Consider the following 227131-nt stretch of genomic DNA (forward strand, 5'->3'; position numbering starts at 1 on the left):
CTGGTGATCACGGCTGTCTTCATCTACACCCTGGTGGGCGGCCTGGAGGCGACGATCTTTACCGACGCCATCCAGTTTGCGGTGATTGTGCCGCTGCTGCTGCTGAGCTTTGGCATTGCGGTGTTTGCCCTGGGCGGCTGGGGCAGTGCGATCGCGCCCGTATCCCAATCTGCGCCTGAACTGCTGACCCTGGCCAATGGTCCCGGCATTCAGTTTGGGGCCACGCTGGTAATCGCGGTGATTGCCGCTGAGATGTTTAACCAGACCAACTGGCAGCGGATCTACGCCTGCAAGAGCGATCGGGTGGTGCGGCAGTCCTTTCTGGGTTCCTTCCTGCTGATTTTGCCGATGCTGTTTATTGCCGGGCTGCTGGGCATTTTGGCGATGAACTTTGGCTTTAACGACGATCGCGCCTTTTTCTCGCTGATTCAGGCGCTGGCGCTGCCGGGCTGGGTCAGCATTGCGGTGCTGGTGCTAGTTCTGGCCCTGGTGATGAGTAGCCTGGACTCGCTGCTCAACGGCATCGCCAGCGTATTTACCCCCGATCTGCTGCGCTTTTTTCCCGATCAATCTACCCATGGCATTTTGCGGCTGAGCCGGGTGCTGACGGTCGCCGTGGGCATTCCCGCGATCGCGATCGCCTCGCGGGGCTACAACGTGCTGTACCTGTTTTTGCTGGCCGATCTGGTCTGCGCCGGGGCGCTGTTTCCGGTGCTGTTTGGCCTGTATTCCAGACGGCTGACGGGGACGATGGCGTTTTGGAGCGCGATCGCATCCATTGCCGCTGGTGCCCTGTTCTTCCCCCGGCCCGACTTTAGCCCCTGGAATGGCTTGCCCTTCGCGGGCGATCTGCTGGTCAGCTTTGCCGCCCCGATCGTAGTGTCGATAGTGCTCTGCCTGGGCTGGATTCAGCTGATGGCCAGCCAGGGCAAGACGGAGGCGTTTGACTTTGGCATTCTCAGCCGTGACATCCGCGCCTACGGCGAGGGGGAAGGGTTAGCGATAGCAAGTGCGGTGGAAGAAGCCCCTAACTAACGCAGTCAACAGGCCAACCACTGCCTCTCTTTTTAAGGGGGGTTGGGGGATCTCCAGGAGCATTCTTGCGGCAATCAACGCCCCATCGCCAAGACTCAATCCCCCACTTTCTTTCGGTAGACAGGCTCGCTAAGGCCCCCTTGAAAAGGGGGCAGGTTCTACCCCATCAACATTTCCTGGAAATCCAAAATCGTACATCTAAAATTACCTGAGGTAAGCCATGAGAACCGAATGGATCGCTAAGCGCCAGGGCCATGCCAACGTGTCGCAGATGCACTACGCGCGCCAGGGCATGATCACCGAAGAAATGGCCCACGTCGCCCAGCGGGAGAACCTGCCCGCCGACCTGATCCGCGACGAGGTGGCGCGGGGCCGTATGATTATCCCCGCCAACATCAACCACCCCAACCTGGAGCCGATGGCGATCGGCATTGCCTCGAAGTGCAAAGTCAACGCCAACATCGGCGCGTCGCCTAACTCGTCCGATATCAACGAAGAAGTGGCCAAGCTGCATCTGGCGGTGAAGTACGGGGCCGACACCCTGATGGATCTCTCTACCGGGGGCGGTGACCTCGACGCCATTCGCACCGCCATCATCCAGGCGTCACCGATTCCAATCGGCACGGTGCCCGTCTACCAGGCGCTGGAGAGCGTCCACGGCAACATCGAAAACCTCACCGCCGATGACTTTCTGCACATCATCGAAAAGCACGCCCAGCAGGGGGTCGATTACCAGACCATCCACGCCGGGATTTTGATTGAGCACTTGCCCCTGGTGCGCGATCGCATCACCGGCATTGTCTCGCGCGGCGGCGGCATTCTGGCCCGCTGGATGCTGCACCACCACAAGCAAAACCCCCTCTACACCCACTTCAACGACATCATCGAAATCTTTAAGCGCTACGACGTGTCGTTTAGCCTGGGGGATTCCCTCCGCCCCGGCTGTTTGCACGATGCCACCGACGCCGCCCAAATGGCGGAACTCAAGACCCTGGGCCAGCTCACCCGCCAGGCCTGGGAGCACGACGTGCAGGTGATGGTTGAAGGCCCCGGCCACGTGCCGATGGATCAGATCGACTACAACGTCAAAAAGCAAATGGAAGAGTGCGCAGAAGCCCCCTTCTACGTGCTTGGTCCTCTAGTGACGGACATCGCCGCTGGCTACGACCACATCAGCTCCGCGATCGGGGCGGCCCTGGCGGGCTGGAGCGGAGCGGCGATGCTCTGCTACGTGACGCCGAAGGAGCACCTGGGTTTACCGAATGCCGAAGACGTTCGCCAGGGCCTGATCGCCTACAAGATTGCGGCCCACGCGGCGGACATTGCCCGGCTCAGGCCTGGGGCGCGCGATCGCGACGATGCCATGTCCCACGCCCGCTACAACTTCGACTGGAACAAACAGTTCGAGCTATCGCTGGATCCTGAGCGGGCTAAGGAATACCACGACGAAACCCTGCCCGCCGACATCTATAAGACCGCTGAGTTTTGCTCGATGTGCGGCCCTAAGTTCTGCCCCATGCAGACCAAGGTAGATGCCGACGCCCTGACTGAGCTGGAAAAATTCTTGGCGAGCGAAGATGCTAAAAAAGCGATCGAGCAGCCTGTTTAACCCAGGTCTTTTAGGAAACACAAACTACTCATCCCGACTGTTCACGGGTGACTGAGCATAGCCCCACTCCAGGCCGCTGGGGTGGGGTATCTAACTGATAAAGCTACAATAATGACCACGCGATTCGGTGGTTCCTAATGCAGACAACCACGCTCTACGACCAAGACTTCCACGCCTGGGCTCAGCGCCAGGTTGAGCTACTGCGCTCGGGTCAACTGGCCAAACTCGATATTGAAAACCTGGCTGAGGAAATTGAATCATTGGGTAGGCAAGAACGCCAGGAGCTTCGCAATCGCTTGGGGATCCTGCTCGGGCATTTGCTCAAGTGGTACTACCAACCCGAAGCCCGCACTAAAAGCTGGGCGGCCACGATTCAAGAGCAGCGCCGCAGAATTCAGCGTCACCTCCAGGAAAACCCCAGCTTGAAGCCCTATCTTGCTGAGGCGATCGCCATCGGCTACGAAGATGGCCTGGATTTGGTCAACATAGAAACGCCCCTCAACCCCCAGCAGCTGCCGCAAACTTGCCCTTTTTCTGAAGCAGAAATCTTTGAGCAGCCTATCGACTGGCCGCCGTCATCTGCCTCGCCTTCCTGACCACAGGATTGTTAATAGGGTGGGTCATCGCGATTGGCTCTGGCTTTACACCGTAGCCCAACCGCCCGACACACCGCTCACCCAAATCGAGCCTGCGGCCATGGGTAAGCGGTAGGTTACAGCGAAGCGACAGGTAAACTGCTGGTGGCATGATAGAAGGGTCGCCTAACCCACCCTTGTATGTAAGGTTTGGCCCAAAATAGACCTAGGAGTGACTCTGGACGCACCCTAAAGCCCTTTGGAGCTTGCTATGTAGAACAAGAGCCTCCCCCTTTCATTGACCTAGATTGCCGCCAGCAGACTGGACAGTATATTAGGGAGTCCTGAGATTCCCAAGCTGGATAACAAGGATAGCGCTGAGAGCGATCTGCCCCCTTGCCGTCATCAGGAGTATCGAACCATGACTCAAAACCTGATTCCCGTTGGCATTGATGTGAGCAAAGCCACCTTACATGTGGCGATTCTATTTCCAGAGCGTGCCAAACCCCAGTATCAGACCTTTGATAACACCGAAGTGGGTTATGCCGCCTTGCAGGCGTGGTTAATCGAGGCCGGGGTGAAGACGGCCCATGTATGCCTAGAGGCGACCAGTATATATGGCCATGGTGTAGCGACAGCGCTCCACCAGCAGGGCTACCGGGTCAGCATTGTCAACCCGGTGCGGATTCACGGCTACGCCAAAAGCCAACTCAAGCGCACCAAAGCTGATCGCCCTGATGCTACGCTGATTGCCCAGTTCTGCCGTGACCTCAAGCCCAGTGCCTGGCAACCGTCATCAGCGGACATCCAAACGCTACAAGAGTACACCCGCCGTCTCGATGCCCTCACCCACATGCTGACCCAGGAGAAGAACCGCTTGGCCATCAGTTCCGACGCGCTAAAGTCTGATATTCAAGCCCACATCACCTTCCTCGAAGCCCAGGTCAAGGCGTTAAAAAAGCAGCTGCGCAGTCATATCCAGAGCCATGAGCACTTGCAGGCCCAGGCGGACTTGCTGGTCTCCATCGTGGGCATCGGCCCCGATACCGCCGCCCGGCTGCTGGCTGAAATCGGCGATATTCATGCCTTTACCTCCGCTCGTCAGCTCGCTGCCTATGCGGGGTTAACGCCCCAAGAACATACCTCTGGCACATCAGTGCAGGGCAAAACCCGACTCTGCAAGATTGGCAATGCCCGCATGCGAAAAGCGCTGTATTTCCCGGCCATCGCCTTCCTGCGCCATGCCCGAGAACTTCACCCTTGGTGTGAGCGCCTAACGGCGGCGGGCAAAACCAAAATGGCGATTATCGGCGCTGCTATGCACAAGCTCATTCGTATCGTCTACGGCGTGTTGTCCTCAGGTCAACTCTACGATCCTGAAAAGCTGAAACCCCAAAAATCGGCCTTGGCTGTCCCTTGACGATCTCGGGCCAACACAGTATCTACGTGCGCTCTATGGAAATTCATGGGCCAAAGCAGGGCCTATGATGCTTAGAGAAGAGTCATCACGGCACCGCTATGACGCAATCGGGGATTCTCAAGAACTACATCGACGGCCAGTGGGTACCGTCCGCCGCAGAGGAAATGCTTGCGGTAGATAACCCGGCCACTGGAGAAGTACTGGGTCAGGTGCCCGTTTCCCCAAAAGATGAGGTCGATCGCGCTGCCCGTGCCGCCGCCGCCGCCTTCGAAGAGTGGCGTCGCGTGCCGCCACCCCAGCGGGTGCAGCCCCTGTTTAAGCTCAAGGATCTGCTGGAAACCCACCTGGACGAGCTGGCCCAGATTGTCACCCAGGAGTGCGGCAAAACCCTGGCCGAGTCAAAGGGCGAGCTGCGGCGGGCGATCGAGAATGTGGAAGTCGCCTGCGGCATTCCGATGATGATGCAGGGCACGGTGCTGGAAGACGTTGCCAGCGGCATCGACGAGTTTATGATTCGGCAACCGCTGGGGGTGGCGGCGGCGATCGCACCCTTCAACTTCCCCGCCATGATTCCCTTTTGGTTTATGCCCTACGCCCTGGCCTGCGGCAACACCTACATCGTCAAACCCTCCGAAAAAGTGCCCCTGACCATGCAGCGCATCTTCGAGCTGCTGGATGCGGCGGGCTTCCCTGCTGGCGTAGTGAACCTGGTGAATGGCGCTAAAGAAACCGTGGATGCGATTCTGGAGCACCCCACCATTCGGGCGATCAGCTTTGTCGGGTCTTCCCCGGTGGCGCGCTACATCTACGCCCAGGCGGCGGCCCACGGCAAGCGGGTGCAGTGCCAGGGCGGTGCCAAAAACCCTGTGATTGTGCTGCCCGATGCCGATCGCGACATGACCACCCGTATTGTCGCCGATAGCGCCTTTGGCTGTGCCGGTCAGCGCTGTCTGGCCGCATCCCTGGCGGTGACTGTGGGGGAAGCGGGGGAGTGGTTTACCGACGCGATCGCCCACACCGCCGCCACCCGCACCGTCGGCAATGGCTTAGACGCCAATGTGCAGATGGGGCCGGTGATCACCGCCCAGAGTCAGCAGCGCATTGAGAACCTGATTCAAACCGGGGCGGATGAGGGAGCAACGGTGCTCGTGGATGGTCGCCATGCCCAAATCCCTGACCTGACAGCAGGCAACTTCGTCAAACCCACGGTGCTGCAAAACGTTCCTCCCAACGGCGAAATTGCCCACACCGAAATTTTTGGCCCGGTGCTGGGGCTGATGCCGGTGGAGACGATCGAAGATGCGATCGCCCTCGTAAACCAAAGTCCCTGGGGCAACATGGCCTGCCTGTTCACCAACAGCGGGGCCGCCGCCCGCCAGTTTCGCTACGAGGCCACCGCTGGCAACATCGGCATCAACATCGGCGTGGCCGCACCGATGGCCTTCTTCCCCTTCAGCGGCTGGAAGGACAGCTTCTTCGGCGACCTCCACGGGCAGGGAGCCCACGCGGTGGAATTTTTCACCCAAACTAAGGTGGTGGTCGAGCGCTGGCCCAAAGAGTGGAGCCGCCAGTTTTGAGAGCAACCACCCCACCGCGCTACGGTGTCGGGCAATGGATGGAGGATGCCCATGGTTTCGACGCTAGCGGTGCAACCGCGCTGGATCAGGTCGATGATGTGGCCTTTGCTCATGCCCACACTCGCTGGATAGGATAGGCGTCAAAAGCCGTGTCGACACTTACAACAGCTAACGAATGTGTAATTGCTTGAGCAATCAGCATGCGATCGAACGGATCGCGATGATGCAGTGGCAATGTTAGATATTGTTCGGCGTCCTTAAAAGAAATTTGAAGTATCTCAATCTCTAATTCTGTGAGCAGTTCTTCTAATGCGCTGAAAGGATTTTCTAACGCTAATTTCCCTAACCCTAGCTTGATAGCAATTTCCCAAATGCTGGCAATACTGAAGAAGATGCTGTTGGCATTTGAGTCAATGACTTCTCTGGCTTTTACACTGAGTTTTGAGCTACCTTCAATGTGCCAAAGTAAGGCATGAGCGTCGATTAGGGCTCTCATCAGGGTAAGCGCAAGAAAACTATCGATACATTGTGCTAGGTTGCGAGCCCTGCAGCAAGGACAGTGAGCATGTAGTCAGGACTCATTGAGGCTCGCTTTGCCTTCTGCTTAAGACTTCGTTTTTTTGAGGTTTCTTGGTTCAGCACACTGATGGCCAAGCGCCTCAGGAGCGCCATATTCTCGCCACCGTGGCCCCGCCTGATGCGAGACTTATCCTCGCCCCAGGTGACATCGAGCACCCAATGGAGTTGATTTTCGATACCCCAATGGGTGCGAATCGCCCGGCCAGCCATGGCGGCATCACAGGGCAATGACGTGAGATAAACCATCGTCTCTCGGGTGATCTTGTTCCAGAGATGTCGGACTCGCTTCACGAAGACGATGGTTTTGAGGCCCACCCATTGCTCGATTTGGTGTAGGTCTCCCATGGCGGCGATGGGTACAGCCCACACCTGCCGATGCTCCCGCCGATGATGGCCCGACTCCACCCGAGCGTCATAACTGTGCTCTAGAGCGGTAAAGTTACCGGCTTCAGCCTGCTCAAACCAGGCCGTGACCTCGGCCCACAGGGTGGGGTGATTGGCCTTGAGACAGAGGACATAGTCGGCCCCGTGCCCAACGATCTCACGAGCAATTTCCTTCTGGGTGCCCATGGCATCGAGGGTGATGATGCAGCCGCTGATATCGAGAAGTTTCAGCAACGCAGGAATGGCGGTGATCTCGTTGCTCTTGGAGGCAACTTTGACTTGCCCTAACAACAGCCGATGCTCGCTGGCCCAGGCGCTGACGACGTGGAGCGCAGACTGCTTGGCGTTGCGGTCATAGGAGCCTTTAATCGTCTTGCCATCGATGGGAATCACTTGGGCTCCACTGCTCTCAACGATCTGCTTCACCCAGCCCAGAAAGCAACGCTCTAGGGCTTCAGGGGCCATCCGCTCGAACAAACGACGATAGGTGTCGGCATGGGGCACGCCGTTCGGTATCGAGAACAGGGTACTCAGCCACGCCTCGTGACTCTCGGCATAGGTTTCGATGTCCTCCCACCCCGTCGCGCCGCCGATGACGGCCAGAATCGCGATCATCACAATGCTCAAGAACGGGTGCTCTACCCCTTGACTGCCACGCGGGTCTTCTAGTTCAGCAAAGTGTGATTCCCACTGCTGCTGAATGGAGTTAGCATCGGTAGCCGCGCTCAAGGGTGGCTTGGTCTGACCGGCTTTAGCCGTCTCTTCATTGGGAGCAAAGCCTTGGCTCATGGGGACTCGCTAAGGGTCGCAGTGATAGCATGCCCCTAGCATGTCACAGACCTATTTTTCTTGCGCTTACCCTGGGGCTCTCATAATTACATGTAGTCCTTCATGTCTTCTAGCGGGGCATCAAAATCATCAGCCATCCAGACTTTACCTTTCCAGACGCCAAATCCGCCTCGCTTTTTATTCTGCGATTCTGACGCATCAGTCTTGTCTAAGTATCGCTCCGACAAAAATTCGATGTAGTGAAGGACTTCTGTCTGCAACGATTCCGGCAGGGCCTCTAGTTTTTCCAAAAGCGTAGGTTGAATCATGACTTTCTCTCCTTCGCAGCGGTAGGTCGGGTTAGCGTTAGCGTAACCCAACAAAACCGTTACTGGTGCTGGGTTTTCTCCTCGAGAGACGCTAGCCCCAAAGGAGCGGCTCCGCGAACGCGAACGCTTCGCTCAACACCAACCTACAGTCGATATCACCCGAGCGGGTACTGTCACCTATCTTGCGGCCTACCTATAGTTGAAATCACCGGGCTACCGAACGGTTTGGCGACAGAAGCCCCAGTGTTTAGCCCATGCATCTACTGAAATTTCTGTAAAAGCAGTCATTTAGCCCTGCCAGCTTCAGGCCGTTAGGGCTTCAATCTCCCTTTCAGCTTTTCACCAGTTCTGATTACCAGGAGTATGTCCATGTCTGATCGTCGACAGGAATCTTATGCTATCCGCCTTGAGGCGGCTGAACTTGCCAGAAGCCGCAACCACCCCGTACACAAGGCCAACGGCGAAGAGCAGCGGTACGCGGGCGACCAGTACTTTATGTCCTTTACCAAAGGGCTGCCCCACAACCCCGAGACCGGGCTGCTGCAAGATCCCCAAGACTTTGTCGAGTTTCGTCGGGCCGTGGATGATGGCTTTATCGATCCGTTTACAGATCGCGTCCGCCACGGAGCTAAGTACGAAGTAGCCCTCGATGGCGGTACCTACGTCGTGCAGCCTGACCCCTGCCCCACCGACAACTTCCGCCAGTGGGAAGCGCCCACCGCCGGAGTTGTGTTTGAGCTAGAAGGCCCCGACTCCCATGCGGTGACCATGCCTCCGGCCCCGGCTCTGCTCGATGCCAGCGGCAACCCCAACCCCGAACTGGCTCTGGAAATTGCCGAAATCTACGAACTGGCGGTGCTGCGCGATCAGCCCTTAAACGATCTGGAAGCGGGCAGCGCTAACGGTACCGTGCAGGCCTCCATCGATCGCCTCAATGCCCTCAGCTATATCGGCAACCAAACCGGTCGCCCCCGCATGGTCAACGGCGCTGGCGTGCTAGATGCTCAAATCGTCTTTCGCGGCTCGTCCCCCGGTGTTGAATTTGGCCCTTACCTGTCGCAGTTCATGCTGATGGGCAATACCGACGTCAACGGCGGCGGCATGGTGGCCGAAGGTTTGATTAACTATGGGGCGCTGCAGGCTAACCAGCGGGTGCCCATCGCGGCCCCCGGCGTTAACTACATGACCACCCTGGCCGACTACGTTAAAGTGCAGCGGGGCATCAGACCAGCGGGCGAAACCTACGTTGACGAGGCTGGGAATCCGGTAACGGGCATGAATCGCCCCGCCCGGCGGTTTATTTCGACCCCCCGCGACCTAGCCACCTACGTGCACTACGATGCGCTGTACGAAGCCTATCTGAATGCCTGCCTGATCCTGCTGGGCATGGGCACTCCTTCTGATCCGGCCTTTGACCACCTCTCTGGAGTGGGCGCGGCTGCCGCCAAGGCTTCCACCCGCCGCCATGCTGGTGGCTTCGCCCTCTACGGCGGGCCTCACATTTTGACTCTGGTCACCGAGGTCGCCACCCGCGCCCTCAAGGCCGTGCGCTACCAGAAGTTCAACAACCACATTCGGCTGCGCCCTGAAGCTCTGGCCTCCCGCCTGGAACTGATGCGCCGGGTAAATGACGGTTCGGTATCCGGTAATCTGGTGCCGCCCGCCCTGAAGGCCGATGTCAATGCCTTCCGCCAGGTGCTGGAAACCAACGGCACCCTGGGGGCCATCTTCTCCGGGCCGGGGCAGGGCACCAACTTCCTGCCCATGGCCTTTCCGGAAGGCTCTCCCATGCACCCGGCCTATGGCGCTGGCCACGCTACCGTAGCCGGGGCCTGTGTCACTATTCTCAAGGCGTACTTTGACACCAGTGCCGTACTGGTTCAAAACGCCAGCGGGAAGGTGGGCTTTAAACGGGCGGCCAGCGGCGATACCCCGATCGCGTTCCGGGCTCCGGCGCTGGGGGCTGCCCAGGACAAGCTGGATGCTTTCACCCCGGCTGAGGCCCTCACCCTGGAAGGGGAGTTGAACAAACTGGCGGCGAACATCTCCATTGGTCGCAACATGGCTGGAGTCCACTACTTCAGCGACTACTACGACAGCCTGCGCATGGGCGAGCAGGTGGCAATCGACATTCTGGAAGAGCAGGCCCTGGGCTATATCACCGACCCGTTTGTGCTCTCGCTGACCACCTTCGATGGCGACGTTGTGAGGATTGGCCGCCGATGACTCGCTTAACCCACTGTCCTCCACGGGTACAACCGCCCCTGCGGGGGCGGGCGGCGGCCTTCGCCGACCCCGAACGATTGCAGTCGATGCCCCAGCCGGTGTTTCGCCGCCATCCTCCCGGGGGCGGGGCCATCCGAGAGCGGGTGGTGTATCGGACTCCCGATCACCCTGTCCATCCCGGCTTGATTGAGCTTTACCAGCTGTGGCCCTACCTGTTCAAGCTGCTCGACCGTCCCTGGAAATGGCTTGCAGCCCTGGCCGCCATCATCATTCTCTCGGTGCTGATTGGCAGCCTGCTGTAGCCGCAGGTTGACGGGAAACAACGGTGTAATGTCGCGATCGCCAGTCCTGCGGGGCTGGCGTTTTGTTTGACGATTGCCCTGGGGCGCTGAAGCACCAGCACAAATTCAATTTGACCTGATTTCAATCAACGCGAAGCAATCACAGGCCAGCGCGAAGCAATCACAAGCCAGCGCGAAGCAATCACAGGCCAGCACAAGACAAGCTCAGAACTCAATCCCTTAAATGCTTTGCCACCAACACAGCCTGCACCCATGCAGCATCGGCGGTGCTGAGGGGCGGCACCGGGTCTTGGCGGTAGTCGATCGCCAAATCGTAGCTGGCGCGATCGTAGACACCATTCACTAAATCTTGAAGATCGACCCAAATTGCCGGGTCGCCCGGCTGAAGCGGGACTGGCAACGATGGCATCGGGTCGCTCAGATTAAACCCATAGAGTTCAGCTAAGGGTCGCTGCTCTGCCCGGCTGACCACAATACGGTAGAGACTGGTAGCCGCAGCACTGCGCAGCGGTAGCGGGCCAAAGGCGCGAATCAAGTCAATCTCAATCAGATGGGTTTGGCTGCCCAATACTTTCAAGCGCTTGGCTTCGTAGAGTTGTCGCCCCTGGCCAGCGCGCTTGTTGCTTGGGGAAAGCAGCTCCAGGGTAGTCACAACGGCTTCAGTGCCGACTTCGCGAATCTCTAAAGAGCGTTCGGTGACCTCCTCCGGCATGGGCAGCTCAACCATCACCGGCTCGACTAAGATCTGCCCCTGGCGCTGAGGCGCTAAATCTGCCGCTGGGGTGGCCCGAAAAACAGCAGCGTCCGGACGACCAATTTGCAAATCCAATGCCGCATCTTGGTACACCCGCTTTTCGATCGCAACCCGATACTTAGGCCGTAATTGTGGCCCCAACTGGTCAGCAATAGCCACCAGCAGCCGGTTATGGAACTCTGACCACAGCCCTGGCTGCTCAAGGTACGGGTCCATGCCGGGGAAGGGGGATGGCATTAGGGCGATCGCAGTTGAGTTAGCTTAAATTTTAGGCGATCGCGCTGGGCAGAAGAGAAGTCGGTCGCTGCATAGCGCCCTCGAAACCGTCACCATGTCATAGGTGGTGACATAACGATTCCTGCGGGTCTATGGAAATCTTGATTTCGGCGATGCTGCCCATTGCTCTGGTGGCAGCGGTGGGCTTTGGGGTGGGGCGCAACCTGGAGCTCGATATGCAAACCCTGGCGCGGGTGAATATCTACGCCCTGCTGCCCGCGCTGGTGTTGAGCAGTCTGGCCAAAACCACCCTGGGCTTGGGCAGCGCTGTGGCGATTGTCATCACGTTCTTGCTCAATACAGCGCTGCTTTACCTGCTGGCGGTGGGACTGGGCCGCCGTCTGAAGTTTTCGGTCGATGAGCAAAAGAGCCTGATTGCCACCACCCTGTTCTCCAATGTTGGCAACATGGGGCTGCCCTTTGTTTTGTTTGCCCTGGGGGATGCCGGGCTGGAGCGAGCGGTGGTGTATCTGGTCGGCTCCAGCGTCATGATTGCCACGGTCTTTCCCATCGTGCTGAAGGGGGCGGGGGTGCGGGCGGGAATAAACTTCACCCTGCGGCTGCCGGTGTTTTGGGCGGCGATCGCAGGCATTGGTCTCCAGGCCGCCCAGGGCACATTTCCTGTCCCTATCGAGCGCGGCGTCACAATTTTGGGGCAGGGGGCCATTCCCCTGGCGCTGCTGACCCTGGGGATACAGCTGTCTCGCACCCAGCTTGTATTTGGCCGCTATGAGCTGCTGGGCGCAGGAATTCGGCTGTTGATATCGCCGATTTTGGCCTATAGCGTGGGCACCGGGCTGGGGTTGCAGGGGCTCGATCGCCAGGTGGTCGTACTGCAAGCGGCCATGCCGGTAGCGGTGAATTCGCTGATTTGGGTGACGGAGCTGGGGGGCGATCGCACCCGCGTCGCGCGAACCATTGTGCTTTCGACGTTTCTCAGTCTGTTTACGCTGCCGGTGGTGCTGTGGCTCAGCAGCCAGTGAGATCGATTTTGGATTGGCGATTTTGGATTTTGGATGGTTGTGGCGATGACGGGTAGTGATGTAGCCAAGACCCTGGATAGCGAGCTGTTGCCGCCCAGCGCTGAGCTGCGGCAGGCGGTGGCGGTGTTGTATGGTCGCGACCCCAGCTTCCAGCGCGTGGAGGCCGAAGCTGGCCCCCTCACCGTGCGCAGTTGGGCGGCGGGGTTTCCTTCGCTGGTGCGCATCATCATGGGGCAGCAGCTCTCATCTCGGGCGGCCCAGGCGATTTTTCAGCGCTTACAGGCAGAGCTGGAGCTGACGCCGGGGGCGATCGCTGCCGCCCCAGACACCACCCTCAAGCAGGTGGGGCTGAGCCGCGCCAAGATTGCCACCTGCCAGCGGCTATCCGCAGCGATTTTGTTAGGTCAACTCAATCTGGAAACTCTTGTAGCCCTGCCCGATGCCGCCGCCGTCGAACATCTCACCCAAATCAAAGGCATCGGGGTGTGGACGGCGGAGGTCTACCTGCTGTTTTGTCTAAAGCGGCTGAGCAGTTTTCCGGCCTCAGATTTAGCCGTTCAAGTCGGCTATCAGCGGCTCAAAGCCCTGGCCCACCGCCCCACCCGCAAAGAATTGATGGCTGCGACAGACTTGCTGCATCCCTATCGTGGCGCGGCGGCCCACCTGCTCTGGCACTACTACCGCCATCTGGCTAGCCCAAAAGCGGCTGACAGCTCGGGCAAATGCCGTACACCGTAAACTGGCAGTTGAGCAGCGAAAACCCGCGCGCGGCGCTCTCGCTGCTGCCCACCTGGGCCATGGTGGCGTCTTCGAACTCCTTCACGGCGCCGCAGTGAACGCACACCAGATGGTGATGCTGGTCCATAAAGGGGGTGTTGAGCTCGTAGTATTTGCGGCCTTCGGCTAGCTCTAGTTCTTGCAGCAGGCTCAGCCGCACCATCACGTGCAGCGCCCGATAGATAGTGGAGAAGCTAATTTTTTCGCCCTGATCGAGCAGCTGTTGATGAATCTCCTCGGCGCTGAGGTGGTGCCCCAGGGCCGCAGCCTGAAACAAATCCAAAATCTTTTGCCGCTGGCTGGTGAACCGAAACCCTTCTTTGTTGAGAACGGTTTTGAGCTGGTCGGCCTCCTGGCTTAAATCTGGCAGAGCTGGATCATGTTCCATTGTCGTTTCGCTACGGTCAAAACAGTCGATTGGGCTATCCATACAAATCAAGCATTCGCGCTTGGGCTGGTGCCCTGATGGGCAAGATTTTCCAGGCGATCGCACCGGGCCTTCTCAAACTAGCCACTGCGGCTGGAACTGCCTTTTTCCTGAGCATTTCGGCCTATCGAAAACCATTTTCGATACTAGCATTCGGGATTATTGAAAATCATTTTCGCTATTCATATTCTCGAGCAAAATTTTCTTTTCTCTATGGTTTTAGGCAGCCAAAATTATTAGCTAGATTCAAAAAAATACGGTAGGCTCAAGGGGCAGCTTAAGGCTGTTTTCATGGCCAATAAAGGGGAATGCTTATGCCTGTTACTGAGACTCTGCTGCAAACCTACGGCGAGGTTGCAGACAACCCAATTTTGCTGGAAACGTCGATTACAGAGCCTGTTGTCGAGGGTTTGGCAACGGTCTATGCCAGCTTTGTGGCCCTGTCTTTGCAATACCAAAAGCACCACTTTGTGGTGGAGGGTTCGGAGTACTACATGCTCCACGACTACTTTGAGGAGAGCTACGATGCGGCCCGAGGTCACGCCCACGACGTGGGTGAGCGTCTGCACGGGCTGGGGGGTATTCCTCCGCTGAGCTTTGGCAAGCTGGGCCAGCTGTGCTGCTTCGATATGGAGGGCGACGACACCTACCGCTGCCGCATCATGATCGACCACGACCTGAAGGCCGAGCAGGGGCTGATCGAGCTGATTCGACGGCTGGCGTCCCAGGCCGAGAGTTTGGGCGATCGCGCCACCCGCTACCTCTACGAGCAAATTCTGCTGAAAACCGAGGAGCGAGCCTACCATCTGGAGCACTTCCTCACTCCAGATAGCCTGAAACTGGGCTGGTAGCCGTTCTCCGCCCCCCTTAAAAAGGGGGGCAGGGGGAATCTAGCCAGTTTTGGCGTCTCTTCAGGTTGCCTCTTGCTCACGCTCACCACTTACGAATCGAAATAGACCGTCCAGATAATCCAGCTTGATAGCGCCAAAAAGGCGACAATCAGCAACCAGTGATCCCATCGCTGGGGGTCAAACGCCTGGCCATTCATGATTGTGGCTTCACCTGAGCCAGCGCTTCGGCAGGGGTGGGGCGATGTAGCATACGGCCGTTGGGTAGCCGCAGATTTGGCCCGTGCTTGCAGGCTTTCATGCAGCCCGTGGCTTTAATGGAGACGTGGCTCAAGTCGGGATTGCTGTCTACGGCATCCTGCAGGGCGCCGTGGAGCTGTCGGCCGCCCTGTTTGTAGCATTTGCCCTTGGTACACACTTCAATGCAGAGGCGCTTTTGCTTGGGCCTGTCTGCTTCCACAACGGGCGAGAGATCCCCCCACTGCTGCCGCAGCAATGATGCCTCACACTCGGGCAGGGGCAGCACGTTGATGGCCCGCCAGCGGTCGTCCTCTGGATAGGCCCAGACCTGAACAAACTCGCCCGGCGCCAGCTCGCGCACCAGCATGGGGCGCAGGTATTTGGGCAGCTTAATCGTGTATTCCGCTGCGCCTACTTGCAGCAGCATTCCTTTAATTTTGCCTTTATCAGAGCGGTAGGCTCCGACATATTGACCTTTGAGCACCTGCCCGGTGGGCGCAGTTCTGGCCTCGGCCAGGGCGGGTTCATGGAGGGTTTTCATTGCAGGTTCCTTTGCTGCCAGCAGCGTTCCAGGTGGTCGGCGAGAGATTGTTTGGTTTTGCTGGTGGCCTGCACCACGCTCCAGACCTGGAGGGCATCGGCGGGGGTGTGGATGACGACGGTGAGGGGGCGATCGCAGCGGCATTCACAAGTCAGGCCCAGCTCTTGCAGGCGACGGTAAACGGTCCAGCGGTTGATGCGATCTAGCTCCAGGCTAGTTCGGGCCTGGGCGGCAGGGTCAAAATCTGGCCCCGATCCTAAAAATTCTGGCTCTAAGACGTGCATATTATCTCGACTGACTCTCCATAGTGGTGGCCCCAAAAGGCCTGGGCTTATTGAAACTGACTCTGAACTAGGCGATCGCAGCGCTCGATAGGGCCAGCCGCTTAAAGGCTATGCCCCTTTACCAGAAGGCATTGCAGCATATTTCAAAAAACTCTTTGCTCAGCTCCACGCAGCCATGAGCCGCTATTGCTATTGACTCTCGTTACTACTAAGATACCCAACCCTGGGGATTAATGCAACAGATTTTCAATAAGGATGGCCTGTTGCCACCGTCCCGGCGGTGGGTACCCAGGACACACCTTAAATCAGCCGGGCCGGTACAATTTCAGGTAACGAGCAGTTCTCTGCGATCGCATCACCATGCCAGCCCCAAAAAACGTTGCCGACCTCCGCGCCAATCTAGTGCAGTCTTACCAAAAGCTCGGGGAGCAAGAGCGGGAGCTGGTGCAGCTGTATTCCATTATTTACGCCCCGGTGGGCAAGGTAAAGCTGCTCGATTGCCTTAACCTCTACTTAGCTGATGCCAAAAAGCCCAAGATTGCGGGGCCGCATCTGCTCAATCCGCTGATCACCCGCCTCAACGGCAAGCGGCTGCTGGTCACCCACAGCACCTACGGCCCCCAGTGCCACCCGCTGCTGGTCGAAATCGCCACCCGCGACGCCATTCACCAGGGCCGCTTTGAGCCGATGGTCAAAGCCGTGCAGACCAAGCTCCCCATTCGCACCCAGGGCTGGAACAAAGCCCTGCGCTATTTTCAAACCGAAGACGAGTTCCTGCGCGAGGTGCGCATCGGCCTCTACCGCTGCGACTGGAACTACATTGAGCAGCAGTTTGAGGCCTACTACAGCAACCCCTACGCCTCTAGCCGCATGTCGATGCCGCAGGTGTTTGAGCTGGTCTGCAACAATCCCTTTGAGCGGGACTGGGTGCTCGGCCTCAAGCAAGACCCCAAACTGTTCGAGGCCGCCCTGGGCAATCTCTGCCTCAGCGCGCTGATGGCGCTGACCCCAGCCGAGGGGGCCATCGCTCTGCTCCAGGAAGAATGCACCCAGCCCGGCTCCACCGTTTCCGATCGCCTCAAGGGCATCTGGATTGAGCAGCTGATCGCCCAAGGTCGGCTGCAAGAAGCGGATGCCGCGCTCCAGGACTACGCCGACGAAAACCCCATCGACCTGCTGCTGCACCAGAGCTGGCTCAGCTGCCTGGGGGGCGACTACGACCAGACGATTCAATCTGGAGCCGTGGCCCTCAAGCTGCTGAAAAAAAGCACCGGCAAGCGCAAAATCTATTTCGACACCGTGCCCGGTCTGTTTCTAGTCCTGGCGCTGATCCGGGCGGGCACCCCGGCCTGCCTCAAAGAAGCCGAGGGCTACGCCCACACCATTGCCGAGCAGGGCTACCGCCACTGGATGAGCGTCATCTATAGCTGTTTAGAGAAAGTTGCCCAGGTGCTCCAGGGCAACACGGCGGCGAAACGCTATCTCACCAATACCCCCGTCAGCAGCCTCGACAACGCCAACAGCTTCGAGGCCCTGATCGACATGCTGTGTCTATACTGGGTCGATTTGGAGGATGCCCAGGAACGGCTGCCCGATATTGCCAGAGAGTTCTACCAGGCCGCCACCGCCGCCGGGTACGACTGGTTTGCCCTCGAAGCGGCTGAGCTGCTGGCTCGGCTTACCCCCGAGAGCAGCTACGCCCAGTCCGCTGCCCAGCTGCGCCAAAAAACCGGCCTTTGCCCCCTAATTGACATCATTACGCCAAAGCAGCCCTGGGAGCTATCGCTAACGGCGCTGATGGGCCTCAACCCTGCCACCCCGTCACCGCAGGCCAAGACAGCGATCGCCAGCGAGTATCGGCTGGCCTGGTTTTTGACGTTCTACTCGACTGAGACCTGGATGCTCCAGCCCAAGGAGCAGAAAATTAGCGTCAAGGGGGGCTGGAGCAAAGGCCGCGCGATCGCCCTCAAGCGCCTCAAGCAGGAGGTCGCTAGCTTCAGCTACCTCACTCCCCAAGACCGCGACGTTTGCTCATACCTGACCCACGACCCCTACAGCTACGGCTACGACAACTACTATTTCGCCGACCAGGCGCTGCTGGCCCTAGTCGGCCATCCCCTGGTGTTCTGGGAAGATTCGCCCACCACTCGGGTCGATGTGGTGAAAGGGGAACCGGCCCTGATGGTGCGCCAAACCAGGGCGGGCCAGCTGGCGATTTCGCTGACCCCAGAGGTGGAGCCTAAAAAGGCGATCGCCCTGGTCAAAGAAACCCCCACCCGGCTCAAGGTGGTCGAGTTTACCGCCAGCCACCACCGCATTGCCGAGGTGCTGGGGCCAAAGAATTCCCTGCAAGTGCCCGAAAGCGCCAAGGAGCAGGTGCTCGCCGCCATCAACGCCGTGGCGGGCCTAGTGACGGTGCACTCCGACATCGGCGGCGGCGTGGCCGATGCTGAAGAAGTCGCAGCCCAGCCCCAGCCCCACCTGCACCTGCTGCCCGCGGGCGAAGGGCTCAAGGTCTCCCTGCTGACCCGGCCCTTTGGCGACGGCGGCCCTTACTACCGACCGGGAACCGGCGGCGAAATGGTGATCGCCGAAATCGACGGCAAGCGTCTGCAAACCCACCGCAACTTAAAAGAAGAGAAAAAACTGGCCCGCGCTGTCGAAACCGCCTGCCCCACCCTGCAACGCCTGGAGGATGAAGCGGGCGAGTGGCTGATCGACGACCCCGAAGCCTGCCTGGAGCTGCTGCTGGAAATTCAAGACCTGGGCGACCAGGCGGTGGTGGAGTGGCCCGAAGGCGAAAAAATGCGGATCGCCAACCGGGTCAGCCTCAGCAACTTCAAGATTCAAATTCAGCGCCAGCGCGACTGGTTTGCCGCCAGCGGCGAGCTGCAAATTAGCGACGACGAGGTGCTGGGCATGAAGCAGCTCATGGAGCTACTCGACGCCTCCCCCGGTCGGTTTGTAAAGCTGGCCGACGGCCAGTTTCTCGCCCTTACCCAGGAGTTTCGCAAACGCCTCGACGACCTGCGGGCCTACTCCGAAACCAGCGGCGACGGCGTGCGATTCCATCCCCTGGCCGGGCTGGCCATGGAAGACTGGATGGATGACGTCGGCCAGCTCAAAACCGACAAGCACTGGAAAGAGCACCTCAAGCGCATCAAAGAAGCCAAGGATCTCAAGCCCGAGCTGCCCTCTACCCTCCGGGCCGAACTGCGCGACTACCAGATTGAGGGCTTTAACTGGCTGGCGCGGCTGGCCCACTGGGGCGTGGGGGCCTGCCTGGCCGACGACATGGGCCTGGGCAAAACCCTGCAAGCTCTGGCCATAATTCTCACCCGCGCCCCCGAGGGGCCGACCCTGATTGTGGCCCCCACCTCGGTGGGCATGAACTGGCTCAGCGAGGCCGAGAAGTTTGCTCCCACGCTGAACCCGATTCAGTTTGGCACAGGCGATCGCCAAAAAATCCTCGACAATCTCCAGCCCTTTGACCTGGTGGTGTGCAGTTACGGCCTCTTGCAGCAGGATGACGTCGGCCAAATGCTGGCCAAAGTAGAGTGGCAAACCATCGTGCTCGACGAGGCCCAGGCGATTAAAAACTCCGCCACCAAGCGATCGAAGGCGGCGATGAAGCTCCAGGGCGGATTCAAAATTCTCACCACCGGCACGCCGATTGAGAACCATTTAGGCGAGCTGTGGAACCTGTTTCGGTTCATCAACCCCGGCCTGCTGGGGTCCCAGGATCAGTTCAGCCAGCGGTTTGCCAATGCGATCGAGCGCAACCAGGACAAGGCGGCCCGCAACCGCCTCAAGAAGCTGATTCAGCCCTTCATTCTGCGGCGCACCAAAACCCAGGTGCTAGACGAACTGCCCGCCCGCACCGAAATCACTCTGCAAGTCGAACTCAGCGCCCAGGAAATGGCGTTTTATGAGGCGCTGCGCAGGGAGGCGATCGAAAAACTTGCCGACCCCAATGTGGAAGCGGGCACCAAACACCTGCAAGTGCTGGCTGAGATCATGAAGCTGCGGCGGGCCTGCTGCAACACCCGCCTAGTCAAAGGCACGACCGCCCTGCCCAGCGCCAAGCTGGAAGCCTTTGGCGGCATCATTGAGGAGCTGGTCGAGAATAACCACAAGGCACTGGTGTTCAGCCAGTTTGTCGATCACCTGAGCATTTTGCGCGAGTTTCTCGACGGTCAGAATCTTAGCTACCAGTACCTCGACGGCAGCACCCCAACCAAGGAGCGCAAAAAGCGGATCGATGCCTTCCAGGCGGGGGAAGGCGATGTGTTTTTGATCAGCCTCAAGGCCGGAGGTACCGGACTGAATCTGACGGCGGCGGATTACGTGATTCACATGGACCCCTGGTGGAACCCGGCGGTGGAAGATCAGGCCAGCGATCGCGCCCACCGCATCGGCCAGCTGCGCCCCGTCACCATCTATCGCCTGGTGGCCAAAAATACGATCGAAGAAAAGATTGTGGACCTGCACAAGCAAAAGCGCGATTTGGCCGACAGCCTGCTGGAGGGCACCGACATGAGCGGTAAGGTCTCCACCGAACAGCTGCTGCAGCTGATTAGCGAAGGGTAAGGCATAGATCTAGTTGACCGACAAAACCCTTAAAACCCTTATGCTGCCGCAGGTTGGGTTAGCTTTAGCGTAACCCAACAGAACCGTTACTGGTGTTGAGTTACGCTAAAGATCAACACCACCTACATCAGCACTTTGGTCAGTCAATCAGGGCATAGATTGCTATGATCATCCCGTCGGCTATTCCCCATTAACTCAAACTACTGAGCTGCTTAAATAGCATTGCTGCCCTAAGCTATGCCAGCTTTTGACCTCTACCATGATGCCGTCAAGCAGGCGCTGATGAAAGACGGATGGATCATTATCCACGACCCCCTTCACCTACGATGGGGTCGAAAAGATATGTACGTCGATTTGGGTGCAAAGCGCTTAATTATGGCAACTCGGGCCGAGGAAAAGATTGCCGTTGAGGTTAAAAGCTTCATTAGCGCCTCAGAAATGGAGGCTTTTCGGGATGCAATCGGGCAGTATGCTATCTATCGATCTGTAATGCGTCGTACTTACCCAGACTACGTACTTTACTTGGCCGTCAACGATTTTGTCTTTAGATCGCTATTTGAAGAACCAATTGGTCAACTAATGATCCAAGACGAAGACTTAAAACTGATCGTATTTGATGCTGAGGATGAGGTTATTATCCAATGGAAGAACTAGCCCAATATCGCCAAATCATCAAAGATATTCTCCTTCCTTATACCCAGATTCCCTACTCCCATGGAGACATGGTTTGCAAGCCTATCTTTGATGAAATCCATGATAGCTACTTACTGATGACCATTGGGTGGGATGACAAAACTCGCGTCCATGGCTGTCTGGTTCACCTGGACATCATCGACGGCAAAATCTGGGTGCAACGAGATGAGACCGAAGATGGCGTCACCTACGAACTCGTCGACGCTGGAATCCCCAAAAATCGCATTGTATTAGGATTTCACCCCGCCACTGTTCGGCCTCATACAGGCTACGCTGTAGCTTGATAGGCCAGCTGCGCCCGGTCACCATCTATCGCCTGGTGGCCAAAAATACGATCGAAAAAAAGATTGTGGACCTGCACAAGCAAAAGCGCGACCTGGCCGACAGCCTACTCGAAGGCACCGACATGAGCGGTAAGGTCTCCACCGAACAGCTGCTGCAACTGATCATTGAGACATAAAATTCTTTTGAAATGCGGTCAACCACTCTATATTGGGCGATCGCCTTCTCTCTAAACATTGTTTCCTCGACAGCCTTCAAGTAAAATTAACCGTTTTCTTCGCTCGAATTCACCGCGATGCTGTCCCGTTTTTTCGTCAATGTGGATGCCGCAAATCTCAAATAATTTAGATCTTCCTCCGCAGGTGACACGAACCTACAATGACCACTTTTGCAGCCATGGAAAAACTTTCAAAAACCGTCTGGCTTCCCAATTTTTCAGCAAAAGTCTGTTTCAGAGCCTGGAGCAAAAAGAACACAGAGAACAATCTTTTTAGTCTTGAACCAAAGCGATCGCATTCAAGTTCCCTAGCTAAAGCCAGCCATAGCGTATCGTTTTTTGTAGTTGTATTAGAAGTAGCAGAAATTTATACATTCAAGCTTTTCGAGCTTCGTTATATTTCGCAAAGTTCTCAATCATTGATCTGGATCATTTTCTTAAGAGACTGGTCAGTACCCTGGCTCCCGTCGGAGAATACCTAGGCACGATCTATACTGCTATTCCCAGCCTAAATCTCTTCTGGTTTGAGTTCCACCGTTGTGCCTGATAAATCAATGACCCTATCCCAACCGCCCCAAGCTCAAGGTCTTTACCATCCCCAGTACGAGCACGATGCCTGCGGCGTCGGCTTCATCGTTCATATGAAAGGTTCGCAGTCTCACACCATCGTGCAGCAGGGGTTGACGATTTTGGTCAATCTGGCTCACCGGGGCGCGGTCGGGGCCGAGGCCAACACTGGCGACGGGGCGGGCATTCTCCTGCAAATGCCCCATAAATTTATGGCCAAGGTGGCGGCGGCAGTGGGCATTACCTTGCCCGCACCGGGGTACTACGGGGTTGGGTTCTTCTTTGCGTCGCCAGAGGCAGGCGATCGCGAGAAAGGTCGGCGCATTTTTGAGCGGGTTGCCGCCGAAGAAGGTCAAAAGGTACTCGGCTGGCGCGATGTGCCCACCGACAACAGCTCCCTGGGCGAAACCGCTAAAGCCAGCGAACCCTTTATGCAGCAGGTGTTCATCCAGCGCTCTGGCGATCTGGCCGATGACCAGGCCTTTGAGCGCAAGCTCTACATCATTCGCAAGCGGGCGCACTCCGCCATTAACTCTACCGGGGTCGACCCCTACCTGTACGCCACTAGCCTCTCCTGCCGCACGCTGGTCTACAAGGGCATGCTGACGCCGGAGCAGGTGGGGCTGTACTTCCCCGACCTGGGCGACAGCGATATGGAGAGCGCCCTGGCCCTGGTGCACTCGCGCTTTAGCACCAACACGTTCCCCAGCTGGGAGCGGGCGCACCCCTACCGCTACGTGGCCCACAACGGCGAAATCAACACCCTGCGCGGCAACATCAACTGGATGTATGCCCGCCAGTCGATGTTTGAGTCGGCGCTGTTTGGCGACGATCTCCAGCGAGCCCAGCCGATCATCAATAAAGAGGGCAGCGACTCGGGCATTTTCGACAACACCCTGGAGCTGATGACCCTGGCGGGCCGCTCCCTGCCCCACGCCGTGATGATGATGATTCCGGAACCGTGGGCGGCCCACGAGTCGATGAGCCCTGAGAAAAAGGCCTTCTACGAATACCACGCCTGCCTGATGGAGCCGTGGGACGGCCCCGCCTCGATCGCCTTTACCGACGGCACCATGATGGGCGCGGTGCTCGATCGCAACGGTCTGCGCCCCTCCCGCTACACCGTCACCAAAGACGACCTGGTGATCATGGCCTCCGAGGCGGGTGTCCTCCCCATCGCGCCCGAGAATGTCGCCTACAAAGGCCGTCTGGAGCCGGGCCGCATGTTCCTGGTAAATATGGACGAGGGCCGAATTGTTGCGGACGAAGAGATCAAGCACCAGATCGCCACCGAAAATCCCTACCGCGAGTGGCTGGATCGGCACCTGGTGAAGTTGGCTGATCTGGCCGATGGGGAGATGGGGAGATGGGGAGATGGGGAGAATGGCATCCCCTCACTCCCTAATCTCCAGACCGCCTTCGGCTATACCTTCGAAGAGCTGCGGCTGCTGCTGAAACCGATGGCCGAGAATGGCGTTGAGGCGATCGGTGCGATGGGTACCGACACACCTCTGCCGGTGCTCTCCAACAAGCCTCGGCTGCTGTACGACTACTTCCACCAGCTGTTTGCCCAGGTGACTAACCCGCCGATTGACTCCATTCGCGAGGCGATCATTACCTCGGCCGATACCACCATCGGCAGCGAACGCAATTTGCTCAAGCCCGAACCCGAGAGCTGTCGGCTGATCAACCTGAAGACGCCGATTATCACCAATGCGGAGCTGGCGAAGCTGAAGCAGGCGGGTGCTCGCGGCTTTCCTTCGGTGACGCTGCCGATGGTCTTTACGGCGGCTGAGGGTGAGGCCGGGCTGAAGGCGGCGCTGGAGGGGATTTTCAAGGCGGCGGACGAGGCTATTGCAGGCGGCACCAGCCTGCTCATTCTGAGCGATCGCGCCATCGACGCCGACCACGCTCCCATTCCCGCGCTGCTGGCCGTTGCGGGCCTGCACCACCACCTGATTCGCAACGGCAGTCGCACCCGCGTCGGCCTGGTGCTGGAGTCGGGCGAACCCCGCGAAGTCCACCACTTCGCTACCCTAATTGGCTACGGCTGCGGTGCCATCAACCCCTACCTGGTGTTCGACACCATCGAAGGCATGATGGCCGACCAGCTCCTGCCCCCCATGGACTTCGACAAAGCCTGCCAGAACTTCGTCAAGGCCGTCACCAAGGGCGTGATCAAAATCGCCTCTAAGATCGGCATTTCCACCATTCAGAGCTATCGCGGCGCGCAGATCTTTGAAGCCCTGGGCCTGAACCAGTCGGTGATTGACCAGTACTTCACCTGGACCGCTTCCCGCATCCAGGGCGTCGGGCTCGACGTACTGGCCGAAGAAGCCCTCCAGCGCCACCGCCACGCCTTCCCCGATCGCCCCAGCTCCCACGTCACCCTCGATGTGGGCGGCGACTACCAGTGGCGCAAAGAAGGGGAAGCCCACCTGCTCAGCCCCCAGGTGATCCACACCCTGCAAAAGGCCGTGCGCACGGGCGATTACGAGGCCTACAAGCAGTACGCGGCCCTGGTCAACGAGCAGGAGAAACAACTCTTCCGCCTGCGCGATCTGCTCCAGTTCAAGCCACGCCAGCCGATCCCTCTCGATGAAGTCGAGCCGGTGGAGGCCATTACCCGCCGCTTTAAGACCGGAGCGATGAGCTACGGGTCGATCTCTAAGGAGGCTCACGAGGCGCTGGCGATCGCCATGAATCGCCTCGGCGGCAAGTCCAACACGGGCGAGGGCGGCGAAGACCCCGAACGCTACACCTGGACCAACGAAAAGGGCGACTCCAAAAACAGCGCCATCAAGCAGGTGGCCTCGGGCCGCTTCGGCGTCACCAGCCTCTACCTCTCCCAGGCCCAGGAGCTGCAAATCAAAATGGCCCAGGGCGCAAAACCCGGCGAAGGCGGCCAGCTGCCGGGCCGCAAAGTCTATCCCTGGATCGCCAAGGTGCGCCACTCCACCCCCGGCGTGGGTCTGATTTCGCCGCCGCCCCACCACGACATCTACTCCATTGAAGACTTAGCGGAACTGATCCACGACCTCAAGAACGCCAACCGCGACGCCCGCGTCAACGTCAAGCTGGTGTCGGAGGTCGGCGTCGGCACCATCGCCGCCGGGGTGGCCAAAGCCCACGCCGATGTCATCCTCATCGCCGGGTTCGACGGTGGCACCGGGGCCTCTCCCCAGACCTCCATCAAGCACGCCGGTCTGCCCTGGGAGCTGGGCTTGGCAGAAACCCACCAAACCCTGGTAATGAACAACCTGCGCAGCCGGGTGGTGGTCGAAACCGACGGCCAAATGAAAACCGGGCGCGATGTGGTGGTGGCCGCCCTGCTGGGGGCCGAGGAGTTTGGCTTCGCCACCGCGCCGCTGGTCTCCATGGGCTGCATCATGATGCGGGTCTGCCACCTGAACACCTGCCCGGTGGGGGTCGCCACCCAAGACCCCGAGCTGCGCAAGCACTTCATGGGCGACCCCGACCACGTGGTCAACTTCATGCGGTTCATCGCCCAGGATATGCGGGAGCTGATGGCCGAGCTTGGCTTCCGCACCCTGGATGAAATGGTGGGTCGCACCGATGTGCTAGAGCCGAAACAGGCCATTGAGCACTGGAAAGCCAAAGGCCTCGATCTCTCCCCCATTCTCCACCAGCCCGAGGTTGGCCCCGAAGTCGGCCGCTACTGCCAGATGGCCCAGGACCACGGCCTGGAGAAATCTCTGGACATGACCAAGCTGCTCGATCTCTGTGCCCCCGCCATTGAGCGCGGCGAAAAGGTCACCGCCACTCTACCCATCCACAACATCAACCGGGTTGTCGGCACCATTCTCGGCAACGAAATCACCAAGCGCCACTGGGAAGGGTTGCCCGAAGACACGGTTCGCCTGCACTTCCAGGGCAGCGCTGGCCAGAGCTTTGGCGCCTTTGTGCCCAAGGGCGTCACCCTGGAGCTGGAAGGTGAGGCCAACGACTACCTGGGCAAAGGCCTCAGCGGCGGCAAGCTGATCCTCTACCCGCCCAAACAGTCCACCTTTGTCCCCGCAGAGAACATCATCACCGGAAACGTGGCCTTCTACGGGGCCACCAGCGGCGAAGCCTACATTCGCGGGCTGGCGGGTGAGCGCTTCTGCGTGCGCAACTCCGGCGTAACTGCCGTGGTGGAAGGGGTCGGCGACCACGCCTGCGAATACATGACCGGCGGCAAGGCGATTATTCTGGGGCTTACCGGGCGCAACTTTGCGGCGGGCATGAGCGGCGGCGTCGCCTACGTGCTCGACGAGGCGGGCGATTTCGCCACCCGCTGCAACACCGAAATGGTGGACCTAGAGAAGCTCGAAGATCCCGAAGAAATTCGCGACCTGCAAGAGCTGATTCAGCGCCACATCAACTACACCGAGAGCAAGCGCGGGATCACGCTGCTAGAAGACTGGGATAACGCCGTGGCCAAGTTTGTGAAGGTGATGCCCCGCGACTACAAGCGGGTGCTGCAACACATTCAAAAAGCTCTGGCCGATGGGCTGACCGGCGACGATGCCCTCACCGCCGCCTTTGAAGAAAATGCCCGCGATGTCGCGCGCATCGGAGGAAGTTAACCGTAGGGTGCATTCGCGGCTCACAACCCCAGGCTAATCACCCCCGATTTCGCCTTTGAGCCGCAATGCACCACGCGAGAAACCCGCATTCTGGTGCATTGCTTCGCGAATGCACCCTACAGATCCCCTTCTTAAACGGAATGCGCCGCAAGGCTTTTGAGAATAATTGCCGTCACGTTGGAGGCTACAGACACGATCGCCGCCGCGATAATTACCCAAATAGCGCCTTGAATCATGCGATCGGAAGCAGTTGGCTTCACCCGAATAGAATTCTGAGGATGTTTAAGGGTTTGACTGAGCTGCTTTACCTCTTGCCGAAGTTCCTTAACCTCCTGGCTGAGCTGAAGCAGAGCATCACGAATGTCGTTATTGCTAGGACTCTCTGGTATCTGCATAGCCTGCCCTCAACCTAGATATAACCTGATTTTAGCTGCATCTTTCCTTCTCTCGTAATTTATAGCTTCACGATCAAGGTGACATGTATAAAGCAAAGGCATTACTAGGAGAAAAGGCCGGCGAGGTTGTTTATGCCAAAGATCCTGACCTAACCCATGATTTGTGCAGGCTTTGGAAGATATATTGCCATGAATGCACACAGTTTTTGTATTTCAATGAGTCCAAGGATTCTGAAAAACGAGACAACTGGTTTAGTCATTACGATTACCCCAACAAAAACTGCTCTGAACGCAATTCATCTGACAAAGGTAAGACTCAGCAAGGTTTTTCGTCGGAGTCACACGAGCAAGACTTAGAAACAGCAGAATCCTTCATTGAAAAAGTGTTTTATGGAATCGACCCAGAATTCTTCCAAAGACAAAAACTAGAAGAGGTTGAAGACGACTCTAATCTAGTCATCTCAAGTATGGAATGGTTCCAAGAGAACTTGCAGCACAAATGCAACGACTGGATCAATCATTACTGTAAAACAACAGGATTTCTTGACTGGGAAAACCCCAGGGGAGAAGTTGGTTATTTGATGGACTGGCTTTATATTTTAGCTAGAAGAGATGACATCCTTAAGATTTTAATTGGTTATTTCATCTCCATCCATTTGACTGTCGAGTTTGAAATAGATATCACCCAATCAAAGTTTGGAATTTTTAACTCAAACGAAAAAGAAGAGGGTTTGATTTGGCTTATAGCTTTAGAGCGAATAATAGAACACTTGTCAAGTGTAGCTAGAGATGGGGTGGCTAACGCTACAGTTGGCACTGTAACCTTGAAAACTTTTGTAGGATTCAAAATTCCTCCTAGTGAAAAGAAAACTCCATTTAGAGGGAAGTTAAAGTACACCTTGGCTAACAAACAAATGTCAATCATTGTCAAGAAGGTTGAATCCAGAAATTCGGTAGAGTATGTGTGTTTTCACAATGAGCATCCTAATTGCTTTTGTTATATAAGATATTATGAAGAGGATAGTATTTCAGATCCTAAACCAACTGGGTTTTCAAAAGATGATTCTTTGCATCTATACATAGATGGTGATGGTGACCTTGCTGTGAAGGGTTTGCTTGAAAAGGAATATGTCAAATCCATGTCTAAAGAGATTCCAAAGCTATTGTTCAACAGCTCTGATTATTCAATGCTTGTTTTACATCAGAAAGGTTACATCTCTCGAGAGATTGCTGAGAAAGCAGCACAACTAGCTCTGAGATTTGAATATGGAGATTTAGATCCACCAGAGGCCTTGAAAAAATTTAGACAACTTTCTGGTTTTAAGACTTGAGCAAGTCATGGGCTACGTGGAACGGAGTGAAACCCAACGCCAAATCTCCGCGATGTCGGGTTCCGCTGGCACTTCACCCAACCTACAGTAAGCCATTTTTTTACACGTAACAAAAACAACCACCTTCAGGACAACCACCATGGGAAAACCGACTGGCTTTATGGAATACCTGCGGGAAGTAGCGCAAGAAGTCGCCCCCGCCGATCGCATTCGCAACTGGGACGAGTTTCACCTGCACATGCCGGAGGAAAACCTCCGCACCCAGGGAGCCCGCTGTATGGACTGCGGCACCCCCTTCTGCCACACCGGCATTACCATCAGCGGCATGGCCAGCGGCTGCCCGATCAACAACCTGATTCCCGAGTGGAACGACCTGGTTTACCGGGGTCTGTGGGAAGAAGCGCTGGAGCGCCTGCACAAGACCAACAACTTCCCCGAGTTTACCGGGCGCGTTTGCCCCGCCCCCTGCGAGGGCTCCTGCGTACTGGGCATCACCAGCCCCCCGGTGACGATTAAGAATATCGAGTATTCCATCGCCGAAAAGGGCTGGGAGTCGGGCTGGATTACCCCGACTCCGCCCGCCAAGCGCACCGGCAAGAAGGTTGCCGTGATCGGCTCTGGCCCCGCCGGACTCGCCGCCGCCGCTCAGCTCAACTCGGCGGGCCACTGGGTCACCGTGTACGAGCGGGCCGATCGCCCCGGTGGGCTGCTGATGTACGGCATCCCCAACATGAAGCTAGAAAAGCAACGGGTCGTACAGCGACGGCTGGATGTGCTGGAGGCGGAAGGCGTCACCTTCGTTTGCAATACCGAAGTGGGTAAAGACATCTCCGCCGAAAACCTGCTGAAGGAGTTTGACTCGGTGGTACTCTGCACCGGCTCCACCCGCCCCCGCGACCTGCCCATTGAGGGCCGCGACCTCAAGGGCATTCACTTTGCCATGGAATTTTTGACCGCCAACACGCGATCGCTGCTGGATGGCTACCCCGGCAATGACTACATCTCGGCGGCGGGCAAGGATGTGGTGATCATCGGCGGCGGCGACACGGGGACAGACTGCGTGGGCACCTCGATTCGCCACGGCTGCAATAGCGTTACCCAGGTGGAGATCATGCCCCAGCCGCCGGAGACTCGCTCTGCCGCCAACCCCTGGCCCGAGTGGCCCAAGGTCTACAAGATGGACTACGGCCAGGAAGAAGCCGCCGCCATGTTTGGCGACGACCCCCGCGCCTACCTGACCACCGCCACCAAGTTTGAGGGCGATGAGCAGGGCAACGTCAAGGCCGTTCACACGGTGCAGATTCAGTGGGGCAAAGACGAAAACGGGCGGTTTGTGCCACAGAACGTGCCCGGCACCGAGAAGGTGCTGCCGGCCCAGCTGGTGCTGCTGGCGATGGGCTTTTTAGGCCCCGAGCAGCCGCTGATCGATGCCCTGGGGCTAGAGAAAGATGGCCGCAGCAATGTGAAGGCTGAGCACGAGCAGTTCACCACCTCGATTCCGGGGGTGTTTGCCGCTGGGGACTGTCGTCGGGGGCAAAGCCTGGTGGTGTGGGCGATCAATGAGGGTAGAGGGGCGGCAAGGGAGTGCGATCGCTACCTGATGGGCACCACCGAACTACCCTAACTCGCTTACTCAGAAACCGGGTTTCTTGGCCCAAAGGCTAGAATTGACCTTTGACATTGGTCAACAGAAACCCGGTTTCTTACTGCTTATGAACAATATATCCAAAACCGACTGAGCCAGAATGGGCGCCATGATGGATGATGACATCGACACGTCAGACATTCCGCATCAATAAACGGCAGTTCTACAATTAAAAGGCAATGGAGGTATCAACATCGCACAATGGAGTTCCGATTCGTCTCTCAGATGAGCGATGGAGCCACATTGTCCGGCGACATCCAGAAATGGACGGCTCTCGAAGCCTGGTTATTGAGACAATCGCTAAACCCGACTTCATTCAAGCAGGTGATTCTGGCGAACTACTTGCTGTTCGGCTGTATGAAGCAACCCAGTTAGGACGCAAGTATGTTGTAGTCGCTTACCGAGAAATCAATGCTATCGATGGTTTTATTTTGACGGCTTACTTGACTCGTCGCCCATCGCAACAAAGAGAAGTTTTATGGACACGCTGAAAATTCTACAAGCATCTGATCAGGCTAACTGGGACTATGACGACGAAGCAGATGTCTTATATTTATCGGTCGGTGAACCTCGTCCAGCCGCTGGCGTTGATATTGGCGATGGCGTGGTACTTCGCTATGACGAAGCGACCCAGGAAGTTATTGGGCTAACGGTGATTGGGCTACGGGCCAAGCTTGCGAAGGCTGCTTAGCACTGCATCTCTTGCAGCAAAGGGATTAAAGACAATGAGCACCCTTCGTCATGAAATGGTAATTATCTGGCCAGAGGAAGCTGATTGCTTTCTGGTGCATCTGCCCGACTTTCCCGAACAGACCTATCGTACCTACGGCAACAGCTACGAAGAAGCTGCTCGAAATGGTCAAGAGGTTTTAGCTTTTGGCAGAGGAAGACGGGTTGCCCCTGCCCGAACCTAAACCTGCTGCTGCTTAAGAGTTGAGGGTGGACAGTGCCCTTAAGCCCTTAGGTTTGCTACCAATATGAAGATCATTCTAATCAACTATCAAGATTAAGCTATGCAGGTAGGGCGTTCCGGTTCGTTGCTGGGCATATTGTAGATAGTAATAGGGTGTCCCCACGTGTACCCAGTATCGCATCCCGTCTCTACCTCAAAAATTGCATGAGTCAGAAAAAGCCGTCAAATCGTCGCAAGCCAGCGACCATTAATCAAATTCGAGCACAAATCCGCAACCTGGCAAAGCTGCACAGTTATGATGAGCAAATTTTGTTAGACTTTGCTGAATTTGTGCATGGTGGAAAGTTCAAGGAAATTGAACCAAGTCTGAACGAATTGAAGGAGGCAGTTTGCCAGGCTTTCAACTGTTCTGATTATAAAACTCTCAAGAAAAACAAGGCGTTTAAGCTAGCTACTGCTGGGCGCAGCTTCAACTTTAGCTATAAAGATTCATGGTTGACGCTCTATCGCGAATGGGTGCGAGTTCCTGAGAACGAGCGTAATGAAATTGGGCCAAACACTATCAATGGGATTGACGTACTCAAAAATTTCCGCCCCTGGCAGGTGTTTCAACTCGATCCAAAAACTGCTACCGCTGATGATATCAATGCGGCCTTTCGCCAGCTAGCGAAAAAACATCACCCAGATACTGGCGGAGATCGCAAGGTTTTTGAAGAACTTCAAAAGATGCGAGACTCTTTACTTTTACTACGCTAAGTATTTGAGGTGAATAGTTGAAATGCCAGCAGCACAACGAAAGCATATTCTCTTATCAGATCAAGAAACAGCAAGCATATTAAAGATTACTATCAAGAAACTCTACAGAATCTGCGATTTCTTCGACAGCAATGTTGATGATGAATGGGATCTAGTTGAGGGAGAGCATTTCGAATGGGTACGTAAAGATGTCAAAAAACGACAATTTTACGAGGCGGGAGCTGTAGCACTTGCAAAGCATCTTCAGGAAGTTGAAACGCAAGGCTTTTTTGCTAGCTTAGTGGACGAAGTACTAGAAGCTTTTACCCATCGACGCAAAAGGATACGTCGCCACTTAGTAAGAAGACAGGTTTCTATTGAATTTTCCAGTCTAGATGATGCAAGCTTGACGCCTGACTTAGTCTTTCTGGAAAGGCCAAAAATTATCCGCATTTTGCGCACAAACGGCAAGGGAGTAAATGCATCAATTAAGCGAATACAGAATAATAACAGTTTGGAAGGACAGGAGCAGCTACAACCCGGAAAGCATTTCAATCTTATAGAAAACAATCAATACTGGAGCCAAATTGGAATTGTTAGTTTAGCTCAAGATATGTCTCAAAATCATGGGAGAAGATCACGAGCATCTCGAAAAGCGTGGACAGATACTGTATTTGAAGAAATCGAAGATGCGATCAAAGAGCAAAGAAAGTATTTAGAATCATCCGAAAGTCGAATAAAAAAGGCAATGGAAAAAGCCAAAAAAATTGCTGACAACACTTGCCAAGTTTCTTTACAAAGGCGCACTGCTGCACAACCTTTTGATCTCCATGTTCATCATCTGTTTGATCGTAGCTCAAGACCTGACTTAGCCGATGTCTTGGACAACCTGCTCGTCATGCATTCTGAGATACATCAGGGCTTCCACAGATGGCATGGTAGTGAAAGCTGTGAGCCAAAAGATCTTATTGAATATTTATTTCACGCAGAAGGAAGTAAGTTTGAGACAAAGCGAAGTACCAGGAATCTTGATGCTTTAGTCATCAAGCTAGAAAGGATTCAGTCATTTTTTGAAAATCACTATCACATGCCTTAGTGAGTTCTAGATATTCTGAATAGAACGGAGTAGCAACCGACACTATCAAGGGATCGAGCGATCGCGAAGGGCGCACCCACGAATCCTTAGGGTTACGGCTAAACCAGGTTATGGTCTTACGTTTTGAACCTGCACCACCTGATAATAAAGCCGAAATGCTTACGGTTTAATCATTGGCTTCACGGTAGCTGTAGGTTGGTTCCGCCAGCTCAACCCAATCTACGAGCTATTCTTAAATAGATTGCCTCCATCCGGGTACCCACCATGACTCAATCTTTGCGAGCTATCTACCGCAACGGTGCCTTTATTCCCCAAACGGCCTTCGATCTCCCCGAAGGTACAGAAGTTGAGTTGCTGGTGCAGACGTCCCAAATAGCTTCACCCCCCATTGCTGACGAAGCAGCAAAGCGACAGTTTCTGAGAGCATTAGTAGAGCGAATGCAGCAAAACCCTATTCCTCTCAGCGCTCCCCACCTCACCAGAGACTCTCTGCATGAACGCCGTTGATACGAACATCCTGATTTATGTCAACGATCCCCGTGACCCTGTCAAGCAACGTGTAGCAACTTCTCTTGTGGCTGAGCTGGTGGACGGCGTTTTGCTGTGGCAAGTCGCAGCAGAGTAAGCAGCCAGCCGCAAATTGGGACCTCTGGGCTACGACAAAACCCAAGCCTATCAATATGTTCGCGATCTACAACAGGTTTAGTACACATCGTTGCCTGCTTGGACCGTGCTTGATCGAGCAGAGAACTTGCACAAGCGCTTCAGCCTGTCTCATTGGGATGCAATGATTGTCGCAGCGTGTTTAGACATTAATGTCCAAAACCTTTATTCAGAAGACTTTGGATACTCAAAGATCGACACCTTAACGATTGTGAATCCTTTTGAAGGGTAAAGCTCAAGCCCAAGTCTCCTAAACCAAAGTGAACTGGCCCTGCAACAGCAGGGCCAGTTGGGCATTGCTAAGTTGCGTGATCTTTGCATCTGATTTTGGGTCGCAAGCAAACATCCTGTAGGATGTTCACACCAAGATTCAGCAACGCCGCACTGTGTCTACATTTACTCCTAAGTTGTGCTAAAGTCGCTACTGCTAATTAGACTTGCGTTGACATCACTTAGCGTTGCCAACAACTTGCTTGAATCGGTCAGTTGAATCAGCGTTGAGCTGCCGTTTTGAACAATAGATAGCTGCCCAAAACTGATGCCGTTAGAGAGAGCTAGGCGGTCAACACCGTCCTCAAAGTCGAGGATAAAATCATTGCCGATCGCCAGAACAAACGTATCTCGACCGCTGCCGCCGGTCAAACGATCAGAGCCATCATCCCCGCTGAGCCAGTCATTGCCGCTGCCACCCAGCAGAATATCGTTGCTCTTGCCGCCAAACAGGCGATCGTTATCTGCGCCGCCAAACAGAGTATCTTGGCCGTTTCCGCCGAGCAGAATATCAGCGCCTAAACCACCTTCAAGATAGTCATTTCCATCATCTCCAGAGAGTTTATCATTCCCTTTTCCACCCCCTAGCTTATCGTTGCCGGGGCCGCCAAAAATAGAATCGTTCCCAGCATCACCCAGAATGAAATCGTTGTCGGCATTGCCAAAGAGTTGATCGTTGCCATTGCCGCCGCTGATGCTGTCTTTGCCGCGATCGCCGCGAATCGTATCACTGCCGTCACCGCCAAAGGCAATGTCGTTCCCCTGGCCACCAGATAGCCTGTCTGCGCCGAGGCCTCCATTCAGCAAGTCGTTGCCATTGTTGCCAAATAGAGAATCGTTTCCGTTTAGGCCATCTAGAAAATCGTTGACGCCAGAACCGATCAGGCGATCGTTTTTAGCCGTGCCGGTTTGCATCTTCTGAATTGGGTTTACCAGACGGCTCGTTTCTAGGTTCAGTGCAGGTAGCTGATCGGCTCCATCTCCACTATTTCCTGGAGGCGTGGGTGTGGGTGTGGGTGTGGGTGTGGGCGTCGGGGTTGGTGTGGGTGTAGGCGTTGGGAACTTAGTCAGCTCAAAAGCCCCCAGGTCAACGGCTTTTCCAGACTTGCGCTGATTGCCATCTTTGTCGGTTTTGATATAGCCAGGAATTGCGTTAGACCCGGCATCTACGGCAACTGAAGAAGGCGTTAAATGGTAGTTGTTGGCCGATGCATTGACGAAACCAGCAGATGCCACCTGAGTATTATTTGTCGCTATCAGGTTCTTAGTATTTGCGCCCTTTTCGTAGGGGTTTGCAAAGCTGTTGACAAAGAGATTGTTGTCTAGAACCAGATTATTCGCTTCGCCAATTAAGCCGCCTCGATAGGTATCGTTGGCAAAGACGTTGTTGCGAACTGTAATGTTAGCAGGAATGGTGCCTTCAGGTCCGCTTTTATCGATCACGATAGACTGCACGTTGCCAACGAACGTGTTGTTCGCAATTTCAACATTGCTGACATTGTTATTCACTCCAATGCCAAGACCGCCATTTACGCCCTTTTTTCCGTTACCGTAAACTACGTTATTGAAAACGCGAATATCTCGAACAATCCCCTGGTTGATCTCTTCATCGGCGATCACAATTGCATCTGCCGTATTGCCGTAGACAGCGTTATTGTAGATGTCGATATTGAAGGTATCCGCTCGATTTCCGTCAACATAGATAGCAGGCCCACCGTTATAACCTTTTGGTGTCCCTGAAATCGAGGCCACTCCGGTCACAACATTGTCGTGGATAGAGCCATTGCGAGAGCCTGTTTTAGCATCAATTCCCTCGCGAGTGCCGCCGTTGACCACATTGCCCGCAACCTCAAAGCCATCTACACCCCAGATGCTAATTGCCTCTTGCGAGCCTTGGTTGCCTCCTGCCCCGGTCCATCTGTTGTTGGCGCGTTCGACCGTATTGTTGAGAATCTTGATATTTTTGCTGGTGACTTCTCCTTCGCCGCCGCCAAAGAAACTGTTGGGTAAAACAATAATTCCTGAGGCGCCGGTCTCAACCGTGTGGTTGTTTTGAACCACGAAATTGCTGGCATCTTGCAGCGAAATACCCGCCCAGGAGGTGTTTTTGATCTGGAAACCATCGATTACCCAGTAGCTTTGCCTGCTCGACTTGATGGGGGCATCTTGCCAGTCTCCTACCGTCGGGGTCGGGTCAAATAGCGTCACGTTTCCGTTCGCTTTCAAGACGATGTGACCAGACTGGGCATTCCCTGATTTCTCTAGACTAACCTGCTCGGTATAGGTTCCCGGCTGAACCAAAATAGTGTCGCCTGCACCGACCGCAGAAGCTGTACTTGCAGCATAGCTAATGGTTTTCCAAGGTTGCTCTTTTGTTCCTGGATTGCTGTCACTGCCGTTGTTCGCAACATAATAGGTTTTACCTTTACCTGTGGGGGTAAAGTTTCTCACAGTATTGTTCGGTGCTGCGATTCCGTTGAGAAGCATTGTAGGTCTCCTGACAATTAGAGTTAGTACCGTGATGTGGCTGAAGAATTTAATGCTCCGAGCTACAATACAGACTCTTTATCAACAATCCGGACTATTATTTGAAGCGCACCTCGATGAATTTGCTTGTTGCGAATTTTTGGAGTCCAGAGCCATTGAAATCTCGTTGCTATTCTCAACAAGATGTGTATTTTCGAGACGCCCTGAATTATTTCGAGAACCGTGAAGATGTAATTAGAAATACACCGAATAGGTTTTATTACGTAGTAATAGAATGCGGACTTTAGACCTTTTCTGCGCAGCCTAACCAACGAGAAATTGGTGGGTTTGGCGCTTTCTCAAAAAATTGTCAATAGTGTTGAGCTCCACAGCAAAGCGGGCCTGTTGCAAATGGAGCAACAGGCTGCAGAGCAAGGGGTATGAAGATTCAGCCGCACCTGGGTCACGCTTCGCGGCGATCGCCCCTGAAAACCAAGGGACGAAGTATTGGTGCGATCGCTATTGCATGCAACAAGCTGAGGGGAGCGCTTGACGCAGCGGGGCAAATAGCTAAATGACAGCCCCCAATCTGGTGCCCAGACGTAGCTATGGCTGTAGCCAGTCTGGTTAAGACAGGTCGCCTGGGAACGGTCAGACGTTGGAGAACGTCCATGGGGTTTCTGGATGCTCTAACCAGCGTGACTATGGCTACAGGCTAAATCTGGGTCGACTGGGTGCAATCACTGTAGCGGCATAGCCAGTGTTCACGGTTCCCCAAGATGTGCATAGCCCCGACCGATCGCTGCACAATCGGTCGGGGCTATGGCTAGGGAACCTTCCGGAGCGTTGCGCCCGGCCTAGGCAAGGTCAAAGCGATCGAGGTTCATCACCTTGTTCCAGGCGGCCACAAAGTCATGGACGAACTTCCCTTGGGAGTCCCCACAGCCGTAGACCTCTGCCAGGGCGCGGAGCTGCGAGTTGGAGCCAAAGATCAGATCGACGCGGGTGCCGGTCCATTTCAGAACGCCGGTTTTGCGATCGCGCCCCTCAAACTCCTCCTCCTCATCCGAAACCGCCTGCCACGTGGTGCCGAAGTCAAGGAGGTTGACGAAGAAGTCGTTGGTGAGGGCACCGGGTCGCTGCGTGAAGACGCCGTGTTTGGAGTCGCCAACGTTGGCACCCAAAACGCGCAGACCGCCGACCAGCACCGTCATTTCCGGTGCGCTCAGGGTCATCAGCTGGGCCCGATCAATCAGGAGCTCCTCCGTAGAGACGTGATGTTCGCCTCGGCTGTAGTTGCGGAAGCCATCCGCCTTAGGTTCGAGGTAGGCAAAGGACTCTGCATCGGTTTGCTCCTGCGAGGCATCTGTGCGGCCAGGGGTGAAGGGAACCGTGATGTCGTGCCCAGCATTTTTCGCCGCTTGCTCAACCCCAGCGCAGCCAGCCAGCACGATCAGGTCAGCCAGCGAAACCCTCTTACCGCCCGACTGCGAGCTGTTGAACTCGGTTTGAATGTCCTCCAGGGTTTGCAGCACCGTGGTCAGTTGAGCAGGCTGGTTGACCTCCCAATCCTTCTGCGGGGCCAGGCGAATGCGGGCGCCGTTCGCCCCGCCCCGCTTGTCGGAATCGCGGTAGGTCACCGCCGAGGCCCAGGCGGTTGAGACCAGTTGGGCAACCGACAGGCCGGAAGCCAGAATCTTGCCCTTGAGTACCGCGATGTCTTGATCGTCAATCAGCTCATGATCGACGGCGGGGATGGGATCTTGCCAGAGGAAGTCTTCTGAGGGCACCTCCGGGCCGAGATAGCGCGCCTTTGGCCCCATGTCGCGGTGGGTGAGCTTGAACCAGGCTTTGGCGAAGGCCTGGTCTAACTCATCGGGGTTGTCGTGGTAGCGCCGCGCGATCGGTTCGTAGATGGGGTCCATCTTCATGGCCATGTCCGCCGTGGTCATCATCGGGGCGTGCCGCTTGGATGGATCGTGGGCGTCGGGCACCGTGTCGGCGCCGGCACCGTTTTTCGGTGCCCACTGCCAGGCACCCGCCGGGCTTTTCACCCGCTCCCAGTCGTACTTGAACAGGGTTTCGAGGTAGCTGTTGTCCCACTGGGTCGGCGTGGGGGTCCAGGCCCCTTCAATGCCGCTGGTGATGGCATCGACGCCAACGCCCGTGTTAAAGGTGCTCTTCCAGCCCAGGCCCTGATCGACAATGGTGGCGCCTTCGGGTTCTGGCCCTACGTGGGCCGCATCCCCTGCGCCATGGCACTTGCCGAAGGTGTGCCCCCCGGCGGTCAGCGCCACGGTTTCTTCATCGTTCATGGCCATGCGCCCGAAGGTCTCGCGAATGTCGCGCCCTGAGCCAATGGGGTCGGGTTCGCCGTCTGGCCCCTCCGGGTTCACGTAGATCAGGCCCATGCGAACGGCCGCCAGGGGATTTTCCAGCACGCGATCGCCGCTGTAGCGATCGCCGCTGTAGTTCGCATCGCCGTGCCAGGTGGTCTCCGAGCCCCAGTAGATGTCTAACTCCGGCTCCCAAACGTCCTCGCGTCCCCCCGCAAAGCCCAATGTCTTGAAGCCCATGGATTCTAGGGCACAGTTACCGGCAAAGACCATGAGGTCGGCCCAGGAGATTTTCTGGCCATACTTCTGTTTGATCGGCCACAGCAGCATGCGGGCCTTGTCGAGGTTGGCATTGTCGGGCCAGCTGTTGAGGGGGGCAAACCGCTGATTGCCGGTGCCCGCGCCGCCGCGACCGTCGCCGATGCGATAGGTCCCCGCACTGTGCCACGCCATCCGGATGAAGAGGGGGCCGTAGTGGCCGTAGTCGGCGGGCCACCAGTCCTGGGAGGTGGTCATCAGCTCGAAAATATCGGCCCGCAGAGCCGCCAGGTCAAGGGTTTTGAACGCCTCGGCGTAGTCAAACGCCTCGCCCATGGGGTTGGCCTGGGGCGCATGCTGGTGCAGGATGTTCAGCTTCAGCTGATTTGGCCACCAGTCTTGGTTTGTGGTGCCGCTGCCCGCCGAGAAGGCCTGGGGGCTACCCACAAAGGGGCAGGCGCTAGCAGCGCCATTACCTGTGCTGACACCGCCGACTGCGTTAGATGTCGTGGACTGTAGCACGGTGTTTTCGGCATTTCTCTCGCTACTCGATCCCAGCACGGACACCATGGCCCGCCAAATTTCCATTAGCTTGCTGCTCATGGGGAACGGACATTTCATTTGGCTACTGGTCATTTTTCTTTTCCTGATTGTGTACTACGGTTTGCTGTTTTCGTCCCTAGGCTGCTTGTTTAAGTGCAAAGCATTGCCTGCCAAATTTGCATCAGCACAGCCGTTCGCTCGGATGTCTTAGCCTTGGGATTAATGTAGTTCAACATGGTCTCAGCGTCAGAAACTACGGGCATCGCCTCAAAGCCATCGGCTTCGACGAACATTTTTTCAATCCTCCCGTTTTTTACTAGCATAGAGTAGCGCCAAGAGCGATACCCCATGCCTTGATCAAACAGGTCCATCAGCATCCCCATAGCGCGAGTAAAATCACCCTTCACATCGGGAATAAAGCGCACCTGATTAGCCCCTTCCTCCTGAGCCCAAGTGGCCAGGGAAAACGGATCATTGACGGAAATGCAGAGGATTTCGTCGACCCCGTTGGCATGAAACGTTTCGGCATACTCGTTGTAGCCTAACAGTTGAACAGGAGAATACGGGCAGGTAAACGCCCCTGGCACCGCAAACGCCACCACCATTTTTCGTTCAAAGAGATCCGCCGTCGAAAGGTCGTACCAACTCCCCTCTGCAAACATTCGAAAGGTTACTTGAGGAACCTGCTGGCCCTCTCGGTTAAGCACCATTTGCCCAGCTCCTTACTCGCAGTCAGCATCCTTTAGATCCTGATTAATCGCGAGATTCACGAGTAGCGACACTAACCCAAAACAGCGACCTAAACTCACATTCCCCAGGGGGATTGTGGCGGGTCACTCCAGTCAATTAACCGCACCCCAGAACCAATGTTTACCCAAGCTCAGGAACTCAAGTACTCGAACAAGTCATACTCGTTACGAGTTTGCTTATTGCCAGCTTAAATCAATCCCCTTTGCTTTTGCAGAGCAAAAATAAATTGTTTTGCAACACTTAATATCTCTACAAGGATTGGCCCTGGGCAGCGGGGCATAGCAATCCTAGGGTGGGCCCTAGCTCGCCGCGACCCACCAGCGATAGATAGCGATGGGGATAGCTCCGATCGCCCTCGCAACCCCTAGCTCCGCTCCTGGCTGATCAGCACCACCGAGGATCGCGCCCCTACCGGATAGCGATCGCTCTCAAACACCGGGGCCTCGGCGGGGTAGCAAAAGTCGCGGGGCGGGGCCACCGAGGTATCGACAACGCGGTGCCAGCGGTCGTGCGGCCCCAGCCCCGGCAGCTCAAACATCAGCGGCTCCCAGTAGGCGTTGAGCATGACGTGCAGCTGTTCCTTGGCGTCGGGGTAGCGCAGGGTAAAGGCCAGGGTGTGGGACTGTTCAGACCAGTCGGGCTGGCCCAGCCGAAGACCATGCCAGACAATATGGGGCTCGTAGTGCCAGCTGGTGGTCACCCGCAGCAGGTGCTCCAGGCGAAACACCTTCAGGTTTTGGATGAAGTGAATCAGCCCCTGGGTAAAGCGCAGCAGCGACTGTTCTTGCTCCACGGCCTGCCAGTTAAACCAGCTGATGTCGTTGTCCTGGCAGTAGGCGTTGTTGTTGCCCCGCTGGGAGCGGCGCACCTCGTCACCCATCAGCAGCATGGGCGTGCCCTGGGACATAAACAGCAGGGTGAGCAGGTTTTTGATCTGCCGCTGGCGCAGCTGCTCGACCTCCGGCGGAGCGGACAGCCCCTCCACGCCGCAGTTCCAGCTGTAGTTGGCGTCGGTGCCGTCGCGGTTGTGCTCGCCGTTGGCCTGGTTGTACTTCTGGTTGTACGACACCAGGTCGTTGAGGGTGAAGCCGTCGTGGCAGGTGACGAAGTGAATGCTGCGGTTGGGCTCGCGGTTGGGCTTTTGGTAAATGTCGGGGCTGCCCAGGATGCGGGCGGCCAAATCGGGCACGACCCCGGTGTCGCCCTTGACAAACTGGCGCACGTGGTCGCGGTAGGGGCCATTCCACTCGGCAAAGCGATCGCCGATAAAGCTGCCCACCTGGTACAGTCCGGCGGCATCCCAGGCCTCAGCGATGATCTTGGTGGCGGCCAAAATCGGCTCCGACTCAATGTTCCACAAAATCGGCGGGTCTTCCAGGGGGTTGCCCGCCATATCCCGCGACATCACCGAGGCCAGGTCAAAGCGAAAGCCATCCACGTGCATTTCCGACACCCAGTAGCGCAGGCTGTCGAGAATCATGCGGCCAACGACGGCGTGGTTGGGCGAGAGGGTATTGCCGCAGCCGCTGTAGTTGGAATAGTAGATGGGGTTGTCTTCGAGCATGTAGTAGGTTTTGTTGTCGATGCCCTTAAAGCTCAGGGTGGGGCCTTCGTGGTTGCCCTCGGCGGAGTGGTTAAACACCACGTCGAGAATGACCTCAATACCTGCCCTGTGCAGGGCTTTGACCATGTCGCGAAACTCGTTGACTGGCCCCAGGGGGTCTTTGCGGGAGCTGTAGGCCCGGTGGGGAGCAAAAAAGCTGAGGGTGCTGTAGCCCCAGTAGTTGTCGCGGCCGGGCATGGCATCCTGGGCGTCGAACTGGTGAATGGGCAGCAGCTCGACGGCGGTGACGCCCAGCTCTTGCAGGTAGGGAATTTTTTCGATCAGTCCGGCGTAGGTGCCCCGCTGGTCTTCGGGCAGCCCCGAGGAGGGGTGGCGGGTGAAGCCGCCTACGTGCATCTCGTAGATGACGCTGCTGGAGTAGGGAATGTGCAGGGGGCGATCGCCTCCCCAGTCGTAGTTGCGGGTGTCGACCACTACCCCCTTGAGGGCAGTGGCGCAGTTGTCGCCGGGGCCAATGGCGGCGGTGCGATCGTAGAGGTCGTCGCCCACAATGGCGCGGGCGTAGGGGTCGAGCAAAACTTTGGTGGCGTCGAAGCGGTGGCCGTGGGCCGGGTCGAAGGGGCCGTGCACCCGATAGGAGTAGATCTGCCCGCTTTTTAGCCCCGGCACAAAGGCGTGCCAGTAGTAAAAGCTGCGGTTCCACTGGGGGTCAAAGGTAATCACCCGGCTGGGATGGGTGATATCGTCGGCCTCAAACAGCAGCAGATCGATGCCGGTGGCGTGCTTGGAATACAGGCAAAAATTGACCCCCACGGCGTAGACGGTGGCCCCCAGGGGATAGCTTTGACCGGGTAAAACTTTTGGGCTCATGGGGGTTTAACATACACCGAGACTGGGGTAGATCGCCCTGGCTCAAGACTTAATTAACCTCGGCACCAAGGGGCGGGCAAGCGGGGGCGATGCCAGGGGCCGCGATCGCCCCTCGGTCAAAATCCTGGGGAGTCCACCGGGGCGGGCTGCCCAGGCAGGTCTCTGTGCCAAACTGGGGCTGCCAGGTGCCCCGCTTGTGTCGCCAGGCCGTGGCCGAAAACGCCGCCAAGGTCTCGCGATCGCGAATTGGGCTGGCGCTGGCAGGACGCCACTGGTGAACCACCACCGCCCAGTCCCCCGCCGTCAGGGCCTGCCCCCGCAGATCGCCCTGGGCTATGGACCATACCGCCACCGGCCCAGGATGGATGCGGCACCAGTGCTCGACAAAGGGGTGGTCGGTGCCGTCGTCATCGGCGCAGGTGCCCCGCTCTAGAAAAGTGTCGGCATCCAGCCACTCGTAGCGGCTGGTATCGGGCCACAGGCGAGGGGTAAGGGCCAGAGCATGGCGCCAGGTGCAGGTGCCGCAGGTCGCATCATCGGCCGCCCAGCTAAAGGTGCCGGCAAAACCCAGCAGATCGGCATCAAAGCGCGATCGCCAGTCCATCTCCCGATACCGATCTGGGGTGAGCGGCCCTCCAAAGGGAACCTGGCGCACGTCAGCAAAATGAGTTTCAGCCTGGATCCATAGCACCGCTTGGCTGGTGTCAGCGGCGCTCCGATCGAACTGAATGGAGCGACGCTGCCAGAGGCCGAGGAAGGGGTTGGGGGGCATGGAGGGGAAGGTGGGGGGGTGAGGGGTGAGGGGTGGAGCGGTGAGGGGTGAGGGGTGAGCGGGTAGGGAGGGTGGGGGGTGAGGGGTGGGGGGTGAGGGGTGAGGGGGTGGGGGGGGTGGGGGTCTTGTTCGGCAGCTCATTTAGCGCTGTGTGGCGAGGGGCCAGCGGTGGGTTGCCCGCACCGGAGCCATGCTGTTATTCAGCCTCACCAGCAGCGGCAAGGGCCTGCCAAATTAACTGCTGCTGGTGAATGATGCGGGTTTCCAGGCCGTTGATTGGGCCGGGGGTGTAGGTGCCGCTGGCGTAGCCCCGCTGCACGCTCTCGGTGAGCAGCATATCTTCCTGCATGAAGGCTTCAAAATCGGCCAGCAGGTCACTGGCGGGGGGGCAATACTCAGGGTCGCCGTAGATTTCGAGGGCCACCTGGCAGGATTCAGCGGTGAGAGGCTCGATGTGCAGCCAGGCCAGCAGACCGTTGGGCAGCCCCAGCAGGTGCAGATTCGGGTAAATGCCATAGGTAAAAAACCCGTCGCGGCTGAGGCCCTGGAGGAGCGGCAGGATGGTGTTTTCGTCTCGCCAGGCAGAAGTTAGAGGGGTATAGAGCAGGTTTACAAAGGGCTCTAGCTGGTGCTGGTAGTAGCGAACTGGCCCCTGCACCTGGTTGAGGGTGGTGCGGTGGGCGATCGCCACGTGGTAGTCGCACAGGGTGTTGTCGTGGTAGTTCTTCCAGTTGCAGGCGACGGTGTACTGCTTGGCCACCAGCGGCTGGCTGGCGGCGGTGCGGTGCTGCCCCAGGTGCTGGGGGATACTGCCCAGAAACTCGGCCAGGGGCGGCGCACTGTCATCAAAACAGACGAACATAAAGCCTGACCAGGTCTCTAGGCGCAGCGATCGCAGCCCAAAATCCTGCTTTTGAAAGGACTCTGGAAACTGATGCTGGGCAGGCACCCCCAGCAAATCTCCAGAGAGGTCGTACACCCAGGCGTGGTAGGGGCACACCAGTTTCTGGCAGGGGTGAATGCCCGCCTGCGGCGACAGAATGGCCGCCCGGTGGGGGCAGAGATTGTAGAAGGCCCGCAGTTCACCGGCACTGTCTCGAACAATTAGCAGGGGAGCACCCGCCACCGATCTGGCCCACACCATGCCTGGCTGGAGGCGATCGCCATCCCCTACGTAGAGCCAGGCGCGATGGAAGATTGCCCGCTGCTCGACAGGGAGCCAGCGGGGGTTGGTGTAGTGGTCGGCGGTGAGCAAAAACCGCTCTGGCAGCCCGCAGGTATCCGGCGGTGCGGGTGGCCGCAGTGGTGAACTAGCCCCCATCGCTGTGACCATCCTCAACTCGCCAGGGCAGGGGTCATCTTTCCCCGAAGCAGATCCATAATTTCTTCGCGGTAGTCCTGAAAGGCGCGATCGCGGCGCACGGTATAGGTGCGATCGCTGGGCAAATCCACAAACAGCTCCCGCTGAACGGTGCCGGGGTGGGCCGTCAGCACGTAGACCCGCTGGGCCAGAAACACCGCCTCATCGACATCGTGGGTAATCATCAAAATGCTGACCCCGGTGCGATTCCACAGATCCAGCATGAACTGCTGCATGGTTTCTTTCGTCTGCACGTCCAGCGCCCCAAAGGGCTCGTCCATCAGCATAATTTTGGGCCGCGAGGCCAGGGTGCGGGCGATCGCCACCCGCTGCTTCATGCCCCCAGAGAGCTGCTTGGGCAGCGATCGGGCAAACCGGGTCAGCCCTACCACATCGAGGTAGTAAGAGGCCATTTCCCGCCGCTCCTTCGCCCCAATGCCCTGGAGCTTGAGGCCAAACTCCACGTTGTTCTGCACCGTCATCCAGGGGTAGAGCGTGTAGCTCTGGAACACCATGCCGCGATCGGAGCCGGGGCCGGTCACGATTTGACCATCCACGGTAATCTCGCCCGCCGTGGGCATATCCAGACCCGCCACCAGCCGCAGCAGCGTAGACTTACCCGAGCCAGAGGCCCCGACCGCACAGACAAATTCCCCCGTTTCGACATGCATGTCAATGCCGTCAAGGGCCAGAATTGGTCCCTGGCGGGTTTCAAACTGTTTGCTGAGGCTGTTGATTTCAAGGTGCATAGTGGTGAGGAGTTAGAGAGTGAATCAGTGAACAGGTCGATGGGCAAACGGGGCTCAATCAATCGCCCACTTGCAGGTGAGCCTCATCAGGTACCGCAGCGATAGATCCAGAGCAAAGCCAATCACACCCAAAATGATCAGGCAGGCAAAAATCTCGTCGGTGTTAAAGAACTTTTGAGCCAGCACAATCCGCTTGCCCAGGCCATTTTCGGCCGCCACCAGCTCCGCCACCACCACCAGGCTCCAGGAGGTGGCGATGTTGATGCGAAACGTGTCGATGATATTGGGCAGCACGTAGGGGGCAATCACCTGAAACAGCGCCTGCCGCCGCTGCCCGCCCAGGGTGTAGGTGGTCTCCAGCAGAGCTTTGGGCACAAATTTCACCGCATCCATAATCATCAGGATGTTGAAGAACACCGTGCCCATGAAAATCAGGGCAATTTTGGGCGCTTCTCCCAGGCCCAAATAGATGATTAGCAGCGGAATAAAGGCCGGGGGCGGCATGTAGCGCACCACGCCAATGATGGGTTCGAGCAGCGATCGCACGCTAGCAAAGGCACCCATGGCAATGCCGATGGGCACCGACACCAGGGCCGCCAGCCCAAACCCCACCGTCACCCGCATCAGGCTGGCCGCCGTATCGTCCAGCAAAAACCCATCGGTCCAGAGCCGCCCCAGGGCCTGAACCACCTGCAGCGGCGACGGCAGAAACTTGTCATTCACCAGGTCGAGGCTGGAGACCAGCCACCAGAGCACCAGGGGTACTGCGATGGAGAGCACCATCAGCACTGTGCTCAACGGTTTGGGAATATCCTCTGCCAGTCGCCAAAAAAGGCTGGGCTTGAGGCCCTGGGCGGCTGTCGGCGCCGTTGAAAAAGAAGGAGAAGCGGGAGTCACAGGAGTTATTCCAAAAACTACGACCAACCTGTCGGGCACGAACCCCCATCATCCATAGATTGGAGCTGGGGGTTTGCATCAAGAGTTACTTCTTCGCCGCATAGGCCTTAACAAACTGGTCATCCAGAAGCTTGCTGAGGTCAGGAGCTTGGGGAATAAACCCAACCTTCACCATAAAATCCGTCATTTTCTGGGCTGCGTAGGGCATATACTTCATGTCGTCTCCCCCGGCCTGAAAGGCTTCCAGGTTTTCTTCCAGGGTGAAAATTTTGGTGCCTTCGGTGTATTTCTCAAACTCTGTATCGCTGACACTGGCCCGCTTAGCCATGATTTCGTTAGCCCGATCGGGGTTGGCTTTGATAAAGGCCAGCGTGTCAAACCAGGTATCCACCAGAGCCTGCACCTGCTCAGGACGCTCGTCGATTAGCTTTTGGCTAACCACCAGCAGATCAGGAATTGCCCCCGGGTAGTCCTTGGAGGTGATAATTTCCTTACTGCCTTCCCGCGATAGAGCGGTTTCCCAAAACGGCACCCACCCGCCAAAGCCATCGGTTTGTCCGGCGGCAAAGGCCGTGGCGGCAGCACCCGTTTCGAGATTTTTAATCTCCACATCGTCGCGCTTCATACCGGCGTCTTCCAGCGCCAGGGTGAGCAAAAAGTCGTCTACCACGCCTTCTTCCAGGGCCACGGTTTTGCCTTTGAGGTCGGCCACGCTGTCAATGCCGTCCGCCACGATGATTTTGTCGTTACCGGCGGAGTTGTCATTGACCAGCACCGTGACCATGCCATTGGCCGCATCGGCCAAAAAGGAAATGGTGTCGTTGAGGGTCTGGCCGTTGGCATCGAGCTGCCCGCCCGCCAGCGCCTGAATCGACTCCAGATAGCCGTCGAACCAGATTAGCTCGACGTTGGCACCGTTCTTCTCAAACAGGCCCTCGGCTTCGGCCACGGCCCAGGGCCACCAGCCCGCCCAGTTGCTGTAGCCCATCTTCACGGGTTCGCCAGCGGTCGCGGTCGCGGGGGCAGGCTCCGCGGGCGCATCGGCCTGGGGGGCATTCTGGGCACAGCTGACGGTAATCAGCAGGGTGCAGAAAAAGGCAAGCAGGGTGGGTAAAAAGGTGCGTCGTTTCATGGTTGTGGGTATTTAACTCAAACAAACTACAGAGAAAGCTGGGGAAACATGGACATGGCTGGGAGCAAACCCAGCCTCACGGAGGGCTAGAAAAATTTCAGGTAGCGCTGGATTTCCCAGTCGGAAATGTGGGTGTGATACTCCTCCCACTCCTGACGGCGAAAGTCGATGTAGGTTTGATACATCAGCGGCCCCATCACCGCTGCGCTGAGCGGATCGGCCTCAAAGGCATCGATCGCCTCCTGGAGGGTGCGCGGCAGCATGTCGATCTTCATCGCCTGGAGGTCGGCCAGGGAGTAGTCGTACATGTTCTCGGTGTGGGGTGCGCCAGGGTCCAGCCCTTCGGCAATGCCCTCCAGTCCGGCGGCTAGAATCATTGCCGCCCCCAGATAGAGATTGGTGGAGATGTCGGCGGCGCGGCACTCGACCCGCCCCCCGGCCAGGGGAATGCGCAGCATGTTGGTGCGGTTGTTGTTGCCGTAGCAGATGTAGACCGGGGCCCAGGTAAAGCCCGACATGCTGCCCTGGCGCAGCAGCCGCTTGTAGCTGTTGACCGTAGGGCAGGTGACGGCGCAGATCGCTTTGGCGTGGCGCAGCACCCCGGCAATGAACTGGTAGCCCAGGGTAGAGAGACCGCAGCCGCGCGGGTCGTCGGAGGCCTCAAACAGGTTCTGGCCGGTGTGACTGTCGGCCAGCGACATGTTGTAGTGGGCACCGCTGCCGGTGCGGTTGGCAAAGGGTTTGGGCATAAAGCTGGCGAAGTAGCCGTGTTTGCGGGCCACCTCCTTGACCATCAGCCGAAAAAAGGTGAGTCGATCGGCCATGGTGAGCGCATCGCTGTAGGCGAAGTCGGTTTCGAACTGGCCGTTGGCGTCCTCGTGGTCAAAGGAATACACGTCCCAGCCAAGCTGATTCATGTACTCCACCAGTTCGCTCAGCCAGGGGTAGTTGTCCAGCAGGCTGGGCAGGTCGTAGCAGGGTTTGGCCAGACCGTCGCGATCGCTCACGGGGCCAAAACCGCCGTCGGAATTTTCCTTGAGCATGAAAAACTCGGTTTCCACGCCCAGATTAAAGGTAAACCCCAGGGTGGCGGCCTTGGCCAGCATCTGTTTGAGAATGGTGCGGCAGCAGGCCTCAAAGGGCTGCCCTTGGAGATAGAGGTCGCTGGCGAACCAGGCCACCTCGGGGTTCCAGGGCAGTACCGTAGCCGTGGCCGGGTCGGGCATCGCCGCCACCTCATCATCGCTAATCGCCTGGGGCACCCCATCTAGGGCCGCCCCGGTAAACAGCTCAGAACCCGCCATCATTTGGCCCAGGTGGGCAATGGGCACCATTTTGGCCTTACTCATGCCGTGGATATCCACGTAGCTGGCGATGGCGTACTTAACGCCCTGGGCCTCTAGCGACAGTTTGAGAGCCTGGGTTTCAGGAGCTAGGGGAGGAGAAGACATGGGTGAGCAAGGGGAAGGGGCACGAATCTATCCTTAAGGGAGTGAGCACGGTGGCTTGCGCAGGTTCTGCCGAGGGCCGTCGAGGGAGGATACTGGGCGCCGCCAGAGCAAACCCGCGCAAAATATGGAAGCCCGAGAGAACGGCAAAGCAGCGCTTCGCTATCCTCCCGGGCTTTTATCCCGCCGTGTACCAGGTTGTAGAGGACAAGGCCAAAGCCATGCAGGCCCAACAAAACGCTGGCGGTTTCTCTCGGACCAGGCGCTCAACCGACGCGGCGGCAAGCCGGAACCCTAGAAACCCTGAGTGTATTAACGTGAGCTAAGGAAACTTAAATAAACAATTAAGCTGCTAATAGAGTTATCAATTGCCTGCCAAGAGGAAAGTAACTATAGCTACTAAATCGTCTTCAATCTGGAATTCTTCTCCGTTTCTCGGTCGATTAAACCTACAATCTAAGGCAGTTATACCTCTCTGAAACCATGGCTCTAGCTGAGTCTAATTCTGCTCTGTCGCTGCGCTATTCCCGGCGATCGCTCAGGCGTGCGGCGCGAGCCTTCCGGTGTTCACCCTTTCGGCTAACCCTGCTGGCGAATATGCGATCGCGCAGCATCTCCATCCGCCAGGTCTGCGGCCCAGGGGGGCTTACCAGCGGCTACAGCCGCCGCTCCCTGGCCGAACTCCAGGCCGAAAATGAGATGATGTGGCTGATCGCTGTGGGCCTGCTGCGCCGCGAAGTCGATGGCCAGGGCCTCACCGACAGCTTTCGTCTCACCCCCCTGGGTCGTCAGGTGTTTGAGCAGCTGCACCCGCTTAGCCCAGCCCAGTACCGCCCCACCCTGGTCGATCATCTCTATAATGCATGGTGCCGGTGGGTGCGATTGCCCTACGGAATTGGGCTTTGACCATCGCTAAGCCAGTGGCAAAGCCAATATCGTCCTGACGGGTTGTGTTGTTCCTGAAGAATCTGCATAGGGAGTGGTTAGGATCCGAGTAAGCAGCTTCGGGCTCTAGCCCAATTACCGAACTCATTCAACTTTGGAGACGCTCCATGAGAGCAATCATGGTAGTGGGAACAGCCTCCCACGTGGGTAAATCATTGATTACCACGGCCCTGTGTCGCATTCTCAGCCGTCGGGGCTGGCGGGTTGCCCCCTTCAAAGGGCAAAACATGGCGCTCAACTCCTACGTCACCGCCAACGGCGGCGAAATGGGATACGCCCAGGCGGTGCAGGCCTGGGCCGCCGGGGTGCCGCCGCAGGTAGAAATGAACCCCATTCTGCTCAAACCCCAGGGCGACATGACCTCCCAGGTGATTCTCCGGGGCCGAGCCGTGGGCCGCACCACCGCCATGCAGTACTACGAAAACTTTTTTGACCAGGGCTGGCAGGCCATTCAAGAGAGCCTAGCCCGCCTCAGCCAGGACTACGACTTTTTGGTCTGTGAAGGGGCAGGCAGCCCGGTCGAAGTCAACCTCAAGCACCGCGACCTCACCAATATGCGGGTGGCCAAACACCTCAACGCCCCCACGGTGCTGGTGGCCGATATCGATCGCGGCGGCGTATTTGCCCACATTATCGGCACGCTGGAGCTCATGGAGCCAGAGGAGCGCGCCCTGGTCAAAGGCATTATTATCAACAAGTTTCGCGGCCAGCGCGAGGTACTAGAGCCGGGATTGGCCTGGATCAAAGAGCGCACCGGCATTCCCGTCCTCGGCGTGGTGCCCTGGATTGAGAACGCCCTGCCCGCCGAAGACTCCCTCAGCCTGCTCGATCGCACCCCCGGCAGCAAAAAGCAGGCCGATATCACCATCGCCGTCATTCGCCTGCCCCGCATCTCCAACTTCACCGACTTCGACCCCCTGGAGGCCGAGCCCAACGTGCGGGTGGTCTACCTCAGCCCCAAGGAAAAGCTCAGCTATCCCGACGCCGTCATCATTCCCGGCACCAAGACCACCATTGCCGACCTGCTGATTTTACAGCGCACCGGCATGGCCGAGGAAATTCAAAACTACGTGGCCGCCGGGGGCACCGTCATGGGCGTCTGCGGCGGCTTTCAGATGATGGGCCAATTTTTGGCCGACCCAGAGGGCATTGAGGGCCACGAGGGGCGCTTCCCAGGGCTAGATCTGTTTCCCCTGCGCACGGTAATTACCCAGCAAAAAATCGCCCGCCAGCGCACGGTCAGCTCGCGCTTCCCGCAGGAAGGGCTGCCGGTGTCGGGCTACGAACTGCACCAGGGCCGCACCCAGCTGATTCTCTCTGAGGGGCAAGACGCCAAGGGCACCAAGTTTGAGTTTTTGTTTGAAGACCGCAGCCTGGGCGTAGTGGATGCCAGCCAGTCGCTGTGGGGCACCTACCTGCACGGCCTCTTCGACAATGGCCCCTGGCGCCGGGCCTGGCTCAACCGCCTGCGCCAGCAGCGGGGGCTTGGCTCACTGCCCACGGGCATACCCAACTACCGCGAACAGCGCGAGGCGGTGCTCAACGAGCTGACCGAAGCGGTCAGCGAGCATTTAGATCTAACGCCGCTGCTGGGCTAGTCCAGTCACGCCCGGATCCGACTTGTCTACATCCAGCCCTCTATGCCCGGGTGCCCCATCGCCGAGAGGCCTTAATTTCTGCGATGTTGAGCGGCTGTCTGCGCTGCTTTTGGGCATACATGGCGGCATCGGCCTGGAAAACTAGCTGACTCAGCGTCAAAGCGGCCCCCTCCCCCCGGTTTGCCGCTAGCCCTACACTCATCGAGAAGGGATAGGGGAGCTTGTTTTCTTGGACAAAGATCTCGGCATTGGCCTTGAGTCGGTTGATCACATCCTGGCCATCGGCGCAGTCGATCGCCAGCACAACAAACTCATCGCCCCCCAGCCGGGCCAGGATATCGCCCTCGCGGAAGGTCTCATGCAGGCTGGCGGCAGTACCCAAAATGAGCCAGTCGCCTGCCTCGTGGCCGTAGTGGTCATTTACCTGCTTGAGATAGTCAACGTCAATAAAGAAGACTGTTACCGACTGTGGCTGGCGCTGGGCCTGCCGAAGTTTTGGATTGGCCAGCAGAAAAAAGCCGCGGCGGTTGTACAAGCCGGTTAAGCCATCGGTGAGCGAGAGCCGCGTTAGCTCAGCCTCGGTGGTGTGGCGCTGCAAGACCTCGGCCCGCAGTTTGGCATTGGTGTGCTCAAGCATTTCGAGCTGCGATCGCGCTGCCGCCTCGGGCTTCTCCTGACCCAGGAGGCGATCGAGCACCGTGGCGGTGGTGTCAGCTAAGATTTGCAGCAGTTCAACCTCCTCGGTCTGGGGGTGATGGCGTTCGGCCCAGTATACGCCGATCACGCCCACCGGGTTCGCCTGGCGCATGGGCACCACGGTCAGGCTTTTCACAAAGGTTGGAGCGTAGGCCTCTACCGGAATCCGCGCGTCGCTGTATACGTCTTCAATGATGGCGGCCTGTCTGTGGTTAATGGCCCAGCCACAGATGCAGCTACAGAGCGGAAATCGCTGCCCCTTCCACAGGGGGGCAACCGCGTTTTCGTGGGCATAAAAGCACTGGTCTCCCTCTTTAAGCACAAACGTAGCCCCATCGGCATGGGTCAGCTCTCGGGCCGCTGCACCGACCAGAGTCATGAGAATATCTAGGCTAGGAGCAAAGCATAGATCCCGAATAATCTCGACTAGACGTTTTGTGGCTTGGGTATCGTTATCCATACAGGATCCCTACCAAAGCAGATCAGGTGGCGAAATAGAGGTCGATTAAAGGCTACAGATATTGTTCTGGCGTAGCGTTAGCCACTATCTTTTTTGTCGGTGCAGTGCAGAAGCTGTAGCGAAGCTGTAGCCAAATATGACATGCCCCAACTACTACTCACGGTTCGCTCATTTTTAAATGAGGTCAGCCAATTGGGATAGGTTAGGGCTATGGATACCCCCCTAACCGTTATCACCGAACGGGTTGACGATATTCCCCTGTTGCTGGCCCAACTGCAGCGGATGGACGTGCAACCCCTGCTCGACGACTACTTTCCGACCCATGGGAACTGGCAGGGGCTCAGCTTAGGCCATGTGGTGATAGTTTGGCTGAGCCACATTTTGTCCCAAGCGGATCACCGGTTAAACCCCGTGCAGGCCTGGGTAGAGCGACATCAGGAAACCTTGCAACAGGGCTTGCAGCAACCGGTTCGCGCCCTTGACCTGAGTGACGACCGCCTAGAAAGCGTGTTGCGATATCTCAGTGATGATGCCCAATGGGCGTTGTTTGAACCGGCGTTGAATCAGCGTCAGATTCAGGTGTATGACCTGCACCCCAAACGGCTGCGTCTGGATAGTACCAGCGTCAGCGGGGATTGGACGGTCAATGAGTCAGGGCTGTTCCAATATGGCCATAGCAAAGACCATCGCCCCGACCTGCCCCAACTGAAGCTGATGCTGGCGACGCTAGATCCGCTGGGGCTACCGATAGCGACCGAGATTGTCTCCGGGCAGCGCGCCGACGACCCGCTCTACATTCCGGCCATCGGGCAGGTGCGTCAGACCCTCAGTCAGTCTGGGTTGCTCTACGTGGGTGACAGCAAGATGGCCAGTCTAGCGACCCGTTGCTTTCTCCAGGCCACAGGCGATTACTATCTCTGTCCGCTCGGTGGGACTCAACTCAAGGCGGAGGCGATGCAGGCCTACCTAGACCCAGTGGAGCAAGGGGCCGTTGAGTTGCAGGAGATTCACTACGACTATGCCGACGGTCACACCGCGCTGATTGCCCGAGGCTATGAGCAGACCCAGACCCGCACAGGAGAATGGGACGGACACACCTGGACGTGGTCAGAGCGGCAATTGGTCGTGTACTCCTTGGCTTATGCTCAATCCGCCCAGCAGGCCTTCCAAGCTCGACTTGAGCACGCCCAGACGGCCTTAGCGGCGCTCAACCAATCGGGGCGCGGCCAGAAAGCCTTTCCCGATGAGGTCGCCTTAGCGCAAGCCGCCGAGGCGATTCTCACCCGCTACCGGGTCAAGGCCTACGTTCAACTCACCTACTCACAACAGGTGGAGCAACACGCTGTGCGTCGCTACCGGGACCGCCCGGCTCGGATGGTGGAGCACCGTCGATTCCAGGTGAATGGCACCCTAGAAACTGAGGCCATCAACCAGCAGATGCAAACCTTGGGCTGGCGGGTCTATGTCACCAATCATCCCGCAGCGGCATTATCGTTGCCTCAAGCCGTGACGGTCTACCGCCAAGAATATCTGGTGGAGCACAGCTTTAGCCGACTCAAAGGGCATCCCCTCTCCCTCTCCCGATGTACTTACGTCCCCGATGTACTTACAGCGTGAAGACCATATCAAGGGATTAATTCGCTTACTCTCGATGGGGTTGCGGCTGTTAACGCTGGTGGAGTTTCAGATGCGTCAAGCCTTAGCTGGTCACCAAGAAACCCTCTCAGGGCTATATATCGGTAATCCCAAGCGGGCGACGGCACGTCCGACAGCCGAATTACTGTTGGCCAGTTTTCGCGACATTACTCTAGTCATGGTGAATGCACGAGGGCAGACCTATGCCCATCTGACGGAGCTGACGCCTTTACAGCAGCAGATCTTAAAGGCTCTCAACTTCCCGGTAAGTATTTACACCCTGCTGGGGCCCGTATCTGACGAACCACCTTAGAAATGAGCGAACCGGGAGTACTATTAAGCCTGATCTTCAAAGCAATCTAAATCCGTAAAACCACGGTTTCTTCACGCCACCTTCATTTAATTTTCCTGGGGCAGGGTGTTCGCGGCTATGAAATCCTATCTATACAGCCGAATTCGGATTGCAGGCAGATGCGATCGCCCTCACGTCCCCGCTGGCCCTCTGCCGGATAGACTCTTGCCCACGTTATTGTCCCGCCTTCATCCATGACTGCATCCCCGCGTGACCGTTCCAAGACCATCTGGCCAGGGGGCTTCGCGATTCCTCAACGGGTGATTCCCTATCTGTTTCTCTTACCGGCGCTGGCGGCGCTGGGGATCTCGGTATTTTGGCCTGCCCTGCGGGCCTTTTACCTGAGCTTTACGACCTTTGGGGTCGATCTGACGGCAGCTCCCACCTGGGTAGGCACCGCCAACGTGCAGCGGCTGATGGCCGACCCCATCTTCTGGCAGACGGTGCGCAATACCCTGGTTTACCTGGCGGGGGTGGTGCCAATTTTGACCTTTGCGCCGCTGGGGCTGGCAATTTTAGCCAACCGGCAGCTCCGGGGCATTCACTGGCTGCGGGTGGCCTACTATTCGCCCGTGGTGGTGTCGATGGTGGTGGCGGGCATTGCCTGGCGCTGGCTCTACGCCGAGACGGGCCTGTTTAACCAGGTGCTCAAGAGCTTGGGCCTGACCGAGAACGGCATTCCCTGGCTGACCAGCCCTTCCCTGGCGCTGCTGAGCGTCATGGTGGTGACGGTGTGGAAAGGGCTGGGATACTACATGGTGATCTACCTGGCGGGGCTCCAGGGCATTCCCCAAGACCTGTACGAAGCGGCGGCGCTGGATGGCTCCGACGGCTGGCGACGGCACTGGGATATTACGCTGCCGCTGATGCGACCTTACATCGTGCTGGTGGGGGTAATTTCTGCGATCGCCGCCACCAAAGTCTTCGAGGAGGTCTACATCATGACCCAGGGCGGCCCGCGCCACAGCTCTAAAACTGTGGTGTACTACATCTACGAGCAGGCCTTTCAAAAGTTAGAAATCAGCTACGCCTGCACCATTGGGCTAGCGCTATTTTTGGTGATTGTGGCCCTATCGGCCCTGCGGCTGGCCGTCAACGACGACACCAAGCCCCTGGCCTAAGCCACCTGCGCAGGTTGGGCCAACGCCAGGCTGCTAACCTGCACGTCGTTCACTTCCACGTGGGTAGTGCCTTCGGTACTCAGGGCCAGGTCAACCAGCTGATCGAGCAGATCCAGGGTCTCAACCTGACCGCTCAGAATGACCGCCGACCCCCGCTGTTTAATCGACAGCTGCTTGACGGCAGCGCGGCCAACCCGGTCCCCAAAACTAAACTGAATCCGCTTGGCCAGCCCGTAATAGTCGTACTCGCCGTCTAGCCCGACGCGCTCTGGGGGAATAGCCGACAGTGCCGCAATAGCTTGATTCAAGTATTCGGGTTTGGCATAGCAAACCCCACGAATAGTGTGGCCCATTGCCACCAGCGATTGCGCGACTTTAGCCATCTCAGCCTTACCCCTCTGTCTATGGGACAAAAACCAGCACCTACAGCCGCGAACTCGCCACAGATTGATCTCTAGACAAGACCTAAACCAACGCTCAGCAGTAGATGCAAGGGTTAATACCGCCAAGTTTGCTTTTGGAAACCGCTGCTTCCGGAAACCTCTACAAACTTGAAGATATTATAAAGTACTTTACGGGTTTCTCGGTTAGGTTAAGTATCTTTTACAACCGTTGCAGAGCGTATTCCGGAAAAGTTCACAGGGGCTGGGCACTGGCCCATAAAGATTTTACAAAGTGGTTTGACCCCTGGAATTTCAAAAAGTTCCTGGCCCGTGGAAATCCCTGGGCCAAGGTCTTGAGGGGTTCAGCCCGCCGCGATCGCCTCTAGGCCCCAGTGGTGAGCAGCGCCACGGCGTAGGCGGCAATGCCCTCCTGGCGACCCACTGGCCCCAGTTTTTCGTTGGTAGTCGCTTTTACCCCCACCTGATCGGGGGCGAGGCCCAGCTGGCCGGCCAGCCGCGATCGCATCGCGTCGATGTGGGGCTTGAGCTTGGGCTGCTCGGCCACCACCACCGAGTCAATGTTGCTCACCTGCCAGCCCCGCTGCTGCACCATGGCATTCACCTGCGCCAGCAGCTTGAGGCTGTCGGCCCCCGCCCACTCCGGATCCCCCGGCGGAAAGTAGAGGCCAATATCCCCGAGGCTCAGCGCCCCCAGCAGGGCATCCATAATCGCGTGGGTGAGCACGTCGGCATCGCTGTGGCCATCTAGCCCCAGGTGGTGCGGAATCGTGATCCCGCCAAGGATTAGCGATCGCCCCTCCACCAGCCGATGAATGTCGTACCCATTGCCAATCCTGATCCCCATCGTTTTTCCCTCCTAATGCTCAAATTCTTTTGATATAGACAAGGTCTCCATGATGCATCGCTGCGCGGATGCACCCTACGGTGGATTGGTTATTCCCCCCATCTCCCCATCTCCCTATCTCCCCATCACTCCATCTCCCCATCTTCCCCACTCCCCTACTCCCCACCCTCCTCCTCCACCCACCGCTCATACAAATCAGGCCGCCGCTGCCGAGTCCGCTCGATCTGCTGCTGCCGCCGCCACCGGGCGATCGCCTCATGGTTGCCCGATCGCAGCACCTCGGGCACCTCCCAGCCGCGAAAGCTAGCCGGACGGGTGTACTGGGGGTAGTCCAAGAGCGGCGTTTCAAAACTCTCGTAGCGCAGCGAGTCAGTCTTGCCCACGGTGCCCGGCAGCAGCCGCATCACGCCGTTGATCAGCGCCAGGGCCGGTATTTCACCACAGGTGAGCACAAAATCGCCCAGGGAGACCTCCCGCGTGAGCAGATGGCCAACCCGCTCATCGACGCCCTCGTAGTGGCCGCAGATCAGCACCAGCTGATCTAACCCAACCAGCTGACGAAATAGCTCCTGGGTCATGGCCTCCCCCTGGGGACTGAGCAAAATCACCTCCCGCCGGGGCAGCAGCGGCAGCGACTCCACCGCCGCAAAAATGGGGTCCGGCTTCATTAACATACCGACCCCGCCGCCGTAGGGTTCATCGTCAACCCGACGGTGCTTATCCGTTGTAAAGTCCCTGGGATTGGTAAGATGAATTTCTGCAATTTGGCGCGCCAGGGCTTTACCAATCAGCCCTGACTCCAGGGGAGATGTGAAAAAGTCTGGAAACAGGCTGACAACATCTACTCTCAGATGGGAAGCCCCAGGGGTGCCAGTTGTCATAGCCTAGACTGCTAAGGCCTAAAGACCTGATGGGTTGAGTAAACGTGATCCCAGTCCAGACGTGACGGCTTGCCTGTAGGAAAACTACAGACCTCGATCTGGACTTGGTATATAACGCTCTCTATCATGCAGTAATCGAGTCTAGGTAGCAATTCTCGTCCCTTCGTTGAGCGGCCCATGTCTCCCGTTAAGCACCACGCTATTCTGGCCATTGGCGGCGCAGAAGACAAAGTCCACGGTAAAGAGATCCTGCACACCTTTTTTGAGCGGTCTGGGGGGACAGCCGCTCGCATTGGTATCATTCCCTGCGCTTCGCGGGACCCGGTGGCGATTTCGGCCCGTTACCAGCAGATCTTTGCCGAAATGGGTGCCCCAGAGGCCGTGGTGATGGATATTCGCGATCGCGCCCAGGGAGAAGATCCCGCCTGGAAAACCGTCGTCGAACCCTGCACCGGAGTCTTTATTACCGGCGGCGACCAGGTGCGGCTGTGCGGGCTGCTGGCCGACACGCCCCTGATTGATTTGGTGCGCCAGCGCGCCCAGCTGGGAGAAATTACCCTGGCGGGCACCAGCGCTGGGGCCGCTGTGATGGGCCACCACATGATTGCGGGCGGCGGCAGCGGCGAGTCGCCCAATCGCTCCCTGGTGGATATGGCCATTGGCCTGGGCTTTGTGCCCGAGGTGATTGTCGACCAGCACTTCCACAACCGCAACCGCATGGCCCGGCTGATCAGCGCCATGGCCATGCAGCCCAACCGTCTGGGCCTGGGCATCGACGAGGATACCTGCGCTCTGTTTGAGGGCGACGGCAGCTTCGAGGTAATTGGCAAAGGGGTGATTACGGTGGTCGACCCCGGCAGCATGACCCACACCAACGAGCCTGACATTAACGCCGCCGATCCCCTCAGCGTCCACGGCCTGCGGCTGCATCTGCTGGCCCACGGCGATCGCTTTGACATCAACTACCGCAAGGTGATCGTAACCGCCAAAGATTAGCGATCGCGCACCTCCATCCCGGCCTGCCAGGCTCAGCGCCTACTTGGGCGGGTTGGGCTGATCTAGCCGCCAGACTCGAATGTAGGGCTGGTCGCCACCAATGGTAATGATTTGACCATTGGGCTGGACCGTAAAGCGCCAGATATCGGTTTCAAAGCCCGTGATCCGCTGGATTGGGGCTTTTTGCTGTAAATCCCACACCAGGATGGTTTTGTCGGCGTCAGCACTCCACAGCCGAGGCCCCTCTAGCCGCAGCGTGTTGACATAGCTTTTGTGCCCCTCCAGCACGGCGGATTTGGCCTTGGTAACCATGTCCCAAAGCAGCACGTGCTGATCGGCTGAGGCGCTGATTAAGGTCTTGTCGTCGTCGGTAATATCGATGCGGTTGACAAAGCTGCTGTGCCCCACCAGGGTCGTGGGGGCGATCGCGGCCCCAGGCGCGGCATTCTCCAAACTGGCCAGATTCCAGAGCTGAAGGCTTTTGCCGCCGCTGATCAGCGTACTGTTGTCGCGGGTAAAGAGCAGGTCGTTCACGGTGCCATCGGCCTCTAGGGTGTGGCTAGGGCCAGCCATCGACATTCCCAACAGGTTGAGGGCACCTGTGCTGTCGGTCAGCGGCCACAGCTTAATCGTCCCCTCGCTATCGGCACTGACCAATACTCGGCCATTGCGGCTCACCTCCAAAGCGCGGATCGGGGTGGCGTGGGCATTGTCGAGCTGGCCCAGGGGACGGCCATCGGGCAGAGACCAGAAGCGAATCGTGCGATCGTCCCCGGCGCTAATCAGGGTGGTTTGATCGACTGTGGTGGCGATCGCCTGCACCACATTGTCATGGGCCAGGGTGTGGCGCAGGGCGTTGGCCTCCAGATCCCAAATTCGCACCGTATTGTCGGCGCTGGCAGAAATGAGCGTTTTGCCATCCCGCAGCAGCAGCAGATCGTAAATATCGGCGGTATGGCCAGTTAGCACTGTCACCGGGCTAACGGTCAGGTCTTGCAGCACGGGGGCCGTTACCTTGGGGTCTCCCGATCCAAAAGGCGGCCCGCCGTGACTCAGGGCGTACCAGCTCAGGGGCACCGCCAGAGCCAGCCCCGTCAGCCCGGCCAGCAGCCAGGGCCGCTGGTCAAACCAGGGGGGCAGAAAGCTGCGCGAAGGCTCAGGCAGGGTCTGGGCCTCGTGGGGGTTGAGGGTGGTCATGGGCCAGGCGGTCTCGGCAGCGCTGCGGGTCGAGCGGGGCAGGCCAGACACCTGACGCGATCGCACCCGGGCCAGACGGTCGAGTATCACCGCCGTGGTCTGGGGTCGATAGGCCGCCGCCGGAGCGATCAGCTCATCGACTAAATCGGCCAGGGGAGCCGAAATTTGCGGCGCCAGGGACCGCCACGCAAAGGCGTTGGTGCGGGAGTTGTAAATCAGCGGGTCGTTGGGCAGCCTGGCCGTCATTAGATAAATCATTGTGCGGCCCAGGGCGTAGAAGTCAGACTGGGGCACCGCCTGGCCCTGCTCCTGCTCTGGCGGCGTATAGCCCGCCGAACTCACCGTGGTAATACCGCTGTCGCCCAGGTTGGCCATATAGGTCTGGGTCATCTCGCGGGCGGCGCCAAAGTCGACCAGCACCAGCTGACCCGACGGGCGCAGCATGATGTTCTCGGGCTTGATGTCGCGATGAAAGTAGTTGTGCTGGTGGACCAGATCCAGCACATCGGTAATTTGGGTGAGCCAGAGCATGGCCTGCTTTTCGCTGATCGGGTGGTTGCCCTGCTGCACCATCCACTGCTTCAGATTGGGGCCTTCGATTTTCTCCATCACCAGGCAGTGCAGCGGCTCAGCGCCGTCTGCCGGGGAGAAGAGAAAGTAGCCTTCGGATTCTACCCGAGGCACCCCAGGGTGGTTGAGCTGGCTCAGCACCTGAGCCTCGCGGCGAAACAGCTCCACCACTTTGTCGTTGACGTTGTAACCTTCCTTCAGCACCTTGAGAATTTTGGGCACATTGCGCTCGTAGGCTTCATAGACGCGGCCAAAACCGCTGTCGCTGCTAATGAGGCGCATGACCCGGTAGCGGCCTTGCAGCACCAGAGCCGACCCACAGGCCGCGCAGGTAGAGCTACCGCCGTTGTCCGGATGGTTGGGCTGACGGCAACCGGGGTTAATACAAAGACTCATAGCCGACGTTAGAATGCATTCCCTGTTTAGCAACAGTGTTCCACGGAATGCAGGCGGTTTATCCCCGCTACGGGCTTTCTTTGCATTTGCTCAACGGTCCGCCAGTGAGATACTCAAGGCCCCAGCCTTGCTCCCAGGTCGCCTCCATCGGGCCATAGCCCACGACTAGCTTTAGAAGCACCCTCTGCCGCCAGGATCGGGCGGTTGATGCCAGGGAGTTTAGACTGACCTAGCGACAGGCTGACAGAGCGAGACTCCGGCGGCGGCGATCGTGACCAGGCCAATGGCGGCCACCATGGTCAGGGTTAGCGTCTCACCTAGCCACACAAAGCTCAGCCCGGCGGCGATCGCGGGCTCCAGGCTCATCAGCACCCCAAACACGTTCACGGGCATCCGCCGCAGGGCGGTCATCTCCAGCGAGTAGGGCACTGTCGAGGCCAGCATGGCCACCCCCAGGCCCAGCAGCAAAATGTTGGGCGACAGCAGCGATCGCCCCTCCGCCAGCACCCCCACCGGCAGCAGCAGCAGCGCGCCCACCGCCATCGATAGGGCCAGGCCTTCCCCGCCGCGAAACGCCTGCCCCATGCGGGCCGACAGCAGAATGTAGCCGCCCCAGGCAACCCCCGCCAGCAGTGCCATCACCACCCCTGCACCATCTAGGGCCGGTGTGTTGAGGGGCGACAGCAGCACAATGCCCACCGCTGCCAGCGCCACCCACAGCCCGTCGAGCCAGCGCCGCGAGTGCAGCAGCGCTACGGTCAGCGGCCCAGAGAACTCCAGCGCTACGGCAACCCCGATCGGTATCCGCGCGATCGCACAGTAAAACAGCGCATTCATCACCGCCAGCGACAGCCCAAAGCCCACCAGCAGCCGGTAGTCTTGGCGCGAATGACCTCGCCAGCGGGGGCGGCACCAGGCCACCAACACCAGGGCCGACAGCCCCACCCGCAGCAGCACCATACCCAACGGCCCTACCTGGCCAAACAGGCTTTTAGCAAGGGTCGAGCCCAGCTGGGTCGACGCCATAGAGGCGATCACCAGCACGGGAGCCGGGAGATTGAATCCAGGCAGCTTAGGCAGCAGAGAATTGGGTAACAAGGGTAGATTCCTGGGGCGATCGGGTCAGCTAGTGCCTCCCAACTCTAGCGTCTTCGACCAACGGTACCTAACCACATTGTCGATACCCGGGTATGACCGGCATGAATGGATAACATCACTGGAGACAGTCGGGATGGCCGCACCGCCGACTCCCCTGGTTTCGGCCCTAGTTTTAGCTATGATCCGCATTAGACCCATCACCACTCTCCAGCACCCCGTCCCAGGTTTTCGGCACTTACATTCAGGATGATTTTCTCCATGGCTGTCTTCATGGCCCTCGCCCTGCCCCAGAGCCTCACTGCGATCTATCAGCAGGTGAGTCAGTGGCTGACCGGCCTAGCTGCTGCCACTGGCGGCTATCTAGTGGGTCTAGGCCACACCATCGTCAATCTGCCTGCCCAGGTGCCTGCGGCCATCAACGCCCCAGCCGTCTGGCACCTGGCCCTGTACTGGCTGCTGGTGCTGGTTATGGTAGCAGGGGTAGTGGGGGCGGTGGTCCCCGCCCTGCCCGGTATCACGCTCATTGTGGGAGCCATCTTAATCTGGGGGCTGGTGGCCGGGTTTGTGGGGCTAAAGTGGGCTTTGGGCGTGGCGATCGCAGCCCTTATCCTCAGCTTTGCCATCGACTACCTGGCCGGAGTGCTGGGGGCGCAGCGAGTGGGGGCCAGCAGCTGGGGCCAAATTGGGGCTTTTGTAGGCATGTTTTTGGGGCTGTTTGGCCTATTGCCCCTGTTGCCTACGGGTATTCCCCTGCTGGGGCTGCTGCTGGGCACGGTGCTAGGTGCCTTTGTCGGCGAGTTTTTGCACCGCCGCGAGCTCAAGCTGCTCCAGCGCGTCAAGCAGTCGGCCAAGGTCGGGCTGGCCATTGTGGTTGGCACCCTGGTCGGCAATATTTTGCAGGGCATTCTCGCCCTGATTAGCCTAGTGGTGTTTTTGGTCACAACCGGGCCAGGAATCTGGGGCTAGGCAATTATCTATTGTTTCTCCAGAGGCTTGAGGCCTGCTAGTAGCGCCATTTCCAACCATTTCCAATGGCAATCTACATCGCTAAAGCCAATGTCTCGCAACCAGCCCAGCTGAGTTTCCATATCCAGCAGCTGATTGGCAGGATCCTCGGTTTCAGGGGTATAGCCAATCGCCGCCAAAAACTGATGATGCAGTCGCTCCGTCGGAGAAGCGACATGCTCCAGGTTGCAAAAGCAGCCTCCTGGCTCCAAAATTTGAAAAATTTCCCTATAAAGTGCTGCCTTGCGGGAGTGATCCAGGTGGTGAATCGCAAAGCTTGAGACTACCGCGTCAAAGCTACCTAGATCGGGCAGCGGCTGCGACAGGTCGTGGTTGACAATCGCAACGCTGGGGTCGGAACCGAATCGATCTCCCACCGCCGCCAGCATCGTGGGTGAAAAATCGATCGCCACCCAGTCGGCACTGGGGCGATCGATTTTCAGCAGTCCTAGCAGCCGCCCATTGCCGGTGCCCAAATCTAGAACACGTCGGGCTGTGGTCGGCACCAGATTTAGCAGCACGGCCTCGCCTTCGGTGCGGTGGGGAATGGCATCCGCCCGAGACAGGTAGTCGAGGGCATGGCTGGCGGAGGTCCAGGAATTATGCAGCGGTAAGGTCATGGGCTTGAGGGGGGCGAGGGCGGTTCACACTGCCCAGACTGGAGCGCCGTAATCTCCTGGGCAAGGGCAAAGTCAAGGCTAGTGACACCGCCAGCATCGTGGGTCGTTAGGCTAATGACCAGACGGTTGTAGGCAATCCCCAGGTCGGGGTGGTGCCCCAGGCGATCAGCGGGCTCTACCAGGCGATCGACAAAGGCAATGGTAGCGGCAAAATCGGCGAAGTGACACTCCGTCACCAGACTGTCTCCCACAATTGACCACCCGGGCGGCACAGCCTCAGAGGCGGCCAGAGTGGCACCCCCTGACAGAGTTGCGCCTAGCCCCAGCGCCCCCGCCAGGCAAAGGCGGCAGGGCTTACAAATGCGACCAATCCATGAATTATGCGCCACGCCAAAGACCATAGAGGTTAACGTCCCAGCCCTATTCTAGATTCCCAGCACCATTCTAGATATAGAGTCATGCCCATCAGCAGCCACCTATCCGTAGCGCAATCGTGCCAAGACAACGGCCCAATAGGCCTCCAAAAGAGAGATCAAAAAGAAGTAAAACAATCCCTTTCAAGATTACGATTCAAGCCATTATCCTATCTAGCAAACGGCTAAATCTTTGCCTTCTCTACAGTCCCTCAAAGTAGATTATTAGCTTCAGCCAGATTGCGGAAGTAGTTTTGTACTTCCGCAGCATTACGGAAGTTCTGCACAAATAGACAATTATTATCCGAACAGAGCCTCATTCTTTGTGGATTTCTCTGTTGCGATCGCCAGCTTCTCAAGCCTATCAAGACATTCTTTGCGTAAATACACTGATTTATTTTACTTTCAAAAAAATTGACCAGAAAGACAAAAATTTTTTAGGGGTCAAACCCCTCTTAGAGGATTTTAAGCGCTTCGCTAAGCTTAATCCATCGAGGCGTGAGCGCTCAGTTTTAGAGCTTGCTTTTGGCAATTCTCTACTCCTGAGTCAACAAAAATCTCACATAAGTAGTGACTGGGGTTGCGTTGTTCTTACTGCACACAGTCATTCAGCCAGATTTAGCAACGCCAACACAGGGTGCGAGGAAAAATGTCACGGGATGCGCTTGTTGTCGGAATCAACACTTACCAATATCTACCTGCACTACAGGCTCCAGCTCAGGATGCTGAGTCGGTAGCACGGTGTTTGGAAAGCTTTGGAGAATGCCGTGTCGTACGGCTGCCCGAAGCCATTGCCAATCAAAAACCGGCGGTGAGCCAGCGGGGCACAGTCACTACTTCTGTACTGGAAGAAGCGCTCATTAAGCTGTTCAAGCCAGCGGGCAAAACCATCCCTCAAACCGCTATCTTCTACTATTCTGGCCATGGCCTTCAGCGCCAGGCAGGCATTCAAGAAGGTTATCTGGCCACCAGCGATGCCAACCCAGAGGCAGGGCACTACGGGCTGTCGCTGCACTGGCTGCGGCGCTTGCTGCAGGAGAGCCCCGTGCGTCAGCGCGTGATTTTGCTCGACTGCTGCAACAGCGGCGAATTTTTTAACATGCTGGAGGCTGACCCTGGCGCCCGGGCTGGCACCGATCGCCTCTTTATGGCTGCGGCCCGGGAATACGAGGCGGCCTACGAGTCGCTTGACGGCAACCACAGCGTCTTTACCCAGGCGCTGCTGTCGGGGCTCAACCCCTACAAGGTGAAAGGAGGCATTGTCAACAGCCACTCCCTCACCGATACGGTCAACCGAGAACTGAAGGGTGAGCTTCAGCAGCCGCTCTTTGAAAGCTCCGGCAGCGAAATTGTGCTGACCCGCATGTCTGGCCTGACGGCTCCGGCCAGAGACACCCCGCCGCCGCTGCTAGAACGCCTGCAAAAGCTCCGCTACGGGTTTTGTCCCTTTCCGGGGGCAGCGCCTTTTGAGGCAGCCCACAGCGAGATCTTCTTTGGCCGCGATGAGATTGCCCAAACGCTGATCGGTCGAGTACAGTCATCGCGCCTGTGCGCCCTGGTAGGCGCTTCCGGGGTGGGCAAAACATCCCTGCTGCGGGCCGGGCTCATGCCCCAGTTGGCCAAGGCTGAGGGCAAAACAACCTGGGAGGCACGCTACCTGGCGCTGGGGGCTTCCCCGCTGTCCAGCCTCGCAGAATTATTTGTAGAGCCTGGGGCAACAGGCCTGCCCCGGGCTGAGCAGCTGCGCCGAGCCGAATCATTTTTGCAGCAGGGACCAGAGGGGTTTTGCCAGCTGGTGCAGGCTTTGATCGGCGAGCGCGGCCCAGAAACCCGACTAGTACTGGTATTAGACCAGTTTGAAGCGCTCCTAACCCCCGGTCTTGACTCCAGCCGCGATCGCCGTCTGGTGCTCGATTGCCTGAGCGCAGCGATCGAGCAAGAGCACTTACCTCTACACCTGGTGCTGGGCCTGCGCGCCCACCATCTGGCGGGACTGGCCGACGTTCCTAAGTTTCAAACCCTAGTGGCTGACCACAGCCTGGTCGTACCCGCCATGACCTACAACCAGCTCAAGGCCACTATCGTTGGCCCGCTGGAGAAGGTCGGCCTGCGCTACGACGCCAACCTGGTGTACACCCTACTGCTGGATATTGTCAGCGCCCCCGCCGATCTGGCCCTGCTGCAAATTGCCCTCAAGGAGCTGTGGCTGCGGCGGGAGAGCGGCCCAAATACTCCAGAGCCGCCGCGCCTAACTCTGTCTGCCTACGTCGAGATGGGAGGCATTCGCCACCTGCTCACCCAGCGGGCCGATCGGCTGTTTCAGGCTCTGCCCGCCCCAGAGCAAGCGATCGCCCAGCGCATTTTTTTGAGTCTCTGCGACCTCGGCGACGGTTCTACCGTCACCCGCCGCCCGGTATCCCTGAGCGAACTCGTCACGCGCAGCACCCCCGAAGCAGATGTAGTAGCTACCCTGGAAAAGCTGCTGGCCGCTCGCCTGGTGGTGGCTCAGGACCAGCTCCAGGCGAGCAGCAGCTCGGCGGCGATCGCGGTGCCGGGCTGGGCCCCCTCCCCAGCCGTGCCATCTACTGCGGCGGCAAATCTGCCCCAGCTCACCAGCAGCCTGTTGGTCAGTAGCCCGCCAACAACCGCCAACGCCTTCTACTTTGACATTGCCCACGAGGCGCTGATTCGCAACTGGCCCCTGCTACAGCAGTGGTTGCAGACTCAGGGCCCGCTGGTGCGGCAGCAGCGAGCTATCGAGGTGGCGGCCCAGGAATGGCACTGCCAGCAGCAGCCCAATCATGCCGACTATTTTTTGACCAAAACCCGTCTCAACGAAGCTAAGAGCTTTCGGCAGGCGCACAGCGATCAGCTCTCGGTGGTAGCCAGCGGCTATCTGGAGGCCTGCGATCGCCACGCCAGGCGCTGCCGCCGCCAGCATCACCTCGTGCGGCTGCTGATTCCCCTCAGCATGGCAACCGGCATGCTCACGGCCTATGCCCACAGCTACATTACCCAGCCAGACATGGAGTTTGCGAAGACTCCCAGTGCCTCTGTGGACGCCCTGGCCCCTTCCTTTAACCTGACCGAACCTGAGTCAGCTACGGATAAAGGCGCCGCAAAAGAGTCTATGCCTACCCTCGGATCGCCTGAGGCGGGTATTGTGCGTACCGATGTGCTAGCTCTGGCCGCAACGCTGCCCAAACGGCAAAACCATCGGGGAGCCGCACCTGACGCTCAGGCCACTCAGGGGGCAGTCAGGGCCCCCATGGCTCGGCCATCGGCAGCGTTGCCAGCGGGGTCTCCGTCACAATCTAGCCTGCCCTCAGCCAACCAGCTGGTTGAGCTGGAGTCATGGTGGATTTCGCCAGAGGATCCATCAATGGTCATTCAGATTTGGTGTACCCGCACTGAGACCACCCCCGTGTGCTTTACCTCCACCGCCGCCCGCAGCAACTAGCTGCCCTCGCCTCCCCAGGCTCAGGCCCTGCCCCCTAGCCTGGGGAAAGAAAGCTATCCTAGTCTTCGTGGCTTGAGCGGTGGAATCGGTCAGAGCGTTCCATCCAAAAAAATGTCCTGGCCAAACCCGCGAAATCGACCCGCTGGGACGATCGCAGTGAAACCCCAGATAGGTATTTAGCTGGAACAGTTCTATGCAAATTTTGTCGGTGGCGCTGCAAAACTTTAAGACCCACCGCGATCGCTATTTTGAGTTTCAGCCCGGTACCAATGCCATCTGCGGCGAGAATGGGGCCGGCAAAACCAGCATTTTAGAGGCGATCGCCTGGGTGCTCTTCAACTACCAGGGCGACTATGCCAAAGAAGACCTGATTCGCAACGGCAGCGGCAGCGCCCAGGTTACGGTAGCCTTTACCTCCAACTACGATGGCCGCACCTACCGGGTGCAGCGCTGCACCCAGCGGGGCTACGCCCTCTTCGATCCCCAGCTGAACGAGCGTCTCCCCTACACCCGCATCAAAGACGAGGTGCTGCCCTGGCTGCGCCAGCACCTGGGAGTCGGTCCGACCACCAACCTGCCCCAGCTGTTCGCCCGCACCCTGGGGGTTCCCCAGGGCACCTTTACCGCCGATTTCTTACAGCCTGCTGAGCACCGCAAAGCGGTATTCGACGCCATTCTCAAGGTCGAAGACTACAAGCTGGCCTTTAAGCAGATGAACACCCTGCGTCGCTACGCCGAAGACCAGGTCGAGGCGACCAAGGCAGAAATCGCCCAGTACGACGAGGCGCTGGCCGAGTGGGATGACCTAAACCTCCGGCGGCACAGCCTCCAGCAGGGCATTGCCGCCAGCGAGCAGCGTCTGCAAACCCTTACGGCCACCGTAGCCGATCTGCAAGCCCAGCGCGACAGTCTCAAGGCTCAGGCCCAACAGCTACAAACCCTAACCAATCAACGCCAGGGGCTGTCCCATCAGCGGTCGGCCAAGCAGTCCAGTTTGGCTCGGTTGCAGCAGTCAGCGCAGCAAGCCGGGCAGGCGATCGCCCTCTGCCAGGCCCATCGCACCGACTATGAGAGGTACCGGGCTGCCGAGCAGATGGGGCAGGCGCTAGCCCAGGAACAGCGGCAGCGGCAGCACCTCCAAAACGACTGTCAAAGGCTACAGCAGGCTCGGGGGCAAACGCAGGTAGACCTGGCTCGCTGGCAAACGCAGCTGGAGTCATTTGAGGCCACAGAGCGAGAACTGGCGCTGCTGCAACCTCAGCTTGAAATTCAGGCCCAGCTGGAGGCCCGACGTGAGGCTATGCAGCAACAGCTGGAGCAGTGCCAGCGCTGGCAGCTACAGCAGCAGCAGGCTCAGGCTCAGCAAGCCCAGCTCAAAGAGCAGTGGATTCAGGCGGTGCAAACTCGCGATCGCTTAGTCGCGTTACAGCCCCAGGTGAACAGCATTGCCGCCCTCGAAGATCGGCGCGATCGCCTCCAGCAGCAGCTCAGTCGCATGGCCGCCGCCCGCCAGTTTGAGACCGAAATTAGCGCTCTAGTGGCGGCCAGTAAAGGCCAGGGCCAAACCCAGCAGGCGAAAATTGAGGCGGTGCTAAAAGATTTGGCAGTTCTGTCCGACAGCCTACCGCTGCTATCGAGCCAGACTCTCACCCAGCTAGAGCAGACCCTACAGGATACCGCCACCCTGCATGACTCGTTAGTAGCAGCGCTGGAGGCGATCCTGCGGGATTTGGCCGACCAAACCGACGAAGAATCCCTCAGAGCCGCCCTGAAAACGCTAGAACTTGACCTCAAGCAGCACTACGGTTGGCGAGCCGAGCTAGCCCAGCTGAGCAGCATAACCACTCAGCTAGAGCGCATTCAGCAGTCGCAGGCAGAGCTCTCAAACCAGCTCGATAGTCTTGCCCAGCAGCTGGTCAGTCAGGCCACTGTAGAAACAGCCCTGGCGACTCTAGACAATGACCTTAAAAGTTTGGGCCGACCGCGGGAAAAAAGCCAAATATTGGAGCGCACTCTCCAGGATAAAGCCCGCATAGAGCAGGCCTACACGGCTCAGACAGCCGCTTTAGCCAACCTCGACCAGCAAATGGCAGCCCTGACCACCCAGCTCGATCGCTTTGCCGACCTCGACCAGCGACTGGCCCAAGCCGAGAGCGATCGCGTTCAATCCCAAGCCGGGTACGGCATCTATCTACAAAACCAGCAGCTCGCTAACCAGCACCCTCAGCTAGAGGCCGAGCTAGCCGAAGTCAGCGCCGAGCTAGCGCAGATGCAGCAGCAGCAGGCCGAGCTAGAGGAAGCCTATCAGACGGTCCTGGCTGACTTTGATTCCGAAGCCGCCGCCGCCCTTGAAATTACCTACGGCAGCGTCAAATCTGAGGCGGACCAGCTGGCGGGAAGCCTGCCTCAGCAGCGCCAGCGGCTCGACGATCTCGACCGGCAGCTCGCCGGTCTCAAGGTCCTTAGCCAGCGCCGCGACGCCGCGAAGCAGCAGCTGCAGAGCCGAGAAAAAACCAAACGATTTATCACCTTTGCCCGCAAGGCCTACAACGAGGCCGGCCCGCGCATCACGGAGCAGTACGTGCGCAGCGTGTCCCAGCAGGCCGACAGACTGTTTCGAGACCTGCTCAATCGCCCCAATGTGGCACTGGACTGGACGCGAGACTACGAAATTTTGGTGCAGGACGGGCCAAACCAGCGACGGTTTGTCAATCTTTCGGGGGGAGAGCAGATGTGCGCGGCCCTGGCGGTGCGGCTAGCGCTGCTCAAGGTGCTCGCCGACATCGATATTGCTTTCTTCGACGAGCCCACAACCAACATGGATCGCCGCCGCCGACAGGGGCTAGCGGAAGCCATTGGCCGAATTAAAACCTTTCAGCAGCTGTTCGTGATTAGCCATGACGACACCTTTGAGCAGGTGACCGAAAACGTCATTGTGGTCGAGCGAGAGGCTAGCTAAGCGCTATCAAATTATCGAAAAGAGACCTGGCATCAATGTTTGCTGTGCAGTAAAAAACCGCTCCCAACCGGGCAGCGGTTAATGGTAATGGGTACTACAGGAGTAACTTGAACAACTTTGCAACGACCTCCCTCGTTTGAGGCCGATCGCAAAACTATTGATTTCTACAGGGCGCTGCTTGTAAACGCATCGCCGCTGTAGGCGGGAACGCGATCGCCAGCGTCGGTCGCTTGGCCGGTCACGGATTTGGCCAGCTGGTCAAAGGAGTCAGAACGCCAGTTGCGCTCGTGGATGGGCTTGGTTTGCTCGCCTCGGAAATAAGCCTGGGAACCGATCAGCGCAACGGCAACCCAGCCAACAACAAACAGTGAAATTAACAGAGCAGTCATAGATAAACCTCCTGTTTAGGGGAATGACGGCCACAAAGCACGCTGCGAACAGGGCTTTGACTCCCATCGGAGCAGACGTGCACCGCCTATGTAAACCAATGTAAATGAAATGTAACAAAATGTCAAATTAAATTGCTTCATTATCACCGGAGTGATAAAAGCGCCAGATTTTATCTGCGCGCCCCCAATTGTCCGGGCAAACGTCCCTTACCCCCATCGGGAGGCCCGTTGTTGGATTCAGGGGTTTGAGTTCGGCCTTGGAATTAACCCTGGTTCTTGAGCAGTCATGCAACACCCCCTGGAACTGTTGAGCATTTTGTCGCAAAAGATACAAATATTAAGCGCCGCCCGGCAGCAAAGCTCGCCAAAACTCCTAGGATGAGATCAGGATTTGTGCGCTAATCTCCCATCGATCAAGGGATCAAGCGCCTGAGGATGGCGTACCTAGCATCAGCCATACCTGGGCGATCGCAGGCTAGCGATCGCCACCGTCACTCTTCTCTAACTCAGGTTGTTTATGCTGCCCAACAGACGCTATTCCTTAGACTTACTGGTCCAAAGCTACAGTCGAGGGCAGCTCCAGTTTGAGCACTTGGACCTGCGAAATGTCTCCCTAGAGGGCATCAGGCTGCCCTTTGTTGAATTTATCGACTGCAATATGCAGGGGTTAAACCTGGCTGGGGCTTTTATGCCAGGAGGGGTTTTTTCTCACAGTTGCTTACGCAAAAGTAAGCTGACCTGGGCAAATCTGATCGGCACCGATTTCTTCCGGGCCGATCTATCCGGTGCTCAACTCCATTGGGCTATGCTTTCCGGCGCTAAGCTGGTGGGCATAAATTTGCACGGCGCTAGCCTTCAGGGGGCGGTGCTCACCGGCAGCGACCTGCGGGGCGCCAACCTCAAAGGGGCCAAGCTGCGGGGCGCTAACCTCGGCAATACCAACCTCCAGGGAGCCGATCTCCGTGGGGCCGACCTCACCGACACGGATCTCAGCGGTGCTTCCCTCTTGGGCACTATCATGCCCGATGCCACCTATGTCGACTATGGTGTTGAGCTACTCCCAGCCGGATCGGAATAGATTTGGGACCAGTTTAGCTCTGGGAGAAGCTAACCTTGCCCTTTTGAATAGCTCAGTGCAGCACCAAACCCGAGCCACCAAACAACACCAAGGATAGAAAAAAATCGACCACAAATAGCCCTACCCAGGTGGTGACTACCGCCGAGGTAGCCGCCCGACCGACCGACCGACTGCAAGTGGTCGTCAACCCCCAGGTGCAGCCCGCCAGCGCCACGATCGCGCCAAACAGCATTGACTTGATCAAAACCGCTATCAGGTCGTTGAGCACCATCAGCGATCGCACCGAGTCGAGAAACTGGCCGACAGGCATTTCATAAAAGAAAAACGCTACCCCGGCCCCACCCGCAATGCCCAGCACCAGCCCCATGACTGTAAGCACAGGCAGCATGACGCAGCAGGCTATCACCCGAGGCACCACCAAATACTCAATGGGATCGGTGCGCAACACCTTGAGCGCATCGATTTGGTCAGTCACCTTCATACAGCCAATTTCAGCGGCGTAGGCGGTGCCCACCTGCCCAGCCATGATGGCAGCTGTGAGAATAGGCGCTAGTTCACGACAAAAGGCCATGGCAAAAGCCCCGCCCAGAGCGTGCAAAGCGCCAAATCGCTCCAGCTCTCGGGCAGTTTGAATGGTAAAGATCATGCCGGCGAAAATATTGGTCAACAGCACCGGCGTTAGGGTTAACGGCCCGGCCGCCACCATTTGCTCGATGGTGCGCTGACGATTGATCCCGCACCGCAAAATACGCATTACCACCTGTCCGCCTAAAAAGCAGGCCATCACAATGTGATAGGGACAGGATTTTGGACGCACGGCCTGCGCGGCTCTGGGTGCAAGGCGGGAGCTACAGTCATGGTGAGTTGCCTCCGGAATGGGAAGAGACATCCGCCGAGCTTTGTGGTAGGCCTTAACCATGGCAAGAATTTATTGAGTGGTAGGTTGAGCAAACGCAGACATCACCAAGCTCAGGGTGCCCCTTCCCGGCAGGCAGGTAGATCTACAGTCCGTTAATCTATATCAAGCCAACGCCTGAATAGCAATGTCTCTCACTCAGGTATTTTTAATCCAGCAGATTTCTTAGAGTTTTGGTCATGCCGCCACGGTCAGGGAACTCCCGCCAGGGCCTTTGGAATTCGCCCTTGGATAACGGTTAACAGCTGGCTGATTCCGACCGAGATACCTGGCTTTCTGGGGACAGGTGCGATCCTGGTTAACTGACAAAACCCTTGAAACCCTTAGACTGGCGTAGGTTGGGTTAGCGTAACCCAACAAAACCGTTACTGGAGTTGGGTTTCGCTTCTCTCAACACCAACCTACGTCAGAACTTTTGTCAGTCAATCAGGGTGCGATCTCGCTGCGCTAAGCGATCTCCACGGCGGTCCCATGACACGGCGGCTACATCAATAGAGCTAACCCCACAATAGCCCAGGCAACCCGCCCCAAAGCTGGAGCTGAAACCAGGCCTGACCAAAGCGCCGCCCAAAACAGTATATCACCAGTACAAATTCGAGTCTATTGTGGTACACTTGTACCAAATTGCTGCCAGGCGATCGCCCAACGAAGGCCTAAACGTTATCGGTTGAGTCTAGATTCGGCCCTGGAATAGCGGTTTGTGTTCATGGTTGCTCTCCTATGGGGGTCTGTACGGTGGATTTAAAGAGCATTCAAACCAAGCTAATTCATACGGTCAATGCCCTTGACCAAAACGATGCCAACGTACAGGTTGACTGGCCCGGTGCCCCTCCCCTGACCGGGCCTAGCCCCGACCGATTGCCAAGGTCCGGTCGGGGAGCAGATTTCTCTACGGCAGTAGATACCCTCCGGCAGCGGGCCGAGCCGTCAGGAACTGGCGCCTATTCTGCCCTTGACGCAGATCTGGCGACAGAAGCCTATGTCAAACGCCTCAGCGCCATGGTCCATAAAATCAATCAACTTTCGAGCGAGCAGGAGCGGGCGATCGCAGAAATACAGAGAATCCAGGCGCGTCTAGCTCACGGATACCCTGCTACAGATCCAATGGGCCAACCTGTGGTCACCCCCCATGTCGACTACCAGCGCGCAGTTATTGCTCTGGCAGAGGCCGATGGTCGAGGCAACGTTGTGCTGGCTTACCGCACGGTTGCCCCCAAGCCTCCACTGCTGCGGACAGATCAGCCCAGGCCAGCCTATGGCGAGGCCAACCAGCTAGCCAGTCACCTGCGCACCACCTATGGACATCCCCCGGCTCGGGGCTGGAGAATGCTCGTTAGCGAGGTGCTAACCCTGGGTCGCGAACCGTCGCAGCTAGTGGCTCAGCTGGGTCGTGCCGCCTGGAGCCTGATCTCAGATTTCACCCAAGGAGCAGTATTCCGGTGGTCTAGAGCATCTGAGTCCTTACACGGAGCCTTTGACCCACAACCCGGTGCCTTCGACAGGCTCAGTGGTAAAACGTCGCTGTCTTTAGTAGACAGCATGCTGTGGTTTGGCGGCGGGGTCATCGGTCGACTGGCGCTGAATTTGCTGCTAGGGGCTTTTCCAGCCCTTTGGTCCCTAGCTGTTGCTGCCATTACCGCAGTAACGGCCTACGCTCTCTACCGAGCAACTCTGGCACCCAAGCTGGCCTTTGGCCCTGCCCTTCGAGTAGCTCTACTGGTGGTGGGGCTAGTCGTAGGGGGGCAAATCTAGTCCAGATTTAGGTCTTACGCTTTTCTTCTAAGTTTTAAGGAGGCAGATTATGGTTTCAATGCATCAGCCGGGGGGCGGCGTAGCCCTGACAACGGCCAAACCGTTCATTGCCGGTGGACTTATGCTGGCCATCGGCCTCATAGCCATTAATGACCAGGTTTTTGGCCGCTGGCTATCGGCAGCTCGCCCCAAAGGCGCTCAGGGGTGCGAAAAAATTGTCCAGAGCAGTGCCCAGCTTAGCCGCGAGCAGTTAGCCAAGCTGCTGGTAGTACCGGAGCGTGACCCCAAAGAAAATGTGCGTAAGATCGTGGCCGAACCCTATTGCAGTCTGCCACAGCTTCAGGTGCGCTCTGGGGTGGTATCTGAGCGAGAGGCCTACCCAATGGCCTGGGATCCTTCTGTTCAGCTAGTGATTTTGTACGAAAATGACGAGTACGCTGGCTATCGCTTTCGGTTTCAATAGTGGGTCGGCCAGATCGTACCGCTCTACCCCAAGGCGATCGCGGCAATTGGGCCGATTTTTTGGGACTGGGGCAACGGCGGGGTATCGACCTCACGCTTTGGGGCAGCTGATTCTGGGGCTGGGGCTAGGCCTGCTGCTGGCTACCCTAGGCGGCTGCCGCAGCCTGACTCCAGTCGTACCCAGGCAAATTGTGCTCAAGCAAGCCTGGGAAATCGAGTCGGGCGATCGCGTAGCCGGACAGTTAATCACCGGCAGCCTTGGCGACGTCTCGGTACAACTCCAGGGCACCCGTCTCAGAGCGCCTTTCGCTGGCCAAATCGAGTTGGCAGCCAGGGGGTTTCACTGCATCTATTTTTCGACCGCTGAGGTGCCCGCCTACCTGTTTCGATACTGCGGAGTGAGACGGCCTCGACTCGGGCAGGTGGAAGCAGGAGAGGCCATGGGGCGAGGCAGTCAAATTCAGTTTGCCACCCTGCGCAGCCAGCCCGATGGCACCTGGGCCATCGTTGAACCCTCCGATCGCGTCTTAGAGCGATCCCTCAATCAACCGCTGCCGGCCCTGCGCTTTTAGCCCCACCGGCTGGATCTGCCCTGGGCCTGGCCCTTGCTTCTGCCTTGAATCCCCTTTGCCCCCTGTTTTGCCCCATGAAGCTTCACCCTACTCTCCTAGCCGCCAGTTCTCTACTGGCGCTCCTGAGTCCCACCGCCGCCCAGGCCGACGATGGCATTCTCAGCTTTGAGCTAACCCAGCCTCAGTGGGCTACCGCCGCCCCAGTCGCCCCAGTCGCCCCAGTCGCCCCGGCCACCGATTCCGCCGACCAGCCTCTGCCCATTCCCCCGCAGGCTGCAAATCCACCGATGCGCTACCACTCTCCGCAGCAGCTGCCCGCCGGAGTCTATCGGCGCGGGGTAGCCGTAGCCCTCAACACCAGCACCTCGGCCACCGCATTGCTCCCCCCAGCCCCACCCCCCGCAGCCAGCCCCGTGCTGGTTGCCATCGCTCCCCCGGAACCCACCCCCCAGGAGGAGCCAAAACAGGAGTCCAAATCCCTCGCCCTAGACTTCGGCGTTGAGCCGTCGCCCGCTGTAGTTGCCCTAGCCCAGGCAAAACTGCTCGCCTCCAGACCGCCAGCCAACCCGCTGACGAGTCTTTTTGAAGGCAATTCCGACTCTCTAGTAGCTTGGGCCGTAGGCAGTGCCGAGGGCACCCGCACTCCCAACGGAGCTATCAATCCCGCCTACTTTGGCCATACCGACCCCGGCAACAGGGTGTGGAACCTGGGCACGTTTTCTTACCAGCACGGGGCCAAGACACCGGAAGAAGCCGACCAAAAGCAGCTCGCTCGCCTGAAGAGCCAGGGCGACGTGCTGCGTCAGCGGGCGCTCAAGCAGGGCCTCAACCTCACCCTTGAAGAAACCCTGAATGGCCTGGATCTGGCCAATCAATCTCCCCTGGCAGCCATCGGTCGGGTTGGCTATATCGAGCGCCTGGCAGAGGCCAAGGCCATCGGTCTGGAAGGCTCTGAGGCAATATTAGTCGCCCGCACTCGCTCCTATATCAACCCCAACACTGGCCGCTGGAATGCCCCTGGGCTGGGCAATACTGAAGCCAGTATTCGCCGCGATCAGAAGCGTCGAGCCAGTGCCGTGGCCAGCGCGATCGCGGCCTACGAAAGCCAAAATCCGCAGCTTCAGGCCCAAACCTGGACTCTTAACCCCAGCCCCCCAACCGCACCCGACGCCCTGGTAGCCCAGGCAGGCGCTCAGCCAGAACCCGTCGATGACTTCCTCAAGATGTGGACATCTCCCAGCGACGGGGTGGCCCGGGCCAACACTGCCGACCCTGAAATCTTGGCGAATCAGCCCCAGGCGGATGTGTCCACTGCTGAACCAAAACCCGGTAGCGAAGCTAAGGACGATGGTCTGGCCGGTCTGTGGCAAATTACCGTCGATCGCCTATCCCAAATCAGCAGCGCCGAAGATAGTGCTGATGCGCCCCATACCGCTTCACTGGTGGGAGCATTGTTTAACCCTGGCCCCGCTAGAGATACCGCCCCTGGTGCGCCAAATGCGACGGCAGACGCCACGGCCCCAGCCCCCGCCGAGCCGAGCGATATCCGAGCGTCCCAGGCCGCAGCTGCCGAGGGAATGACTCCCCCGACCTGGGAAGCAGCGCGAGAAGCCAACCAAACCACCTCTGCCCAAACGCCGGAACCCGATCCGACAGTAACGGTCTCCACGCCCCCGCCGGGTGCGGTCCCAACGGCGGCGGTCTACGCTCCCACACCCCTAGCGGCTGCCCCGGCAGCGCCGGACAATCTTCCTCTTGCAGTCGCCCCTGCCCCTGCTAGCGAGGCTCCCAACCCCGCCCCGGATCGCGTTGCGGCCTCCGGTACTGCCGCGACCTCAGACTCGGTGGGGGCAGAGGAGGCGCAGCCCGCAGAGGCTCTCTCACCCGCAGAGGGCAGTGGTTCTCTGGTCTTTGACTCGGCTGCCGTCGCAGACTTAACCTCCGAGCCACCCATAGCCGAGCTACCGGCAGAGTCTCTTACACCAGGTCTCTCTGAGCCAGCACTTTCTGAAGCAGAATCCATCGCTCCCGAGTCAACTGCCGCAGCAAGCACCATCTCCGAACCAGTGCCGCCTCAGCCGACAGCCTCGACTACCACGTCGGCTCCCGCCTTCGATGCAAACGCTAACAGCCCAACCCAGCAGGGATTGCTTCCTCAACTTCCCTGACGAAGCACATTGCCTAAGCGGGTTGAGCCGTGACTACCATCGGCCAAAACTGCCGCTGCTCCGCAGAATCCGCTGATTATGACCCAATCAGAGTGGAGAGTAACCTCAGAGGGAGAAATCTCCCGCGTAGGGTCACGCGATCGCCAAAAAAGCCCGATCAAGCGTAAAGATTAGGGGGTGGATATTAAGAATTCAGCTTTACCCATCGACTGACGCCTAGCATATAAAGAATCCTGACCGTTGCTGTGCCAGGCCTATGCCTAAATCCAACACCTACGAGCCCCCCCACGACCTCTCTGCCCTAGATGTGCAAAGCGGCATTGAAGCCGTTGACAGCCGACTTAACACCGCTCAAATGCTGTCGCTGATCGACAGTATTTTTCCGTTTGAGGCCTGTCTTTACCACGAAATTATTCCTCTCTCCGTTGAGTCGAGCTGTCTGTATCTAGGCATGGTCAGCCCCACCGACCCCGCCGCCCTCGACTTTGCCCGTCGGCAGGTATCGTTCATTCACTGTTCGCTGGTACCGCTATCGGTGGCCGCTGACTGGCAGCGCAACATGCTGTCCAAATATCTGAGTCACTCAGCCCGCACAAAGCCACAGCCCCAGCCCGCCAATCACCTTACATCGCGGCTGCCAACGGTAGCCGACGATGAACTGATGACTTTTATTGTCGATAGCCCTGATGACATCCAGAACGATCGCATTGAACAGACCGCTCCTGCGCCTCGGCCCGCAGTGGTTTCCACCGCTGTTCCAGCCTCCCAACCCTTAGACCTGACGCTAGATGCCGACCTCGGTCAGATAGCCCTTGACCAGTTCCACCTCCTACCGCCCGCTAAGCTCACCCAGGCGCTGCTCAAGCAGGTGCTTACCGAAGGCATCGGACGACTTTATCTGGAGCAACGCCCAACCCATGGCCGCGTACTCTGGAGCAAGGATGGTGTAGTGCAGGCAGCCCTCACCGATCTCAGTACCGAGCAGGTTCAAAGCATCATTAACGAGCTTAAGCGCCTCACCCACCTGCCGCTGCTGCCGACTAGCCAGCCCAAACAGGCGGATATCGAACGGCTTTACAAAGGCGATCGCGTCCTGCTGCGCCTGCGGCTAATTGTAGGCGCCCACGGCGAGGAAGCTACCCTTCAGGTGCTGCGGGGTGCCGCCCTAAAATTCTATGAGCAACAACAGCTTCGTCAAATGGGAGAAGAGGCGCTCACCGTAGCTCACGCCCTACAGAAGCGAATCAGCAATATTCGTCAACAGGCTATGCAGACCCTCACAATTGAGACTCCCTCTGCCCGCACCCTGGACGATCTGATGCAGTTGCTCAAGACCATGGAGGAGCAGATCGAGCAGATTATCGAGTCCTCCGCTCATTCAGAAAGCGGTCAATGACGGTGCCGAAGCCTACGCGCTGAAAGCTATATGCTGAAAAATCTACCTGGGAGAAGCTGAAATCTGCCCCTATCTTTTACCTCTGCTAGCCATCAAACGGGCTGGGCTTTGCTGAGATATGGGTCCAGATAGGCCCTATTAGCGATCGGGCTTGGCCCCCCAAGCGCTAGTCATGCGGCCAAAATTGGTCCGAAATTCGTCTAACCCTAGCCAGTTCCCAGGGCGGCCTTCATCCCAGGATGCCGACAACACACCATAGGTAAGGCCCACCACCCCAAGCCCAAAGCAGCCCAGAGTAATGAGCAATACGAAGTATGAGGGTAAATCCACCACCCCGTTAACCACCAGGTAGTAGCTGACAAAGAAGGTCAGTATCCCCAACCCCGTAGGGATACCAGAGAAAGCCAGCATGCGCCGCAGCATGCGGCCACTGACCTCCTCTGGAATCGCTGTTGGCGCAGAAGCGGGAGTCTTTTTGTCAGGTACAGCCTTTTGAGCCGCCTTTTTAGCTGGAGCAGACCTGGCCGTTTTTTTACGGTCTTTAGCGGCCTTCTCGCCAGTCTTGCCAACCGGTTCAAAGGGTAGACGCCTGCGGGAGGATTCCGGGGCCATAGAGCTAAACAATCACAACGAGCAACACTCGAAACCTGACTCAGCCAATCGGATTAGCCGCGAATGCCAAGTTTCTGAATGAGTGCCCGATAGCGCTCGGAATCTTGCTTTTGCAGGTAGGCCATGAGGCGCTTGCGGTGGCCAATCATTTTGAGCAGGCCACGGCGAGATGAGTAGTCTTTCTTATTCTTTTGCAGGTGGGCACTGAGCTGATTGATGCGATCGGTGAGCATGGCAATCTGCACATCGGCAGAGCCAGTATCCGTTTCGTGCACCTGATAGTCGGAGATAAGTTCCTGCTTGCGCGCTTGCAACAGAGTCATGGGACAGATAGCTTCTCTAGAAGGATAGTATTGAGCCAGGATTTTTCACTATAGCACAGGGGCTGCCGTCCCTATCCACTCCACCCTGAGGATGTTGCGACCCCGAGGATTTGTGCTCCAGGATGCTTGAGCCGCCGCGAGAGCGCTCCCATTGACATTTAGCCAGGGCCAGGCAGACTACTGACTCAGCCATGCGATCGCCTCGCGTACCCAGCTTTCAGGGTCCGCCGATTTCTGCAGGGCAGACTTTAGCCCCACGGCCTGAACGGCCTTAAGGATTTCGCTTTGACTATAGCCCAGGGCGCTGAGGGTAATTTCTACATCCTCGTAAAGCGTCGGCACTGGCCCCGCCGCAGGAACCAGACCAACCCCAGCCTGGGTTTGCCAGTCTTGCAGCTTAGACTTTAGCTCTAGCACCAGGCGCTCAGCGGTTTTGCCGCCCACCCCTGGGGTACGCGACAGCAGGCGGGTGTTGCCACTGACTACCGCCTGGGTGAGTTCGGCTTCCCCCAGAGTATCGAGCAGCGCCAGGGCCATTTGAGGACCGATGCCGCTAACGCCAATGAGCAGTCGGAAAAGGTCGCGCTCCTGGCGCTGGCCAAAGCCAAACAGCACCGCCTGGTCGTCGCGAAAGTAGAGGTGGCTAAAAAGCTGCACCATCTCCCCCAGAGGAGGCAGTAGAGCCAGCTGGCGGGCAGGCACCTGCATGTCGTAGCCCACCTGGTTGACGTCGAGGGTGACGACGATTTTATGGTTGCCAGGTTTTTGAATATCTGCCAGCATTCCCTTCAGGTAGCTGATCATGGGTCGGCGGTGGGCTTCTGGGGGGGGCGAGGACGATTCGCAAAGCGCTCGGAGCCAGAATCGGGGCGACCTTCGGGGATGGCGGCACTGGAGGGGGCGCTCTTACCTCCCTTAGACCGCTGAGGGGGGGCAGGCGCTTCTTGAGCGGGCTGGAGATGACTGCGACCGTTTTGAATAATCCGCAGCATTTGCGAAAGCTGCTGCTCTACATTGGAAAGCACCTGATCGGCGTAGACATCGGCCTCCTGCTGAATCATGTCTTGCTCAGCCAGAGCCTTTTGCCGCAGAGATTCCCACTCGCGCTGGGCCTGAATCTGCATCTGCTCGATATCGCCCATCACTTGAGTGCGCAGACTGTCGCAGTCTTGCTGGGCCTGAGTCTTAATCTGCTGGGCCATCTGTTCGGCCTGGCGCACAATGCCCAGTTCATCCAAAATTTGGGCCGCCTGCTGCTCCGCCGCTGCGATTAGATCCTGGGCGTAGCGTTCGGCTTCAGCCATAAGAGCGCTGCGCTGCTGCAAAATTTGCACCGCCTGACGAAAGGCCGGAGGCAGGTCAAGGCGAATGGCATCCAGCTGATCGAGCAGTTGATCTTCATCGACCAGGGTGCGGCCGCTGAAGGGTACCCGAGGGCTAGCCAAAATGATTTCTTCCAGCTTGTTGAGATCCTGCTGAATATCAATGTCGCCAGGGGTAGGTAAGGCCGAAACTACCTCTGCCGCCTCTATAGACAATCCATTGGCTTGGGTACCAGCGGCGCGGGGTTGACCATTGCGGGGCTGGGTGTTGAGGCGGGTGGGATCTGGGCGTAGCATTGGTAAACGTCTCGCGCTACATGGTGGGGAACAAGATGGTCGATGGGGCCGCCAAAGCGAGCTATTTCTTTGACCAGGCTGCTGCTGAGAAAGCCGTACTCTGTAGAGGTTGAGAGAAAAAGAGTTTCGATATCGTCGGCCAGGGTTTTATTAGTATGCGCCATTTGCAGCTCTTTTTCGAAATCGGAGAGCACTCGCAACCCCCGTAGCAGGACTTGAGCCTGGCGCTGACGGGCATAGGTAATGGTAAGGCCGTCGTAATCATCGATATCGACGTTGCTGAGATGGCCCACCGAACGCTCAATTTGGACAATGCGCTCGGCGGTAGAAAACATAGGCACTTTGTTGGGGTTACTGGACACCAGCACAATTACCCGGTCAAACAATCGACTGCCACGGGTAATGATGTCGACGTGCCCCAGGGTGATGGGGTCGAAACTGCCAGGGTAAATGGCAATCAAAATGGCCTTGCCCAGTGTGATTGTGGCGATTATAGCTAACTTTCGAGCGGTTCAGGGTCAATCTATGGCTTGGGCAAGGTGCCCACAGGGGCCAGCCGTTTGCAATAGATGCGATCGCACCGAGCCGTCTCTACCCCGCTGGCTGCCTCATACCCACTCGATTCGTACAGGCTGACGGCTGTTTTTAACACCGAGGCCGTTTCGATCCAAATTTCGCTGAAGCCGCGCTGCTGAATGGCAAGTTCCATGGTGTTGAGCAGATAGCGCCCCAGGCCCTGGCCTCGGGCCTTAGGGTGCAGGTACATTTTGCGCAGCTCTACAGCGCCTTTGCCCCGCCCGTTAGGGTAATAGCCAGCGGTACCCACCAGTTCCCCGCTGGTTTCTACCACCCAAAACTCACCCCCCGTCTCCCAGTAGCAGGCCTCTATTTCAAGCACATCGCGATCGCTGGCGGTCGGCTCGCAGGTGAGGTCGTACTCCGCCAGCACCTGGGCAATCAGGGCAAAGGCGGCGGCGCGATCGCGGGGCTGCCAGTTGCGAACCAGGTAGGGGCCAAAGGTGCTGCGGTGTTTGATGGCCATCGGAATCCTTCAGCTGTGAATGCGGGGCTGGGGATGCAGCGCGGATAAAATCTCGCTTTCGGTGGCGGCAAGGCTGTTGAGCCGAGTCTCCACCTCGGCACGGAGAAATCGGCCCGTCGCCAACACCCAGTAGGCGCCGTAGTGGCGAGCCTCAGAGGCCATTAAACTGCGGTAAAACTGGGCCAGCTCTGGAACCGGGCAGTGCTGAGCTAAAAGCCCCAGCCGCTCATGGCTGCGGGCTTCGATCAGGGCAGACACCAGCAGCACATCAAGGCGTCGGTGCGGTTCGACCGGGCGCACCTGCTGATGTAACGCTGCACCGTAGGGCGGAGGCGGCAGCGGCCTAAAGGGAATGCCGCGCTGCTCAAGCCACTGATTGACCTGGGCAAAGTGGGCCAGCTCTTCCTGGGCGATCGCAGTCAGCACCTTTACCAACTCAGCATCCGACGGATAGCGGTTGATCAAGCCCATCGCCACTCCCGCCGCCTTGCGTTCGCACTGGGCGTGGTCCAGCAGGATCAGGTCCAGGTTGGCCAGGGCCTGATCGACCCACGCCTGGGAGGTGGGCATTTGAAGAAATTTGACCGTGGCGGGAGCAGCAACCATAGGGAGATGCAGCAGGGTTGGACGCAGGCTTAAAGTCTAATCCACCAGCGGTTCAGCAGGTTAGGCCGCAGGCCATTGCTTCACCATTATCTAGACCAGAGGCCCATCCGTCGGGTTTAAGAATCTGCGGATACCTGCCGACCGAGATGCTGCACTAGAGCATGCAGTCCGAGGCGGTAGCTGTCGGCTCCGAAGCCGCAAATCTGCCCCACGGCGACGGCAGCAATGTAGGAATGGTGGCGAAAGGACTCACGCTTGTGAATATTGCTGAGGTGCACCTCGACTGTGGGCAGACCCACGGCGGCGATCGCATCTCGAATTGCCACGCTGGTGTGGGTGTAAGCACCGGGATTAATGACAATGCCGTCCTGCTGACCCAACGTCCCCTGGATGCAATCCACCAGAGCACCTTCACTATTGGATTGAAAAAACGTTAGGCAGACCCCGAGCGACACAGCCTCATCGGCAAGCATAGCTTCAATGGTGGCCAGAGTTTGCGCGCCATAGATGCCAGGCTCTCGCAAACCCAGCATGTTTAGGTTGGGACCGTGGATAACTTGAACCTTAAGCAATGAAGCAAGCCTCAGGATTTTCGATTGCCTAAAACCCCAAATAAACCTGCCCAAGCTAGGCAGAATTTAACACAATCGCTCAAACACAACTGTCCAGTCACCCAGCAAAATAGTCGTTTGCCTGTGAACCTCAAGAATTTAGCAGATGCCCCTTAGCGGCGGGGTTCATCTACCGGAATTGGGATTAGCTCAGGCTCGACCTGGGACTCAGGACCAAATAGCGCCTCAATGACTCTATCGACCCACTCGCGCAGTTTTTCGAGAGCCTCTTCGATGTAATCCATTAGAGCAAAACTCCATACTGGCACACGCGCCCCCATCTGCCTTTGACCCGTTGACCCAAGGCCAACAAAGCTAACCGGGGCTGCACTTATCCATAATTACATAATAGCCATTTGAAGCAAATGATCAACCCAACCTTTACAGCAGGCTGCGACGCAGCGCATCGAGGGCAGAAAGCGCGCTGAGTTGACGCACCCAGTCGCGTCCCCGGTAACCAGAAAACTCGTGCCGGTAGCTCACCACCTCGCCGCTGGGGGCGGCCAGCCCAATATAAACCAGGCCCACCGGTTTGGTTGCGCTCCCGCCTTCTGGTCCGGCGATGCCGGTAATGCTCAAAGCCCAGTCAGTTTTCAATAGTGCCTTGACCCCCAAAGCCATCTGCTCAGCCACGATCGCGCTTACCGCCCCCTCCGCTTCTAGCACGGCGGCATCCACCTTGAGAAGGTTGACCTTAACCTGGTTGTCGTAGGCAATCACACCACCGTAAAAGTAGGCAGAACTGCCCGGTATATCGGTCAAAAGGTGGCCCAAGCCCCCTCCGGTACAGGACTCGGCCACGGCTACGGTCTGCTGACGCTGCAGCAGCAGCTTACCCACCACGGCGGACAGAGTGTCATCGTCGGCGCCGTAGCAGTCAACCCCCACAAGGGCGCGGATGCCTGCTTCTATGGGCTGAATTTGCTCCAGGGCAGCGGCTCTAGAGCTGGCTCGGGCACTGATGCGCAGCTTAGCCTCCCCCCGACTGGCGTAGGGCGCCACGGTTGGATTTCCCTGGCTCAGGTAGGGCGCTACCCGCTCTGCGAGGGCAGATTCACTGATGCCCCAAAACCGGAGCATGCGGCTGACAATGGTGGTTGTGACCCAGCCGTGACTGTGTAGATAGGGCACTGCGGTTTCCCGCCACATGGCCTGCATTTCGCGAGGCACGCCGGGGAAGGTCATCAGCGTCAGGTCCGGGCGTGGTGACCAGATAATTCCGGGCGCAGTGCCCTGGGGGTTGGGCAGCACCGTCGCCCCATCGGGCAGCAGCGCCTGCTTGCGGTTGCTGGGCGGCATGGTGCGCCCCCGTGCCGTAAATTTAGCCTCAATGTCGGCCACCAGGTCGGGATGCTCGACCAGGGGGGCACCAAACAGGTGGGCCAGCGTCTCTATGGTCAGGTCGTCGGGGGTGGGGCCAAGGCCGCCAGTGAAAAGCAGCAGCTTTGCTACCGGGTCGGGCTGCTCCACCAATCGCCGTTCTGCCACGGTCACCGCCTGCTGGATGCGGGCGGGGTTATCTCCTACAACGGTCTGGTAATAGTGGGCAATGCCCAGGGCAGCCAGTTCTTTGGCCAAAAACTGGGCGTTGCCGTTGAGAATGTCCCCTAGCAGCAGCTCGGTGCCGATGCAGATTATCTCTGCGCTCTGAGCAGGTGGATCCAGGCGATCGCGGTTTTCGGTCTGAAATGCTGGGCTTGAGGTCATGGGGCGTACTGAGGGCGGGCTGGGGCAAAGAGCAAAGCGAGATAGCTAGGACGCAATAGTGTCATTATGACCATTGCAGGGGAGCCAGCAAAAGCCTAGCAGACTGGCGCACAAAGTAATTCAAGGCAGGCCCCAAATGGTTTGCACGATTGTTCTGCACTGGTGATGTAAGGGAGAAAGCCCGATGGCAGGTTGGCGTAACGGTCAAGGAACCGCCCTTTGGGGCAGGGGTCAAGGACCCACCTTTGGGGGCGATCGCAGATTCGGCTTGCCCCAGGGGCTGGTGGCTCTGGTGCTGGGGGGCTTGCTCTACCGCACTATCGTCGCATTCTGGATGCTGCCGGGCTTTGACGAAGCCTACTACTACCTCTACAGCCGCTACCTAAACTGGAGCTACTTCGACCACCCGCCCGTAGTTGCCCTCACCACCGGCATAGGCTGGTGGCTGACGGGAATAATTTCCCCCTTCACCCTCCGGCTGGGGGCGCTGGTGCTCTACTGCGTCAGCCTTTGGCTTCTATACCTGGCGGCGGCGCGGCTGTTTTCGAAGGCCGTGGGACAGATGACCATCGCCATTGCCACGGTAATACCGCTGTTCGCCATCGGCTTTGGCATTCTCACGTCTCCCGACAACGGGCTAATTTTATTTTGGAGCGCAACGCTGCTGGTCGCCGCCTGGGAGTTTTTTCCCAATCCCAGCCGCCTCGGGCACTATGGTCTGATCAAGGCAACCTACGTGCCCACCTGGCGCATTGCGCTACTGGGCCTGACGGTAGCCCTAGCCTGCCTCAGCAAGTACCACGGCTTTGTTTTAGGCATTAGCCTAGTGGGGTTTTGTGCAGCCCATCGGCCCTATCGCCCAGCGCTGCGATCGCCCTGGACCCTGCTAGCCCTGATCGTCTTTGGCCTGACCCTATTTCCCCTCTGGTACTGGAACAGCCAGCACGACTGGATCTCCTTTCGCTTCCAGCTGGGTATGCGATTCAGCGGCGACACTGGCAGCGGCGGCTTTAGCCTGGGGCAGATGATCGGCTACTGGCTCCTCTCCATCGTCTACCTATTTCCTCTACTGGGGTTTCCCCTGTGGTGGGTAGCGGCCAAGCAAAGCGGCAAGCAGGCGCTATTTTGGGCTTCTCCCAGCCTCAGCGGCGGTGAGGCCCAAGAACATTTAAAGCGCGCCCTAATTCTCTGGCTGTCGCTGCCGATTATGCTGCTGTTTACCCTGCTCGGGGGCAAGCAGCAAATTTTACCGGCCTGGCCTGCCCCCGGCTACTGGGGTATGGTCATTCTTCTGGCCGCTCAGGTGCTAGTCTGGCAGCGCCACAGGCCTCGGCTAATTCGCCGCTGGCTGTGGGGTTCGGGGCTGTTTCTAGCCGCACTTTCCATGGTGGCACTGCTGCACCTGCGGCTTGGCATCTTGCAACAGCCCAGTACCTATGCGCTCTTTGGGGGCCTGATACCAGTCGATCAGGATGGCTCCACTGAGCTGATCGATACCACTCAGATGCAGCGCCTATTTTCCAGCACCCCCGAAATTCAGCAGGCTCTAGACCAGGTGGGGTTTGTCTTTACCAACGAATACTATTTGGGGGGCTACTTTGCCATGGCCATCCATCCCCTGGTTGACCTGCCCGTGACCGCCTTTAGCCAAGATCCACGGGGCTTTGCCTTTTGGTTTAATCCCTCCGACTGGGTCGGCCAGGATGCGCTCTACATGACCCTAGAACGCTTTGCCCAGAAGGAGGAAATTCTAGACAGCTACCGCCCGCTATTTGACAACATTGAGCCCCTAGGCACGGTGGCGCTCAGGCGAGGAGGCGCTGTAACAGAAACCATTTACATCTATCGCGCCAACAATCTGCGTCAGGCTTACGAGTACCCCTATGGTCCCTCAGCGAGTGCGCTGCCGCAGCCGCCAGCCGGTGTAGCTCAGTAGCGCCGTAGCGCCGAGGGCGTAAACCAGTCCGCTAGGGATGCCAGCAAAGGCCAGAGCCAGACTACCGGCCCACAGCGTAAGCACATAGATGAACAATACCGCCACCCGATGGGAAAGCCCCGCCTCTAGCAAACGATGGTGCAGGTGGCGCTTGTCTGCAACAAAGGGCGACTTGCCAGCTCGCAGGCGATCTACAATTACCGCCGACATATCTAAGATAGGCACCGCCAAAATCAGGTAAGGCAGCAGCACCGCCGCCGTAGTGACCGTCTTAACTAGGCCAATGACGCCCACCCCAGCCAGGGTAAACCCCATGAAATAAGCGCCACCATCCCCCATAAAGATCTTGGCTGGGTTGAAGTTATAGCGCAGAAATCCGAGGGCACCACCGGCCAAGGCAGCGGCGATCAGCGCGGCCGCAGGCTGATTCATAAACAGGCTCACGACCAGCATAACCAGGGCCGCAATCCCTGAAACTCCTGCGGCCAGGCCGTCGAGACCGTCGATCCAGTTGATCGCATTGGCCATGCCCACCAGCCACAGAATTGTTACCGGCAGGCTGATAAAGTCGGGTAGCTGAGTCAGTCCGTAGAAGGGAATGGTGAGGAAGTCAATGCTGACGCCCACGTGCCAGGCCATAGTGGCCACAACAGCCTGCATAAATAGACGACTGATGGGAGACAGCCCGAACAAATCGTCGGTTAGGCCAATGAGGAAGAAGGCTAAGCCCCCCAGGGTGACGCCCCAAATTTGGAACTCCTGAGGGGGGGCAAGATGTTCGCCCGTAGCGTCGATGAAGCCACCGAGGGACCAGACGGCGAGTAAAGCCAGCAGGGTGCCTAGAAATATAGAAACCCCGCCCAGACGGACCATAGGTTTGTCGTGTACCTTGCGGCCGCCGGGCTGGTCTACCCGCCCACTCTTGAGGCCCAAGCGGCGCACAACGGGCGTTGTGCCCAGCACAACTGCGGCGGAGATACCAAAGGCCAACACGTGATACAAAACGAACGGCATCCTCACCCCTCCTATTTTGAGAACCTTTGACTCGGTCAGGTTCTATTTCAGCAGCCTACTATGCTTTGTCGGCACCCTTTAACCAGCCCGCCCCAGGTGCTGAGGCAATAACACTGAGTCAGAGGATATTTTGGCCCGAAACAGTCCATAGGATAGGTCGAGTCTGGCTAAATAAGCAAAAACTCCATGCAATTATGACAGATCATTAAGGCGTAACCCCAACTTTCTGTAACACTGCATGGAGTAATATTCGGTCTGGCGCGGTAAAAGCCTGGCCTGGAAACGCGATGGCTTAGACCAAAGCTGGCACCAATCCGCCGAGATGGGCGTACAGAGGGAAGCGATCGCACAGTACAGCCACTCGCCGCCGACAGGTTTCAGCCATCGCGGCGTCCTCAGGATTGAGCAGGCGATCGGCGATGATGTCGGCAATTTCGGTAAACTCGGTTTCGCCCATCCCCCGGGTCGTCATAGCTGGAGACCCCAGGCGCAGCCCGCTGGTCACAAAGGGCGACTCGGGATCGTAGGGCACCGTGTTCTTGTTGGCGGTGATGTTGACCTCGCTGACCAGCTGATCGGCGCGCTTGCCGGTTATACCGATAGAGCGCAAGTCGACTAACACCAGATGATTATCGGTGCCGTCGGAGACCACCTTGAAGCCTCGCTGCTGGAGCTGGGCCGCCAGCCGCTTGGCGTTGGCAATCACTTGGGCGGAATAGGTGCGAAACTCAGGCTTGAGGGCTTCGCCAAAGGCCACAGCCTTGGCCGCGATGACATGCTCTAAGGGGCCGCCCTGGCTGCCGGGAAAGACCGCTTTATCAAACTTTTTGCCCAGCTCAGCATCGCGGGTGAGAATCAGGCCACCGCGAGGTCCGCGCAGGGTTTTGTGGGTGGTGGTGGTAACCACGTCGCAGTAGGGCAGGGGATTGGGATGCAGGCCAGCGGCCACCAATCCGGCGATGTGGGCAATGTCGGCTAGCAGGTAGGCACCGACTTCGTCGGCGATCGCCCTAAATTTTTCGAAGTCAATCGTGCGGGGGTAGGCCGAATAACCGCAGATAATCATTTTCGGGCGGTGCTCTAGGGCCTGGGCACGAATTTGTTCAAAGTCGAGCTGCTCCGTATCGCGGCTGACGCCATACTGGGCAACCTTGAACCACTTGCCCGACACGTTGACCGGCGAGCCGTGGGTGAGGTGACCACCGTGGGAGAGATCCATGCCCAAAATGGTGTCGCCGGGCTGGAGCAGGGCCAGAAACACGGCGAAATTTGCCTGGGCACCGGAGTGGGGCTGCACGTTGGCATGGGCGGCGCCAAACAACTGCTTGGCGCGATCGATCGCCAGCTGCTCAGCTTCATCCACAAAGGCGCAGCCACCGTAGTAGCGCTTGCCGGGTAGCCCCTCTGCATACTTGTTGGTCAACACCGATCCCTGAGCCGCCAGCACTGCCGCCGACGTAAAATTCTCGCTGGCGATCAGCTCCAGGTGCTCACGCTGACGCTGTAACTCGCGCTGCACAATACTCGCCAGCAGTGGATCGGACTCTTGCAGAAAATCAAAGTTAGTTTGAGGCACGGGCAAGGCTCCCAACGGTCAACAGAACGATACAGACAGAGCAGACCGGTGACAGGTAGCCGGTCGGGGCCGCCTTCCCCAGATCAGCTGCCCGCCCCCATACCACCACAGCCATCGGCATAATGGTGCCATGCAAAACGTGGTAGAAGCTGAGGCCACTGAGCCGGTTTTGAGGCGCAGTCTATTATCTTATCTGGGTGCCTCTAAATTGGGTAGGCCAACGGCGGCGATCGCCTGCGCTCAGACGCATAGATGACGCACAGATTCGGAATGTGTGAGCAAATGTTACGGATTGCAACATATAATCTTTAGGAACGGCGAGGCGGGTTGCTTCGGGGAATGGGCCGATTTCAACTGTTTTGCCAAAGTTGGGTGCAGTTGTGAGAGGCTAGTTTAAGCAGAATTGCCTGTAGTCGGTTTGAGATTTATATTCTCCAGGTTTGGGTCATTAATGCTGCAACTGACGGATTCTCCCCCCATCCAATCCCTCTCCTCCATCGAGGAAGCCTACGAAGTGTGTCGGCGCGTCACGGCCAAGTATTCCAAGACGTTCTACACTGGCACTATGCTAATGGCCCCCGCCAAGCGGCGGGCGATCTGGGCTATCTATGTCTGGTGCCGCCGTACCGACGAGTTAGTGGATGGGCCGCAGGCGCAGTTCACCAGCGAAAAGACCCTCGATCGCTGGGAAGCCCAGCTTGAGTCAATCTTCGCAGGCTGCCCGGTAGATGACGAAGACGTGGCGCTGGTCGACACCCTGGAGCAGTTTCCCCTCGACATTCAGCCCTTTCGCGACATGATTGCGGGCCAGCGGATGGATTTGCACCGCTCTCGCTACGACACCTTTGAGGATCTAGAACTCTACTGCTACCGGGTGGCGGGCACCGTGGGGCTGATGTCAACCACGGTAATGGGCATCGACACCCAGCTCCAAACCGCTCCCTGGAGCCAGCAGCAAAATCTCGACCCAACGCCTCAGGCGATCGCCCTGGGCATTGCCAACCAGCTCACCAACATCCTGCGCGACGTTGGCGAAGACGCCCGCCGCGGCCGTATTTACCTGCCGCTGGCCGATCTGGCAGCCTTCGACTACACCGAGGTAGACCTGATGGCCGGGGTTGTAGACGATCGATGGCGGGCTCTAATGGCCTTTCAGATCGAGCGCGCTCGTCGGTTTTATGCCGAGGCAGAGAGCGGCATTGGGCTGCTTAGCGAAGATGCCCGCTGGCCAGTGTGGTCAGCCCTGGCCCTCTACCGCCAAATTCTGGACGTTATCGAGGAGAACGGCTATGACGTCTTTACTCGACGCGCCTTTGTCCCTTCCCTGCGCAAGCTGTTAACCCTGCCCGGTACCCTCTTGAAGGCGCGGGTACTTTGAAGCCAAACGGAGAAAGGGCGGGTAGCGGTTTGGCTACCCGCTTGGCAAGCCAGGACAGGGCAAATTTATTAAGATATATGTAGAGCCACTGGGCTCTAGCCGCTGTCTCACCTTGCCTGCCATGACAACCACCGCCGCTTTTACGCCTGAAGCCCCAGCCGCAACCGATTGGAAGATCAAGCTGCTCTACGACGGCGACTGCCCCCTTTGCCTGCGAGAAGTCAACTTTTTGCGCCAAAAAGACAATGGGCGCGGCCTGGTTGTCTTTAGAGATATTGCCGCCGCCGACTACAGACCTGAAGACAATGGCGGCGTCGATTTTGCTGCGGCCATGGGTCGCATTCATGCCGTGCTGCCCGATGGTACAGTCATTAAAAATGTAGAGGTATTTCGGCAGATATACGCTGTGCTAGGGCTGGGGTGGGTGTACGCCCCCACAGGCTGGCCTATCCTCGGGCCTCTGGTGGATTGGATCTACGAAATTTGGGCCAGATGGCGGCTGGCGGTAACTGGGCGGCCCAACCTGAGGAGTATTTTGGCGGAGCGAGAGGCCAGAGTTCAGCAGGGCTGTGGCGGCGATCGCTGCAAGATTTGACGCCGCCGACAATGCGCCCAAAAACCTATAGCTACGTGGTAAAAACCAGTGGCCGAGCATTGGCAGCGTTGGAAAAAGGTTGATGCGGGCCTGATCAAAAAGTCCCGCCTATGGCTCTACCTCAGGGCTGCCATCGTCTGAGTCTTCAAGGGAGAAGCTGGTGCCGTTGTAGAGGGCATCAAGCTGCTCACGGGCATCTTTTACGGAAATGGAACGCATGACTAACAAAGGTTCACGAATGACGTGACCATCTTGATCTAGCAGCTCAGGGTGAGGAACGGAACCCTCGCCGCCAGGGGACGGCTGTCCGGGGGCGTAGGTTCGAGGCGACTGAGGGCTGCGGGCGCTGCCGCCGAGCAAGATCAAGTTTCTGACCAGGTTTGCGATCGCCATAATGGCCAGAACCGCAAACGCAATGATGTAAACGACGTGCCACATAGCTGCTGTCCTCTGGCCAACCTTTGCCTGTACTGACTTTAACGTGTTTCAGGTCTCCGTGCTGTGTCAGGCCAAAAACTCAGACCCCAAACTCGCTTGACCTCTAGTTTAACCAGAATTTTTCTGTCTCATCCTCGGCCCTAAGGCTGCTCAGCGGCTGCCATCCCGGCTGCCAGAGCGATCGATTTTTCAGCTGCTTAGCGTTTACCCACAGCCGCACCGAAGGATCGCAGGAAGCCACCAGTTCAGCGAACACCCATTCGCCCTCCTGCTTTCGGTTGGTGACCTGAAAGTGCCGCCAGCCTTCGGTTTGCTGGTGGGCTGTCCACTTGGAACCCACCAGATGGGGATATTTTTGTTTGCGGGGCATAGGACCAAGGGGAAGATCAAGACTTAAAAACAGGCCCAGCCTCGGTTGGGTTTACCAAGGAGAGCGGCTTTTGCAAAAAATATCGCACTCTAAATCACAGTCTAAACAGAGGCGTTAACGCAACCTAGCGAATGCCGCTTGCCTGCAGGCGCTTTTTGAGGCGGCGGATGTGATTGGCGCGGCTGCCAATTTGGGCCTGCTTGTCTCCCAAAAGCACATAGATACGGCCTGAGAGCAGCTGGCGTAAAAAGGGTCGTTGATAGACCAAAATACCGTCTAAACCGGCCTCCGTATCTTCGGCGTAGCCCATTTCAGCTAGCGTGGCATCCAGCTCGCGCTTGAAGGTTTTACGGCTGCTAATGGGCAGATTCAACGTCGAGCTACGGTTGATCAAAGCCCCCAGAACGCCCCCCACAGTCCCAAACAAAAGGCCATACTGATTAGGGAGGCCTGTATCTAATCCAATTCCCAGGGTTTTAACCGCCAGCAGGGTCGTAACCAGGGCCGTGCCGCAGAAATAGTACAAAAATGTCAGGCCAAAGCCAGGACCAGAGGGCAGAGTTGGTTCGTCGGTCATTGCACTGTTTGAATGGTTGATGGTGTGGAACTGGTATCTATCTTGTCATCAACGCCGAGGGTTTTGGAAACAAATAGTTTTCCGATGGGGCGGTTGTAAATTGCCACCCCCACAGCTGAGCGAGGGCGCATAGTGCGCCCCGCAGCCGACTTAGACAGTTTGGCCTAGACTATCTGACTTAGACTATCTGACTTAGACCGTCATGAAATCCGGAACATTCCAGTGCAGAAACCTTCACCTTTAAAGCGATCGCCTAAATACTCTAAACAACGTTTGAATGGTCAGCGCTGGAATGGAGGGCAGCCATCGCTACTAACCCTTAGCGACCAGCAAAAAGTTGAGAGATTCAGCGATCTTCTAAAAAAGTATCCGGACTGTTGCCCAGAAAAAGGGTCTAAAGATGAGGTCGGAGGATGGAAAGCAGGGGCATAATTAGCCCTGGAGCCTTTGTGTATTTACTATGCCCCCAATTATTATTCGGTCTAATGCAAGAGGATATATCTCTACTCAGAACTATGTACCAGATGACCGAGCAGATTATGGCCGCAAATCGCGGCTCTAAGGAGCGCTTTCTGGCCAGTGTGCAGCTGCAAAGCGCAGCGGTAGCTCGGTTGTTGACCATAGCCAACTGCGCCCGGGCTCTGACGCCTGAGACCTCCCAGACGCTGCCCCTGGTGGGCGGCCAAGCGGTTGACAGTTTACGCGACGCGATCGCAGACGACAACGACAATGTGAAGCTTGAGCTGCTCTGGCAGATCGTGCAGCAGGATATCCCTCAGCTGGCCCTGGCGTTAGACCGATGGCTATCCGCCAAAGCTTGAGGGCTAGGGGCGATCGCCCCTGGTAACCTAAAGAGGGAAATCCCAGGAGCTTGTCATGGTCGATCTGCTTCAGCTCAGCGGCAAACAGCGGCAGTTTGTGGAACTGCTGCAGCGGCGGCACACCGTGGATAGTCTGCGAGCGCTTTGCGCTGAGGCCGGGTTTGACTTCAACTTTATCAACGGTTTTTTGCGCAGTGGTGCCCTCGACGGCTACGTGCAGCATCAGGAGCACACCCAAAGAACCTGGGTGCTGACCCCCAAGGGCGATGAGCTAGGCGGAGTGCTGCCGGGGTTTTCTCTCGCCGATCGACTATTGCAGGGGGTGCGCGATCGCGCCACCCTCCAGGCCGAACTCGGCACCACCTTCAGCCTCAACTACGGGGCACTGCGGCGCGAGCAGGCTGTCGATCTGGTCGATGGCGATGGCGAAGGGATGGTTGCGGTGCTGAAGACGTCGGTACTGGGAGCCTACCAGCAGAGGCAGGCAGTATTTGGGGCGATCGCCGCCGACAAATCCCTGACGGAGGGGTCCGCTGCCTCCCTGGGCTGGCTGCAACAGCAGGGCTATATCACCAGTCGCAGCGAGACAGATTACAGCCTGACGGTGCTGCCCAATCTACAAACCCTCGATCTGGGCGACGTGGTGACGGCCCTCACCAGCGAGCGTATTCTCTCCGGTCAGTGGCGGCAGATTGACCTCAAGCCCTACGACATTCACGCTGAGGTGCCCGATGTAGCCTACGGTCGGCCTACCATTCTCAACCAGTGTATTCAGCGCATTCGCGATATTTTTCTCAACATGGGCTTCGACGAAATGTCGGGCTACATAGTGGAGTCGGCGTTTTGGAACTTTGACGCTCTGTTTACCCCCCAAGATCACCCCGCCCGGGAGGTGCAGGACACTTTTTATCTGGCCACCCCCCAAACGCTGCCGTTGCCTAGCGATCAATCCCTAGTCGATCGGGTAAAGCAGGTGCACGAGGCCAACTACGGCGGCCAGTGGACTGAAGCCGAAGCCAGCCGCGCCATTCTGCGCGCCCACACCACTACCTCCACCGCCCGTCGCCTGCACCAGCTCCAGGGCAAAGATGGCAAGTATTTTTCGATCGATCGCGTGTTTCGCAACGAAACCGTCGATCGCACCCATCTGGCCGAATTTCACCAAATCGAAGGTGTGGTGGTGGGGGAACTGCTCAGCGTGCGCACCCTGATGGGCTACCTCACCTACTTTTATGAGCGCCTGGGGTTCAAAGATTTAAAGTTCAAACCCACCTATAACCCCTACACCGAGCCATCGCTAGAGGTGTTTGCCTACCATCCACCGAGCGATCGCTACATCGAAGTGGGCAACTCGGGTCTGTTTCGCCAGGAAATGCTGGAGCCTCTGGGCTGCGGCAACAAGGCTACGGTGGCTTGGGGTCTGGGCCTGGAGCGCATTGCCATGCTGCTCTACGGCGTCGAAAAACTTGCCGACCTGATTGGGCCAGACATCCGGCTGGATGAGTAGCTCCAGCATTCGCGCTTTTTCCCAGCCCCCTGCCCCCCTGCTTTCAAACAATACCTAACCTCCCGCCCTAGAGCACCACTTATTCTAATTGCCAGCCAAACCGCATCGCTATTTTTACTGAGCCCTGATTCAGCTATTTGATGGCATCAGTAAATTTTCTGAATCCAAAAAACTTCTTTCATGCTTCTAAAATCCAAGCCATCAATTGCTATTAGAATGTGATATTGATACTAATGCCGCTCTACGCGGCCAATAAATCGAACCGCAAGATACCGAAATATGGCGCACTGGCATGTAGTCCTCAACCCAAAGGACTATGCAGGGTGTCCCAACCGATCTAGCAACAGCCAAATCGCGCAATTAAAAGACCCAAATCCATTTTCAGGCCTCCGTTTATCAATGCTTAAAAAACCTGGAAAAATCTTTTATCTAACCTTATTCATCCAAAGCAATAAGGATTACTAAGTTTATTTCATTTACTTCAGAGGCCGTCATATCGCCACAAACCTTTACATAAAAGAGGTTTTCAAGGCCTGTAGCGATAGCACGCCAGGAAAGATTTTTGCCAATCTTCTGAACAGATGGTAGGTGGCGCAGCATATTGGGAATAATTAATTTTGAAAAAAATGACGTCAGGAAAGGTGTAAAAAGCTTGATTTAAAAGGCTTGAGGCTTATCTCTACCAGGCGGCAAAAAGCTCGATCTGATAGAGTTATCAGCTTTGCTGGTCAGTTGGCCGACAAAGCTATTTCAGGAAGCTTTAAACCGACTCATCCTAAATCGGCGTTACTCTCCAGCATTAGGAGCTATAAATCCATACTTGAACTTTAGATCTTAATGCCAAGGCCATCTTTCTATTAGCGCTCTGTTGCTCTCCCACTTCGCGAGTGGTAGCTACATCAGGCCCAATGCGGTCAAGGAACCTGACGGAGCCTAGCTTTTCTGTGCCATGCCATTTACCAGCCATGAAAAATACCCATACACCACCTCAATTTCGCTCGTTATCCAGTAGTTTTCGACCGCTGGTCATTATGGCGATCGCCGCCGCTGGCGTTTTCCGTTTTCTGGTCCCTGTTCTAGCCGAAGGCACCGCCGCTGGCACCGACATTATTAACCGGGCTACCGCAACCTACAGCGATGGCACAACCAACTTTGACGCCATTTCCAATACCGTCACCATCAAAGTAGAAGAGGTACGCGGCCTCACCGTCACCGATGCGGGCTTTACTGATGCCAATGGCAGCAGCATTGCTACCGGCGACAACCTCTACTTTGACTTTTTAGTCACCAACACCGGCAACGCCAACGCCTTTGTCTATGTTCCAGGGGCGACGGCCCTCGGCCCGCTGGCCACAGGGGGCAACATCACCGCTGTCGAAATCATTGAGGTCAACGGCACGGCGCTGGGTGCTGCGATCGCGGTTCCGGCAGGAGGTGATAGCACTAACAACCTGGCAGCGTTCCCCAATACAGGCATTGTCGGAGCCGACCAAAACTTTAAGGTGCGGGTGACCATGGCCGTCACCGCCATCAACGGGGGCGACCCGGTGAAGGTGCAGTTTGGTAATACGGCTGACAATCCCCCCAACACCCAAAACCAGCAAAATATCCGCGATGACTCAGACGGGGCATCCAATGCCAACGATGTCCGCACCTTAGACGCCGACGGCACCCTTACTCCAGCCAACGGCGAACGGGAAGCCGCTGCCTCTCACCAGGAAGTAGTCGGTACCCAGCCCAAGCCCCTAGCCCAGACCACCCTGTTGCTGACGTCAACAACCGCACCGGGAGCCAACGCCAACAGTGCCGTAGACGATACCATCACCTACGATCTCGACTTCCGGGTAGCCAATAATCCTCAGCCAGGATTCCCGGTCGGCAGCCTAGAAGGCACCACAATAAATCTCAATGGCACTCCCACCGAGCGCATTTTAGTCTCCACTACCGTGCCCCCCAACACCGTGTGGGATGGCAACGCGCCTATCGTGCCCAACGGCAACTGGATTCCAGTCTATTCCACCGATGACGCCTATACGGGTGTCGAGAACCCGATCAACGGCGTCACCTGGACCACCACCCCGCCTGCACCCGGCACCGTCAAGCGGATTGGTTTCGTCTACGACTCAGGCGCCAATGGAGCCCTGCCGCCCGGTACCGCTGTCAACGATTTTAGATTCACCGTGGTGACCAGCGGCTTACCCACCACCGGGGGTAGCGTCGCCAACATTGGCCAGATCTTTGGCGAAACCCTCAACGATCCAGCCAACAATCTGGTCTACGACGAGTCTGGCGACCAGGATGCCAACAACTACGATGATGGCGTCTTCCCGCCCAACCCCGACATCAGCGACTTTATTGCCAATCCCCAAACCGGTGCCGCCAACCCCAACGACCCAGATACCAACAGCAACAACACCGGCACTGGCCCCAATGGAGAAGCAAACGTCATCGGCATTTTGCCCCTGGCAGCTGCCAACAGCGCCCTGCTCAATGGCCCCAACAACGTGCCCAACGCCATTGGCCCCACCAATGCCCAGGACGACTTTACCAACGCGGCCACCACTGTACCCACCCCTGGAGTGCAGGGTAGTGCTAGCGATCCGGCAGCGGTGACGATCACTAACACTGTCCAGAACACCATTGCCACCAATCTGGATAACGTCAAGCTCTTGCCCTTTGCCCCCGATGCGACCAATGCTCTAACCGGTGGGGTCCACGGCACCAACGCCAGTATCCCTGACGGCACCACGGTGACGATTAAATTCGGGGCTCAAACTGCGGCCTATACCTACACTGCGGCCGGGGGCTTTGCTCCGGTAGCCGCTAACCCACCTGTAGTAATTGGCACCCTGACCGCCAATCAACGACAGTCCTATACGGTGACGGTGGACTTGCCAGCGGGCACATCCCAAATTCAGGGCTATACCATTCCCGTCGTGGCCTTTGTGGATAACGACAGCAGCAACAGCTTTGTTGCCACAACAGACACGATCTATAACTTCACCAACGATCGCATCTATCCCGGCTTTATCAATCTGGTGAAGGCGGCTCGCATTCTGGATACCAACGGCACCACCCAAATCGATCCGGCTGGCCCCGGCCCCAGCTACACGGCGACCCCAACCGGGCGGCCAGCGCCAGGGCAGTTTGTGGAATACCAGATTACCTACCAAAACATCTCTGAGATTCAACCTGCCACTGGCGGCGGCAACGTGCTGCTCACCGGCAGCGGGCTCGTGATTACCGAGGACGGAGCGGCGGCACCGAACACCTGGGCGGGGATTACCAGCCACCGACAAAATACGGCTGCTACCCTCGGCACCCTGCAGTTCTACAACGGCGCAGTTTTGCTCGGCAGCACCGACCCGGCCTCAGGAGCGGCGGTAACCCGATACGTCAACACGATTCCTTCCCTGGCACCGCAGGTGAGCGGCTCGCTGACCTTCCGCCGGATTGTCAACTAGCCAGGTCCATCGGGGAATGAGGCGTGACGTTCTGCAACGTTTTTCGTCCCCTGGGATGACCGCCATCCACTGATATTTGCACAACATTCTGGACGAGATTAATCACTATGAAACGCTCACTTAGTTTAGGTTTAGCGGCCCTGGCGACCCTCGTGGTTATTCCCCTGGCCAAGGGCAGCCCCGGGCTGGCTCAGCTGCAAAATAGGGGGACCGAGATTGTTCAGCAGGTGCTGCGCCCAGAGATCAAGCTGGTGCTGCAGGCCGAAAAACAGGTGCAAACGCTAGATGAGCAGGGTAAGCCTCTGATCGCCTGGCAGCAGCTAGAAGGTGAGGCCACGGTGCAGCCCCAGGATGTGCTGCGCTACACCATTAGCTCAGAAAACGCCGGGGAAATGGCCGCTAAGAACCTAGTGATTACTCAATCTATTCCATCGCAGATGACCTACGTGCTGGCGACGGCAGTGGGCAATGACGGGGCCAAAATTACCTACAGCATTGATGGCGGCAAGTCTTTTGTGGCCGAGCCTTTAGTAGAGGTGGTGCAGGAGGATGGCACGGTAGCGATGGAACCGGCCCCGGCGGAAGCCTACACCGACATTCGCTGGGATTTTGCGCAGTCTTTAGAGCCTGAGGTGGTGGTGCAGGTGGCCTACAACGTCACTGTGAAATAGCCCCAGGGGCGAGCCCACCCTGGCCGCGATCGCCCTCTATCACCACCCTCACCCTATCCACTTGCTGAAGGTCAGGCCCAGCAGGACAGGATTTTTTCGCCTGTTGGTCACGGCCTACCGTTCGCGCCGTTCCGCTGGATCTCCCCGTTATTTTCGAGCCGCTCCGATGGTTACGCTCCTACTCAAATTGTCACTGCAATGGGGACTGGCACTGCTCAGCCTGGCTGCACCGAGGGGCCTAGGTTCTCAGCGCCGCCGCCGGCTCAGCCATCTGCTGCTGTTGCCCCTGGAATTTGGCCTCGCAGTGGGATTGACCCTTGGGCTGGCTGCTCCGCTGAAGGCCCAGCCAGCCCCCGACGCCAGCCTGAATAATCAGGCCACCTACAGCTACAGCGTTGACAACAGCGGTCGCACCTGGACGGGCTATGGTGCCGTATCGCTAGGGCGATCGCTGATCGACCCCTTTGGCACTCTGCTGGGGTGCGGCGGCGCGCCCCTGCCCAACTACCAGGGGTTTACCCTGGCGCTCTACAACCCGCTGCCCGGAGATGCCACCCAGTCGGAGCTGGGTTCGCTGGTGTCGTTGACCCCGACCGAACTGCCCGACATTCCCGGCAATGGGGTGCCGAGCGGCCTGGCCCCCAACACCACCAATGCCAATCTCTACAGCCTGTCATCCCAGGGCACCTATAACTTTTTGCTGGATGCGGCCCAGGGGCAAGTCGATGTGGGGCGCACCTATCTACTGGTGGTGAATCCGCCCGTCGGCACTCCCTACGTCCAGCGGCGGGTCAAGCTCCAGATTCTCAGCAACGGCGGCGGGGTGATTACCTATCGGGCAACGTCTCTGGACGGCCAGCCGATTACCGCTACCGGAGCTACCCAAATCGACCAGCAGACCGTCCAGGTCAACAATGCGGCCCAGGCGGGGCTTCAGCTCTCGGCCCTCAACCTGGTCACAACGCTGTGTAATGCCCGCCAGCTACAGCTGACGAAGTCGGGCGATCGCGCCGTAGCCCAGCCGGGCGACACCGTGATCTATCGGGTTTTGGTGCGCAACCAGACCGATATTTCGCTTCAGAATTTTACCTTTACAGACACCCTGCCCCTGGGCTTTCGCCTGGTGGCGGGGTCTGCCCGAGCAGCGTTGGCGGATCAGACCTATCCGGTTCAGGTCAACCAGTCTGGTTCCACGGTGGAATTTCAGGTAGATGCCGCCGCCGTTCTGCCGGTGGGTGAGGCGCTGAGCGTAGTCTACGCGGCCCAGCTGACTCCCGATGCCATCCGTGGGACAGGACGTAATTCGGCGCTGGTCACAGCCCGCCGCAGCGATACCGGAGGGCTGTTGCGGGATGGTCCTGCGACCCACCGACTGCGGATTGATCCAGGCCTACTGTCAGACTGCGGCACCCTGATTGGCCGCGTCTTTGAAGACCTGAACTTCGACGGCGAACAGCAGAATGGGGAACCGGGGATTCCCTACGCGGTGATTTTTCTCGACGACGGCAATCGCATTACCACCGACGAGCGGGGCATTTTTTCCCTGGCCAATGTGCTGCCGGGCTATCGCTCGGGCACCCTCGACCCGCTGAGCATTCCCGGCTATGAGCTGGCCCCCAACCAGGTCTTTATCGAGCGCAATAGCACCTCTCGGCTGGTGCATTTGGCCCCCGGCGGCATGGTGCGGATGAACTTCGGGGTCATGGCTCAAAGCCAGGCGGAGGGTAGCGAGAATGAGCTGTAAGCGAGTCTATAGGGCAATGGTTGCCGTCGGTAGTCTTGGCCTGGTTATGGGTACTGGCATGCCGCTGGCGAAGGCCGAAGCTTCCGTCGATCGCCCGACAATCTCAGCAAGTAGCACCCCTGCAAAGGCCAAACCTGCCGACGCGATCGCGCTAGCCCACCCTGCGGATCCAACCTCTGACCTAGGTGAGCCGTTACCTCTCCTGATCGCGGATGAGACTCCAACCGCAGAGGGTGCCAGCGAGCTGCTCACATCCCCAGACTCAGCAGCACCCAAACCGGGCATCTCTGACGCGATCGCCGATGGGGCCCCAGCCACAGGTGGGGCCAGCGAACCATTCCCTCCCCCCGATGCGGCAGAGCCAGGGCAGGAGAGCCCTGACGAATCCGTGGTCCAGGGGTCAATTCGCGTTCTGACCCCCAGCCCGGACGCCGTCCTCGATATTCCCTCCACTACGGTGACGCTGCAGTTTCCCGTGGGCAGCGAGATTACCCTGATGGTCAACGGCAGCCCGGTGCCCGCCGACCTGATTGGCCGCACTGAAACCAACCTGGAAACCGGCCTGATTACCCAGACCTGGTACGGGGTCGGGCTGCACGCAGGCGAAAATCAGCTGTCTGCCCAGGGCCAGCTGGCCGGAACCACGCTGGCCGGGGCCGAACAGCTGGTGAGGGTGCGCGGCGCGATCGCCAGCCTCAGCATTACCACCCTGGAGAGTCGGGTCACCGCCGACGGCCGATCGACGGTCACCGTGCAGGGCCAGCTTTTAGATGCCCAGGGCAATGTCGCCAGCCAGGACACGGTGATCACCCTGGAAGCCAGCCAGGGACAGTTCACCGATGAGGATCAAAACCCGGACCAGCCAGGGTTTCAGGTGCAGACCCAGGGAGGCAGCTTCCGCACGACGTTGCAAACGGGGCTAACCCCAGGTCAGGCGACGATTCGGGCCAGTCGGGGCGAGCTGGAAGCCTACACCCAGGTGGAGTTCATTACCGAGCTGCGGCCCACGCTGCTGACCGGGGTGGTGGATGTGCGGCTAGGGGGCGGCGGCACCGATTTTTATAGCCGCTACCGCGATTTTTTGCCCCCCGACGGTGGGGCTGGCACCCAGCTAGCGGTGCGGGGCGGGGCCTTTGCCATCACCTCCTTTGGCGACTGGCGCTTTACCGGGGCCTACCGCAGCGATCGCGCCCTCAACGAAGGCTGCGACGGCACCGTGCCGCTGTTTCGCACCTACCAAGACTGCGATCGCGCCTACCCGGTCTACGGCGATGATTCCACTTCAGAAGTGCTTGCTCCTTCCACCGACAGCCTCTACCTACGGCTCGAGCGCACCTCTCCCGAACTCAACGCCGGGTCGGATTACGTCATGTGGGGCGACTACCGCACTGACGAGTTTGCCACCTCGTCTCAGCTCTACAGCAGCATTAGCCGATCGCTCCATGGCTTTAGCGGCAACTATAACCTGGGCAATCTGCAGCTCTCCGCCATCTACGGCAACAACATTCAGGGATTTCAGCGCGATACCATTGCCCCAGACGGCACCAGCGGCTTTTACTTCCTCTCGCGCCGCCTGCTGGTGCCGGGTAGCGAGGCGGTTTACTTTGAGCTAGAGGAACTCAACCGCCCGGGGCAGGTGCTCGATCGCCAGCAGCTCAGCCGCGGCCCCGACTACGAAATCGACTACGATCGCGGCACTCTCCTATTTCGTCAGCCGGTGTTGCGCACCGTGGTCGATAGCCAGGGCCGTAACCTGGTGCGGCGGATTGTGGCCACCTACCAGTACGAGGGAGGGGGCAGCACCAGCCTCTACGGCGGTCGCCTGCGCTATCACCTCAACCGCGACTCAGACCAGGCCAGCTGGCTGGGGGCCACCTACCTGCAAGAGAATCAAACGGCCCAGCAGTTTCAGCTCTACGGGGCCGATGCCCAGGTGAGCTTTGGCACGGGCGGGCTGCTGCTGGCCGAATACGCCCACTCGACCAATAGCCTGGTCAGCACCGCCCCGGTATCCGGCGATGCCTATCGGCTGGAGGTGAGCAATGCCTTTAGCGACCAGCTCTCCGGGCGGGCCTACTGGCAGGAGGTTTCCCCCGGCTTTGCCAACAATGCCACCACCAGCTTTGTGCCGGGCCAGCGCCGCTACGGGGCAGAACTCCAGGCCGATCTGTCAGAAACTACCACCCTGCGCTTTGGCTACGACCACGAAGACAACTATGGCATCGCCCCCGCCACCCTGACGGCGCTGGAGCCGCTTCTATTTCCTGGCGTTACTGCCGCGCCGGGGCAGCCCCTCGATAACTCGCTGACCACGATCAGCGCAGGTATTCAGCAGCAGATTGGCAGCGCCACTACCTCGATCGACTGGATTCACCGCGATCGCCGCGATCGCCTCGCCCCCGAATTTAGCTCCGTCACCGACCAAATTCGCTCGATGGCAACGCTGCCCATCGCTGATAACGTCACCTTCACCGCCCTGAATGAGTTCACCCTGGCCGGGCGCACTGATGCTGTCTATCCCAATCGCAGCCTGCTGGGCCTCAACTGGCAAATTTATCCCGGCATTAGCCTTGGGGTCACCCATCAAATTCTCAACGGAGGTCAGTATGACAACGACAGCCTCACCTCCCTCTATCTATCCGGCGACTACGAGCTGGGATCAGACACTCGGTTCACGGGCAACTTCTCGATGTTTGATCGGGGTCAGATGTCTGGCTCCATCGGTGTTGAGCAGGGCGTTACCCTGGCCCCGGGCCTGCAGCTGGATCTGGCCTACGAGCATGTGTTTCAGAGCAATAATCTTGTCACCGGGGCCGGCACCCAGTTTGCTCAGCCCTATGCCGTAGGCCAGGCGGCAGCCGCTCTGGCACCCACGGGCGGCGACAGCTATAGCGTCGGACTGTCCTACACGGGCAGTCCCGACTTTCAGGCCAATGCCCGCTTTGAGCATCGCACCTCTAGCGCCGGGTCGAACACCGTCATATCCGCCGATGCTCGGGGTCGCCTGACGCGATCGCTCACGGTCTTAGGCCGCTTTCAGCAGGCCAGTGCCGCCAACCAGCTGCTCTCAGGGCTGGGCGATACCACCAATCTGCGCCTCGGCCTGGCCTACCGAGACCCCGAGAACGACAAATTAAATGCCCTGCTGCGCTATGAGTACCGCCGTAACCCGGGCCTGCTGCCCGAAAGTCTGCTAGCGGGCAGCGGCAGCGGCTCAGCGGATCATGTCTTTTCCGCCGAGGCGATCTATGCTCCGAACTGGCAGTGGGAATTCTACGGTAAGTTCGCCTTTCGGAGCAGCACCTCGTACCTGGCCTCAGACTTAGTCGGCAGCAGCACGGTCACCCTGGCTCAGCTGCGGGCGACCTACCGCCTCAATTACCAGTGGGATATTGTCGGCGAGGCCCGATTTATCAACCAGCCCAGCGCTGGCTACGGCGAAACCGGGTTCTCTCTGGAGACGGGCTATTATCTAAATCCAAATCTGCGGCTGTCGGCGGGCTACAGCTTTGGCGGCGTCTCCGATCGCGACTTCAGCGGCTCCCGCTCGGCGGGTGGCCCCTACTTCGGCCTCACCCTCAAGCTCGACAACTCGCTGCTAGAGGGCTTCAGCATCGACGACCCATCGATTGGTGTTGATGCCCCAGCCACTGAAGCGATGCCCCTAGATATACAGTCAGGCGATGGCGCGATCTCGCCCAACAGTCAGCCGCGTCCCCCGGAGGAAGAACTATGACGTTAAGGTCTTCTGTGCATCACGGCGCAGCCGCCAAATTACTTCGGCTCCTGCTGGGGATACTCTCGCCAACGGTTTTACTCGCAGCTGCGCTGGCTGGGGTCTCTCCACCCGCGAGGGCCGAGGGCAGTCGAGATATGGTGACTGACGGCGGCGATCGCCCCTTTACTGAATGGGCTAGCAGCACAACAGCGGGCATTCCCCGTCAAACACTGCTGAAGGTCTATGTGCAGGCCGGAGAAACCCTCAATTTAGGATCGAGCGTCTATGCCAGCGCTACCGACCCAGCCGATATCGTCTACCGAAACCCTTCGGGGCAGCAGGGCTCCTGCAACGTGCTAAACACAGGCTTTGGCTGGATTGACACGCTCGCCAAAGAAACGGCAGGTCCTTTACCCAACGTCAACGGCTACACCCCCTGCATCGTCACCGCCACCCAAACAGGGATTTATGAGGTTGAGTTTCACGCCCCGGCTACTAGCGGGAACCCCACCCCTGTCAGTGCTACAGCCGCCTTCCAGACCGATGCCACTCAGCGCTCTGGCGTTGCCGCCTGGGACATTACCGTTAGAAATAGTGGGGGCACGGCCCAACTCGGGCGTGTGTTTACCAGCTATGTCGCCATGAATATGGGCGCAAATAACCGTTTTCTGGCTAGCGATTTCTATATCCAAACCTGGGACGGTTACCTCTACAGAACCGACATGAACAATGTCGACCCCTTTGGATTTGTTTTTTTTGGTAACTCTAGGGGGTTTCTCGACGCAACTAACGGCAGCACGCTATATCACTCTGCCCAGGCAGTTGACAACAACCTCAATCCGTTCTTTGGCAACGTCGTTGTTCAAAGTCCCTTGGCAGCTAACAATTCTTCAACCAACAGCTACACCCATCTGGTGTTTTTTAATCCTCCCGATGGCAAGACTCTCGACCAATTGGGTATACCAAGAAGTCCATCGGTACCGCAGCCTCCTAGTGATTTCCGGTTTGTGGGCGCTAATAATAGCGACAACCGCACCCTGGTTGGCGTTGGGGGAAATTTTTATTTCACCGTCGCGGGTGGCAGTAGCTACCGCATTATCTTAGATACCAATACCGACGGCGTATTTAACGCCGCGACGGATCGCGTGTTAGAAAATATCTTGGTTCCTGGGGCGAACCAAGTGTTTTGGGATGGCAAAGACGCCGCTGGCAACAACCTGCCGCCCCGCCCAGGCAACGCCCCCTACAGCGCCAGAATTGTCATTCGCAATGGCGAGTATCACTTCCCCATGCTGGATGCTGAGTCTAATGCCAGTGGATTCATCATCGAAATGACCAATCCACCCCAGAGTTTCCCCAATTTTTTAGATTTAAATGGTGTGCCCATCGATCGCTATACCGTTTATTACAACGACAGCAACTACACCACGGCCAACGGCACAACCGTCAGCCTAGACGGCGGCGGCGCAACCTTTCCTCGCAATGCTATAGAAGGGATTAGAAGCAATGGCGGAGAGCACGAGTTTAGCAGTAACTACGGCGACTTCAAGGGAATTGATACCTGGGCATTTTTTCCCAGTGAAGCCGTTTTTTCAAATGTCATCATCACCACTGCAATTACCGATCCGGCCATACTGCTGGTGAAGCGGATTACGGCGATTAACAGCACTAATTTCACGGGTGTCGTGGACGGCGTTAACATCTCTGGAGATCCCAACTATGTGCCGTCCCCCCGCGATCAGGACGATAATCATCCCCGCTGGCCCAGTGGCTTTCTCAAGGGGCAGATTACGGGGGCTATTCAGCCGGGTGACACGGTGGAGTTTACGATTTACTTCCTCTCCAGCGGCACCGCCCCAGCCCAGAATGTGTTGTTCTGTGATCTGGTGCCATCCAACGTGACCTTTTTACCCGCCGCCTATAATGCCACCGCTGCGGCCAGCGGCCCCAATCCGGTGCCGGGCGTCACAACAGATGGCGGCGATCGCGGCATCGTGCTGGGCCTGGGCACGCAGTCTGCCACCAGTCCGTACCCCATTCAGGTGTCTCTGTCCAACAGCAGCGATGGCGATGTGGGACAGTACGTTGCCCCCGGCATCGACCTAACCACAATCGACAGTCGTTTGGCCGGCTGCGGCAGCAACACCAACGGGGCGATCGTGGCCAACCTGGGCAATTTGCCCCAGGCTACCAGCGCTGGAGATCCGGCGGGCTCCTACGGCTTTGTTCGCTTTCGAGGGCGGGTCAACTAGCCCAGCCCCGGCAGGCACAAATCCCTGGCCAGCGCGGCAGCCAGGTAGAGTTCCGTGAGTCATCGGGTCTCAGGCGGCTGATTCTTCCGGAATTTGATCGGCGGGTGAACTACGGTCCAGGGAACCTGGGGGCGCTGCCTCGACCTCCCCTACCAAAACCTCTAGCTCCAGGGTGAGTTGCTCACCGGGTTCTGGCTCGGCACCGTCCTCGGGGGGGGCCTCAGGCTCTCCTTCAGCGGCCTCAGCGCTGTCGCGGGCTAGCCAGGGAGAATCGAAGTGGTGCCATGGCAGCACAGGCTCGTTGGGCAGGCTTTCGGTGAGCACGGTGATGTTACTGACATCTGGCTCGGGCAGGGCCACCCGCCGCTCTAGAGCTGTTTCTTGCTGTCCATCACTCATTACTGGTTCCCGCTGAATGCGTTAAAAACCCTGGGTTAGAGCTTTTGAAGGCTGCTAGAACGTCCCAAACGTTGCCCCAGCAGCCACGTAAATTACCAGAATATGTACCAGCATGATAGCAGTTGTGCCCCAGATGGTGTAAGCCGCATATTTAAGGCTTTGCGATGTATCTTCGAGGCGCTGCTTATTGGCGTTGTAGGTTTCAGAGAGGTTTACCAGCATTTGCAGCTGGTAGTCTTGCTCGGGCAGGGCCAGGTAGGTTTCTAAAAATTTACGGTCTTCCAGGTTGGGGGTGACGGCCACCTGGCGGGGCAGAAAAGCCCCCATCAGCAGCGAAAAGCTGACCAGAAAGCCCACCACTTCGGCCAGGCTGAACAGGCTGCCGCTCACCAGCAGCCGCGAAATGCTGAGGCTGGTGAGCAGCGCCCCATTGGCGACAAACAGGATGTTGAGCTTGGTGGTCAACAGCTGGCTTTGCTCGCTCTGCTCGCGCAGCACCATGCGCACATCCTGGGCCGCCAGGGCCAGGGTAGCCGGGGCGATGGTCGGTGGGGTGGGGGGTGGCTCCTCCACGGGCAGGCTCAGCTGTACCTCGTCGGCGGGGGCGGGGGGCAAGACGTCCACCGGAGGCAGGGTATCGACGGGGGCCGGGGTAGAGACAGCATTGACCATGGCAGCGGCCGCTAAAATGATGCGTTAGAAGCTTTGGACTCAGCAAAGTCCTGAAGCCTAAACTAGGTTTCAGAGCATTGGCGATGGAAAAAGCCTGGCTGGCGATCGCGCCAGTGTTTACGGCGATCGCGCTATTTCCATAGTAGTCAGAATTTACTGGCTTGGGTGAATCCCGATCGGGTCAATTAACCGCTATATCAGGGTTTGATCGGGGTAGGCCTAGCCGTCTTTTTGCAGCACCTCAGCAAACGCCAAATCCTCGGAGGCCAGCACCAAAATCGTTGCCGGCAGCGATGCCGTACGCCGCTGAAGATTGAGGTAGTAGTCGGTAAAGTCATGCTCTGGGGTGGCGAGGCCCAGAAATACCAGATCAGCGGTTTGGGAAGACACCTTCAGAATGTCGTCAAAGTCGCGATCGCCCGCCACAATCACCCTGGGAATTGCCCCTATGCGCAGGCTTTGAACCAGGCCTTCCAGGTTTTGCTCGGCGGCGGCCTGGGCCTGTGGATCAGGCACCACCAGATTCAAGTAAATATCGGCATTGCGCCACCGCCCGCTAGTCCGCAGCAGATAGGCCAAAATCAGCATCAGGCCGCCATTGGATTGAAGCCCTCCCCACCACACATCGATGCGGCGGTTGGCCTGGCGACGGTCAGTGGGTAAACGGTTGTCAAAGACCGGATAGTTTTCCGGCTGGCTGCGAAAGATCAGCACGTTGCGCCGCGCCTGGTGGCAGGTGGCAATCATCTGGCAGAAGCGATCGCGCGTTTCCTCGGCTTCGGTATCGCCCAGCAGCACGGTATTGGGCACCAGCGGCCCAATGCCGTAGGCATCCACCAGTTTCTCCATGCCGCTAAAGGGGTCTGGGGCCGTGACTAACCGCACAAAGGCCTCGATCCCCTGCCTGTCGAGGTAGTCTTGAATGGCCGATTCTAGGGCATCTTGCTGGCTGGCACTGCGGGCACCAGAGGGCAGCACGCTGGAGAGGGTAATCAGGCCTCGGTTGTGGGTGAGATCCACAGCCAGATCGGTGAGGTGAGGTCGCCTGGTCGGCGCGCCCGAAAACACCAGCAGGTGGGGACGCCAGTTTTTGGCGTCGGGGGTCGTTTGCATCTGAAACAACCCCGTCCGCACCAGGGTCATCCACAGTCCGTTGCGCACATCGCCCCAGGCCCCCTGCATCTCTCGCCGCTGAAGCCAGAGGAAAATGCCCAGCACAATCAGGGCGGCCAGCACCGTCGCCACCGCATTGATTAAAAACATCACCACCAGACAGCTCACTGCCCCCAGCAGCGAGAGGCTCCAGTGCACCTTAAACGTGGGGCGAAAAGACGGGCTCTGCAAAAAGGTCTCCAGCCCAGCCGACACATTCAGCACCAGGTAGGTGGTCAGAAAAAACATCGTCAGTACTGGCGCGATCAAATTCAGATCGCCGATGCTCACTGCGGCCAGGGCAATGCCCAAGGTGAAGAGCGTGCCCAGACGGGGTTCATCCATGGGGCCGTGCCCCCGGCCCAGCCACCGCAGCCGATCGGGCAAAATGCCGTCTCGGGCCAGGGCTTGCAGCACCCGCGGGGCGCCCAAAATGCTGCCAATGGCGCTGGATAGCGTGGCCCCCCAGACCCCCAGCAAAATGGCATCTCCCCACCGGGCCATGCGCCGCATGACCAGGGGTTCGTTCAGCAGCGTGGTTGGGTCGGCCCACTGGTAGAGGAAAATGGGAATAATCATGTAGATGACGTAGCCAACCGCGATCGCGGCCAGGGTCCCGTAGGGAATCGATCGCTGGGGATCTCGCAGATCTCCCGACATGTTGACTCCGGCCATAATCCCCGTCACCGCCGGGAAAAATACCGCCAGCACCGCCCAAAACCCCACCGAACCCGGCACCTCGGTCACCGGCAGCGAGGTCGGCTCAACGCTGTGGCCCAGCATTAGCGACCCCAGCGATAGGGCGATCGCCGCCATGATGAAATACTGGGCCTTAATGGCAATATCCGCCGATTTCAGCGCCAAAAGAGCGACCAGAACCGTGGTGATTAGCGCTACCAGCGTCTGGGACAGCACCGGAAACACCTGCACCAGGCTTTCGGCAAAGCCAATGGTGTACAGCGCCACCGAGAACGCCTGGGCCAGATACAGCGGAATACCCACTGCGCCTCCGGTCTCGATACCCAGGGAGCGGCTGATCATGTAGTAAGCGCCGCCCGCCCGCACCACCTGGTCGGTGGCAATAGCCGAGATCGACAGCCCGGTCAGCAGCGTGATCGAGGTCGAAATCGTCACAATCAGCAGGGTTTGCCAAAGCCCAACGTGGCCCACCACCCAGCCAAAGCGCAGGTACATGATCACCCCCAGGATGGTCAAGATAGAGGGGGTAAACACGCCGCCAAAGGTTCCCAAACCCTGAGACTTATTGCCTGTAGGCAAAATGACGCTGCTGTTTGGCGATTTAGACATGGGCTATTTTCCTCAGCAGTTTTGCCGTTGACCTGTCATAGGGGCCGCGCAAAGGGTCGAAAAAACTAAATCCCTGCAATTCCTTTGGCCCAGGGTTCCCTTGCCGGGGTAGTGCCGCTTTCAAGGGTAGACTACCGCGCCCCGGCCGTATCCTAGCTTTAATGCTGGGGAAGGGTTGGGATTTTGGTTTTGAGTAAATGCCGATAGTGCTGGACGTGGAGCGCCGCCGACTGCGCCCAGGCGTATTGAGGCAACAGTCGGCGGCTGGCTTCTACCCGTTTTTGGGCGATCGCCGGACTGAGGCTATCGAGCATGGCCTGGGCGATCGCATCCGCCGAGGCAGAGTTCACCAGCAGAGCACAATCAGGGCTGAGAAATTCGGTAAACGGCGGCTGATCGGCGGTGATCACTGGCAGCCCCGAGGCGATCGCCTCCAGCACCACCAGCCCCCAGCCTTCTTTGGTAGAGGGAAAGCAGAACACATCGGCAGTGCGGTACAGAGCGGGCAGATCCTCATCGGGGATCACACCCGGCAGAATCACCGATTTGCCAATCATTGGCCCGTGCGGCTGTTCCAGCGTGTTTGCCAGCGCAAAGAATTCCTGGCGGTAGGGTTCATAGTCAAACAGCGTGGCCCCGCCCGCAATTACCAGCTGAGCCTGGGGATGAAGGATGAGCACCTGGGCAAAGGCCTCCAGCAGACGAATGGAGTTCTTGCGCGGCTCGATGCCGCCGACCGTGAGAAAAATGGGAGCACCCGTCACGCCGTAGCGTTCTTTCAGGGCATTTTCCTGACCCGAGGCGATGGCAGAAAAGCGCCTGAGATCGACGCCGTTGATCACCCTGGGGGCCTCAATACCGTAGTCGTCGCGGAGGGCCTGGTGCCAGCGATCGCTCACACACAGGCACAGGTCAGGATCGCGAATCGACTTATCCTGGCACTGCTGGAGATAGATACTGGGGTAGTCTTCCACATGGTGGACGGTGCGCACCACGTTGGGCACCCGCCCCTGCTGGCGCAGCTGCACCAGCGCATTGGCCCCAATACAGTCCTGGGCGTGGTAGATGTCGCAGGCTCCAGGATTGGCCAGAAAATAATCCACAAATTCTTGAATGCGCTGGCGAATCAGCGCGTCGATCGCCTGGTCAGGGAGCAACTGCTGTGGCGGGGGCTGAGCGGGTACTAATTGGACGTTTGACGGAATTTCGCGCTCAAACCCCTGGCCATCTTTATCGAGGGCGTAGACGCAGACCTGGTGACCTAGCTCAGTTAGCGCTGTGGCCAATTCTAAAGTGTGCACAACACTGCCCCGCAGCTTGGTGGAGTAGGTCAGCAGAGCAATGGTAAGAACGTCAGGTATATCGTGCATTTTGGCTCAAAACGGCAAGGTGGTTAAGAAAATGCCCATAACCGTTGGAGACTCTCCACCACTCTGCCCCAGTCATCAGCGGACAATTGGCCGAGCTGACGGCTGACTAAAGTTTTGTCCAAGGTTGCAAGTTTATGTAAGCGCACCGTAGAAGGCCTGAGCAAATTAGCGCCTTCCCAGTTTTCTAACGCAATATCGAAAGGCGTTGAATAAGACTGGCTGGTGACACGAGAAACAATTACATCTGGATCGCCAGTATCCAGCAGGATGAGGGCAGGGCGGCGCTTTTCACCTACCCCATCAGTGAACGGAAATGCAATGAGAACAAGATCTCCAGGTCGATAGCTAGAGAGCGTCATAGATGGCATCTTCGGGGCTATAGCCATCCAAAAATTGGGTAGCCGTTAGGTTAGACCAAGCTTGTGTATCGTCTGTAGGCTCTTGCACCAGCACAATCACCCGTACCGCTTGCTCACCGGCAAATTGGGCTAGGGCAGCTTCCGGTAGCTTGAGCTGCCCATCCTGGGTAACCTGGGCCGGAAATTCGTAGGCTTTCATAGAATTACGTTGCGATGATTGTTTTTGATCATGCCTGAGTGACCTACAAATATGAAGTCCGGCATGTTTATTGAGCATCAGCCCTCATCCTAGCCACTGCCTGAGGATTCTTTAGTGCCCCAGGCGCGAACCCGGTTAGGGATTCAGAGGCAAAATCCCAAAAGCAGAGGGAGGCGTCGCCAAGCTTAAGGTTGAGAGTTTGCCCGTTGGTTATGGTGCCGACAGGTTCGCATACCAGTCCTCGACTGTGGAATTCGGGCTGAATTTGGGCCACGGCTTCGGGTCGCACGCTGAGCAAAAAGCCGTAGCTGGGGAAGCTGAGTAGCCAGGACAGCAGATCGATGCCGGGGGGAGGCGCGATCGATCCCACATTCAGCACGGCCCCGCACCCCGACGTTTCCAAAAGCATCAGCGCGGTGCCGACAATGCCCCCCATGCTGATGTCTTTGCCGGTATCGCAGAGGCCCGATTCGGCCAGGGTGGGCAGCAGGGCGAGGTTCTGGCGCAGGCGATCGCAGTCGGCCTCCGTCGCCGCATTCCAAAACGGGTACTGGGGATGCATCTGCCCCTGCATGTCGGTGACGTGCAGCAGCACATCCCCCGGCTGGGCGCTAAAGCTGGTAATCAGGTGATTGGCGCGGCCTAATATCGCCACCGATAGGGCTGCGTAGGGACTGTGGCAGCTGGTGTGACCGCCTACAATGGGCACGTTGAAGGCCTGGGAGGCGGCGACCATGCCCCGCCACAGGGGGTCTACCTGCTGGGGCGACTGGCTCCAGATCGTATCGACGACGGCGATTGGGCGACCTCCCATCGCATAGATATCACTGACGTTGACCATCACGGCGCACCACCCGGCAAACCAGGGGTCGGTTTCGACCAGGGTGGGCCACATGCCCTCTGCGGCAAGCAGCAGGTAGCCATCGCCGTCGGGAATGGCGGCGCAGTCATCGCCGAGCAGAATTGGGGATTGGTCGGTGAATGGGACGAAGCTGCCCAGCCGATTGGCTGCGGTTTGAATGTCCTGCTTGTGGAGGATGCCGAGCGATCGCCGCAGTTCGGCGGCCAATTCCTCCAGCGTTAGCTCTTTGGTCATCACTGCATCAATACTTGGAGTGGCTTGAGTGAGGGGAGAAAAGCCAGGGTTGCCGCTGGGGCCATTTCGCTGGCCCCAGTCCCCCTTCTCGAAGGGCGTTCCGCCGCCCTTCACCCCACGGAAAGGACTGGCTGCATCGGTTTAAACCTATGTCCTGCAAATGGGCCGGTGGGCAGCTTTCAACCCCTAAAACTTCAAATTTTCTTAGTCTGCGCATCCACCCATCCACGCATCCACCCCCTACGACACCTGCTGCACTTCCCAGGGCAAGACAGGCCGCGCTTCGCTGCCGGGGGGATAGTGGGCGAGATCGGCTTCCATCAGGTGGTGGGGGCGATCGCACAGCAGCATCTCCTCCAGAGAATCCCAGTGGAGGCGCTGAAAGAAGCGCACGTTTTGTTCTTGCACGGTGGCGAGGAAGCGATCGCAGCCCCAGGTGTTGGCCGTTGTCACCGCCTTGTAGATTAGTCCTTTGCCAATGCGGCCAACGCGACGATAGTTGGGGTGCACCCCCAGCCGCCCCCCGTACCAGAGCCGGGGCGACTTTTCGTAAATCCGCACCACGCCCACGACGCGATGCTCCGGAGATGCATCGCAATCCAGCGCCACAATGGGGTAGGCCACGCCGTCCAAAGTATCGGCATCATTCTGGTCAAAGAGCCCCTGCTCTTCGCAGAAAATAGCCTGACGGAGAGAAAAATAGCCCTTTAGATCGTCGGAAGATTTAGCTAGCTCAAAGCTATAGCGATGGAGTGCCATGGTAGTCGCCAAGGTTGTTCTGGGTTAGATATATCGGGATAGAAATCCCCTCCTGGGAGGGGCAGGGGGTGGGTCACCCCTCAAAGGTCGAAAGCGCCGAACAGGCGCCGCACTTGGCGCAGCCCGCCTTCATATCCGCCGAGGCCATGCCCGATTGCTTCAGCAGGGCGCCGACTCGCTGATAGAGGGCAAACATAAACTCGCTGCTGGGGGCCGGATGGCCGGACAGGGGGGTTTCGCCGATGGGCACAAAGGGCACAACAAAGGGGTATACGCCGATCTGAATCAGGCGATCGCTGGCTTCCACCAGCGTCTCCAGGCTGTCGCCCAGGCCCGCCAGCAGGTAGGTACTCACCTGGCCCCAGCCAAACACCTTGACCGCCGCTTCAAAGGCCTGATAGTAGACGGTCAGCGGTACTTCGGCCTTGCCGGGCATAATCCTGGCTCGCACCGCCGGGTCGACCGCCTCCAGGTGCATGCCCAGGCTGTCGACGCCAGCAGCCTTCATGCGGTCAAACCAGGCAAAGTCGTCGGGCGGTTCGCACTGGGCCTGAATCGGCAGGTGCGGCACTCGCTGGCGAATGGCGGCGGCGCATTCGGTCAGGTAGGCGGCACCGCGATCGCTCGTATTCGGCGTGCCCGTGGTCATAATCATGTGGGTGACACCATCGAGCCGGACAGCGGCCTCGGCCACCTCGGCCAGTTGTTGGGGCGTCTTGCGGGCAATGGTGCGGCCAGCATCCAGGGATTTCTCAATGGCGCAAAACTGACAGGCGGTGGCGGGGTCGCGGTAGCGCATGCAGGTCTGCTGCACCGTGGTCGCCAGCACGTCGCGCCCGTGCAGCAGGGCGATCTGACCATAGGGAGTGCCGTCAGCCGTAGTCAAGCCGTAGAACTTGGGCGAGTTGGGCAGATCGATGGAGGTAATGGCCTCCCCCGAGGCTTCTAGATGCAGGGGGCTAGCCGCTGTAGCCCTGAGAGCGTAGGGAGATTGGGCGGCGCTGTTGGTGTAGACCGGCACCATGACGGTGGTGCCGTCGATGGTGATGGCCCTGTGGTCGGAGGGGCCTGCGCCACCTCGCCGCCCCGTTGCCCCAGGGATAGACTCCACCAGCCGCAGCCCGTGGGTTTGTAACTCTGTAATCAGCCGTTGCTTGTTCATGGCCTGCCGCTCAATACCCGATAAAAACCTGCGTCAATTCCTGCCGCCAAAATCCGGCGGCTCCATACCCAATTCAGCTGTAGACATGCGGTCCTAGCCTAGGCCGTTGGCAAACCAAGGCCGCTAGGGGGAAGATCCTGTGCCATTTCGCCCTGCAGACCTGGGGAGACCTGGGTTTCCCCAGAGGCCTGGGCCTCTCCATTCGGCCTGGGGGAAAAGGGTACTGGCGCATCTACCACCGACCAGGGGTCAGTATTTAACCGCAGACGTAGCAGATCGGGGCGGGCGTAGTGGCCTACCGAGTCCATCATGCGCTTGCGTTTGGTAATCAGCGAAAAGTCGAGATCGGCGATCGCCAGCCCCTCCCCTGCTGCAATGGGTTCCGTCAGAGGCACCCCCTCGGGGCTAATAATGGCGGTATAGCACCCCCCCGACAGCACCCGCTGCATGGCCTCATCGCCAGTAATCTGCTGTTTTTGCTCGGGGGTCAGCCAGCCTGTGGCATTGACCACAAAGCAGCCCGACTCCAGCGCGTGGTGGCGCATGGTGACCTCCATCTGGTCGCCAAAGATTTGCCCCACCATCGATCCTGGAAACTGGCCGCAGTGAATTTGCTCGTTCTGGGTCATCAGGGCATAGCGGGCCAGAGGGTTGTAGTGCTCCCAGCAGGCCAGTGCGCCCACCCGGCCCGCCGCCGTATCCACCACCCGCAGACCGGCCCCATCCCCCTGGCCCCACACCATACGCTCGTGGTAGGTGGGGGTAATCTTGCGCCGCTTCAGCAGCAGGCTGCCGTCGGCGTCAAAAATCAGCTGGGTGTTGTAGAGAGAACCGGCGTCCCGCTCGTTGACCCCCAGCACCACCACCATGCCGTAGGACCTGGCTGCCCGGCTCACCGCATCGGTGACTGGCCCCGGTACCACCACCGCCTCTTCGTACAGCCGCAGATGCTCTTTGCCCATCAGCACCGGGGGCTGCACAAACGAGAAATAGGGATAGTAGGGAATGAAGGTTTCTGGAAAAACAATCAGATTAACCCCGGCCCGGGCGGCCTGGGCGATGGTCTCCAGCACCTTTTCGGTGGTGCCGTCGCAGTTAAACAGCACGGGGCTAATCTGCGCCGCGGCGGCTCGGATGGTTTTGGTGTGATCCATAGGACGTTGGTGAGAGGAGGGAACTGGGGGGCCATGCCCACCCTGCAAATCTGTCGCCCCTCGCCTGGGGGAGAGGGGTTGAAGGCGATCGCTACATGGTCCAGGTGTCGAGAATGAAGGCCCCATCTTTGCGGTGCATGAGCACGATGTCGAGCACGTCGAGGGGGCTGATGGGGCGAATACCGGGAATTAGAGACGGCTCACCGTGGCCGTAAAGGGCCTGGAGGGCAAAGCGACAGGCATAGATCTTGCAGCCCATCTCCAGCAGTTTGACAATCTGGTTATTCATGGCCAGATGTCCGGGGAAGGCTTCGTCGTTGAGCTTGGGAAAGCCGCGCTGCACCCCCAGGGTGACCCCAGGACCGTAGAGCAGTACCGAAGTCTCAAAGCCCTTGCGAATGAGGCGGGTGGCCTGGAGCAGGTTGACCAGGCCGATGGAGCCTTCAAAGGCGACGGTGTGGAAGGTAACGAGGGCTTTCTCACCCGGCTCGGCCTGGACATCGGGAAACACCTTCTCTTCGTAATCGACTAAAAAATCTCCAGCCTGGTGGGCCGGTGTAGTTACTTCAGGCATGTATTTTCGCTCCTGGCAAAATTGCTTGCAGTCAGACAGCTGTGGCTGCATGTCTCAGAACCTTACGGGTGATTTCAGCGAGTTCCCGTATCAGCAACTACAAACTTTGCGGGTCTGACCTAATCAACAGGGGCAGGGCAATAACGGTCGCGATGACAGGCCCTGAGGGAGGAATACCCCTATCACTTTCGATAGGGGTACTGGCTAAATGCCCAGCTACCCACTGGGCCTGCGATCGCTCGCATCCCCCCACCCTGCCACTAGCGCTAGATCAGGGTTTTCTGTAGCCAGGGTTACATGTATTCCCCCAATCAACGACCTAGGGTACGAAACAGAAAACCCAGCGCACCTCACACAGGATTTAGCTATGACCATGCATTACAGCGCGATCGTAATCGGCGGCGGCCAGGCGGGGCTGTCGATCAGCTACTGTCTACAGCGCCGGGGCATCGACCATCTGGTGCTGGAGCAGCATCAAATTGCCCACTCCTGGCGCACCAAGCGGTGGGATTCGTTTTGCCTGGTGACGCCAAACTGGCAGTGCCAGCTGCCTGGCTTTCCCTACCCCGACGACGACCCGGAGGGGTTTATGGGCCGCGATGCGATCGTGGAGTACATCGAGCGCTACGCCAGCCACTTTAACCCGCCGATTAGAACCGGGGTCAAAGTAGAGCGGGTGCGCCGGGGGGATGGAGTGAGCTTCGAGGTGGTCACCAACCAGAATACTTTCACCGCCGACCAGGTGGTGCTGGCCACGGGCGGCTACCACACCCCCAAAATTCCCCGTCTGGCGGAGCGGCTGGATCCTAATGTGGTGCAGCTGCACTCAGCCGAGTACCGCAACCCTGAGTCGCTGCCTGAGGGTGCCATCCTGGTGGTGGGCACGGGGCAGTCGGGCTGCCAGATCGCCGAAGACCTGCACCTGACCGGGCGAAAAGTACATCTCTGCGTGGGGGGCGCGCCGCGATCGCCCCGCCGCTACCGCGGTAAAGACGTAGTGGAGTGGCTCGACCAGATGGGCTACTACGATCTGGCGATCGATGACCACCCGCAAAAAGAAACCGTGCGCCACAAGACCAACCACTACGTCACCGGACGGGGCGGTGGCCGCGAAATTGACCTGCGCTACTTTGCCCTTGAGGGTATGGCGCTGCACGGTCGGCTCACCGATATTCAGGGCACTCGCATGACCTTTGGCGACGACCTGAAGAAAAATCTTGACCAGGCCGATGCCGTTGCCGAAAGCATCAAGCGCACCATCGACCGCTATATTGACAGCAACAATATCGATGCGCCCATTGACCCGCCCTATCAGCCAGTCTGGCAGCCTAAAGCGGGTCCCTCCGAACTCGATTACCGTGAGGCCAACATTACTTCAGTGATCTGGTGCATCGGCTATGGTATCGACTTTAGCTGGGTAGAGCTACCCGTGTTCGATGGGCAGGGGTATCCCGGTCACCGTCGCGGCGTGACTACCGTACCAGGGCTGTACTTCCTTGGCTTGCCCTGGCTTTATACCTGGGGGTCTGCGCGGTTCTCTGGCATCGCCCGCGATGCTGAGTACTTGGCCGATCAGATTGCCGCAAAAGCCGCAAGCGAGCAGCCCCGATCGCCCCGGGTAGTGAATGATGTCGCCATAGGGTCCTAGGCGTTAGCCGCGCTCTGCCCCAGTCCTCTGCGGCACAAACTTAGACGCCATCTCGTCGGGCTAGGCAGTAGGAGAGCTAGGGAGGCATTTGCGAAGCAGTGCAACGTTTAGAGGTCATCCTCCCAGGAGCAGCCGCGATCTCAATTTCTAGTATTGACAGACCACTAGCGATTTGAAGCGAACTACCCATCTGGGAGACTGCTGCGATCGCTCTCGCGAGCCAAGTGGGCGACAGCGCGTTTAAGACTGTCCCAGTTCCTTAGAACGCTCGTAGGCAGACCGCACTGCGGCCATCAAAGTCGATCGCAGTCCCCCCGCCTCCAGGGCCGCAATTCCAGCGATGGTCGTACCGCCGGGGCTGGTGACGCGATCTTTGAGCACGGCTGGATGCAGGTCGCCCTGGTGCAAAAGCTCGCCGGTGCCGCGCACGGTGGCGATCGCCAGTTCCAGGGCGATCGCCCTGGGCAACCCCACCGCCACACCGCCATCCGCCAGCGCCTCTACCACCAGGGCAAGGTAGCCCGGCCCCGAGCCAGAGAGCGCTGTTACAGCGTCCATCTGAACCTCAGGAACCTCCACCACAGTGCCCACGCTGGCAAAAATGGTCCGCGCCCGCTGGCGCTGCTCCTCGCTGACGCCCTCGCTGGCCGTCAAAGCTGTGACGCCAGCCCCCACCGTAGCAGGGGTGTTGGGCATGGCCCGCACCACTGCCCAGCCGGGAAATGCCTGTTCCAGCCGAGCCAGATTAACCCCCGCCAAAATCGACAGGAGCAGCGGCACCTGTTCCCCCTCTGGCGGCGTCAACCGGCCCGCGACCGCCGCAAGCATCTGGGGCTTAATGGCCAACAGCACGGTTTCAGCGCCGTTGACGACCGCCTGGTTGTCGGCGGTGACCTGTACACCGTAGGTCTGCCGCAAAAAATCTCGCCGAGCCGCCTGGGGATCGCTCACCAGTACCGCTCCAGGGGCAAAGACCCCCTCACTAAGAAGGCGGGTGATGAGAGCTTCTCCCATCATCCCGCCGCCGATAACCCCAAATGTTGTCTCAGGCATAGCTTGACCCACGACTTAAACGTCCATTGTCGCCAGTGAAGACCACAACCCAAGATAGCCCCCGGAATTAGACCGGGGGCAGTGATAGTCACAATCGAGAGCGCTGGTTAGAGCGCCTGGATAACGATTAGGTAGCCGCCTAGGCCATCCGAGCCATTGACTCTGCACCCCAGGTGGGAGCCGGGGGCATTTGGCCGGGCATGGGCATACCCTGGGGCTGCCCCATGAAGATTTCCTCTTCGTACTCGGTGGGGGTGCTCACCTGCACGCAGTTGGGGGTGAAGAGAAAAATGCTTTCGCCGATGCGCTCCTGGTGGCCATCGATGGCGTAGGTGCCGCCCGCCACGAAGTCAACCGCCCGCTGAGCCTGGTCAGGATCCATAATGGTGAGGTTTAGCACCACCGACTTGCGCTCCCGCAGGGCTTGGATGGCCTGGGGCATCTCTTCAAAGGAGCGGGGTTCCATCACCACCACTTCGGAGGTGCCGTTCATGGCACCGGGCATACCAATTACGTTGCTGGCCATCGGGGTCATTCCTGCATCAGTGGGCATCATACGTTCGCGACGGGGGCGGCTCCGCCGAACTTCTTCGGGCTGGGGCTGCACGATAGGCTGGGTATTCTCTTCTTGGTAGAGGTTTTGATACTCCTCTCCATCCATTTCTTCGTATTCGTAGTCGTAATCTGCTGGGTCGTTTAGGCCAACGAAGTCCCGCAGCTTAGAAAACATGTTGCTCACAACTTACACTCCACGATGACTATCACTCAGGTAGGCGAACCCCGTGGCCATTGACCGATGGGGAAGGGCGTCATGCTCCGGTTATCCGAGGGCCATGATAGCGCCAAATTTCCATTTGCAACGGCTGCACGACAAATTAATCGGGTGAGCCTGGGGTTATGGGGGAGTCAGGCCCTCTGGGAAAGCGCCTGACGGTCTAAACCTACATTCAAAACCCAGTGGTAAATCGAACACCGGAGTGACACGCATCTCACTGAGCTACGGCAGGTTTAGGGCTTTGCGTTAATACCCTGTACACAGAATATTGAGACCACAGTATACACGAAATCAAAAAAAGGAATAGCTGATTCACAATTAGTTAAAACTTTTTTTTGGGTAGGGCTAGATTTTGCCCCCAATATCTAGATTCTGTTTGGGGAGAGATTTGGGATCAAGCACTGGCTGCGATCGCCCCAATCCGTTGCCTCGCCAGCGCCCAAGCGCCCGGTTTCAGTTAGCAACTCAGGCAAAAATTGCTCGGTTTCACGCTGGCCGAGATCAAGGTGCTGGAGGTCGCGGACCAAACAGCGCCGTACCCAGCCGCACCAGAGTAGCTCCACAGGCAATGGCCTCTCGATAATCCCCCGACATGCCCATGGAAAGCTGGTCAATATGCAGGCGGCTAAAGTTAGCCCGATTGATGGTTTCGGCCAGGGTCTTGGCACCGCCAAAAACCTCTCGGATCGTACTGTCGCTAGCCCCCTGGGGGGGAATGGTCATGAGGCCACAGAGTTTGAGATAGGCCAGCTGATCGAACTGGGGCAATAGGGGCTCTAGCGCCGCCGCGTCGATTCCAGACTTGGGCGGATCGGGCACCAGTTTGACCTGGAGGCAGCACCGGGGCGCTTTGCTCAGATCCTGAGCGGCCTGATCCAGGCGTTGGGCCAGCTTAAGGCTGTCTACGGAGTGAATCCAGTCGAAGTGCTCAACGGCTTTGCGGGCCTTATTGGTTTGCAGATGGCCAATCAAATGCCAGGTAATGTCGGGCAGATCGGTGAGGTCGGCCTGTTTCGCGATCGCCTCCTGCACCCGGCTTTCGCCAAAATGCCGCACCCCTCGCCCGTAGGCAGCCCGAATGGTGTCCACGGGCAGAAACTTAGTGACCGCAATCAGCGTAACCGAGGGGGGAATAGCGCGGCGAATGCTCTCGAAGGTCTCGGGCAGGGGGCCAGAGGCAGCGGTCATTGAAAGGTCTGCTTGTAGGTGTGCTGTAGTCGATCATAGTCCGCCTGCTGGCCTGCCCGCCGCAAAATACGCAGGCGACTTTCAAGCATTAGGCGGGCGCTGCTGCGGCCCAGCGGCTGAAACACCAGACCTTCGGTGGGGGAATGGGTGACTAGAAAAAACAGCCGCTGGGCGTATAGGGTGGCAAACAGCTCTTGACCGTCGTCTACTATGCACACTCTGAAGAGCAGGCCGAAATTCGGATGATTGAGATAGGTTTCTGTGCTCATTCAAGTATGGAAGAGGCTCTTCTGTATGCCAGGATGATTGCTCTGTCTGTTCAATTCGCCACATGCATTCTAGAACCTGGCGTGCATTGTGCATGCATCCAGGGGGGAGGGCTACCGTTTATTGCGATTTATTGCTGAATTAATCCAGCCCTAGCGCCAACAGTTGTGCCCTCGCCTTTTGCAATGACTCTTGCCACTCTCGCTGGGGGTCGCTGTCAGCCACGATGCCTGCCCCGACCTGCCCCCATACCGTAGATGCCGTAGCTAAGCCATCAGTATGCCCAAGCAGCAGCGTGCGGATCAAAATATTGAGATCCAGATGCCCCCGGCGGTCGAGGTAGCCACAGGAGCCGTAGAACAAGCTGCGGCGCACCGGCTCCAGGGTTTCAATAATCTCCATGCAGCGCACCTTGGGGCAGCCGGTAATGGTGCCGCCGGGAAAGACGGCGCGAATCAGGTCTACAGGGGTACGTTGGCGCAGCCTCCCCGCAGGAGAATTGCCCTGGAGCTGACCCACGACATTGCTGACCAGGTGCATCACGTGGCTGTAGTACTCCACCGTCAGCAGCTCATCTACCCGCACGGTACCCCACTGGCACACCCGGCCCAAATCGTTGCGCTCCAGATCCACCAGCATAATGTGCTCGGCCCTCTCCTTGGGGTTATTCAGCAGAGCTTGGGCCAGTGCTACATCCTGCTCGGGGGTCGATCCCCGAGGACGAGTCCCGGCGATGGGACGGGTTTGGGCCGTGTCATTCTGCAGCTTCACCAGTCGCTCGGGGGAGCAGCTGATCACATCGCCCCAAGGGGTACGCCAGTAGCAGGCAAAGGGAGACGGGTTAATGCGCTGGAGCCTGCGGTACAGCGCCCAGCTATGGGCCGTGGCGACTGCCGAAAATCGCAGGGAAAGGTTAACCTGAAACACATCCCCCGCCCGAATATGCCGCTTGACCTGCCGCACCGCCTGCTGGTATTCCGCTGCTGTCATACCCAGGGCCACAGCGCGGGGATCGCCCGCTATTGGAGAAATGTAGGCCTCTTCCCTGGGCGGCAAGCTGAGCTGCTTTTCCATCCTGTCAAGGCCGCCCTCCGCAGGTGCCGCCAGCCACAGCCGCTGGGCCTGGTGGTCGAGCACGGCAAAGGTGGCTGGCTCATACCACAGGGCAATGGGGAAGGGCAGGGAATCGGCCCTGAGGGTGGGCAGCCGCTCGATTTCCCAGGCCAGATCGTAGCCTAGCCAGCCCAGCCAGCCCCCCGTAAAGGGCAGCGTCTGCTCGGCTTCGTCTGCCTCTAGCCCCAAAAGCTGGAGCTGCTTGCCCTCCGCCAGCCGCTGCGTCAGCATGGGCAAAATGCTCCCCACCGCTGGCGTCCACACCTGTGGACGATCGCCTAGCTGACGGGGCGGCCCGGCGCAGATGGAGTAACGGCTGTGAACGGCGTGGGGCTGGGCCGCCACCGGCAGCGGGTAAGGACTCTCCAGCAGGGCCACCAGGGTTCTAGCGGTGGGGGGCTGCCGCAGCAGGTCGCCGTAGAGGGCTTGAAAGATATCGGTGCCGGTGCGGTGTCCCAGGGGCTGCGATCGCACCCACCACTGCCGCTGAGTCAAGCCTCGCCTCCCCACACCCAGCGCGCCCACAAAAATACCGCCAGCAACCCAAGCGCAAACCAATCCCAGCTCCGCAGCGCCAGCTGGTACCAGCGCACCTGGTGCTCGTTGGGGCTGGTAAAGCCGCGCACCTCCATCGCCGCCGAGATTTGCTCGGCCCGCAGCAGCAGGTTTTGCAGCAGCCGCTCCATCACCGCCAGCCACACCTGGGCCGAGCCGCGAAAGCCCAGTTTTTTCCAGTTGATGGCGCGGGTCTGCACCGATCGCACCAGGTTCTGCACCTCCTCCAGCACCAGAGGAATAAACCGCAGCGAGAGCGTCACCGTCAGGGCAATCTCGGTTACAGGCAGGCGCAGCCACCGCAGCGGGGCCATCAGCGTCTCTAAGGCCAGGGTAATTTCTTCGGGGGCGGTGGTGAGCAGGTAAAGATTGGTGCCATAGATGAGCGTAAACAGCAGGGTGCCAATGCGAATGCCCAGTTCAAGCGATCGCCGCGTCACTGTAACTGGCCCCCAGTCAAATACCACATAGCGATAGGAGGTCGGCTGAGGCAGCTCCGGCAATTCCTCCGGCGGATTCTCTAGAGTCGCCATCGCCGCTGGGGTCGGCAGGCGCGGCGTCTGCGCTACCTGAAGCCCGTCGGGCATGACAAAGGTCAGCCCCATCACCAGGGCGCTCAGCAGCACCAGCCAGCCCATCTGCTGTCGCCACACCCGAAAGGGAATGCGCGCCACCAGCGTCAGCAACACCAGCAGCGCCACTAGCCCAAACCGCCAGTAGGCATTGGCCAGAATGGGCGTCACCAAAATGCTCATCAGCCACGCCATTTTGACCCTAGGGTCGAGCCGGTGCAGCCAGGTAACCGGCTGCTCCAGGTAAAGGCCAATGGGGAGAGAGCGGAGGAGATCCATGGAGTTGGGGGTTGGGTTTTGACTACCGTTGCCAATTTTGGATTTTGGATTTGCGATTTTAGCCGACAGCTATATCGCTAGAGGGCAAGGCTCATGAGCTATGGGTTTTAGCGGCTTTCACCCAACTCATCTAAAATCCAAAATCGCAAATCCAAAATATCACTTCACCTTCGTCGCCCGGTTGGGGTTGTTGCGCTCCAGGTCGCGCATCGCCTTGCCCCGCCAAAAGATGCGAATCGGCGTGCCCTCAAAGCCCAGGTTCTCGCGAAACTGCCGCTCCACATAGCGGCGGTAGTTGTCTTTGAGCAGGTGGGGATCATTCACAAATAAGGTGAAGGAGGGGGGCCTCACCGTGACCTGGGTGCCGTAGTAGATGCGGCCCTGGCGGCCCTGGCGGGTGGTGGGCGGCGTGTGCCACTTGACCGCGTCCTCCAGCACTTCGTTGACCACTGAGGTGCTGACCCGGCGCCGGTGCTGCTCGACGGCCTGATCCACCAGCTCCAGAATTTTGGGCACCCGCTGGCCAGTCTTGGCGCTGACGAAGATGCGCTTGGCCCAATCCAAAAAATTGAGCCGGGCGGAAATTTGGTGGTCAAAGTCGTAGATGGTGTGGCTGTCTTTTTCGACGGCGTCCCACTTGTTGACGACGATGATGCAGGCGCGACCGTCTTCTTCAATGCGGCCCGCCAGCTTTTGGTCTTGCTCGGTGACGCCGTCGAGGGCGTCGATCACCAGCAGCACCACATCGGCGCGGCGAATGGCCTTAAAGGCGCGGTTAATACCAAAAAACTCTGGCCCGTACTCCACGCTTTTTTTCTTGCGAATGCCGGCGGTATCGATCAGGCGGTAGATCTGGTCGCCGTGCTGCACCCGCATGTCGATCGCATCACGGGTGGTGCCCGAAATCGGGCTGACAATGGCGCGGGTTTCGCCCACAAAGGCATTGAGCAGGCTTGACTTGCCCACGTTAGGTCGCCCGACGATGGCAACTTTGATTTCTTCCTCGGCGGCTTCTTCGACGGTTTCGGGCAAAAACTCCACCAGGGCATCGAGCAGTTCTCCCGTGCCGCTGCCGTGGATGCCCGACACGGCGTAGGGCTCACCCAGCCCTAGCTCCCAAAACTGAGCCGCCTGCACCAGGCCGTGATCAAGGGATTCGCACTTGTTGACCGCGAGCACAATAGGTACGGACTGCTGCCGGAGCCAGGAGGCGATTTCGCGATCGGATTCGGTAGGGCCGGTTTTGCCGTCTACTACAAATACAGCCGCACTGGCTTCGGTCAGCGCCAGCTGGGCCTGTTCGCGAATATAGGGCAAAAATTCGGTGTCGTCGTCAAAAACCAGACCGCCGGTGTCGACTACCAGATAGTCGCGATCGCGCCAAAAGGCAGGCTGATAGGTGCGATCGCGCGTCACCCCCGGCTGGTCGTAGACAATCGCATCCTGGGCCCCGGCCAGGCGGTTCACCAGGGTAGATTTGCCCACATTCGGGCGTCCGATAACCGCAACAATAGGCAGTGGCATAGCTCACTTCTTTAACGAAAGGGTCAAGGTCAAGGGTCCTAAAGTACTCGCGACCCTAGGAACTTAAACCCCTTTGAACTCGACAAATACTCAATTCTCCCATTGTAGCGATCGCGGAACGGTCTGGGAAACTGAGGTGAGGAAACGCCAACCTAGGGGATTGCGAGGGAAGGGGGTGAGCGAAGCGACGCCATTAACAGGGCTGACAAAACTGGCGCGATATGATGAAGGCATATCTAACCTGCTCAGTGCTATGACCCCTGCTGCATTGGTCACCAAGCCTATCAGCCAGCTACAGCTAGCTCCCGGCAGCCTGCTAACGATTCCAAACGTGAGCTGGAATGAGTTTGAGACCATTCTCGAAGAGCTGGGCAACCATCGGGCTGTGCGGGCTACTTACTTTGAGCAAACCCTAGAACTCATGGTTCCACTGCCGGAGCACGAAAAGCCCAAGGAAATCATTGGCGACATTGTCAAGACTCTGCTCAAAGCCTCTGGTCGCCGTTATGAACCCTTTGGCTCGACAACGTTTCGTGAGCCTGGAGTGGCTGGGGTAGAGCCTGATGCTTGCTTTTACATTGCTAATTACCAACAAATGATGGGTCGCCGTCGTTTAGAACCGGGCGATCCGCCACCGGATTTAGCAATCGAAACCGATGTGATGTCAAAGACGACTTTGGATGCCTACCTAGCCATTGGTGTGCCTGAACTATGGATTTTTGCCAACGGCAAGCTGACTATCTACGTCTTGCAACAAGACCGCTACACTGCCGTTGAAGACAGCCCCACGTTTGCCGGTCTGCCTCTGGCGAAATGGATTGCGACTACCGTGATGCGATCGTGGCAGGTAGGGACGTCCCAGGCTTTAGAAGAGTTGGATGCGCAGATTTAGACGGCTGTGCGACGGTGGCGACGGTAGAGGGTGAAAGCAGCGATCGCGATCGCCACCGCCGACAAAATATGCACCAGGTTAAACGGCGTACCGGGGAAAAACCACGAATCCGTCCGCAAAAACTCGATAAAAAAGCGCCCCAGTGGATACCAGATTAAATACCCCAGAGCCAAATCCCCTGGTTTGAGTCGCTTTTCAAACTTGCGCGAAATCCAAAACAGCACCACAAAGCCGAGGAAATTCCACAGCGACTCGTAGAGAAACAGCGGGTGGAACCGGGTGGAATCGGGATACTGAGCCAGGTCGTTGTAGGGAGCAATGCGGTGCTGGTCATCGATGCGCAGGCCCCAGGGCAGGGTGGTGGGCGGGCCGTAGAGCTCCTGGTTAATGAAATTGCCCCAGCGGCCAATGGCCTGGGCTAAGGGCAGGCCCAGAGCAATGCCATCAAGGTAGGGCAGAGGATTGAGCTTGCGAACGCGGCTAAAGATGAAGAGTGCGATCGCGCCAAAGATAAACCCGCCAAAAATGTGGATACCGCCGCCCCAGATCTGCAAAATCTTACCGGGATGATCGAGGTAATAGCCCAGCCCCTCCGGCCCGCGCGGCGACTGAATGAACACGTAGTACAGCCGTGCCCCGATAAACCCCGGAATCAAAATCCAGAACAGCATGTCCCAGAGGTTGTCGGGGTCTTCGCCCTGGCGTTTCACGTAGCGACCCGCCACCGTCGCCGCCGTCAAAATCGCCGTCAGCATCAGCAGCCCGTACCAGCGCAGGGCAAAGGGGCCGAGTTCAAAGATGATTGGGGAGACGGGGGGATACATGGGTGGGCAGATGAGGTATTGAGTAGATGGGAAGAGAGGTTACTGACCTAGTTCGTTAAACGGGTTGACAATGGTTAATACATCGTGGATGACCAAGCCATGTCCCATATCTTCGGTGTAGAGAACAGAGCATTGGTACTGAATAGCGGTGCTAATAATCATGGAATCCCAAAATGATAGGTTATAGCGCTGCCTAACATCGGATGCTTTCAAAAGAATCGCCTCATCCATTGGACAGACAGCGTATTTTCTATAAAACGATCTGATCAGAGACTGAATTGCAACCTCAGTAAATTTAAATTTACGCATCAGGTTAACGGATACTTCGTTGATAACCTGTACGGAGAGATGAGGCCTAATTTGATTTATCAGAGTTCTAGCAGCGTCATGACGAGGATCGAGAGGTACATCTTGGGATTGAGTAGCAGCGTAGATCCAGATATTCGAATCGACAAAGCAGCGATCAGCATCGGTCATAGATCTGATCTCGGCTCAGAGGCTGAAAGCTGCTCACCGGAACTGGATGAGTTAATAGGTAGCTAATACTACCCTCTTCGTTATCAAGGTTGGTTGCTTCAGATTCCGGTACCAAAGAGTCTTCTAGCTGCTGATCAACGAGCTTGAGCAGTTGAGTTGCAAGCTGAATCTGTTCTTTGAGGGATAGCTGAGTTGCCTCCCGAAGCAAGTCTTGAACAGTCATAATGAGTTTCCCCTGAAGAAGGGATAGCAAGGTACATCGTTCATTCTCACTTGCTCACCCCCTGATTACCCATCATAGATTAATCCTCCAGGTAGCCCAGTTCTTCGAGGCGGCGGCGGACTTCGGGATCATCGTAGTCGGTGGCGCGGGTGAGGGCGGCCTGGGCCAGGTGCTGATCGGAGCGATCGGCAAAGGCTTGCAGGCAGTCCTGCAGAGCTTCCACATTTTCGGGCAGGATGGCGCTGAGATCGAGGGCTTCGGTGGGGTCTTCGAGCACGTCATAGAGTTCGGCCACGGAGCCTTCGGTTTCGATTAGCTTGTGCTGGCCCATCCATACGGCGCGGCGGACGCGATCGCATCCCATGGTCTTCACCAGCTCGGGCTGGCGTTTCTGCATCAGGTTCACCACATTCTGCGGCGGAATCGCCTCGGCAAACACATAGTCGCGCTCCTTCAATTCGCCCTGGCTGTGAACCAGATCGAGGCCCATCTCCTTCTCATTGGCAATGCCAGCGGCGGCCAGCACCGTGTGGAACAGACGCCGGGTAGACACCACCGCATCGACCGTTGTGCCCTGCTCCAGCCGGTTCTGCGGGTCGCGAACGATCAGCGGTACTCGCACCAGCTCGTTGTAGATTGAGAGGCTGTGGCCCATGTACTGCTTTTCGCCCAGGTGCTCGCCGTGGTCGGCGCAGATGATTACCAGCGTATTGTCGAGCTGGCCCGATTCCTTCAATCGCTGGAAGAACTGTCCCAGCATCGCATCCTGATAGGCCACCTCGGCGTCGTACATGCCGTCGAGGGTCTGCTTTTGCTCGTCGTCTAGGGCACCGGTCAGCGGGGCCAGCCAGCCGTAGACATCACCATTGAAGCGCTGCAAAAAGCTCTGGGCCTTGCGATCGGCCAGCACGTGGGGGGCAAACTGCTCGATGTAGCGGCGGGGCGGGTGGTAGGGCATGTGGGTGCCCATCAAATTTACGAAGGCAAAGACGGGCTGGTCATCGACTGCGCCCGAGCGGTTGATTAGCAGGTTGGCGGTGTCTTCCAGCGATTTTTGCGTGTTGCCCTTAAAGCTCAGCGCCGTCTGCCACAGCGGCACCATCAGCGGCGTAAACGAAAGGGCCAGCAGCGCATCCGATCGCGCAAAAGCATCCTGAATGCGGTTGAGAGTGCCCGCTAGCTGCCGCTTAAACCACTGCCGATAGCGCCCCACAATGCCCGGGCGGTTGCCCGCCTGGTTGGGCCGGGAGGTGAGCAGACCGCTGTAGTTGAGAAAGCTAGTAAACCCGCGCCGCAGCCCGTTGTTGATGACGCCGACCAGGGGATTGTTGCAAAACCCGGCGGTGTAGTAGCCGCTGGCCTCAAGCCGCTCGGCGAGGGTAGGCAAATCGTTGGGCAACACAGAATACGATTGCACCATGGTGTGCTCGGAGGGGTAGAGCCCAGTGAACATGGAGGCGTGGGAGGGCACCGTCCACTGCGCGGCTGAAACCGCCTGGGTGAAGCGGGTGGCATCGGCTGCGATCGCATCCAGATTTGGCGATGTCGGCTTGTCGTAGCCGTAGCACGACAGGCGATCGGCCCGCTGAGTATCGAGCACAAGAAACAGAATATCGGGGCGTGCAGCCATGGGAATAGCCAAAGAATCGACGGGAGCCAAGTTTCATCCTAAACAGAACCGTGCGCCCTTGTCTGAACCTGGGGTTAGAGATTCTATCGATGGAGAGACTTTGCCACTATAGAACCTGGGTGAGGCGCTGGGATGCGATCGCCCCAATCACCACTCTCAGCCTGGCAACAGCAGTTTCACCAAAAAGGCCGCCGCATTGATAATCAGGGCCACCGTGGCCGAGATCAGCAGAGCAAAGGCCAGCTGTACGACCCAGCGCATACCGGTTTCGTAGGTATCTAGCCGCTCGTTAAATCGTCCAATTTCATCCGTTAACTTGTCGACTGCTGCGGCGTTTTTATCGATTGCTGCGGCGTTTCTATCAATTGCTGCGGCACTCTTTTCGACTAACGCTTCAATGCGATCGAGGCGATCGTTGCTGGTGGTCACAGCACGGCAGATAGCTACCCCTCCATTATCACCCAGAGGCTATTACCCAAAGGCAGAATGAGCCATGCCTACAGCGTTCAAGACCTCTCACAGCAGGTCTTCAGGTTATGTTGTTGGTCAAGAGGTGAGCAATGCCCACCCTACCGAAGCGATATGGTTTTTGCGGTGACTAAGCGGCCAAAATTTTGTCATCCAGGGCAAAGTCTACCTCGGCCTTGTCGTGGCCAGCGGCCAGGTAGTCGTTCTGGAACGAATCCTTTAGCCCGGTGACCAGGTCGTAGGTGGGTGCCCAGCCCAGCTCGGCCTGAGCCTTGTCGATCGCCGTAAAGAAGTGCTGCACCCGCATCGGGAACGCCTTAGCCTTGCCGAAATCAAAGGCCTTGGGGTCGTAGTGGACGATCTGGAGGCTACCGGGATCTTTGCCTGCCGCCGTGGCGCAGGCGCGGGCCAGCCCGTCGAAGGTGACCGCCTTCTCGCCGGAGATGTTGTAGATCTGGCCGATCGCGGTTTCATTGCCCAGCACCGCCGCCATCGCCGCCGCCAGGTCTTGCACATGGCCCAGTTGCGTCAGGTGCATGCCGTTGCCGGGAATGGGCACGGGGCGATCGCGCACGACCCGGTCAAAGAACCAGGCCTCCAGGGGGTTGTAGTTCTGCGGCCCGTAGATGTAAACCGGGCGCACCGAGGTAAAAGGCACCCCCTGCGCTTGCAGATAGGCCTCGGTTTCAAACTTGCCCTTGTGGCGGCTCTTGGGGTCCACCGCATCGCCTTCGATGTGGGGCATCTGGTCCGACTTGAGGTAGACCCCCGCCGAGCTGACATAGACAAAATGCTGGAGTTTGCTACCAAACATTTCAATCAACGGCTGGGTATCGCTCAGCTCGCGTCCGTTGTTGTCGAAAATGGCGTCGAAGGTTTCGCCCGCGAGCTGGGTTTTGAGACTGCTGGGGTCGGTGCGATCGCCCACAATCGTCGGCACGCCCTCCACCGGGGCGGGGCGGTTACCCCGGTTAAACAGCACCACCTCGTGGCCCTGCTCAATCAATAGCTTGGTGAGATACACCCCAATAAACCGGGTGCCACCCATGACCAGTACGCGCATTGTCGCCTCCTTGCTGCTAACCAGGGGCCCAAGACTTGCTGCCAGACCCACTGAACTTAATGTATGTATATTAAGCTGCGCCGATCCCCTCCATTCTCTTGAAGAATCAGGGAATTTGGCCTCGATTTGCGCTCAAAGGCGTTAAGCAAAACGGTAGATAACGGCCCAGGCCTTACGCTCGGGGGGGAAGCCGCCTAAAATGTTATGAGTTAAGCACCGGCCTTAACACCCTAAGCGCGAGATTGTCTCTACATGCGAGAGCTAGACAACGCCTATCGAATTCTGGAGCTAGAGCCCGGTGCCTCGCTTGAGGCGGTGAACCAGGCCTACAAAGATCTGGTGTTTGTCTGGCACCCCGATCGCATTCCCCAGGACAACGAGCGCTTATACCAAAAGGCCCAGGACAAGATTAAGGCACTGAACCAGGCGCGGGACTTGCTGCGATCGCACAGCCGCACAGCTCCCGCTTCCACCCGCAGCAGCCAGAGCTATGGGGCCAGCACTCCAGGCTATCGCTCGGCTTACAGCACCTACCAAGGCGCTAGCTACCAGGGCAACGGCAGCACCTACACCGATCGCCAAACCCAGGACGCCGCCGAAAACCGTTCGGCCCACCACAACCGCTACTACCGCTACCAGCGCAGCACCTACGGCGGCAGCTACTACGGCAGCAGCAGTACCAATACAGACAGCAGCACCTCCTCGAGCGACACAGCTTCTAGCGGCGATACTTCTAGCGGCAACACTTCTAGCGGCAACGGAACCAGCCAGTCACAAACCTATCGCCAGCGCCGCGATGCCGCCGCCGGGGTAGGGGGCAACAAATCCACTAGCTCGAACGGCGGCGCTAGTTCCCAGGGGCCATCTAGCCCTGCCCCTAGCGCCAGCAATGGGCATACCGCCGCCAGTCCCAAGCCCCCCAGCGACGCCTACAACAGCTACAACGCCCACACCCGCAACGGAGCAGCCAGCACCCACCGATCGCGCCAAAGCCCCGACCTCAGCGGCACCGACATGCACGGGGCCAACCTGCGCGAAAAAGACTTTGCCGGCCGCAACCTCAGCGAGGCCAACCTCAGCGGGGCCGACCTCAGCGATGCCTTTTTGCACAAGGTCAACCTCAACCGAGCCAACCTCAGCAAGGCCAAGCTGTTTCGCGCTAACCTGCTGCAGGCCGACCTCAGCCACGCCAATCTTCGCGAAGCCGATTTAATTGGGGCCGACTTCAGCGGGGCCGACCTCAGCGGGGCCGACCTCAGCGGCGCCAAGGTGGCCGTAGGGGGTCGCACCATGGTCAAGCTCACGGGCACCATTCTCACCGGAGCGATCATGCCCGATGGCTCGATCCACGATTAGACACTTGCCCTGATTTACGTTCGAACAGGCAAAGATTCACCGTTGAACGTAGTGCGGTGGTAAGCGGGCTCTTACCTAGGCCGTTAGAAAGAGGAAGGCGGTAAGGCGATCGCACAGTCGTACCGGTAAAGACTTAGGGGCTCGCTGCCTTTGCCGTAGTACCTGAATTGACGGCGAATCCTAACGCCCCTGCACCGCCTCAGGCAAAATCAGCATGGCATCGCCGAAGGAATAAAAGCGATAGTCTTGCTCGATGGCATCCCCGTACAGCGCCAGCAAGCGCTCTCGACCCACCAGGGCGCTGACCAGCATCAGCAGGCTAGAGCCGGGCAGGTGAAAGTTGGTGAGCAGCCCATCGATCACCCGGTACTGGTAGCCGGGGTAAATAAACAGGTTGACCTTGCCCCGGCAGGGTTGCAGTTCGCCGCCCTGGGCTGCTCCCTCCAGGGCACGCACCACCGTCGTGCCCACGGCAATGACCCGCCCGCCCTGGGCCTTGGTAGCATTGATTTTCTCCACGGTTTCAGGGGAAACGTCAATCCATTCGCCGTGCATTTTGTGGTCGAGAATATTCTCGGTTTCCACCGGGCGAAAGGTGCCAACGCCGACGTGGAGGGTAATGCGCGATCGCCCCACCCCGATCGCATCCAGCCGCTCAAATAGCTCTGGCGTGAAGTGCAGTCCCGCCGTCGGGGCCGCCACCGCCCCAGGAGCCTCGGCATAGACCGTCTGGTACTGGTCGGGAGACGCCGTTGTATCGGTGATGTAGGGGGGTAGAGGAACTTCCCCCAGTCGTTCAATCAGGGCAAACAGAGACTCACTGCCCTGGGGTTCAAACTGAAGCAGGCGGCCATTGGTATCGAGGTCAGTGGACCGCACCTCGGCCACCAGATCGGGCCGATTGGGGTTGGGGCCAAAGTGGATCGTAGCTCCCGGCTTGAGACGGCGACCGGGCCGCACCAGGGCCAGCCACTGGTTGTTTCCCCGGTCTTCGAGCAAAAACACCTCCACCACGGCCCCGCTGGGCTTTTGCCCCAGCAGCCGGGCCGGAATGACGCGGGTGTCGTTGAGCACAAGCAGATCGCCTGGCCGCAGCAGGGTAGGCAGGTCGCGAAAGTAGTGGTGGCGGTGGGTAGTGGCGCTATCGACTACCATCAGCCGCGAGGCATCCCTAGGCGTGACAGGGGTTTGGGCAATTTTTTCTGGCGGGAGAGAATACTGATAGGCCGCCAGGGAATATTCAGTGGACGGGCCATGGCCCGCTGGAGACAGGTTTGGGGCCAGTGTTTGACGATCGCGCATGGCCTAGTCAGGTTGGGGAGATACACCCAGGTTAGGTAGAGGGACTTAACCCTAACCACCCAGGGGCTAATCCAAGACAATAAGAACTGTAGCACCTGTCTAAAGGTCAACGATGGAATACACCTACTATCTCGCCAATGCCAGTTTGACTCTCCGCGTAGTCGAACACCTGCTGGGCACCCCGAGATTGCCCCTGGAATTCATGACGGTGATTCATCAGATCGATGGATGGGTCATTCGGGTCAAAATGGATGACAACATCGGCGTTCCCGATGCCGAAGATTTTCGTGCCTACATGAACGAGCTAGGCATTGCCTACGATCCCGGCATTCGGGTGCGGATGGCCCTCTGGGGGCTGGAAACGGGGCAGTCGCCCATCGACGTGATGCGCCGCTACCAGGTGGCGATCGTCTCCCACGGCAAGCCCGATCGCGAAGAAATTGAGGCCTTTCGCCGTCAGTTTGTGATGGGGTTGGGCTACTGCCCCGAAACCCTGGCCTAGCCGCAGGCCTGTCTCAAAGACGTATCTCGTATGGGGGTAGGGTAACCTACCCTTTTTTGTGGCCCTTTTTTGCGGCCCTTTTTTGCGGCCCTTTTTTGCGGCCGTTTTTTCTGGGTATTTTCTACAGGCGATCGCAGTAGATGAGATAGCCCAGCGCGTCCAGATACGCCTCAATGGAGGCCATCACCACGTCGAGGTGAAAACCGCGCCCCGGAAACAGCAGCCCCTGCCGCTCTAGCAGCACCACCGCCGACACCGGAGAATCTGCCGTGGTGGCCAGACAGCGGTAGTGCACCATGCCCACATCGCCCACCGGAATGTAGTGATTCACCGCCAGGTTGAGTGCCCTCAGGGCCGCATCCACCGGGCCTACCCCAAAGGCCGTCTCCTGGCAGGTGTAGCCCAGGGGCGTTTGCAGGCGCACGGTGGCGGTGGGCTGGGTCTGGCCGCAGCAAACCTCTACCGACTCAAGCCGCCCCAGCCAGTGGCGCTGATCGGCCATCTCGGCGTCTCGATACTGGGTTTCTAGATCGCTGCGACCGGCATCGAGGTAGCCGGGGGCGCATTCTGCCAGCAGCTGGCCGGGGGTATACACTAGCACCTCATCGTCTCCGCTGCCCGTCACGTAGTCGAGGGGGCGGTGGGTGACGATGCCATCTAGGCCCAGGTGAGCCGCTACAGCGGCCTGGAGCGCAAAGGACAGCCCCAGCTGCGATCGCTGGGCCGTGTGCATCATGGCCTGGTCTACGGGGCAGCAGTGCAACAGGCCGCAGAGCTGGTTTAGAGCCGTGGTCGTAGCGATCGCATCGTGCGATCGCATCGTGCGATCGCATCGCGTAGCGCCCTACCAAAGCCAGGGCCAAATCGGTCACGTACCCCTTTACCCGGCCCTGCAAAAACAGTTCCCACAGGCGATCGCCCCGGTGCATCGGCAGCGGGCGGCCAAACAGTAGCTCTAACAGCAGCCCCTCATCCAGCAAAATGCGCCGCATTGCCACAATTTAACTCCTGTGAGATAACTCCCGCGAGCCTCCCAGGAGGTTCGCCTCGCCTAGTCGGCTGGGTCAGAGCCGAGCAGCTTACGCAGAGCCGCCAGGGGCATCTGCACTACATCCTGAGGTCGGTCTCCGGGGTAGGGTTCTGCGATCGACAGCTGAGGGTTAACCTGGCCCCCTGGCAACCCTTGCGACGACAGCTCATGGACCGAGCGATAGAGCTGGGTCAGACTCCGACGCCCCTCCTCTACACCGTTGGTCAACGCATCGATCTTTTGCTCCAGCGACAGCAGGCGAGAGGCGAGAGCCTCGGGCGCCGCATCCGGGGTTGGTCCCCCGCTCCGGCTGGTCGCAACACTGCCGTCTTCGATCGCACCTGCGGTTCGCCTTTCTAACTGGTGCAAAACTCGCTCTACCTGTGACACCCGCTCTGGCAGAGTATCGCCCTCTGTGGCCAATAGCCCCTGGCGCAGCAGGCGATTGACCAGCTCCGTAGCCGATATGCCCTCACGGCTGGCCCGCTCTTTGAGCGCCTGCTGCAGGTCGTCGGCCAATCGATAGCTCACCAGCTTTCTCACCATAACGGTTTCCCTAAAGCACCTTGCGTTCTCAACCGCGATCTAACGCTCCAGAACACTATACACAAGATACTCAGGTGATATACAAAGCCAGGACAAATGTTTTTGCCCTGGGTCTAAAGCTTAGATCGGTTTCCGCCGTTCAAAAAATGCCAGGAGATGTCACATCAGGGGATCTTTTCGCACAAATAGCTAAAGCTGCCGCGTAAGCAGCAGCATGCAACAACACGCGAGTGAGTTACGTTTACCATACAAAAAACAGCTACCCAGAGAATACCCCATGCTTGTTCCCTATCACCAGACCCACGATCCTCAGATCGAATGCCCCCAGTGCCGCCGCCACAGCGTAGTCAGACATGGCGAAAGCGAATACGTTTGCCTGAACTGCGATTTTCGCCGTGATTTGTCAGAACCCCACCTGGGCAGGTTTGGCAACCTGCTGATGGGGGTGCTGGCCTTTGCCCTGGTGCTGCTCGTGAGCGAGCTGTTGCAGAGTTAGGGCTGCCTGGCCCACAGGGCCAGCCCACCGCTGCGCCCCCGCGCGGCAAGGTAGCTTTCCTGGGCAGCAAAAAAGGAAAAAAACGGCAGCTTGGCCACGGATGCCGTAGCAAAGTCCCCCGCCTTGGCCGATTTGCTGCGCAGGGACAGGCTGACCACAGCCCGGTCGCCCACCAGCAGCTGCAAACGCACAAAGTCGAAGGCCAGCAGGTTTTTCTTGGGCAGTAACTTGGCTGGCCCCGTAAACCGCAGCCGGGCCGGGCCAACCTGAAGCTGGTTTTGAATGGTCAAGCGATCGCCGTCGTCGCGGCTAAAGCTGATCGTAGCTGCCGCCAGACTCGGTACATAAAAGCCGCCTGCCGTGGGCTGTCCTGCCTTGTAGGCGGGCTTTTTGGGAGCGGTAAACCGCAGCCGCCAGGTGCCCAGCAGCGCCTCGGGCGAAAACTGGTGTCGCAGCTGCTTAGTCTGCCGTTCTGCCTTTAACAGCGCCGCCGTGACCTGCTTACCCTCAATCTTTACCCCCGAGGCAATGGCATCTAGCACGTCGGGGGTGGGCCGGGCAAGGGCGCTGTCGGTGGCGGTCATGGGGTCTCCAGGCGTGGGGATAAGGCCGACCACAGCCAGCTTTTTCTGGGCTTTCAGTGCGCCCGGCAGAGCAGGAAGCGGCGGTCCTCTGGGATGCCTTCATTATGCCTGAACCGGCTAGTGACTGGGAAATTGCGATCGCCACCAAATCCCGGTCTTTGGCCCTGGCTCTGGCATAATAGAGCCTGTCGATTACCTGCGCTGTCATGGCTACCACTCCGCGATCGCCGCTGCTGCGCAGTTCTGCCGCCAAGCCTGCCACCAATGTCTCCGTCGTGCTGATGTGGGTGGGGCTGGCCATTACCCTGGCCTTTATTCTGATTGCGCTGCTGGCCCCGCTGCTGCAAAGCTGGGGCTGGCTGCTAGACCCCACCACGGCGCTGCAAAACCCCGTCCACCAGCCCCCCGGCGGCGACTACTGGTTTGGCACCACCCGCCAGGGCTACGATGTGTTTTCGCGCACCCTGTTTGGCACCCGCGCCGCCTGGCAGGTGGTGCTGCTGGCCACGCTGCTCAGCCTGGTGATCGGGGTGCCCCTGGGCATGGTCAGCGGCTACCTGGGCGGCTGGCTCGATCGCGCCCTGCTGTTTTTTATGGATGCCATCTACACCCTGCCGGGGCTGCTGCTCTCGGTCACCCTGGCCTTTGTGGTGGGTCGGGGGGTGCTAAATGCCGCGATCGCCCTCAGTATTGCCTACATTCCCCAGTACTACCGGGTGGTGCGCAACCACACCGTCAGCGTCAAGACCGAGTTGTTCATCGAGGCGGCCCAGGCCATGGGGGCCGACCCCTGGACGGTGCTGACCCGCTACCTGTTTCTCAACGTAATTCAAAGCGTGCCGGTGCTGTTTACCCTCAACGCCGCCGACGCCATTCTGGTGCTGGGGGGGCTGGGCTTTTTGGGGCTGGGTCTGCCCGAGCAGGTGCCGGAGTGGGGGGCCGACATTCGCCAGGCCCTCGACGCGCTACCCACGGGCATCTGGTGGACGGCGCTGTTTCCGGGGCTGGCCCTGACGCTGATGGTGACGGGGCTTTCGCTGGTGGGCGAAGGGCTAAATGAACTGATGAACCCCCGCCAACGCCGCGAAAATTGGCGCTAGCGATCGAGCAGAGCGTTAAATTGCTCCACCAAAGACTGGCGCTGCTCTAGGCAAGCTTGCTTATAAACGTCAACAATAGTTTGGGCTAGCTCGGCTTCCACCGCCGCCGCCGCCGCCGCCGTTGGGTAAGGGCGGTAGAGCTCGGGGTGCTGGCTCGGGTTAAACATGGCCTGGACAATGCGCTGTAGCAGCATTTCATCTAAACAGTCGCCCGAGGCCTCAAACACATCGCAGTAGGCCCCTGTGCCACTGTCGGCGGGCTGAAACTCAAGGGTAGAGTCGATCGCGCCGCCCCGGTCTATGTACACTGGCACAGCATGTCCGGCCAGATCGGCGGTGAGCTGGCTTTTGGCGGTAAATCGAATAAACGATCGGGTGGGATAAAACTGGTTGCTCATAGTGACCTACTTCAGGACGGGGGGGAGGAGGTCCTGAGGCAACTAGCACTATTTCCCAAGACCGTAGGTTATTTTAACGCGATCTAAAGGGATTAATCTTCACAGATTTTTTAGCCACAAAAGTATAGCGAGCGATCGCCGCTTCGCCCCCCATTCTTGTAACTAAACAGCCCTCTATATCTATGCCTAAAACGGTTTTCTCAAGTAGATTTTATGCCATACAATCGGCACTAATCTTATTCTCCAAACGCATATTTTACAGGAGTACCCACGGGGGTCATGGCAACTAACAGAGCCAGCTGACATGATAGTTTCAGTTGATAGGGCAGGCAAAAAACAAACGCTCTGCATTCCCAAAAAGGAGCTTATCAACCCACGAAAAAACTATCTCATTAGGAGAAAATCTATCATGGAACGTGCAGGAATCCTTGAAAACGCAGCGGCCCTTGTGGAAACCGAGGTTGCTGGCCCTCAGCCTAAAAAGCAGTTTACCGACACCGAAACCTACTCCAAGAACATTCTTGGCCCAGTATATTTTCACCTGTCTAACCTGCGAGTTTACGGCAAGGCCGGTCTTCCCGTAGACCAGACCGTTGCTCCCGGTCAATCTCCCTATATCATCGCCACCAACGAAGAGTTCTGCGTTAGCGTTGACATTGAATTTAACCAGTCGCCGCTGACCGCTCTGCTGATGTGTCTGGGCACTCGCATGACCGTCGATTTTGCCTTCGAAGGTCTGGGTGGCCGAGCTACCGAGATTGAGTGGGCAGTGACTGATCTGACCAAAAAGGATGAGTTCAACTACACGCTGACCTACAAGGCGACCCCCGACGCCGCTCAGCTGGTGCCTGGTCTGTACGCGATCGCCGCGGTGGCCTCCATTGGCCCCGTTGAGAACGAGTGCAGCCAGCACGTTTTGGGCTATGGCTACATCGCCCAGCAGCTGCTCCAGGTCTACCCTGTCTAGGTTACGTCACCCGGGGAACCAGCTCTGGCTCAGGGCTGGTTCCCCAACTCCACGGCTGTGGAGCGCGGCTGTTGAGCTTTGCGTCGCCGATGTAATCCGTGGGTAGGATGGCCCCTTGCTGGCCCCAGAAGGTTAAAACCCCTGGCCCTTGACCCAACCGGATCGATTGCACCAGGGCCAACAGCCGATTTTTGAGTGGTCTGCACAACCGCAACAGCAAGGCCATCGTTCATCTTCCCGGCGAGCTCATCCAGCTCGCCCACATTACTTCAGACTCCCCGCCCTAGTCCGCAGCGCCGTGACCGAGTACAGCAGCAGGGCCGCCCAGATGCAGCCAAACGTAACAACATGCACGGGGGTAAAGGGTTCGCCGTAGACAAACACCCCGAGCAGCAGGGATATGGACGGACCCAGGTACTGAAAAAAGCCCAGGGTGGCCAGCTTGAGCCGTTTGGCGGCATTGTTAAACCACAGCAGCGGCATGGAGGTGGCCACGCCAGCGCCAATGAATAGCAGCGTGGTGGATAAACTTTCCCCAAAGTGCCCCTGCCCGGTGAACCCCAGCCAGCTCACAAACAGCAGCGTGATGGGCGTAATTAAAAGAGTTTCGACCGCCAAACCCACCAGCGGAGCGACCGACACCACCTTGCGCAGGAGGCCGTAAAACGCAAAGGAGATGGCCAGGGCCAGGGCAATCCACGGCACTGTGCCCAGTCGCCAAATGAAGTAGCCGACGCCCACCACGGCCAGCGCCACAGCCATCTGCTGCCCCCGGTACAGTCGCTCCTTGAGAAACACAAACCCGAGCAGCACCGTAAATAAGGGGTTAATGTAGTAGCCCAGGCTGGCCTCAACGACGCGATCGCTGTTCACCCCGTAGATGTACAGCCCCCAGTTAAAGCTCAGCAAGCTGGCGGTGAGCAGCAGCACCAGCACCCGGCGAGGCGATCGCAGCAGGGCCAGCAACTCTCCCAGCCGCCTCTGCACCAGCAAAATACCAACCAAAAACACCGCCGACCAAATCATGCGGTGGCTGAGCACCTCCACGGCAGAAGTCGTGCCAAACTGCTTCCAGTAGATGGGCAGCAGCCCCCAGGCACTAAAAGCCAGCAGAGCATAGATGGGGCCAAGCCTGGCTTCGGAGCCGCCGGGGGTAGCAGAGTTAGGTAATGCCAAAAAGACAGCCGCCGTTCAAAGCAACCATTCTAACCATCGGGTCTATCTCTGGTGGTTTATCTGCGGTGAAGGGGCAGCCGCACCGCGATCGCTGTTCCTTCCTCAGGCTGGCTGCGGGCCACCACGGTGCCGCCGCAGTACAGCAGCAGCTGCTGCACGATCGACAGCCCCAGCCCGGCGCCCTCGGTTTCATCGGAGGGCAAATTGCGCCCCCGGTAAAAGTGCTCAAAAATATGGGGCAGGTCGGCGGCAGAGATGCCGATGCCGGTGTCGCGCACTTCAACTTCGGCGTAGTCTGGGGTGCTGCGTGCCGTCACCCAAACCCGGCCACCGCTGGGCGTGTATTTGAGGCTGTTGTTGAGCAGGTGGATAACAATTTGGCGCAGCCAGCTAGCGGGGCAGGTCACCGCCGGCAACTGTCTGGGAATGGTATAGGCCAGCATAATGCCCTTCTCCTCGGCCAGGGGCTGATAGGTGCTCACGACCGGAGGCACCGTCTCGGCTAGGCTCAGGGAGTCAAGCGGCGTCTGCCCAACGCTAGTTTCCATTTGCAGCAGGTTGAGGACTCCGCTGATCAGGGCACTCTGGCGATCGCACTCGTGGCTGATCATCTCCATGTAGCGCTGCCGCTGAAGGGGCTTGAGATGGGGCGAATCGAGCAGGGTGAGGGCGGTTTTAATCGTGGTGAGGGGAGTGCGCAGCTCCTGGCCCACGGTATTGAGAAAGTCGTCCTTTAGGCGCAGGGTGTTGAGCAGCACTTCATTTTGATTGGACAGCCGCGCTATACCCAGGGCCTGATGGCGATAGGTAGCGGCCGACTGGCGCAGATGCTCCTGGCGCTTGAGCTGCCAGTTGAGCCACCGATCGACCAGGCCCAGGTAGGTCGGGGTGAGGGGCTGAGTTGACCTTGCCTGCGACCACTGCTGGGTTAGGGTGGCCAGATTGACATCGGTATCGGCGATGCCTCCGTGGTCCATCTGGTGGCAAATAGCGCTAACTACGGTAGCCACCAAATCAGGGTTTACCGAGCAGCACACCGACAGGTAGGACGATCGCGCCGTGCCCGCATCTTCTAGGGCGGGCGATGCTTCCTCGTCATCGGTATCGCGCTGATCCTCCCGGGAGAGTCGTTGGCTATCGCCCGAGGGCGTAGCCGAAAGCGGCTGCAAGCGATGGGCCACCACCATAGCCGCAAAGGTTTCCGACTGCGCCACCAAAAAATAATCCCCCCGCCAGATGGGACCGACGCTGAGCGGCAAGACCACCTCTGAAGCGCCTGGCGCGGTCGTTAGAGGGGCCGTCGCGAGGGCATCAGGTGCAAAGGCGTTAGAGTCGACGCGCAAAAACCGAAACACCCGGTGGGGCGACACCAGCCCCTGACCATAGCGCGACACATCTTCGCTCCAGGCATCGCCATTGGGCAGCTTGACCAGCAGATGCGCCTGAACATTGTGGGCCTCAAGAAATTCTACAGTCGATTGCAGAATTGCCTTGAACCCCTTGGGTTTAACCTGTATGTAGTTTGGAGTTGCCGCACTGAGCTGCAGAAGCCGGTGTAGCGACACCTCTTGCTCTTGATAAGACTGCATGGTGCTCCAACGGGCCGGGGCCAGACCAGCACTAATGTCTTTGAAATCAGCACTGGCATCTATTAGCGTATCTTTAACCACCTAAAATGGCGGCGAGAATGTTGCGTGTATTCACACAATGCCGTCATTTTAGGGTTGAAAAGTTAGTTTGGATAGCGTTTTTTAAGAAAATGGCGGGCTTGCTCGCGATCGTCAAAGTGAATTTTCTCAGTCCCGAGAATCTGATAATCTTCATGGCCTTTGCCCGCAATCAGAATACCATCCCCCGGCTGGGCCATGGCAATGGCTGACTGGATGGCGGTGGCGCGATCGCACACCACCTGATCCTCCCCTAGTTCTGCCGGAATCCCCGCCACCACATCCCGCAAGATCTGCTCGGGGTCTTCGGTGCGGGGGTTGTCGGAGGTAACGACGGCGATATCGGCCAGGTCGTAGGCAATCCGGCCCATCTGAGGGCGCTTGGTGCGATCGCGATCGCCGCCGCAGCCAAACACGCAGATCAGCCGCCCCGGCACAAAGGGGCGCGCCGCCAGCAGCGAATTCTTCAGGCTGTCTGGGGTGTGGGCGTAGTCCACAATCACGCTGATGTCCTGGGCGTCGGAGACTTTTACCTGCTCCATGCGGCCCGGCACCCCACCAAAGCCGGGCAGCGCCGCTGCAATAATGTCCAAAGCAACGCCCAGATGCAGGGCCGCCCCCACCGCCGCCAGCAAATTTTCCAGATTAAACTGCCCCACCAGCGGCGAGCTAAAGGGCACCGTACCCGAGGGAGTTTTCAGCGTTCCGGTGACGCCATTGGCCTGATAGGTCAAATCGCCGGTGTAGAGGTCAGCCTCAGGATTTTGGGTGCTATAGGTCCACACCCGCTCGGGAGGAAGCTGGGCGACGAGGCGATCGCCGTAGGGCGTGTCGATATTCACCACGGCCCGACCCGCCAGATACTGCTCGCTAAACAGCAGCGCCTTGGCCTGGAAGTAGTCTTCCATGTCGCGGTGGTAATCGAGGTGGTCCTGGGTCAGGTTAGTGAATACCGCCACCTCAAAGGGGCAGCCCCAAACCCGCTTTTGGGCCAGGGCATGGGAGCTAACTTCCAGCACCGCGTAGCGACAGGCCGCATCCCGTGCTTTGGCCAACTCGGCCTGGAGCTCGACCGCAAAGGGCGTGGTGTAGAGAGCCGTCTGCTGATGCCCCGGCCAGCGGGTGTAGAGGGTGCCCAACAGCGCCGTGGGCTGCTCTGCCGCATTCAACAGGTGCTCAATCAGGTGGGTGGTCGTCGTTTTGCCGTTGGTGCCCGTCACCCCCACCAGGCCCATCTGCCGAGCTGGATAGTTGTAGAACCGCGCCGCCACCTCCGCGCAGGCGACGGCCATATCCGTCACCGGCACCACCCAGGCCTTGCCTTCAGCCGGACGGTTTTGCAAGGCTTGGCACGACACCAGCGCCGCCGCCGCCCCCGATTCCAGGGCGCTGGGCCAAAATTCGCCGCCGTCGACTCGGGTTCCAGGCATGCCAATGAACATATCCCCCGGCTGGCAGGCGTGGGAATTGGTGCACAGCCCCTTGATGTCGCGCTCATCGCCTGGTTCGCTCGGCAGCGTAAATCCAGAGGCGATCAGCCCCGTGGGCAGGTCCTCAAGCAGTTGGCGCAGCTTCATGTCAGCAAGTCCTCACATCACTGAAGTTGCCCTATTCTGCCTTACTCTGACCCAGATAAGTCTGTATCAATTGCTCCACCCTGGCCTGGGAAGCTCGGGGCGACAGCCGGGGCAGGGGATTTTCCTGGACTCCGGCCTCGGTGACCAGCACCTGACACAGCACCGGAATCTCGTACTGATAGCGCTGAAACCAGTCGTCACGGGTGGTGATGTCGCGCACCTCTAGCTCAAAGGGAAGGTGAGCAGCAGCGACCAGTTTTTCCTCCAGCCCTTCGCACAGGTGGCAGCCGGGCTTGCTATAGAGCACAAATTTCATCGCTTTAGCATAGTGCAGAAACGGCTGGAGCCGGGCGATCGCACCTTCCCTGGCCCCAGGCAATTACTACCATAGGTGGGTTGATCATTCGCCACAACTGCTCGGCAGTCCCAGGCTCAATTCAGCTCTCCCCAAGGGCATCCTCAGCAGGGGGTCAATGTCTACAGCGTCCTATCCAGTCGGCTGAACCTGCTCTAGCAGCACAGCCTGACTATCCTGAAGCTCAAACGATCTAAGGGCAGCAGCGTCCAGCGCCACCCCAGGCGACATAACGGCAACCCGCCATTCGTCGAGATCGATTTGCAGCCAGTCGCCGAGGGTAACGCTCAGGGGATCGCCCCCCATATGAGCCACCATGGCCACCTGGTGCTGGCTAGTCTGCTCAGGCTGGGCAGGGGCAGTGCGCAGGCCGTAGAAAATAGTTTGCGCCTCGGTGTTGATGCGGTTGAAGCAATCGAGCGCGGCAAGATTGTCCCGCAGCCAGGGGTTGGCACGGCGGAACCGCCGCAGCGCCAGATTAAAGGCCACCTGACCTGGATCCAAAAAATCCTGTTGGAGCCAGACATTGCACATTTCATGGGTGTCTTCCATAAAATTCTTGGCAAACTCCTTCAGCTTGCCCACATCTAGCTGGGTCAAAACAGCTGACTTATCGGGCACGTTGAGCTTTTGCAGCGATTGAGTTGATTTTCGAGTTTGCCCCTCTGCCGTTGGGGCAGCATCAGCGTTCAGACAGATTTGGCACAGACGGGCCACCTCATCGAGATCGTAGTTGGTTTCTTCGATCGCATCGCAGAGCCCCCGCACAAACTGGCGCAGCTCGCTCAGCTTGGTAAAGCCCATGGCCTTGAGGCGCGGAAACAAATTGGGCCAGTCGTAGGTTGCAGGAATCACCTGCCAGTCTAAAAAGCCCCCGGCCTCTTCAGCAACCACCTTGACGCCGTAGCGATCGTCGGTATTGCGCAAAAATGCCCAGGGCGCCCGCATGGTGCAGTTGATAAAGTCCATCGGCAGGCCGGGGCTAAAGCCGTAGGTCATCAGCGCGATCGCGGCGTTGTCGTAGGCATTGTTGAGCACCTCTGGCAGGCTGTCACCCAGGTTCCAGTTGATGTCGAGGTCGGGGTCAACCTGAGTGCCGCGCCGCAGGGTGTCGTGGTTGCCGCAGCCGGTAATCCAGCCAGTTCCCACCTGCATTTGCTCGGTGACGCGCCGCCATTTTCTATCCCAAAACTGGCGCAGACTGGGGGTGTTGTGGGCGAAGATCAGCGGTCCCCACTGAAACGCATCAGGCTTGAACTCAATAATGTCGCGGTAGGTGGAGATCTCTTCCCAGCCTTCCGCCGGCCAGGGGCGACCGTCTTCAAAAATGGCAAACAGGCGGCGCTGGCCGTCGCCCACGGTTTGCAGCACCTCCGCCATGTCGCTGAGGTAATTGTCATCGTACTCAACCCGGCCCGACAGCGGGTTAAAGAACTTAAAATCCTGGGCGCCATCGACACGAATGCCGTCGACACCAGTATTGTTTTTGCGCCGCTGCATCTCCAGCAAAATGGCCCGCACAGTAGGGTTCTGATGGTTTACATCCTGCCCGTACATATTAGGGCCTTTGAGAAAGCGCCCGTTCAGCAGGTCAGCCCCCTGGTTGTCGGCATGGCCATAGACGATGTCGAAGATGACCTGGATTGGTCCGGTGGGAAAGTTGTGCAGGGTGGCGATGAACTCTACCAGTTCGTCAGGGCGCAGGGTTTCGAGCACCGAAGGATTGGTGGCCGACGAGCCAAAGATGACGATGTCGTAGCCCCAGTTTTGGGTGTCGGGTTTTCTGAGGGTGACTTTGATATCCCCCGGCTCGCGCTCGATCTCTGCGGTTTCGGGGTCCATCTCCCCCATGTCGTCTTCCCGCAAAATAAAGAAGCCCCGACCCAGCTCGTGCTCGCCCAAATACTCCACCGTAGGCTCGATGGGAAGCAGCTGTACGGCATCGTAGCCAACGAAGTTTTGCTCCGCCGGAGTGAGCGGCGTCTGAGCCTTGAGCTTGTCGGCAATGCCCTGATAGACGGCGGTTAGCCCGCTGAGGTAGCCGTTGGGCGAAGCGGTGTTGACGTGGAGCTGCAAAATATTGCCGGGCGGATGCACCTGCACCACGCCATCGTCGTTGGTGTCGCCCTGGGTAAAATAGTCGCGATCGCCCCGCCGCTCCTGGAGGCTCTCCATGTCGTAAAGTTCTGCGGGCGCATAGACACCGTAGGGCAGCGAGTAGGCCAGGCAGTCGCCAATTACCCGCACCTCGTCGGTGTTCATGTCGAGGTAGCGCAGCCAGTAGAACGACCCGAGCTGATCGCGAGTACCGGGCTTCATGCCCGACAGCACGCCCCAGTAGTACTCTCCCTGCTTTTGCAGCTCCACGTAGTCGCGGCGAAAGATCACTTTTTGGTTGACCTTGGTGGGGTCGATGTTCTGTTTCGGGGTAAAGATTTCCAGGTAGATATTCTTGGGCTGCACCATGTCAGCCCCCAGTTCGGGCGTCCAAAAGCCGATTTCGGTCAGGCCATCGTCTCGGTAGTGGGCACCCAGCCGGGTCGCCAGAGCTTTGGCCTGATTAAACAGGGTGTCATCGGACTGCTGCACCTGTTCGGCCCAGTCCAACAGTTGTTGGGTTTCTGTTTCCAGGATCTGAATACGAGCAGCAGTGGCGACCATGCTGTGGAAATTCCTTCTTTAGAGAGAAACAACAAGTCAAACGAATGAAAGCAATCAATGGTGCAGCGGGCAGAGCACTATTGCCAGTGGCCAAAACGAGCTAGTAGATAAGGATTGCAGGTAGCCGTGGTACTCGACACGAAAGATATTTCGGCGGGGAACTTTTCTAGCCAAGGGCGATCGCTCCACACAGGGCACCCTACCGAGGAACCCAAGGGTTAACCGTTCAGCTTGAACACCATCACCCCCAGGGGTGGCAGGGTCAAACTCAGGGCGTGGGGCCAGCGAGGGTGATCCCAAGGGTGGCTCTGCTGACCGCCGTTGTTGCCAACGCCGCTGCCGCCGTAGTCGGTGCGATCGCTATTGAGAATCTCCTGGTAATAGCCCGGCTTGGGCACACCCACCCAGTAGTCGTGGTGGACGGTGGGGGTAAAGTTGCACACCGTCACCACAAACTCGTCGGAATGTTTGTCCTGGCGAATGAACGACACCACGCTGTGGTCGGCGTCATTGCAGTCAATCCACTCAAACCCATGGGATGAGAAATCATCGGTGTAGAGGGCGGGCTCGCGCTTGTACAGGGCATTGAGGTCGCCCACAAACTGCTTCAGCTGGCGGTGAGGCTCATTATTGAGCAGGCTCCAGTCTAAATCCAGCCAGCTGTTCCACTCGGTGGTTTGGCCAAACTCCATGCCCATGAACAGGGTCTTTTTGCCGGGGTGGGTAAACATATAGGCGTAGAGGGCGCGCAGGTTGGCCAGTTTCTGCCAATAGTCCCCCGGCATTTTTTGGAACAGGTTGCCCTTGCCGTGCACCACCTCGTCGTGGGAGAGGGCCAGCATAAAGTTTTCGCTAAAGGCGTACCAGATCGAAAAGGTAATGTTGTTCTGGTGGTAGCGGCGGTGGATCGGGTCTTCGCTGAAGTAGTTCAGCATGTCGTGCATCCAGCCCATGTTCCACTTAAAGTTGAAGCCCAGGCCGCCCACGTAGGTGGGGCGCGACACATTGGCCCAGGAGGTCGACTCTTCGGCAATGGAGAGAATGCCGGGATAGTAGCCAAACAGCACCGTGTTCAGCTGGCGCAGCAGATCGACAGCCTCCAGGTTTTCGTTACCGCCAAATACGTTTGGGATCCACTCGCCGTCGTTGCGATCGTAGTCGAGGTAGAGCATCGAGGCCACCGCATCGACCCGAATGCCGTCGATGTGGTACTTGTCAAACCAGAACAGGGCGTTGGCAATCAGAAAGTTGCGCACCTCGTTGCGCGAGTAGTTAAACACCAGGGTGCCCCACTCCTTGTGCTCGCCCTTGCGGGGGTCGGCATGCTCATAGAGGTGGGAGCCATCGAAAAAGGCCAGCCCGTGGGCATCTTTGGGAAAGTGGCCCGGCACCCAGTCGACAATCACCCCGATGTCGTTGGCGTGGCACTGGTCGACGAAATACATAAAGTCCTGGGGCGTGCCAAACCGAGAGGTCGGCGCAAAATGCCCGGCCACCTGGTAGCCCCAGGAACCGTCGAAGGGGTGCTCGGCCACGGGCAGCACCTCAATGTGGGTGTAGCCCAGCTCCTTCACGTAGGGAATCAGGCGATCGGCTAGCTCTCTGTATGTAAGGAACCGAGCCTCGGGCTTCTGACTCACCCGCACGGCCTGACCCTCAGCGGGGGGATTGTCCATGCCGTCGTGCAGCCACGAGCCCAGGTGCATTTCGTAGACCGAAACCGGCTTTTCTTGCGGATCGGCGCTGCGGCGCTGCTCTAGCCAAGCCGCATCGTGCCAGTGATAGCTGAGGTCGGTAACCACAGAGGCGGTGTCTGGCCGCACCTGTTGCTGAAAGCCGTAGGGGTCAGACTTGAGATAGACGTGGCCGTGCTGATTCTTGACCTCAAACTTGTACAGCTCTCCGGTGGTCAGCTCAGGGATAAACAGATCCCAAACGCCACCCTGGAACAGGCGCATCTGGTGCTTGCGGCCATCCCAGCTGTTGAAATTGCCCACCACCGAAACATTGCGGGCGTTAGGTGCCCACACCGCGAAATAGACTCCCGCTACGCCATCGACCTCGACGGCATGGGCGCCCATTTTCTCGTAAATGGCATGGTGATTGCCTTCGCCAAACAGATAGATGTCAAAATCGGTCAGCAGCGGCGACTTAAAAGCGTAGGGGTCCCGCAGGGTGCGTTCACGATCGCCCTCTTTCACCTTGAGCAAATAGTTCTGGTCAGCCTCTCCCGGCAGCTGGCACTCAAAGAAGTGGGGATGGTGCACCGACTCCATGGCGTACTCCTGCCAAGTCTCAGGGCGCACTACCCAGGCGGCATCGGCATCGGGCAAATAGGCGCGAATCACCCAGTGGGCATCGCCTTTGGCCTGATCTTTGGCCTGCTCAAGGGTGTGGGAGCCAAGCACTTCAAAGGGGTTGCTGTGCCGATTCTCGACGACACGGTACACCTGGTCAGGGGAGAGCGTAGAAGAAGACATAAATACCGCTGTAGCTGCTGTGGCTGTTGGCCAATGCTGGCGATCGCTCAATTTCAGCAAACCGATCGTCTATGACAACTGCCAAGGGCAACCTAGGGGACTTCTCTAGTCTGGGGCATCTATCTGTAGGGGTATTCAGGCCATCTGCTTGAACGGCAAAGCGATTATCAGACCGCTATTGCTCTCCCCAGAGGGTTAGCCTGCCCAGGCAACTCCTGCCGCCGACCGTTACCTCACCTGCTCTGCTTCCACTGGAGGGGTAGTCCCATGGCTGCGATTTCGGAGCTTTTGGGCCTTGGCGGTCAAATCCTGGAAGAAATCGGTCTCGACAATCTCTTTGACCTGTTTTTTGCGCTTGGTTTCGTCAATCTCAATGCGCAGGTCGCGCACCTGCTGCTTGAGCTTTTGCTCGCGAGTGTAGACCTGCTGGGCCATGCGGTCAAACACGCGGGCCAGCTGGCCAATTTCGTCGCGGCGGCGGGCGATCGCCCCCAGCTGACCCAGCTCAAATTTTTCTGCCTCAATATTTGCCGCCGTGCGCGCAATACCCAGAACGGGCCGGGCAATCAGGCGATCGGCCATCAGCACCGCCACCCCGCCGGTTAGCCCCGTAAAAATGGCAATTATCCCCAGCAGCATGCGTTTGTTGCGGTTGACTTCTACCAAATAGCTCGATTCAGGTATGACCGTGCCCACCACCCAGTCCAGCTGCTCTAGAGGGGTAAACGAAATTAGGTAGCGCTCTCCCGTAGCCGGGTCCTTAAACGAAAACCGCTGCAATTCAGTCAGATTATCTAGGTTTACCCCCTGGGATTGAATCGTTTGGCTGGCTATTCGCAGCAGCGGATTTTCCACATTTTCAAGCTGCTGCAAGTGGGGATCGGCTGCATTCTCCCCCTGGGACGGCATCACCTCCGCCACATCGGTAGAGGCAATCAGATCTTCCTGGGCATTGATGATAAAGGCCTCCCCAGTGTAATCACCCTTCAGCTGCTGCAAATACTCCGACAGCTGAGATAACTCGATACCGACCCCTATCACTCCCCAGATGTCGCCATTGGGGCGGATTAAAGCCGTGGTGGCATCCAATCCAGGGCTTTGGGTCGATCGATAGACGTACACAGTCCAGGCCCGCTTTTGGGGAGAAGCCAGCGCATTCTTATACCAGGGGCGATCGGGCGCAAAAAAAGGCGGATTCATCTGATAGGCTTCGGTCCCCACCAGGGTTAGTCCTTGGGAATTGGCCTTATAGGTGTTGACCGTGGTCTGGGTGGTCCCACTGGCTTTGTCCCAATCGCGCAGGTGAAAGTGCAGTTGCCCATCGGAGGTACGCTGAGCCCCAAAAAAGTCTCCGTTGGTCTCCCCATACTGCACCCAGGTAAAGTTGGGGTTGGCCTGCAAGACGCTGAGTAAAAACAGCTCTCGGTCCTTGGGATTGGTTAGGTTAACTAAATTCTGCCCCAGACTGCTGTTGAGCAATGACTGGGCTGAGTCAGCATTGTCAAACAGCTTTTCCACCTCCTGGGAGGTCCCCAGGGCAATCTCCTGATTGACCTGGTCGACAATGGTGTCGATGTTCCGCTTAGACACCAGCGACCATGGAATGTAGACAATCGCCGCCGTAGTACCCACGGTCAGCAGCATAGCTCCCACCAGGGTGGCTTTGAGTCCGGGAGGCTTGGGAAGGCGGAAGGGGAGGGGCATGGTGAAGATAGGGGGTGAATTAGAGGGCGAGGTAAAGAAGGTGGGGGAATGAGACGAGTAGAGAGGAGAGATAGAAAAAGCAGCTCAGACAGATGGAAAAAGGGTTGAAGAACCAGAGCTAACGGCCTTAGCTTTCCTGGTCGGCGATCAGCGTCGTCACCGCCATCCCTGTGTGAACAATACCCAAGGTGCGAAAGGGATCCATCAGGGGATCAATGGCAATAAACAAAACCAGCACAGCCTCCAGTGGCAGCTTCAGGGGCTCCAACACCAGGCCCAGCATGGTCAGCGTGAGCACACCCGTCACCCCGGAGGTAGCCATGCCCGCCAGAATAGACCCCATGATTACTATGCCCAGCCCCGCTAGCCCTAAATCGCGCTGGTAAAGCTGCATCACAAATAGCGTAGCCGAAGCAAAATAAATCACCGAGCCAAAGCGGCATAGGGTAATGGCTAGGGGGGTAACCAGGTTAGTGGTCTGAGGATTGAACTTGAGGGTGTCGCTCAGGCTGGTGATGGCGGCGGGCAGACAGGCCAGGCTGCTGGAGGTGGCCAGCGACAGAATCGTGGGATCTTTGAGGGCCAGCAGGGTGGGCCAAAAGTTAAGCCCAGACCGCCGCCAGATCACCAGGGTGCTGACTAGGTAGATCAGGGCAAAGGTGGCGATCGCAACTACCACAAAGTCCACCATCGACAGCAGCACCGCCACACCCACCTGGGAAAGCTGGTAGGCCAGCAGGCTGCACAGACCAAAGGGCAGCAGGTAGGTCAGCCCGTAGATCACCTTATTAAAGGCCTGGTAAAGACTGTCGAGGGTGTCGAATAAGGCGGCGGTAGTAGGCGCTTTAACCAGCCCCAGCGATACGCCAAAAATCATGGCAAACAACAGCACCTTAAGCGTTTGGCCTTCGCTGAGGGCCGCAAAAATATTGTCAGGCACCATGCTGTCAACCAGGGTGGTCACGCTGCCCGTAGACGCTTCAGGCAGCGGGCCGCTGAGGGCCATCTCCAGATCGACGCCCGATTGATTCACCAGTACCCCAAGGGTTTGCAGGGTTTCTGTGGACAGGTCGCGGCCAGGGCCAGCGAGGGCGGCGATGGCAACAGCGATCGCGCTAACCGTCAGCAGACTCAGCGGAAAGACAACGGCGATGCGCTGGACGTACTGCCGCGCGTCGTGACTCTGCATCAGCCTTCCCAAGCTATTTGTAATCGCTGACAGCAAAATCGGCAGTACACACATCTTCAGCAGCCCCAGGTAGAGGGTGCCAAAGGGAGCAATCCACACCGCCACTTGGGGATGGGCGGTGCCGATAAAGACGCCCATCCCGCTGCTAATCAAAATGGCCCAGGGGCTGCGCAACCACTCAATGGAAGCCTGGTGCGGGAGATAAGCTTTTCGAGAAGTAACCATGGGGGGGTGCCAAAACGGTTTTTTCAGAACACTAAGATTGCTTCAAACGCTGAGCCGACCAATAATCAGCGTATTCATCCAGCACCGTATCCACGGTGTACTGGGTCGCCAGGGTATCTAGGTACTGATCTACAAAAGCCAGCAAGTGTGCGCTGCTCCACGGCAGCACCACAGCTAGGGAATCCTGGGTATCGGTGAGAGCAATGGTTTGCAGTTGCAGGGCTGCATCCGGCCGGGTGCGCACTACTTTTTTAATTTCCAGCTCATCGCGGTAAGCGGCGAGAATGTCGCCCCTCACCACCGCCCCCACGGTGTCTTCCCAGGTGGGATACTCCACGATGCTGGCCTGGGGAAATTTTTGCTTCAAAAAACCCACGTAGGAAGACCCCTCAATCACGCCTACCTGGCCCCGCAGGTCGCGAATTGTCTCAACTATCGATCGCCCCTGGGTCTGCTCTGCCATTTGCAGACGGTTGACCAATAGCCCCTGGCGCATGCGCAGATAGGGCCGCGAAAACCGCACCCGCTGCGCTCGCTTCAGGGTGCGGCTAATTTTTGAAATCGCCAAATCCGCCTTTTGTCCGTAAACCGTATCGACGACCTGGTCAAAGGTTTGAGCAGAACGAGTCACCTCTAAACTGACCCCTAGCTGATCCGCTAAAGCCTGGGCTAGCTGAATGTCCAATCCTTCGAGGTGCCCTGGGTTGCCCATAAAAAATGGAGCGTTATCCTGTCCTAGCACCGCTACCGTGAGCTTGCCGCGGTCCAGAATGCGCTGGATATCTGGCGGCATAGCGGGCAGAACTGTCGGAGATGGATTCGAGGTCGTCGATCGAGCTGGCGTGGAGCTGGCAGCTGCGGTTCGAGTCGCGCTGGCCGCAGGGGAGGCCGCGATCGGGGCCTTAGAAACGGCTAGCGCCCCATCGCTGGCTCCAAAAGTTAAGCCGAGAAAGAGCACCAGAGCAAACCCGCCCAGCAGCGTTCTGGACCACCTGTCTGCCTTTACGTCCCTTTTCCCTCTCCATAGACAGGAAAAGCTCTGAGTCATCAATTTCTGGAACATTCCTTCTCCTAGGCGGCATGCCAAAGCGGCAGGGAACGATGACCCCAGGCCAGATCTAGGGTGATGTCAGCCACCACCTCCAGGGGATCTATCCAGGGCAGCGGCAGAGATGGCATTTGGGCAAACGCCACCGACAGTTCGGTGCAGCCTGCAATCACCACTTCGGCCCCCTGAGTTTTGAGCCAGTTCGTTGCCTGCTCTAATACCGTCAACGCTTTGGTAGATACCTGGGTCCCTGTGGTTTTTATTCCCCAATCCGAGTGGTAAATCGACTGCATGACCAAATCTTGCCAGGGAGAGGTCAGTTCAAAGCCCATAGGCGTTAGCCCCGCCTGGGCCAGGCTACGGCTGTAAAGTCCGCACTGCACCGTGCCGTCAGTGGCCAACACGCCCACTCGCCGCACTGTGGGATGGACCTGGCAAATATAATCGCTGGTGCAGGCCATCAGGTGAATCCAGGGAATGTTCAGCTGAGCCTGCACCTGATCGTAAACTCCGTGAGCTGTGTTACAGGTCACAACTAAAAAATTGGCCCCAGCTCGCTCTAGCAGTTGGGCATAGCGCACTAGTCCGGGGATACAGTCGGGCCCGGTGCCCTGTAAGCTGTCTGTGCGGTTGGGAATAGGGGTGCCGTTGACCAGCAGCCACACCGGATGATCTTGATCGCCCTTGGCCCCCCGAACTACATTACGCTGAATCAGCCGCTGCTCAAACTGTACGTGGGCCATCGGGCCAAGGCCGCCAAGGATACCCGGAATAGCAGCTTGTCGATCCTGACAGAGTAGCGGCACGGCCATGGCAAATCCTTGTAGTTAACTTGAGTCCAGTGGCACAATCCAGTAACCCCAGAGAGGTCCCAAATTAAACCGACAGCTGACGGCGAGGCAGGTTAGACAGGGCAAACCCCACGGCCATTGCCATAAACAGCGCTCCCATCCAAAAGGGAGAGAGCATACCCGAGCGATCGAACATCCAGCCCGCCCACAGCGGCCCTAAAATTGAGGCCATGCTTTGCAAAGCCTGGTTACCACCCAGGGTTTTTCCCTGCTCCTGACCCGATACCCGGATAGAAATGAGTCCCCGCAAGGAGGGAATTAGCAGCCCTACTCCCAGCGCTAGCATGGCCTGGGTAGTATACAAAGCCGGCACTAGAACCGGACTACCGGCCGGAATTAGCACTACGCCGCCAAAGGCCAGCGCCACCAGCACCAAACCCGCGATCGCCAGCTTGGCTTCTCCAAACCGAGGCAAAAGCTGACGAATGAGCCCACCCTGTACCAGGGTCGAAACAATGCCGATAAAGCAAAAGACCATAGCGGCCTGGCTTGGCCCCCAGCCGTAGCGGGCATTCAAAAACAGCACAAAGATGCTGCTAAAGCCCGCAAAGGCAAAGTTAAAGATAAAGAAGGAAATCAGCAGGCCCTGAATGCGGCGATCGCGCAAAATATCATTGAGTTGGCCAATCGGGTTCAGATCGCGCAGGGAAAAGGGCCGCCGCTGATCTCTATCTAAGGATTCTGCCAGCACAAAGTAACCCAGCCCAAAGTTCAGCAGGGCGATGGTGCCCGCCACAAAGACTGGCAAGTTGAGGCTGATGCTGGCTAAAACCCCGCCCAGGGCTGGCCCCAGCGTAAAGCCCAGGCCAAAGGCTGCGCCAGTGATACCAAAGTTCTTAGCTCGATCTTCAGGGGCGGAAATATCGGCAATGTAGGCTTGGGCCGTCGCCGCTACTCCACCGGTTGCTCCATCTAAAATACGAGAGAAAAACAGGACCCCCAGGGTAGTAGCAAAGCCAAAAATAAAGTATGAAATAGCCGTACCCATGACGCATATCAGCATGACCGGGCGGCGACCATAGCGGTCAGACAGGGCACCGATGACCGGGATGGCAATGAACTGCGCGATCGCATAGGAGGACACCAGCATCCCCAGGGTGAAGGCATCGGAGCGAAATCGCTCGACCAAAAACGGCAAAATTGGGAAGATCAGGCTTTCGCCCAGCTTGTCGAACAGGATGGTAATGAAAATAAAAACCAGCCGGGGTACCGACAGGGTCTTAGCAGTAGGAGGACTCAAGGACATGGGTTAGCTCAGCGGGGGGATACAGCGGGCGTGGTGACAGCGTGGCGAGCCACCCAGGCTTGCAGGTGATCGTTGACAACATCGGGGATTTCATCCTGAGGACAATGCCCTGCTCCTTCCAGGGGAATGAACTCCTCCACAGCCGGAAACTTTGCTAGCTCTCGGCCCAGGGCGATCGGCTCCCAGGGGTCGGCAGTGCCCCAAAGAATCAGCGCCGGGCAAGTGATTTGGGGTAGCAGATCCTCGGGCAGCGGGCCGTCAAAATTGTTAATAAAGGCCCAGAACACATCCGCTGCGCCCGGCTCACGGGCAGGGGCAAGGAGGATTTCAATCAGCTCATCGGTGACAGCTTCGGGGTTGCCATAGGCGGTGCGGAGAACGGCGCGGATTCGCGCTGGTCTGGCGATTTGGGCGAATAGCCAATGCACCAGGGCGCGATTTTTCAGCACCTTTTTGAGCAGCGGACGACCCAGGCGGCGCATAGGAGGCTGGGTATGGAGCTTGCGATCGCAGATTTGGCGCAGCGCACAGTCCAGCAAAATCACCCCTTGGCTTTGGCCTGGGTCCATTACCGCCGCCTGAAGCGCCACCACCCCGCCAATGGAGTTGCCCACCACAAAGGCAGGTTCCTTGACGATCTCATGCAGAAAATCCGTGACCTGAGTGCCCCAGGTCTCAAAGTCGTAGGGCAGCGGTTCCCCCGGAGCAGGCTTGGCCGACTGGCCAAAGCCCAGCAGATCAAGGGCAAAGACCCGGTGATTCTCGGCCAGGGCAGGAATAGTCTTGCGCCAGTGGCCAACACTGGCCCCGAACCCGTGAATCAGCACCAGAGCAGGGCCATCAGTGCCCATCTGCTGGTAGTTAATCGGCAGACCGCGCCACTCCCAGATTTGGTTTGGTATGGAAATCTCAGCCGTGGACATAGTGATGTGCTCCTTAGAATGGGCTGTAGCGCTTCACCCAGGGGTTGCCGCACCCGACTAGCGGGCGGATCGAGCTGTGCCGTAGGTGGGCAATGCCCACCAGGCCCCCGGCTGCAATTGCAGCCTGGGGCAAGTTGTCCCCGCTATCGGGCTACCCGCTCAGCGGGGATAACGTCCTCTGGCAGTTCGGCAGGCCCGGCATACTGCTTCAGCAGCTTGCGGTAGGCGATCAGCGTGGCGTCGCTGGCCACCAGCAGTTCCTGGCGCATGTCGCTGTAGGGCGCTACCTGGGGCACCTGGGTTTTGACCACCACATCGTCTTCCTGCATGATTTTGTTGCCCACCTGGGCGGTGTTGCCGTCGAGCCAGTGGCCCAGGCCCGGCACCCGGTTGAGGAAGTTGCGAATATTCACTGACTTAACCACTGTGGTCTCGTCATCCACCGGAATGTGGACCATGATGCTCTCGATTTTGTAGCGGCCAAACTGCACCGCCGAGTAGGTGATGTTGGGCAGGGCAAAGCGGTAGCTCTTGTGGGCCTCTGGGTCGTCTTGTTGCAGCACAAACCGCATCACGCCGTTGAGGCGGTTGACCTTGATCGGCAGGCTGGCAGCGAGTTCATACTCTGCTAGGGTCACTTCGTAGTCGTCAATTTCGGTGTTTTGCGGGGCGTTGCTGGCCCCGATCGCGCCTTTGTGCATAAACAGCGCGTGGGAGGTGTCGATGGCATTTTCCATCGTGCGGGTGAAGTGGGCGTCGAAGACGTGGCGGCTATAGGTGGCTGGCCGCCCGGGCGATTCAAACTGGGGGAAGGCTGGAATCGGCGGACGGCGATCGGCGGGAAGATCTGGGCTACCGACAAACATCCACACCAGGCCGTAGCGTTCCTGCACCGGGTACGACTGCACCCGCGCCCGTTTAGGGATGGGGGTGCCCGGCGCATCGGCGGGGATGTGCTGGCACTGACCATCGGTGCCATAGCTCCAGCCGTGGTAGGGGCAGCGCAGGCAGCCCCCCTCTACCCAGCCCAGGGCCAAACTGGCCCCTCGGTGGGCGCACTGGTTATCTAAGGCGATCGCGCGGCCCTGGCCATCGCGGTAGAGCACGTAGTCTCGACCCAAAAGTCTCAGCGGTGTGGGAGTCGTGCCCACCTCATGGCTCAGTTCGACGGCGTACCAAAAGTTTTCCAGCATGGCGGTGTGCTTCCAGTTCAACGAGATTGGGAGATGGGTGGAGATGCCTGGGAGGAATTTCCCTAGGCTTCTTTAACAGCGGTGGATCTGGGTAGGGTGGGCGGTGCCCACCAGGGGGGTTGGAGAAAACAACCTACCCAGCGCTGACTTCGGCCGGAACCCTGCGGTTGCCGTTGGTCGATACCGCAACTGGAGCAATGCCGTAGTCATTTCCCACCGCCCAGCCCCGCTCAACACACTGGCGAATCAGCTTGCGGTAGGCCAGCTGGAGGCTGTCGGAGGCCAGCAAAATTTCGCCGGTCAGGGGCACTACGCGGGGCACCTGGCTCTCGATCACTGCTTTGTCTTCGAGATAGGTGTCGTTGGTGTTTTTGCGCGAGTTCCAGTCGGCCCAGCCCTGGGGCAGGAAGTTGCGCAGACCAATCCACTTGGTCAGGGTGGTGTGCTCGTCTACCGGAATGTTGCTGGCGAAGTAGATGTACTGGTAGCCGCGAAAGTTGAAGTCGAGGTGGATGCGGTTGATATTGGGCATATGGGCGGTGAGCGTGGCGCTGGAGTAGGGGCGATCGCGCTTCACAATCAGCTTTAGCAGCCCGGCCCGCTTGGGCGGTTTGGAAATCGTGCGGGCTGCCGCGCTCCAGTCATCCACCTGCACCTCGTAGGGGGGCACCTCGGCGTCATTCCGCAGGTTGAAAAAGACTGAGTGCACAAAGGGCGCATGGGAGGTGTCGAGACCGCTTTCAACCACTCGGGTATAGTGAGCATTCCAGGTGTATTCACCAGTAATGGCCCGCCAGGCGGGGTCGCCGTACTCGGGCAGGGCCGGGATGGGAGGCCGCTGTTCTGCGGGCAGATCGCCCACGAACATCCACACCAGACCGTAGTGCTCTTCGACCGGGAACGCCTCGATTTTGGCCCGCTTGGGAATTGGGGTGCCTGCCTGGTCGGCGGGAATGTGCACGCAGGTGCCGTCGGCTTCGTACCGCCAGCCGTGGTACGGGCAGCGGATGCAGTTGCCCTCGACCCAGCCCCCCGCCAGCGATGCGCCCCGGTGAATGCAGCGATCGCGCATCGCCACCACCTGGCCATTGCCACCTCGGTACAGCACGTAGGTTTCGCCCATTAGTTTGACGGGCACTGGCGCGTCAGCAACGGCAGCGCTAAACTCAACGGCATACCAGAAATTTTTGAGCATAGGGAGTCTCCTGGGGATTGGGCACCTGCGATCGGCCCAGGGGGGCGATCCTTGACCGCCGCCACGCCTACGACAAGGCGTGCCGAAGCTTGGTTTGAGATTGCCCAGAGACTCCGAAGAAATCGCGGTTTCAGGCCATTAAATCGGCGGTTTAGCGAAAAACCCCTAGACCTACGCCGCTCAGCCTGGCGATCGCCGCCGTTATCTACGCGGATCTACGGATCACCGGCTCTACAAAAATTCCGCCCGCAGGCGTTTCTAGCCCAAAAGTCGTGCCGCATCTGCGCCCTAAAGCGTTTTAGTCTCTAGGGGCAAAAACACGGTCAAGACTTCCCCGGCCTGGGGGCGCTGCCGTACGATCAGCTTTCCGCCCAGGGCCTGAAACAGATTCTTTGTGGCGTTTAGGTTGAGGCTGAGGCCGCCAGTTTCAGGCTGAAACATCAGTAGTTGCCCCAGCGCTTTAAAGGGCGACGCGAAAGGATCGTGTTCCGGGTGAGACTGGGCGCTGCCCTCGGGGGGCTGCGACTGAAACTGAAGCTTGAGCTGATGCCCGGCCAGGGTCACCGCCAGCTCGATGTGGCTGTAGGGAGGCAGGCTGTGGGTGAAACGGTCAATCAGCCCGGTCAGCACCTGAGTCAGCATGGCCGGGTCGCTGTTGACCATGGGCAGGCAGGGGGGCACGTTAACCGTCAGGCTGAGGTTGCGGCGGCTGGCCTGCTGCTGCCAGCGAGGAGTGGCATCGTCGAAAAGCTGGTTTAGGGAAATGGCCGACAGCGGCGATCGCGGCCTCGGAGCGCGGTCTGTCTCCAGCTCCACGGCCCGGAATATTAGGCTAAAGCGATCGATCTGCTGGGTGCATTCGCGATCGATCAGGCGCAGCCGCTTGGCTACCTCATCGCCAATGTCTTTGCGCTTCAGCAGCGATCGCGTCAGGGTGCGAATGGTCGTCAGCGGCGTGCGAATTTCGTGGGCCATCGCCTTCAGTAGCTCGGTGTCCGGGCTATCTGGAGGCGTTGAGGCGGGTTCTGGCCCTTCAAAAGCGGCACTGCTAACGCCAGCCTCGACGTGGGGGCTGGGGTCGGTCTGAAACGCGGCCAGAATAGGGCGAGCGGGCAGGGCCAGGGCCGGGGTGGCCCCAGGGGCCTGCTGTTCTTCGCTGCCGGTCCCTGTCACAATCTGCGATCGCTGGCGCAGCTGGGCCAGAAGCAGCTGGCTGTATCGCGTCACCAAGCGATAGTCGGGAACAACGGGGGAAAACTGATCGTATAGACGATCTAGCTCAGGCACTAGGGGCGAGCGGGTGGCGGAGACGCGATCGCGCAGCTGCCGCCAGCCCTGGCCCACTACCTCGGGGTCAAAGGAAAACTGAAACTGAGGCAGCCCACTGGCGGCATAGCCCAAAACCAGCAGCAGGCTAAAGCGACGAGTCAGCAGTAGACAAAATCGCTCGCCCACCAGGGGGTCATTGGTGGGTAAGGGCACCATCTGTAGATCGGAAGCAGAGCCTGGAGCTTTCCCCTTGCCCTGCCCAGGCAATAGGGGACGCGTCACTGCAAGAATTTGCTCTAGCGGTTCCGGTACCAGCAGCCAGTGCGAAAGTCGCTGCCCCATCAGGCGATCGGGCAGCACCGGGAACGGCCCCGACAGGACTCCACCCATCAGCGGTATCTGCCCAGGATTCTCTGGCACATCTAGCTCCGAGTGCGCGCCGGGCGGAAGCTCAATTAGCAGCTTAATTAAGGCCGTAAGACCACCCAGCCATTCCTGCTCGGCCTGCATATGAGCCTGATGTAACCCGCTAGAGCTATCCCCAGGCAAGCCATGGATAGCCCCATGCTCCCAATAGCGATCCCTCGCCCCGGCCACCGCAGAGGACGGCGGCTGATCAAGCAATGGACTGAGAGGTAGAAACTGCTGCACCAAAGGGTCACCTGTCTCTGCGATAGGCCAACTGCGGCACTTGACCTCAGTCAGCAGGTTGTCTGTTAAAGACAACCCAACGTCTATTACGAGACTACGCCCTCAGCCAAAATTGAGCTATGGGTAGAACCGAACGGAAACCCGGCCATCACTTAACCAAACCAGCTAGATGGAATGGGCTCAGCTTCTACCAGCTCGGTAGTTGTGCGGCGCTGCCAGATTTCAGGCCGACCCAGCAGAGCATCAATACCCTGGTGAATCAACTGCTTAATTTGGTCGTGCTGGTCAGACGAGTAGCAGTGCCCAGTTACCGCCATGTCAGAGGCGGCACCGCTGTCCATCGTGACGTACACCACCGGCAGCCGGGCCAAGACATAGGCCGTTAGCTTTTGGCGCAGTTCAGGAACAGCAAAAACCTGACGATATTCGTAGAGCGGATAAGCCGCCAAAATATCATCGATCTTATCTGTCACGATCGGTAAAGTTAGATTGACAATTGTTTGAGTCATCAGAATTAAACTCCAGGAGTGTTCGGCGTTAAGGTCAAGGGTAAATTGCTAATTCTTTAGCCAGGGATCAAACTAAACAAGCGGAGAAAGACCTGCAAGCAGGGCAAAAAGTTAGAGATTAGTTTTCTAGGCCGGATCTAATCAGCTCCGGCATCTATCTGAGGTAATAGCCAGAGCCAGGAGTCTGGCAGGAATTTGAAAGTTTCTAAAGCGCTGAAGCGAAACATGTCCCACCTCCATCAGGTATTCCCTATATATGCGCTTCAATGGCGATGGCCTTATCTAAGTTTTAGAAAATAATTATTTTTCTCTTCCAGAAGATTATGAAAACTACGTAAAGTGAATCGTTTCTCAACCGTTGTTGTTTCTGGCAGGAGTGCTAGTCTCCTGGCTATATACAATGCGTAACATTGGGCGGAGCTAGCCCTAAACTTGGCCGAGTAAGGAGTGGGGGTCGGATTGCAGCAGATCGTTTTACTCGTCTGTGGCGGCATGCATCCGCCCAGCTATACAGAACATGTCTTGAGGACTATTGCTGAGGACGAGACGCTGAGCACAATCAGTCGAGTGGTCTACGCAGCCCCCTCTGCGTATGGCCTAGAAATCCTCTCGCCCTTTGCTCTGCGGCAAGGGATCGAAGCTTCTCTGGCCGTTCCCGCCAAGGAGGGGACAGCCCCGGTGCTCGTTATCTGGGCCTTTAGTGCCGGTTGCGTCGGAGCGATGGCACTGGCAGCCCACTGGCAGCGCCATCGGGGGCCGGTGCTGGCTCTGTTTATGGTGGATGGTTGGGGAGTGCCCCGCGACCCGGCGGTGCCCACCTACAGACTGAGCCACGATTACACCACCCACTGCACCTCTCGCTGGCTGGGGGCTGGCGACACCGACTTCTACGCCGATCCAGCGGTGTCACACCTGGAGTTTTGGCAGCAGTTGTCAACTGCAAGCGGTTGGGCTGTGGGGCCGGGCAAGGGCCGCCAGCGACTGAGCGCGGCCAACTTTCTCTGCCAGCGATCGCGAGAGGCGATCGCCCTCTATCAGAGCCAGCGCGACAGCCTGAATATCAACAGCCCATAACGAGGGGCCTAAAGTAGTCCCTCTAGCCATAAAGACCCCGGCCTCTGCTGCTAATATGAGGGGAAATGTTTCTCATTTAACAGCATTTAAAAGCATCATTCCTGTAAAGCAGCGGCGGTAAGCCTGTTTACCGCCCGTGTGGCCTGAGGGAGAAAATGTTCGCAATTTATTTTCTTCTTAAGCAATGCACTCTAGCCCTAGCCCAACCCAAGCACTCGCCGCCATGACAACTCCCGTTGCCGCTCCTAACAGTGTTCTTGTGCGCCGCGCCTCCGGTGCCTTTGCTCTGATCGACAGCCTCAGACGGCATGGAGTAGAGCATATTTTTGGGTATCCCGGTGGGGCGATTTTGCCCATCTATGACGAGCTGTATCGGGCTGAGGCCGCAGGGGGCATCAGCCACATTCTGGTGCGCCACGAGCAGGGGGGTGCCCACGCGGCTGACGGCTATGCCCGAGCAACCGGGAAAGTGGGCGTCTGCTTTGGCACCTCTGGCCCCGGCGCTACCAACCTGGTCACTGGCATTGCCACCGCGCAGATGGACTCGGTGCCGATGGTGGTGATCACGGGCCAGGTGCCCAGCCATGCGATCGGCAGCGATGCGTTTCAGGAAACCGATATTTTTGGCATTACCCTGCCCCTGGTCAAGCATTCCTACGTAGCCCGCACCCCCGACCAAATTCCCCGCATGGTGGCGGAGGCGTTCTACATTGCCCAGACCGGCCGACCCGGCCCAGTCCTGATTGATATTCCCAAAGACATTGGTCTAGCGGAATTTGACTATGTGCCTGTGGAGCCTGGGCAGGTCACTTTACCTGGATACAGACCCACCATCAAAGGCAATGCGCGCCAGGTCAACCCCGCCCTCCGGCTGCTGCGCCAGAGTGAGCGCCCGCTGCTGTATGTGGGAGGCGGCGCCATTACCGCTGGTGCCCACGAGGAGATTCGGCGGCTGGCGGAATATTTTCAAATTCCGGTGACCACGACGCTGATGGGTAAGGGGGCTTTTGATGAGCACCACCCCCTGGCCCTGGGTATGTTGGGCATGCATGGCACCGCTTACGCCAACTTTGCCGTCAGCGAGTGCGACCTGCTCATTGCGGCGGGGGCCCGCTTTGACGATCGCGTCACCGGCAAGCTCGACGAGTTTGCCTCCCGCGCCCAGGTGATTCACATTGACATTGACCCCGCCGAGGTGGGCAAAAACCGAACTCCCCAGGTGCCCATCGTAGGTGATATCAAGCAGGTGCTGACTCATCTGCTCAACCGCCTGGAGGAAGAGAACCAGCTGCCGCCCCCCAATCAGACGGCGGCCTGGCGCGATCGCATCGATCGCTGGAAGCGCGACTATCCGCTGGTTGTACCCACCTATCCCGACGTTCTGTCGCCCCAGGAAGTTATTCACGAGCTCGCCACCCAGGCCCCCCATGCCTACTTCACCACCGATGTAGGGCAGCACCAGATGTGGTCAGCTCAGTTTTTAAAGAACGGTCCTCGCCAGTGGATCTCCAGCGCTGGTTTAGGCACCATGGGCTTTGGCATGCCGGCAGCGATGGGGGTGCAGGTCGCACTCCCCCAAGAAACCGTCATTTGCATCAGCGGCGATGCCAGCTTTCAGATGAACTTGCAGGAACTCGGCACCCTGGCCCAGTACGGCATTCCGGTGAAAACCGTGATTGTCAACAACGGCTGGCAGGGCATGGTGCGCCAGTGGCAGCAGGCTTTCCACGGCGAGCGCTATTCTTCCTCCAATATGGAAGTGGGCATGCCCGACTTTGAGCTGCTGGCCCAGGCCTACGGGATTAAAGGTATGGTGGTGCGCGATCGCGATCGGCTCCGCCCAGCCGTAGCCGAAATGCTGGCCCATAGCGGTCCTGTACTGCTAGACGTGCGCGTGCGCCGCGACGAAAACTGCTATCCCATGGTTGCCCCTGGCAAGGGCAACCACCAAATGATTGGCCTACCAGAGGTGCATGGCATTGGCACTGACAACGGCATCGCCCCCTGTGTGAGCTGCGGGCACCACAATGCTTCAACCAGCAACTTCTGCTCGGAGTGTGGCACCAAGCTATAGATGATTTTGTAGCTTAGCAGGGCGTTTTGCCGAGCTTATAGCCCAAATTTTTCAGAATGCAGTATCCTGACTTCAGTTTCATACTGGTGTGGGTCATCTATGTCCGCTGCTCTGAAATCCTATGTGCCTCGCCCCGTGCCGTCTCGGCAGGGGGCAGCGGCGACCCTAAGCCAGCGTGCCGCCGCTTTACCCGCAGAGACCAGGCCCAGGGTTTCTCCCCCCGCAGTGCTGCCCACGGCGCCAGGGATAAATGCTCCTGGACCAGGGGTAAAGCGGCTGTCTCAACTGCACCTGGTCTCATCGGCGTTGGCCGTGTCGTTTGTAGCCCTTACCCTGGTGAGCTATGGCGCCTCGGTCTATGTCAACCGCCAGCTCAACCAGTCAAAGCAGCGGCTCCACCATCTACAGCGCAGCGAGCAGCAGCTTACCACCGCTAACGAAGTCCTTAAAAACCATCTGGCCAAGCAGGTCGAAAGCAGCGAGCTAGGGTTTCAGCCTCCCCAGCCTGGCAATGTCATTTTCCTAAAGCCCACGCCACAGTCGGCGGCGGTTACTCTATCTCACCCGGTTACCCAATCCGTGATGGGGCGAATTGCCCTGCCTAAGGTGGATGTACCGCTAGGGTACTAAGCGCTAGCCCGACGTTTATTCGCTCTTTTACCTATCCATGGCTAGCTCTGTCTACTCTGCCCGTCGCCGTCGCCGCCGCAAACGAACTCGCCCACCGATTGTCATCGCGTTTAATCCGGCGGCCAATCGGGTGCGAGTATTGCTGGTGTGGGGGTTGCTAGTGCTTTCGCTAGTAGCGATCGCCGGGCGATTGGCCTGGCTACAGCTAACCCAGGGCAGCAGTCTGGCCAGTATGGCTCAGCAGCAAAGGCTTTCATCGCCCGTGCAGCGCGAGGTGCGCCACTCAATTATCGATCGCCAGGGCAACGTGCTGGCGGTCGACCGAGTCGTGTACACGCTCTACGCCCACCCCCGGCTGTTTAACCACCCCCAGCAGGAGGTAGCCGCCGCCCTCAGCCCTCTGGTAGAAACACCTGAGTCTGAGCTAATGGACCAATTTAGCCGCCAGTCCACGGGCATTCGCGTGGTTGACGGACTGCCTGAAGCAACCGCCGACCACATTCGCGCCCTGCGCCTCGACGGGCTAGAACTGCAACCCCAGCAGCAGCGTTTCTATCCTCAGCAGCAGCTGTTTGCGCCGATCGTGGGATTTGTGAATTTTGATGGACAACCCCAGGCGGGGTTGGAAATTGCATACCAGGATCAGCTGGCCTTAACTCCTCCTAAGGAAGCATCGGCGAACAGGGAAGCCTCAGCGGAAAAGTCCCTTCAGCCAGATGCCAGCACACCAGAGATCTATGGCCCACCCGAGGAGGCACTCTGGGAAAAGCCCCAGGCCTCAGGTAAGGCTCCCGATAACACCCCGCCAGCCGCCTGGCCAGCGGGCACGGTAAGTTTGCAACTCACCCTCGACAGCAGGCTTCAGCGCACTGCGCAGCAGGAGTTACAAACCGTAGTTGAGCGCCACCACGCCAAGCGAGGCACCGTTATGGTGATGGATGCTCGCAACGGCGAAATGCTAGCTTTGGCCAGCGTGCCCACCTATGACCCAAACCAGTACTACAAGGCCAATCTCAGCGACTTGCGCAGCTGGGCCGTTAGCGATCTCTACGAGCCAGGGTCAACCTTTAAGCCGATCAATGTTGCGATCGCGCTACAGGCCGGGGTTATCACCCCCGACGACATGGTCAACGACAGCGGCCAAATGCAGTTTGGCAAGTGGAAAATTCGCAACCACGACTACGCCACCGTCGGTGGACGGGGGCCGATTTCGATCACCGATGTGCTGAGGTACTCCAGCAACGTGGGCATGGTGCATATCATGCAGAAAATGCCCGCCAGCGACTACTTCAACTGGCTCCAGCGCCTTGGTCTTGAAAGACTCACCGGTATCGACCTGCCCGCCGAGGCCGTTGGGCAAATGAAACCTCGCGAACAGTTTGTCAAAAGCCGGGTCGAGTCGGCAACGACTGCCTTTGGCCAGGGCTTTTCAGTATCGCCCATTAAAATGCTGCAACTGCTGTCTACCCTGGCCAACGGCGGCAAGCTGGTAACGCCCCATGTGGTAAGCGCCATGGTTGCCAGCGATGGCAGCGAGGTTTGGACACCGCCTTTGCCCCAGCCCACATCCATTTTCTCGCCCCAAACGACCCAGCAGGTGCTCACCATGATGGAAGCTGTGGTCGACAACGGCACGGGCAAACCAGCTCAATTGCCAGGCTACCGCATCGGGGGCAAAACCGGCACCGCCCAGAAAGCAGCTCCTGGAGGCGGCTACGGGAAAGGGCGGGTCACCAGCTTTGTGGGTATCTTGCCCGTCGATGCACCCCGCTACGTGGTGCTGGCCGTAATTGACGAACCCCAGGGCGATGATGCCTACGGCTCTACCGTGGCCGCCCCCCTGGTGAAAAAGGTGATTGAGGCTCTGGTGGTGCTGGAAGGCTTACCGCCCAGCGCCCCAGCACCCTAAAATTCGGTTTCTGAGACTGTACCACCGAGATTCTCGACGATCGCCCTAGTGTTAGCGGCCATCATTTTCAGGTAGGTGTCACCGTCGCTGCCCGGCGCACCAATCGAGTCGGAATACAGCTGAGTTGGGGCCAGCGGAACCCCTGCTTCACTCGCCACCGTGGTAATCAGCTGGGGATTAATGGTGGTTTCGGCAAAAATGGCAGGTACCCCTAGCGTTTGAATCGATGTCACCAGTTCCTGAACGGTGCGGGCACTGGGCTGCTCTTCGGTGCTGAGACCAATGAGGGTACCAATTACGCTGAGGCCGTAGGCGCTAGCGTAGTACTGAAAGGCGTCGTGGGTGGTCACGAGCTGCCGCTGGTCGGGGGGAATGGTGGCGGTTTGAGCCTCAATCCAGGCGTCTAGCTGGTTGAGTTCGGCAATGTAGGCGGCAGCGTTTTGGGTGAACAGAGCCTCCTGGTCGGGGGCCAGTTCAATTAGCTGATCGCGAATAGCTTCAACCATGGGCACTGCGTTGCTGACGTCGCCCCACACGTGGGGATCGGGTACGGTGCTCGTGCCCGTTTCTAGATCGAGGGGGGGCACGACTTCGCCAATGGCAGCCCGTTGGGCATTGACCCCAGCGGCGTTGAGCAGACGAATGAGATTGGGCTCTAGATTGTAGCCGTTGTAGAGAATCAAGTCGGCCTGCTCGAAGGCAATGCTGTCGGCGGGCACCGGCTCGTAGACATGGGGGTCGGCACCGGGCTGCAAAATGCCGGTCAGGGCAATGTGATCGCCGCCCACCTCGGCAGCCCAGTCGGCGATTAGGGTGCTGGTCGCAACCACTGCCGGACGAGTGTCATCCCCACCCGAGGATTCTGCCCCGCTGTCGGCCGGGGTGCAGCTGGCTAAGCTTAGCCCTGCGACCAGCATCGCAATCGCTAGTCTGCCGTGCCGCGGGACGGGATTCATCCATTGCATAAGTGCATTTCATAATCGTTTCATTTTTACGATATAATACATTTCATAATCATTTCATTTTTTGCCTTGCCCCAGCTCAGCCGGGGTTGGAGAGATTGGTATGGCCCCTACTCCCTGCATCACCGTTGACCATCTAACCGTTAACTACCGAGATGTGCAGGCGCTGAGGAACATCCGCCTTACCGTGCAGCCTGGTAAGGTGGTAGGCATCTTTGGTCCCAACGGCGCGGGTAAAAGTACTCTGATTAAGGCCATGCTGGGGCTGATGCCGGTGGTGACAGGCCGGGTTTCCTACGGCGAAGGGACCCTGGCCCGCCAGCTCGATCGCGTCGCCTACGTACCCCAGCGATCGCAGATTGACTGGACTTTTCCCGCCACCGTGTGGGATGTGGTGATGATGGGCCGGGTGAAAAAAACCGGCTGGTTCAATCGCTTTTCGGCGGTGAGTCGACGGCTAGCCACGGAGGCTCTAGAGAGAGTCGGCATGCTGGAGTTTCGCGATCGCCCCATTGGTGCCCTCTCAGGCGGGCAGCAGCAGCGGGTGTTTCTGGCCCGCGCCCTGGCCCAGCAGGCGGAGATCTTCTTTTTTGACGAACCGTTTGTCGGGGTGGATCAGAAGACCGAAGCCGTGTTGTTCAAAATTTTTCAAGAGCTGGCGGCGGCTGGCAGCATTGTCATGGTGGTCAACCACGACTTGGGCGAGTCGATTACCCACTTTGACCAGCTGATTTTGCTCAATAAGGAGTTGATTGCCGCTGGCCCCCGCGACCGGGTGCTCACCCGCGACAATATGACCCGCGCCTACGGCGGACACGTGGGCTTCTTTGGCCATGTCGCCTGAGCTAGCGGTGCTGGACTGGTTCTTTGAGCCGCTGCAGTTTGCCTTTATGCAGCGATCGCTGGCGGTGGCAATCATGGTGGGCATCATCTGCTCGGTGGTGGGCAGCTACCTGATGGTGCAGCGGCTGGCCCTGCTGGGCGATGCGATTAGCCACTCGGTGCTGCCGGGGCTGGCGATCGCCTTCTGGCTGGGGGTGAATATTTTTGTCGGGGCCTTTATTGCCGGGGTGATCAGCACGGTGATCATCGCCTGGATTCACACGCGATCGCCGATCAAAGAAGACGCCGCCATGGGCATTGTGTTCTCGGCCTTCTTCGCCCTCGGTATTACGCTGATTACCACCATCCAGAAAGACAACAAAATCGATCTCAACCACTTTTTGTTCGGCAATATTCTGGGCGTTACTGCCGGAGATGTGCGCGATACGGCTATTATTGCCGTTTTAGTGCTGGTAGCCGTCGCCCTGCTCTATAAAGAGCTGCTGTTCTACAGTTTTGACCCCCTTGGTGCCCAGGCCAGTGGTCTGCCGGTGGGACTGCTTAACGCGGGACTGATGGTGCTGATTGCCCTGACTGTGGTGGCCAGCATGAAGGTGGTAGGCGTAATCCTGGTGCTATCGCTGCTGATTGCGCCGGGGGCCACGGCCTACCTGCTAGTGCCGCGCCTGCACCAGGTGATGCTATTGGGAGCCGCGATTGGTGTCTTCTCCAGCATCAGCGGCATGTACCTGAGCTACTACGTCAACCTGCCCTCCGGGCCAGCGATCGTAATGGTGGTGTCGGCGCTGTTTAGCCTGTCGTTTTTGCTTAGCCCTCGCTATGGGGTTCTGGTGGGGCCAAGGAGGGATCGGCCCTGGCAAAAGCTACGGACGCTACTGCTATCCAAAGGCTCCCGCCCCTAGCTGCCCTTGCCCACTGGTGCAGATCGATAATGCGTAGTCTCAGCACCTAAAATAGACTCATTCCCGTACGGCTCGCCGATCTCCCATTGTTCAGTCTGCACTATGGTTCAGCTCAATCAACGGTTTCAGAGCTGTGAAGACTATCTGGCCTACGACGACGGGACAAATAATCTCTATGAGTTATTCAACGGAGAACTGATCGAGGTACCGCCAGAATCTGGGTTCAACGTTGAAACAGCAAACTTCCTTTTTGCACTATTGCTGCCTATAGTAGGCCATCGTCGCCTTAGAGGACATGGCCTAGAGCTTGAGATGCGTGGTGAGCCGAGAAACCGCTATCCAGACCTCACGGTCATCTATAAAGAGCAGGTTGAGCAGCTGAATCGACGCAACACGCTACGGATTTCGATGGGGCCGCCGATGCTGGTGGTTGAGATTGTTGGCCCAGGAAAAGTGCAGCACAACCGAGACTATATAGCCAAGCGCGGCCAGTACCAAAATTTGGGCATTCCCGAATACTGGATTGTAGATCCGCAGACAGCTACTATTTTAGTTCTAGAACTGGGAGATGGGGTGTATTGCGAAGCGGCGATGTTTCGCGGTGAAAATTTTCTTAGTTCGCCTCAGCTAGGATCTCTAAATATAAAAGCGCAGCAAATGCTTCAAATCCCCAAGTCTGCATAATGCAAAATTATTCATCACAGAACGTCAAAATCTGACTTTCCCTTGCTAAATCCTCATTCAAGACTAGGACCGAAGTAGGCACCAAATCCCAAATTTTTACTGTCACTTTGAGCTTTTTCCTAAGTTCATCTTGCAACGGCGGCAACCAATCCATTTGGTGGTTTTTTATAACTAGTATTAGACGAAATTCGACTTGATCAAGATCAAGTGCTTGAAAAGGACTTGGAAGTTCGTTGCATGTTGAGGAATGTCTTTTCAAATAAACTGCTACATAAAGATTTAGCGAATTAGAAAGCTTATCAGCGATCTCCTGAAGAAATTTGTCAAAGCCTGGACTAGTTTCAGGACGTGGAGAACTTGATTTTGCTTCAATAATCCATATTTTAGGTTTATCCCTTACGGCTAGAATCAAAAACTCCGCAATCTTTATTCCATTTTGAATAGCTAAGTAAGTTCTACTTTTTTCAATATAAAAACAGTGACCAGGCGGATAAGGGCCAAATGACATTCCAGACTCAAAAATTGGCTCGATCATCATTCTAATGCGAGCCTCACTTCTTCCTTATATAACCTGATTGACTCATCAATAATAGGGTTATCTGGCATTCCCTCTTTCAGATTGTCTACATTCCAAGATCCATCCTTTGAAGAAAGTATTACGACAGAGAGTGGATCTTCCTTTTGAGAGATAAGAAAAAGCTTTTTAACAACGAAATAAGAATGACTTGCCATAAAAAACTGGATACCACATTGAGCCAGTAAGCTTATAATATCCAGGAATTTTGATATTGCGACTGGATGCAGAGCTGACTCTGGTTCATCAATAAAAATTATTGATTTTGGATCTATATATCGATTTCCTAAAAGGGTATCAAGAATAGAAATTTTCTTGATACCTTCTGCTGTTACGCCAATCGAGAATTTCTGGTTACCTTTTTTGAATTGCCAACGACTTATCTTTTCATCGTATTCAACTTTGCCATCCAAGATTTCATGTAAACTCTTGCGGGAAGCAGCAAACTCTCGATAATTATTTCCTTGTTGAGGAGGCTGGCGTAAAGCTCTTGCCAAGTCTAGATATGTGTCGTCAAAGCCAAATGTCTTATCCAACTCACGAGATCCTAGAATTACGTTGTATAAAGAAAGTACTTCTTTTGTCGGGAAAAAAATTGAATTACTATCTCTGGGAGGAATATGATTCTCAAGAGTTTGAATAACTTTTGTTGTGTCTTTTCCAAAGTCGTAGCAAAAATCTGCACTATTAAACTCAAGTTTAAAGGAAAGAGAATCGTCTGCGCCCTTAGTAACAAGATCGCCAATTTTCTCTGTCTCAAAAGTCCAGTAAAGTTTATCAGCAAGTATTTCTCTAGCATTACGAGGTTCATTACCACGTTTGTATTCTTCCAAGGTTTTCATTGCGCTATAAAGAGCTTTGAGAAGAATAGTCTTTCCTGCTCCATTTCCGCCGATAATTAGGTTGATATTGCCTAGATTTTGACAATTGAGTTTATGGATCGGCCCAAAGTTTTTGAGTTCAATGCTGTTGATCATCTATCGTACTCTCAAGACTTGTATTCCAAAGCTTTATTGAACGCTCATTTCACATTTTTATGATCGTCACTTATTTTTCCTTATAATTAGATTTTACTTATAGCTGCGCTGGGTGAGTTGCACATTCTCAAAATCGAGGTTTTCGCGGTGTAGCTGGGGCATCCGCCCTTCCCCCGCATATTCCCAAGCTGCCACAAAAGCAAAGTGCTCGTCGTCGCGTTTGGCCTCGCCGTCAGGGGTTTGGTACTCTTCGCGAAAGTGGCCGCCGCAGGATTCTTCTCGTTGCAGAGCGTCCCGCGCCATTAGTTCGGCCAGGTCAACGAAGTCGGCAACGCGCCCGGCAAACTCCAAGTTTTTGTTCAGGGTGTTGGCCTCGCCGGGGATCTTGAGGTTTTGCCAGAATTCGGTGCGCAGGTCTTGAATTTGGGCGATCGCGCTCTCCAGCCCCTCCCGGTTCCGCGCCATGCCGACGTGATCCCACACAATGCGGCCAAGCTCGCGGTGAAACTCCATTACCGTTTTGCTGCCCCCAATGCTCAGCAGCTTGGTAATGCGGGCCTTGGCGCTGGCCTCGGCTTCTCCAAAGGCATCGTCGTCGGTGCTCACGGTGGGCAGAGACTGCCCGGCAATGTAGTCGCCCAACGTGTAGGGAATCACAAAGTAGCCATCCGCCAGACCCTGCATCAGGGCGCTGGCCCCCAGCCGATTCGCGCCGTGGTCGGAGAAGTTGGCCTCGCCCAGCACAAACAGCCCCGGAATCGTGCTCATCAGGTGGTAGTCGACCCACAGGCCGCCCATGGTGTAGTGGACAGCGGGGTAGATGCGCATGGGGGTTTCGTAGGGATTTTCGCCCGAGATCCGCTGGTACATATCGAACAGGTTGCCGTAGCGGGCGGCAATGGTGTCGCGGCCTTGAGCGGCGATCGCATCCCGAAAATCCAAATACACCGACAGCCCTGTTTCACCCACGCCGCGCCCCTCATCGGTCATCGCCTTGGCATTGCGCGAGGCCACGTCCCTGGGCACCAGGTTGCCAAAGGCGGGATAGCGAGTCTCCAGGTAATAGTCGCGCTCGTCGTCGGGGATGTCTCCGGGACGGCGAGTATCCCCAGCCCTCAACGGCACCCACACCCGCCCGTCGTTGCGCAGGCCCTCGCTCATCAGGGTCAGCTTCGACTGGTAGTCGCCCGACACCGGAATGCAGGTGGGGTGAATCTGCGTATAGCAGGGGTTGGCAAAGTAGGCCCCGCGCCGATGGCAGCGCCAGGCTGCCGTCACGTTGGAGTTTTTCGCATTGGTCGAGAGGTAGTAGACATTGCCGTAGCCGCCGCTGCACAGCAGCACCGCATCCCCGGCGTAGCGCTCCAGTTCCCCCGTCACCAGGTTGCGGACGACAATGCCCCGCGCTTTGCCGTCCACGACTACAAGCTCCAGCATTTCGCGCCGCGAGTAGACCTCGATCTTGCCTGCCTGCACCATGCGCATCATGGCGCTGTAGGCCCCAAGCAGCAGCTGCTGCCCAGTCTGCCCCTTGGCGTAGAAGGTGCGCGACACCTGCGCCCCGCCAAAGGAACGGTTGTCGAGCAGGCCGCCGTACTCCCGCGCAAAGGGCACCCCCTGGGCCACGCACTGGTCGATAATGCCGCTGCTGATCTCCGCCAGCCGGTGCACATTGGCCTCACGGGATCGGTAGTCGCCGCCTTTGATGGTGTCGTAGAACAGTCGCCACACGCTGTCGCCATCGTTGGGGTAGTTCTTGGTGGCGTTGATGCCCCCCTGGGCGGCAATGCTGTGGGCGCGGCGGGGCGAGTCTTGAATGCAGAAGCTTTTGACGTTGTAGCCCAGTTCGGCCAGGGTCGCCGCCGCCGAGGCCCCGGCCAGCCCAGTACCGACGACCAGAATGGTGTGCTTGGCTTTGTTTTTGGGGCTAACCAAACGACAGTGGTCTTTAAAGTCGCTCCATTTTTGGTTCAGCGGGCCAGCGGGAATGCGAGGGTCGAGCATAGGGAAGGGGATGAGGAGATGGAGATGACAGGGGAGGTGGGGAAGAAAGGCAAAAATCTTACCGAAGCAGTCCCCGCCGGCAGGGCAGGGGTGGGCTATTCGAGCAGCCAGTTGAAAACAGAGCCTACTGTAAGGCTAAGCCCTTGGGCAAAGGCTGGGACAGGCAGAGATTGATCAGGCTCGTCAAAGACTTCGGGCTGCTGCTTGGGGAGATGGGTTTTGGAATGATTTGCCCGTCAAAGTATTCGCTGGCAGGCTTGGTCTCTGGCAGTTGCAGAAACTCCTCCAGGGTGATTGGCTTGGGCGGGGACTGTACCATCGCAGAGATCGGTCAAAAGATTGCTGCTTCCCTAAGCATAGCGGGGCAGCTACACGCTATGGCGCATGTCACGCTCCTTGCCCAAAACTCATTTGCCCAGCGATCGCACCATTGACTGCCGATTCAACTAAGTCCGGCGATCGCCTGATGTATGGCCAACTTGTCGTATTCAACACGACAATCTACCTGCTCAAGAACGGCTCGTAGCTGCTGAATGGTCCCTTCAGGAAACCATTGAACAAACTCTTCGGCATTACTGCCGCCCTCCAGGTTCTCAAATAGGGCGGATAAGGAGCTGAGTGCCGTGAAAAAGCCAGGCATCGCTGACCTACTGCGGCCTTTGTTCACCGACTGAGCAAGCAGGCCAGTCAAGCATGATGTCATCAGAACCATCAATGCCTGATCTGATCGGCAAGCCTGACTCAGGGCATCGCTCCGGTGCTACTGGTAGCCGCACTGCTGGCCCGAATTTGCAGCGCCTTCTGAATGGTGACGACATCGAAAGTCCACTGGGGCAAAATCAACGTCATGGCGACTTCTTCTAAATTGTGCAGAGTGCCGATCGCCAGGGTGGCCCAAAAAGTGACGCCAGCATAGCCAAAGCCAAATAGGGCTACTGTTGCGATCGCCAGAGAAAGCCCCCAGATTTTGGCCGAATAGCTGTGGTAGCTGGCCAACCGACCATACTTGATCAGGGAAGACGCCCACTGCAGCAGTTGAGAGAGGGCTGTAATCCCCAGGGGGAGGGCAAAACCCACGACCACATCGGGAAACACGCGCCAGATGCTGGCCAAAACGCATAGATAGAGACACAGGTCAGCCCGGCTGTCGGCCTCTCGCAAAAAGGAGCTGACCACCTTTAGCCGCCGGGCAATGATGCCATCAAAAATATCGGACAGCACCGCCAGCACAAACACCGGCACAAACCCGGCACCGGGCTGGCCGTGCCAGGCGTCGAGCAGCAGGTAAGGGCCAGCCAAAAAGCGAAATACCACCAGAGCCGTGGGCAGGGCCGATATAAGAGAACGGAACATCAGCGAAATCTCTGTGAGAAATTAGCGCTTCCATTCTGGCCAATGGCGCTTGGGATGCCGATAGCTCCTGTGCCAGATGATCGTCAAAACTTTGACCTCGATGGGGGACGGGTGCCTTTGCTGTATGGCAAAGAGCTGGGGCCAACCAGAAGAAGGCACCATTTCGTCGAGGATGCTTGACTAGGGGACGGGTGCCTTTGCTGCGTAGCAGAAGGCCGGGGTCAACCTACAGAAGGCACCCGTCCCCTCTGCGGAGATCTCAGATCTAATCAGTAAACAACCCCACGAAAGCTGTCTTAACGCTGGAAAAGTCAATTCGGAACGGATCAGTACAACACACAATCACTTAATTGCACTGCTGGGTGCCCCTTTTGAGTAAGGTTCTGGATTAGCCAAGTAATCTAAAATTAACTCTTTCTCTGGATGACTACCGATCCACTCTTTAAGTTGTTTAAGCCTTTCATAGTCGCCCTCGAAACGCTCAGTATACATCGAGTCGAGGAATTGACGCGCCTGACCTTTGCGAACTTCAGATTGCCAGGGGGCTGAGAAAATGAGATGAACTTCATCATGAAGATTGCGTTCTTTCAGGGCTTCCCATTCATTTTTATCAAACCAAAATCCTTGACAGCTACCACATTGATCCAGGCCAAAAGTTGTGCCATGACCTACCTTGTATCGCAACATGATACGACGGCATTCGGGGCATAACTTTGCTCTCTGCACGTCAGAAATCTCAATGGGCGTCGAATCTGGCTCCTTTTCTGGTAATCTCTCTCCGTGTTCATCCAGCCAATTCCAATAACTGGATGCTGAAATCCAATGACCATCACAATTTGAGCATTGAGATGATTCTATTTGAGACTCAAGACTAACATACTTGAGAGATGCAGTTTTACAAACAGGACATTTCACAGGATTTTCTCCTATAAGCAAGTAGATGTCTCGATCTAGCAAAGAGGTTGAGCCAACTCACAGAGGGTACCCGTTCCCTCTGCAAAGATCTCAGATCTGATCACGCCATCTAATCTTCAAAGCGACTCGTGGTGTTGCGATCGCGTTTAGAGGTGTATAGGTGGCGTTTTGTATCCGTAGGTCTTGCAGTTCAGATGCTCGATCGAATTGCTCTAGGAGGACTAGCACCTTCGGCAACGGCTGTAATCACCTGCTGGTAGAGTTTCGGTATCGTAAGATCAGGGAAAAACTGGCTAGACTCTGTTTGAATATATCCCTCAGACGTTACGACAAAGATTGCTAAAACATCCCCTCGAATTAGCCATACTTCAGGAACCTTAAAAAGCTCGTAATCTGCGATATTAGTGAAGTTAGTCACATCTACTTCAACTGCAATATCGGGTGGTGGATCAGTAGTCAAGTCAATTCGGCTTTTGCCGCTCACAGCGGCCCAATTGCTGAGCCAAAAACAGTGGTCGGGTTCGATGCCTGCCTGTTCAGGAATTTGCAGAGTGACGGGTGTCGTTCGCACGTAATCGCGCAGCTGCTGGTTGAGGATAGCCACAATTAGATCAGCAACAATGGCGTCTAGCTGGCCGTGCTCAAAGGTTGGCATCTTGAGAGTCAGGTATCCGTTAGCAAATTTGAGACGCGGAGTACTATGGGCACCTCGGCTCGCAGCCAGTTGCTGGTACTCTGCCCAACTCATTGGGATAGTTGCCACTGAGCCATCTGGTAAAGACTTTATAGGCGCGATCGCGATCATACCTCTGCACCAAAGCCGCTCTACTGCATTGATTATAGGCTGCATGAAAGTAGCTTGATTACTATCGCTGGTGCCTTTGAAGATGGGACCTACTCTTCAAAGCGAGTCGTGGCATTGCGATCGCGCTCATACCGCTTTGCCAGCGGAAACGGCGGCAGCCACGACTCGCGACGGATGGTCCAGTTTTCGTAGGTTGGCATCAGTTGGTCAGGAGCATCCAGGCAGCCCAGGTGCACTTCAATTTCGTCGTCGGTGCGCCCGAAAACGGATGAGCCGCAGCGAGGGCAGAAGAATCGCCCGTTGTAGTCGCTGGTTTCGCCACTGATGGTTACGGCATCCTGAGGGAAGATCGCGGCAGCGTAGAACAGGGCGCCATGATGCTTGCGGCAGTCGAGGCAGTGACAGAGGCCAACCCGGTATGGCAGCCCTGTTGCCACAAGCCGGACGTTGCCGCACAGGCAACCGCCAGTGAATTGCTCCATGCTGCGTTTCCTTTAGACAAGAGTTGATATCTAGAAAAGAGTTGATATCACGGTAAAAATAATCGGCACAAGACAAACTATGCAACTTTCTCCAAGCCAGTCCCAGCCGTTCGCTGCATTGAAGTGTTAGTCTTCCAATCGAGAACGATTGCAATGATAGGTATACTCATTTGAATTGCCATATCCAACTCCAATCGAACCCAATTGGACTCAAAGTATTTAGGTGTAATTAAAGCACAGAAGGTTTCCGACTGCTTTAAATTGCTAATTACATATTCTTGAGGATTTGGGCTTTTATTATGCAAAATATCTATGTATGGCTCTCCAAAGTTCAAGAAAAAATATTCAAAGCGTTGGAGATCTCCAATACTTAAAAAGTCATCTCTTAGGGTATAACTAATAAATATCCTCATCAAGATGTCTTTTTGAGAACGATTGTTGGCAGAACTCCAAAGATCTGCAATAGAGCAAGAGTAATAAAAATAGAAGTCAGCAAGTAATAAAAGACCATTGAATGATTGAATGCAGACTGTAACAATAGGTTATCTTGTTTACTTCTTCTAGCAATTGGCATACCTATGCCATCGACAAGGTTAACAAAGCCACTTCTCTCAGCAATATTATTTGCAAGCTCTTTCATTCGCAAACGTATTTTTCTCTGCAACAAGTAGTTCTGTCCATCCAAAAACCAGAAAAAACTACTAATAGCTGCACCGATAAGGAAAAAGGAATATTCGACTCTTACATCTGGTTGAACCTGAGCTAATCCTACAACTCCTGCAACAACCGAACCAATAATCGTGGCACATAGTTTTTTGATATCATAGCAAGTTTGACTAACCTGTAAGAGAGCCGCGTGAAGCTGATTAATACTATCTCTGTCAAGCGAGTTTTGAAATTCATTTCTTTTATCTGCATTCATAAATCATTCCCGCTCTCTGCTTTTTTTGATCATTAGAAAGAGTTTGAAGCCTATCCCTTGAACAATTAATGCCCTTTCTAAGGATTTTTAGTACAATCTCAAAACTTATAGTCTTATATTTTCCCCTGAAAGTTTCTTTACCCTAGACATATCGTATTAGTAGATGATTTCATAGCAAAACCACAACAAATAACTCAGAAGGCAAACTTGCGCTCAGCCTGATTTTTGTCTTTGCGCTCTGCAAAACATACCTGATCAGGGTGCTTAGCCAGATCTTAGGTTGAATATCAACGAGGGACCGTTATGCTGAAAAATATTTGTATATTTGCTTAAGGTGAAGTGTTATGCAGATTTTAATCGGGCTATCTCCCCAAAACGGGGTGTAACATAGAGCGAAGTCATGATAACTACCTCGCATAGGGACTTATGCAGATCTTGATCGGCATAATAGGCTTTTTAAGAGGTGTTGTTCAGATACTTTAAGAAAATCTTCATTAGCAATGCCCCCGCCTCTCTACGCTTGACAGGGAGCTTTTGTACCAATACACTCATCCATTAAGCCGTTCGACCCGAGCGGTTGTCCCACAGAACTCGAAAACTTTGGCGCTGCCTGAAGGTGCTCGCAACACCAACAGACAGCTGACCCCGCAAATCTCGAAGGCAGATTGCGAGGCTAGGCTCATGGTACCCTAGCCCCCTCAGTTTGCACGGCAAGCGCGGGTGGCTGGGGTTTTCGCGTTCTGTTTCTTCCGTATCCACACCAAGGAAACAGAACCGATGTTTGAATATCTTGAGCCCGACGCATCTGGTGCGTCAAATCTTCCGCCTGACAACTTTAGCAAACCTCAACCGCGCCCAGAGCGGGTGCGCCACATGCTCTACGGCAGCCTGGCGGGCATCGATCGCACCATCAAAATCCTCCATTCCCTCGGCTACGCCGACCCCAACGACTGGTCAGAGCCAATGCCCACCGACCAGCCCAACCTGTGGATGGCGATACTGACCAAGATCTTGCTGATTGAGTAGCGTCTACCAAAGAGACTGGGTGCCTGTGCTGCTGGCAAAGTCTTGGGTTGAGACAATAGGCACTCGGTCTTTAAGGGAGTTGTTCACCTCTTTGTACCTGAAAACTCACCGGCGCAACTTTCCCTACCTCGAAAATGCCGATCGCATCCTATCCTCTGGGCACCCTAAACCCCAGAATCAGGGGCCATCCCAAGGACTAACACAACATGCTGGCAAGGGTTTGGAGCGCAGCGCTGGTGGGCATCGATGCCCTTAAAGTAGGGGTCGAGGTCGATATATCCGGCGGGCTGCCGGGGGTGGTGGTCGTCGGTCTGCCCGATACCGCCGTGCAAGAGTCTCGCGAGCGGGTAAAGGCAGCGCTGAAGAACGCCGGGTTTCCCTTTCCCATGCGCAAAGTCGTCATCAACCTCACCCCCGCTGACCTGCGCAAAGAAGGTCCCATTTTTGACCTACCGATTAGCGTTGGCATTCTCGCCGCTGCCGAGCAGGTAAATACCGACGCCCTCAACGACCTGCTATTTTTGGGCGAAGTTTCCCTCGACGGCAGTTTGCGGGCGGTGGCCGGGGTGCTGCCGATCGCCGCCGCCGCTCAAAAACTGGGCATTCGCGGCCTGGTCGTACCCACCGACAACGGGCGCGAGGCCGCCGTGGTGCCGGGGCTAACGGTCTATAGCTTTAGCCATTTGTCAGAGGTAGCCGACTTTTTGAACAATCCCTCTGGCCACACCCCCGTGGCGGTCGATACCGAGTTAGTGATGAGCGCGGCCCCCAATGCGCTGAACTTGCGGGATGTGAAGGGTCAAGCCCAGGCCCGTCGAGCGCTAGAGATTGCCGCTGCGGGCGGGCACAATTTGATTTTCGTAGGACCGCCCGGCAGCGGGAAAACCATGCTGGCTCGGCGTTTGCCCTCCATTTTGCCGCCGCTTCAGTTTGAAGAAGCCCTGGATGTCACCCAAATTCACTCCGTTGCCGGACTGCTAAAGGAGAAGGGGACGCTGGTGAATACGCGACCCTTTCGCAGTCCCCACCATTCCGCCTCTGGCCCCTCCCTGGTCGGCGGCGGCAGCTACCCCAAGCCGGGGGAAATTTCCCTCGCCCACCGGGGGATCTTGTTTCTCGATGAACTGACGGAGTTTAAACGCGACGTGCTGGAATACTTGCGCCAGCCCCTCGAAGACGGCTACGTCACCATTACCCGCACCCGGCAGTCGGTTGTTTTCCCGGCCCAGTTTACGCTGATTGCCAGCACCAACCCCTGCCCTTGCGGTTTCTATGGCGACTCGGTGCAGCCCTGCACCTGTAGCCCCCGCAGCCGCGAAAATTACTGGTCGCGCCTCTCTGGCCCGCTGATGGATCGGATCGATTTGCAGGTGGTGGTCAGCCGCATTAAGCCCGAGGAGATGACCCAGCATCAGGCGGGGGAGGCCTCGGAACCCGTGCGCGATCGCGTCCAAACCGCCCGACAGCGCGCCCACGATCGCTTCAAAACCGAGCCGGGGTTGCAGTGCAATGCCGATATGCAGAGCCGCCACCTAAAGCACTGGTGCCCGCTGGATGACACCAGCAAAACCCTGCTGGAGGGAGCAGTCCGCAAGCTGGGGCTTTCGGCCCGCGCCACCGATCGCATTCTCAAAGTCGGTCGCACCATCGCTGATCTGGATGGGGCCGACGATCTGCAAACCCACCACATTGCCGAGGCGATTCAGTACCGTACGATCGATCGCATGCAGTGATGGCAACGGTGCCTGTGCAAAAACTCATGCTCTTGTTCTATGAGCCTGTCGGGGTAGCTGCATAGCCGATCCAATCAGCCCTCACCCACCTGGGGCACTGGGCGAATGCTGCGGTAGCGATCCTGTCGAATCCAATCCAGGGCCGACTGAATTTCTAGGGACTTTTCCCCCAGGGTGTTGAGCAAGTGAGAGCCCAGCTCCAGGGCCGCCTCAAACTCGGGCTGCACAACTTCTCTAGCCCCCAGCTGAGTGAGCACGTCGATTTCTTCATTGTTGTGCGATCGCGCAATGATATCCAGCTCTGGGGCCTTGGCCAGGGCGCGCTGCAAGAGCAGGCGGGTAGTGGTGGGGTCGGGCAGGGTAATGGCCAGGGCTTTGGCGGTTTCTAAGCAGGTTTTGTCGAGCACCAGTTCGCTGTCGGCATCGCCATAGACGTAGGGAATTTGCACCAGGGGGGCATGGCGGTTGCGCAGGCGCTGCACGGCAGTTTCGCTGTTTTCGACCACCAGCACCGGGTAGCCCCGGCTGAGCAGTACATTGACCAGCACCTCACCCACCCGCCCATAGCCCGCCACAATCACGTGGTCGCTGAGGTCTTCGGGCACCGAGAGCAGCGTCGGTTCCTCCGCCTGGTTGAGGTAGTCTTTGAGCACCGGCAGCGCGTGCAGCCAGTCCGCCACGCGGGGAGCCAGATTGATCCACACCGGGGTGAGCATGAGCGAGATGGCGATCGTGCCCAGCAGCAGTGAGTAGCGCTGCTCGGTAATCAGCCCCATCTCCAGGCCAACCAGGGCCAGCACAAAGGAAAATTCGCCAATTTGGTTGAGCCCAAAGCTGGCCTTTACCGCCGTCTTGAGCGAATAGCCAAAGCCCAGCACAATCGGCAAAATAATCAGCGCTTTTCCCACCATAATCAGCGCCACCAGCTCAAGGATTCGGCCCAGATCGTTGATGATCAAGTTGGGATCGATCAGCATGCCGATGGAGGCAAAAAACAGGCAGGCAAAGGTGTCCCTGAGGGGCAAAATTTTGCCCAGGGCCTGGTCGGCATAGTCGATTTCAGAAATCATCAGTCCGGCGACAAAGGCCCCCATGGCGATGGAGAGACCCAGTTTAGAGGTCACCCAGGCCACCCCCAGACAGAGGGCCACCACGGTCAGCAAAAATAGCTCGCTGCTCTCGGTGGCGGCGATGTGCTGAATCAGCTGGGGCACGACCCAACGACCCAGGGCAATGGATCCAGCTAGAAACAATAGAAACTTGAGCGCCGCGATGCCCAGCGCCATGCCAATCGTATCGGGCTGGTTGAGCACGGGCAAGACCGCCAGCATCAGCCCCAGGGCGATGTCTTGGGAAATCAGCAGGCCCAGCATCACCTGGCCGTGGACGGTGGCGGTTTCGCCGCGATCGGTGAGGGTTTTGAGCACCACCGCCGTAGAGGAAAGCGACAGCACCAGGCCCAGAAAAATGCCTTGCAGCGGTGAGTTGGCCGTGCCCGACAGCAGCGATACCGAGCACACCAGCAGCGTGGTTAGGCCAATTTGCAGCAGACTGCCCTGAAGCGCGATCGCCCTGACCCGCTTTAGCTCAGAGAGGGAAAACTCAACCCCCAGGGCGAATAGCAAAAAGGCGATGCCTACCTCCGCCAGGGCCTGAATTTGCTCCACATCGGTTTGTAGCCCCAGACCGAAGGGGCCGATAATCAGCCCGGTAATCAGGTAGCCCAGCAGCGCTGGCTGCTTGAGTCGATGGGCAATGTAGCCGCCAATGGCAGAGCACCCCAGCGCCAGTGTCAGATCGAGGACAAAATTCGGTTCAGCGGTCATACATGAGCAGGTAGGGCAATGAAGGGATATAAAGCCCCCCAGCACCAGGTTTGACGCAGGGGGGCTTCACAGCAAACTAGAAGAGCACAGGGCAATCAGCCAGAGCCATGACGATGCTGGGCTTAAGAGCTGATTTTCTACGGAAGGAAGCTAGATAGCTCACTCTTCTCTTATTGTCGCTAATAAGCGCCACCTGCGCTATTACCTAGAGCCAAGAAGAAGAGCTAAATATCTGGTTCTAAGCCCGCCGCCCGGAGCTGAGCCGCCAGTCGCTCGGCTCGCTGGTGCGCTTGTTCGGCCCTTTGTCGTTCTTCCTCGAGCTGCTGGCCTAGCTCGCTGTAGGTTAAAAACCGCTGCCCGTCGGGACGATAAATTTCTAAGCCTTCGGGGGGCGTCTGAAAGCGGATTTGCAGACGAGGGCTGACCCAGCCGTCCATGTTTTCAATTATCTCAAGACCATCTGTCTCGCGCTGAAGCCCGGTGAGTTCCAGCTTGTCGGGGTCGTAAATATAGTACTCTTCGACGCCGTGGCGATCGTAGAAGCCGAGCTTGCGCAGCATCTCGCCAAAGCGGTTCCCCGGCGACAAAATTTCAAACACCACCTGGGGAGCAATGCCCCCCTCTTCCCACTGGCGGTAGGATCCTCTGTCTCCCTTGGGCCGTCCCACTGCCACCATCACATCAGGGGCCTGGCGGATGGCGTTATTGCCTTCAACGGGGTACCAGAGCAAATCTCCGGCGACAAAAACCTGGGCATCGTCGATAAAGAGCAGCTCCAGGTTTTCTTTGATTACCACAATCCAGCGGAACTGCTTGGTATTGTCGGCCATAGGCTGCCCATCGCTGTCGGGGTAGTCGATCGGTGTGGCGGTATCGGGTTGGATCTGCTGAACCATGGTGGCAATGCCGTGCAGGTCTAGACTTTTATTTTAAGCGCTGGCTCAATGCTGCCGATTTTGGATTTGCGATTTTGGATTTTGAATGCAGACCTATCACCAGCAAAGGGGTTGGGGGGTGATTTTCGGTAGCCAGAACTTTTGGGATGCTGTGCTGCGATCGCGCCCTCGGCCCTTGACGCCAATTTCCGTCGCGGTTACGATTCTCGTATTGTGCAATTCCGCGCTACTTCTCTTTGATGTCGTCTTTGCAGCTATCCCTCGCCCCTCTCTTCAGCCTGCTACTAGGGCTGGGGCTGCTGCTGCGCCTTGGGCGCAACTAATTCTTTAAAACAAAGGCGAAATGCCCTGAATAGTTCAACTCCCTAGGTCACAGGTTCGGCCTGGAACTAACTACTGTTTGGGAGTTGATGCGTTGTTCAGCCTGGCGGTGCCTCAGACCACGCAATGACTACACCTTGCCGCCTTTTGAATTGACGGTCTTATCAGCCATGCTTACCACTCCAGTCAGAGGATGCTTAGCCATCGCCTCAGGACTGCCACTCCGCTGAAATTTAGAGAGATTTCCCATGTTGACCAACCCCGCCCAAAAGTATCGCCCCTTTGCGCCGATCGCACTGCCCGACCGCACCTGGCCCAGCCAAGTGATTACCCAGCCGCCAATCTGGCTCAGTACCGACCTGCGCGACGGCAACCAGGCGCTAATTGAACCCATGTCTGTGGAGCAAAAGCTGCGCATGTTTGAGCTGCTGGTGCAGATTGGCTTCAAAGAAATCGAGGTCGCCTTTCCCTCGGCTTCGGAGACCGACTTTCGCTTTGTGCGCCGCCTGATCGAAGAGAACCGTATCCCTGACGATGTGGAAATTCAGGTGCTCACCCAGGCGCGGGAAGACCTGATTCGCCGCACGTTTGAGTCGCTGGCGGGGGCGAAGCGGGCGATCGTGCATGTCTACAACGCCACAGCCCCGGTATTTCGGCGGGTCGTGTTTCGCAATGACGAAGCAGGCACAATCGCCCTGGCGGTGAATGCGGCGATGCTCATTCGCGATCTGGCCGCAGAGCAGTCCGAAACCCAGTGGCGGTTTGAGTACTCGCCGGAAGTCTTCTCCCAGACAGAGCTGGAGTTTGCGCGGGATATCTGCAATGCGGTGCTGGAGGTATGGCAGCCAACGCCCGATCGCAAAGCGATCATCAACCTGCCCGCCACGGTGGAGAGCGCCACCCCTAACGTGTTTGCCGACCAGGTGGAGTGGATGCACCGCCGCCTGGCCTACCGCGACAGCGTAGATTTGAGCGTGCACAACCACAACGACCGGGGCTGCGCGATCGCCGCCGCCGAGCTGGGTCAAATGGCCGGGGCCGACCGGGTTGAAGGCTGCCTGTTTGGCAACGGCGAGCGCACCGGCAACGTCGATATCGTCACCCTGGCGCTCAACCTCTACACCCAGGGCATTCACCCAGGGCTGGATTTTTCGCGCATTAACGAGGTGGCCCGCATTGTCGAAGACTGCACCCAGCTGCCCATTCATCCCCGCCACCCCTACGTGGGCGACCTTGTGTTTACAGCGTTTTCTGGATCGCACCAGGATGCGATTCGCAAGGGCTTTGCTGCCCGCAACCCCAATGACCTGTGGGATATGCCCTACCTGCCGCTGGACCCTGCCGACCTGGGCCGCTCCTACGAGTCGGTGGTGCGGGTGAACAGCCAGTCGGGCAAGGGCGGCATTGCCTTTTTGCTGGAGCGCGACTACAACCTCAGCCTGCCGCGACGTTTGCAGATTGAGTTTAGCCAGGTGGTGCAGCGGGCCATGGATGCCACCGGCAAGGAGATGACCGCGCCGATGCTGTGGGATCTGTTTGAGCAGGAATATCTGCGGGCCAATATGCCCTTTAAATACGTGGGGCACCACTGGCGAGATGACGAAAGTCCTGCCGCAGTTTCCACAACCGTGGAATGTAATGGCACCTTGCTGCATCGGCAGGGGCACGGCAATGGCCCCATCGATGCCTTTGTGGATGCGCTGGCGCTGGGCGTTCGGGTGCACAGCTACGAGGAAAAGGCGATCGGCCACGGTAGCGATGCCGATGCGATCGCCCTGATCGAAATTGCCGCCGACTGGCTAGAGGGCACCATTCACGGCGTTGGCATCCACAGCAGCATTGTCACCGCCTCGCTGCTGGCGGTGCTCAGCGCCGTGAACCGGGGGCTGGCAACACTGCCCCCCACCCAGCGGCAGATCGTTTTACCCTAACACCGTGGCGGCGGGTCGGTCAGGTCGACATACAGGGCCTACCCGCTCCAGCCTTGGCCAAAGCTTAAGCTACGACTGAACCTTCGGAGGCCACCATGAACGAACCCCAAAACCCCATAGCTGTTGTGGCAGATCAGGTGCCGCTTCGAACCAAACCCTCGAACTATCCAGAACCGTATGCTTCCCGCATGGCGGGTCGAGAAAAGCGCCCCCTGGGCGACCTGTTTGGCCTGTCAAACTTTGGGGTCAACCTGACGACGCTGCTGCCGGGGGCCAGTTCAGCCCTGCGCCACGCCCATTCCCAGCAGGACGAGTTTGTCTATATTCTGTGCGGTCATCCCGTACTGGTGACTGATGCCGGTGAAACACCGCTCGCTCCGGGCATGTGCGCTGGCTTTAAGGCGGGCACGGGCAATGCCCACCAGCTGATCAATCGCACCTTCGAGAATGTGCAGTATTTGGAGATAGGCGATCGCAGTGCCGGAGATTCTGCAATATATCCCGATGATGACTTGCAGGCCGTTTTAGTTGAGGGTCGATGGCAATTTGCCCACAAAGATGGTTCGCCCTATTAAAAATCTCAACCATAGGGCAAACTCGATTTACCCTGTCCTATTACAGCCAAGGGGTAGGCCTCGTCCTTTAGGAACAAATGAGCATTTCAGCAGAGAGACTTCACTAGATAGAACTAGAGCCGAAGCATGAATGCTCTTTTTTTGAGCGCCTAGAAGATATTCCCTTCGAACGATGAGATCCCTCAGCAAACTGCCTAACTTGTCCAATAGCAGGTGCAGTAAATAAATTCTTTACTCACATGCTGTTTTTGCTATCTATTAGGCTAAGTGATGAAAGAGATTCTCAATGTTCTAAAAAGTGCGCTTAATCGCATTCACTGGAAACAATTCGCAGTTGCCTGCTCGGCAATTGTCATTCTTTTAACCGCCAGTGGCGTTGATGCCAGGCAAATGACGGACAAATCCGGCTCCTATGGGGAGTTGCCGCCAGCAGGAGATGTCGGTCGGCCTCGCACCACGGGGCAGTGGCAGGCTGAAAATGAGGCGCTGGAAGGACAACCTGGCAAACAGCTGAAGCGGATTGCTGAAGAATCGGCTGATGCTGTCAAAAATATGGCCGAGATTTATCCCCAAAACGCTAAAACGCTAATTCCTGGAGTTGATGACGGTAAACTGCCCACCGACGACTGATCACCCGTTTTTCTCCCGTTGCAGCTAGATATGCTCAGTGGAATTCAGCTCCGCCGCAACACAATCTTTGGCGGGGCTACCTGTCCCTAGGGAAGAATTGCATTCGTCAGCTTACCACTATTAAAGCAACCACAAACCGAGTCAAAAACTTGCGGCTGTTTCTGCAAGTCATACCCTTTGAAAACAAATGTGTAGCAAGAGTCACGTTGATTAGAAGATCCAGAAACTCTATGAACGTTCAAACGTTTAAACGTTCACAGGAGAAATGTTTTAACCAGATTGGCCAAAGCTATGAAACGCGCTGAACTATTGAGTAACGACCATGACACAAGCATTTAAGCCGGGCGATCGCGTCTCCTGGAACACAGCCCAGGGAAAAACTGTCGGCAAAATAGTTAAAAAGCTGACTTCCCGTACAACAGTCCGGACAGTTTTAGCAACGAAGCTACAAGGCTTACAGGGCGGTCACCCTAGCAATCGCCCATTTGAATCAAGGTTACCTTGCAGGCTGACATTGATTTAAATACCTTGGGCAACGTAGGCTCTAGCTTACAGGCAAAATTCAGGGCGATTTTCTGTCCGGAGTATTGCCCGTACCGAAATTAAAGGCCATACCGTCGCCGCATCAGAGGACGACCCGCAATACCTGGTAGAAAGTGAGAAAACTGGCAGCCAAGCAGCCCATAAGCCAGATGCCTTAGAAAAAGAAAACTAGACCCCGAGAAGTTTGGCCCTGGTTGAATGACAACACCCTTGAAACCCTTATGCTGCTGTAGGGTGAGTTAGCTTCAGCGTATTCCAACAAAACCGTTACTGGGGTTGGGTACTCTCCTCGGGAGACGCTACGCGAACGCTTCGCTCAACACCAACCTACAGCAAAACTTTTGTCAGTTAATCAGGGGATAAGCCGCAGCGCTGCTTGTGGTGCATGCTTAGGTCTGACAGAAACCCCTGGATTGCCGGTAAAGCAATTCAGGGGTTTGGCGCAGTCTTAACCTTCTCTCTAACGGCCAGTCGAGCCGGGCAAAATGGGTTGCTCGACCGCCTGGCGGTAGATTTCGGTCTCTTCGTTGAAGTCGATGGGCAGTACGGCAACCACGTTTTCGTGGGGTCGGGGGATAATTACCCAGGTTTCGAGAATGCCGCCGGGGGTTTTTTCGGCCGCTTCTACCCCAGCGGCCATGGCCGCTTTTACTTCGGAGACATCGCCACGAATGTTGATGCAGAATCGGGCGCTACCGGCGCGAATGTAGCCAATGAGCGTGACGCGCCCGGCTTTAACCATTGCATCGGCGGCGGCTAGCACCGGGGGAAACCCTCTGGTTTCGAGCGACCCGACGGCCTGTGGCATGGTGGTTCTCCTGGGAAAGTTCTGTAGGTAAAAAATTCAACCTTCATTGTACGGGGCGGTGGTCGCGATCGCGCCGTGTCGATTTATTAAAGACTGTGGGGGGGATGTAATAGTTGGCCCTACACCCAAAACGGCCTATACCCGGAAGGGCTCGGAGTCGGGGGTAAAACCGATGGGCAAAATCGCGTCGATGTTGTCGGTGGGGTTGGGAATGATCACGTGGGTGGTGACTTCGGCCAGGTTGGGGCAGGCATTGGCGGCCACCAACCCCGCCTCCATGGCGCGCTTGACCTCGGCTACCAGGCCGCGAATCACCACAAACTGCCGCCCACTCTCGGAGCGATCCTGCACAGAAACGGTGACGTTTCCGGCTTTTACCATGGCATCGGCAGCGGCCAGCACCGCCGGGAAGGTTTGGGTTTCAATGACGCCGACGGCAATGGCCATGGGGTGCTCCTAGAGATTTGCTATGCTGCACAACTCTCAACTATACCTTGATGCCGCTGGGTTCTCCGGCGGTGGCAATAATGCGATCGCAGCCCGACTCCGGCTTGGCCCAGTCGCAGTGACAGACCTTCGGGTCGCCCCAGCACAGGCTGAGGTAAAGCTCGGTGCGGGTGGCCGCTAGCTCGGCCCATTCGCTGGCGGCAGCTAGCTGCTCGACGGCCTCTAGGGTGGTGGGCTGGGGCTGGTTGCCCGCCATCCACAGGCGCAGGTCAGCGATGGACTGCCGCCAGAATTCCAGCATGGCGGGCTTGGCCCCCATCAGGGCCAGCTTATCAGCGGGAATCGCAATCAGCTGGGGATGCAGCTCGGGCACGCGAATGCTGCGATCGCCAAACCGGCAGGTGTGCCACACCAGCCCCGATACCCCATGCTGGTGCTGGTAGTCGTGGATTTGGGCGCGAAAGTCCTGAATGGCAAACACCTTGCTGAGTTTGTCGGCCCCAATCGCCTTGGAGAGCACCGGGTTATCGATGCGATCGGCGGAGGAGAGCACCACCCGCTCCCCCTTCCAGGTGGCGCGCAGTTCCCGATCGAGAAACTCCAGGAGTTGTTCGGTGGTGTAGCTCATGGAGCTATCTTATCAACCCGGCTGCGGGAGTTTTGTGCCCAGCTATAGTTTCCCCAGGCGTTCTATCAGCAGCCCATAGACCCCCTCGGCATCGGCGGTTTCGATCACGGTGGCGTTGGCGGGGGCAGTGGGAGTCGGGTAGGGATTGGCGACCGTTCGCCCCAGACACAGAGATCCCTCCGTTTCAACGTCCAGCCGCATCGATCGCCCGCAGAATAAATCGGGGCGCAGCAGGTAGGCGATCACGCAGGGGTCGTGGAGGGGAGGCGCAGCCAGGCCGTGGTGATCGCAGTCGATCTGGCCGTAGTGGCGCAGCATGCCAGCGGCGGCCCGCCCCACAGGGTTGCCCAGGTTTTCTAAGGCGGTCAGGCGATCGGGGGTAGTCACCACCTGGTGGGTCACATTTAGCCCAATCATGGTCAGCGGCAGGCCCGCCTCGACCACGACCCTGGCGGCGTGGGGGTCAACGTAGATATTGAACTCGGCGGCGGGCGTGATGTTGCCTGCCCCTAAGGATCCGCCCATGATCACCACCTGGCCGATGCCTCGGGCAATCTCCGGGCATTGGATCAGCGCCACCGCCAGGTTGGTCAGCGGGCCTAGGGTGGCCAGGGTAATCGGGGTGGCAGCGGTGGTCAGCTGCTCAATTAAGCAGGCCACCGCGTGCTGAGTTTGCAGGGGCATGGTCGGCTCCGGCAGGTCAGCCCCCTGCAATCCGCTGGGGCCGTGGATGTCTTCGGCGGTGGTGAGCGATCGCAGCATTGGCCGGGGGCACCCCGCGTACACCGGCACATCGGTGCGCTGGGCCAGGTGGCAAATGCGGCGGGCATTAGTCTGGGTGAGGGGCAGGGGCACGTTGCCCGCCACGGTAGTAATGCCCAGCAGATCAAAGTCGGCGGGGCTAGCGAGGGCGAGCAGAAGGGCGATCGCATCGTCCACTCCAGGATCGCAGTCAATTATCAGCGGTCGAGGTGGCATGGTAGTTTTTGGGGGTCGCTACAGGGGGTGGCACAGCCAGGCCAGCATGGGTAGCGGCGGCTGCCCTAAAATACAGCTAGATCAACTCCAGATCGAGATTTAGACCAGAATTGGTTGAGGTCAGGATTTGATTTAGTTACTGAGTTCTATAGTTTTTGGCTATGAACTCCACCGCTAAGGAGGTTATCCTTTTGTCTGCTGCGCTTCGTCTCACGGCTTTCATGGTATCGGGGCTGAGCTTGCTGCTGGTCACCGGCTGCGCGGGCAGTTCCCTCGAAAAATCGCTGGAGGCCGATCCGCAACTGCAAGATCGACCCGTCTTCAGCGAAAATACGCCCGAATCTACCCCCACCTCTGAAACCACTCCGGCTGAAGCGCCTGACTCCACGGCCTCTACCCCCAGCACTAGCGATACCGAGGCGGCGAACTCGCAACCTCAGATCAGCAACGCTACCGCCTTACTCGATCAGGTGCCTGACGATCTGCGTCCCTACGTGCAAGACTGGCTGGCCCTGGGGCTCGTGGATAAAGCAGACAGTCAAAATACCAGCGGCACCGTGGTCAAGCCCGACTTCAAGCCCAACCAGGTGATTACCCGAGCCGAATTTGCCCACTGGCTGCTCGCCGCCAACAATGAGTTTTACCAAGACGTACCCGGCAAGCGCATTCGCCCCGCCACTGCTAGCACCACTCCCGTTTTTCAAGATGTGCCAGCATCTCATCCCTACTTTGCCGATATTCAGGGGCTAGCGGAAGCAGGCATTATCCCCAGTGCTAAAACCGGCAACGCCACCGCCGTCACCTTTCGCCCCGATGCGCCCCTAACCCGCGAAATCCTGGTGCTGTGGAAAGTGCCCCTAGACTCACGGGCTCCGCTGCCCACGGCCACGGCAGAGGCGGTAACCAGCACCTGGGGGTTTCAGGATGTGGCCAAAATTGAGCCTCTGGCCCTGCGAGCGGTGTTGGCCGACCAGCAAAATGGCGACTTTGCCAACATTCGCCGCGCGTTTGGCTATACAACCCTCTTTCAGCCCCAGAAGGGCGTTACTCAAGCCGAGGCTGCCGCTGCGCTGTGGCGCTTTGGCAACCAAACTGAAGGCATTTCTGCGGCGGATCGGCTCAAACAGCCTGCATCTCCGTCGCCTTCCTCTCAATCAGATTCCTCAGAATCCGGCAGTTCTACTAATTAGCGACAATTCTGGCAACGAAAATACCCGAGAATTTTGATTCCTCTCAAGGACTCAGGCTCTGCGCCCCTACCCTGGGAGGCACCTCTTGCCCAGCAACCCCCTAACCCCCTTAATCTGCCAACTTGCAGTCCCCAATCACCCACCTACCCATCCACTCATCCACTCCCCCACTAGCCCCCCAGCAGCGACACACTCATACCAATAAACGCCAGCACCCCCGCTACGATCATGATCAAGGCGGGCATGGCTTTGCGGGTTTGCATCCAGCGGCGAATAAAAACAATTACCAGGGCGACTGTGACTCCCATGGCCATGCCTGCCCCACCAGCAGAACCAGCCTGCCATAGCCACGCCCCCAGCAGCAGCAGGGCAGCGCTGACCAATCCGCTAATCAATGACACCTGACTCCGGGCCTGGGCATAGCCGATCAGGCCGCCGATCGCAGAGAGGGCGGCGTAGGCGATCGCATACAGAGCTCCAGTGGGCATAGCGGCTGGCAGAACTAGAACATTTCTAGGCTAGCGGGGTTTTTGCCGGGGCACAACCCAGGGCTGTGGCAATACAAAAGGCGCGATCGCGGCAGATATCATCCTCCTGATGCGGCTAATTCCATAGCAGGTAGCACACCGCTGATTAAATTCTCTACCGCCTGTGCCTGGTTTAGGAACTAATCTCAACTGAGTTTAGTCACCACCTTAGACCTTCTTTCCAGGGATTAATCTTGCCCAAATCTCGCAGCAGGACGGGGTCTAATAGCTTCGATTTAACATCTGGATCAGGGAAGGTGTATTCTTAAGATTAAGAAAATCATTCACTCTGAAAAGGAGGGTTAGCAAGTTTGCCAAAGCAGGCAGCATCACCACAGCTAGGATGGTTTGGCCGTAAAGAGAGCGTGAAGAGGCTATTCTGGCCATGGACTGGTCAGAATAGCCATGATATTTTCCCTAAAATAGAGTTTCCAAATATATTTTTGGCTTACAAACCAGCTTTTTGTGATGCCTGAGCTTCTCAATGCCTTCTAGGTCAAGTATTCTTTTTCGAGGATTTTTGCGACGAGAAGTTTGACCAAGAAAGAAAGGGCTATTATTTTTCATTATTGCCGTCACTTTTTAGATTAAAGTTATTTTTTGAGGAATCGCAGGATCATGAATGACAGCTCGGGGTACGCATTGAAACGTCCTACCATTTCTGTCATTATTCCTGTGCAAAATGGCGGCGAAAATTTTCGCCGCTGCCTCGACAGCCTACGGCAGTCCAGTCGCCAGCCCGATGATCTAATTGTAGTGGTCGATGGCGATATTGATGGCTCCTGGGAAGTGGCCAAAGAGTTTAAGGCCAAGGTTGTTCGCTACGACTCGGCAGCAGGGATAGCCCACGCGCGCAACCGGGGAGCCCAGTCGGCTCAGGCAGATCTGCTGTTTTTTATCAGTGCCGACGTCACAGTGGGTTGCCACACTATTCTTGACATTGAAAAAGCGTTTCAGCAAGACATCAATTTGGCTGCGCTGGTTGGTTCCTACGACGATCAACCGGGAGCCGATAACTTTTTGTCCCAATACAAAACCCTATTTCTCCATTACCTCCATCAGATATCTTCAGAAAAAGCGTCAGCTTTTTGGGGCACCTGCGGGGCTATTCGATCTGAGGTGTTTAAGGCCGTAGGTGGGTTTGACGAGCGCTACCGCCAGCCCTACGTCGAAGATTTTGAGTTGGGCTACCGACTCAAGCGAGGGGGCTATACCATGCGTCTAGCTAGGCACATTCAGGTCAAACATCTGAAGTGTTGGCGACCGGACTCGCTAATACAGGCTGAAATTTTTCACCAGATTCTGCCTCGCACAAAGCTAATTCTCAGCCAGGGGCAGTCTATGAATGACTTCAGCCTGGAGGGCACTAGCCGACTGAGCGTTTTGCTCAGCTTTGTGGCTTTACTATGCCTATTGGGCGGTTTTGCAAATGCCCTTTTGTGGATTATTGCAATCGCCACTATGCTCGGGCTGTTAGTTATTAACCAGCGAGTTTATCGTTTCTTTTGGCACAAGCGAGGCGCGTTATTTGCCTTCCGAGCTGTGCTGTGGCACTGGTTTTATTTACTTTACGGCGGTGCTGCCTTTGCCTACGGCACAGCTACCTATCGATGGCGGCAATTGTCTACCTCTGTGGACTAGTAAACTGCGGCATAGGTTGCTCTACTGCTGCCGATTGTAGGGGAGCCGGGGGAGCTAAAACGCTGATTGACTGACAAAAGTTCTGATGTCGGTGGGTGTTGAGCGAAGCGTTCGCGCTGGCGAAGCCGCCCCTTTGGGGCTGGCGGCTCCAAGGGAGAAAACCCGACACCAATAACTACCGCAGCGTAAAGGTTGCAAGGGTTTTGTCACTCGACCAGGCTAGAACGGTGGATTGACTACCGCCCAGCAGGGCTAGAGATATTTATTAAAGACAAAGAAATGCCAGCGGCCTCAGCCCCCGGCATTTCCTCGACAGCAGGTAGTGAACCTAGAGCACGCCCAGGTTAGCTAGGCCCAAAATTGCCCCCGCTCCGAGCAGGTGGCCAAAGCTAGTGGTGCCCAGCAGGGCCGGTAACCCCATGCCGCCAAAGAACTCAGGAGAGGGCAGCGCCGGTTTAGCGTCGGGAATCTTGATCGTGAACTTGCCGATGGCAATGGCCAAGATGTTGCAGAGAACCATAACGACGGCCACCTTTGGGCTCCAGGTGAGCGTGGTGGGAACCGCCGCTAAAAGAGGTAGAAATGCCAATGTACCAGCCTCCATAAAATGCAGTGGGTCGGCAAATCACTTGCCTAGGCTTACTTTTCCATGGCGCCAGGAAATTCTGTCGGCAGCCGTTGCAAGACTTTACAATCTAGAAGGTGCGTTACCCCTGCGGATAATTTCACCTATCAATGGTCAGGATCCGGGTGCTGCTGCGATCGCACCCCCTGCTTTCTGGGACCATTTCTTCTCACCGCCGCCCTGTTTTGGGCCATCTGTACCGCTGACTGTAAACCCGCGAGGCAATAACAATCCCTATGGAACGAGGACTTCTGTGGCTTCCCCTGCTGGGGGTATTTATAGGTTTGGCCTGGGCGGGCTGGCATGAGTACCAAAAGGTACAGGCCTACGAAACCTGGGCCGCCGAGTTCGATCGCAGCAAGTACGACATTAAAGCCATGCTGGGACAGCGGGGCACCGACCTCACCTGGGGGCGTCCCACCCGCCGGGGCCCCACCGATCTGACTACCCTGTCGTTGCAGGCCATCACTGGTTTACAGCTGGAGATCAACGGCCAGCCCGTGGCCGACACGGCCCCGCTGCCCAGAGGAGCAGCCGCACTAGCCCTGGCGACCGCCAGTGGTGAAACCTACCGTGTTCCCTTTACCGACAGCGATTTGGCCCGCCGCTGGGAAAAAGCGTTGCATCAATCTCTACAGGCGCTAAAATCGGCATCAGCCTGAAGGCGGCCGAGAGTTAGCAGGGGTTTTAGCCCGTTTTGACCCTTAGAGCCTGCGTTTTGTGGCAGCTCCGATCGCCGGGCTACGTAAGCCCACCCATGATGCCATGACCCGCGTTTCTCCCCTCTCCCGCGACGAACTCAAGGCCCGACGACAAACCCTACGGCGACGGCGGCGAATTTCGATTAGCCAGGCGCTGTGGCGTTTTTGGGCGCTTTCGGGCCTGACTGCGGCCATATTTTGGGGAGCTACCCGACCCATGTGGCTGATTCAAAGTCCGGCCCAGATCAATGTCAGCGGTAACCATTTACTCAGCGATGAGGCGGTACAAAACCTGGTGCCCCTCAAGTATCCCCAGGCGCTCATGAAAGTAGAGCCAGACACCCTGGCTCAGCAGCTGCTAAATCGCGGCCCTATTACCGCCGCAGAGGTGACCCGCCAACTGCTGCCGCCGCGCCTGAACGTGCATGTGGAGGAGCGAGTGCCGGTGGCGGTGGTGCTGCCCGTGGGGAAGGGCGATCGCGCTGGCGATACCCAGTACCTCCAGGCGGGGTTTCTCGACGCCCACGGGGCCTGGATGCCGCTCTCCAGTTTTGGCCTTGGCAGCGCCTCGCCACAGCTGCCCAAGCTACAGCTGCGCGGCATCCAGCCCCAGTACCAGCGCTACTGGCCACAAATTTACGAAACGATTAGCCGCAGTCCGGTAGCCATTACGGCGATCGACTGGCATGACCCCAACAACCTGGTCCTACAGACGGCCCTGGGCACCGTCTATCTTGGCCCCTACAGCCCGGAGCTAGATCAGCAGCTGGCCACCCTCGACAAAATGCGCAATCTGCCTAACCAGCTGGCCGATACCGAGGTGGCCCGCATTGACCTGAGCAATCCCAACGTACCTTCCGTGGCCGTGGTAGATGCACCTGGCCCTGGGGCGGGGGCGCCATCCTCTAATCCCAATGCTAGTCCATAGGGTATTGGGTGCCTGCTGAGCATCTATCCTGGGGGGCGATCGCGCTGTGCACCCCGGAACTTTTTCCGCCTAAATTTGTTTGTGGAAAGGCGTTTATTTTTCTGGTTTCGGTGGTTAAATCAGGTAGTTTAAGACTTGCCAAGGCGATTTGGTTTTTTCCAGTGAAGTACTCTATAGTTGTCTAGAATCAGCCGGGGTTTAGATTTTTAGGGCTTAGGTGTTATCTTCGGTTATCTAGTACGGGTAATTAATATATTGTCTACGGCCTCAAACTCTATGCTTCCCGACGACCCCCACGGCAATGGTGCTGGCCACAGCAACAATGACTACGAGGCTTTCTCGGATCATCAGGCTGAGTCTGTCCCCTCCGACCTGCCCTCGTTGGCTGATGCTGTAACCGCCTTCGCTGGCCCATCTAACCCATTTAGCCACGGCGAGCCTAACTCCAGTCAACCCCATAATGCCAGAGCTATGCCCGGAGAAACGTATACCAACAACACGGCTTTGCCCAGCAGCGTCGCCCGCATTAAGGTAATTGGGGTCGGCGGCGGCGGCTGCAATGCCGTCAATCGCATGATCAGCAGCGGCCTGGCGGGCATCGAGTTCTGGTCGGTCAACACCGACGCCCAGGCCCTCGACACCACCACCATGACCAACAGCCTGCACATTGGTCAAAAGCTGACCCGCGGGCTAGGGGCCGGGGGCAATCCTGCCATTGGCCAAAAGGCAGCCGAAGAATCGCGGGAAGAGATTGCCGCTGCCCTAGAGGAGTCTGACCTAGTCTTTATTACTGCCGGTATGGGCGGTGGTACAGGGACAGGCGCGGCCCCGATTGTGGCCGAGGTGGCCAAAGAAGCGGGCGCATTGACCGTCGGCGTGGTAACTCGCCCCTTCACCTTTGAGGGCCGCCGCCGCATGAACCAGGCCGATGAGGGCATCGCTGCGCTCCAGGGGCGGGTCGATACGCTAATTATTATTCCCAACGACAAACTGCTGTCGGTGATCTCCGAGCAAACCCCGGTGCAGGAGGCTTTCCGCACCGCCGACGACATTCTGCGCCAGGGGGTGCAGGGTATCTCTGACATCATTACAATCCCCGGTTTGGTCAACGTAGACTTTGCCGATGTGCGGGCCATCATGGCCGACGCGGGTACAGCTCTCATGGGCATTGGCACCGGCTCTGGCAAGTCGCGGGCGCGGGAAGCGGCGATCGCGGCGATCTCCTCGCCCCTGCTGGAGTCCTCCATTGACGGTGCCTCCGGAGCGGTCTTTAACGTCACAGGTGGGTCAGACCTCACCCTCCATGAGGTCAATGCGGCAGCCGAGATCATCTACGAAGGGGTCGACCCCAACGCCAACATTATCTTTGGCGCCGTGATTGACGAGCGCATGCAGGGCGAGGTGTGTATCACCGTCATCGCCACCGGGTTTAATGGCCGCGCCAGTGCCCAACCCGAGCTAGATGTGGCCCGCGTCACTCCCTTTAAGCGCAGCCTGTCAGCGCCGCCGATTACGCCTCCGGCCAGCGGTGGTTCCGGCGGGCTTGGGGCCGGGCTAGATATCCCTGAGTTCCTGCAGCGGCGGCGACCAAACAACAACCGCTAGCTATGACCATGCCGTCTCCCTGGCCTGCGGCCCTCACCATTGCTGGCTCTGACAGCGGTGGCGGAGCCGGTATTCAGGCCGACCTGCGCACCTTTGCCTTTCACCGAGTCCACGGCACCAGTGCCCTCACCTGCGTAACGGCCCAAAATACCCTGGGGGTGATGCGGGTGGATGCGCTGCCGCCCAAGGCTGTAACGGCTCAGCTCGACGCGATTCTCAGCGACATTGCGGTGCAGGGGATTAAAACCGGCATGCTGCTCAACCAGGGCATTATTCAGGCGGTGGCTGACACTCTAGGATCGCTGCCCCAGACTACTCCGGTAGTCGTGGATCCGGTTATGGTGTCACGCACTGGTGCACAGCTGATCGATGATGCCGCGATCGCAACCCTGATTCGCCGCCTCATACCCCAGGCCTATATTCTCACGCCCAACCGTCACGAGGCCGAGATGCTCAGCGGTTTAGCGATTGCTACCCTGGCTGATATGGAAGCTGCTGCTCGCCAAATACATCAGCTTGGCCCCACCGCCGTGCTGGTTAAGGGTGGGGGAATGGCCGATGCCTTGCGGGGCACGGATGTCTGGTTTGATGGGCGCGAGCTAGTGGTTCTAGCCACAGAGGTTGTGGACACTATCCATACCCACGGCACCGGCTGTACGCTGTCGGCGGCGATCGCCGCTAACCTCGCCCTGGGCAAAGATGCCCTGACTGCCGTTAGAGACGCCAAAGACTACGTAACTAGCGCCCTTAAGCACGCCCTGGCAATCGGCAAGGGCCAAGGCCCCGTTGGCCACTTCTTCCCACTGCTGACCAATCCAACGTAAGATGCATCGGCAAAGCGATGCACAAAAAAACAAATTCCTGGGGCATCTTTCTACGCAGGTGCTCGGATAGCGTGCTGCGGCTTGACGAAAGCTCCTGCAAAACCACGCCAAGCTGAGCCTAATGCAACCCATACACCCCGTGAGGTCATCCTTGATTAGGAGGATTTGGCCAGACCGAATCCCAGTCAGGGCAGTGGCGCTCTTCTGCGGGGCCAAAGGGGTGCATAGCGCAGACCAGAGTATTTCCGCCGTGGGCCTGACCGTAGAAGTTGCGGCAGCCCACGCAGGCAGGATAGTTCTGAAGCAGCGGCTCTACCGTACTGTTGATAGGTCCTGAGACCTCCTCAAACCACTGATCAAGGCCGGATAGGCCGCTCACGAGCGGCGCCAAAATGTCGTCAAGTTGGTCAACAACTCCGTCAATCTGGGTGTTGAGCGTCAGCCGAAAGGGCTCTGCCACATGGCTCAACTCGTCTACGATGCGGTCGATCTCAGGATCGATAGCCTCTTGAACCTGCTCGGCCCACTGATCGGTCGTTTGCACTAGGGTATCAGAGGCGCTAGCCAACTGCTCCGCAATGTCATCGAGCCAGCGCTCAGTATCTGCGCTCAACTGCTGAGTAAAGTCATGAACGGCATTGCCAAAGGCGTCAAAAAGCTGCTTAGACCAGTCATCCATAGGGCTAGTTACTCGACTTCTGCTTTAAATTCTCTAGTTCTTGGCGTAGGGCAGCCACCTGCTCGCGCAGAGCGGCCGTTTGGGCGTCGGCAGCGCTAGGGGCACCGTCATCTGAAATTTCGTCGTCTAAAATTTCGATGGGGCGAGGCTGCGGTAAGTTTTCCGCAGGGCTAGCTGTGGCATCCTGAGCCCGGTTTACCATGTCATTGACCAACCGCTGTGCCTCTTCAGCGGTGATTTCACCCCGAGCGACTAGCTCATTTACAATGCCCTGGGTCTGCTCTCTGAAATCTTTGAGGGTATCGCCTGCCTTCTCGCCGGCGTAGGAAGCTACCCCAACTCCCAAATAAAATGCCTTTTTAACCACATCTCCGAAACCAGCCATGGCCAGCGGTCTCCTTTTCGCGCTGCAACTGATTTAGCATATCGGCAGCAGATATTCGGTGCCCAGGGGGTAATGCCGCCCCTATGATAGGGGAAACCCGCCACCTTCGTCGAACTGTCGGCGGTGGGGGCTTGGCTCAGCGGCCAAAACGCAAAAGACCCGGAGTCCACGCCTGTCACAAGCATCCCGTAATGCTGCTACCTTCCGGTCCTGACATGATTTGGGCGTTGCGACCGCATGGGTCCGAGTCATCTCAATTATAACACTCCCCTCCATGACCAACCAACGGCTTCAGCAACAAATCACCTTCGTGATCGAGATCGATCGCCTCAAGCAGGTTTTGCGCCGAACCCAGCTGATGGATGCCTCCCGCCGCGAAAATAGCGCTGAGCATTCCTGGCACCTGGCCATGATGGGGCTGGTGCTGGCCGAGTATGCCCCCGCCGGAGTCGATGTGCAGCGGGCCATTAGCCAGGTGCTAATCCACGACCTGGTTGAAATCGACGCGGGTGATACCTTTTGCTACGACAGCGCCGGACACCGCGACAAAGCTCAGCGAGAGCAGCAGGCTGCCGATCGCATTTTTGGTCTGCTGCCCGCCGCTGAGGGCGATCGCCTGCGCCAGCTGTGGGATGAATTTGAGGCCCAGACTACCCCCACCGCTCGATTTGCCGCGTCCCTAGACCGCCTTCAGCCCATGCTGCACAACTGGCAAACCGGCGGCGGCACCTGGAAGCAGCACGGCATTTGTCGCGCCCAGGTCATGCGGCGCATGGCTCCGGTGGAAGCGGGTGCCCCAGAGCTGTGGCCCTTCGTGCTGGGGATCATTGAAGAGTGCGTAGCCGCTGGATACTTGCAGCCCTAGCGCCTGCCTGGGGAGCCAATCTCCTAACGCGATTTCGTCCTAACTCATCGCTGCACTCCAGGCCCGACTAAACGTCTTCCCTCTGGAGGGCTACTCCCTGGGGGAGAGTGTAGTAGTTTTTAAGAGCGAGTATTGCTTGAGCCGTGGCTCATTCAGCGTTCTGCGTCTGTAAATATTTGTCTAGCTCAAGCGCCGATCGCCTGGCCAAAAGACTTTTATAGAGTCTTCTGTCCTGGCCGGACTGGCTACTCACTCGATCGCCAGCTAGAGCATTGGGTCCCAGGACGCCAGCCCCCAGGATGCCAGCTCTAGAGCGCTACTTCAAGGAGAACTTCGATGAATGAGAACCCGAACCCCTACGACGATGATTTGCGGCGTCAGGAGCTAATCAACCAGCGAGATGCCCAGCGTCTGCGGCAAGAAACCCAGCAGCTCAAGGCCGCTCAGCGACGGGCTAAGTTTGCCTGGGCGCGCAACACCATTGCGCTGCTGGTGGGATCACTGGAAATTCTGCTGGGGATCCGGTTTTTCCTGCGGTCAACCGGGGCGAATCCTGAGAATCCCTTTGCTCAGTTCATTTTTAAGCTATCTGAGCCCTTTATGGCTCCGTTTGCAACGCTGTTTGTCAGCCCGACCGATGCCACCGCTACCCGGATATTTGATGTCAATTTGCTGATTGCTATGGTGGTCTATGCCCTGCTGGGGGCGATCGCCATCGCCATCGTCAACTATCTGCAAGGCCAAACCCCCTACAGCCGTTAGCCCTGTAGCCGTTATCCCCACCGCCGAGGAGGCTGCTCTACGCCTCCGTCTGGGTGCGCAGCTCCTGGGCGCGCAGGTAAAGCTGTACCCACTGGGCCTGGATTTGCCTGCTTTTGAGCCCCAGGCGACGGGCCAGGTCATCGGTGGGTTGCTCTTCTTTGTAGGCGGTTAAAATGGCCTGCTCCTCCAGGCTAAGGCTCTGCCAAAAGAGGTCCCACTGGGCGGGGGTAAGGCCAAAGTTGTGCTCCTGCAGCGAGGTTTTGAGCCAGCCCAGCACCATGGCGGGCTGCTCCCGCAGGGCAAAGATGCGAACGGCGTGGTAGCTAATTTTCTCGCGCAGCCGATAGACCTGCTGCACGGGCAGATCGAGGGACTGGGCAATCTGCTCCTGGCTCAGGCCATTGAGGTGCAGTTCTAGCCAGCGGGCGGCGGTGTCGTCAAGGTTGCGGTTGAGGTAGTTCACGAATGAGGTTTTGACCTGTTGCCGCATACTCTGCTGCTCTAGCTCCGTTTGTTGTTCCTGATACTGGTTCCAGGCCTCTACGTCGAGCAGGCTGAGGGAGTCGTCGCTGTCGCTGGGGGCAATTTCGTCAGACACCAGGCGAATCAGTTCACCGGTAGGCACCTGGGTCATACCGCCTTTTTGATTGCGCCGCAGGTAGTTGACGAAGCGATAGATGATCAGCGGCTGATTGCGAATGGGGCGCAGGCAGTACTCTTCAATGCTGGCCAGCATAAGCAGGTTGCGCAGCCGCGAGCTCTGGGTGCAGGTGGTGATCCACTTGAGCTGCTGGGCGAGGTGGCGATCGCTGCGCATCATCTCCTGAATTACTTCTTGGATGACATCGACGACCGACCGACGGCGATCGCGACTCAGCGAAATCCAGGTTTTAATCTTGTTGCGAATCAGAAATAGACTGCTCAGGCGCTTAATCAGGCGCTGGTAACCCTGATCCGGGCTGACATCCCAGTAGCGCTGCTGCAAAATGCGGTAGCGGTACTCTATGGACTGGCGCGCGATCGCCAGGTCAGCTTCTGCCAGCGTCGCCAGCCGCTCTGGCGACTCGCCCAGCAGCCAGCGGACAACGCTCTGGCAGACGGACTGAGGCTGGTCTGGAAAATCTTCCCGCAGGCGAGATAACCAATCCTCCGCTATGGTGTCTGCCCCGGCCATGCCATCAATCCTTTTCGCGCGTTCTGGGTTGGCTGTAGGCTTTATCTTAGTATCTGTTCCCTTCAGACTCACGGCTCAGGGCGTGTTTTTAGCCCGGGTTTTTTGCTCAAGCTAGCGCTTCGTCAAAAACCTTACACAAATTTTATCTTTCTAGGCTCTCTAGTAAGTTTCTGCGAAGGGTGTTCGCCACTGCCCGATTTAAACTGGCCAGGCTGGTAGTGTTCACATGGCTCCGTATGTACTTATACGTGGTTGCACTGTGACAATGGTCACACTAAGCACCGCAAAGCTCCAGTAAGCTTTGAGCTAAGCAGACTTCACACGGAAGTCTTGTTAAAAAAAGCACAAATATATTTATTTTTTGAGGGTTTGTACGGATAGACTGGTATAAAATCCTCAAAGGAATACTCCGCACACGTTTTGTAAACAGGGCCTACCATGTTATCCCTCCGTCCAGACAGTTCCGGAAGTGTTTATCCAGATCCGTCCGTAGCGCTTATTCATCCCTCTGCCAAATGCTTAATCAAGCGATCCATAGACATTTTGGGGGCCTTAGTTGGGCTATTTATTTTGGGTTTGGTTGTGGTGCCCGTGGCGATTGCCATCAAGCTAGACAGCCCTGGCCCTATTTTTTATGCACAAAAACGCTACGGTCTCAAGGGGCACTCTTTCACCATTTGGAAATTTCGCTCCATGGTGCACAATGCTGACGCCCTGAAGCAGACGGTCTCTAACCAGGCCCAGGGCCTTATCTTTAAAAATGAAAATGACCCTCGCGTAACTCGCGTAGGGCGCATTTTGCGAAAAACTAGCCTAGATGAGTTTCCCCAGTTTTGGAACGTGCTCAGGGGGGACATGAGCCTGGTGGGCACCCGTCCCCCTACCGAAGATGAGGTCTCCCGGTACAGCCCCCATCACTGGCGACGGCTCGACGTCAAGCCGGGCATGACTGGGCAGTGGCAGATCAGCGGTCGGTCTGCCATTAAAGACTTTGAAGAAATTGTTCACCTCGACCTGGAGTACCAAGATATTTGGTCTCCCCTATACGATCTGCGAGTCATTTTGAAAACCGTTACGGTTTTATTGAATCGCAGAGGCGCTTATTAGTAGACTGCGGCACAAGTGTGACGGCTATTGTCAATCGCGAGGGAGCAGGGGAGCCAGGGAGCCTCAGTTCGGGATAACGCTGTCCCCTCCTTGGAGCTATCCGTTAGGCACAAATATGTCTAAGCGTTACAGGACGGGCATTTGGGGAACCATTTGCGGGAAGATAAAAGCCGTTGTAACCGTCAGCCAAGCCATGAACGATTGGATGAGCTAAGACATCAATCCCCGTCATTTCCAAGACCTGCGCCACGCAAAACGCCTGCGCAAGATTGTAACGGCACTGAGCCGACATCCCACGGCCAGTGTGCCGTTAGCGAGTCAAACCAGTAGCGAAGCGCAGAGCATTTACCGATTTTGGTCAAACCCTACGGTGAGCAGTGAGGCGATTCTCAACAGTCATAGCGAGGGCACCGTCGCCCGAGCCCGAGGTTGTGAGACGGTGTTGTCGATTCAAGATAGTACCGACTTTGATTTTACGAGTCATCCGCAAACCACTGGCCTGGGCTATCTCAATCAAACCCAACAGCAAGGGATCAAAGTTCATAACTGTTTTGCGGTCAGCGGAGCAGGTGAGCCCCTGGGCCTGCTGCATCAACACACCTGGGTGCGTGAGGTTCCCCCGGTAAAACAGAAAGACCGCTCGGCTCAAGAGCGACATCAGCATAAACCGATAGAGGAGAAAGAAAGCTATCGCTGGCTGACGACGTTGACGGCGGCTGAAGCCAAGGTATCGGAGCAGGTTCAGCTCGTGCAGGTGGCCGACCGGGAAGCGGATATCTTTGAGCTCTTTGCCCAACCCCGCCAGGTCAATAGCGAGCTCTTGATTCGGGTGAAGTCGAATCGCAGCATCAAACAAGCGTGGGGAAAACTATTCATCGCCTTATCTCAAGCCCCGGTGCTCGGGGAACTCCAGGTTGAGGTTCGGCGGACACCCCAGCGAGAGGCCCGTATCGCGCGGGTGCACCTGCGGGGCTTGCACGTTACTCTGGCGGTACCGGAGTATTTGGCCCGGCAAAAGCCATCGCTACAGCCCATCGAGCTCAATGCCCTGTGGGTTGAGGAAATCGGTGTCCCGGCTGATGGGGGCAAGCCGATTTGCTGGAAACTCCTAACCACGTTGCCGTTGGAGAGCTATGCTCAAGCCTGCCAGTATGTGCGGTGGTACAGCTATCGCTGGCTGATCGAGCGGTTCCATTTCACCCTTAAAAGCGGCTGCACACTCGAAAACTTGCAACTGCAACACCGAGACCGATTGCTCAAAGCACTCGCCACCTACAGCATCGTCGCTTGGCGACTGATGTCGATGACCTATCAGGCCCGTCTGACTCCAGAGGCCTCCTGCGACGCGATCCTACAGCCCGAGGAGTGGCGGTTGTTGCGTCGTAAATTCGCCCCAAAAAGCCGTGCTAAAACACCGCCAACAATGCACCAAGCGATGCTCTGGATTGCCCAACTGGGAGGCTTTTTAGCCCGTAAGAGCGATGGTCAACCGGGTCTTAAAACGTTGTGGCGCGGCTACACCAAGCTCCATTACATGCTAGAAGGGGCTCGCCTTGTGACCAAAACCTAGTCCGCTATGGCATTGGCCGACTTTTGCGTAACGGATAGCTCCAAGGAGGGGTGCCCGAAGGGCGGGGTGGGTTAAACCTACGGACAAAATACAAGCTTCTAGAGTAGGGTGAGTTGCCATGCTCGGCCTAGACCAACCCACCCCTACCCCTCCCAAGGAGGGGACAGTGGGCCTGCTTTGCCAAGGTCTTTTCTTATCCCGAACTCAAGGTTAGGGAGCCAAGCGAGCCGGAATAGTCGGCATATTTCAGCCTCCGAGTACTGGGGGCTGTCATCAACTAGTTGCTGATGGCCCAAGTATCATCAGTTACAGCCCCTAGCCTTTTTCTGGGTCGGGCGTGGCAACGCTGGTGGAATCAGGATTTTAGCCAGAATTAATGGACATTAATGACGCGTTCTAGGACACCTGAGGTTGTTGTCGTCAGCCGGTGCCATCTGTGTCGGCTGCAATGACTAAATTGTCGCGGTGTATCACCGTATCTGCTCCGATGTAACCCAAAATATCGGCAATATCCTCTGAACTGTGCCCTAGAATGCGCTGTAGCTCGGGGGCGCTGTAGTTGACAATACCTCTGGCAATATCTTCACCGCTGGCGTTGCAGATAACTACGGCATCCTGCGCTTCAAAATTGCCCTCAACACAAGTGATGCCTGCGGCCAGCAGAGACTTACCGCCCTTGAGAATAGCCCTGGCTGCCCCCTGGTCGACGTAGATGCGTCCCGCAGGCGCAAGACCAGCCGCAATCCAGCGCTTGCGGGCTCGGCTCGGCTGGGGTAGAGGGGCAAACTGAGTGCCTACCGCTTCCCCAGCTAGGGCTTTTACAACGTTGTGGGGCTGGCGACCATCGGTGATGACCGTTCGTACTCCAGCGGTAGTCGCAATTTGAGCGGCCTCTAACTTGGTTAGCATGCCCCCGGTTCCCCAGCGCGATCCCTGGCCTCCAGCCCCGGCCTTGAGCGCCTGAATGTCTGCTAGACGGGTGATTGAAATAATTGGCTCGGCTCCAGGGTTAGAACGCGGGTCGGCGGAGTAGAGGCGATCGACATCGGTCAGCAAAAACAGCCACTGGGCGCCGATTAGGCTGGCTACCAAGGCCGAAAGAGTGTCATTGTCCCCAAATTTGAGTTCTTCGACGGCAACAGTATCGTTTTCGTTGACGATGGGGATCACGCCCAGCTGCAATAGCTGGCGAAAGGTGCGATAGCTGTTGACGTAGCGCGATCGCTGGGCCAGATCGCTGCGGGTGAGCAGCACCTGGGCAATGGGTTGGTTCAGAGCTGAAAAGAGATCGTCATAAATACGCATCAAACGCCCCTGCCCCACTGCCGCTACCGCCTGCTTCATAGCAAGGGTTTTAGGCCGCTCGGTCAGGTGTAGCCGCCGACACCCAATGCCCACCGCTCCCGACGACACCAGCACCACCTGGTGCCCCTGCTGACGCAGGGTGCAGAGGGTTTCGACCAGGGCAGCTAAGGTGGAGAGGGCGAACTGACCGGCACCTCCACCCGTCAAGCTTGATGTACCAATTTTTACGACCAGGGTTTGCGGAGAACTCACGGGCAACGAGCAGCCATGGGTAGAGAGTTAGCTTTGGCAGTATAGCAATCGTCCTGGCTCCTATCGCGCAGACCAGGGGCTTTGTCGCCATGGGCTGTCCTCCAAAGGTGGAGTAGTCTCCAGCCGTGTCGCCGCGCCTGAGGAAATAGATGGCGAAGATGGATGGCAAAGATGCGATCGCGCCCCATAAAAACTTTGGGTGCCAACCCGAAGGCGGACACCCAAAAATGGCTTATTAAAATTAAGAGCCTTTATAAGATTGGCTCCGTTTATCTTCCACTACTATCGCAGCAGGCCCTGAGTATCGAAGCAACTCTAATGTTTTCTTTATATTTCCCCGCGCAAAGTTTCTTCCCTGAGTATTGCTATTTGTAAATTCCTCCACAGCCAGCGGGCGGGGTTAGCGCTGCTGAGCGGCTACAGGGTAACCCCTAGGTAGTGGGAAATAATGACCTCTAGCGTCCGCACTGGGGAAGTGCGGGCAATCTCGTTTAGGCCCGGCATGGGGTTCACCAAGATCGTAAATAGGCCCACCCGATTGCCAGCTAAAACATCAGTGAACAGGCGATCGCCCACCATGGCTACCTGGTTTACAGGCAGGTTCATGGCCGCTAGGGCCAGCTTGAGCTTTCGCCTTGAGGGTTTGCCAGCGCTGGTCAGGTAGGGCACCTGCAAGAGGTCAGCAATGCGGCTAATGCGCTGGGCATTCATGTTATTGCTCACCAGCCACACCGAGGCCTCAGCCTTGATCTGGTTCATCCACCGAGCCACGTCGGGGTTAGTTTCGGCCTGCCGCAGGGGCACCAGGGTGTCGTCTACGTCTAAGATGAGTCCCTTGATGCCATGGTGAGTCAGCAGCTCGGGGGAAAGGCTGAGCACATTGCCATCTAGAACTAGATCGGGTTGCAGCAGACGAGAAAAGGACATAAAAAAACCGTAAGCCCCAAACGTCAGCATAGTCTAGATTGGTGGTCTGTGACCGCTGGGTCGTGGAGTAGGGCACCTGCGATCGCAGTCGGAGTCAATTATCGATAGTGGCCCTGATGGCATCTCTGGCAGCTTCGTGCTCTGCCAAAGTGCGGCTAAAGACATGAGTGCCATCGTAGCGAGCCACAAAATACAAATAGTCCGTATTCGTCGGGGCGAGGGCAGCCTCCAGACTGGCCTTACCAGCACTGGCGATGGGAGTGGGCGGCAGACCAGGATTGATATAGGTGTTGTACGGCGAAGGCGTCTTTACCTGGGTCCAGGTGAGGGGCTTCTCCTTAGTTTGGGTGATGCCCAGCCCGTACTCCACAGTGGGATCAGACCCCAGGGGAATATTTTGCTTCAGCCGATTAGTAAAAACCCCGGCAATAATTCCCCGCTCGTCGGGGACCGCAGATTCTTTTTCGACAATACTGGCCAGGGTGGTCCACTCCAGCAGCGAAAGGTCTGTGGTCGCCTGCTGGTACAACGGCAGAGCCACGGCCTCAAAGCGGCTCAGCATCGCATCTACTACCGCTTCGGGAGTCACGCCTTCGGCCGGGAGCTGGTAAGTATCTGGAAACAAAAACCCCTCCAGATGGGGGATTTTATCCGGCAACCAGGGGTACCGATCCCGAGGGATGTTTTCCGTAGCCGTCAGAAAGGCATCGGCGGAAAAGAACCCAGCCTCCTGAAAATAAGCCGCCATCTGCTTGCGGTTCCAGCCTTCGGGAATGGTGAAAGAGGTCTGCACTACCTGGCCACTGCGAATTGTGTTGGCAATGGTCGTCATGGAGTCGGTGGGGCTGAGGGCATAGGTGCCCGCCTGAAATTCACCGTCAGGGTCTCGCCAGGCCTGCCAGCGGGACCACAGCTTCCAGGCGGTCGCTGAATGGATTAGCCCAGCCACCTCCAGATCCTGACCAATCTGCTGGCCTGGGGTGCCCGGTGGAATTTGAATCTGCACTATTTGGGGAGTCGTTTCGGCAGTGCTTTCGCTCACGGCCTGGTTGGCCCAACTCCACCAGGCCCAGCCCTGCCAGGCAGCGGCCCCTGCGGCAAGGGGTACCAGCAACCCCAGGAAACTCCACCGAACCCACCGTGAACCCTTAGTCATAGTTGCAATCTTAATAACCGCCGTCAGGGACGCTTTTACTCTAATAAATCAAACAGTTTTTCCTCTAGGCCGCCGCGAATAGTCTGAAACTCCTCGGGAGTAACGACCTCTAACGCCCCACTGCTGTTGCGGTTGGCAAAAATTAGCAGCGGATCTAGGGGAGTACACAGCGTATATTCTTCATCTTCGTAGAAGCAGGTAGCTAAAATTTGAAACTCTTCAGTGACGGGATTACCGGCTTCGTCAAGGTCATCCAGTTCTAGAGTCAGGCAATTGTCTTCCTCGGCTTCAGGCAGTTCTCCAGAAGCCGTCAGGGTGATGGCGGTGCGCTGTAGCGTCAGGTTCTGCTCAGCTAGAACAGCCTTGGCCGTCAAAAAAATCTGATCAATATCTTCGTCTTCAACATCCATGAGGATGTCTTCATCGTCGTCATCTTGCTGCCAAACAAAAATTTCAATGGGGGCATCAATGGGAAGGAGCAGCAGGTATTCGCGACCATTGAGCTGAAAGCTCTGCTCCACCTGACAGGGCAAAAATCGCCCGGTCTCGTCGGTAAGAACTACAGCTGAATCATCGATGGGTTGGGTATTATCCGCCATGGGGCTACTCTTCTCTGAATAACCGGGTGCGGATAAAAGAGGGCCGCAGCCCAGCATGAACACTGAACGGTTTTATCAGAATATCCCATCCTGTTCCGTCTGTTTACGATGGGCGCCCTTCGTCTAGCCAGCGCTGCAGAATAATGGCGGCTGCTTTGCGGTCAATTAGGGCCTTCTCCCGGCTGACAGAGTGACCTGCGGTCCGCATAAGCTGCTCGGCTTCCACCGAACTGAGTCGTTCATCCACATAGACCACGGGTAAGCTGAGGGATTGGCTCAGTCCCTCGGCCACTTTGCGTACCTGGCGAGCCTGGGAGCCTTCTTCTCCGTCCATGGTGAGGGGCAGGCCAACAATCAGAATCTGGGCCTGCCGAGCTAGGGCAATATGCTGGATATCGGCTACTAACTCGGCAAAGGACCGACGGTGCAGCGTCGTCAGGCCAGTGGCGATCAGCCCTGTGCCGTCGCAGCCCGCTACGCCAACCCGCTTGCGACCGATATCTAATCCCAGGGCTGAAATAGATGTCATAGGGCCATGGCCGTGGAGATTAGAGGCTAGCGATCGCCTTCTGACTCTAGAGCTTCGAGGCTACTCCTCTGCTTTTGCGCTCGCAGAAGGGTCTGCCAATGCTCGGCGGTCCGGGTCATTCGGCCGGGAATAGGCTTGCCCGCTGGCTGTAGGCCTGTAAAGACATCAGAAAGCTGCAATCCCTCTAGGGAGAGATGACGAGCCTCGCGTACCTTGTGCCACACCGAGCGCGACATCAGCAGCCCGTGGGACTCAGGAACGGCCTGAATCTGGGTAAAGCATTCCTCTCGCTCGGGCTGATAGTCGAGGGAGGTAAGCCTGAGAGCCTGGTCCGGAAAGGGCTGCAAAATTTTGGCCATCTGCGTCATCAGCTCTGGGTAGAGCCAGGTATAGGCTGGGTGTACCGTTAGCCCAGCCTCATGGGGCTGTTTGCCGTCGCGGGAAATTGCTAGCTTAAATTGTCCAATGGCAGCCTTGCGCTGCTGCTCAAAGACGTAGGCACCGACGGTTTCCACCTGGTTGACTAGGCGATCGGTAGTGGCGGTGGCGCTGCCCAAAAGACCCGTCTTAAAATCTTGAATCTGGTGGTCAAATACCTGCCGCACTAAGGGTGGCATGGAGGCTGTATCTAGCTGGTAGAGCAGCTGAGCATCGGCATTGCTGATGGGCAGCAGGTTAGGCAGGTCGGGTTCGCGCTGGGCTAAGGCGGTCAGCTGTTCTGGCGGCAGAGTCCAGTAGGTGACCTGGGCAAGGGGCTGAAAGCCATTAAAACGGTAGAGAGCCAGGGCTGTTTTGTAGCTGACATCCACTTCTATCATCCAGGTTCGAGCTTCCCATACCACCTCGAAGCAGTGGCGCAGCAGCCGCGAGCCCACATCCATATAGCCACAGGTGCTTGGGGCGGCGGTGGCTGCCAGAGCGCGACGGTTGATGACCACCTGCTCGACCCGCCATGTACTGCGGGTTTGGTTGAATGGGGAGACCTGAATTAACCCCACTAGACACTTTTGGCGCTCAGCCACAAAGGTAGTTTGGGTTTGCCGCTGCATGGGGCGGGGCAGCCAGCTCAAAACCTTAAGCGGGCCGTACCACCGACGCTGGTAGTCGAGCCATGACACCATGGCCTCGGCCGCATCGCGATCGCCACCGGCCTCAAGATCCTCCGGCTGCCACTGCTTGAGGTCATCTAAATCGCGATACTGCAGTGGCCTTACCGTCAGGGTTGGGCCGGGGGTCGTCATCGGTGCCATAGGATCTCAAAGATCTGACCTGTATGCCGTCATCCTAGCCGATTTTCCCAATTTTCACATCGGCTCTGTGGGGTGGCAAGGGCCTGTTTTGGGCTGGCCCCGTAGCGGAAAACTCCCCAACTCTGTTTGCGCAGTTTTAGCGAAAGACTGCTTCAAAACTGACCGTTTACAAAACTTATGATTTAGGCGACGATTGCAACTATAGTTGTCAGACAGCGCATTGGCAGCGGGCGATTTAGGGCTGAGCTGCGTTCACCCGCCAAGCAGTATCTAGGACTTACCATGAGAAATCTTTTAGCCATTGAGCGGTTTTGCCTTTACGGTCACATCATCGCTATGGTCTTTGGCCTGGCCGGTTTGCTGTGGGTGGTGCCCCACCCTGGCATCCTAGAGTACCTGCCCGCCGGGCAAACGCTATTTCAGTGGAGCATGGCTGGCGGTGGGGTTGGCTATATTTTGTTGGGCACAGTGGCGGTAGCACTGTATGCCTATCGGACTATGGGGTTGGGCAGCCTGGTTACCTTTGCGATCGCAGCGGTCGGTATTTCCATCACCAGTGAGCTGCTGGGCACCAGCACGGGCTTCCCCTTCGGCCACTACAGCTATCTCAACGGGCTGGGCTATAAGGTGGCTGGCCTGGTGCCGTTTACTATCCCGCTCTCCTGGTTTTACCTGGGGTTGTCGTCCTTTTTGCTGGCCCGTGGTGGATTGGCGGCGGGGGGCGGTTCTGGGCGCTACGGATGGGCGCGATCGCTGGCGGCGATCCTGCTGGGCTCTGTGCTTCTCACCTCCTGGGACTTTGTGCTGGATCCAGCGATGAGCCAAACAGCGCTGCCCTTTTGGTACTGGCACCAGCCCGGCGCTTTCTTTGGCATGCCCTACCAAAACTTTGCGGGCTGGCTAGGGACGGGGGTTGTGTTCATGGGCTTGGCCCTCGGCCTTTGGAAAGCCTTTCGGTTTTCTCCCGAGCTAGACCAGACTCAGCTGACGCTTCCTTTGACGGTCTACCTGGCAAATTTTGGCTTTGCCCTGGTTATGAGCCTGGCGGCTGGTTTTTATGTGCCCATCGTGCTCGGTATTCTGACTGGGGCTTTGCCTGCGGTGCTGTGCTGGCGCGCCACCGCCCAGGAGGCTTTTGCTGATACTCCGGCTGCCTCAGCGATCGAAGCTTCGGTGGCTGCCGCCAAAGTAATTTTGAAGTAGATCCAGCCCCCGCCTGCCGGTCTACTAGATTGGGTTTCCCCTTATTGAGGTGTTTTCTTGCCCGCTCCCGTGGCTGCCCCGTTTCCCTGGTTGAGCGTTTTGGCCGTGATGCTCTTAGCAGTGCAGGTGCCAATGCTGGCCGTACTGCTGTCGCGGCTGATCAAAGGCCCGTTTCGCCGCCCGCCCCTGGCCCCAGAACGCCCTACCCTCGATCAGCTAGGGACTGTATCGGTAGTAGTGCCCACCCTCAACGAAGCCAGTCGCCTGGGACCCTGCCTAGACGGGTTGACCCGTCAGGGCTATGAGATGCGAGAGGTGCTGGTAGTTGACAGCCGCTCGACCGACGGCACCCAGGCCATCGTTAAAAACTATCAAACTCGCGATCCCAGGCTCCGTTTACTGGAAGACAGTCCCCTTCCCCAGGGCTGGGTTGGTCGTCCCTGGGCCTTAGATTACGGCTTTCGCCATGCTGCCTCAGCCAGCACATGGATACTTGGCATTGACGCCGATACGCAGCCTCAGCCCGGCCTGGTGGCTGCCCTCGCCAAAGCAATGGAGACAGAGGGCTACGATCTAGTATCCCTGGCACCCCGATTTAGGCTTAAAGACCCCGGTGAATTTTGGCTGCAACCAGCCCTGCTGATGACGCTGATTTACCGCTTTGGCCCGGCGGGCTGCTCCAGCAATTCTTCCCAACGGGTGATGGCCAATGGTCAGTGCTTTATGGTGCGGCGATCGCTTCTAGAGCAGCTCGATGGCTATCGAGTGGCCTCTGCCTCCTTTTGTGATGACGTTACCCTGGCTCGTTTTGCCGCTGCCCAGGGCGCCCAGGTCGGGTTTTGGGATGGCAGCCGCCTGTTAAAGGTGCGGATGTATGAAGGTATGGCCGAAACCTGGCGCGAATGGGGCCGCTCCCTCGACCTCAAAGATGCCGCCCCTGCGCCTCAGCTGTGGTGGGACCTGGCATTTTTGGTGCTGCTCCAGGGATTGCCCTGGGTGCTGGTACCAGGTCTCTGGCTCCACCAGCAGGGTCGGCCCGAAAGCTGGTCACTATTTTTGCAGCTGCTCTGGGGCGTCAACCTTGGCCTATTGGCCGTGCGAGTGGGCATGCAGGCGGCGGTGGCTTCGGCCTACGACCTGAAAGAATCAGGGGCCTGGGCATTTTGGCTGTCACCCCTTGCCGATCTGGCGGCGGTGGTGCGGATTGGCCTTTCTTCTCTGCGGCGACCTACCCAGTGGCGAGGCCGACAATACCTATAATTTCCAGGTGGCGAAGGGATGGCGGGCCAGGCTGGAGTTCTGATAGCGAGGGTCGTAGGTGACCTCCAGGCCAATCCACTCTGGTAGATCTACCGCTTGGTCTGGGCGAGTTAGCTCGACCTCAGCCACGATCAGTCCCGCGTTGTCGCCCCAAAATTCGTCTATTTCCCAAACCATGTTTTCTATGGGTAGACGGTAGCGGGTTTTTTCAATCAGGGGAGGGGTGCAAAGGGTCTCTAGAATGGCCTGGGCATCGTCCACAGGAATAGGGTACTCAAACTCAGGCCGTACCAGGCCGACGGCAGGGCCTTTCAAGGTGAGGTAAGCCCGATCGCCTGCGCGCCGCACTCTAACCGTGCGGGCATCCTGGGTTGGAATGTAGCCCTGGCATATCACCTCTCCCTGGGCGAGGCTGCGCCAGCCGTCGCCCACCACCAAAAATTTTCGCTCAATTTCTTGGCCCATGGGTGTGCCCTAGGCAATGCGCCGAAGTACATAGCTGGTCAGATCCTGAAGCGCCTGGCGGGCGGAGGAGGTCGGCAGGTGCTCTAGACAGCTAGCCGCCTGACGGGCGTGGTGGGCGGCTAAATCGCGCGATCGCGCAATGCCGCTGCTGCAATGTATTAGCTCAATCGCCTGGCTGAAGTCGTCGGCCTCAGAGAACTCCCGCTCGATTAGCGTCGTGAGGAAGGGGTGCTCGCCCATGGCATAGAGTACCGGGGCCGTCAGGTTACCGCTCTTGAGGTCGGAACAGGCAGGCTTGCCCAGCACCTCATCGGAGCTGGTAAAGTCGAGAATATCATCGACGATTTGAAAGGCTAGCCCCAGGTGGCGACCATAGTTGTAGAGTTGCTCAACCACGGCTTCCGAAGATTCGCTAAGCACCCCCGCCGCTTTAGAGCTGTTGGCCATTAGGGAGGCCGTTTTGAAGTAGCTTTTGTCCAGGTATGCCTCAATGGAAAGGCTGGTGTCGAAGCGGTTTAGTCCCTGCTGAATTTCGCCCTCCGCCAGGTCCATGATCACCTGGGAAAGCAGCTTGACAACCCGCAGGTTGTCGAGATTGGCCAGATACCACGAGGCCTGAGCGAACAGAAAGTCGCCGGCCAGCACAGCAATGCGGTTGCCGAAACTGCTGTGTACGGTGGGCACTCCCCGCCGCAGACTGGCTTCATCGACCACGTCGTCGTGGACCAGGCTGGCCGTGTGAATCATTTCGGTGATCTCCGCCAGGCGGCGATGCTTAGCCGTAATGTCCTGTCCCAGCAGGGTGGCCCTGGAGAGCAGCAGCACAATAGCCGGGCGCAACCGCTTGCCCCCGGCACCAAATAGATGTTCGGCCGCCGCCGACAGAATGGGATGCCGGGCCCCGACTAATCCCTTGAGATTTTGGGTCATCAGGTCAAGGTCGGACTCAACCGGTGCGAAAAGAGAAGTTACTGAAGTCATGGACCCCGGCAAGAGCGGTAAAGTTACGAATTTTTACATATTCTATCGTCATTCTAAGACAACCCCAGGGGGAGTATCGATAAAAGCGATCGCGCTTCTCTGGTTTTCGGCCCTAAACCCATGCCCCAGGGTAGTTCTGCCCCAGAGCCAGAATTCTTTCGTTAGTTGTATTGTGGCGGTTGATACCGCGATCGCAACGCTGAACAGGGTGGGCGAGCATCGATCCCTGGAAATAGCCAAAATTTATGCTTCCCTTAGGCTGAAATTGGCCTCACGGCTGGGGAATCCCGTGATACACTTAAATTAAGAATTTCTCAAGATAACAGGCAAAACTAGCAGGCTACTTAGTCAGGTTTTTGCTTGTTTGCTAGTTGAGTAGATCGCGGCGCCAAATGGTTTTTCCATTTGTTTGCTGTGCGCCCGGTGATTTGTATCTGTTTTAGGGTGTGAAATCTCACCCTCGCTTTTCAGCAGGCAGGCTTCCTTCTCCAGAGAAGGTCTCCATTTTTTGCATCCTTTAGGCTGCTCCTGAGCCCCGCCTGCGCGGCGCAAGGCACTAGCTTTATTTCTCACTTACCTCCCCAGATCATGACCTACGCTTCCTCTTTATGGATTATTCCTCTATTAGCGATTGCCTACCTACTAGTTGTGTACGGGGTGCTGGTGTTGGCTAAGCGAGCGAGCAGTTCGCGCCGCACCGAAGGCTAAACGCGGCTCGTTTAAAGATACATCAGGAGAATTTTCTCCTAGGACTGCCCTATGGCGAAGCCCCAGGGCGCGTCATAATAAGTTCTGGCTAAAATCCTGATTCCACCAGCACTGCCACGCCCGACCCCAAAAAACAGGCTAGGGGCTGTAATTGCTGATGCTCGGGCCATCGGCACCTAATTGATAACAGCCGCTGGCACCCGAAGGCTAAAATATGCCGACTATTCCTGCTCGCCTGGCTCCCTAGCTCCCCTGCTCCCTCGCGATTGGCAATAGTCGCAAAACTTGTACCGCAGTCTACTAGTACTTGACCAAGCTAGTTGTGACAGGGAGCAATGGCATGGGGTATACGGTTCACGGCTTACCTTAAACCGTATACCGTGAACCGTATACCCCCCTTACCTATATCTTTGGCTTGGCAGTCTACTAGTCTGTTGCTTAGATCACAGATCACGGCTACTGGGGACTACCGCTCCGGTGGGCAGTGCTGGCTATAGCTTGGCAAGGTTTGCTGCTTTGGGAGCGATCGCCCGCCCGCCGCCAGCAAATCACAGCAGCCCAAGCCCGGCCCCAGATGAGGCCGCCAAGGTTTGCCACAAGGGGCTTGTAGTATGCAGCCAAACTTGCCATAGGGCTGCCATATCGCCGACACACCCCTGTTATATGACCTGGGTAATCTGGCACATAGGCATTTTAGTCCTGCTGCCCTAGGCGAGTGGTGCGATCGCCCGTCAGGCCCAGCAGGTTCGGTTTTCCCAGGGGGTAAGCCCCATTGGAGCGAGGGTTTAAATCCCTCACTATATAGATGTCGCAGCTGACATCACTGCTGGGTCTACTCCCCCTAGAACTGAAGCATCTGATGCAGACCAGGATGTAGGAGTTAGTTACTCTGAGGTATGGAAACAAAGTCGTGTCCCTAGTCGTCAAACAGGCAACTACACTTGTAGCACTTTACGCAACCAGAAAGTTGTTATATTCTGGAGGAGTGAACTCGTAATGCCTTCAAGTTCTAGTTTGGAGTTCACCCCAAGGGGTCTTTGCGGTGGTGGTTCAGCGCTGTCATTTCAGGTACCATCGCCCATCTAACTAAACGAACTACTGGCTTTTGGTGATCCCGCATTGCGAGTGATTAATTTAATCCTGATCTTTAAGGGTCAGCTCAGGAAATTGTAGGACGCTAGGTTTAGGGGTGGGTTGGGCACAGGTGACAGGCGCAGCAGGCGCAGCCTTAAACCCCGCAGAATGCGAAGAACTGGTTCAGCTCTGCCGACTCGGGCGATCGCGAGCCATTGGACAGGAGATTTATTAGGTCATTTTAGGTCATTGATACTTTGATTTCTCGGATTTCAGGTTTTTGGGTTTCAGCGTTTGTCGCATCGTCAGTGGAGGAAAGGTTAATTCATGGCTAAAACAAAAACCCGCACATTAAAGAGCAAGCCCCTCTACAGTGCCGATGCTGTAAGAACCTACCTCCATGAGATTGGTCGGGTGCCCCTGCTGACCCACGAAGAAGAAATTATTTTTGGCAAGCAGGTGCAGGCCTACATGGCGCTGCTAGAGCGTAAAGAGGCTTTAACTGAGTCCCTGGGGCACGAACCAACTCCGGCGCAGTGGGCAGAGGCCGCCGAGCTGAGCGAAGAGAAGCTCAATCACACTGTGCGCCAGGGCGAACGGGCTAAGCGCAAGATGATCGAGGCCAATCTGCGGCTGGTGGTTGCGATCGCCAAGAAGTACCAAAAGCGCAACCTGGAGTTTCTCGATCTGATTCAAGAGGGCACCTTAGGCCTTGAGCGCGGCGTGGAGAAGTTTGATCCCACCAAGGGGTATAAGTTTTCAACCTACGCCTACTGGTGGATTCGCCAGGCTATTACTCGCGCCATCGCTCAGCAGGCTCGGACCATTCGTCTGCCCATTCACATCACCGAGAAGCTGAACAAAATTAAGCGGGTACAGCGAGAGCTGTCTCAGCAGCTAGGCCGCAGCCCCAACGCCAATGAAATCGGCGAAGCTCTAGAGTTAGAACCCAAGCAGATCCGGGAGTTTTTGGTGCTGGCACGGCAGCCGATTTCCCTGGATGTGCGCATTGGCGACAACCAGGACACCGAGCTGCAAGAACTGCTTGAGGATGACGGCATTTCGCCTGAAACCTTTACCGCCCAGGAGTCGCTCAAGCAGGATATTCGCAATCTGCTGTCTGAGCTCACTCCCCAGCAAAAAGAGGTGATTACCCTCCGCTACGGTCTAGAGGACGGCAATGAGCTGTCGCTGGCTAAAGTGGGCAATCGCATGAACATCAGCCGGGAGCGGGTGCGTCAGCTAGAGCAGCAGGCCCTCAAGCACCTGCGCCGCCGCAAGTCCACCATGCATGGCTACATCGCCAGCTAGGGTCTTTTGACACTGAGGCAATAGTTTAGGGGTAAAGGTTGAGGTTTAAGGTCAAGTTCAGGCCTTTGCCTGCTGGCCTTTACCCCTTTTAGACCGTGGGGCTGCCGACCGTATGCAGCCACGCTTCAGCCTGGGTTTGGTTGCGACCGGAATGTTTGGCCCGGTAGAGGGCTTGATCGGCCTTGCCGATTAGATCATTGATGTGGGGGATGGGGGAGATTGAGGGTACAGGGCCGGAGTCTAAACTGGCAGACCAGCACGATAGTCCTACGCTGGCAGTGACTGAGAGCAGGCCGCTGCCGCTGTCGAAGGGAGCGTCAGCAATCACCCGGCGCAGCCGTTCAGCTCCAATCCAGGCCTGGGCCTGGTCGGTTTCAGGCATCAGCAAAATAAACTCTTCCCCGCCGTAGCGGGCCAAGATGTCGCTCTGCCGCAGGTTGGTCTTCAGCCGCAGGGCAATATCGCGCAGCACGGTATCTCCGGCTAGATGGCCGCAGGTGTCGTTGACAGTCTTAAAGTGGTCAATATCGAGCATGAGCAGAGTAACCGGGCGATTGAAGCGGATCGCCCGGGTTAGTTCCTGGCTGGCTAACTCGATGAAGCGGCGGCGGTTGTAGACATGGGTGAGGGAGTCGCGCATGGCCAATTCCTCAAGGGCGGTTTGAGCGGCCTTGATTTCGGTAATGTCTTCGACAGCCGCTTCATAGTATTGAATGGTGCCAGCGGCATCTGCGATCGCCCTGGCAACCACGCGGATCCAAAGCTCCCGGCCACCGGAGCGCGACAGCTTGATTTCGCAATCCTTGAGGGCACCAGTCTGGTCTAGGTAATCTCGCCACGGCAGCAGACGATCTCGGCTGACCACCAGGCTACTGGGCTGAATGGGGCTGGCCTGCAAAAAGCCAGCAACGCTGTCGAAACCAAAAAGATTGAGAAGAGCCGGGTTGGCATTGAGGGGTCTGCCCTCGGTGTTAAAGCGGCACAGCCCAATCGGAACATGTTGAATCAGGCTGTGGTAGCGAGATTCTGACGTTTTCAGCTGGGCGGCAATCTGTCGAGCGGCGGTGATGTCATGCAAGAAGGTGACTAAGGCTGGGCGATGGCCAAGGGCCAAGCTTTGACCGTCGCTAAAATCTAAGGCAGCGGCGTAGATTTCTACGTCAATAGTTTGACCAGCCTTGCCCAAGAGTCTCACCGCCCGGGGGCTGGAAGGCACGGGATCAAGGGCGAGCGGCCCCTGGCCAGGGAGGGGAGCGATGAGCTCTGCAAGGCTTAATTTTTTTAGGTCTTTGCAGCTATAACCAATCCACTCCATCAGACGGGGGTTGCCGTAGACCAGCTGATCTGCCTGAAAAACGGCTACGCCTACGTTGGCTTGATCGACAATCGATCGGAACAACCGCAGTGAGGCGGGGCTGTTCTGGTCAAACCACTCCCCATGGCCTGGGGAGAGATCAACTGCCTTAAGACCGTCTGGGATGTAGGACTCTGGCTCAGGCAATTTGGCCACGGGTAGGCTGTCGCGGCAGCCTTCGGCAGCTTCTAGATGCTGGAGAGCCAGCTCGAAGCTGTGCACTGATTTGTAAGTTTGGGCCAGCTGACGGTGACAGTCATAGAGATCGTTGAGGTTGTGCTGCTCTAGGGCAATGGCGATCGCCTGCTGAATCGAAGACACCGACAGCGCGGGTTGCCCCTGCTCCAGATGGGTGTATCCCAGCCGCTGGAGGGCTAAAATCTCGCCCTGGGGGTTGCGGTTGCGCTGGGCTAGGCTCAGGGCATGCTCAAAGGCGGTTAAGGCTTGGGCGTAGTTGCCCTGGGCCAAATAGTCTTCACCAGTGCTGAGCCAGGTAGCTACCTGATAGGAAAGGGGAGGCATAGTTAGAACTGGCCGGTAACGCGCTTTTCAAACTCCTGCCGCACCGACTCTGCAATTTCGAGCGCCTCGGGGTAAAGATCGGTGTGGGCCTCCTTGAGCCAGGCAATGAGGCGGCTGAATTGAGCATTGCGTAGCTCTAGGTCCGCCTGAAAAATAGAGGCCGTGGCCATGTGCTGGGCATAAGTCGGTGGATGCCCCTGCCTGACAAACTGGGCCGTCAGCGCCACGAGGGCTTCTTTGCGAACGTCGGGCTGGCTTGAGGCCATCGGAAATTCCATGGTGCAGGTTCTCTCTGGGTACAAATACTCCTGAGCGGCGCAGATGTTTTGCCGCCCAGGTATTTTGTTTAGAATGCCCATGCCCCAATGCCTACCGCAGTTTGCAAGAAAAAGTAACTCGATTGCGCTCAGCCCCCGAGGTGAGGGGCAGCTGAATCGCAAAATCCCCTGACTGACCCATGACTGACCCATGACTGAATTTACGGTTACTGTATTTAGCTCAGGCTCCAACAAAAGTAATCGCCATTACAGCGACCAGGCGATCGCCGCCCTTTGGCTCGGCAGGTGCACCCAAACGCCACGAAGCCAAACGCCACGAAGACAGCTGCCTTTTGGTTGAAGCCCAGATTGGCTGATGACCCATTTCGTTACAAAACTTTGTGTAAAGGCGGTAGATGACTGACAGAGTTGAAGCAAATCAAAAGTTTCTTAAGCCAGGCCAGATCTGCCCTTTAGCATGCGAAGAGACATGGCTAATGATTTTTTGGCCCTGACAGTTAATTCGCAAGTTCCAGGTGCACATCCTCAATGGATCAGGTTCTGCACCTTTCGCAACATCTCCCTAGGAGAGTAGCCATGAAACAAATTCCCGCCCCCTTTTGGACGCTGGTTCTCGGTATCGCCGTCACCCTGATAAGTCTGTGGGTAGGGCAAAATCACAATCTGCTGCCGATACAGGCGTCGGAGCAGGCCCCCCTGGTGGATGACCTGTTTGACGTGATGGTGACCATTGGCACCGCCCTGTTTATTGTGGTGCAGGGGGCCATCATCTATTCGATGGTGCGCTTTCGTCAGCGCAAAGGGGATGAAACCGATGGCCTGCCCATTGAGGGAAACCTGCCCCTTGAGGCTTTCTGGACCGCTATTCCCAGCATCATCGTGGTGGGCCTGGGACTGTACAGCGTAGTGGTGTTTCAGGAAATGGGCGGCTTTTCGCCGGGCGGGCACCACGGCCACGGCACTATGGTAGCCATGGCTCCACAGCAGTCGGTGATTGATGTGGCCCCACTGCTGGCCCAGGTGGGTGAGGGCGAGAGCGCCGACGTCTACTCTAGGACCCAGGTGTATGGTTTTGGGGCCAGCCCGCTGATGCAGCTGAACCAGCCCGATGTCACGGTGAATGTCACCGGCATGCAGTACGCCTGGATTTTTAACTACCCCGATACGGGCATTATCGACGGCGAGCTGCATGTGCCGGTCGGCAAAGATGTGCAGCTGCTGATTGAAGCAAAGGATGTCATCCATTCCTTTTGGGTGCCGCAGTTTCGCCTCAAGCAAGACGCCCTGCCTGGGGAGCCTGCTGAACTGCGCTTTGTAGCTACCCGCGAAGGTACTTACCCGGTCGTCTGTGCCGAACTGTGCGGCGCTTACCACGGCGGTATGCGCACCCAGGTAATTGTGCATTCCCCCGAAGAGTACGCCGACTGGGTGGCGAGCCGGGTGGCCGAAGCCAGTTCCACAACTGCGGTGGCTCAGACCTTAGCTTCCCCCACCAGTGCTGAGTATCTAGCTGCGATCGCCCCAGACTTGGCCACATCTCCCGTGCAAATTGCCCAGATGAACCATGCCCAAATGGACCACGGGCTTTCTGGGGTCTCAATGGATCGCTAAGGCATCTGAATTTACCCGGGTTCGCCGCAATTTTTATAGCCCTTTAGCAAGACCCAATTTATGGCTCAAGCAGAAGTTTCCATCAAACCCACGGAGCTTCAGGGTGGCCACGGCCATCCCGACAAGTGGAAGTGGTACGACTACTTCACCTTCAACGTTGACCACAAGGTCATCGGCATTCAGTACCTGGTGACCTCGTTTTTGTTCTACCTGGTGGGCGGCTTTATGGCGGTGCTGATGCGCACCGAGCTGGCTACCCCCGACTCTGACTTTCTCAGCCCCGACCTGTACAACGCCTTTTTGACCAACCACGGCACGATCATGATCTTTCTGTGGATTGTGCCGGCAGCGATCGGCGGATTTGGCAACTACCTAATTCCCCTGATGATCGGGGCGCGGGACATGGCGTTTCCCAAGCTTAACGCCATAGCGTTTTGGCTCAACCCACCAGCAGGGGCTTTGCTGGCGGCCAGCTTTTTCTTTGGCGGCGGTGCCCAGGCGGGGTGGACCTCCTACCCGCCCCTGAGCGAGATTACCGCCAACCTGCCCCAGACCCTGTGGTGTGCGGCTCTGGTGATGGTGGGCACCTCGTCTATTTTGGGATCGGTGAACTTTTTGGTCACAATCTGGAAGATGCGGGTGCCCAGCATGAAGTGGGACCAGATGCCGCTGTTTTGCTGGGCCATGGTGGCGACGTCGATTTTGGCGCTGTTCGCCACCCCGGTGCTGGCCGCCGCGCTGATTTTGCTCATCTTTGACATCAACTTTGGCACCTCGTTCTTTAAGCCCGACGCAGGCGGAAACGTGGTGGTGTACCAGCACCTGTTCTGGTTTTACTCGCACCCGGCAGTGTACCTGATGATTTTGCCCATTTTCGGCATCATGTCGGAGGTGATTCCAGTGCACGCCCGCAAGCCGATTTTTGGCTACAAGGCGATCGCCTACTCATCTTTAACCATTTGCCTGGTGGGGCTGTTTGTGTGGGTGCACCACATGTTTACCAGCGGCACCGCTCCCTGGATGCGGATTTTCTTCACCATCTCAACCCTGATTGTGGCGGTGCCTACGGGGGTGAAAATCTTTAGCTGGGTGGCTACCCTTTGGGGCGGCAAAATTCGCTACACCACCGCCATGCTGTTTGCGGTGGGGCTGCTGTCGATGTTTGTGTTTGGCGGCCTCAGCGGCGTTACTCTGGGAGCGGCGCCGTTCGACATTCACGTGCACGACACTTATTATGTCGTCGGCCACTTCCACTACGTGCTGTTTGGCGGCTCGGTGTTTGGCATTTACTCGGGCATATACCACTGGTTTCCCAAAATGACCGGGCGCATGCTGAATGAGCCCCTGGGCAAGGTGCACTTTGTGCTGACGTTCATCGGCACTATTCTCACCTTTACCCCCATGCACTCCCTGGGTATGCAGGGCATGCCGCGTCGGGTGGCCATGTACGACCCCCAGTTTGCCGACCTGAATCAGCTGGTCACAATCGGGTCTTACGTGCTGGCGGTGTCGGTGATTCCCTTCTACATCAACGTGATCTGGAGCTGGATGGCGGGTAAAGAGGCTGGCCCCAACCCCTGGAATGCCATGACCATGGAATGGACGACCGACTCTCCGCCGATGATTGAAAACTGGGAAGTGCTGCCGGTGCTCACCCACGGCCCCTACGAGTACGGTATGGATAAGGCGGATCAGGTTGGGCCTGCGGGAGAACCCGTTGCGACAACGCGACCGTAGCGCTTAACGCGATTTTGAGCAGGGTGCGTAAATGCTAGCACTGCACCCTGCGGCTCGAATTTTTTCGATCCCTTACCTTACTGACCTTTACCCATCCACTTGCCCTTTATCCCGGTATGACTATGCAAGGCGCAGTTGACTCTACCCCTGTGGTTACAGGCCATGAGGTGGCAGCCCACGAGGAACACCAGGACCTGCGGGTACTGGGCCTGATCACCTTTTTGTGCTCAGAGTTTTTGATGTTTGCGGGCTTTTTTGCGGTGTTTTTGGTGTTTCGCGGCAGCAATGCCCAGTGGCCACCCGAAGAAACCGAGGTAGAGCTGCTGCTGCCTGCGGTCAACACCCTAATTCTGGTGTCGAGCAGCTGGGTGATCAACCTGGGCACTAAGGCGATTAAAGCCAACGACCTGGCCGGTATGCGCAAGTGGTTTGGCATTACCGCCGCCATGGGCGCGGTGTTTTTGGCGGGCCAGGTGTATGAGTACATGAACCTGGGCTATGGCCTCAAGACCAACCTGTTTAGCAACTGCTTTTATCTGACGACGGGCTTCCACGGGGCGCACGTGTTTATTGGGCTGGTGCTAATTTTGGGGGTGTTGTGGCGATCGCGCCGCGCCAACCATTACAGCGATATTGCCCACACCGGCCCCGAGATGGCTGAGATCTACTGGCACTTCGTGGACGTGGTGTGGATTGTGCTGTTTACCCTGATTTACCTGCTAACGCTGATTTAGCCAGGCATACCGAGATTAACAGCCGGGGATTTTGCAATCCCCGGCTGTTTTGGTACGAGCTTAAATCCCTAGCCTGCCCTTGAGCACCTCGTAGAGCACCCGCGACAGCTCGCGGCGCTGGAGATTTTGGCGATCGATGGGGGTGCGGGCAAAGGCTTTGTCGTAGACCTCGGGCATGGCCCGCTTGACCAAAAACGACAGCTGTTCGCGGGTGATGGGGGTGTCGGGGGCAAAGCTGTGTTGGCTGACCCCGGCAATCATGCCGTGGGCATAGAGGGTTTCGATGGGTATGTAGGCCCAGTGCTGGCCGGGGAGAACATCTTTGAAGGTGGGGCCAGCGCTAGCGCGATCGGGCAGGGTGGTGGGCAGCTTGAGTACATTGACCAGGGCGGTGGCGACCACCGCTCGGCTAACCGGGGCGTAGGGCTTAAAGCTCAGACTCCTGGGGTCGTCGCTGCGCACGATGCCCGCTGCCGCCAGCACTTGAATGGGTTCAAAGTCGGGATCGTCGTGGCCGATGTCGTTGAACCAAAAAATGGGAATGCCGTTGCGGGCCATAAAGCCCTGGATTTTGCGAATGTGGGATTCCTCGGTGGCCAGCTGCCGAGGATTTAGGCCGGTCCACACCGCAAATACGGCCAAAAAGCCGCTGGCTTCGCCGATCGCCCACTCCATCGGGTGCATGCGGTAGGCGGCGTTGGTAATGTGAGTGGTGCCAATGCTCTTAGACGACAGCACCAGGCCGTCGGTGTCCTGGGGCACCAGAGCCCCCAGCGGCAGGCTAAAGGGCAGCGCAATCACATCCTTGCCCCTGGGGCTGACGTGGCCCTGGACGTCGTTGCCGTGTAGATCCATG

The 227131-nt window shown here is 57.7% G+C and carries 203 protein-coding genes, 1 other RNA gene, 5 pseudogenes and 1 riboswitch (1 of these 210 running past the window's edge); of the genes and pseudogenes, 86 read left to right on the forward strand and 123 right to left on the reverse strand.

Features of this window, described 5'->3' with window-relative positions; all coding sequences use genetic code 11:
- The 5 genes from LEPTO7104_RS0112500 to LEPTO7104_RS0112520 form a co-directional block, all read left to right on the forward strand.
- Positions 1 to 1035 (forward strand): sodium:solute symporter family transporter (locus tag LEPTO7104_RS0112500; protein WP_017298919.1); only part of this gene is annotated, 1035 nt, incomplete at its 5' end.
- A 220-nt stretch (positions 1036 to 1255) separates the two neighbouring features.
- Complete coding sequence (gene thiC, locus LEPTO7104_RS0112505; protein ID WP_017298920.1) at positions 1256 to 2644, forward strand: phosphomethylpyrimidine synthase; 1389 nt, start codon at positions 1256 to 1258, stop codon at positions 2642 to 2644.
- Positions 2645 to 2781: 137 nt separating this feature from the next.
- Entirely contained in the window at positions 2782 to 3240 is a 459-nt protein-coding gene (locus LEPTO7104_RS0112510; RefSeq protein WP_017298921.1) for a DUF29 domain-containing protein, read from the forward strand.
- A 400-nt stretch (positions 3241 to 3640) separates the two neighbouring features.
- The gene (locus tag LEPTO7104_RS0112515; RefSeq protein ID WP_017298187.1) at positions 3641 to 4639 is read left to right on the forward strand and encodes an IS110 family transposase; all 999 of its coding nucleotides are present in this window, start codon (positions 3641 to 3643) and stop codon (positions 4637 to 4639) included.
- Between the two features lie 98 nt (positions 4640 to 4737).
- Positions 4738 to 6216 (forward strand): CoA-acylating methylmalonate-semialdehyde dehydrogenase, encoded by a 1479-nt coding sequence (locus tag LEPTO7104_RS0112520; protein ID WP_017298922.1) that lies wholly within the window; start codon positions 4738 to 4740, stop codon positions 6214 to 6216.
- Between the two features lie 109 nt (positions 6217 to 6325).
- Here LEPTO7104_RS0112520 and LEPTO7104_RS0112525 read toward each other — a convergent pair whose 3' ends face one another.
- The 3 genes from LEPTO7104_RS0112525 to vapB all read right to left on the reverse strand — a co-directional run bounded on the left by LEPTO7104_RS0112525 (position 6326) and on the right by vapB (position 8276).
- Positions 6326 to 6712 (reverse strand): type II toxin-antitoxin system VapC family toxin, encoded by a 387-nt coding sequence (locus tag LEPTO7104_RS0112525; RefSeq protein WP_017298923.1) that lies wholly within the window; start codon positions 6710 to 6712, stop codon positions 6326 to 6328.
- 35 nt (positions 6713 to 6747) lie between these two features.
- Complete coding sequence (locus LEPTO7104_RS0112530; RefSeq protein ID WP_017297687.1) at positions 6748 to 7968, reverse strand: ISAs1 family transposase; 1221 nt, start codon at positions 7966 to 7968, stop codon at positions 6748 to 6750.
- An 86-nt stretch (positions 7969 to 8054) separates the two neighbouring features.
- Positions 8055 to 8276 (reverse strand): type II toxin-antitoxin system VapB family antitoxin, encoded by a 222-nt coding sequence (vapB, locus tag LEPTO7104_RS0112535; protein ID WP_017298924.1) that lies wholly within the window; start codon positions 8274 to 8276, stop codon positions 8055 to 8057.
- A gap of 369 nt (positions 8277 to 8645) precedes the next feature.
- On the opposite strand from vapB, the gene LEPTO7104_RS0112540 reads away from it, so the two are divergent.
- Together LEPTO7104_RS0112540 and LEPTO7104_RS0112545 are read left to right on the forward strand one after the other, a co-directional pair.
- Positions 8646 to 10502 carry a vanadium-dependent haloperoxidase gene (locus tag LEPTO7104_RS0112540; RefSeq protein ID WP_017298925.1) on the forward strand — a complete coding sequence of 619 codons (1857 nt, stop codon included), beginning with the start codon at positions 8646 to 8648 and terminating at the stop codon, positions 10500 to 10502.
- Positions 10499 to 10804 carry a hypothetical protein gene (locus LEPTO7104_RS0112545; RefSeq protein WP_017298926.1) on the forward strand — a complete coding sequence of 102 codons (306 nt, stop codon included), beginning with the start codon at positions 10499 to 10501 and terminating at the stop codon, positions 10802 to 10804. The genes LEPTO7104_RS0112540 and LEPTO7104_RS0112545 overlap by 4 nt, the downstream gene beginning before the upstream one ends.
- A gap of 211 nt (positions 10805 to 11015) precedes the next feature.
- Here LEPTO7104_RS0112545 and LEPTO7104_RS0112550 read toward each other — a convergent pair whose 3' ends face one another.
- On the reverse strand, positions 11016 to 11795 hold the full coding sequence (locus LEPTO7104_RS0112550; protein WP_026072640.1) for a DUF4058 family protein: 780 nt from the start codon (positions 11793 to 11795) through the stop codon (positions 11016 to 11018).
- 131 nt (positions 11796 to 11926) lie between these two features.
- Here LEPTO7104_RS0112550 and LEPTO7104_RS0112555 point away from each other — a divergent pair, with 131 nt between their 5' ends.
- Both LEPTO7104_RS0112555 and LEPTO7104_RS33660 read left to right on the forward strand, forming a co-directional pair.
- A complete protein-coding gene (locus LEPTO7104_RS0112555; RefSeq protein WP_017298928.1) occupies positions 11927 to 12817 on the forward strand; it encodes an AEC family transporter in 891 nt (296 codons plus the stop codon).
- A 45-nt stretch (positions 12818 to 12862) separates the two neighbouring features.
- Positions 12863 to 13555 (forward strand): DNA-3-methyladenine glycosylase family protein, encoded by a 693-nt coding sequence (locus LEPTO7104_RS33660; protein ID WP_196358106.1) that lies wholly within the window; start codon positions 12863 to 12865, stop codon positions 13553 to 13555.
- Here LEPTO7104_RS33660 and LEPTO7104_RS0112565 read toward each other — a convergent pair.
- Positions 13509 to 13982, reverse strand: a complete 474-nt coding sequence (locus tag LEPTO7104_RS0112565; protein ID WP_017298930.1) for a Fur family transcriptional regulator — start codon at positions 13980 to 13982, stop codon at positions 13509 to 13511. The genes LEPTO7104_RS33660 and LEPTO7104_RS0112565 overlap by 47 nt on opposite strands.
- On the opposite strand from LEPTO7104_RS0112565, the gene LEPTO7104_RS40060 reads away from it, so the two are divergent.
- Both LEPTO7104_RS40060 and dpsA read left to right on the forward strand, forming a co-directional pair.
- Positions 13982 to 14284, forward strand: a complete 303-nt coding sequence (locus tag LEPTO7104_RS40060; RefSeq protein WP_155523616.1) for a hypothetical protein — start codon at positions 13982 to 13984, stop codon at positions 14282 to 14284. The two genes, LEPTO7104_RS0112565 and LEPTO7104_RS40060, sit on opposite strands and share 1 nt — an antisense overlap.
- Positions 14285 to 14335: 51 nt before the next feature.
- Positions 14336 to 14872: a DNA starvation/stress protection protein DpsA gene (gene dpsA, locus LEPTO7104_RS0112570; protein WP_017298931.1), complete on the forward strand. Its 537-nt coding sequence runs from the start codon at positions 14336 to 14338 to the stop codon at positions 14870 to 14872.
- A gap of 193 nt (positions 14873 to 15065) precedes the next feature.
- Here dpsA and LEPTO7104_RS36925 read toward each other — a convergent pair whose 3' ends face one another.
- On the reverse strand, positions 15066 to 15650 hold the full coding sequence (locus tag LEPTO7104_RS36925; protein ID WP_017298933.1) for a (2Fe-2S) ferredoxin domain-containing protein: 585 nt from the start codon (positions 15648 to 15650) through the stop codon (positions 15066 to 15068).
- The gene (locus LEPTO7104_RS33670) at positions 15647 to 15934 is read right to left on the reverse strand and encodes an Asr1405/Asl0597 family protein (RefSeq protein ID WP_017298934.1); all 288 of its coding nucleotides are present in this window, start codon (positions 15932 to 15934) and stop codon (positions 15647 to 15649) included. The genes LEPTO7104_RS36925 and LEPTO7104_RS33670 overlap by 4 nt, the downstream gene beginning before the upstream one ends.
- 360 nt (positions 15935 to 16294) lie before the next feature.
- Between LEPTO7104_RS33670 and LEPTO7104_RS0112590 the strand changes: the two genes are divergently transcribed.
- The 5 genes and pseudogenes from LEPTO7104_RS0112590 to gltB all read left to right on the forward strand — a co-directional run bounded on the left by LEPTO7104_RS0112590 (position 16295) and on the right by gltB (position 26872).
- Positions 16295 to 20524 (forward strand): DEAD/DEAH box helicase, encoded by a 4230-nt coding sequence (locus LEPTO7104_RS0112590; protein ID WP_017298935.1) that lies wholly within the window; start codon positions 16295 to 16297, stop codon positions 20522 to 20524.
- Between the two features lie 237 nt (positions 20525 to 20761).
- The gene (locus tag LEPTO7104_RS0112595) at positions 20762 to 21178 is read left to right on the forward strand and encodes an element excision factor XisH family protein (RefSeq protein ID WP_017298936.1); all 417 of its coding nucleotides are present in this window, start codon (positions 20762 to 20764) and stop codon (positions 21176 to 21178) included.
- Positions 21166 to 21501 (forward strand): XisI protein, encoded by a 336-nt coding sequence (locus LEPTO7104_RS0112600; protein ID WP_017298937.1) that lies wholly within the window; start codon positions 21166 to 21168, stop codon positions 21499 to 21501. The genes LEPTO7104_RS0112595 and LEPTO7104_RS0112600 overlap by 13 nt, the downstream gene beginning before the upstream one ends.
- A pseudogene (locus LEPTO7104_RS0112605) lies at positions 21489 to 21677 on the forward strand (hypothetical protein); the annotation flags it as partial. The gene LEPTO7104_RS0112600 and the pseudogene LEPTO7104_RS0112605, both read left to right, overlap by 13 nt.
- 593 nt (positions 21678 to 22270) lie before the next feature.
- Positions 22271 to 26872 carry a glutamate synthase large subunit gene (gene gltB / locus LEPTO7104_RS0112610; RefSeq protein ID WP_017298939.1) on the forward strand — a complete coding sequence of 1534 codons (4602 nt, stop codon included), beginning with the start codon at positions 22271 to 22273 and terminating at the stop codon, positions 26870 to 26872.
- Between the two features lie 131 nt (positions 26873 to 27003).
- Here gltB and LEPTO7104_RS0112615 read toward each other — a convergent pair whose 3' ends face one another.
- Complete coding sequence (locus LEPTO7104_RS0112615; RefSeq protein ID WP_017298940.1) at positions 27004 to 27267, reverse strand: hypothetical protein; 264 nt, start codon at positions 27265 to 27267, stop codon at positions 27004 to 27006.
- Between the two features lie 83 nt (positions 27268 to 27350).
- Between LEPTO7104_RS0112615 and LEPTO7104_RS0112620 the strand changes: the two genes are divergently transcribed.
- The 8 genes from LEPTO7104_RS0112620 to LEPTO7104_RS42335 all read left to right on the forward strand — a co-directional run bounded on the left by LEPTO7104_RS0112620 (position 27351) and on the right by LEPTO7104_RS42335 (position 33612).
- The gene (locus tag LEPTO7104_RS0112620) at positions 27351 to 28598 is read left to right on the forward strand and encodes a hypothetical protein (protein ID WP_017298941.1); all 1248 of its coding nucleotides are present in this window, start codon (positions 27351 to 27353) and stop codon (positions 28596 to 28598) included.
- A gap of 139 nt (positions 28599 to 28737) precedes the next feature.
- Positions 28738 to 30222: a glutamate synthase small subunit gene (gene gltD, locus LEPTO7104_RS0112625; RefSeq protein ID WP_026072642.1), complete on the forward strand. Its 1485-nt coding sequence runs from the start codon at positions 28738 to 28740 to the stop codon at positions 30220 to 30222.
- Between the two features lie 499 nt (positions 30223 to 30721).
- A complete protein-coding gene (locus LEPTO7104_RS0112635) occupies positions 30722 to 30934 on the forward strand; it encodes a DUF2283 domain-containing protein (protein ID WP_017298944.1) in 213 nt (70 codons plus the stop codon).
- A gap of 34 nt (positions 30935 to 30968) precedes the next feature.
- Complete coding sequence (locus LEPTO7104_RS33675) at positions 30969 to 31157, forward strand: type II toxin-antitoxin system HicB family antitoxin (protein WP_040695418.1); 189 nt, start codon at positions 30969 to 30971, stop codon at positions 31155 to 31157.
- Positions 31158 to 31360: 203 nt separating this feature from the next.
- On the forward strand, positions 31361 to 31912 hold the full coding sequence (locus LEPTO7104_RS0112645; RefSeq protein ID WP_017298945.1) for a J domain-containing protein: 552 nt from the start codon (positions 31361 to 31363) through the stop codon (positions 31910 to 31912).
- Positions 31913 to 31934: 22 nt separating this feature from the next.
- Complete coding sequence (locus LEPTO7104_RS0112650; protein ID WP_017298946.1) at positions 31935 to 32987, forward strand: hypothetical protein; 1053 nt, start codon at positions 31935 to 31937, stop codon at positions 32985 to 32987.
- 264 nt (positions 32988 to 33251) lie between these two features.
- Positions 33252 to 33494 (forward strand): antitoxin family protein, encoded by a 243-nt coding sequence (locus tag LEPTO7104_RS38225; RefSeq protein WP_071527229.1) that lies wholly within the window; start codon positions 33252 to 33254, stop codon positions 33492 to 33494.
- Positions 33481 to 33612 (forward strand): PIN domain-containing protein, encoded by a 132-nt coding sequence (locus tag LEPTO7104_RS42335; protein WP_017298947.1) that lies wholly within the window; start codon positions 33481 to 33483, stop codon positions 33610 to 33612. Before LEPTO7104_RS38225 ends, LEPTO7104_RS42335 begins: the two co-directional genes overlap by 14 nt.
- Positions 33613 to 34052: 440 nt before the next feature.
- On the opposite strand, the gene LEPTO7104_RS40065 is transcribed toward LEPTO7104_RS42335, so the two are convergent.
- From LEPTO7104_RS40065 to glnT, 10 genes and pseudogenes are all read right to left on the reverse strand, one after another.
- Complete coding sequence (locus LEPTO7104_RS40065) at positions 34053 to 36407, reverse strand: choice-of-anchor Q domain-containing protein (protein WP_155523617.1); 2355 nt, start codon at positions 36405 to 36407, stop codon at positions 34053 to 34055.
- 836 nt (positions 36408 to 37243) lie between these two features.
- Positions 37244 to 39616 carry a catalase/peroxidase HPI gene (katG, locus tag LEPTO7104_RS0112665; protein ID WP_225886973.1) on the reverse strand — a complete coding sequence of 791 codons (2373 nt, stop codon included), beginning with the start codon at positions 39614 to 39616 and terminating at the stop codon, positions 37244 to 37246.
- 56 nt (positions 39617 to 39672) lie between these two features.
- The gene (locus LEPTO7104_RS0112670; protein ID WP_017298950.1) at positions 39673 to 40233 is read right to left on the reverse strand and encodes a peroxiredoxin; all 561 of its coding nucleotides are present in this window, start codon (positions 40231 to 40233) and stop codon (positions 39673 to 39675) included.
- Positions 40234 to 40637: 404 nt separating this feature from the next.
- Entirely contained in the window at positions 40638 to 42707 is a 2070-nt protein-coding gene (gene glgX / locus LEPTO7104_RS0112675; protein ID WP_017298951.1) for a glycogen debranching protein GlgX, read from the reverse strand.
- A 49-nt stretch (positions 42708 to 42756) separates the two neighbouring features.
- The gene (locus LEPTO7104_RS33695; protein ID WP_017298952.1) at positions 42757 to 43479 is read right to left on the reverse strand and encodes a hypothetical protein; all 723 of its coding nucleotides are present in this window, start codon (positions 43477 to 43479) and stop codon (positions 42757 to 42759) included.
- A 196-nt stretch (positions 43480 to 43675) separates the two neighbouring features.
- A complete protein-coding gene (locus LEPTO7104_RS0112685) occupies positions 43676 to 44800 on the reverse strand; it encodes an aromatic ring-hydroxylating oxygenase subunit alpha (protein WP_155523618.1) in 1125 nt (374 codons plus the stop codon).
- 14 nt (positions 44801 to 44814) lie between these two features.
- A pseudogene (locus tag LEPTO7104_RS0112690) lies at positions 44815 to 45477 on the reverse strand (ABC transporter ATP-binding protein); the annotation flags it as partial.
- Between the two features lie 165 nt (positions 45478 to 45642).
- A complete protein-coding gene (locus LEPTO7104_RS0112695) occupies positions 45643 to 46485 on the reverse strand; it encodes an ABC transporter permease (RefSeq protein WP_017298955.1) in 843 nt (280 codons plus the stop codon).
- 85 nt (positions 46486 to 46570) lie between these two features.
- Complete coding sequence (locus LEPTO7104_RS0112700) at positions 46571 to 47617, reverse strand: ABC transporter substrate-binding protein (protein WP_017298956.1); 1047 nt, start codon at positions 47615 to 47617, stop codon at positions 46571 to 46573.
- Positions 47618 to 47703: 86 nt separating this feature from the next.
- Positions 47704 to 49068 (reverse strand): type III glutamate--ammonia ligase, encoded by a 1365-nt coding sequence (gene glnT / locus LEPTO7104_RS0112705; protein ID WP_017298957.1) that lies wholly within the window; start codon positions 49066 to 49068, stop codon positions 47704 to 47706.
- 162 nt (positions 49069 to 49230) lie between these two features.
- Positions 49231 to 49374, reverse strand: a riboswitch (guanidine-I (ykkC/yxkD leader).
- A gap of 174 nt (positions 49375 to 49548) precedes the next feature.
- On the opposite strand from glnT, the gene LEPTO7104_RS0112715 reads away from it, so the two are divergent.
- Both LEPTO7104_RS0112715 and cobQ read left to right on the forward strand, forming a co-directional pair.
- On the forward strand, positions 49549 to 49971 hold the full coding sequence (locus LEPTO7104_RS0112715) for an Npun_F0494 family protein (protein ID WP_026072644.1): 423 nt from the start codon (positions 49549 to 49551) through the stop codon (positions 49969 to 49971).
- A gap of 146 nt (positions 49972 to 50117) precedes the next feature.
- Positions 50118 to 51608 carry a cobyric acid synthase CobQ gene (gene cobQ, locus LEPTO7104_RS0112720; protein ID WP_026072645.1) on the forward strand — a complete coding sequence of 497 codons (1491 nt, stop codon included), beginning with the start codon at positions 50118 to 50120 and terminating at the stop codon, positions 51606 to 51608.
- Between the two features lie 40 nt (positions 51609 to 51648).
- Here the strand turns inward: cobQ and LEPTO7104_RS33700 are convergent, their stop codons facing one another.
- Positions 51649 to 52764, reverse strand: a complete 1116-nt coding sequence (locus tag LEPTO7104_RS33700) for a sensor domain-containing diguanylate cyclase (protein ID WP_017298961.1) — start codon at positions 52762 to 52764, stop codon at positions 51649 to 51651.
- 210 nt (positions 52765 to 52974) lie between these two features.
- Here LEPTO7104_RS33700 and LEPTO7104_RS38230 point away from each other — a divergent pair.
- Both LEPTO7104_RS38230 and LEPTO7104_RS0112735 read left to right on the forward strand, forming a co-directional pair.
- Positions 52975 to 54712: pseudogene (locus LEPTO7104_RS38230) on the forward strand (IS1634 family transposase).
- 233 nt (positions 54713 to 54945) lie between these two features.
- A complete protein-coding gene (locus LEPTO7104_RS0112735; protein WP_051158496.1) occupies positions 54946 to 55872 on the forward strand; it encodes a carbohydrate ABC transporter permease in 927 nt (308 codons plus the stop codon).
- On the opposite strand, the gene LEPTO7104_RS36940 is transcribed toward LEPTO7104_RS0112735, so the two are convergent.
- From LEPTO7104_RS36940 to trmD, 3 genes are all read right to left on the reverse strand, one after another.
- Positions 55869 to 56255: a hypothetical protein gene (locus LEPTO7104_RS36940; protein ID WP_017298963.1), complete on the reverse strand. Its 387-nt coding sequence runs from the start codon at positions 56253 to 56255 to the stop codon at positions 55869 to 55871. The two genes, LEPTO7104_RS0112735 and LEPTO7104_RS36940, sit on opposite strands and share 4 nt — an antisense overlap.
- A gap of 382 nt (positions 56256 to 56637) precedes the next feature.
- Positions 56638 to 57120 (reverse strand): 2-C-methyl-D-erythritol 2,4-cyclodiphosphate synthase, encoded by a 483-nt coding sequence (ispF, locus tag LEPTO7104_RS0112750; protein WP_017298965.1) that lies wholly within the window; start codon positions 57118 to 57120, stop codon positions 56638 to 56640.
- A 155-nt stretch (positions 57121 to 57275) separates the two neighbouring features.
- A complete protein-coding gene (gene trmD / locus LEPTO7104_RS0112755; protein ID WP_017298966.1) occupies positions 57276 to 58001 on the reverse strand; it encodes a tRNA (guanosine(37)-N1)-methyltransferase TrmD in 726 nt (241 codons plus the stop codon).
- Between the two features lie 177 nt (positions 58002 to 58178).
- On the opposite strand from trmD, the gene LEPTO7104_RS0112760 reads away from it, so the two are divergent.
- Positions 58179 to 58997, forward strand: coding sequence for a cyanophycinase (locus LEPTO7104_RS0112760; RefSeq protein WP_017298967.1), 819 nt, complete (start codon positions 58179 to 58181; stop codon positions 58995 to 58997).
- 39 nt (positions 58998 to 59036) lie between these two features.
- On the opposite strand, the gene LEPTO7104_RS0112765 is transcribed toward LEPTO7104_RS0112760, so the two are convergent.
- Entirely contained in the window at positions 59037 to 61160 is a 2124-nt protein-coding gene (locus tag LEPTO7104_RS0112765; RefSeq protein ID WP_026072648.1) for a serine/threonine-protein kinase, read from the reverse strand.
- A 219-nt stretch (positions 61161 to 61379) separates the two neighbouring features.
- A complete protein-coding gene (locus LEPTO7104_RS0112770; protein ID WP_017298969.1) occupies positions 61380 to 62258 on the reverse strand; it encodes an EamA family transporter in 879 nt (292 codons plus the stop codon).
- Positions 62259 to 62516: 258 nt separating this feature from the next.
- Here LEPTO7104_RS0112770 and LEPTO7104_RS0112775 point away from each other — a divergent pair, with 258 nt between their 5' ends.
- Positions 62517 to 63224 (forward strand): DUF456 domain-containing protein, encoded by a 708-nt coding sequence (locus LEPTO7104_RS0112775; RefSeq protein ID WP_264308314.1) that lies wholly within the window; start codon positions 62517 to 62519, stop codon positions 63222 to 63224.
- A gap of 8 nt (positions 63225 to 63232) precedes the next feature.
- On the opposite strand, the gene LEPTO7104_RS0112780 is transcribed toward LEPTO7104_RS0112775, so the two are convergent.
- The gene (locus tag LEPTO7104_RS0112780) at positions 63233 to 63883 is read right to left on the reverse strand and encodes a class I SAM-dependent methyltransferase (RefSeq protein WP_017298971.1); all 651 of its coding nucleotides are present in this window, start codon (positions 63881 to 63883) and stop codon (positions 63233 to 63235) included.
- Positions 63880 to 64272 carry a 4a-hydroxytetrahydrobiopterin dehydratase gene (locus tag LEPTO7104_RS33715; protein ID WP_264308316.1) on the reverse strand — a complete coding sequence of 131 codons (393 nt, stop codon included), beginning with the start codon at positions 64270 to 64272 and terminating at the stop codon, positions 63880 to 63882. The genes LEPTO7104_RS0112780 and LEPTO7104_RS33715 overlap by 4 nt, the downstream gene beginning before the upstream one ends.
- Before the next feature lie 673 nt (positions 64273 to 64945).
- On the opposite strand from LEPTO7104_RS33715, the gene LEPTO7104_RS0112790 reads away from it, so the two are divergent.
- Both LEPTO7104_RS0112790 and LEPTO7104_RS0112795 read left to right on the forward strand, forming a co-directional pair.
- A complete protein-coding gene (locus LEPTO7104_RS0112790) occupies positions 64946 to 67756 on the forward strand; it encodes an nSTAND1 domain-containing NTPase (RefSeq protein WP_071527231.1) in 2811 nt (936 codons plus the stop codon).
- A 193-nt stretch (positions 67757 to 67949) separates the two neighbouring features.
- Complete coding sequence (locus tag LEPTO7104_RS0112795; RefSeq protein ID WP_017298974.1) at positions 67950 to 70715, forward strand: AAA family ATPase; 2766 nt, start codon at positions 67950 to 67952, stop codon at positions 70713 to 70715.
- Positions 70716 to 70879: 164 nt separating this feature from the next.
- Here the strand turns inward: LEPTO7104_RS0112795 and LEPTO7104_RS0112800 are convergent, their stop codons facing one another.
- Complete coding sequence (locus LEPTO7104_RS0112800) at positions 70880 to 71104, reverse strand: photosystem II protein, Psb35-related (RefSeq protein WP_017298975.1); 225 nt, start codon at positions 71102 to 71104, stop codon at positions 70880 to 70882.
- A 517-nt stretch (positions 71105 to 71621) separates the two neighbouring features.
- Here LEPTO7104_RS0112800 and LEPTO7104_RS0112805 point away from each other — a divergent pair.
- On the forward strand, positions 71622 to 72182 hold the full coding sequence (locus LEPTO7104_RS0112805) for a pentapeptide repeat-containing protein (RefSeq protein ID WP_017298976.1): 561 nt from the start codon (positions 71622 to 71624) through the stop codon (positions 72180 to 72182).
- A 52-nt stretch (positions 72183 to 72234) separates the two neighbouring features.
- Here the strand turns inward: LEPTO7104_RS0112805 and LEPTO7104_RS0112810 are convergent, their stop codons facing one another.
- A complete protein-coding gene (locus tag LEPTO7104_RS0112810; RefSeq protein WP_017298977.1) occupies positions 72235 to 72966 on the reverse strand; it encodes an MlaE family lipid ABC transporter permease subunit in 732 nt (243 codons plus the stop codon).
- Between the two features lie 852 nt (positions 72967 to 73818).
- Here LEPTO7104_RS0112810 and LEPTO7104_RS0112815 point away from each other — a divergent pair.
- The 5 genes from LEPTO7104_RS0112815 to LEPTO7104_RS0112835 all read left to right on the forward strand — a co-directional run bounded on the left by LEPTO7104_RS0112815 (position 73819) and on the right by LEPTO7104_RS0112835 (position 79448).
- Positions 73819 to 74850, forward strand: coding sequence for a hypothetical protein (locus LEPTO7104_RS0112815; RefSeq protein ID WP_017298978.1), 1032 nt, complete (start codon positions 73819 to 73821; stop codon positions 74848 to 74850).
- Positions 74851 to 74899: 49 nt separating this feature from the next.
- The gene (locus LEPTO7104_RS41210; RefSeq protein WP_040695421.1) at positions 74900 to 75313 is read left to right on the forward strand and encodes a hypothetical protein; all 414 of its coding nucleotides are present in this window, start codon (positions 74900 to 74902) and stop codon (positions 75311 to 75313) included.
- A 46-nt stretch (positions 75314 to 75359) separates the two neighbouring features.
- Complete coding sequence (locus LEPTO7104_RS0112825) at positions 75360 to 75884, forward strand: hypothetical protein (protein WP_026072652.1); 525 nt, start codon at positions 75360 to 75362, stop codon at positions 75882 to 75884.
- A gap of 74 nt (positions 75885 to 75958) precedes the next feature.
- Positions 75959 to 78052 (forward strand): hypothetical protein, encoded by a 2094-nt coding sequence (locus LEPTO7104_RS0112830; RefSeq protein WP_026072653.1) that lies wholly within the window; start codon positions 75959 to 75961, stop codon positions 78050 to 78052.
- Positions 78053 to 78308: 256 nt separating this feature from the next.
- Entirely contained in the window at positions 78309 to 79448 is a 1140-nt protein-coding gene (locus LEPTO7104_RS0112835; RefSeq protein ID WP_017298981.1) for a GspE/PulE/PilB domain-containing protein, read from the forward strand.
- A gap of 138 nt (positions 79449 to 79586) precedes the next feature.
- On the opposite strand, the gene LEPTO7104_RS0112840 is transcribed toward LEPTO7104_RS0112835, so the two are convergent.
- From LEPTO7104_RS0112840 to LEPTO7104_RS0112885, 10 genes are all read right to left on the reverse strand, one after another.
- Positions 79587 to 80060 carry a PAM68 family protein gene (locus tag LEPTO7104_RS0112840; protein WP_017298982.1) on the reverse strand — a complete coding sequence of 158 codons (474 nt, stop codon included), beginning with the start codon at positions 80058 to 80060 and terminating at the stop codon, positions 79587 to 79589.
- A gap of 53 nt (positions 80061 to 80113) precedes the next feature.
- The gene (rpsO, locus tag LEPTO7104_RS0112845) at positions 80114 to 80383 is read right to left on the reverse strand and encodes a 30S ribosomal protein S15 (protein ID WP_017298983.1); all 270 of its coding nucleotides are present in this window, start codon (positions 80381 to 80383) and stop codon (positions 80114 to 80116) included.
- A 177-nt stretch (positions 80384 to 80560) separates the two neighbouring features.
- On the reverse strand, positions 80561 to 81187 hold the full coding sequence (gene ruvA / locus LEPTO7104_RS0112850) for a Holliday junction branch migration protein RuvA (RefSeq protein ID WP_017298984.1): 627 nt from the start codon (positions 81185 to 81187) through the stop codon (positions 80561 to 80563).
- Positions 81184 to 82002 carry a flagellar assembly protein FliH gene (locus LEPTO7104_RS0112855; RefSeq protein WP_196358107.1) on the reverse strand — a complete coding sequence of 273 codons (819 nt, stop codon included), beginning with the start codon at positions 82000 to 82002 and terminating at the stop codon, positions 81184 to 81186. Before LEPTO7104_RS0112855 ends, ruvA begins: the two co-directional genes overlap by 4 nt.
- Positions 81912 to 82463, reverse strand: coding sequence for a pantetheine-phosphate adenylyltransferase (gene coaD, locus LEPTO7104_RS0112860; protein WP_017298986.1), 552 nt, complete (start codon positions 82461 to 82463; stop codon positions 81912 to 81914). The genes LEPTO7104_RS0112855 and coaD overlap by 91 nt, the downstream gene beginning before the upstream one ends.
- 62 nt (positions 82464 to 82525) lie before the next feature.
- Entirely contained in the window at positions 82526 to 83044 is a 519-nt protein-coding gene (locus LEPTO7104_RS0112865; RefSeq protein WP_017298987.1) for a GNAT family N-acetyltransferase, read from the reverse strand.
- A 9-nt stretch (positions 83045 to 83053) separates the two neighbouring features.
- A complete protein-coding gene (locus LEPTO7104_RS0112870; RefSeq protein ID WP_017298988.1) occupies positions 83054 to 83650 on the reverse strand; it encodes a MiaE family protein in 597 nt (198 codons plus the stop codon).
- A 116-nt stretch (positions 83651 to 83766) separates the two neighbouring features.
- Positions 83767 to 84222 carry a type II 3-dehydroquinate dehydratase gene (aroQ, locus tag LEPTO7104_RS0112875; RefSeq protein ID WP_155523619.1) on the reverse strand — a complete coding sequence of 152 codons (456 nt, stop codon included), beginning with the start codon at positions 84220 to 84222 and terminating at the stop codon, positions 83767 to 83769.
- Between the two features lie 152 nt (positions 84223 to 84374).
- On the reverse strand, positions 84375 to 84506 hold the full coding sequence (locus LEPTO7104_RS42340; protein WP_017298990.1) for a hypothetical protein: 132 nt from the start codon (positions 84504 to 84506) through the stop codon (positions 84375 to 84377).
- A 136-nt stretch (positions 84507 to 84642) separates the two neighbouring features.
- A complete protein-coding gene (locus LEPTO7104_RS0112885) occupies positions 84643 to 85968 on the reverse strand; it encodes a competence/damage-inducible protein A (protein WP_017298991.1) in 1326 nt (441 codons plus the stop codon).
- 184 nt (positions 85969 to 86152) lie between these two features.
- On the opposite strand from LEPTO7104_RS0112885, the gene LEPTO7104_RS0112890 reads away from it, so the two are divergent.
- Positions 86153 to 87904, forward strand: a complete 1752-nt coding sequence (locus tag LEPTO7104_RS0112890) for an ArnT family glycosyltransferase (protein WP_155523620.1) — start codon at positions 86153 to 86155, stop codon at positions 87902 to 87904.
- Here the strand turns inward: LEPTO7104_RS0112890 and LEPTO7104_RS0112895 are convergent.
- Together LEPTO7104_RS0112895 and glyA are read right to left on the reverse strand one after the other, a co-directional pair.
- A complete protein-coding gene (locus LEPTO7104_RS0112895) occupies positions 87860 to 88918 on the reverse strand; it encodes a glycosyltransferase family 4 protein (RefSeq protein ID WP_017298993.1) in 1059 nt (352 codons plus the stop codon). The two genes, LEPTO7104_RS0112890 and LEPTO7104_RS0112895, sit on opposite strands and share 45 nt — an antisense overlap.
- Positions 88919 to 89210: 292 nt before the next feature.
- Positions 89211 to 90494, reverse strand: coding sequence for a serine hydroxymethyltransferase (gene glyA, locus LEPTO7104_RS0112900; protein WP_026072655.1), 1284 nt, complete (start codon positions 90492 to 90494; stop codon positions 89211 to 89213).
- 451 nt (positions 90495 to 90945) lie between these two features.
- Here glyA and crtB point away from each other — a divergent pair, with 451 nt between their 5' ends.
- Both crtB and LEPTO7104_RS0112910 read left to right on the forward strand, forming a co-directional pair.
- Positions 90946 to 91872 carry a 15-cis-phytoene synthase CrtB gene (gene crtB, locus LEPTO7104_RS0112905; protein ID WP_017298995.1) on the forward strand — a complete coding sequence of 309 codons (927 nt, stop codon included), beginning with the start codon at positions 90946 to 90948 and terminating at the stop codon, positions 91870 to 91872.
- A gap of 121 nt (positions 91873 to 91993) precedes the next feature.
- Positions 91994 to 92467: a DCC1-like thiol-disulfide oxidoreductase family protein gene (locus LEPTO7104_RS0112910; RefSeq protein WP_017298996.1), complete on the forward strand. Its 474-nt coding sequence runs from the start codon at positions 91994 to 91996 to the stop codon at positions 92465 to 92467.
- Positions 92468 to 92575: 108 nt separating this feature from the next.
- Here LEPTO7104_RS0112910 and LEPTO7104_RS0112915 read toward each other — a convergent pair whose 3' ends face one another.
- The 3 genes from LEPTO7104_RS0112915 to LEPTO7104_RS33720 all read right to left on the reverse strand — a co-directional run bounded on the left by LEPTO7104_RS0112915 (position 92576) and on the right by LEPTO7104_RS33720 (position 93852).
- Entirely contained in the window at positions 92576 to 92905 is a 330-nt protein-coding gene (locus tag LEPTO7104_RS0112915; protein WP_017298997.1) for a DUF2973 domain-containing protein, read from the reverse strand.
- A gap of 103 nt (positions 92906 to 93008) precedes the next feature.
- Positions 93009 to 93275, reverse strand: coding sequence for a TIGR02450 family Trp-rich protein (locus LEPTO7104_RS0112920; RefSeq protein WP_017298998.1), 267 nt, complete (start codon positions 93273 to 93275; stop codon positions 93009 to 93011).
- A 124-nt stretch (positions 93276 to 93399) separates the two neighbouring features.
- Positions 93400 to 93852 carry a hypothetical protein gene (locus LEPTO7104_RS33720; RefSeq protein ID WP_017298999.1) on the reverse strand — a complete coding sequence of 151 codons (453 nt, stop codon included), beginning with the start codon at positions 93850 to 93852 and terminating at the stop codon, positions 93400 to 93402.
- A gap of 515 nt (positions 93853 to 94367) precedes the next feature.
- On the opposite strand from LEPTO7104_RS33720, the gene LEPTO7104_RS0112930 reads away from it, so the two are divergent.
- From LEPTO7104_RS0112930 to LEPTO7104_RS0112960, 7 genes are all read left to right on the forward strand, one after another.
- A complete protein-coding gene (locus LEPTO7104_RS0112930) occupies positions 94368 to 94673 on the forward strand; it encodes a HepT-like ribonuclease domain-containing protein (protein WP_017299000.1) in 306 nt (101 codons plus the stop codon).
- A 55-nt stretch (positions 94674 to 94728) separates the two neighbouring features.
- A complete protein-coding gene (gene pheS / locus LEPTO7104_RS0112935; protein ID WP_017299001.1) occupies positions 94729 to 96180 on the forward strand; it encodes a phenylalanine--tRNA ligase subunit alpha in 1452 nt (483 codons plus the stop codon).
- A gap of 965 nt (positions 96181 to 97145) precedes the next feature.
- The gene (locus LEPTO7104_RS33725; RefSeq protein ID WP_155523621.1) at positions 97146 to 99644 is read left to right on the forward strand and encodes a DUF7925 domain-containing protein; all 2499 of its coding nucleotides are present in this window, start codon (positions 97146 to 97148) and stop codon (positions 99642 to 99644) included.
- 107 nt (positions 99645 to 99751) lie between these two features.
- A complete protein-coding gene (locus LEPTO7104_RS0112945; RefSeq protein WP_017299003.1) occupies positions 99752 to 100315 on the forward strand; it encodes a DUF11 domain-containing protein in 564 nt (187 codons plus the stop codon).
- A 166-nt stretch (positions 100316 to 100481) separates the two neighbouring features.
- Positions 100482 to 102059: a DUF11 domain-containing protein gene (locus LEPTO7104_RS0112950; protein WP_017299004.1), complete on the forward strand. Its 1578-nt coding sequence runs from the start codon at positions 100482 to 100484 to the stop codon at positions 102057 to 102059.
- On the forward strand, positions 102049 to 105795 hold the full coding sequence (locus LEPTO7104_RS0112955; protein WP_155523622.1) for a porin family protein: 3747 nt from the start codon (positions 102049 to 102051) through the stop codon (positions 105793 to 105795). Before LEPTO7104_RS0112950 ends, LEPTO7104_RS0112955 begins: the two co-directional genes overlap by 11 nt.
- The gene (locus tag LEPTO7104_RS0112960; protein ID WP_083887061.1) at positions 105792 to 108029 is read left to right on the forward strand and encodes a DUF11 domain-containing protein; all 2238 of its coding nucleotides are present in this window, start codon (positions 105792 to 105794) and stop codon (positions 108027 to 108029) included. The genes LEPTO7104_RS0112955 and LEPTO7104_RS0112960 overlap by 4 nt, the downstream gene beginning before the upstream one ends.
- A 69-nt stretch (positions 108030 to 108098) precedes the next feature.
- Here the strand turns inward: LEPTO7104_RS0112960 and LEPTO7104_RS0112965 are convergent, their stop codons facing one another.
- The 11 genes from LEPTO7104_RS0112965 to LEPTO7104_RS0113010 form a co-directional block, all read right to left on the reverse strand.
- Positions 108099 to 108428: a hypothetical protein gene (locus tag LEPTO7104_RS0112965; protein WP_017299007.1), complete on the reverse strand. Its 330-nt coding sequence runs from the start codon at positions 108426 to 108428 to the stop codon at positions 108099 to 108101.
- Between the two features lie 54 nt (positions 108429 to 108482).
- On the reverse strand, positions 108483 to 109100 hold the full coding sequence (locus LEPTO7104_RS0112970) for a hypothetical protein (RefSeq protein WP_017299008.1): 618 nt from the start codon (positions 109098 to 109100) through the stop codon (positions 108483 to 108485).
- 219 nt (positions 109101 to 109319) lie between these two features.
- Positions 109320 to 111560, reverse strand: a complete 2241-nt coding sequence (locus tag LEPTO7104_RS0112975) for an APC family permease (RefSeq protein ID WP_017299009.1) — start codon at positions 111558 to 111560, stop codon at positions 109320 to 109322.
- A 158-nt stretch (positions 111561 to 111718) separates the two neighbouring features.
- Positions 111719 to 112930 carry an MSMEG_0565 family glycosyltransferase gene (locus tag LEPTO7104_RS0112980; protein WP_017299010.1) on the reverse strand — a complete coding sequence of 404 codons (1212 nt, stop codon included), beginning with the start codon at positions 112928 to 112930 and terminating at the stop codon, positions 111719 to 111721.
- Positions 112931 to 112953: 23 nt separating this feature from the next.
- The gene (locus LEPTO7104_RS38235) at positions 112954 to 113289 is read right to left on the reverse strand and encodes a type II toxin-antitoxin system PemK/MazF family toxin (RefSeq protein WP_071527232.1); all 336 of its coding nucleotides are present in this window, start codon (positions 113287 to 113289) and stop codon (positions 112954 to 112956) included.
- Positions 113276 to 113488: a hypothetical protein gene (locus tag LEPTO7104_RS0112985; protein ID WP_017299011.1), complete on the reverse strand. Its 213-nt coding sequence runs from the start codon at positions 113486 to 113488 to the stop codon at positions 113276 to 113278. Before LEPTO7104_RS0112985 ends, LEPTO7104_RS38235 begins: the two co-directional genes overlap by 14 nt.
- Before the next feature lie 67 nt (positions 113489 to 113555).
- Positions 113556 to 114584 (reverse strand): sll0787 family AIR synthase-like protein, encoded by a 1029-nt coding sequence (locus LEPTO7104_RS0112990; protein ID WP_051158588.1) that lies wholly within the window; start codon positions 114582 to 114584, stop codon positions 113556 to 113558.
- Positions 114585 to 114824: 240 nt separating this feature from the next.
- Positions 114825 to 115343: an MSMEG_0567/Sll0786 family nitrogen starvation N-acetyltransferase gene (locus tag LEPTO7104_RS0112995; protein WP_017299013.1), complete on the reverse strand. Its 519-nt coding sequence runs from the start codon at positions 115341 to 115343 to the stop codon at positions 114825 to 114827.
- A 73-nt stretch (positions 115344 to 115416) separates the two neighbouring features.
- Positions 115417 to 116505, reverse strand: coding sequence for an MSMEG_0568 family radical SAM protein (locus LEPTO7104_RS0113000; RefSeq protein ID WP_017299014.1), 1089 nt, complete (start codon positions 116503 to 116505; stop codon positions 115417 to 115419).
- Positions 116506 to 116603: 98 nt separating this feature from the next.
- A complete protein-coding gene (locus LEPTO7104_RS0113005) occupies positions 116604 to 117659 on the reverse strand; it encodes a Nit6803 family nitrilase (protein WP_017299015.1) in 1056 nt (351 codons plus the stop codon).
- Positions 117660 to 117750: 91 nt separating this feature from the next.
- Positions 117751 to 118233, reverse strand: a complete 483-nt coding sequence (locus tag LEPTO7104_RS0113010) for an MSMEG_0572/Sll0783 family nitrogen starvation response protein (protein ID WP_026072658.1) — start codon at positions 118231 to 118233, stop codon at positions 117751 to 117753.
- 367 nt (positions 118234 to 118600) lie between these two features.
- Between LEPTO7104_RS0113010 and LEPTO7104_RS0113015 the strand changes: the two genes are divergently transcribed.
- Positions 118601 to 119881 (forward strand): MSMEG_0569 family flavin-dependent oxidoreductase, encoded by a 1281-nt coding sequence (locus LEPTO7104_RS0113015; protein WP_017299017.1) that lies wholly within the window; start codon positions 118601 to 118603, stop codon positions 119879 to 119881.
- 240 nt (positions 119882 to 120121) lie between these two features.
- Here LEPTO7104_RS0113015 and proC read toward each other — a convergent pair whose 3' ends face one another.
- From proC to der, 7 genes are all read right to left on the reverse strand, one after another.
- Positions 120122 to 120934: a pyrroline-5-carboxylate reductase gene (proC, locus tag LEPTO7104_RS0113020; RefSeq protein ID WP_071527233.1), complete on the reverse strand. Its 813-nt coding sequence runs from the start codon at positions 120932 to 120934 to the stop codon at positions 120122 to 120124.
- 139 nt (positions 120935 to 121073) lie between these two features.
- Positions 121074 to 121673 carry a cell division protein SepF gene (locus LEPTO7104_RS0113025; RefSeq protein ID WP_026072659.1) on the reverse strand — a complete coding sequence of 200 codons (600 nt, stop codon included), beginning with the start codon at positions 121671 to 121673 and terminating at the stop codon, positions 121074 to 121076.
- A gap of 537 nt (positions 121674 to 122210) precedes the next feature.
- The gene (locus LEPTO7104_RS0113030; protein ID WP_017299020.1) at positions 122211 to 122897 is read right to left on the reverse strand and encodes a YggS family pyridoxal phosphate-dependent enzyme; all 687 of its coding nucleotides are present in this window, start codon (positions 122895 to 122897) and stop codon (positions 122211 to 122213) included.
- Complete coding sequence (gene pipX, locus LEPTO7104_RS0113035) at positions 122894 to 123166, reverse strand: transcriptional coactivator PipX (protein WP_017299021.1); 273 nt, start codon at positions 123164 to 123166, stop codon at positions 122894 to 122896. Before pipX ends, LEPTO7104_RS0113030 begins: the two co-directional genes overlap by 4 nt.
- A 139-nt stretch (positions 123167 to 123305) precedes the next feature.
- Positions 123306 to 124802 carry an anthranilate synthase component I gene (locus LEPTO7104_RS0113040; protein WP_422879823.1) on the reverse strand — a complete coding sequence of 499 codons (1497 nt, stop codon included), beginning with the start codon at positions 124800 to 124802 and terminating at the stop codon, positions 123306 to 123308.
- Positions 124769 to 125683, reverse strand: a complete 915-nt coding sequence (locus LEPTO7104_RS0113045; RefSeq protein WP_017299023.1) for an energy-coupling factor transporter transmembrane component T family protein — start codon at positions 125681 to 125683, stop codon at positions 124769 to 124771. Before LEPTO7104_RS0113045 ends, LEPTO7104_RS0113040 begins: the two co-directional genes overlap by 34 nt.
- 159 nt (positions 125684 to 125842) lie before the next feature.
- Positions 125843 to 127207 carry a ribosome biogenesis GTPase Der gene (gene der / locus LEPTO7104_RS0113050; protein ID WP_017299024.1) on the reverse strand — a complete coding sequence of 455 codons (1365 nt, stop codon included), beginning with the start codon at positions 127205 to 127207 and terminating at the stop codon, positions 125843 to 125845.
- Positions 127208 to 127460: 253 nt separating this feature from the next.
- Between der and LEPTO7104_RS0113055 the strand changes: the two genes are divergently transcribed.
- Positions 127461 to 128099: a Uma2 family endonuclease gene (locus LEPTO7104_RS0113055; protein WP_017299025.1), complete on the forward strand. Its 639-nt coding sequence runs from the start codon at positions 127461 to 127463 to the stop codon at positions 128097 to 128099.
- On the opposite strand, the gene lgt is transcribed toward LEPTO7104_RS0113055, so the two are convergent.
- The 6 genes from lgt to LEPTO7104_RS0113085 form a co-directional block, all read right to left on the reverse strand.
- The gene (gene lgt, locus LEPTO7104_RS0113060) at positions 128096 to 128923 is read right to left on the reverse strand and encodes a prolipoprotein diacylglyceryl transferase (RefSeq protein ID WP_017299026.1); all 828 of its coding nucleotides are present in this window, start codon (positions 128921 to 128923) and stop codon (positions 128096 to 128098) included. The two genes, LEPTO7104_RS0113055 and lgt, sit on opposite strands and share 4 nt — an antisense overlap.
- Positions 128924 to 128962: 39 nt before the next feature.
- Complete coding sequence (locus tag LEPTO7104_RS0113065) at positions 128963 to 129400, reverse strand: PIN domain-containing protein (protein ID WP_017299027.1); 438 nt, start codon at positions 129398 to 129400, stop codon at positions 128963 to 128965.
- Entirely contained in the window at positions 129387 to 129623 is a 237-nt protein-coding gene (locus tag LEPTO7104_RS0113070; protein ID WP_017299028.1) for a hypothetical protein, read from the reverse strand. Before LEPTO7104_RS0113070 ends, LEPTO7104_RS0113065 begins: the two co-directional genes overlap by 14 nt.
- Positions 129624 to 129702: 79 nt before the next feature.
- The gene (locus LEPTO7104_RS0113075) at positions 129703 to 131253 is read right to left on the reverse strand and encodes a sulfatase (protein ID WP_017299029.1); all 1551 of its coding nucleotides are present in this window, start codon (positions 131251 to 131253) and stop codon (positions 129703 to 129705) included.
- Between the two features lie 156 nt (positions 131254 to 131409).
- Positions 131410 to 131682 carry a ssr2422 family thylakoid membrane protein gene (locus LEPTO7104_RS33730; protein WP_017299030.1) on the reverse strand — a complete coding sequence of 91 codons (273 nt, stop codon included), beginning with the start codon at positions 131680 to 131682 and terminating at the stop codon, positions 131410 to 131412.
- A gap of 169 nt (positions 131683 to 131851) precedes the next feature.
- Complete coding sequence (locus tag LEPTO7104_RS0113085; RefSeq protein WP_017299031.1) at positions 131852 to 132784, reverse strand: NAD-dependent epimerase/dehydratase family protein; 933 nt, start codon at positions 132782 to 132784, stop codon at positions 131852 to 131854.
- 252 nt (positions 132785 to 133036) lie between these two features.
- Between LEPTO7104_RS0113085 and LEPTO7104_RS38240 the strand changes: the two genes are divergently transcribed.
- Positions 133037 to 134140 carry a pentapeptide repeat-containing protein gene (locus tag LEPTO7104_RS38240; protein ID WP_017299032.1) on the forward strand — a complete coding sequence of 368 codons (1104 nt, stop codon included), beginning with the start codon at positions 133037 to 133039 and terminating at the stop codon, positions 134138 to 134140.
- Between the two features lie 180 nt (positions 134141 to 134320).
- Here the strand turns inward: LEPTO7104_RS38240 and queA are convergent, their stop codons facing one another.
- Positions 134321 to 135442 (reverse strand): tRNA preQ1(34) S-adenosylmethionine ribosyltransferase-isomerase QueA, encoded by a 1122-nt coding sequence (gene queA, locus LEPTO7104_RS0113095; protein ID WP_017299033.1) that lies wholly within the window; start codon positions 135440 to 135442, stop codon positions 134321 to 134323.
- Positions 135443 to 135554: 112 nt separating this feature from the next.
- Here queA and LEPTO7104_RS0113100 point away from each other — a divergent pair, with 112 nt between their 5' ends.
- Entirely contained in the window at positions 135555 to 135944 is a 390-nt protein-coding gene (locus tag LEPTO7104_RS0113100) for a hypothetical protein (protein WP_017299034.1), read from the forward strand.
- A 121-nt stretch (positions 135945 to 136065) separates the two neighbouring features.
- Here the strand turns inward: LEPTO7104_RS0113100 and LEPTO7104_RS0113105 are convergent, their stop codons facing one another.
- Positions 136066 to 136680 (reverse strand): alpha-isopropylmalate synthase regulatory domain-containing protein, encoded by a 615-nt coding sequence (locus LEPTO7104_RS0113105; protein WP_196358109.1) that lies wholly within the window; start codon positions 136678 to 136680, stop codon positions 136066 to 136068.
- Here LEPTO7104_RS0113105 and LEPTO7104_RS40075 point away from each other — a divergent pair.
- On the forward strand, positions 136679 to 136897 hold the full coding sequence (locus tag LEPTO7104_RS40075) for a hypothetical protein (protein WP_196358110.1): 219 nt from the start codon (positions 136679 to 136681) through the stop codon (positions 136895 to 136897). The two genes, LEPTO7104_RS0113105 and LEPTO7104_RS40075, sit on opposite strands and share 2 nt — an antisense overlap.
- Before the next feature lie 98 nt (positions 136898 to 136995).
- Here LEPTO7104_RS40075 and LEPTO7104_RS0113110 read toward each other — a convergent pair whose 3' ends face one another.
- Entirely contained in the window at positions 136996 to 137520 is a 525-nt protein-coding gene (locus LEPTO7104_RS0113110) for a hypothetical protein (RefSeq protein ID WP_017299036.1), read from the reverse strand.
- A gap of 277 nt (positions 137521 to 137797) precedes the next feature.
- On the opposite strand from LEPTO7104_RS0113110, the gene LEPTO7104_RS0113115 reads away from it, so the two are divergent.
- Positions 137798 to 138016 (forward strand): hypothetical protein, encoded by a 219-nt coding sequence (locus tag LEPTO7104_RS0113115; RefSeq protein WP_017299037.1) that lies wholly within the window; start codon positions 137798 to 137800, stop codon positions 138014 to 138016.
- On the opposite strand, the gene LEPTO7104_RS0113120 is transcribed toward LEPTO7104_RS0113115, so the two are convergent.
- Complete coding sequence (locus tag LEPTO7104_RS0113120) at positions 138013 to 138600, reverse strand: hypothetical protein (protein WP_017299038.1); 588 nt, start codon at positions 138598 to 138600, stop codon at positions 138013 to 138015. The two genes, LEPTO7104_RS0113115 and LEPTO7104_RS0113120, sit on opposite strands and share 4 nt — an antisense overlap.
- Before the next feature lie 206 nt (positions 138601 to 138806).
- Between LEPTO7104_RS0113120 and LEPTO7104_RS0113130 the strand changes: the two genes are divergently transcribed.
- On the forward strand, positions 138807 to 139700 hold the full coding sequence (locus tag LEPTO7104_RS0113130; RefSeq protein ID WP_017299040.1) for an ABC transporter permease: 894 nt from the start codon (positions 138807 to 138809) through the stop codon (positions 139698 to 139700).
- Here the strand turns inward: LEPTO7104_RS0113130 and LEPTO7104_RS0113135 are convergent.
- Positions 139697 to 140098, reverse strand: coding sequence for a hypothetical protein (locus LEPTO7104_RS0113135; protein ID WP_017299041.1), 402 nt, complete (start codon positions 140096 to 140098; stop codon positions 139697 to 139699). The two genes, LEPTO7104_RS0113130 and LEPTO7104_RS0113135, sit on opposite strands and share 4 nt — an antisense overlap.
- Positions 140099 to 140507: 409 nt before the next feature.
- On the opposite strand from LEPTO7104_RS0113135, the gene LEPTO7104_RS0113140 reads away from it, so the two are divergent.
- Positions 140508 to 141065: a hypothetical protein gene (locus LEPTO7104_RS0113140; protein ID WP_225886976.1), complete on the forward strand. Its 558-nt coding sequence runs from the start codon at positions 140508 to 140510 to the stop codon at positions 141063 to 141065.
- A 264-nt stretch (positions 141066 to 141329) separates the two neighbouring features.
- Here the strand turns inward: LEPTO7104_RS0113140 and rarD are convergent, their stop codons facing one another.
- The 16 genes from rarD to LEPTO7104_RS33755 form a co-directional block, all read right to left on the reverse strand.
- Complete coding sequence (rarD, locus tag LEPTO7104_RS0113145) at positions 141330 to 142241, reverse strand: EamA family transporter RarD (RefSeq protein WP_017299043.1); 912 nt, start codon at positions 142239 to 142241, stop codon at positions 141330 to 141332.
- A gap of 56 nt (positions 142242 to 142297) precedes the next feature.
- Entirely contained in the window at positions 142298 to 143830 is a 1533-nt protein-coding gene (locus LEPTO7104_RS0113150; protein ID WP_017299044.1) for an ATP-binding protein, read from the reverse strand.
- Between the two features lie 143 nt (positions 143831 to 143973).
- A complete protein-coding gene (locus LEPTO7104_RS0113155) occupies positions 143974 to 145485 on the reverse strand; it encodes a UDP-N-acetylmuramoyl-L-alanyl-D-glutamate--2,6-diaminopimelate ligase (protein WP_017299045.1) in 1512 nt (503 codons plus the stop codon).
- A 31-nt stretch (positions 145486 to 145516) separates the two neighbouring features.
- Positions 145517 to 145801, reverse strand: coding sequence for a glutaredoxin family protein (locus tag LEPTO7104_RS0113160; RefSeq protein WP_017299046.1), 285 nt, complete (start codon positions 145799 to 145801; stop codon positions 145517 to 145519).
- 171 nt (positions 145802 to 145972) lie between these two features.
- Complete coding sequence (gene gghA / locus LEPTO7104_RS0113165) at positions 145973 to 148501, reverse strand: glucosylglycerol hydrolase (protein WP_017299047.1); 2529 nt, start codon at positions 148499 to 148501, stop codon at positions 145973 to 145975.
- A gap of 218 nt (positions 148502 to 148719) precedes the next feature.
- Positions 148720 to 150981 (reverse strand): 1,4-alpha-glucan branching protein GlgB, encoded by a 2262-nt coding sequence (gene glgB, locus LEPTO7104_RS0113170; RefSeq protein ID WP_040695428.1) that lies wholly within the window; start codon positions 150979 to 150981, stop codon positions 148720 to 148722.
- A gap of 228 nt (positions 150982 to 151209) precedes the next feature.
- Positions 151210 to 152685 (reverse strand): HAMP domain-containing protein, encoded by a 1476-nt coding sequence (locus LEPTO7104_RS36950; RefSeq protein ID WP_017299049.1) that lies wholly within the window; start codon positions 152683 to 152685, stop codon positions 151210 to 151212.
- Positions 152686 to 152812: 127 nt separating this feature from the next.
- The gene (locus LEPTO7104_RS0113180) at positions 152813 to 154099 is read right to left on the reverse strand and encodes a dicarboxylate/amino acid:cation symporter (RefSeq protein ID WP_017299050.1); all 1287 of its coding nucleotides are present in this window, start codon (positions 154097 to 154099) and stop codon (positions 152813 to 152815) included.
- A gap of 31 nt (positions 154100 to 154130) precedes the next feature.
- Positions 154131 to 154892 carry a substrate-binding periplasmic protein gene (locus LEPTO7104_RS0113185; protein WP_017299051.1) on the reverse strand — a complete coding sequence of 254 codons (762 nt, stop codon included), beginning with the start codon at positions 154890 to 154892 and terminating at the stop codon, positions 154131 to 154133.
- 278 nt (positions 154893 to 155170) lie between these two features.
- Entirely contained in the window at positions 155171 to 155959 is a 789-nt protein-coding gene (locus LEPTO7104_RS0113190; protein ID WP_017299053.1) for an aspartate/glutamate racemase family protein, read from the reverse strand.
- Positions 155960 to 156023: 64 nt separating this feature from the next.
- On the reverse strand, positions 156024 to 157244 hold the full coding sequence (locus LEPTO7104_RS0113195) for a tetracycline resistance MFS efflux pump (protein ID WP_017299054.1): 1221 nt from the start codon (positions 157242 to 157244) through the stop codon (positions 156024 to 156026).
- 8 nt (positions 157245 to 157252) lie between these two features.
- Positions 157253 to 158167, reverse strand: coding sequence for an alpha/beta fold hydrolase (locus tag LEPTO7104_RS0113200; protein ID WP_017299055.1), 915 nt, complete (start codon positions 158165 to 158167; stop codon positions 157253 to 157255).
- Positions 158168 to 158310: 143 nt separating this feature from the next.
- On the reverse strand, positions 158311 to 159381 hold the full coding sequence (locus tag LEPTO7104_RS33745) for an aromatic ring-hydroxylating dioxygenase subunit alpha (RefSeq protein WP_155523625.1): 1071 nt from the start codon (positions 159379 to 159381) through the stop codon (positions 158311 to 158313).
- Positions 159382 to 159493: 112 nt separating this feature from the next.
- On the reverse strand, positions 159494 to 160555 hold the full coding sequence (locus LEPTO7104_RS0113210) for an aromatic ring-hydroxylating dioxygenase subunit alpha (protein ID WP_017299057.1): 1062 nt from the start codon (positions 160553 to 160555) through the stop codon (positions 159494 to 159496).
- Positions 160556 to 160843: 288 nt separating this feature from the next.
- The gene (locus LEPTO7104_RS33750; RefSeq protein ID WP_225887090.1) at positions 160844 to 162475 is read right to left on the reverse strand and encodes a sensor histidine kinase; all 1632 of its coding nucleotides are present in this window, start codon (positions 162473 to 162475) and stop codon (positions 160844 to 160846) included.
- 152 nt (positions 162476 to 162627) lie between these two features.
- On the reverse strand, positions 162628 to 162984 hold the full coding sequence (locus tag LEPTO7104_RS33755) for a late competence development ComFB family protein (protein ID WP_017299059.1): 357 nt from the start codon (positions 162982 to 162984) through the stop codon (positions 162628 to 162630).
- A gap of 459 nt (positions 162985 to 163443) precedes the next feature.
- Here LEPTO7104_RS33755 and LEPTO7104_RS33760 point away from each other — a divergent pair, with 459 nt between their 5' ends.
- The 4 genes from LEPTO7104_RS33760 to LEPTO7104_RS0113240 all read left to right on the forward strand — a co-directional run bounded on the left by LEPTO7104_RS33760 (position 163444) and on the right by LEPTO7104_RS0113240 (position 168671).
- Complete coding sequence (locus LEPTO7104_RS33760) at positions 163444 to 164058, forward strand: hypothetical protein (protein WP_155523626.1); 615 nt, start codon at positions 163444 to 163446, stop codon at positions 164056 to 164058.
- A gap of 223 nt (positions 164059 to 164281) precedes the next feature.
- Positions 164282 to 166132, forward strand: a complete 1851-nt coding sequence (gene ilvB / locus LEPTO7104_RS0113230) for a biosynthetic-type acetolactate synthase large subunit (protein ID WP_225886977.1) — start codon at positions 164282 to 164284, stop codon at positions 166130 to 166132.
- A 99-nt stretch (positions 166133 to 166231) separates the two neighbouring features.
- A complete protein-coding gene (locus LEPTO7104_RS40080; RefSeq protein ID WP_155523627.1) occupies positions 166232 to 166762 on the forward strand; it encodes a hypothetical protein in 531 nt (176 codons plus the stop codon).
- 37 nt (positions 166763 to 166799) lie between these two features.
- Positions 166800 to 168671: a peptidoglycan D,D-transpeptidase FtsI family protein gene (locus LEPTO7104_RS0113240; protein WP_017299063.1), complete on the forward strand. Its 1872-nt coding sequence runs from the start codon at positions 166800 to 166802 to the stop codon at positions 168669 to 168671.
- Here LEPTO7104_RS0113240 and LEPTO7104_RS0113245 read toward each other — a convergent pair.
- Positions 168668 to 169588 (reverse strand): metal ABC transporter solute-binding protein, Zn/Mn family, encoded by a 921-nt coding sequence (locus LEPTO7104_RS0113245; protein WP_017299064.1) that lies wholly within the window; start codon positions 169586 to 169588, stop codon positions 168668 to 168670. The genes LEPTO7104_RS0113240 and LEPTO7104_RS0113245 overlap by 4 nt on opposite strands.
- 148 nt (positions 169589 to 169736) lie before the next feature.
- Between LEPTO7104_RS0113245 and LEPTO7104_RS0113250 the strand changes: the two genes are divergently transcribed.
- The 3 genes from LEPTO7104_RS0113250 to LEPTO7104_RS0113260 all read left to right on the forward strand — a co-directional run bounded on the left by LEPTO7104_RS0113250 (position 169737) and on the right by LEPTO7104_RS0113260 (position 172062).
- Positions 169737 to 170477 carry a metal ABC transporter ATP-binding protein gene (locus LEPTO7104_RS0113250; protein ID WP_017299065.1) on the forward strand — a complete coding sequence of 247 codons (741 nt, stop codon included), beginning with the start codon at positions 169737 to 169739 and terminating at the stop codon, positions 170475 to 170477.
- Positions 170467 to 171378 (forward strand): metal ABC transporter permease, encoded by a 912-nt coding sequence (locus LEPTO7104_RS0113255; protein ID WP_017299066.1) that lies wholly within the window; start codon positions 170467 to 170469, stop codon positions 171376 to 171378. Before LEPTO7104_RS0113250 ends, LEPTO7104_RS0113255 begins: the two co-directional genes overlap by 11 nt.
- A gap of 102 nt (positions 171379 to 171480) precedes the next feature.
- Positions 171481 to 172062 (forward strand): Uma2 family endonuclease, encoded by a 582-nt coding sequence (locus tag LEPTO7104_RS0113260; protein WP_017299067.1) that lies wholly within the window; start codon positions 171481 to 171483, stop codon positions 172060 to 172062.
- A gap of 7 nt (positions 172063 to 172069) precedes the next feature.
- Here the strand turns inward: LEPTO7104_RS0113260 and LEPTO7104_RS38245 are convergent, their stop codons facing one another.
- The 10 genes and pseudogenes from LEPTO7104_RS38245 to LEPTO7104_RS0113310 all read right to left on the reverse strand — a co-directional run bounded on the left by LEPTO7104_RS38245 (position 172070) and on the right by LEPTO7104_RS0113310 (position 180094).
- Positions 172070 to 172597: a hypothetical protein gene (locus LEPTO7104_RS38245; protein WP_225886978.1), complete on the reverse strand. Its 528-nt coding sequence runs from the start codon at positions 172595 to 172597 to the stop codon at positions 172070 to 172072.
- Positions 172597 to 173613, reverse strand: a complete 1017-nt coding sequence (locus tag LEPTO7104_RS0113265) for an ATP-binding protein (RefSeq protein WP_017299068.1) — start codon at positions 173611 to 173613, stop codon at positions 172597 to 172599. Before LEPTO7104_RS0113265 ends, LEPTO7104_RS38245 begins: the two co-directional genes overlap by 1 nt.
- Before the next feature lie 93 nt (positions 173614 to 173706).
- Positions 173707 to 175617, reverse strand: coding sequence for a fumarate reductase/succinate dehydrogenase flavoprotein subunit (locus LEPTO7104_RS0113270; RefSeq protein ID WP_017299069.1), 1911 nt, complete (start codon positions 175615 to 175617; stop codon positions 173707 to 173709).
- 211 nt (positions 175618 to 175828) lie between these two features.
- A pseudogene (locus tag LEPTO7104_RS43600) lies at positions 175829 to 175936 on the reverse strand (Uma2 family endonuclease); the annotation flags it as partial.
- A gap of 422 nt (positions 175937 to 176358) precedes the next feature.
- On the reverse strand, positions 176359 to 176970 hold the full coding sequence (locus LEPTO7104_RS0113285) for a CDP-alcohol phosphatidyltransferase family protein (RefSeq protein WP_017299072.1): 612 nt from the start codon (positions 176968 to 176970) through the stop codon (positions 176359 to 176361).
- Between the two features lie 342 nt (positions 176971 to 177312).
- Entirely contained in the window at positions 177313 to 177885 is a 573-nt protein-coding gene (locus LEPTO7104_RS38250; RefSeq protein WP_196358111.1) for a TFIIB-type zinc ribbon-containing protein, read from the reverse strand.
- A 190-nt stretch (positions 177886 to 178075) separates the two neighbouring features.
- Entirely contained in the window at positions 178076 to 178690 is a 615-nt protein-coding gene (locus LEPTO7104_RS0113295) for a Uma2 family endonuclease (protein WP_026072665.1), read from the reverse strand.
- 89 nt (positions 178691 to 178779) lie between these two features.
- Positions 178780 to 179172, reverse strand: a complete 393-nt coding sequence (locus LEPTO7104_RS0113300) for a GFA family protein (RefSeq protein ID WP_017299075.1) — start codon at positions 179170 to 179172, stop codon at positions 178780 to 178782.
- A gap of 77 nt (positions 179173 to 179249) precedes the next feature.
- Positions 179250 to 179585, reverse strand: coding sequence for a TIR domain-containing protein (locus tag LEPTO7104_RS0113305; protein WP_017299076.1), 336 nt, complete (start codon positions 179583 to 179585; stop codon positions 179250 to 179252).
- Entirely contained in the window at positions 179585 to 180094 is a 510-nt protein-coding gene (locus tag LEPTO7104_RS0113310; RefSeq protein ID WP_017299077.1) for a hypothetical protein, read from the reverse strand. Before LEPTO7104_RS0113310 ends, LEPTO7104_RS0113305 begins: the two co-directional genes overlap by 1 nt.
- 777 nt (positions 180095 to 180871) lie before the next feature.
- On the opposite strand from LEPTO7104_RS0113310, the gene LEPTO7104_RS0113315 reads away from it, so the two are divergent.
- Together LEPTO7104_RS0113315 and LEPTO7104_RS0113320 are read left to right on the forward strand one after the other, a co-directional pair.
- Positions 180872 to 181120, forward strand: a complete 249-nt coding sequence (locus LEPTO7104_RS0113315; RefSeq protein WP_026072666.1) for a hypothetical protein — start codon at positions 180872 to 180874, stop codon at positions 181118 to 181120.
- 206 nt (positions 181121 to 181326) lie between these two features.
- Entirely contained in the window at positions 181327 to 182853 is a 1527-nt protein-coding gene (locus LEPTO7104_RS0113320) for a YifB family Mg chelatase-like AAA ATPase (protein ID WP_017299079.1), read from the forward strand.
- 74 nt (positions 182854 to 182927) lie between these two features.
- Here the strand turns inward: LEPTO7104_RS0113320 and LEPTO7104_RS0113325 are convergent, their stop codons facing one another.
- Together LEPTO7104_RS0113325 and LEPTO7104_RS0113330 are read right to left on the reverse strand one after the other, a co-directional pair.
- The gene (locus LEPTO7104_RS0113325; RefSeq protein WP_017299080.1) at positions 182928 to 184679 is read right to left on the reverse strand and encodes a cation:proton antiporter; all 1752 of its coding nucleotides are present in this window, start codon (positions 184677 to 184679) and stop codon (positions 182928 to 182930) included.
- Positions 184680 to 184903: 224 nt separating this feature from the next.
- Positions 184904 to 185575, reverse strand: coding sequence for a Uma2 family endonuclease (locus tag LEPTO7104_RS0113330; RefSeq protein ID WP_017299081.1), 672 nt, complete (start codon positions 185573 to 185575; stop codon positions 184904 to 184906).
- Positions 185576 to 186144: 569 nt separating this feature from the next.
- On the opposite strand from LEPTO7104_RS0113330, the gene leuA reads away from it, so the two are divergent.
- From leuA to LEPTO7104_RS38260, 5 genes and pseudogenes are all read left to right on the forward strand, one after another.
- Complete coding sequence (gene leuA / locus LEPTO7104_RS0113335) at positions 186145 to 187827, forward strand: 2-isopropylmalate synthase (RefSeq protein ID WP_017299082.1); 1683 nt, start codon at positions 186145 to 186147, stop codon at positions 187825 to 187827.
- 95 nt (positions 187828 to 187922) lie between these two features.
- Positions 187923 to 188402 carry a cupin domain-containing protein gene (locus LEPTO7104_RS0113340; RefSeq protein ID WP_017299083.1) on the forward strand — a complete coding sequence of 160 codons (480 nt, stop codon included), beginning with the start codon at positions 187923 to 187925 and terminating at the stop codon, positions 188400 to 188402.
- A gap of 270 nt (positions 188403 to 188672) precedes the next feature.
- Positions 188673 to 189032 (forward strand): hypothetical protein, encoded by a 360-nt coding sequence (locus LEPTO7104_RS36960; RefSeq protein ID WP_017299084.1) that lies wholly within the window; start codon positions 188673 to 188675, stop codon positions 189030 to 189032.
- Between the two features lie 322 nt (positions 189033 to 189354).
- A complete protein-coding gene (locus LEPTO7104_RS43605) occupies positions 189355 to 189555 on the forward strand; it encodes a hypervirulence associated TUDOR domain-containing protein (protein WP_071527236.1) in 201 nt (66 codons plus the stop codon).
- Between the two features lie 69 nt (positions 189556 to 189624).
- Positions 189625 to 189747 (forward strand): annotated as a pseudogene (locus tag LEPTO7104_RS38260) (hypervirulence associated TUDOR domain-containing protein); the annotation flags it as partial.
- A 288-nt stretch (positions 189748 to 190035) separates the two neighbouring features.
- Here the strand turns inward: LEPTO7104_RS38260 and LEPTO7104_RS0113350 are convergent.
- The 4 genes from LEPTO7104_RS0113350 to LEPTO7104_RS0113365 all read right to left on the reverse strand — a co-directional run bounded on the left by LEPTO7104_RS0113350 (position 190036) and on the right by LEPTO7104_RS0113365 (position 192436).
- On the reverse strand, positions 190036 to 190383 hold the full coding sequence (locus LEPTO7104_RS0113350; RefSeq protein ID WP_017299085.1) for a carbon dioxide-concentrating mechanism protein CcmK: 348 nt from the start codon (positions 190381 to 190383) through the stop codon (positions 190036 to 190038).
- Between the two features lie 135 nt (positions 190384 to 190518).
- The gene (locus LEPTO7104_RS0113355; protein ID WP_017299086.1) at positions 190519 to 190830 is read right to left on the reverse strand and encodes a BMC domain-containing protein; all 312 of its coding nucleotides are present in this window, start codon (positions 190828 to 190830) and stop codon (positions 190519 to 190521) included.
- A 40-nt stretch (positions 190831 to 190870) separates the two neighbouring features.
- Positions 190871 to 191458 (reverse strand): hypothetical protein, encoded by a 588-nt coding sequence (locus LEPTO7104_RS0113360; RefSeq protein ID WP_017299087.1) that lies wholly within the window; start codon positions 191456 to 191458, stop codon positions 190871 to 190873.
- 42 nt (positions 191459 to 191500) lie between these two features.
- Positions 191501 to 192436, reverse strand: a complete 936-nt coding sequence (locus tag LEPTO7104_RS0113365; RefSeq protein ID WP_040695435.1) for a nucleoside hydrolase — start codon at positions 192434 to 192436, stop codon at positions 191501 to 191503.
- Between the two features lie 191 nt (positions 192437 to 192627).
- On the opposite strand from LEPTO7104_RS0113365, the gene LEPTO7104_RS0113375 reads away from it, so the two are divergent.
- Positions 192628 to 193626 (forward strand): S-layer homology domain-containing protein, encoded by a 999-nt coding sequence (locus tag LEPTO7104_RS0113375; RefSeq protein ID WP_225886979.1) that lies wholly within the window; start codon positions 192628 to 192630, stop codon positions 193624 to 193626.
- Between the two features lie 170 nt (positions 193627 to 193796).
- Here LEPTO7104_RS0113375 and LEPTO7104_RS0113380 read toward each other — a convergent pair whose 3' ends face one another.
- Positions 193797 to 194114, reverse strand: a complete 318-nt coding sequence (locus tag LEPTO7104_RS0113380) for a TMEM14 family protein (RefSeq protein ID WP_017299090.1) — start codon at positions 194112 to 194114, stop codon at positions 193797 to 193799.
- 681 nt (positions 194115 to 194795) lie between these two features.
- On the opposite strand from LEPTO7104_RS0113380, the gene LEPTO7104_RS0113385 reads away from it, so the two are divergent.
- Positions 194796 to 195794 carry a glycosyltransferase family 2 protein gene (locus LEPTO7104_RS0113385; protein ID WP_026072669.1) on the forward strand — a complete coding sequence of 333 codons (999 nt, stop codon included), beginning with the start codon at positions 194796 to 194798 and terminating at the stop codon, positions 195792 to 195794.
- Positions 195795 to 196122: 328 nt separating this feature from the next.
- Here the strand turns inward: LEPTO7104_RS0113385 and psaK are convergent, their stop codons facing one another.
- A complete protein-coding gene (gene psaK, locus LEPTO7104_RS0113390; protein ID WP_017299092.1) occupies positions 196123 to 196398 on the reverse strand; it encodes a photosystem I reaction center subunit PsaK in 276 nt (91 codons plus the stop codon).
- A gap of 257 nt (positions 196399 to 196655) precedes the next feature.
- Here psaK and LEPTO7104_RS0113395 point away from each other — a divergent pair, with 257 nt between their 5' ends.
- The 4 genes from LEPTO7104_RS0113395 (at position 196656) to thiD (ending at position 200477) form a co-directional block, all read left to right on the forward strand.
- Positions 196656 to 197081, forward strand: a complete 426-nt coding sequence (locus LEPTO7104_RS0113395) for a hypothetical protein (protein WP_017299093.1) — start codon at positions 196656 to 196658, stop codon at positions 197079 to 197081.
- A gap of 58 nt (positions 197082 to 197139) precedes the next feature.
- A complete protein-coding gene (locus LEPTO7104_RS0113400) occupies positions 197140 to 198048 on the forward strand; it encodes a cell division protein FtsQ/DivIB (protein ID WP_155523629.1) in 909 nt (302 codons plus the stop codon).
- 276 nt (positions 198049 to 198324) lie between these two features.
- Positions 198325 to 199653 carry a cell division protein FtsZ gene (gene ftsZ / locus LEPTO7104_RS0113410; protein WP_083887063.1) on the forward strand — a complete coding sequence of 443 codons (1329 nt, stop codon included), beginning with the start codon at positions 198325 to 198327 and terminating at the stop codon, positions 199651 to 199653.
- Between the two features lie 2 nt (positions 199654 to 199655).
- On the forward strand, positions 199656 to 200477 hold the full coding sequence (gene thiD / locus LEPTO7104_RS0113415; protein WP_017299097.1) for a bifunctional hydroxymethylpyrimidine kinase/phosphomethylpyrimidine kinase: 822 nt from the start codon (positions 199656 to 199658) through the stop codon (positions 200475 to 200477).
- A gap of 145 nt (positions 200478 to 200622) precedes the next feature.
- Here the strand turns inward: thiD and LEPTO7104_RS36965 are convergent, their stop codons facing one another.
- From LEPTO7104_RS36965 to ffs, 3 genes are all read right to left on the reverse strand, one after another.
- Positions 200623 to 201156, reverse strand: coding sequence for a hypothetical protein (locus tag LEPTO7104_RS36965; protein WP_017299098.1), 534 nt, complete (start codon positions 201154 to 201156; stop codon positions 200623 to 200625).
- A gap of 4 nt (positions 201157 to 201160) precedes the next feature.
- Positions 201161 to 201541, reverse strand: a complete 381-nt coding sequence (locus LEPTO7104_RS0113425) for a phasin family protein (RefSeq protein ID WP_017299099.1) — start codon at positions 201539 to 201541, stop codon at positions 201161 to 201163.
- A 153-nt stretch (positions 201542 to 201694) separates the two neighbouring features.
- Positions 201695 to 201791: signal recognition particle sRNA small type (gene ffs / locus LEPTO7104_RS38265), an RNA gene on the reverse strand.
- Positions 201792 to 201815: 24 nt separating this feature from the next.
- Here ffs and LEPTO7104_RS0113430 point away from each other — a divergent pair.
- Positions 201816 to 202406 (forward strand): HD domain-containing protein, encoded by a 591-nt coding sequence (locus LEPTO7104_RS0113430; protein ID WP_017299100.1) that lies wholly within the window; start codon positions 201816 to 201818, stop codon positions 202404 to 202406.
- 336 nt (positions 202407 to 202742) lie between these two features.
- Positions 202743 to 203168 (forward strand): YggT family protein, encoded by a 426-nt coding sequence (locus LEPTO7104_RS0113435; protein WP_017299101.1) that lies wholly within the window; start codon positions 202743 to 202745, stop codon positions 203166 to 203168.
- A gap of 37 nt (positions 203169 to 203205) precedes the next feature.
- On the opposite strand, the gene LEPTO7104_RS0113440 is transcribed toward LEPTO7104_RS0113435, so the two are convergent.
- Positions 203206 to 204342, reverse strand: a complete 1137-nt coding sequence (locus tag LEPTO7104_RS0113440; RefSeq protein WP_017299102.1) for a HetZ-related protein 2 — start codon at positions 204340 to 204342, stop codon at positions 203206 to 203208.
- 438 nt (positions 204343 to 204780) lie between these two features.
- Between LEPTO7104_RS0113440 and LEPTO7104_RS0113445 the strand changes: the two genes are divergently transcribed.
- Together LEPTO7104_RS0113445 and LEPTO7104_RS0113450 are read left to right on the forward strand one after the other, a co-directional pair.
- On the forward strand, positions 204781 to 205449 hold the full coding sequence (locus tag LEPTO7104_RS0113445) for a sugar transferase (protein ID WP_026072672.1): 669 nt from the start codon (positions 204781 to 204783) through the stop codon (positions 205447 to 205449).
- A 241-nt stretch (positions 205450 to 205690) separates the two neighbouring features.
- Entirely contained in the window at positions 205691 to 207019 is a 1329-nt protein-coding gene (locus tag LEPTO7104_RS0113450) for an IS4 family transposase (RefSeq protein WP_083887064.1), read from the forward strand.
- 420 nt (positions 207020 to 207439) lie between these two features.
- Here LEPTO7104_RS0113450 and proB read toward each other — a convergent pair whose 3' ends face one another.
- The 6 genes from proB to LEPTO7104_RS0113485 all read right to left on the reverse strand — a co-directional run bounded on the left by proB (position 207440) and on the right by LEPTO7104_RS0113485 (position 213037).
- Positions 207440 to 208576: a glutamate 5-kinase gene (proB, locus tag LEPTO7104_RS0113455; protein WP_040695440.1), complete on the reverse strand. Its 1137-nt coding sequence runs from the start codon at positions 208574 to 208576 to the stop codon at positions 207440 to 207442.
- Positions 208577 to 208993: 417 nt separating this feature from the next.
- Positions 208994 to 209503: a YqeG family HAD IIIA-type phosphatase gene (locus LEPTO7104_RS0113465; protein WP_026072674.1), complete on the reverse strand. Its 510-nt coding sequence runs from the start codon at positions 209501 to 209503 to the stop codon at positions 208994 to 208996.
- A gap of 94 nt (positions 209504 to 209597) precedes the next feature.
- Positions 209598 to 210659 carry an endolytic transglycosylase MltG gene (gene mltG, locus LEPTO7104_RS0113470; RefSeq protein WP_026072675.1) on the reverse strand — a complete coding sequence of 354 codons (1062 nt, stop codon included), beginning with the start codon at positions 210657 to 210659 and terminating at the stop codon, positions 209598 to 209600.
- 35 nt (positions 210660 to 210694) lie between these two features.
- A complete protein-coding gene (locus LEPTO7104_RS0113475; RefSeq protein WP_017299109.1) occupies positions 210695 to 211258 on the reverse strand; it encodes a DUF3727 domain-containing protein in 564 nt (187 codons plus the stop codon).
- Between the two features lie 103 nt (positions 211259 to 211361).
- Entirely contained in the window at positions 211362 to 211787 is a 426-nt protein-coding gene (gene ruvX, locus LEPTO7104_RS0113480) for a Holliday junction resolvase RuvX (protein WP_017299110.1), read from the reverse strand.
- A 26-nt stretch (positions 211788 to 211813) separates the two neighbouring features.
- On the reverse strand, positions 211814 to 213037 hold the full coding sequence (locus LEPTO7104_RS0113485; RefSeq protein WP_196358113.1) for a GNAT family protein: 1224 nt from the start codon (positions 213035 to 213037) through the stop codon (positions 211814 to 211816).
- Positions 213038 to 213319: 282 nt separating this feature from the next.
- On the opposite strand from LEPTO7104_RS0113485, the gene cruF reads away from it, so the two are divergent.
- Both cruF and cruG read left to right on the forward strand, forming a co-directional pair.
- A complete protein-coding gene (gene cruF, locus LEPTO7104_RS0113490) occupies positions 213320 to 214240 on the forward strand; it encodes a gamma-carotene 1'-hydroxylase CruF (RefSeq protein ID WP_026072676.1) in 921 nt (306 codons plus the stop codon).
- A gap of 108 nt (positions 214241 to 214348) precedes the next feature.
- Positions 214349 to 215500: a 2'-O-glycosyltransferase CruG gene (cruG, locus tag LEPTO7104_RS0113495; RefSeq protein WP_017299113.1), complete on the forward strand. Its 1152-nt coding sequence runs from the start codon at positions 214349 to 214351 to the stop codon at positions 215498 to 215500.
- Here the strand turns inward: cruG and LEPTO7104_RS0113500 are convergent.
- The 3 genes from LEPTO7104_RS0113500 to LEPTO7104_RS40085 form a co-directional block, all read right to left on the reverse strand.
- Positions 215495 to 215965 carry a CYTH domain-containing protein gene (locus LEPTO7104_RS0113500; protein WP_017299114.1) on the reverse strand — a complete coding sequence of 157 codons (471 nt, stop codon included), beginning with the start codon at positions 215963 to 215965 and terminating at the stop codon, positions 215495 to 215497. The genes cruG and LEPTO7104_RS0113500 overlap by 6 nt on opposite strands.
- A gap of 9 nt (positions 215966 to 215974) precedes the next feature.
- Positions 215975 to 216946 carry a solanesyl diphosphate synthase gene (gene sds / locus LEPTO7104_RS0113505; RefSeq protein WP_026072678.1) on the reverse strand — a complete coding sequence of 324 codons (972 nt, stop codon included), beginning with the start codon at positions 216944 to 216946 and terminating at the stop codon, positions 215975 to 215977.
- Between the two features lie 348 nt (positions 216947 to 217294).
- Positions 217295 to 217519 (reverse strand): hypothetical protein, encoded by a 225-nt coding sequence (locus LEPTO7104_RS40085; protein ID WP_155523631.1) that lies wholly within the window; start codon positions 217517 to 217519, stop codon positions 217295 to 217297.
- Between the two features lie 1536 nt (positions 217520 to 219055).
- Between LEPTO7104_RS40085 and LEPTO7104_RS0113515 the strand changes: the two genes are divergently transcribed.
- Positions 219056 to 220039: an RNA polymerase sigma factor, RpoD/SigA family gene (locus tag LEPTO7104_RS0113515; RefSeq protein ID WP_017299116.1), complete on the forward strand. Its 984-nt coding sequence runs from the start codon at positions 219056 to 219058 to the stop codon at positions 220037 to 220039.
- 88 nt (positions 220040 to 220127) lie between these two features.
- Here LEPTO7104_RS0113515 and LEPTO7104_RS0113520 read toward each other — a convergent pair whose 3' ends face one another.
- Together LEPTO7104_RS0113520 and LEPTO7104_RS0113525 are read right to left on the reverse strand one after the other, a co-directional pair.
- On the reverse strand, positions 220128 to 221915 hold the full coding sequence (locus LEPTO7104_RS0113520; protein WP_017299117.1) for a diguanylate cyclase: 1788 nt from the start codon (positions 221913 to 221915) through the stop codon (positions 220128 to 220130).
- A 2-nt stretch (positions 221916 to 221917) separates the two neighbouring features.
- Positions 221918 to 222193 (reverse strand): hypothetical protein, encoded by a 276-nt coding sequence (locus LEPTO7104_RS0113525; protein WP_017299118.1) that lies wholly within the window; start codon positions 222191 to 222193, stop codon positions 221918 to 221920.
- Positions 222194 to 222769: 576 nt separating this feature from the next.
- On the opposite strand from LEPTO7104_RS0113525, the gene LEPTO7104_RS0113530 reads away from it, so the two are divergent.
- From LEPTO7104_RS0113530 to LEPTO7104_RS0113540, 3 genes are all read left to right on the forward strand, one after another.
- Positions 222770 to 223804, forward strand: a complete 1035-nt coding sequence (locus LEPTO7104_RS0113530) for a cytochrome c oxidase subunit II (RefSeq protein WP_017299119.1) — start codon at positions 222770 to 222772, stop codon at positions 223802 to 223804.
- Between the two features lie 60 nt (positions 223805 to 223864).
- Positions 223865 to 225541 carry a cytochrome c oxidase subunit I gene (ctaD, locus tag LEPTO7104_RS0113535; RefSeq protein ID WP_017299120.1) on the forward strand — a complete coding sequence of 559 codons (1677 nt, stop codon included), beginning with the start codon at positions 223865 to 223867 and terminating at the stop codon, positions 225539 to 225541.
- A gap of 122 nt (positions 225542 to 225663) precedes the next feature.
- Positions 225664 to 226275 (forward strand): cytochrome c oxidase subunit 3, encoded by a 612-nt coding sequence (locus LEPTO7104_RS0113540; RefSeq protein ID WP_017299121.1) that lies wholly within the window; start codon positions 225664 to 225666, stop codon positions 226273 to 226275.
- A gap of 60 nt (positions 226276 to 226335) precedes the next feature.
- Here LEPTO7104_RS0113540 and LEPTO7104_RS0113545 read toward each other — a convergent pair whose 3' ends face one another.
- Positions 226336 to 227131: the 3' portion of an FAD-dependent oxidoreductase gene (locus tag LEPTO7104_RS0113545; RefSeq protein ID WP_017299122.1), read on the reverse strand. It continues 1319 nt past the right edge of the window; only the last 796 of its 2115 coding nucleotides appear in the window; its start codon lies beyond the right edge, outside the window; the stop codon is at positions 226336 to 226338.

It is taken from the genome of Nodosilinea nodulosa PCC 7104, assembly GCF_000309385.1.
GTDB classification, from domain to species: Bacteria; Cyanobacteriota; Cyanobacteriia; order Phormidesmidales; family Phormidesmidaceae; genus Nodosilinea; species Nodosilinea nodulosa.

What these genes read in the sequence shown, in the direction of transcription:
- LEPTO7104_RS0112910 (WP_017298996.1), top strand. Translation starts at nt 91,994, where the DNA reads ATGACAACCACCGCCGCTTTTACGCCTGAAGCCCCAGCCGCAACCGAT.
- LEPTO7104_RS0112895 (WP_017298993.1), bottom strand. Translation starts at nt 88,918, where the DNA reads ATGCCGTTCGTTTTGTATCACGTGTTGGCCTTTGGTATCTCCGCCGCA.
- LEPTO7104_RS40075 (WP_196358110.1), top strand. Translation starts at nt 136,679, where the DNA reads ATGGCCTGGTCTACGGGGCAGCAGTGCAACAGGCCGCAGAGCTGGTTT.
- LEPTO7104_RS0113070 (WP_017299028.1), bottom strand. Translation starts at nt 129,623, where the DNA reads ATGACTGTTCAAGACTTGCTTCGGGAGGCAACTCAGCTATCCCTCAAA.
- LEPTO7104_RS36925 (WP_017298933.1), bottom strand. Translation starts at nt 15,650, where the DNA reads ATGAAAACCCTCCATGAACCCGCCCTGGCCGAGGCCAGAACTGCGCCC.
- katG (WP_225886973.1), bottom strand. Translation starts at nt 39,616, where the DNA reads ATGACCAGTAGCCAAATGAAATGTCCGTTCCCCATGAGCAGCAAGCTA.
- leuA (WP_017299082.1), top strand. Translation starts at nt 186,145, where the DNA reads ATGTTGACCAACCCCGCCCAAAAGTATCGCCCCTTTGCGCCGATCGCA.
- LEPTO7104_RS38240 (WP_017299032.1), top strand. Translation starts at nt 133,037, where the DNA reads ATGCGAGAGCTAGACAACGCCTATCGAATTCTGGAGCTAGAGCCCGGT.
- LEPTO7104_RS0113305 (WP_017299076.1), bottom strand. Translation starts at nt 179,585, where the DNA reads ATGAGGATATTTATTAGTTATACCCTAAGAGATGACTTTTTAAGTATT.
- LEPTO7104_RS0113465 (WP_026072674.1), bottom strand. Translation starts at nt 209,503, where the DNA reads ATGTCCTTTTCTCGTCTGCTGCAACCCGATCTAGTTCTAGATGGCAAT.
- LEPTO7104_RS0112865 (WP_017298987.1), bottom strand. Translation starts at nt 83,044, where the DNA reads ATGGCCATCAAACACCGCAGCACCTTTGGCCCCTACCTGGTTCGCAAC.
- pheS (WP_017299001.1), top strand. Translation starts at nt 94,729, where the DNA reads ATGGTCGATCTGCTTCAGCTCAGCGGCAAACAGCGGCAGTTTGTGGAA.
- LEPTO7104_RS0113005 (WP_017299015.1), bottom strand. Translation starts at nt 117,659, where the DNA reads ATGGATCACACCAAAACCATCCGAGCCGCCGCGGCGCAGATTAGCCCC.
- LEPTO7104_RS0112955 (WP_155523622.1), top strand. Translation starts at nt 102,049, where the DNA reads ATGAGCTGTAAGCGAGTCTATAGGGCAATGGTTGCCGTCGGTAGTCTT.
- LEPTO7104_RS0112510 (WP_017298921.1), top strand. Translation starts at nt 2,782, where the DNA reads ATGCAGACAACCACGCTCTACGACCAAGACTTCCACGCCTGGGCTCAG.
- LEPTO7104_RS0112530 (WP_017297687.1), bottom strand. Translation starts at nt 7,968, where the DNA reads ATGAGCCAAGGCTTTGCTCCCAATGAAGAGACGGCTAAAGCCGGTCAG.
- LEPTO7104_RS0112620 (WP_017298941.1), top strand. Translation starts at nt 27,351, where the DNA reads ATGTATAAAGCAAAGGCATTACTAGGAGAAAAGGCCGGCGAGGTTGTT.
- LEPTO7104_RS0112590 (WP_017298935.1), top strand. Translation starts at nt 16,295, where the DNA reads ATGCCAGCCCCAAAAAACGTTGCCGACCTCCGCGCCAATCTAGTGCAG.
- LEPTO7104_RS0113160 (WP_017299046.1), bottom strand. Translation starts at nt 145,801, where the DNA reads ATGAAATTTGTGCTCTATAGCAAGCCCGGCTGCCACCTGTGCGAAGGG.
- LEPTO7104_RS0113445 (WP_026072672.1), top strand. Translation starts at nt 204,781, where the DNA reads ATGTTATCCCTCCGTCCAGACAGTTCCGGAAGTGTTTATCCAGATCCG.
- LEPTO7104_RS36965 (WP_017299098.1), bottom strand. Translation starts at nt 201,156, where the DNA reads ATGGATGACTGGTCTAAGCAGCTTTTTGACGCCTTTGGCAATGCCGTT.
- LEPTO7104_RS0113425 (WP_017299099.1), bottom strand. Translation starts at nt 201,541, where the DNA reads ATGGCTGGTTTCGGAGATGTGGTTAAAAAGGCATTTTATTTGGGAGTT.
- LEPTO7104_RS0112565 (WP_017298930.1), bottom strand. Translation starts at nt 13,982, where the DNA reads ATGGAACATGATCCAGCTCTGCCAGATTTAAGCCAGGAGGCCGACCAG.
- LEPTO7104_RS0112840 (WP_017298982.1), bottom strand. Translation starts at nt 80,060, where the DNA reads ATGGCCCCGGAATCCTCCCGCAGGCGTCTACCCTTTGAACCGGTTGGC.
- LEPTO7104_RS0113240 (WP_017299063.1), top strand. Translation starts at nt 166,800, where the DNA reads ATGGCTAGCTCTGTCTACTCTGCCCGTCGCCGTCGCCGCCGCAAACGA.
- LEPTO7104_RS0113520 (WP_017299117.1), bottom strand. Translation starts at nt 221,915, where the DNA reads ATGCCTCCCCTTTCCTATCAGGTAGCTACCTGGCTCAGCACTGGTGAA.
- LEPTO7104_RS0112800 (WP_017298975.1), bottom strand. Translation starts at nt 71,104, where the DNA reads ATGACTGCTCTGTTAATTTCACTGTTTGTTGTTGGCTGGGTTGCCGTT.
- cruF (WP_026072676.1), top strand. Translation starts at nt 213,320, where the DNA reads ATGAGAAATCTTTTAGCCATTGAGCGGTTTTGCCTTTACGGTCACATC.
- cobQ (WP_026072645.1), top strand. Translation starts at nt 50,118, where the DNA reads ATGAGAGCAATCATGGTAGTGGGAACAGCCTCCCACGTGGGTAAATCA.
- LEPTO7104_RS0112780 (WP_017298971.1), bottom strand. Translation starts at nt 63,883, where the DNA reads ATGACCTTACCGCTGCATAATTCCTGGACCTCCGCCAGCCATGCCCTC.
- LEPTO7104_RS0113250 (WP_017299065.1), top strand. Translation starts at nt 169,737, where the DNA reads ATGGCCCCTACTCCCTGCATCACCGTTGACCATCTAACCGTTAACTAC.
- vapB (WP_017298924.1), bottom strand. Translation starts at nt 8,276, where the DNA reads ATGATTCAACCTACGCTTTTGGAAAAACTAGAGGCCCTGCCGGAATCG.
- LEPTO7104_RS0112855 (WP_196358107.1), bottom strand. Translation starts at nt 82,002, where the DNA reads ATGCTACGCCCAGATCCCACCCGCCTCAACACCCAGCCCCGCAATGGT.
- der (WP_017299024.1), bottom strand. Translation starts at nt 127,207, where the DNA reads ATGCCACTGCCTATTGTTGCGGTTATCGGACGCCCGAATGTGGGCAAA.
- LEPTO7104_RS0113515 (WP_017299116.1), top strand. Translation starts at nt 219,056, where the DNA reads ATGGCTAAAACAAAAACCCGCACATTAAAGAGCAAGCCCCTCTACAGT.
- glnT (WP_017298957.1), bottom strand. Translation starts at nt 49,068, where the DNA reads ATGTCTTCTCCTCCCCTAGCTCCTGAAACCCAGGCTCTCAAACTGTCG.
- gltD (WP_026072642.1), top strand. Translation starts at nt 28,738, where the DNA reads ATGGGAAAACCGACTGGCTTTATGGAATACCTGCGGGAAGTAGCGCAA.
- LEPTO7104_RS0113255 (WP_017299066.1), top strand. Translation starts at nt 170,467, where the DNA reads ATGTCGCCTGAGCTAGCGGTGCTGGACTGGTTCTTTGAGCCGCTGCAG.
- LEPTO7104_RS38225 (WP_071527229.1), top strand. Translation starts at nt 33,252, where the DNA reads ATGACTCAATCTTTGCGAGCTATCTACCGCAACGGTGCCTTTATTCCC.
- LEPTO7104_RS0112965 (WP_017299007.1), bottom strand. Translation starts at nt 108,428, where the DNA reads ATGAGTGATGGACAGCAAGAAACAGCTCTAGAGCGGCGGGTGGCCCTG.
- LEPTO7104_RS0113475 (WP_017299109.1), bottom strand. Translation starts at nt 211,258, where the DNA reads ATGGCGGATAATACCCAACCCATCGATGATTCAGCTGTAGTTCTTACC.
- LEPTO7104_RS0113325 (WP_017299080.1), bottom strand. Translation starts at nt 184,679, where the DNA reads ATGACCGCTGAACCGAATTTTGTCCTCGATCTGACACTGGCGCTGGGG.
- LEPTO7104_RS0113260 (WP_017299067.1), top strand. Translation starts at nt 171,481, where the DNA reads ATGGTTCAGCTCAATCAACGGTTTCAGAGCTGTGAAGACTATCTGGCC.
- LEPTO7104_RS33700 (WP_017298961.1), bottom strand. Translation starts at nt 52,764, where the DNA reads ATGGATAACGATACCCAAGCCACAAAACGTCTAGTCGAGATTATTCGG.
- LEPTO7104_RS0112980 (WP_017299010.1), bottom strand. Translation starts at nt 112,930, where the DNA reads ATGCACGATATACCTGACGTTCTTACCATTGCTCTGCTGACCTACTCC.
- LEPTO7104_RS0112990 (WP_051158588.1), bottom strand. Translation starts at nt 114,584, where the DNA reads ATGACCAAAGAGCTAACGCTGGAGGAATTGGCCGCCGAACTGCGGCGA.
- LEPTO7104_RS33755 (WP_017299059.1), bottom strand. Translation starts at nt 162,984, where the DNA reads ATGACTCAAACAATTGTCAATCTAACTTTACCGATCGTGACAGATAAG.
- LEPTO7104_RS0112790 (WP_071527231.1), top strand. Translation starts at nt 64,946, where the DNA reads ATGTCACGGGATGCGCTTGTTGTCGGAATCAACACTTACCAATATCTA.
- LEPTO7104_RS0112985 (WP_017299011.1), bottom strand. Translation starts at nt 113,488, where the DNA reads ATGAAAGCCTACGAATTTCCGGCCCAGGTTACCCAGGATGGGCAGCTC.
- LEPTO7104_RS0112775 (WP_264308314.1), top strand. Translation starts at nt 62,517, where the DNA reads ATGGCTGTCTTCATGGCCCTCGCCCTGCCCCAGAGCCTCACTGCGATC.
- LEPTO7104_RS40065 (WP_155523617.1), bottom strand. Translation starts at nt 36,407, where the DNA reads ATGCTTCTCAACGGAATCGCAGCACCGAACAATACTGTGAGAAACTTT.
- LEPTO7104_RS33675 (WP_040695418.1), top strand. Translation starts at nt 30,969, where the DNA reads ATGAGCACCCTTCGTCATGAAATGGTAATTATCTGGCCAGAGGAAGCT.
- LEPTO7104_RS0112950 (WP_017299004.1), top strand. Translation starts at nt 100,482, where the DNA reads ATGGTTACGCTCCTACTCAAATTGTCACTGCAATGGGGACTGGCACTG.
- LEPTO7104_RS0113295 (WP_026072665.1), bottom strand. Translation starts at nt 178,690, where the DNA reads ATGATCGCGATCGCGCCTATAAAGTCTTTACCAGATGGCTCAGTGGCA.
- LEPTO7104_RS0113270 (WP_017299069.1), bottom strand. Translation starts at nt 175,617, where the DNA reads ATGCTCGACCCTCGCATTCCCGCTGGCCCGCTGAACCAAAAATGGAGC.
- ftsZ (WP_083887063.1), top strand. Translation starts at nt 198,325, where the DNA reads ATGCTTCCCGACGACCCCCACGGCAATGGTGCTGGCCACAGCAACAAT.
- LEPTO7104_RS0113105 (WP_196358109.1), bottom strand. Translation starts at nt 136,680, where the DNA reads ATGATGCACACGGCCCAGCGATCGCAGCTGGGGCTGTCCTTTGCGCTC.
- LEPTO7104_RS0113000 (WP_017299014.1), bottom strand. Translation starts at nt 116,505, where the DNA reads ATGAACAAGCAACGGCTGATTACAGAGTTACAAACCCACGGGCTGCGG.
- LEPTO7104_RS0113330 (WP_017299081.1), bottom strand. Translation starts at nt 185,575, where the DNA reads ATGGTTCAGCAGATCCAACCCGATACCGCCACACCGATCGACTACCCC.
- LEPTO7104_RS0112975 (WP_017299009.1), bottom strand. Translation starts at nt 111,560, where the DNA reads ATGTCTAAATCGCCAAACAGCAGCGTCATTTTGCCTACAGGCAATAAG.
- LEPTO7104_RS0113440 (WP_017299102.1), bottom strand. Translation starts at nt 204,342, where the DNA reads ATGGCCGGGGCAGACACCATAGCGGAGGATTGGTTATCTCGCCTGCGG.
- LEPTO7104_RS0112735 (WP_051158496.1), top strand. Translation starts at nt 54,946, where the DNA reads ATGACTGCATCCCCGCGTGACCGTTCCAAGACCATCTGGCCAGGGGGC.
- LEPTO7104_RS42335 (WP_017298947.1), top strand. Translation starts at nt 33,481, where the DNA reads ATGAACGCCGTTGATACGAACATCCTGATTTATGTCAACGATCCCCGT.
- LEPTO7104_RS41210 (WP_040695421.1), top strand. Translation starts at nt 74,900, where the DNA reads ATGGTTTCAATGCATCAGCCGGGGGGCGGCGTAGCCCTGACAACGGCC.
- LEPTO7104_RS0113310 (WP_017299077.1), bottom strand. Translation starts at nt 180,094, where the DNA reads ATGAATGCAGATAAAAGAAATGAATTTCAAAACTCGCTTGACAGAGAT.
- LEPTO7104_RS0113140 (WP_225886976.1), top strand. Translation starts at nt 140,508, where the DNA reads ATGGAACGTGCAGGAATCCTTGAAAACGCAGCGGCCCTTGTGGAAACC.
- proC (WP_071527233.1), bottom strand. Translation starts at nt 120,934, where the DNA reads ATGCCTGAGACAACATTTGGGGTTATCGGCGGCGGGATGATGGGAGAA.
- LEPTO7104_RS0113055 (WP_017299025.1), top strand. Translation starts at nt 127,461, where the DNA reads ATGACCCCTGCTGCATTGGTCACCAAGCCTATCAGCCAGCTACAGCTA.
- ispF (WP_017298965.1), bottom strand. Translation starts at nt 57,120, where the DNA reads ATGGGGATCAGGATTGGCAATGGGTACGACATTCATCGGCTGGTGGAG.
- lgt (WP_017299026.1), bottom strand. Translation starts at nt 128,923, where the DNA reads ATGTATCCCCCCGTCTCCCCAATCATCTTTGAACTCGGCCCCTTTGCC.
- LEPTO7104_RS0113300 (WP_017299075.1), bottom strand. Translation starts at nt 179,172, where the DNA reads ATGGAGCAATTCACTGGCGGTTGCCTGTGCGGCAACGTCCGGCTTGTG.
- LEPTO7104_RS0112815 (WP_017298978.1), top strand. Translation starts at nt 73,819, where the DNA reads ATGGGGGTCTGTACGGTGGATTTAAAGAGCATTCAAACCAAGCTAATT.
- LEPTO7104_RS0113110 (WP_017299036.1), bottom strand. Translation starts at nt 137,520, where the DNA reads ATGGTGAGAAAGCTGGTGAGCTATCGATTGGCCGACGACCTGCAGCAG.
- mltG (WP_026072675.1), bottom strand. Translation starts at nt 210,659, where the DNA reads ATGACTAAGGGTTCACGGTGGGTTCGGTGGAGTTTCCTGGGGTTGCTG.
- LEPTO7104_RS0113265 (WP_017299068.1), bottom strand. Translation starts at nt 173,613, where the DNA reads ATGATCAACAGCATTGAACTCAAAAACTTTGGGCCGATCCATAAACTC.
- ilvB (WP_225886977.1), top strand. Translation starts at nt 164,282, where the DNA reads ATGACAACTCCCGTTGCCGCTCCTAACAGTGTTCTTGTGCGCCGCGCC.
- ctaD (WP_017299120.1), top strand. Translation starts at nt 223,865, where the DNA reads ATGGCTCAAGCAGAAGTTTCCATCAAACCCACGGAGCTTCAGGGTGGC.
- LEPTO7104_RS0113245 (WP_017299064.1), bottom strand. Translation starts at nt 169,588, where the DNA reads ATGCTGGTCGCAGGGCTAAGCTTAGCCAGCTGCACCCCGGCCGACAGC.
- psaK (WP_017299092.1), bottom strand. Translation starts at nt 196,398, where the DNA reads ATGGAGGCTGGTACATTGGCATTTCTACCTCTTTTAGCGGCGGTTCCC.
- LEPTO7104_RS0113195 (WP_017299054.1), bottom strand. Translation starts at nt 157,244, where the DNA reads ATGTCCTTGAGTCCTCCTACTGCTAAGACCCTGTCGGTACCCCGGCTG.
- thiD (WP_017299097.1), top strand. Translation starts at nt 199,656, where the DNA reads ATGACCATGCCGTCTCCCTGGCCTGCGGCCCTCACCATTGCTGGCTCT.
- LEPTO7104_RS0112650 (WP_017298946.1), top strand. Translation starts at nt 31,935, where the DNA reads ATGCCAGCAGCACAACGAAAGCATATTCTCTTATCAGATCAAGAAACA.
- LEPTO7104_RS0112555 (WP_017298928.1), top strand. Translation starts at nt 11,927, where the DNA reads ATGGAAATCTTGATTTCGGCGATGCTGCCCATTGCTCTGGTGGCAGCG.
- LEPTO7104_RS0112520 (WP_017298922.1), top strand. Translation starts at nt 4,738, where the DNA reads ATGACGCAATCGGGGATTCTCAAGAACTACATCGACGGCCAGTGGGTA.
- LEPTO7104_RS40080 (WP_155523627.1), top strand. Translation starts at nt 166,232, where the DNA reads ATGTCCGCTGCTCTGAAATCCTATGTGCCTCGCCCCGTGCCGTCTCGG.
- LEPTO7104_RS0112995 (WP_017299013.1), bottom strand. Translation starts at nt 115,343, where the DNA reads ATGGCACTCCATCGCTATAGCTTTGAGCTAGCTAAATCTTCCGACGAT.
- LEPTO7104_RS43605 (WP_071527236.1), top strand. Translation starts at nt 189,355, where the DNA reads ATGACACAAGCATTTAAGCCGGGCGATCGCGTCTCCTGGAACACAGCC.
- LEPTO7104_RS0112795 (WP_017298974.1), top strand. Translation starts at nt 67,950, where the DNA reads ATGCAAATTTTGTCGGTGGCGCTGCAAAACTTTAAGACCCACCGCGAT.
- LEPTO7104_RS0112700 (WP_017298956.1), bottom strand. Translation starts at nt 47,617, where the DNA reads ATGAAACGACGCACCTTTTTACCCACCCTGCTTGCCTTTTTCTGCACC.
- LEPTO7104_RS0113155 (WP_017299045.1), bottom strand. Translation starts at nt 145,485, where the DNA reads ATGAAGCTGCGCCAACTGCTTGAGGACCTGCCCACGGGGCTGATCGCC.
- LEPTO7104_RS0113180 (WP_017299050.1), bottom strand. Translation starts at nt 154,099, where the DNA reads ATGGTTACTTCTCGAAAAGCTTATCTCCCGCACCAGGCTTCCATTGAG.
- LEPTO7104_RS36950 (WP_017299049.1), bottom strand. Translation starts at nt 152,685, where the DNA reads ATGCCCCTCCCCTTCCGCCTTCCCAAGCCTCCCGGACTCAAAGCCACC.
- LEPTO7104_RS0112830 (WP_026072653.1), top strand. Translation starts at nt 75,959, where the DNA reads ATGAAGCTTCACCCTACTCTCCTAGCCGCCAGTTCTCTACTGGCGCTC.
- LEPTO7104_RS0113340 (WP_017299083.1), top strand. Translation starts at nt 187,923, where the DNA reads ATGAACGAACCCCAAAACCCCATAGCTGTTGTGGCAGATCAGGTGCCG.
- LEPTO7104_RS0113200 (WP_017299055.1), bottom strand. Translation starts at nt 158,167, where the DNA reads ATGTCCACGGCTGAGATTTCCATACCAAACCAAATCTGGGAGTGGCGC.
- LEPTO7104_RS33725 (WP_155523621.1), top strand. Translation starts at nt 97,146, where the DNA reads ATGAAAAATACCCATACACCACCTCAATTTCGCTCGTTATCCAGTAGT.
- LEPTO7104_RS0112810 (WP_017298977.1), bottom strand. Translation starts at nt 72,966, where the DNA reads ATGGCCTGCTTTTTAGGCGGACAGGTGGTAATGCGTATTTTGCGGTGC.
- crtB (WP_017298995.1), top strand. Translation starts at nt 90,946, where the DNA reads ATGCTGCAACTGACGGATTCTCCCCCCATCCAATCCCTCTCCTCCATC.
- ruvX (WP_017299110.1), bottom strand. Translation starts at nt 211,787, where the DNA reads ATGACATCTATTTCAGCCCTGGGATTAGATATCGGTCGCAAGCGGGTT.
- LEPTO7104_RS0113065 (WP_017299027.1), bottom strand. Translation starts at nt 129,400, where the DNA reads ATGACCGATGCTGATCGCTGCTTTGTCGATTCGAATATCTGGATCTAC.
- thiC (WP_017298920.1), top strand. Translation starts at nt 1,256, where the DNA reads ATGAGAACCGAATGGATCGCTAAGCGCCAGGGCCATGCCAACGTGTCG.
- rpsO (WP_017298983.1), bottom strand. Translation starts at nt 80,383, where the DNA reads ATGACTCTGTTGCAAGCGCGCAAGCAGGAACTTATCTCCGACTATCAG.
- LEPTO7104_RS36940 (WP_017298963.1), bottom strand. Translation starts at nt 56,255, where the DNA reads ATGGCTAAAGTCGCGCAATCGCTGGTGGCAATGGGCCACACTATTCGT.
- LEPTO7104_RS0112890 (WP_155523620.1), top strand. Translation starts at nt 86,153, where the DNA reads ATGGCAGGTTGGCGTAACGGTCAAGGAACCGCCCTTTGGGGCAGGGGT.
- LEPTO7104_RS0113085 (WP_017299031.1), bottom strand. Translation starts at nt 132,784, where the DNA reads ATGCGCGTACTGGTCATGGGTGGCACCCGGTTTATTGGGGTGTATCTC.
- LEPTO7104_RS0113115 (WP_017299037.1), top strand. Translation starts at nt 137,798, where the DNA reads ATGCTTGTTCCCTATCACCAGACCCACGATCCTCAGATCGAATGCCCC.
- LEPTO7104_RS0112835 (WP_017298981.1), top strand. Translation starts at nt 78,309, where the DNA reads ATGCCTAAATCCAACACCTACGAGCCCCCCCACGACCTCTCTGCCCTA.
- dpsA (WP_017298931.1), top strand. Translation starts at nt 14,336, where the DNA reads ATGCCTGTTACTGAGACTCTGCTGCAAACCTACGGCGAGGTTGCAGAC.
- LEPTO7104_RS0113355 (WP_017299086.1), bottom strand. Translation starts at nt 190,830, where the DNA reads ATGGCCATTGCCGTCGGCGTCATTGAAACCCAAACCTTCCCGGCGGTG.
- ruvA (WP_017298984.1), bottom strand. Translation starts at nt 81,187, where the DNA reads ATGATCAGCTACCTGAAGGGAATGCTGGCAGATATTCAAAAACCTGGC.
- LEPTO7104_RS0113015 (WP_017299017.1), top strand. Translation starts at nt 118,601, where the DNA reads ATGACCATGCATTACAGCGCGATCGTAATCGGCGGCGGCCAGGCGGGG.
- LEPTO7104_RS0113030 (WP_017299020.1), bottom strand. Translation starts at nt 122,897, where the DNA reads ATGACCGCTGCCTCTGGCCCCCTGCCCGAGACCTTCGAGAGCATTCGC.
- LEPTO7104_RS0112545 (WP_017298926.1), top strand. Translation starts at nt 10,499, where the DNA reads ATGACTCGCTTAACCCACTGTCCTCCACGGGTACAACCGCCCCTGCGG.
- LEPTO7104_RS0113380 (WP_017299090.1), bottom strand. Translation starts at nt 194,114, where the DNA reads ATGCCCACTGGAGCTCTGTATGCGATCGCCTACGCCGCCCTCTCTGCG.
- LEPTO7104_RS0113530 (WP_017299119.1), top strand. Translation starts at nt 222,770, where the DNA reads ATGAAACAAATTCCCGCCCCCTTTTGGACGCTGGTTCTCGGTATCGCC.
- LEPTO7104_RS0113365 (WP_040695435.1), bottom strand. Translation starts at nt 192,436, where the DNA reads ATGCCACCTCGACCGCTGATAATTGACTGCGATCCTGGAGTGGACGAT.
- LEPTO7104_RS0113045 (WP_017299023.1), bottom strand. Translation starts at nt 125,683, where the DNA reads ATGGATCTCCTCCGCTCTCTCCCCATTGGCCTTTACCTGGAGCAGCCG.
- LEPTO7104_RS0113350 (WP_017299085.1), bottom strand. Translation starts at nt 190,383, where the DNA reads ATGCCACAGGCCGTCGGGTCGCTCGAAACCAGAGGGTTTCCCCCGGTG.
- LEPTO7104_RS0113430 (WP_017299100.1), top strand. Translation starts at nt 201,816, where the DNA reads ATGACCAACCAACGGCTTCAGCAACAAATCACCTTCGTGATCGAGATC.
- sds (WP_026072678.1), bottom strand. Translation starts at nt 216,946, where the DNA reads ATGACTTCAGTAACTTCTCTTTTCGCACCGGTTGAGTCCGACCTTGAC.
- queA (WP_017299033.1), bottom strand. Translation starts at nt 135,442, where the DNA reads ATGCGCGATCGTCAAACACTGGCCCCAAACCTGTCTCCAGCGGGCCAT.
- LEPTO7104_RS0112635 (WP_017298944.1), top strand. Translation starts at nt 30,722, where the DNA reads ATGGACACGCTGAAAATTCTACAAGCATCTGATCAGGCTAACTGGGAC.
- cruG (WP_017299113.1), top strand. Translation starts at nt 214,349, where the DNA reads ATGCTCTTAGCAGTGCAGGTGCCAATGCTGGCCGTACTGCTGTCGCGG.
- LEPTO7104_RS0112885 (WP_017298991.1), bottom strand. Translation starts at nt 85,968, where the DNA reads ATGACCTCAAGCCCAGCATTTCAGACCGAAAACCGCGATCGCCTGGAT.
- LEPTO7104_RS0113500 (WP_017299114.1), bottom strand. Translation starts at nt 215,965, where the DNA reads ATGGGCCAAGAAATTGAGCGAAAATTTTTGGTGGTGGGCGACGGCTGG.
- gltB (WP_017298939.1), top strand. Translation starts at nt 22,271, where the DNA reads ATGACCCTATCCCAACCGCCCCAAGCTCAAGGTCTTTACCATCCCCAG.
- LEPTO7104_RS0113120 (WP_017299038.1), bottom strand. Translation starts at nt 138,600, where the DNA reads ATGACCGCCACCGACAGCGCCCTTGCCCGGCCCACCCCCGACGTGCTA.
- LEPTO7104_RS0112645 (WP_017298945.1), top strand. Translation starts at nt 31,361, where the DNA reads ATGAGTCAGAAAAAGCCGTCAAATCGTCGCAAGCCAGCGACCATTAAT.
- LEPTO7104_RS33720 (WP_017298999.1), bottom strand. Translation starts at nt 93,852, where the DNA reads ATGACCGACGAACCAACTCTGCCCTCTGGTCCTGGCTTTGGCCTGACA.
- LEPTO7104_RS0113185 (WP_017299051.1), bottom strand. Translation starts at nt 154,892, where the DNA reads ATGCCGCCAGATATCCAGCGCATTCTGGACCGCGGCAAGCTCACGGTA.
- LEPTO7104_RS0112595 (WP_017298936.1), top strand. Translation starts at nt 20,762, where the DNA reads ATGCCAGCTTTTGACCTCTACCATGATGCCGTCAAGCAGGCGCTGATG.
- LEPTO7104_RS0113100 (WP_017299034.1), top strand. Translation starts at nt 135,555, where the DNA reads ATGGAATACACCTACTATCTCGCCAATGCCAGTTTGACTCTCCGCGTA.
- LEPTO7104_RS0113320 (WP_017299079.1), top strand. Translation starts at nt 181,327, where the DNA reads ATGCTGGCAAGGGTTTGGAGCGCAGCGCTGGTGGGCATCGATGCCCTT.
- glgX (WP_017298951.1), bottom strand. Translation starts at nt 42,707, where the DNA reads ATGAGCCCAAAAGTTTTACCCGGTCAAAGCTATCCCCTGGGGGCCACC.
- LEPTO7104_RS0112540 (WP_017298925.1), top strand. Translation starts at nt 8,646, where the DNA reads ATGTCTGATCGTCGACAGGAATCTTATGCTATCCGCCTTGAGGCGGCT.
- LEPTO7104_RS0112930 (WP_017299000.1), top strand. Translation starts at nt 94,368, where the DNA reads ATGTACCAGATGACCGAGCAGATTATGGCCGCAAATCGCGGCTCTAAG.
- LEPTO7104_RS0113525 (WP_017299118.1), bottom strand. Translation starts at nt 222,193, where the DNA reads ATGGAATTTCCGATGGCCTCAAGCCAGCCCGACGTTCGCAAAGAAGCC.
- pipX (WP_017299021.1), bottom strand. Translation starts at nt 123,166, where the DNA reads ATGAGCACAGAAACCTATCTCAATCATCCGAATTTCGGCCTGCTCTTC.
- LEPTO7104_RS0113540 (WP_017299121.1), top strand. Translation starts at nt 225,664, where the DNA reads ATGCAAGGCGCAGTTGACTCTACCCCTGTGGTTACAGGCCATGAGGTG.
- LEPTO7104_RS36960 (WP_017299084.1), top strand. Translation starts at nt 188,673, where the DNA reads ATGAAAGAGATTCTCAATGTTCTAAAAAGTGCGCTTAATCGCATTCAC.
- LEPTO7104_RS0112715 (WP_026072644.1), top strand. Translation starts at nt 49,549, where the DNA reads ATGGCTCTAGCTGAGTCTAATTCTGCTCTGTCGCTGCGCTATTCCCGG.
- LEPTO7104_RS0112765 (WP_026072648.1), bottom strand. Translation starts at nt 61,160, where the DNA reads ATGAGTCTTTGTATTAACCCCGGTTGCCGTCAGCCCAACCATCCGGAC.
- LEPTO7104_RS0112870 (WP_017298988.1), bottom strand. Translation starts at nt 83,650, where the DNA reads ATGGTTGCTGCTCCCGCCACGGTCAAATTTCTTCAAATGCCCACCTCC.
- LEPTO7104_RS0112945 (WP_017299003.1), top strand. Translation starts at nt 99,752, where the DNA reads ATGAAACGCTCACTTAGTTTAGGTTTAGCGGCCCTGGCGACCCTCGTG.
- LEPTO7104_RS0113395 (WP_017299093.1), top strand. Translation starts at nt 196,656, where the DNA reads ATGGAACGAGGACTTCTGTGGCTTCCCCTGCTGGGGGTATTTATAGGT.
- LEPTO7104_RS38235 (WP_071527232.1), bottom strand. Translation starts at nt 113,289, where the DNA reads ATGACGCTCTCTAGCTATCGACCTGGAGATCTTGTTCTCATTGCATTT.
- LEPTO7104_RS0113010 (WP_026072658.1), bottom strand. Translation starts at nt 118,233, where the DNA reads ATGCCTGAAGTAACTACACCGGCCCACCAGGCTGGAGATTTTTTAGTC.
- glgB (WP_040695428.1), bottom strand. Translation starts at nt 150,981, where the DNA reads ATGTCTTCTTCTACGCTCTCCCCTGACCAGGTGTACCGTGTCGTCGAG.
- LEPTO7104_RS0113435 (WP_017299101.1), top strand. Translation starts at nt 202,743, where the DNA reads ATGAATGAGAACCCGAACCCCTACGACGATGATTTGCGGCGTCAGGAG.
- LEPTO7104_RS42340 (WP_017298990.1), bottom strand. Translation starts at nt 84,506, where the DNA reads ATGGATTACATCGAAGAGGCTCTCGAAAAACTGCGCGAGTGGGTCGAT.
- LEPTO7104_RS0113210 (WP_017299057.1), bottom strand. Translation starts at nt 160,555, where the DNA reads ATGCTCAAAAATTTCTGGTATGCCGTTGAGTTTAGCGCTGCCGTTGCT.
- LEPTO7104_RS0112685 (WP_155523618.1), bottom strand. Translation starts at nt 44,800, where the DNA reads ATGGGGGCTAGTTCACCACTGCGGCCACCCGCACCGCCGGATACCTGC.
- LEPTO7104_RS0113315 (WP_026072666.1), top strand. Translation starts at nt 180,872, where the DNA reads ATGTTTGAATATCTTGAGCCCGACGCATCTGGTGCGTCAAATCTTCCG.
- LEPTO7104_RS0113190 (WP_017299053.1), bottom strand. Translation starts at nt 155,959, where the DNA reads ATGGCCGTGCCGCTACTCTGTCAGGATCGACAAGCTGCTATTCCGGGT.
- LEPTO7104_RS0112960 (WP_083887061.1), top strand. Translation starts at nt 105,792, where the DNA reads ATGACGTTAAGGTCTTCTGTGCATCACGGCGCAGCCGCCAAATTACTT.
- LEPTO7104_RS0113135 (WP_017299041.1), bottom strand. Translation starts at nt 140,098, where the DNA reads ATGAGCAACCAGTTTTATCCCACCCGATCGTTTATTCGATTTACCGCC.
- LEPTO7104_RS0112915 (WP_017298997.1), bottom strand. Translation starts at nt 92,905, where the DNA reads ATGTGGCACGTCGTTTACATCATTGCGTTTGCGGTTCTGGCCATTATG.
- LEPTO7104_RS33695 (WP_017298952.1), bottom strand. Translation starts at nt 43,479, where the DNA reads ATGCCCCCCAACCCCTTCCTCGGCCTCTGGCAGCGTCGCTCCATTCAG.
- LEPTO7104_RS0112670 (WP_017298950.1), bottom strand. Translation starts at nt 40,233, where the DNA reads ATGGTGCTTAACCGAGAGGGCCAGCAGGTTCCTCAAGTAACCTTTCGA.
- LEPTO7104_RS0112600 (WP_017298937.1), top strand. Translation starts at nt 21,166, where the DNA reads ATGGAAGAACTAGCCCAATATCGCCAAATCATCAAAGATATTCTCCTT.
- LEPTO7104_RS0113130 (WP_017299040.1), top strand. Translation starts at nt 138,807, where the DNA reads ATGGCTACCACTCCGCGATCGCCGCTGCTGCGCAGTTCTGCCGCCAAG.
- LEPTO7104_RS0112525 (WP_017298923.1), bottom strand. Translation starts at nt 6,712, where the DNA reads ATGAGAGCCCTAATCGACGCTCATGCCTTACTTTGGCACATTGAAGGT.
- LEPTO7104_RS0112920 (WP_017298998.1), bottom strand. Translation starts at nt 93,275, where the DNA reads ATGCCCCGCAAACAAAAATATCCCCATCTGGTGGGTTCCAAGTGGACA.
- LEPTO7104_RS0113075 (WP_017299029.1), bottom strand. Translation starts at nt 131,253, where the DNA reads ATGGCTGCACGCCCCGATATTCTGTTTCTTGTGCTCGATACTCAGCGG.
- LEPTO7104_RS0113285 (WP_017299072.1), bottom strand. Translation starts at nt 176,970, where the DNA reads ATGTTCCGTTCTCTTATATCGGCCCTGCCCACGGCTCTGGTGGTATTT.
- LEPTO7104_RS0113150 (WP_017299044.1), bottom strand. Translation starts at nt 143,830, where the DNA reads ATGCAGTCTTATCAAGAGCAAGAGGTGTCGCTACACCGGCTTCTGCAG.
- LEPTO7104_RS0112805 (WP_017298976.1), top strand. Translation starts at nt 71,622, where the DNA reads ATGCTGCCCAACAGACGCTATTCCTTAGACTTACTGGTCCAAAGCTAC.
- LEPTO7104_RS0112615 (WP_017298940.1), bottom strand. Translation starts at nt 27,267, where the DNA reads ATGCAGATACCAGAGAGTCCTAGCAATAACGACATTCGTGATGCTCTG.
- LEPTO7104_RS0112760 (WP_017298967.1), top strand. Translation starts at nt 58,179, where the DNA reads ATGTCTCCCGTTAAGCACCACGCTATTCTGGCCATTGGCGGCGCAGAA.
- LEPTO7104_RS38245 (WP_225886978.1), bottom strand. Translation starts at nt 172,597, where the DNA reads ATGATCGAGCCAATTTTTGAGTCTGGAATGTCATTTGGCCCTTATCCG.
- LEPTO7104_RS0112970 (WP_017299008.1), bottom strand. Translation starts at nt 109,100, where the DNA reads ATGGTCAATGCTGTCTCTACCCCGGCCCCCGTCGATACCCTGCCTCCG.
- LEPTO7104_RS0112515 (WP_017298187.1), top strand. Translation starts at nt 3,641, where the DNA reads ATGACTCAAAACCTGATTCCCGTTGGCATTGATGTGAGCAAAGCCACC.
- LEPTO7104_RS0112550 (WP_026072640.1), bottom strand. Translation starts at nt 11,795, where the DNA reads ATGCCATCCCCCTTCCCCGGCATGGACCCGTACCTTGAGCAGCCAGGG.
- gghA (WP_017299047.1), bottom strand. Translation starts at nt 148,501, where the DNA reads ATGGTCGCCACTGCTGCTCGTATTCAGATCCTGGAAACAGAAACCCAA.
- trmD (WP_017298966.1), bottom strand. Translation starts at nt 58,001, where the DNA reads ATGACAACTGGCACCCCTGGGGCTTCCCATCTGAGAGTAGATGTTGTC.
- LEPTO7104_RS33660 (WP_196358106.1), top strand. Translation starts at nt 12,863, where the DNA reads ATGACGGGTAGTGATGTAGCCAAGACCCTGGATAGCGAGCTGTTGCCG.
- LEPTO7104_RS0113485 (WP_196358113.1), bottom strand. Translation starts at nt 213,037, where the DNA reads ATGGCACCGATGACGACCCCCGGCCCAACCCTGACGGTAAGGCCACTG.
- LEPTO7104_RS0113360 (WP_017299087.1), bottom strand. Translation starts at nt 191,458, where the DNA reads ATGAGCTACACCACCGAACAACTCCTGGAGTTTCTCGATCGGGAACTG.
- LEPTO7104_RS33670 (WP_017298934.1), bottom strand. Translation starts at nt 15,934, where the DNA reads ATGCACGTCTTAGAGCCAGAATTTTTAGGATCGGGGCCAGATTTTGAC.